The following is a 230,686-nucleotide window of genomic DNA, read 5'->3' on the forward strand; positions in this document are numbered from 1 at the left end:
AAAGGTGATAGCATCATCATCCCCATTGCCATTAAGACACTGGCGACGACAAGATCGATGACCAGAAAGGGAATAAATAACATGAAACCGATTTGGAACGCGGTCTTGAGCTCGCTGATGACAAACGCTGGCAGCACAACGGCAAATGAAATATCTTCAATATTTTGATCAAGAGGCTCATTCGCGATCCGTAACATTTGTTCCAATGAACTTTGGTGGGTTTGCGCGAGCATAAAGTTTCTTACTGGCTTTTCTGCCACAGAAAATGCCTGCATTAAGGTGATTTCACCATTATCGTAAGGCTTAAACGCACCCTCGTAAATATCAGTCCAAACAGGACGCATAATGAGAATGCTCAGTGTCAGAGCAATCCCCACTAACACTCGATTAGGGGGGCTTTGTTGCAGCCCCAAAGCTTGGCGCAAAATCGCTAACACCACAATAATACGTGTAAAGCTGGTGGCCATGAGGATGAAAGCAGGCAAGAAACTAAGTGCTGTCATGAGCAGTAGGATCTGAAGTTTCACACTGTATTCTTGCTGTGTGTCGCCGTCGGAAACCGACAAGATTGTTAAACCGTTATCTGCCGCCATCGTGGGGAATGCAAACAGCATTAAGCCGGTTAAAACCAAAATTAATAGCGATAAACGATGCTGCCAAACATTCAGGTAATTCATTTTAGAGCCCAAAAGGAACTTAGATTTTAATTCCGCTCATTGCAGAGCTATGTACATCGATAAGACGTAGGCCGTACTTGTCATTAATGACGATGACTTCAGCTTGTCCCATGAGAGAACCGTTAACTTTGACATCTAAGGATTCACCGTTGAGTTTATCGAGCTCAATCACAGTACCTTCGCCTGCTTTCATCAAGTCCCCTAGTGGGATCTCTTTGCTGGCAACCTCTAAGGTCACGGTAACGGGAATGTTTTTGAAAAAGCTTAAATCACGTTCAACGCTTGGTTCCGATTTTAGGTCTTGTTCTGTTTGAAAATCATTTAATTGGAAATCATCAAAACTTAATTCGTCGGCGTCAAATGCTTTATTTTCTTCTATTTCGCTCATCGCTGCGATTCCTTATCTGAGTTAAAAATCAATACAAGCTGACCGTTTTGCTCGGCAATACGACCACTGAAAAGAGGTTGGAGACCTATGCTAACTGGGGCGTTATTAAGAAGCTCGATCGGTAAAATATCCTGAGGCTGTAAGCGCATAACATCATTTAGTGGCATGACTTTCTTACTTAGCACCACGTTAAGGCGAACTGGGGTCGATTCCAAGGAGCGGCAAAAGGGTTGGTAAAGATCGGTATCGTTATACAGCTCTAACTGTTCGATCAAGGTGTGAATCATTGCGTTTTCAAGTTTGAGGTGAATGACTCCTTGGTAATCTTCAAGCATGATTGAAATTTTTACGTGTAAGCCGATGCCACGTGGTGCTTCATATTCACAAACTTGCCACATATCTTGCGGAGCGAACCAGTTTATGAGAATTCGGCTGATACGCTCTTGTAAGCGCAAGTCACTGGCCGTTAGCGGTGTGGATGTCGATGCTCGTTCTGTTGTTGCTCCATAAAAACGGTCAGCCAATTTGATCAATGTTTGTGCATCACTATGGACGTAAATCTTACCATTCTCTTGATGTTGGTAAGTTGATATTTGGCTCTTATCCAGTCGCTCCACAGAGAATTGGTGCAATTCTACTGAGGTTAAGCTTGCGTCAATTTTGCTAGTGCTAAGCCAACTTTGTAATTCATTTGTGAGACTCGAACAGGATTCTGAAATTAAATTTTCGATCTTTTCACGAATGATATGAATAGGCTTTCCTAATAACTCCACATCAAGTGTCTTGATGTTATGAGTAGGCTCATTAACACTATTTGTCATCTATATTTTACCGTACCTTTACAAAAGGAAATGATCTAAAGTCGATTTGGTACAGCATACACACGTTTTTTTATAACCTTTTAGTTTCATTTTTAAAGATTGTGACTTTCGTTCCTATGTTGATTTTAATCGAGCTTCAATCACTTTTAATATGAGTGGAAAGACTGTATTTTTGTTATTGATTAAATTATTGATCGTTTTATTAATAACCAAAATCGCTCTAACTTTTTTGTTGTGAACTTAAACGCTTAAGTTTGGCTTTTTAGCTTTTTTTACAATTTAAGTGTTTGATTTTATTTGTTTGTTTTGGTCTTGTTTTGGTTTTGATGAGTTTTCGAAAGGTAACGGGTGGTATGAGTTTTTATGGAATAACCTCTATTTTTTTTCGTTTTTGCATAGATTTGAACAGTATTCTGCATACTTTATTATTCTTATGAAAACCAATGCTTCAATTGTTTTAAATTTTTTAAATGTATTTTTTGTATTGTCAGCTAACTCATCTTTTGCGAGTGATAATATAAATGTTTCGATGGATATTTCTACATGGTCATACAAGGGTAGTAATTTTGAATGTAACTTGATTCATTCAACCATTCCGCATGGGAAGTTTTATTTCCGCTCGGAAGCAGGTGGTAAAAATCTATTTATTGCTGACATTGTTGATAATAATCGGTGGGATAAAGTCGTGCTAGAAAGTAAGAGTGCCCCATGGGAAAAAGAAATCTTTATAAATAAAAAGGCTTCGCATACGCTTACTGAGCCTAAACATCGATTTGCGTTTTCATCAGGAATCGACTCTCTTCTTGATGACATGATGTTGGGTCGCTGGGTTGTGTTGTCATTAAGGGGAAGTCATCCTTCCACCATTAAGAGTATTACGCTGCCAGCTCTTCAAATTCAACAGGCATTACACTCTTTCAATCAATGCCGAGATAAGTTGCCCAAGCTCTCGTTTGCTCAAGCTCGCGATCTGACAATCCCTTTCCAATTTGGTCAAAAAAAACTGCAATTATCCCAAAAAAATACATTAGCGGATTTGTATAGTTATGTTGTTGTTGATGAGCGTATTACGACTATTTTGGTCGATGGCCATGCGGATAACATCGGCGATCAGTTTGCAAACTTAAACGTATCGCGCCAACGAGCCGACCAAGTTGCGAAGGCTCTGGTCAATTTAGGTGTTGAGCGCAACATGATTGAAGTTCGTGCGCATGGGGCTCGTTATCCAATCGCTAGCAATAATACTTCAGTTGGACAAGCGAAAAACCGTCGCGTAACACTTCGACTTGTTCGAGATGATGAACATGTGACGGCAGAAAATAAATCAGAAATAAAACCGACCACCCAACAATATAGGGTAAAGGCTCAATGATGACGAAAATGAATGTTTTGTTGGTTGAACCAAATGAATGCCTTGCTCGACCGGTTTTGGATATGCTTGAAAGTGTGGGCTATTCGTTAAAGCATATTTCTACTGGCCGTCGTGCGCTTTTAGAAGAGCGAGCTTGTATTACTCTGGTCAGTTCCAACTTACCGGACATGTGTGTACGCGAGTTTGTTACCAGTCATCAGAAACAAGAGCGTGCAGGTGTCGTGATCGCGATTGTCGATCAGGAACAAGGTATTTTAGCGGCGGAAACGATGCAGTCTGGCGCAACAGACTACTTACTTCGTCCATTTGAAACCAATCAGTTACTCAATTTACTAAAGCGCGTTGAAGTGTTAGGTAAAACTGTGGCAAATATTGTCGCGCAGTCATGGCGCAGTAAACAAGTGCTTCAATTGGCTCACCGTGCGGCTTGCACTAATGCTAGTGTACTTATTACCGGTGAGTCGGGCACGGGAAAAGAGGTGCTTGCTCGCTATGTTCATGAGCAATCGCCAAAAGCCGATGGCCCTTTTGTTGCTGTGAACTGTGCTGCAATTCCTGAATCGATGCTAGAGGCCGTATTGTTTGGTCATGTCAAAGGGGCATTTACAGGAGCAAGCCACTCTCAAAGTGGTAAATTTGAAGAAGCCAATAATGGTACGATCCTTTTGGATGAAATTGGTGAAATGTCACCCGCGGTACAAGCTAAAATATTGCGTGTTTTACAAGAACGCGAAGTTGAACGCGTAGGTAGTCACAAAGTGATTCAACTCAATATTCGAGTGATCGCAGCAACCAATAAAGATCTGCGAGAAGAAGTACAAAAAGGCTTGTTCCGTGAAGACCTTTATTATCGGTTAGATGTTTTACCATTGCATTGGCCGTCACTGCGTGAGCGGAAAGAAGACATCATACCCATCAGTCAATTCTTTATTGGTAAGTATCAAGATGGCAGTCGCTGTCACCTCTCTCAGGATGCCGTTACGGCACTAAGCCAATATCATTGGCCAGGTAATATTCGTGAACTCGAAAATGTGATTCAACGAGCTCTGGTGATGCGTCATGGTGATTGTATTACCGCACATGATTTGATGTTACCAATGAAATTAATGACCCCCGTTCCCTCCACAGAGCCAACCTCAAATTTTAGTCATATCGAAGCTAAGAAGCATGCCGAGTTTCAGTTCATACTTGATAAATTACGTCACTTTGGTGGAAACCGAACCAAAACCGCCAATGCTTTAGGTGTCTCGACCCGAGCATTACGTTACAAGCTTGCCGCGATGCGCGAGCACGGCATTGATCTACAGTCGGCACTGGGCTCGGCTGCCTAACAGGAGAATAAAATGGCAAGTCAACCAACCAATGCGGTTTCAGCAGAACAGTTAATGCTGTCGAAAATGGAGGCGATGCGAACGCAAACTCAACCGCTCGAATTTGTTGTCAGTGCAAACCCTCTCGACCAGCAACCTTTGAATGCGCCACTGTCTTTTTCACAAGCCATGACCAATGTCCTTGATACCGTTAATCAACATCAATCGTATGCTAGTCAAAAAATGACGGGGGTAGAAACGGGTAAGAGTGATGATTTAGTCGGTGCGATGGTCGCAAGTCAGAAGGCAAGCCTTTCTTTCAATGCTTTAATGCAAGTTCGCAATAAAGTCGTGATGTCGTTCGAAGATATAATGAAGATGCCGGTGTAATCAATGTCAGAATTAACTACCCAAGTGGCCGGAAACCCTGCAATTCATACAGGTTCACCTCAGACTCTGCCTCCAAGTAAGGGGGTAGATGAAGTCACAAGTAAGATCAAGCAATTGTGGTCAAACAGCCAACGTAACTTAGTGTTGTCTGCTGTATTAGCGGCGATTGTTGCGGCTATTATTGTCGTGGCGTTATGGAGCTCTTCCCAGAGCTTTCGCCCACTTTACAGCCAACAAGAACGGTTTGATATTGGTGAGATCATATCGGTATTAGAAAGTGAGGGCATCAGTTATCGGATGCAAGAGCAGAATGGTCAAGTACTTGTCTCGGAAGGGGAAGTGGCACATATTCGTATGCTACTGGCTTCTAAAGGTGTGAAAGCTAAATTACCGACTGGTTTGGATTCATTGAAAGAAGATAGCTCTTTGGGTACCAGCCAATTTATTGAAACAGCACGGTATCGGCATGGCTTAGAAGGGGAGTTAGTACGCACTATTATGTCACTTAATGCGGTGGCGAATGCGCGTGTGCACCTTGCGATCCCTCGGCAAACTTTGTTTGTACGTCAAAACACGGAGAACCCGTCGGCTTCTGTTCTGTTAGAGCTTAAACCAGGAGAAGACTTAAAAACGGAGCAAGTCGAAGCGATCATTAATTTGGTTGTTGGTAGTGTGACGGCAATGAAACCTGAGTTTGTTTCTGTGATAGATCAATACGGTCGTCTACTTAGCGCTGATGTCGGATCACCTGAAGCCGGTAAAGTGAACGCGAAATATCTTGAATACCAAAAGAGTGTCGAGAAGCAAATTATTCAACGTGCCGCAGATATGTTAACGCCAATTGTTGGTCCAAGTAACTTCCGGGTTCAAGTTGCGGCCGATCTGAATTTCAGTCAAGTGGAAGAAACACAAGAGATCCTCGACAACGCACCTGTAGTCCGTAATGAACACACGATTCAAAACAACTCGATCGATCAAATTGCCCTTGGTGTTCCGGGTTCACTGAGTAACCAGCCACCAGTAACTGGTGAGACGCCAACTAATGATAATCAGAACTCGAATGCGCGCTCTGAAGTCAATCGACAATATGCAGTAGGCAGTAGTGTTCGTCGAACTCAATATCAACAAGGTCAAATCCAGAAGTTAAGCGTGTCTGTTCTACTTAACTCACAAGCAGCACCCGATGGGCTTGCTTGGACTGATGCGGATAAAACACAAATATCTACTATGGTCATGGATGCCGTGGGTATCTCGAACACGCGTGGCGATAGCTTGAGTCTGATGAGCTTCAACTTCACGCCAATTGAGATTGATGCGCCGCCGGCTCTGCCATGGTGGCAAGATGCAACAGTCCAACAGCCATTGCGCTACGTGATTGGTGGCATGCTTGGCCTCGCGATGATTTTCTTTGTTTTACGTCCACTGACTATGCACCTTACGGGGGCGGATAAGCCAGTACCAGAGCTAGGCTTTGCTGAACCCAAAATAGAACCTGAATACGATAACCTACAGACACGCGAAGAACGTGAGCGCGAAGAAGTGCTCAACCGTAAATTGTCGGAGAAAGGGATTACCGTTTCATCGGGTCTGGATGTCAACAGCGATATGCTACCGCCTGCAGATTCTCCACTTGAAACTCAATTAAAACATCTACAGCTTATTGCTAACGAAGAGCCAGAGCGTGTATCCGAAATTTTGAAACAATGGGTAAACATCAATGAACACAGCGCAGTCGACGTCAAAGCAGACGCTTAATTATGTAGAACAAACCGCACTCGTGCTGCTAGGTATGGGTGAAGACGCGGCAGCGAAAGTGCTGCAAAATTTTACCCGTGATGAAACTCAGCGTGTGACTCGTGCCATGGCGAAATTGAATGGAATCAAAAGTGATTCTGCTCGCGGTGTTATTCAACACTTTTTTGAAGACTTTCGTGAACACAGTGGTATTCGCGGAGCATCGAAAGAGTACCTGTCCAATACGTTACGTAAAGCGTTAGGTAACGACTTAGCTAAAGGACTGCTGAATAACCTGTATGGCGATGAAATTCGCAATAACATGCAACGTTTACAATGGGTCGAATCGGAAATATTGGCAAAATTTATCGTTAACGAACACCCTCAGATGCAAGCTATTTTCTTAGCTTATCTACCTGCGGACAGTTCTTCTGCGGTATTAAAACATCTACCTCAGGATTATCACGATGAGATTTTATTCCGCATTGCTCAACTGCAAGATATCGATCCTCAAGTCGCCAATGATTTGCACGAGCTTGTTGAGCGTTGCATCGATAAAGTGTCAGCAAGTCAAAGCACTCCACTATCGGGCGTGAAACAAGCCGCGGATATCATTAACCGCTTTGAAGGCGACCGTGCATCCCTAATGGAAATGCTCAAATTGCATGACGAAAATGTTGTCAACGAAATTGAAGAAAACATGTTTGACTTCCTGGTGTTGGCTCGTCAGCGTGAAGAGACTATGGATATGTTGGTTCAGCAGATCCCGTTAGAACTTTGGGCTGTTGCGTTAAAAGGCTCTGAAATCACAATGCAACAGGTCATTAAACGTTCAATGCCGCAACGTATGGTCAAAGCACTCGAAGACGACATGGAGCTGCGAGGTGCTGTTGCGCTTAGCCGAGTACAACGTGCTCGTCAGGACATCATGCAATTGGTGCGTGAGCTTGATGAATCTGGAGAAATTCAACTGGTACTTTACGAAGAACCAACAGTGGAGTAAGACAATGGCAGAGAAAGCAAACAGTACGATGCGATTGCCACCCAGTAGTTATCGCTTACACCGTTTTCCTCCTTTAGCCCAACCGGTGACCATCGATGATGATTTCACGATGGAAAACCAAAGTTGGCAAGACACACAAGCGGATGTTCAACAGCAATTAGAAGCCGGCTTTCAACAAGGTTTGCAACAGGGTCACGACGAAGGCATTCGCCAAGGTGTTGAACAAGGTAAGCAGCAAGGCTTACTTGAGGGTCAAAAAGAAGGCTTTCAGAAAGGTTTTGTGTCTGGAGAATTGTCAGGTAAACAAGGTTTTGTAGAAGCGGCAAAACCGGTGAATGAGTTGTTCCAAGCATTATCTCGTTGGCAAAGTGATAAAGAACAGCAGCAGCGACATATGATTTGTGAGTTAGTGCAGAAGGTGGCGCAACAAGTGATTCGTGCTGAGTTGACTCTAATGCCACAGCAGATTTTGGCCCTAGTGGATGAAACCTTATCTGCGATGCCGGGTAAAGCTGAAACGGTAATGGTGTACCTCAATCCACAAGATCTCGAGCGAATCACACACATTAATTCTGACTTTCCAAAGGCTTGGAAGTTAGTTGCCAATGCGGATTTACCCGTGGGTGGCTGCCAACTTGTGACAGAGGATGCGGAGGCTGACGCGAGTTGTGATTCTCGATTAGAAGCGTGTATGGATAACGTAAAGCAACACTTACTTGATGAGGCGACAGTGCCACTCGTTGATATTGAGCATGAGTAGTTGTCTCAATCACGAGTTGCTGAATGAGCGCTTGAGTGTCGCATTAGCCTCACTTGATTCGATCCCTATAGCGAAAGTGACAGGAAGGTTGATCAAAGTAAATGGTTTGATGCTGCAAGCGGTCGGTTGTCGATTTAAATTAGAACAACGTTGCCTCATTGAAACCGCAGAAGGTGACATGATTGAAGCGCAAGTCGTTGGTTTTGATCACACGATCGCATTCTTAATGCCCATTCGTCGCTTAGGAGGCCTGTTTGCAGGAGCAAAAGTCATCCCGCTTGAGGGCGACAGTACAGTACAGCTTAGCTCTCATTGGCTTGGCCGGGTTGTGAATGGTTTAGGGGAGCCTTTCGATGATGGCGCCCCGCTTAAAGGAGGCGATCGCGTTTCTTTAGAGGCCAAACCCATTAATCCACTCAGACGCCGTCCAGTCGATACTCCACTTGATGTTGGCGTTCGTGCCATTAATGGTTTGTTGACGGTGGGTAAAGGGCAGCGTATCGGCTTGATGGCCGGTAGTGGTGTGGGTAAAAGTGTTTTAATGGGCATGATTACCCAAAACACTGAAGCTGACGTGATTGTTGTTGGTTTGATTGGCGAACGAGGCCGAGAAGTTCGAGAGTTTATTGAACGTAATTTAACACCCGAAGCGCGTAAGAAGGCCGTAATTATCGCAGCACCGGCCGATGAATCCCCTTTGATGCGTTTACGTGCGACGTTGCTTTGCCATCGGGTTGCCGAATATTTTCGTGACCAAGGGAAAGACGTATTGTTATTGATGGATTCATTGACGCGCTATGCAATGGCGCAGCGTGAGATCGCTCTATCTTTAGGGGAGCCACCTGCGTCGCGAGGTTATCCGCCATCAGTGTTCAGTATGTTGCCTCAATTACTGGAGCGTGCCGGAAACAGTGAGAATCCACATGGTAGCCTTACCGCTATTTATACGGTGCTTGCCGAAGGTGACGATCAGCAAGATCCTGTGGTCGATTCCGCTCGTGCGATTCTCGATGGGCATGTTGTGTTATCACGCCAACTTGCAGAGCAAGGCCACTATCCGGCGATTGATATTAATGCGTCAATCAGCCGTTGCATGAATGCTTGTACTCATGACGCGCACATTACCATTGCGAACAACTTCCGCCAATTGTATTCCAATTACTTACAAGTCAAAGAGCTTTTGCCGTTAGGGGGTTACCAACCGGGGCAGGATCCTGAACTGGATCAGTCCGTTTCTATGTATCCACAGCTTCGAGCTTACTTACAGCAATCGGCACATGATTCTGTCGACTATTTAACCAGTTTAAGTTCGCTAGCTCAAATGTTCCAAAGTGATCAATCGTGAGGTAACCGTGGAGTCGAAATTAAAAGCTGTTGGTAAGCTTCGCCAAATGGAAGAGAAGCAGCGTGATAAAGTAGGACAGCAGTTAGATGTGATGCGTCAGCGCCACACTCACCTTACGTTGCAGCTAGAACAACTGTCGACACTTAGAATCCATGCCGGACAATCAGCATTGACGACGCCTATATTAAATAGTGCAGCTTTAATGAACTTAACTCGTGTCGACCAATTGCTGCAAAAGATGCTAAGCCACCACGAGCAAGAGCAAGCGTTGATGCAGGCTGAGTGCGCATCTGTACAAAAGCATCTTGAATACCAACATGCTCGTGTTCAAGGGTTAGAGAACGTTCTTGAGCGTTGGCGTAATAAACAAAATTACGAGAAGACGAAGAAAGAACAAAAGTTAGTGGAAGATATTATCAACTCGCGAGTAAAGCGAAGAAGCTTATAGTTGTTCCGCTTATCTGGTAAGTGGTCGCTCTAGAACCATGATAGCTCAACTCATGTACCACTATCATGGATTAAGTTTTCACCTCTGTACTTATTAACTGTTCACTCTTTAAGTTTTCTTTCCTGCATTTATTAACAGTTCACTCTTTAAGTTTTACTTGTGATTTTTGATCAAATATTGATCAGTTTAATTTTCTTAGCCTTGATTTGTTTGATTTTTATACAAATATTGATGAGCCATTTGTGTTTCATGTGGATGATTCACAGGACGGATGGTTGATTATCCCAACGATGTCGTTGGGGTGCTAAAGGAATAGAGTAGATGCATCAAAATAAAATCAAATTAAAGAGTATGTTTTCATTGTCTGCCGTTGCTGTTGCGATGACATTTTCGCTGTCAGCGCATGCGGCTCCTCTGACGGGGTTCGATGAATCTAATTTGCCGACCAAATACATCGTCAAATTTAAAGAAGACACGTCCAGTGCTTCCGAGTTGAGTAGATACTCATTCTGGGGGCCACGCATCGTACAAGAGTCGGTTTTAGATCAGCTTAAAGCGCGCAAAGTGGAAAAGCTAGGAAACCGCGCGATTTACAGTGTAGAGATGGAAGACTCGGAGTTGGGGAAATTGCGTAACCGCAGTGATGTGGAATACGTTGAAATTGACCCGCCGCGTTACCTGTTAAGTGAGACTACTCCTTGGGGCTACGAGGCGGTGAATGCTCAGCGTCTGGATGACTCAAGTGCAGGTAACCGCACTGTATGTATCATTGATTCGGGTTACGATCTGGCGCACAACGATTTGAGTGGCAACCGCGTATCGGGTACAAACGACAGCGGCACCGGTGCTTGGAGTGTTCCGGGAAATGATAACGCTCATGGTACTCACGTTGCTGGAACCATCGCGGCGATTGCCAATGCGGAAGGCATCAAAGGTGTTATGCCCAACCAAAACGTGAATTTGCACATCGTTAAGGTGTTCAATGAAGCGGGGTGGGGGTATTCATCCAGTTTGGTAAAAGCAGTCCAAACGTGTGCCGATAATGGTTCGAACGTGGTGAACATGAGCCTCGGTGGTAGCCAATCGAGTGTGACTGAAAAAAATGCGTTGCAAACCATTTCTGACCAAGGTGTGCTGTTGATCGCGGCCTCAGGCAACAGTGGTAACACAGAACACAGCTACCCAGCGTCTTACGATTCGGTAATGTCAGTTGCGGCGGTGGATGATAAGCGTGATCACGCGGCGTTCTCTCAAGCGACAGACCAAGTTGAAATTGCAGGTCCGGGTGTAGCGATTCTGTCTACGGTGACGGTAGGCGAGGGTAAGCTGTCAGACATTCGCTTGAACGGTGCCAGTCAATTTGATCGTGGCATTGTTCCTCATAATCGTTTGACCCAATCGGATGGCAGTTATGGTCCTGATCCTGTTGCTGGTTCTATCACGGCGGCACTAGCAAGCTGTGACGTAGCCGGTAGCAGCTTCCGCTGTGGCGATATGTCGGGCAAGATTTGTTTAACTGAGCGTGTGGGTAACCAATCATCAAGCCGCTACCCAGAAATCGATGCCGTTCAAGCATGTTACAACGCAGGTGCGAGTGCGGCGATTGTGTACAGTAACTCTGATTTACCGGGCTTGCAGAATCCTTTCCTTGTCGATCAAAACAACGAGGCGCGTATGCTTTCGGTAACGGTTGATCGTGCCTTCGGTCAGGAGCTGTTGGGTTACGTTGGTCAAGACATTACGGTATCGACTACTAAGGGCGAAGACTACGAATACTATAACGGTACTTCGATGGCAACGCCTCACGTAACCGGTGTGGCGGGCTTGGTTTGGAGCTACCATCCAACTTGTACAGCTGCGCAAGTTCGTAACGCGCTGATCAAAACAGCGACCGACATCGACATAACGGGGCGTGATAACCGTACGGGTTACGGTCTAGTGAATTCCGACGCGGCCAAGCAATATCTGGATGCTGGCTGTAATGGCCCTGATGGTGGTGATTCCGGCAATGAGAATGTGCTAGACAACGGTATAGCGAAATCACCACTGTCTGGCGACAGTCAATCAAGTACAGTATTTGTGTTTGACGTTCCTACAGACGCAACTCAAGCGACATTCAACATGAGTGGCGGCTCTGGTGATGCAGACCTTTACGTGCGCTTTAATGGGACACCAAGTACCAGTACTTACGACTGTCGTTCACGGGCGAGCGGTAATGGTGAAAGCTGCAACTTGAACGTATCAGGTGCAGGGCAATATGAAGTTTTGGTTTACGGCTACCGCGCGTACTCTGGCGTATCTCTTGTTGCCACCCATAACGGCTCTAACGATTCATCCGGTGGTGGTTCTGAACCTTCTAGCTATACCAATTCGGATGCTATTACTATTCCTGATAATCAAGCGTCTGGCGTGGTGAGTTCATTAGATGTGACTCGCTCTGGCGATGCAGGTTCAGTGACTATCGACTTGGATATCACTCATACCTACATTGGTGACCTTTATGTCACGCTAACGTCACCAGAGGGTGGCCAAGTGGTACTGCACGATAACGCCGGTGGCAGCGCTAAGGACATCAAAACCAGTTTCCAAGCGGATTTCTCTGGCTTTGAATCGCAAGGTAAATGGGAGCTTAAAGCTGTGGACAGTGCTAGAAGAGACACAGGCACCATCAACAGTTGGACTTTGGCCTTTTAATAAGGAGTAACTATGAAGAAGTTGACCTTACTTTCTTTGTCTATGATAGGCGTTAACGCAATATTGGCCATCGGACTGAGCTCAAGCAGCTTGGCAAATAATCAAGGATTTCCTTTTGTTGATGAACGCCAAGATCAAGCCGAGCAGCAACCCATACGTTACTTTGTTAAGTATCATCAAGGGAGAGAGAGCGAGGTGAGGTCGCTTCTTCGTTATCACAATATTGAAGTGGTTGACGTTCTGGGGAAGCAGCGCGTGTTGACTGTAATAGGTGAAAAGCCTGAAATCGATAAACTTGCCGATTACGATGCGGTGGAATACACAGAGCAAGAGCCGATAAGACAGTTAATGTATCAAAAGGATAATGTCCTGAATTAAGGCGCGTTATTGTGATAATCATTCCCTGCGTGTCTACAACAAGTTAAATGCATAAATTTTTAACAATAGAGATCAACAGAACCCTACTATTAAAAGGTTACAAACATCATGAAAGAAATACTCAAAGTCGTTCTATTTGTTGTTGTATTCTTGTTGCCTAGCGTTTCTCATGCTGCGATTGGCAACTATAAAGTCGTTCTTATTCATGGCTTCCAGCCCAGTCAATTACAAACGAAACCTTCACAACCCCAAGTCGATCTGGAAGGGGCGGAGGTGTGGGAGGATTATTGGCTGCAGTACGCCGATGCTCGTATTGATTGGCCCTCACAAGAGCGGATAGAAGGTAAAATTGCCAGCGATTATGTATGGCCCAAGCTTCAAGAGCTATCGAGAGAGGGCACTTGCCAAATGGGTTGTATTTTTGTGACGCACTCTGCTGGCGATCTGATTGCGCGGTATGTGCTCGATAATCAAGAGAATTGGCTCGTTAACGTGGGTCTGGAGCCGCTTAATGTTGTTGCAACGTTTGATTTTGCTGGAGCGGGTGGTGGTTCAGAGCTGGCTGATATTGCCATCAATATTACGGAAGGTGCTGGTTGGGCAAACAGTGCCATGCGCTATGCGATTTCACTTTGGCTAGGGGAAGTACCGAGCAAGCGTAACACTGGCGTATTGAACGACCTTAAAGTGTCTAACGCTCGCAAAATAGGGATGCTGCCCGACCACCGTATTCCTAGAATTCGTTTCGTTGGCAATGGCAGTGATTTCCTTAAAGCGACGGCGATCCTGCTCCCCGGCAAAGATGATGGTGTCGTTGCTGCTCATTCATCATGCGGGGCTTCAAGATCGGGTTCTTTTGACAGCTGTTCAAATAGCCTTGCAATGGATGGCAAGGTCGGTTTTCAGAGTAAAGGGGTGACGAGCTTAATGCCCAATCACTATCCTTTGATTATGGGTAACAATTATAGCCACAGTGAAGTGATTGGGTCGCAACATAGAGGCAAAGTGACGTCCGCGAATGCATCAATTACATTGACGGATGGCCGATTGGTGAGAGTAGACAGATACCAGCAAGATGGTTGGTTTGGCGCCCAGTACATTTATGTGCAAGGCTCTCAGCAAGATAGTCTTGCTGAGATTGCCGCAGGACTGTGACGACGGCGAGTTGATTTTTATGCCCCGGTGTTTGGTTTGCAGTCGATGAGTTGGTTATTTTTACAAGGCCGCTCTTTTTGATAAGAATGTTTGATAAGTCTTTGTTCTACAATCAAGCATTCTTAAAAAATTTATCGATCTTTATGTCAGCTAGGGTATCCCTTTATCGATTTCGATGGATATAAGCCAAGCCATGATTCACTTGCTCATTATGGATTCTAAAGAGGGTTCAGAGGTTCAATATGGAAAACACAAAATGGCGAGTAGCAGCTGTGACCATAATGCTGGTTATTATCACTGTTGTTCTAACCCGCTTTGCCGACGAGGATCCTACTGCGCCTTCAACTGTAATCGCGAAGCCATTAGCGCTCAATCTGCTCACCGCTTCAATCGTTGATCAAACAAGTGGGGTCACGGCGTTAGTCCCCGATATTCACCCTCTTACCATAATGAGCGAGGAGGTGACACCTGCTCATTCACTGGCACTCATTGTGCAACGACATCAGCAGGTTTTACAGTTCCCCCCATACTCCCGACCTATCATTGATGGAAATAGTCCGTATCTACATTGGAATCATTTCGAGGAAGTCTCTGTTCCCGTTTTGGATGGACAACACAGTGCCGCGCTGAGCTTGAAGCAGTATCGTTATTTCTATCCCGACGAAATTGAAGTCGGCTTAAAGACCTCTCTTGAAGTCGTGACAGCTTCATTAGATATTGAGGACGTCATCAATCAAAAAACACTCGCGACTTTACCCATAGACAACAATGTCTGGAGGATTCGTCCTGATAATGCTTGGCCTGAGGAGTTAAGGTTAGTCGCACGCATCAGTTTTATTGAGGGTGACGATATTATCAGTGCAGACTTACGGATTTATCATTCTGTCGCAAGTGTCGTCAGTGTCGGAGTTGGAATTCCAGACAATACTGATATGGTCGTGCCGCTTACATTACAAATTGATAAATCGGGCATCTATAGAGTGACGAGCAATCTTTATCAATCGGACGGTTCTGCTATCGCGTCACTGGTTTTCAAGCAACCACTGTCGGAAGGTGAGCAAACCATTGAGCTCAAAGCGTTTCATCGATTACTACCTAAGGGGAAGGTCGATTATATATTACGTGATATCGTGATCGAGCGTATGTCTGGTTTTCCGGGAGAGAAGGCGCAATATGGCAAGAGTACCAATGAGAGTTACCCCATTGGTACCTTTGACGCTAGATTGTTGTCAAATGAGCCTTATCAAGCGAGTGATAGAGAAAAACAACAACTTGAATTTCTACAACAAGCCTCCAATTGATGGGCATGGGAGCAGAACTGCTTCACCCAATCCTACTTTTAGCTTGTTTTCTGTTAAGGCATTCGAAATTCGCTTGTTCGAATCCCATACCAACTCTGAGTTCTGAACCCGCTATGGCTTAATCAAGCTAAACACTAAAGCGCTGACAACGACTACCCCCACCAATAAGACGAATACGCACGACAGATCACTGCGATTAACCCTATCACTATGGTTCCCAACAGCAAAGGTCGCGGCAGCGACTCTCGCCCAGCTTGGTTAACCATAAATCTGTATTTATAAATACAGAGATTGTTTATATTTTTCGGTAAAACCTTATTTATTTGATGAATCTTTCGATTATTCCTAAATGTAACAATTTGATACATTAGCTCTCGTAGTCAGCGAGTTGCATAACTGTTTAATTCATTTCGATTTAACTCAATGACAATCCAATAAGGAGAATAAAATGGAAAGCAGAGGCTTAGGAAGAGGTTTGAAAATAGAAGAACGACGTCAGTTACTACATAAAGGGCTAAAAGCGGCAGTATTTGGTGCACCATTGCTGGCTTTAGGCTTAACAATTAATAGCTCAGTTTTGATGACCGATGCCGGTTACAGCTATGTGCATCAAAATAATATTACTGGTGAGTTGGATGTCTTTACCGAGCCCGGAATTCATTTTCGGATGCCGTTTTTATCCAAAATTACCCAGTATGATCAAGTGATTACGGTCTCTTTTGGTAATAGCCAAGGGGAGGATTTTTATCAGAGGTTAGATCCGGTGCAGGTGCGTTTTGCTGATACGTATATTGGCGAGATCCCGGTAACGTTCCGCTTTAAGCTCAGTAATGACCCGAAAGCGGTAGAAAAGATGCATAAGGAGTTTCGTAACAACAGTAATTTGATCGATGCGTTGCTGGTTAAGAATGCGCGTAATGTGACAGTGATTACTGCGACTCAATACACGGGCGAGGAGTTCTTCCAAGGTGGCTTAAACCAATTCAAATCAAAATTGGGGGACCAGTTACGCGAAGGTATCTACTTAACGGAGCGTCGTCAGGTTGAAGTGGAACAGTTGGATCTTGCGCCGGTCGGGGTCAATCAATCGAACTCGAATCAATTGCAACGAACCAATCAACTGGTTTGGAAGACAGTGCCGGTGGTGGATAACACTGGTCAGCCTATCCGTCAGGACAACCCGTTATCACAATACGGAATTCAAGTCACTCAGGTCACGATTGGTGATCCGCAGCCAGAAAAGCAACTTGATCAGTTATTGGCGGATAAGAAGCGTTTGGTGGCCGACCGTATCCGTGCGATTCAGGAGCAAGAAACATCAAAAGCGCAAGCTGAAACCGAGCAACTCCGTAAAGAGATTCAGCGTACTCGAGAAGTCCAAGACGCGCAGCGAGGCAAAGAGTTAGCGATTATTTCCCAGCAGAAAGAAGTGGAAATAGCTCGTCAAATAGCTGAGCGTGAAATTGTCGAAGTCGAGAAGACTAAGCGATTAGCTGAAGTTGAAAAAGAGAAGGAACTGGCAACCGCAGAAGCAAATTTGGCGATTCAAAAAGCCAATGCATTGTCTGCTGAATTTGAAGCAAGAGCGATTCTTGAAAAAGGTCGAGCGGAAGCGGAAGTGTTGAAAGCGAAATATGCCGCACTGGGGGCCAACCGCGAGGTGTATCTGGCCGAGCTGAACCGTGACGTCGCTAACTCGCTGTATAACAACCTGCAGAACTTCCAGGTTCAGATGCCACAAAACTACATCGGCGGCAGTGACGAAACGGGTTTGAAAACCAACCTCGATGTCATTACAGGCTTCGGAGCGTTGGGGTTAATGGACCAAACCAAGAAGGTTACACAGCAATAAGATCATGGGTAACCAAAAGCTCTAAGTGCCCCGTGATTTAGAAAAGCAAAGAGGCTGATACTGAGTTATCAGCCTCTTTTTATCGGTAATGCCTTGTATGAAAGTATGACCGTCATCTGCCAAATGACATTGTTGTATTTATATTGATGATATTGCCACCAATGATTTCGAGCTATGTAAGCCGGTGTAAATTGCACTTTGTAAGCGCATATAATGGCAACAAAAAAGCAGAACAAGAAAACCCTGTTCTGCTTCTATTTTTAAGCTCCTCGAAATTCGTTTACTCGAATCCCGTATCTACTCTTAAATCATAAAGATGAAAATAATAGACAATACGCTGATTAGGCCTGCAAAGAAGTAGCAGCCCACTTTACCAGCAATGCCGACGTGAAATTTCAGGTCGTGCATGCCGTGGTGAAGACGGTGCATGGCATGCCACATTGGCAGTGCCAGTGTAGCGATGATGAAGAGTGCACCGATAATACTGGTGGCGAACTCAGAGACACGTTCGTAGCTCATGGCTTCTGCATCGATGATGCCCATTGGTACTAAGATACCCAACACTAAGATAGTGACTGGTGTGATCATCGCAAACCAAGTACCGCCAGCGCCGAATAGGCCCCACCAGATCGGCTCGTCGGAACGTTTAGGAGCACGATTTACTTTGTAGTTTGTGTTCATAACGAAGCTCCTTACACCACAACAAGAACGATTAAAGAAATAAAAGCCACCGCGGCCCATTGAGTCAGTACGATGATTCTTTTATCAACCAATTTACCTTTCAGGCGGATTGGCATTACTTGAGGCATCATGCTGAAGAAGGTTTGAGCATGCATTAAGCTGCCCAGCAGAGCCACGATATTAATACCGACAATGATAGGGTTCGCCATAAAGCTCAACCAACCTTCCCACGCTTCAGGGCCTTTCACTAGCGAACCCAAACCGAAGGTTAGGAACAGAGTGAATAGAATCAAAGGCAGTACCGTTGCTTCACGTAGCATGTAGAAGCGGTAGAACGGATGGTTGCTCCACCACGTTCTCTTCATCTCACGAACATAAGGCTTACGATTGCTCATCTTATGCCTCCTCTGCAGTTTTAACTTGGTTCTTGCCAACGGATGTACCGTCTGGCTTGAACATCGAGATAACGAAGTCCATTGAAGACTCAACTTTACCTTGGTTAACCGCCGCTGCTGGGTCTACTTTCTTCGGGCAGACTTCAGAACAGTAACCAACAAACGTACAACCCCAAGCGCCATTTTCACCGTTGATAAGCTTCATACGTTCATCTTTGCCGTTATCACGGCTATCTAGGTTGTAACGGTGAGCTAGCGTGAGTGCTGCAGGGCCAATGAACTCAGGATTTAGACCAAACTGAGGACACGCTGCATAGCAAAGACCACAGTTGATGCAACCTGCGAACTGTTTGTATTTCGCCATCTGCTCAGGTGTTTGGAGGTTAGTGCCGTCTTCAGGCTTACGGTCATTACCAATGATGTAGGGTTTAATCGCTTCAAGGCGCTCGATGAACGGCGTCATGTCGACAATTAAATCTTTCTCGATTGGGAAGTTAGCCAAAGGCTCAATCTTGAAGCCATTCGGGTAGTCACGTAAGAAGCTTTTACATGCCAGTTTTGGCACGCCATCAACCATGATGCCGCAAGAACCACAAATCGCCATACGACAAGACCAGCGGTAAGACAGGTCTTTATCTAGGTTGTCTTTGATGTAACCGATCGCATCAAGTACTGACATGGTTTCATCAAACGGAACTTCAAAGGTTTGAAAGTGAGGTTCTGCATCGTGCCCAGGGTCATAACGCAGGATTTCAATTTTTTGGATTCGATTCGCTGACATTATGCTTGCTCCTCTTCGCGGTTCTCAATTTGAGCGACATTCTCTTCTGCCGCTTTTTCAGCAGCAGCGGCTTTCTCGGCTGCTTCACCGTATAGACGAGCTTTAGGTTGAGATTTAGTAATTTTAACGCCGCTGTAGTCGATGGTTGGTGCTGCATCTTCGTTGTAGAAAGAGAGAGAGTGTTTCAGGAAGTTCACGTCATCACGTTCTGTGCAGTTGTCGTCTAGACGTTGGTGTGCACCGCGAGACTCTTTACGAAGGATCGCTGAGTGAACCATCGCTTCTGCAACTTCAAGGCCGTAGCCCACTTCGATAGCGTAAAGTAGGTCAGTGTTGAACACTTTGCCTTTGTCTTTAATGCTGATCTTCTTGTAGCGAGCTTTCAGTTCAGTGATCTTGTTGATGGTTTCTTGCATCAAGTCTTCTTGACGGTAGATACCACAACCCGCTTCCATGGTGTGACCCATTTCAGTACGAATGTCAGCCCAGTTCTCATCGCCTTCTTGAGCCAAGATGCCTGCGATGCGATCTTCAACCGCTTTGATTTGCTTAGCGATAGCGTCTTCATTCCAGCCTTTGAATTCAGCGGCACGTTTCACGGCTTGTTCACCGGCTACGCGGCCAAATACGACGAACTCAGCCAGAGAGTTAGAACCTAGGCGGTTTGCACCGTGTAGGCCAACTGAAGCACACTCACCAACGGCGAATAGGCCTTTAATGCGAGTCTCACAAGTGCCGTTCGTTTCAATACCACCCATGGTGTAGTGAACCGTTGGGCGAATTGGGATTGGCTCTTTTGCTGGGTCTACGTTTACGTACGCTTTTGCAAGCTCACAGATAAACGGTAGACGCTCTTGCAGGTACTCTTCACCAAGGTGGCGAAGGTCAAGGTGTACCACATCACCAAGTGGGTGCTTGATGGTGTTGCCTTTCTGCTGCTCGTGCCAGAATGCTTGAGAAACTTTGTCGCGGGGACCCAGTTCCATGTATTTGTTTTTCGGCTCGCCCACTGGAGTTTCAGGGCCCATGCCGTAATCTTGCAGGTAACGGTAGCCGTTCTTGTTGACGATGATACCGCCTTCACCACGACAACCTTCGGTCATCAAGATGCCAGTGCCCGGTAGACCTGTTGGGTGGTATTGAACGAACTCCATATCACGCAGTGGTACACCGTGGCGATAAGCCATTGCCATACCGTCGCCAGTTACGATGCCGCCGTTGGTATTGCAGTGGTAAACACGACCTGCGCCACCGGTTGCTAGAACAACAGATTTCGCTTTAATGGTAACAAGCTCACCTTCAGACATATGAATCGCGATTAGGCCTTGTACTTGATCCTCTTCAACGCCGTCTTTGTTTTCTACGAGAAGGTCCACCACAAAGTACTCATCAAATCGTTTGATTGTGTCGTACTTCATCGAAGTCTGGAACAGAGTATGAAGCATGTGGAAGCCGGTTTTATCCGCTGCGAACCACGTTCTTTCTACTTTCATACCGCCGAATCGGCGTACGTTGACTTCACCGTTTTCTTTACGACTCCATGGGCAGCCCCATTGTTCCATTTGGATCATTTCGCGAGTCGAGTTTTCAACAAAGTATTCAACAACATCCTGTTCACATAGCCAGTCGCCACCGCCAACCGTATCGTTGAAGTGGTTATCTAGGCTATCTTCGTCTTTAATTACTGCTGCTGAACCGCCTTCTGCCGCTACCGTGTGCGAACGCATTGGGTAAACTTTAGAAATCAGTGCTACTTCCAATTCAGGGTTAGCTTCAGCCGCAGCGATAGCGGTACGAAGACCAGCGCCGCCTGCGCCGATGACTGCGATATCTGTGGTAATTGTCTTCACAGTTATTCTCCAGTGTGATGCGGAGTATTCCGCTTGTTATTATAAAAAGCCTATTTTAGAGCGCAGTAAACGGCATCAACCGATTATCACCCCTAAGCCTTAAGTGGTAGGTGCAGTGTATGAGAGGGGGTGATTTCAAATATTGATTTAATTAGGTTTTTGCTTCGGTAGTGCATGTGGAGGCATAGAAATTCTAGGTTATGTGATGCTAATCACGGCAATCAATTGTTGATGACGATTCTCCCACAAGGCATGTGTTAACGGCTTGTTGATCATGATTTTTGTTATCAATACTGGCCGAGGTCGAATATAGGTAAATGTATTGTAGAACGTGATTTTCTGGCTTCATTAAAACAACATTTTGCTTTCATCAATAGGCAGATAGAAGCTTACAAAAGAGACGAAAAGTGGTAATTTTCGTCGCCTAGAATTCAGTGATAGGGAACTTAATAATGCACTCTACATGGCAACCCGCCGCAACCATTAAGCAGTTAAAGCAACGTGCTGATGTCCTTAATCAAATTCGTCAGTTCTTTGCTGAGCGAAATGTGATGGAAGTGGATACGCCAGCCATGAGTCACGCCACGGTGACGGATGTGCATTTACATACCTTCAAAACTGAATTTGTAGGGCCGGGTTATGCGCACGGTCAACCACTGTTCTTTATGACGAGTCCTGAATTTCATATGAAGCGCTTGTTGGCGGCAGGAAGTGGTTGTATTTACCAAATTTGTAAGTCTTTTCGTAACGAAGAGAACGGCCGCTACCACAACCCTGAGTTCACTATGTTGGAGTGGTATCGCGTTGGTTTTGATCACCACGATTTGATGGATGAAATGGACTTGCTACTAAAGCAAATCTTAAAGTCGGGCGAAGCAGAGCGTATGACTTACCAACAAGCCTTCATTGACGTTTTAGGCGTGTGTCCGCTTGAAGATTCTATGGATACTCTAAAACAAGCGGCAGCCAAGCTTGGGTTGAGTGATATTGCCGATCCTGAAGAGGACCGCGATACCTTGCTGCAACTGCTATTCAGCGTGGGTATTGAAGAAAAGATTGGCCAGACAGTGCCCGCGTTTGTTTATGACTTCCCTGCCTCACAGGCGGCATTAGCCAAGATTAACCCAAGTGATTCGCGAGTCGCTGACCGTTTTGAGGTGTACTTCAAAGGTATCGAGCTGGCTAACGGCTTCCATGAGTTAGATAAACCACAAGAACAACGGCAGCGTTTTGAAGACGATAATGCCAAGCGTATTGAGATGGGCTTATCACCTCAACCGATTGATCATCATTTGATTGAGGCGTTAAAAGCGGGCTTGCCAGACTGTGCGGGTGTTGCTTTAGGTATTGATCGTCTGATTATGCTGGCGCTGGGCTACGATCACATCGACGACGTGACGGCTTTCCCTTTCCCGCGTTCTTAGCTTTTTGCTTTTGTTTTTACTGAGGGTTATTCGCTATTAATTTTCAGCTTCCAATTAACTTCACTAGCTAGCTGACTAGAATACCAGTACCCACTAGTTAACCAAGATACCAGTATCCACTATTTAACCAAGATACCAGTACCCACTACGGCAACAATGGCACCGACCCAAGCATAGGCGTTTGGTCTCTGCTTGGTGTAAAGCCATAGAATGGGTAGCAACATGATAGGTGTGGTTGAAGAGAGTAGAGCAACCATGCCGACATTGCCTTCTTGCAGTGCATACAAGATCAGCGTCATACCCACTGCCATCGCTAAAAAACCATTAACCGCGGTAATCGCGAATATCTGTTTATTCATTGGGTTAAGTGCGCGTGAAAGTTTAGCGCCCGTTAAGCGAAATGCAGAGTGGGCGACAAAGGCGGTGATCATTCGAATGGCAGAGGCGGCTATTGGGTCGATACTGGTTTGCATCACAGGCTTGGCAATAATACCGCCCAATGCTTGGCAAATCGCGGCGGTGATTCCCAGAGCAACACCAATCCACACCGTGCCCTTAATGGTTTCGAGTTGATTGTTGACTTGACCACGACGACCAAAGAAGATGGCGGTTAATACACCACTAAACACCAATGCCGAGCCAATCAGCTCTACCGAAGTCATGTTTTCGCTAAATAGGAAGTAGCCGAGAATGGCCGAGAACACGGCGTGACAAGAGAATAGCAAACCCGCTTGGCGCGGCCCCATTCGGTTCAAACAGGCAAATAGGGCGGTATCACCAATGAAGATGCCAATTAGGCCAGATAGCATCATAGGTGTCACCAGATCGGCCTCCACACTTGCCCAACCGCCGGTAAACCAAGCCATGCTTGATAAGATGATCGCGGTACAACCCATTCGCCAACGACTATAGGCAAAAGATCCTAAGTGTTGGGCAGGCTTTACTGACATTAGGCTCGCAATCGCCCAAAGAAAAGCGGCAGCAAGAGCTAACCATTCGAATCCCATCTGAATAACATCCTTGTGTCTGGGATAAATGAGCTCATCAATATGCATCAAACCGAACTGAGAACAAAGTGATTCTTATGAAAGAACGACTTTGTTTCCGTTATTAGTTTATGTCAGTTGTTGTTTGCTGGTGTGGTTCATTTACCTTGCTTGAGGCGCGCTATACCTTAAAGCGCTCCACGTCTTGGCGCATCGACTCTGCAGCACTGCTCATTTCATTTGAGCTATTGCGACTGCTTTCCGCTTGTTGTGCCAAATCGTCGGAGGCGTCTTTGATTCCTTGTGTATTACGGCTGATGTCTTCGCTGACCGCGCGTTGTTCTTCTGCAGCACTGGCTATTTGCAGTGCCATGTCGTTGATTTCAGTGATCGCTTGCGTGATCTTAGTTAGGCTGCCATGAGCTTGCTCGGCGAAGCCAACGCTGTTTTCTGCTAGTTGAGTGCTGGTGGTCATGCTTTCAACGGCATGTTCGGTATTCTTCTGCAGCGTATCTATCATCACGCGGATTTCTTCGGTCGAGCCATACGTTCTTTGGCTGAGCACTCGAACCTCATCGGCGACAACTGCAAATCCACGACCTTGTTCACCCGCTCTAGCGGCTTCAATCGCTGCATTCAATGCCAACAGGTTGGTCTGTTCGGCAATGCCTTGAATGGTGGATAGGATCTGGTTGATGCTTTGACCATTGCTCTCTAATTCACGAATCACATTGGCGGCATCTTCAACTTGAGTCGCCAAGCCAGTAATCGCATCGCGGTTTCGTTGGATTACCTCTTGGCCTTCGTTACAAGCGGTGGCGGATGCCTGAGAAGCGGATGCGGTTAATTCGGCATGGCTAGCTACTTCGGCTGCGGTGGCGGACATCTCATGAATCGCGGTCGCAATTTGGTTGATGTCGTTTTGTTGATTCTCAACGCTAATCGAAGATTGGGTCGCCAGTTGGTTGGCTTTCTCTGCATGATTGTTGAGATCGTGGCTGTGTTCTATCACGCCCTTCAACATGCTTTGCATCTGGCTTAAGAACTGGTTCACGAGCTCGGCAAGTTTACCAATCTCATCCATACGAGTGATATCAATACGCTGGGTAAGGTCACCTCTACCTTGAGCGAGCTGAGTCAGTGCTGTAGACAATGTTTGCAGCGGGGAAAGCAGACGGTTGATGACGACGGTACTCGCAATCGAAATCACGATGTACAAAATCAAAGAGGTCAACGTGATGAATTGAATGGCATCAGATACCGCAGAAAACGCCATCTCTTTATCAATAACAATACCCAATGACCAATCGGTATTCGGAATATTGGCCATGTAGACCATTTTATCACCCTGGCCAGGCCAAGTGAGAGTGGTGATCATTTGGTTTTGGAGTAGTTGTGACACTTTGTCTGTTGTTAGTTCTGGATTTAAACTGGTCAGTGGTTTATGACTCAATTCTTCATCACTGTAGGCCACAATGTTGTTGTTACCGTCGACTAAAAACGCAAAGCCATCGTTATCGAGTTTTACATTGAGCACCGTATCAATAATGCTGGTTACGGTTAAATCGGCTGCGAGAACGCCTTGTCTCTCTCCACTGAATGCTTTGGCAAAGCTGATGACGATGCTGCCGTCAAAGTCTTGATAAGGTTCGGTGATGATGAGATCGGATGTTGCGTTGGCATCTTTATACCAAGGGCGAGTGCGCGGGTCGTAGCCTGCTGGCCAATCTTCACCTTTGTCGCCATAAGCGATAGTGCCGTCGCTGAATCCTGCATAAACAGACAAGAATTGTCCCGCTTGTTTGGTGATCAGTAACTCGCGGTCAGAGTTACTATTGCTTGAAATGGTCGATTCATTGGCAAGCATCATATCGCTGCGGATAGAGAGCCAATCGGCAATGTAATTGGTGGTGCCAACACTGACATTTTTCATTTCTTGGTTGATCGCGACTTCAGTCTCTTGAGTCAGCTGATTGACCGATATCCAAGCTTGAGCGCCACTTACGACGGCAATTATGACCGCAATAGCGATCTGAATTTTAAACTTAATAGTATGTCTCAAGGTCTATTCCTCTCTTATTAGACAAAAACTAGGACGTGTTGACCTTTCGTGGTTCAATTTTGTTCAGTACGCTCTAATGACAGTGACGTACTGAATGGTGAATAGGTGTGTCTCTGATATGCGTATAGTGCCGTTGTCTTAAGCTGAATAAATGTGTTTGAAATCATAAATTACACATATGTTTACTCGGTTTTTTGTAAAATACTGAAGTAAAATCACAGTTAATTATTGATTTAAAAATCAATAGCTTATTTTTTTGTGCGTTTAAAAATCAACTAAAGTGCTAAATTTACATTTAGCGCCCTCGTCAAAGTAAGGGTGATCGTTGAACGGCTATTAGGTGATAATAAACAGCGCGAGATAGACCATTAACAAGCCGATAATGCCTAAGATGATGCCCATCTTCGCCATGTCTTTGCTTTCGATAAGTCCAGTCGAGTAAGCCAGTGAATTGGGGGGGGTCGATACTGGAAGAATCATACCGAGTGAAGCGGAGAAGGCGACCACAACCAACAAGCCTTTTAAGCCGCCAATCGCGACCAAACTTTCCATGGATGCGCCAATTGCAGCTGCTATCGGCATCAACAAGTTGGCCGTCGCGGTGTTCGACATGAAGTTGGCCATCAACCAACACACGATCGATAGCGTTAGTACTACTGCAGCAGGCGAGAGCGATTCATAGTCAATGGCGTGTGCCAATGCCGCAGCTAGCCCTGTTTTATCAAGGCCGATACCAATCGCAATACCCCCTGCCACTAACCAAAGTACATCCCAGTTAATCAGCTTGATCTCTTCTTTGCCCATGATGCCGGTCAGAGTGAACACCGCCAGTGGAATGATAGAGACCACATAGGTATTCATACCGTGCAACTTAGTGGTCATCCATAACAGAATAGTGGCAGCGAAGGTGACGTAAACCACTATCGCTCGCCAACTTTTTCTAAATTGACCATCAAGCTTGAGGACCATGTTTCTTTCTTTAGAGGGGAAGAGTTTTTGTAGAAGGAACCAAGCTATGGTCAGTTGGATGATCACAAAGGGTAAGCCCATCATCATCCAACTAAGGAAGTCGATACTGTTCTCGCCAGTTAGGTATTGCAGTGCGATCGCATTGGGTGGTGTTCCGATTGGGGTCGCGATACCGCCGGTGTTAGCAGCAATTGGAATACATAACACCAAAGCTTTAATCCCCATGTCGCCTTTTGGTGCAGAGGCTACGATAGGGCCTAGCAATGCAAGCATCATTACGGTGGTAGCCGTGTTCGACATAAACATCGAGAACACGGCGGTGATCAGCATTAAGCCGAGCATAATGAAGCGCGGTTCTGTACCAAATGGTTTGAGCAATACTCGCGCTAAGTTGTTGTCGAGTTCGTACTTAGATGCCGATATTGCGAGAGCAAAACCACCCATGAACAGAATGATGATTGGTGACGAAAATGCACTAAAGATGTCGGTATATTTGATTAAATCACCGAGATCGTGTCCCGCTGGTGGGTTTCTAAATAAGTGCAGGCCTTTGTCGGAGATCATCACCAGTTCAAGTGTAATGATCAGAATTGAAGTGGCGAATACCGGAACAGGCTCTAGCACCCAAAGCAGTGCTGCTAAGAGGAATATGGCGAGCAAACGGTGTTGAATTAGCGTGAGATCATCGATTGGGATGGAATCTATCGGCATGAATAGCACGCCTAAGGGAATCGCAAAACAAATCAATAGCTTGACCAGAATGCCAATATTGAGTTTAGGCATGATACAAAGACCCTATGAATAAAACATCTTCAAATAGAGTAAGTTATCTGGATTTTTGGTAATTGGAGACGGGTTGTAAAATCGAAACGTTGTTTAAGGTTTCGACCGTTGTTTTGTTTTTGGTCAATTTTTTTCTGGGTAATTCGACGTACGGCTCGTTGAGAATAAGGTTGTCAGTAGCTAGATTGGTTGAAATCTTGTGTTGTTAGAGCTTGAGTAGGAAACGAATTGGTAGAGTTAAGAAAAAGGCGCGTTCTTCTCTGATATAGAAAAAGTAACACGCCTTTAAAACTAAGTGAATTAACTCAAACCATTAAGCTTGGTCTGTGTTCTCTGTTGAATCAACAGCTTCAGTCTCAACGTCCTTGCCTGCAATATGCGCGAAAGGGGTGCCTAGAACGGTTTTCTCACCATTTTGCATAGTGTCGTCAAACTTGATTGCGTCTTTAGCGAACAGGTTGATAACCGTTGAACCAAGCTTAAAGCGACCCATTTCTTCGCCTTTCTTCAGGATGATAAATTTATCACCTTGTGCTGGGTAATCCCACTTGTAAACCGAGTTACCGCGAGGTGGCGTGATGGTGCCAGCCCATACTTGCTCGATGCTACCTACGATGGTTGCACCAACCAGCACTTGTGCCATTGGGCCAAACTCAGTATCAAAGATACAAACCACACGCTCGTTACGTGCGAATAGGTTTGGAACGTTTTCTGCTGTTAACGGGTTAACTGAGAAAAGATCACCTGGAACGTAGATCATCTGACGCAGTGTGCCATCGCATGGCATGTGCACACGGTGATAATCACTTGGCGACAAGTAAAGCGTTGCGAATTCACCGTCTTTAAATTCATCCGCTAGAGCAGCATCACCACCCAATAGCTCACGAGCTGAGTAGTTATGGTTTTTAGCTTGAATCAATTGACCGTCAGTCATTGGGCCAAACTGGCTTACACGTGCATCAGCAGGGTGAACAATAACAGAGTCACCTTCTGCGATAGGGCGCATGTCTTCTTTCAATTCACGTACGAAGAATTCATTGAATGTCTTAAAGTGTTTTGGATCGCTATGCATAGCTTCATCCATGTTCACTTTGTATTGCTTGATGAACCAGTTGATGATCGCTGTCGTTAAACCGCCCGCTTTAGCAGACGCCAGTTTACCAACTAAACGAGTCAGGCCATGTTGTGGGATCCAGTACTGTAATCCAACTTTAATCTTATCCATTGTATTAATTTTCCGATGCTAATTGCTTTTCAATTAAATCTGTCGATGACGGTTTAGGGCGCGAGATGTTACTTAAATTCGCGCCAATTGTCAGTAAATGCACACATTTGTTCACAAAAACGCGATTAGAGATCCGCTTTCTTGCTTCGTGAGTACTGACGGTTATCTTTGTTGTCGGCCATTGTTTCAATAATGCGATGGTAGCTAGCAAAACGTAAGCGGCTAATTTTTCCGTCTTCTACGGCTTCACGCAGAAGACATCCTGGGTCGTCATTGTGTTTGCAGTCACGGAACTTACAACCACCTAGGTATGGCTTGAATTCAATGAAAGCATCAGTGACTTCATCGGGTTCTAAATGCCATAGGCCGAATTCACGTACCCCTGGGGAATCGATAAGATCACCACCAGAAGGGAAGTGATACAAGCGCGCTGCTGTGGTGGTGTGTTGCCCCAGTCCTGAGTTTTCAGAAACGGCACCTTCTTCAATGTCTAAGGTTGGCATGAGTGCGTTCACTACGCTCGATTTACCTACGCCAGATTGACCAACGAAAATGTTGATACGATCTTTCAGTTCAGCTTCCAACTCTTTGATGCCGTACCCCGACTCTTTACTCACGAACATGACTTTATAGCCGATTTTCTCGTATATTTTCAGCGTTTCGCGGTATTCGCTAATTTGTTGTTCTGTCAGCAAGTCGACCTTATTGAGCACAACTAAAGGGGCAATATTCACCGTTTCAGAGGCGATCAAGTAGCGGTCGATGATATTAAGTGATAGCTCCGGTAGTACAGCTGAAACGATAACCATTTGGTCTACGTTTGCCGCAACCGGTTTTAGGCCGTCATAGTAGTCAGGGCGAGTTAGCATTGATGTTCTAGGCTCAACGGCTTCGACAACACCTGAGATGCCAGCCATTGACTCAAGTCCTGCGCGCCAAGTTACTTTGTCTCCGGACACTAACGTTTCAATACTGCGGCGTAAGTTACAACGGTGAACTTCGTTGGTTTCAAGATCTTCGATATCGGCATGTTGGCCAAAGCGCGTAATGACGAGTCCGCTTTTTGTTCCGCCAAGCATGTTCTCATCCCATTGGATAGAATCTTCTTTCTTGAGTCGCTTGTTCTGGTTGCTACGTACACGACGCACTTGACCTTTGGTTAACTTCTTTTTTTTAGCCACAATTTTTCACTTAACACATCTAACTTGCTGATTGAGGACTCAAACGGAATGTTGTTGGTACCACTGATTTCGATGGCCCTAAAGCTGAGTTTGAGTATAGTTATTTGGGTATAGTACCTCTTTTACACATAAACAAATAGGCGACGCCTTATGTCCTTTAGCGATCAGAACCTTATTTGGGTTGATCTAGAGATGACAGGACTTGATCCTGAAACTCATAAAATCATTGAAATTGCGACTATCGTTACTGATAGTGAGCTTAACATCCTGGCTGAAGGGCCTGTTTTGGCTATTCACCAACCTCAGAGTGAACTGGACAAGATGGATGAGTGGTGCACAACGACTCATACTGGCAGCGGTCTTGTGAAGCGAATTCAAGAAAGCACGGTTTCAGAGCAAGATGCGATCAAACAAACGATTGAATTTCTTGAGAAGTGGGTACCGAAAGGTAAATCGCCTATTTGTGGCAACAGCATTGGCCAAGACCGTCGTTTCCTATACAAGCACATGCCTGAATTGGAAGAGTACTTCCACTACCGCTATGTTGATGTAAGCACTCTGAAAGAGCTTGCGCGTCGTTGGAAACCTGAAGTACTCGATGGTTTTTCTAAATCAGGAAGCCACCTTGCACTAGACGATATTCGAGAGTCGATCGCAGAGCTGCAGTACTACCGAAAAACAATCATTAGCATCTAATCTGATTGAATGATCACGTTTATCTAACTTTTCAGGTACATACAGGGCATTTTTTTTGCAAATTTGTGTGCTTTTACAGCAGTTGAGTAAAAACTTCCGTAATTTTGCATTAAGGACTTGCATCACAAAAAAATGCTCTTATAATTCGCAGCCCTGAACGGCGAAAGACGTTTTCAGATTGCGATACTAGCTCAGTTGGTAGAGCGCAACCTTGCCAAGGTTGAGGTCATCGGTTCGAACCCGATGTATCGCTCCAATTTCTCTCTTTTTAGAGAACAGTTTCATTGTCTTATAATGGTAATGATGCGAAAAGATAAACATCCGGACGCGGGATGGAGCAGTTTGGTAGCTCGTCGGGCTCATAACCCGAAGGTCGTCGGTTCAAATCCGGCTCCCGCAACCACATTACAGTTACACGTTGGTCAGTGCCTTTCAGTAAGCACTTAGCTTTTTAGCAGACAAGATGAACGGTTAGCTTATGCGATACTAGCTCAGTTGGTAGAGCGCAACCTTGCCAAGGTTGAGGTCATCGGTTCGAACCCGATGTATCGCTCCACTTTTATTCGAACAAGAAGTAATATTCTTAGAAGTCATCTCCTAGAGAAAGTACTCAGAATGAAAATGGTTTAGTCTCATTGTCTTAAATGGTAATGATGCGAAAAGAGAAACATCCGGACGCGGGATGGAGCAGTTTGGTAGCTCGTCGGGCTCATAACCCGAAGGTCGTCGGTTCAAATCCGGCTCCCGCAACCACATTACAGTTACACGTTGGTCAGTGCCTTTCAGTAAGCACTTAGCTTTTTAGCAGACACGATGAACGGTTAGCTTATGCGATACTAGCTCAGTTGGTAGAGCGCAACCTTGCCAAGGTTGAGGTCATCGGTTCGAACCCGATGTATCGCTCCACTTTTATTCGAACAAGAAGTAATATTCTTAGAAGTCATCTCCTAGAGAAAGTACTCAGAATGAAAATGGTTTAGTCTCATTGTCTTAAATGGTAATGATGCGAAAAGATAAACATCCGGACGCGGGATGGAGCAGTTTGGTAGCTCGTCGGGCTCATAACCCGAAGGTCGTCGGTTCAAATCCGGCTCCCGCAACCACATTACAGTTACACGTTAGTCAGTGCCTTGCAGTTAGCACTTAGCACACAAGATTAACGGTTAGCTCATGCGATACTAGCTCAGTTGGTAGAGCGCAACCTTGCCAAGGTTGAGGTCATCGGTTCGAACCCGATGTATCGCTCCAAATTCTCACTCGTGCTTTGCACTGAAGAAGATGGTCAAGTTTCATTGTCTTAAATGGTAATGATGCGAAAAGAGAAACATCCGGACGCGGGATGGAGCAGTTTGGTAGCTCGTCGGGCTCATAACCCGAAGGTCGTCGGTTCAAATCCGGCTCCCGCAACCACATTACAGTTACACGTTGGTCAGTGCCTTGCAGTAAACACTTAGCTTCTTAGCACACAAGATTAACGGTTAGCTCATGCGATACTAGCTCAGTTGGTAGAGCGCAACCTTGCCAAGGTTGAGGTCATCGGTTCGAACCCGATGTATCGCTCCAAATTCTCACTTGTGCCTTGCACTTGAAGAAGATGGTCAAGTTTCATTGTACTTAAACGTTAATGAAGCGAAAAAAGAAACATTCGGACGCGGGATGGAGCAGTTTGGTAGCTCGTCGGGCTCATAACCCGAAGGTCGTCGGTTCAAATCCGGCTCCCGCAACCACATTACAGTTACACGTTAGTCAGTGCCTTGCAGTTAGCACTTAGCACACAAGATTAACGGTTAGCTCATGCGATACTAGCTCAGTTGGTAGAGCGCAACCTTGCCAAGGTTGAGGTCATCGGTTCGAACCCGATGTATCGCTCCAAATTCTTTCTTGTGCTTTGCACTGAAGAAGATGGTCAAGTTTCATTGTACTTAAAGGTTAATGAAGCGAAAAAAGAAACATCCGGACGCGGGATGGAGCAGTTTGGTAGCTCGTCGGGCTCATAACCCGAAGGTCGTCGGTTCAAATCCGGCTCCCGCAACCACATTACAGTTGAACGTTGATTTGATGCTTCCTAGAAGAAAAGATGAACGGTTAGCTTATGCGATACTAGCTCAGTTGGTAGAGCGCAACCTTGCCAAGGTTGAGGTCATCGGTTCGAACCCGATGTATCGCTCCAAATTCTTTCTTGTACTTTGCACTGAAGAAGATGGTCAAGTTTCATTGTACTTAAAAGTTAATGAAGCGAAAAAAGAAACATCCGGACGCGGGATGGAGCAGTTTGGTAGCTCGTCGGGCTCATAACCCGAAGGTCGTCGGTTCAAATCCGGCTCCCGCAACCACATTACAGTTACACGTTGATTTGATGCTTCCTAGAAGAAAAGATGAACGGTTAGCTTATGCGATACTAGCTCAGTTGGTAGAGCGCAACCTTGCCAAGGTTGAGGTCATCGGTTCGAACCCGATGTATCGCTCCAATTTTATTCAAACAAGACGTAATATTCTTAGAAGTCATCTCCTAGAGAAAGTACTCAGAATGAAAATGGTTCAGTCTCATTGTCTTAAACGGTAATGATGCGAAAAGAGAAACATCCGGACGCGGGATGGAGCAGTTTGGTAGCTCGTCGGGCTCATAACCCGAAGGTCGTCGGTTCAAATCCGGCTCCCGCAACCACATTACAGTTACACGTTGGTCACTGCCTTTCAGTAAGCACTTAGCTTCTTAGCACACAAGATGAACGGTTAGCTCATGCGATACTAGCTCAGTTGGTAGAGCGCAACCTTGCCAAGGTTGAGGTCATCGGTTCGAACCCGATGTATCGCTCCAGTTTACTCTCGATGGTAAACAAAACTCTTTAAACCACAGTGTTTAAAGATGACCTTACCGGTCACGCTCTTTCTTTAATGCTGCGAAGCATAATTCTCCAAAAAAGCAAATAATCCTCCATCATGGTGGATATTTTTTTGTCTTAAATTTTTCTTAGCAACTGGAATGCTAGTAAACATCAGGTCTCTGAAGCAGATACTTGAGGTTTTTCACATCTATAAACAGACTTATCCACAAACAGTACCGTGTGGATAACTTGGTTGATAAAGTTATTTCAAACTTAATTCTTTATATATCTCAAAAAGATCTTTTTTTATTTCAATGCGTCAGCAAAGCACAGTCTTATGTAACCTATTGTTTTATATTGAATTATCGCTTGACTTGAGGTTGTGTTAAAGATCGTTAAGTCGTTGTTTTTTGATCTTAATCATTTATGGGCTTTGTGTTTAACTTTACACGGGTGTTGAAAGTTTACGAAATATTTTAATTTTTTCCACATTGCCAAAATTGAGAACAAGGTCAAACATTGTTCTAATATTATGTGCAATAGGTTGTCTTAAATATTGGACTATTTAGGCAGGTTAACTAGCCAATCGTTGGTGCTTAAAGGGCTAGGCGTCTCTTGGTAGGCCCTTCTCAACAATACGTATCAGTCGGTGCTTTTTGGTGGAGATTTTGCTGTTATTTTTTTGCACACAGCTATTCTTCTGCGTAGAGCTATCTTCTTGCAGGTTGCTCGAGTTGGGTAACTGCTGTAGCTGTTTTTGCAAAGCCCATTCAATGTGGACATCTAACATCTCATTTTGGCCTCGGTGCGATTCGAGTGCTTCAATAATACGTTGTTGAAAAGGTGCATTGCCCATTGAGACAAAAATATTACGTAACCACTGGGTGTGACCAATACGTCTTATTGCAGAACCTTCCATTTTCTTTAGGAAGGTAGCTTCGTCCCAACTCGAAAGTGAAACGAGATCGGCCTCTTGGAAATCTTCTCTACGATGAAAGTCTGTTTGCTCTGTGATATCGGCATGGCGGTTCCACGGGCAAACCAGTTGGCAATCATCACAGCCGTAGATTCGGTTACCAATGGCTTCTCTGTATTCTTCTGGTATAACGCCATCGTATTCAATGGTGAGATAAGAAATACACTTACGTGCATCGACAACACCGTCGGCGATAATGGCACCCGTTGGGCAAGATGTGATACATGCGGTACATTTCCCACATTCATCGACACTCGGTGTATCGACTGGCAGAGGAATGTTAACCAACAGTTCGCCTAGGAAGAACCAAGACCCAGCGTCTTTATCCAGGATTAAAGAGTGTTTACCAGTCCAACCTAACCCAGCTTTTTGGGCTAATGGTCTTTCTAAAATAGGCGCTGAGTCGACGAAAGGTCGTGAGTCTAATCCTTCAACTTCTTTCTCAATTCTTTGTCCTAGCTTTTTCAACTGGTTACGGAACAATTTGTGATAATCGCGGCCTAAAGAATAACGGCTGATATAGCCTTGAGTGGTATCGTTGAGGTTGGATGCAAACTGAGCTTCTGGTGGTAGGTAATTCATTCTAGCGCTGATCACTCGAATGGTCCCTGGGTGAAGTTCATCTGGGCGCGCACGCATCATTCCATGTCGAGCCATCCAATCCATTTCACCGTGGTTACCAGCATCTAGCCATGCTTGCAGGGGCGCTTCGTGTTCAGCTAAGTCAACATCGCAAATCCCCACTTTTTGAAAGCCGAGTTCTTTTCCCCAGATTTTAATTTTTTCAGCAAGATGGTCTAGATTCATGGCTTAATTCTTATTTTCTCTGTTTTACAATTAGAGATAAGGCTAATTAAAATTAGGTTCGGCAAAAATGGGGGCGGATCTTAACGGATCTTTACGATATTAACCAGAACAGACGCCCTTTGATTCGTATTTTTTCATAGAACTTACACTTGAGTGCTTGTCTCCTAAAAGCATCACGGTTTACTATTCTTGTTCTTTTGATTTTTATATAGTCAACGATCGATTTTTAGAGAACGTATTCATGAGCACTAAACAATTTACTTTGAAAGATGAGCAAGCCACGATTCAACTAGGTACGGAGCTTTCAAATCTTTGCTCACAGCAAACAACCATCTATTTGCATGGTGATCTTGGCGCAGGAAAGACGACATTCAGTCGTGGCTTTGTAAAAGCACTTGGCCATCAAGGAAATGTAAAGAGCCCAACGTATACTTTAGTTGAACCTTATCAACTTGCAGATTGGCAGGTATATCACTTTGACCTTTATCGCCTGGCTAATCCTGAAGAGTTAGAGTTCATGGGTATTCGTGATTACTTTACTCCAGACGCTATCTGTCTGGTTGAATGGCCTGAGAAAGGTTATGGGATGCTACCTGAAGCCGATTTGGATATTGATATTCGTTACCAAGACGATCACCGTATTGTTTCTTTAACCGCTAATAGTGAATACGGACAGCGCTTACTTAGTCAGTTGGAGTTATGTTGATTTCTAAACGCCTTTTTTCATCAGTAGCCGTAATGGCTGCTGTTTTTTCTTTACTGTTTTCTTCGCTTGTTTCTGCAAACTCATTGAAAGGGTTGAGGGTTTGGCCTTCACCTGAAGAAACTCGTGTGGTTATCGACTTAAAATCAGAAGCAGACTTTAGCTACTTTACTTTGAGTAGCCCGAGTCGCTTAGTTGTCGATTTAAAACATACCAATCTTGCGACCAAGTTACCTGTTGTGGTGAAGGATAGCCCCGTTCTGTCGAAAGTTCGTAAGAGCTCTCCACCGGACAACAATACCTATCGCTTGGTTTTCGAATTAAAGAAATCCTCAAAAGCCAATTTGTTTAAACTGAGCCCAACACCGGGTGGTCAGTATGGACACCGTTTGGTGATTGATTTCCTTCATGGTGCAGTTAGCAAAGGGACAACAACATCGACACCGAGTAAGCCAGTGGTTAGCAAAAACATTAATCAGGTTAAACGTCAGAAAGACATTTTGATCGTGATTGATCCTGGACATGGCGGTGAAGACCCAGGCTCGATTGGTCCAAGTCGTAAATATGAAAAAGACGCGACTCTGAGCATTGCTCGTAAGCTTGCTGCACAGTTGAATGCGATTCCTGGGATCAAAACTCGAATGACTCGCAATGCCGATTACTTTGTCAACCTTAACCGACGTGTTGCGATTGCTCGTGAAAATGAAGCTCACCTGTTTATCTCTATTCACGCGGATGCGTTTACGACACCTCAACCACAAGGTGGGTCGGTGTTTGTATTGAATACTCGACGTGCCAATACAGAGATCTCGCGCTGGATCGAGAACAAAGAGAAACAGTCTGAATTGCTCGGTGGTAGCGGTGCAGCTTTCACTGGCAATATTGATGACAAAAACGTAAACCAAACTCTGCTTGATTTGCAGTTCAGCCACTCTCAAAAAGAGGGCTATAAACTGGCAACGACCATTCTGTCTGAGATGGGTAAGGTAGCTAAGCTTCATAACAGTAAGCCAATCAATACCAGCTTGGCGGTATTACGTTCACCACAGATACCATCGGTATTGGTCGAAACGGGCTTTATTTCAAACCCGACCGAAGAGAAGCTTCTTTTCCAACGCTCGCATCAAGATAAATTAGCACGAGCAGTGACTAAGGCTGTGGTTAAGTATTTGAAAGCTAATCCTCCAGAAGGGATTATCTTGTCTAATGCAACGTCGTCAACGGGTAGTGCGAGCCAACATAAAGTGTCTCGTGGTGAGTCTTTATCGGTGATTGCGAGCAAATATGGCACGTCGACACAAACCTTGATGAAACTTAACAATCTGAAATCGAGCAGCCTAGCAATCGGCCAAGTGCTTAAGATCCCAAGCAGCGCTTCAGGTTCATCATCAAGCAGTGCAGTTAAAACTAAGACCATTACCCACACGGTTAAGTCTGGAGAGTACTTAGGCAAGATAGCCAGCCGTTACAAAGTACGGGTTGCAGATATCAAACGTGAGAACCGCTTGAGGTCTGAAACCGTTAGAGTAGGCCAGAAGCTACGTATTACGGTTGAAGTGAAAGACGTACCTCTGCGTAAACATAAAGTCGCAAGAGGTGACTACCTAGGTAAGATTGCTTCTAAATACGGCGTGAGCGTCAACAGCATTCGCCAAGCGAATAAGCTAAGATCTGATAGCCTAGCGGTGGGTCAGGTGTTGATTATTCCGCACAAATAAGCTTTTTAACGCAGACATGTTTCCATCAGTGGCAGTAAGGTAGCTATAAATATGACGATCAAAATACTGCCAGCTCGGTTAGCTAACCAAATCGCAGCGGGTGAAGTGGTAGAAAGACCCGCTTCTGTGGTGAAAGAGTTGGTTGAGAACAGTTTGGATTCAGGTGCTACACGTATCGATATTGATATCGAGAAAGGTGGCGCCAAGATGATCCGCGTTCGTGACAACGGTAAGGGCATCGTTAAAGATGAGCTTGCCTTGGCGCTGAGTCGTCATGCTACCTCTAAGATCCATACCCTTGATGACCTAGAGGCGATCGTCAGCCTGGGTTTCCGTGGTGAAGCGCTCGCGAGTATCAGTTCTGTTGCGCGCTTAACCATGACTTCACGCCCTGCGACTCAAGATCAAGCTTGGGCAGCGCACAGTGAAGGTCGTGATATGCAGGTGAAACTGCAGCCTGCAGCGCATCCGATTGGTACCTCGGTTGAGGTGTTGGATCTGTTCTTCAACACACCAGCACGCCGCAAGTTTTTACGTACTGAGAAAACCGAATTCACGCATATCGATGAGCTGCTCAAACGCATCGCATTGAGCCGCTTTGATGTGACGATCAACCTCCGCCATAACGGTAAGATGATTCGTCAGTACCGCGCTGCCAAAACACAAGTTCAAGCAGAGAAGCGTATCGCTGCGGTATGTGGCAATCCTTTTGTTCGTCATATGCTTAAGATTGAGCTAGAACATCAAGGCCTAAAACTTCATGGCTGGATCACCACGCCTGAAGGAGCAAGACAACAAAGCGATCTACAATACTGCTATGTGAATGGTCGTATGATGCGCGACAAGCTGATCAATCATGCGATTCGTCAAAGCTATGAGACCAGCCTACGCCCAGACCAATTTGCTACGTATGTGTTGTTCATTGAGCTAGACCCGCATCAAGTCGATGTGAATGTTCATCCTGCCAAACATGAGGTGCGTTTCCATCAAGCTCGTCTTGTACACGATTTTATTTATCAAGCGTTGAGTGATGGCTTAGCACAAAGCAAACAAATTGATGCAGCGCCGATCAATCAATCCGCATTTCATCAGTCAGAAGCGCCAAATTATCAACAAGATAGTTCGATGTCTGAAACGGGGGATATTGCGACTTTCTCTGAGCCAGAAAGCACCGTGCCGACTCATTCGGATCAAACACCGATCTCTGAGGCGCTGCGACATGCCATTGAGCAGACGCCAACCTACCCAAGAAAAGCCGAATCTGAGCAGGCTTATGATAACCCTCAGAATAGCGTTAACGATGCTGAGCAACACTATAGCTCACCAGAAAACCGAGGTTCATCGTCTAACAGAAGCTCGTCACCTAGCATGGGTTCGTTATCTAACCAGGGTTCATCACCTCGCAGAGATTCGTCCTCTAAAATAGATTCGTCGGCTCGCGAAACCAGCTTTACCGGATCTCCTCGCCAAGAGTGGATTGAGTCTCGACCTGCTCCGAGAAAAGAAAAAGAACCCAACCAACATCATGCTGAGCCCGCGCCTTCTAAGCGTGAAGTCAAAGCCTACAGAGAGCTTCTGAAAACGCCAGACTTTGATGGGCAAGTTGTACAGCCCTCACTTTCTCAAGAGCATGTGGCACCAGTAGAAACCAGAGACAACATAGAAACTATAGAAACTAAGCCTGCTCAACAGAATCCTGTTCATTCAAAGCCAAGAGCACTTGTGACTGACTTAGGCAAAGCAGTCTCAGTAGTGGAACGCCAATATTTGGTCATGGTAAACAAAAACGGCAGCGTATTGGTGTCCCTAGCCAAAGCAGAATTGCTACGTGTGATTGGTCAACTTGATACTCGAGAAGGGGCATTAAAAAGCCAGCCGCTGTTGGTGCCTTTATCGATTAAGCTTGGTAGTGAACTTGTCGAGTTTGCTAAGGCGTTGAGCCAAACATTGGCGTTATTGGGGATTGAGCTTAAGGCGCGAAACAGTGAAGCGGTCATGGTGATGGGCGTGCCTTCTCCTTTGAGGCAGCAAAACTTACAAATTTTGATCCCAGATCTGTTATCTTACGCGGCTTCATTAAACGCTCAGATTATCGATAATCACGCAGATACTGTTTTTAACGACCTGTTGCCATCATTGGTCAACTGGATCGGGATTCAAACGGCACAAGTAAAAAGCGACTACACTTTATCTGAAGCGGTTCAACTAGTTGGGGAACTTGAACAGCTTTGGCATGGTCTACTTCCTTTAGATGATCCAGAGTTTGTAAATCCTATCGACTTTTCAGCGACCATAGCCGCGTTTACGGTTTAACTTTTTCGCGATGGCATTTATCTTTGCAACTGAATGTATCGCGATACGAAGCCCTTTTTTATAAAGCGCTCTAACAGAGAAACAAATACAAAATATCATGACTGAAAAATTACCTTTAGCGTTGTTTTTAATGGGCCCTACGGCATCAGGAAAAACAGATTTAGCTATCCGCTTACGTCAGAAGTACCCAGTAGAGATCATCAGTGTCGACTCAGCATTGATCTACAAAGACATGGATATCGGCACCGCTAAACCGGATGCAGGAGAGCTCGCGCTCGCGCCCCATCGTTTGATTGATATTCTCGATCCAAGCGAAGCGTATTCTGCGGCAGATTTTCGTCGTGATGCGATCAATGAAATGAATAAGATTGTAGCGGAAGGAAAAATCCCGTTACTGGTTGGTGGCACAATGCTGTACTACAAGGCATTGTTGGAAGGCTTATCGCCATTACCGGCCGCGGATCAAGAGATTCGTAAGCAGATTGAAGCGGAGTCTATTGCACAGGGTTGGCAGGCATTACATGATCAATTAAGAGAGATAGATCCCGTATCCGCTGAAAGAATACACCCAAATGATCCACAAAGGCTTTCAAGGGCATTGGAAGTTTACCGAATTTCGGGTAAAACATTAACAGAGCTAACTCAAACGAAAGGCGATAGCCTGCCATTTCGTGTAAAACAATTTGCAATAGCTCCCAAGGAAAGGAAAGAGCTCCATCGCCGCATTGAACTGCGTTTCGAGAAGATGATAGAGGCGGGGTTTGAAGATGAGATGAAGGCGTTATATGCCAGAGACGATCTTCACCCTGAACTGCCATCGATCCGATGCGTTGGTTATAGGCAGATGTGGGATTATTTAGATGGGAATTGCGATTTAGACGAAGCGGTTTTCCGTGGTGTCTGCGCAACCCGTCAATTGGCCAAGCGACAAATCACCTGGTTACGCAGTTGGGATGATTTAACTTGGTTGGATAGCGAAAACATTGAACAGGCGTTAGAAACTCTTTCAGATGCAATAGCATCTGATTAGTATTGCTGTGTATAATGTGATCGCTTTTGCGTGAATATACTCTGGAAAGGATCAGTTATTGAGGCTTTTAAAAATCACAGCCTTTCAATAACACCGGAGTTTTTTTATTCGTTTAGCTCAGATGCAAAGGCCGCACCTTTTTGTGCACCACTAGCTAAATAACTACAACAAAATATAAATAAGGAAAATAAAATGGCTAAGGGGCAATCGCTACAAGACCCATTCCTAAATGCACTCCGTCGTGAGCGCATTCCAGTCTCTATCTATCTTGTTAACGGCATTAAGCTGCAAGGTCAGATCGAGTCTTTCGATCAATTTGTGATCTTATTGAAGAACACAGTAAACCAAATGGTTTACAAGCATGCGATTTCTACTGTGGTTCCTGCTCGTGCTGTTAGTCACCACAACGGTGAGCAACGTGCGCCGTCTGATCGTTCAGAGAAGACTGAAGATTAATCGTTCAAATAATACAGCTTGCGCTGTAATAAGGAGTTGGTTGCTTGTTTGACCGTTATGAATCCGGCGAGCGAGCCGTACTTGTTCATATCAACTTTACTCAAGAGGGAGAATGGGAAGACCTGAGCGAATGTGAAATGCTGGTCTCCTCAGCGGGGGTAGAAACGCTACAAGTGATTACTGGTAGCCGACAATCCCCACTCCCTAAATACTACGTTGGAGAAGGTAAAGCTCTAGAAATCGCACAAGCTGTTCAGCTGACCGGTGCTGAAATTGTGATTTTTAACCACTCCCTCTCTCCTGCCCAAGAGCGCAACCTCGAGCAATTGTGTAAATGTCGTGTGATTGATCGCACGGGTTTGATCTTAGATATCTTTGCACAACGTGCGCGAACTCATGAAGGTAAGCTACAAGTTGAGCTCGCTCAGCTTCGTCATATATCTACTCGATTGATTCGTGGTTGGACTCACCTTGAAAGGCAGAAAGGTGGTATTGGTCTTCGTGGTCCAGGTGAAACTCAGCTGGAAACCGATCGACGTTTGTTGCGTGACCGTATAAAAGCGATATTACGTCGTTTAGCGAAAGTGGCTAAGCAGCGTGAACAAGGACGACGTGCTCGTCATCGAGCTGAAATCCCAACAATTTCTTTGGTTGGTTATACCAACGCAGGGAAATCAACACTTTTCAATCGAATCACTAGTGCAGGTGTTTATGCAGCAGACCAACTGTTTGCAACCCTAGACCCAACACTACGTAAGATTGAATTGGCAGATGTCGGACCTGCAATTCTCGCAGATACCGTAGGTTTTATCCGTCATCTACCGCATGATCTGGTCGCTGCGTTCAAGGCTACGTTACAAGAGACGCAGGAAGCTGACATTTTGTTACATGTTGTTGATGCCAGTGATGACCGCTTTCGTGAGAACATTCAGGCGGTTCATGAAGTATTAGAAGAAATCGATGCTCATGAAGTGCCAACCCTTGTAGTCATGAATAAAATTGACTGCATGGAAGACCAAAAACCTCGAATTGAAAGAGACGAAGAGGGCGCACCTCGCGCTGTTTGGGTTTCTGCAATGGAAGGAGAAGGTATTGAACTGCTGTTTGAAGCTTTAACTGAGCGTTTAGCGAGTCAGATGGTTCAATTCCGGTTGTGTATTCCACATCAACATCAGGGCCGTATTCGTAGCTTATTCTTTGAGATGAAATGTATTCAACGGGAAGAGTATGATGAAAATGGTAACTTGTTGATAGATATCCGAATGCAACAAATAGATTGGTCTAAACTTGAAAAAAGAGAAGGGGCGCTCTTAGGTGACTTTATCGTTACCAAAGAGACTGCTACAGTATAACGTCATATCAAATGATGGAGCTTTCTAATGGCGTGGAATGAGCCTGGAAATAACAACAACGGCGATAATAACGGCCGCGATAATGACCCTTGGGGTAAGAATAATAATCGCGGCGGCCGAGATCAAGGACCGCCAGACTTAGACGAAGTGTTTAGTAAACTAAGTCAAAAGTTAGGTGGTAAGTTTGGTAAAAAAGGTGGCAACGGTAACGGACCATCTATCGGTGGTGGCGGTGCGATTGGCTTTGGTGTCATTGCTGTCATTGCGATTGCTATCTGGTTCTTCGCTGGTTTCTACACCGTTGGCGAAGCAGAAAGAGCAGTAGTACTTCGATTGGGTCAGTTCGACCGTATCGAAGAACCTGGTCTTAACTGGCACCCACGCTTCATCGATGAAATCAAAGATGAGCAACTAGTAAACGTTCAAGCGATTCGTTCTCTACGTGCTGCTGGCACGATGCTAACGAAAGATGAAAACGTTGTGACCGTTGAAATGGGTGTTCAATACCGTGTTTCTGACCCTTACAAGTATTTGTATCGTGTAACGAATGCAGACGACAGTTTACGCCAAGCAACCGATTCTGCGCTGCGTGCGGTAATTGGTGACTCACTAATGGATAGTATCCTGACAAGTGGTCGTCAACAGATTCGTCAAAGCACTCAAGAAACGTTGAACCGTATTATTGATAGCTACGACATGGGTATTCTGATTGTTGACGTGAACTTCCAGTCAGCACGTCCACCTGAGCAAGTGAAAGATGCATTTGATGATGCTATCGCGGCTCGTGAGGATGAAGAGCGTTTCGAGCGTGAAGCTGAAGCTTACCGAAATGACATTCTTCCAAAAGCAACAGGTCGTGCTGAGCGTTTGAAGAAAGAAGCGGTGGGTTACTCAGAGCGCACAGTTAATGGTGCTCTAGGTCAGGTCGCTCAGTTCGAGAAACTGCTACCTGAATACCAAGCAGCTCCTGAAGTAACACGAAACCGTATGTACCTTGATACAATGGAAAAAGTGTACTCAAGCACATCGAAAGTCCTGATTGATTCTGAATCAAGCGGTAACTTGCTGTACCTACCAATTGATAAACTAGGCGCACAAGGTGGTTCTCAGTCGGGCACTCGCCCTGCAAAAGCATCATCAACTTACGATCAAATTGAGTTAGAAACTCAAGCGGATCCAAAGTCTAGCACTCAAACTCGTTCAGACAGCTCACGTCAAGGGAGATACTAATAATGCGTAAATTAATGATCCCTGTATTAGTTGTGACGATTGCCCTTCTATTGATGTCACTATTTGTGATTCAAGAAGGCGAACGTGGCATGGTCATTCGTTTTGGTCGAGTTCTCGATGACAACGGCGTATCACGAATCTATGAACCAGGTCTGCACTTTAAACTGCCACTGTTTGATCGCGTAAAAGTGCTTGATGCTCGTATTCAAACGATGGATGGTCGTTCTGACCGTTTCGTAACATCAGAGAAAAAAGACGTTCTAATTGATACCTACGCAAAATGGCGTATTGCTGATTTTGGACGTTTTTATCTGAGTACTGGCGGCGGTAATATCATGACGGCAGAAGCACTTCTTGAGCGTAAAGTGACAGATGTTCTTCGTTCTGAAATTGGTTCTCGTGAAATTAAGCAGATCGTATCAGGCCCTCGTAACAAGGACATCCTGCCAGACTCTGCTGATAGCGAAGTCGTAACAACGGTAGCGGCTGCAGAAGCACTAGAAGTTGATGGCGAACGCGATAAGATCATGGAAAACGTTTTGTCTGGAACGGCAGAAAGTGCGATGGCTGATTTAGGTGTTGAAGTTGTTGATTTCCGAATGAAGAAGATTAACCTTCCTGACGAAATCAGTGAATCTATCTACCGCCGTATGCGTGCAGAACGTGAGTCGGTTGCTCGTAGACACCGTTCACAAGGTCGTGAGAAAGCGGAAGTTATCCGTGCTCAAGCTGAGCTTGAAGTGGCAACAGTTCTTGCTGAAGCTGACCGTACAGCTCGAATCACTCGTGGTGATGCTGATGCAAAAGCAGCGAAGATCTACTCTGATGCGTTCAGCAAAGATCCTGAGTTCTACGGCTTCATGCGTTCATTGCAAGCTTATGAGACATCATTTAGCGATAAGAGCGACATTCTAGTACTGGATCCGAAGACTGACTTCTTCCAATACATGAATCAAGCAAGCGGCGCTCCAGCAAAGTAAGCTGATGCGTTAGTAAATGCTTAGCTCAATAAGCAAAATACGTTAGAACTTAAAAGGCTCCCATAATGGGAGCCTTTTTGTTTTCTATTGTTTTCAGATCTACGATTGGGAGCGCGAGGGAAGGCGCTCAATAGCGTTCTACTTATAGAAACCTGAACCGAGTTGTAGGTCATGAAAGCGATAACGGCACCGGCAACCACAAGGCAGCCGCCAATACGGCGCAGTTGAGCGTCTGGCTGTTGGCTTAGCTGAGCAACCATGTTTCTCCAGCCATTAGGTGCAATCAAGGGGCCGAGCCCTTCAACAATAAGAACGAGCCCAATAGTGAGCCAAATTGATTGAGACATGGTTCTGCCTTTTGTCTGTAAAAAAGCAATGATATCAGTATCTTCATACATTCGCCCTCAGTTATCGCTGGTTTGTTTTTGTACAGCGTTAACGTTTATGGACAAAAAGTGACTGCAAGAAGTGTGATTCAGTGCTAGAATCCATTTTTAATTAGCAACAGAAATTGGAAAGATGGGAAATAACGTAGTCGTTCTAGGCACCCAATGGGGTGATGAAGGTAAAGGTAAAATCGTTGACCTTTTAACTGAAGATGCAAAATACGTGGTTCGCTACCAAGGCGGTCACAATGCAGGTCACACACTTGTAATTGACGGTGAAAAAACCGTTCTTCACTTAATTCCATCAGGTATCCTACGCAATAACGTTAAATGTGTTATTGGTAACGGTGTAGTATTATCGCCTGACGCACTTCTTAAAGAAATGAAGCCTCTTGAAGATCGCGGTATCCCAGTACGTGAGCGTCTTTTCATCTCTGAAGCTTGTCCTCTAATTCTTCCGTACCACATTGCAATCGACAACGCGCGTGAAATCGCTCGTGGCGCTAAAGCTATCGGTACAACGGGTCGTGGTATCGGTCCTGCTTACGAAGATAAAGTTGCTCGTCGCGGTCTACGCGTTGGTGACCTTTTTGATAAAGAAGCATTTGCTGAGAAGCTAAAAGAAGTGATGGAATTCCACAACTTCCAACTAGAGCACTTCTACAAAGCTGAAACAGTAAGCTACGAAGAAGTTCTTGAGCAAGCGATGAGCTACGCAGACATGTTAACTGCGATGGTTATCGACGTAACTGACGAACTAGACGCAGCACGTAAGCGCGGCGACAAGATCATGTTCGAAGGTGCTCAAGGTACGCTACTCGATATCGACCACGGTACTTACCCATACGTAACGTCTTCTAACACGACTGCTGGTGGTGTAGCTGCAGGTTCTGGTTTCGGTCCTCGTCACATCGGTTACATTCTTGGTATTACTAAGGCTTACTGTACTCGTGTTGGTTCAGGTCCATTCCCAACTGAGCTATACGATGGCCTTGAGAAGCAAGACCCAGTTGGTAAGCACCTAGGCGATGTTGGTCACGAGTTTGGCGCAACAACTGGTCGTCTACGCCGTACTGGTTGGTTCGATGCTGTTGCTATGCGTCGTGCAATCCAAATCAACTCTCTATCTGGTATGTGTCTAACTAAACTAGACGTTCTAGATGGCCTAGAAGAACTAAAAATCTGTACTGGTTACAAGATGAAAGATGGTTCTATCCTAGAAGTTTCTCCAATGGCTGCTGAGTCATTCGAAGAAGCGACGCCAATCTACGAAACAATGCCTGGTTGGTCTGAAAATACATTTGGTGCTAAATCTATCGACGCGCTTCCACAAGCTGCTCTAGATTACATTAAGCGTATTGAAGACCTAACTGGTGTTCCAATTGATATCGTATCAACTGGCCCAGATCGTAACGAAACTATCATCAAGGTTCACCCATACGGCGCGTAATGCCCACTGAGTGATTACCACAGCATCAATATTGTTTTGACAATGAAAATGCCTTGATAATTAAATCGTTTTTAAAAGCCGACTTTATTAAGTCGGCTTTTTTGTACCTGTAATTTGAAAATGAAGCCGTCTTTGATGACCTTTTGAATGCCATCGGGCAAAATATTGCCCATTAGCGGCAAGTTTTGTCTAAAGCCGTCAGGGTTATTGCCGATACAGATATCATGGAAAGTGAAGTTCACCCTGTTGTGTGCGTGTAGAAACCATCTGCACCCCTCAATAGATAACTTTAGCGACAGATAATAGAGTGCAGGTATGAAGCTACGAATTGTAGCAGCTTCATTGATAATGGCGCTGAGCTCATCCTTGAGTCATGCTAATTTGGCTGATGTGGGAGAGCCTGTTCCAATATATACAGAAGCTGAACTGATTAATTTAATCGAAAAGAATCATCATCTAGAGCGAGTGAAAGCGGATAAGTGCCAGTTAGTTGAAGATATCGTTGCTCGTGCGACGCGTATTAGCTTGCCTTCTTATGAGTTTTTATACGGTGATATGTTGGCTTGGGGTGTGTGTGTTCCACAAGATGTAGAGCTTGGCCTTTACTATATGGAAAACGCGGCACATCAAGGTTTACCCGCTGCATTAGAGCAGTTAGGTCGTTATTACTCTCGTGGTACTTTGGTACAACAAGACAAAGAGCGTGCAATTCCGTACCTACGTGAAGCGGCCTCGATGGGTAACCTAAGTGCAAGCATTCACTTAGCGGAACTCTTACTGCGTGATTACGGTAGCCCGTTAGATTATGAGGATGCTTACCGCTGGTTATATAACTCGGTAACAGCGGATGATAGGCAACACAAACGTATTACTGTGCTTCGAAGCGGTTTGGAGCGGAGAATGCCAGACAATATTATTGCTCGAGCAAAACGCCGAGATGTGTTCTGGTAATGACGAATATTAATTAAGGTTGATGACTAACGACTGCACTCGTTCATCATCCATCTTGATCGAGAAAGATGTCGATATAAAAAGGCCTCGTAGGTAAACACCTATGAGGCCTTTTTTGATCTTAACTGCTTTTTTTGTTTAACCAATTTTTAGATTTAACAGAAAGCGCAGTGAGTTAGTCTTAGTCGTTATTGAATAACTTCACCAGATTCAATCACCGTTTCATGAACAACCTTCGTGAAATCGAGTGCTTCTTGACGAATCTTGTCTCCGTCTACCGTTAGCATGTCGCGGTCTTGTATGATGATCTTTCCATCAACGATGGTGTGACGAACGTTACCCGAGTTCGCTAAGTAAACCTAAACTGAATATGATATTTGATTTTTCATTGGATGAAGATAGATAGCAATCTGAGGTTATTTTAGGCTTTTCCAAAGCATATCTGTAGGTTACCCCTAGCATCAGATATACTAGGGGTATATACCTTCCTTGCTTAAGCAGGCCCGCCTATGTCAAAAAACACACCAACGTCAGAAAACACGACAGCGACAACCACTGTTGATCCTTTTGCCGACCGAGAGTCGAAAAACTATGAAAACCCAGTACCAAGCCGAGAGTTCATTATTTCGTTTCTAACAGACGCGAATATTCCAATGAACCGTAACGATCTATTCGAAGCTTTGGGTCTGGCTGGAGAGGAACAATACGAAGGGCTGCGTCGTCGTTTACGTGCAATGGAGCGTGATGGACAGCTTATCTTTACTCGTCGTCAGTGCTACGCATTGCCTGAGAAGATGGAACTGATTAAAGGCTATGTGATTGGTCATAAAGACGGTCATGGTTGGGTTCGCCCAGATGGAAGCGTTGGTAAAGATAACGATATCTTGCTGCCGCACCATCAGATGAAAACCATCATGCACGGTGATTACGTATTGGTTCAGCCTACTGACAACAGTAAGCGTGGTCGTCGTGAAGGTCGTTTGATTCGTGTTCTTGAAGAGCGCACAACCCCACTTGTTGGTCGTTTCTTCTTAGAATATGGTCATTCTTACGTGGTTGCTGATGATTCACGTATTAGTCATGACATCCAGATCCCTACTAAGCATAAAGGCGGTGCTCGAATGGGTAATGTGGTTGTGATTGAAATTACGGATCGCGGCGGTCATTCTCGTAACATGATGGGTAAAGTGACCGAAGTTCTTGGTGAAAACATGGCTCCGGGTATGGAAACGCAAATTGCAATTCGTACTCACCAGATCCCACAAGAGTGGCCTGAAGCGGTAGATAAGCAAATCGAAAATCTTGGTGAGCATGTTCCTGAAGAAGCAAAAGAAGGACGTGTTGATCTACGCAAACTGCCATTGGTTACGATTGATGGCGAAGATGCGCGTGACTTCGATGACGCGGTTTACTGTGAAGCGAAGAAAGGCGGCGGCTGGCGTCTATGGGTAGCGATCGCTGACGTAAGTTACTACGTTCGCCCAGATACAGCGCTAGACAAAGAAGCGATTAACCGTGGTAACTCGGTATACTTCCCGTCACAAGTAGTCCCAATGCTGCCAGAAGTACTTTCAAATGGTTTGTGTTCATTGAACCCTCAAGTCGACCGTTTATGTATGGTGTGTGAGATGACTATCTCAGACAAAGGCAAACTGTCGGGCTACAAGCACTACGAAGCGGTAATGAATTCTCATGCTCGTCTTACTTATAACAAAGTCGGCGCGATCTTAGATGGTAATGAAGAATTACGTGAACGTTACGAACCAGAAGTACCACATCTTGAAGAGCTTCATAAGATGTATAAGGTGCTTAAGAAAACGCGTGACGAACGTGGTGCGATTGAATTTGAAACGGTAGAAACTAAGTTTATCTTCAATGCGGATCGTAAGATTGACCGTATTGAACCCGTCATTCGTAACGACGCACACAAGATCATCGAAGAATGTATGATTCTTGCGAATATCGCATCGGCATCTTACGTAGAAAAAGCCAAAGAGCCTGCGCTGTACCGTGTTCACGATACTCCGGGTGAAGAGCGCTTAATGGGCTTCAAGAGCTTCTTAAGCGAATTAGGTTTAACGCTGGAAGGTGGTTTGTCTCCATCTCCGGTAGATTATGCACAACTGATGCAACAGATTAACGAACGTGAAGATCGTGAATTAATCCAAACAATGCTGCTGCGCTCAATGAAGCAAGCGGTATACAACGCGGATAACGCGGGTCACTTTGGTTTAGCGCTTAAACGCTATGCTCACTTTACCTCGCCAATTCGTCGTTACCCAGATTTGCTATTGCACCGTGCGATTAAGTACCTTATCGCAAAAGAAGAAGGTCGTAACAGCGAACGTTGGACTCCAACCGGTGGTTACCACTACACGTTCGATGATATGGACTTCTACGGCGAACAGTGTTCAATGACTGAGCGTCGTGCTGATGACGCTACACGCGAAGTGAACGACTGGCTGAAATGTGAATACATGCAAGACCATGTCGGTGAAGTGATGGACGGCGTGATTGCCAACGTGACTGGCTTCGGTTTCTTTGTGCGCCTAACTGAACTGCACATCGATGGTCTGGTACATATTTCTGCGCTAGCGAATGACTACTACCAATTTGATGCTGTTGGTCAGCGTCTGGTTGGTGAAAGCTCAGGTAATATCTACCGCTTGGGTGATTCGGTTAAAGTGAAGGTTTCGGCGGTTAACTTAGAAACTCGTCAAATCGACTTTGATTTAGAAGACACCGATCGTCAGCCGCGTGGTAAAGGTAAAACAGCCAAGAAACGTGCAGCTGAAGCGATGAAAAAGGCGAAAAGCAAGAAGCGTTCAGCAGTGAAGAGCAATAAGCCAGGCGTACCTGCAACGCCTTTAGTTGAACCTACTAAACGACCTGATGGAAGTAGCGAAAGCTCAGCTAAGAAGAAAAAGCCCGCGAATAAAACCGGTGCAGCTAAAGCTCGTGCTAAGAAAAAGCGCGCAGCAAGCCGTAAGCCAAAGGCTGATAAGTCTTAAGTTATCGTTTTACAATGACAGCAAGGCTGAACGTCTAACGAATGTAAATGCGAGAGTATCAGGCGGAAGATGCATGCTCTCGGAATAAACAACACAGAGGTGGGTGCATCGGGTTTGATGCCATTCATCTCTGAGCAATAAGAGTAACCAGAGACAATGAGTAACGAGTTTATTTACGGTATTCACGCGGTGAAAGCCGTACTAGAAAAAGACCCAGCGCGCTTTATTGAAGCGTACGTGCTTAAAGGTCGTCAAGACGATCGCCTGCTTCCATTACTGAATCAACTGCAGCAATTTGGCGTGTCGATTCAACAAATGGGCCGTAAGCCGCTTGATGAAAAAGCACAGGGTGCAAATCACCAAGGTCTTATTGCTAAGGTGAAGCCTGCTAAACAGCTTAATGAAACTCACCTAGACGATATCCTTGCGCAGCACGAACAGCCTCTGCTGTTGGTTCTAGACGGCGTAACAGACCCTCACAACCTAGGTGCTTGCTTACGTAATGCAGATGCCGCAGGTGTAGCCGCTGTTATCGTTCCTAAAGACCGCTCTTCGCCGTTAACGGCAACAGTAAGCAAGGTTGCTTGTGGTGCTGCAGAAACGGTTCCGCTAGTACGAGTGACTAACCTAGCTCGCACAATGCGTGCGCTGCAAGAACAAGGCGTATGGTTTGTCGGCACGGCAGGTGAAGCAACGCATGATATCTATCAAGCGAAGTTGACTGGCCCGCTTGCTATTGTGATGGGTGCTGAAGGTGATGGCATGCGTCGTTTAACGCGTGAAACGTGTGATGACCTGATTAAGATTCCAATGTCAGGTAGCGTGTCGAGCCTGAACGTTTCAGTGGCTTCTGGTATTTGTTTATTTGAAGCGGTACGTCAGCGTCTCGTTCAGTAACGTTCGACTTAACAAAGTATAAACGACTTAAGTCTATGAATTTATTAACGCTCACTACTTGCTGGTGGGCGTTTCTTTTTAGGACGTAGAGTGACAAATTGACAGAATCACAGGTGGCTAGATGGCGAAAGAAAAACTGTTTCATTATTAGCCAAATACCGCTTGCCAATATCGGGTTCTTTCTATAATATTTGCCGTCCTTAAAACTCGGTCATTTTTCTTTAGTTCCTTGCTTCCCTTGGACGACCGAGCCTTTCGTGGAAGCTAATAATCCGTAAGGAGCAACCAAATGCGTCATTATGAAATCGTATTCATGGTTCACCCTGATCAAAGCGAGCAAGTTGCTGGCATGATCGAGCGTTACACTGGTTCAATCACTGAAGCTGGTGGTACTATCCACCGTCTAGAAGACTGGGGCCGCCGTCAAATGGCTTACCCAATCAACAAACTTCACAAAGCTCACTACGTTCTTATGAACGTTGAAGCTGGCCAAGAAGTGATGGACGAGCTAGAAACTGCTTTCCGTTTTAACGATGCAGTTCTACGTAACATGATCATGCGCACTAAAGGCGCTGTGACTGAGCAATCTATCATGCTTAAGCAAAAAGAAGAGCGTGCAGAGCGTGCTCCTCGTCGTGATGACCGTGAAGAACGTGCACCACGTCGTGAAGAAGAAGCTAAGCCAGAAGCTGCTGCTGAGTAATTCTTTTTTGGCCTTTAGGTCATTAAATTTTATTCAACTCGTTTAGGTATTTCCACTGCAAGCATTTGCTTACGCTTATTTATAAGTCTGTGTGAATACCGCATTATTAAATTTAGATCAGGAGATAGCCCATGGCTCGTTTCTTCCGTCGTCGTAAATTCTGCCGATTTACTGCAGAAGGCGTACAAGAGATTGACTACAAAGACGTAGCAACTCTAAAAAACTACATCACTGAAGCTGGTAAAATTGTACCTAGCCGTATCACTGGTACAAGTGCTAAATACCAACGTCAGCTAGCTCGCGCTATCAAGCGTTCTCGTTACCTAGCTCTACTACCGTACACTGACAAGCATCAGTAATCGGTAATAGTTAATAATAGTTTAAGAGGACTAAGATAATGCAAGTTATTCTACTTGATAAAATCGGTAACCTAGGTGGCCTTGGCGACCAAGTAAACGTTAAATCTGGTTACGCTCGTAACTTCCTTATCCCACAGGGTAAAGTCGTTATGGCAACTAAAGAAAACGTTGCTATGTTCGAAACTCGTCGTGCTGAACTAGAAGCTAAAGTTGCTGAGCAACTAGCTGCTTGTCAAGCTCGAGCAGAGACAGTTAACACTCTAGAAGGCGTTACAATCGCTTCTAAAGCTGGTGACGAAGGCAAACTATTCGGTTCTATCGGTACTCGTGACATCGCTGACGCTATTACAGCGGCAGGTGTTGCAGTAGCTAAGAGCGAAGTACGCCTACCTGAAGGCGCTCTACGTAACATCGGTGAATTCGAAGTAAGCATTCAACTTCATTCTGAAGTTTTTGCTACTGCGAAAATCACGATCGTTGCTGAGTAATTTCAGTACCAAGACGAATTCTTTCTTTTGAAAGTTTTAAACACCAGCCTCGGCTGGTGTTTTTTTATGTCTGCGCTTTCTCATTGAACGTCATGATCAAAGATGTTTAAAGGTGATACTAACGCTCTTTAAAGAGTCATCATTAGGCCAAGGTTTGGTGTAACTTCCGCCCCAAGCTAAGCTGTTGAGAGTGCTATACTAATCACAGCTATACCAACCACAGCAAGTAAGTGATCAAAAATAGCGTAGGGAAAGGCTTGAGAACAAGGCCGCTCTTTCGACAAGAAGTTTCGATAAGTAGTTATTCTACAATCAAAAATTCTAACTCAATTATCGAGTTATTTAGCAAGCCTGGGTGACCAGTTATTGACTACGATTGGTATTAGAATGTGAATAATAGGCTAATAGACATGACGGAATCTTCTTGGCTTAAGCCTTCCGGTACCTTGTCGTGGTATTGACGGGAGTGAGCAAGTTTGAGTGCTATGCTGTCGGTAATATTATTGATGACTTCTAAATCGGTATCAAAGTTCAAGTTACTATGACCAGACACGAGTGTTACATCGGCTTTGAGTAGTAAATTTGGTAAGACTTGCCATGACGTATTCACGTTGCTACGGAAAATCGCTTCTTCAACCACTTCTGGGAAGATGATGTCGTCACTGTCGATCTCATCGAGGTTTGGCTCTTGGTAACGAAAGCCCGGGCCTACTTCGACTTCCAACACAAACCCTTCGGTATTAGAGAACTGATAACCCAAACCACTAGAAACGGTATAGTCCTTAAAATAAGCGCTATAACGTGAGTCGATACCTTTGAAGCTACCGTAGAGGTAGGTTTTTGGGCTTAACTTGTAGTCACTCTGAGCTGAGTAAGTCGATTGTCTTTTATCTTCTTCACCATCTTTGTAGAGGTTGTAGTATTTCCATTCGCCACTGGTTCTATGACGGCCAGCCGTATACTCACCGTTAAGGCGCGCGTTGAGAGAGCGTGAATCCGAATTACCACTATGCGACTGATATCCAAATTCGACTTCAGTCTTTAGCGGGTTAGGCAGTTCTGTGTCACTCGTATCACTCGGTGCGATATTCATATCTTTTTCGGGTGTTGGGGCAACGACGACCGGCTCAGCAGCAGGTTCTGGTACGACTATCGAGTCGAGAATTGCATCAACAGAGGCTTTAGCATCATCCGCTAAGGCCAACGGAGTGCTCAGAAGACCAATACTCAGAATACCAGTGCTCAGAGCCAATGATTTGGACACGCATACCTCTAGTTATACAGTGAATGAATGGAAGGATCGTAATGCTACCCTTGGTTAATTCAGTCAGCAATAGGTAAATTCTTACTGAAGAATAAAACAATCCCAGAGGATTGCATTACAAATGCATGTTCTTGGGTATAATGAACGATCATTATTAGTTATTGAGTGTAGTCATAGTGGATACCAGAAGTCAGAAATCAGCCAACGATCAGGTGGACGCCATCAAAGTCCCACCACATTCATTAGAAGCTGAGCAATCTGTTATTGGCGGTTTGTTGCTGGACAACGAACGCTGGGATACGGTTTCAGAAAAAGTCGTGAGCAAGGACTTTTACAGTCGCCCTCATCGTCTGATCTTCGAAGCAGTAAAAGATATCCTTGAAGAAAGTGCTCCTCTGGATCTTATTACACTCTCTGAACATTTAGAGTTGCGCGAGCAACTTGAAGAAGTCGGTGGCTTTGCATACCTTGCTGACCTAGCGAAAAACACCCCAAGTGCCGCAAACATTAATGCGTATGCTGATATCGTGGCGCAGCGTGCACTCGTTCGTAGCCTAATTGGTGTGGCGAATGAGATTGCCGATTCTGGTTACGATCCTCAAGGCCGTACATCGGAAGAGCTTGTTGATCTGGCTGAGAGTAAGGTCTTTGCGATTGCAGAAGGTCGAGCAAGTGAAAACGAAGGCCCACAAAACGTTGATAGCATTCTAGAGAAGACTCTGGAACGTATCGAAATCCTATATAAAACGCCACAAGATGGTGTGACTGGTGTCGACACTGGATTCAACGACCTCAATAAGAAAACAGCAGGCCTACAGGGTTCTGACTTAATCATTGTTGCTGCGCGTCCATCGATGGGTAAAACCACCTTTGCGATGAACTTATGTGAAAACGCGGCGATGAAACAAGATAAGCCGGTTTTGATCTTCTCTCTTGAGATGCCAGCCGAACAGCTGATGATGCGTATGCTGGCGTCACTTTCTCGTGTCGACCAAACCAAGATTCGTACTGGTCAATTGGATGATGAAGATTGGGCGCGTATTTCATCGAGTATGGGTATTCTGATGGATAAGAAGAATATGTATATCGATGATAGCTCGGGCTTAACACCAACAGAGGTGCGTTCGCGTGCTCGACGTATCGCTCGTGAGCATGATGGTATCTCTATGATCATGATAGATTACCTTCAATTGATGCGTGTACCTTCATTGTCTGAAAACCGTACGTTAGAGATCGCTGAAATTTCGCGTTCCCTAAAAGCCCTTGCGAAAGAATTGAACGTGCCGGTTGTTGCACTTTCTCAGCTTAACCGTTCCCTAGAGCAACGTGCTGATAAGCGTCCAGTAAACTCGGATTTACGTGAATCAGGTTCTATTGAGCAAGATGCCGATTTGATCATGTTTATCTATCGTGATGAAGTTTATAACCCAGACAGTTCACTGAAAGGCATCGCAGAGATCATCCTTGGTAAGCAACGTAACGGTCCTATCGGTTCGGTTCGTCTGACATTCCAAGGTCAACACTCCCGATTTGATAACTATGCAGGTCCTGCATTTGATGATGAGTAAGTTAATGTCTTATATGAAAGCAGCGACAGCGAGCATTGACCTCGGTGCATTGGAATACAACCTTCAACTGATTAAGTCTAAAGCACCTAACTGTAAAGTGATGTCGGTTGTGAAGGCGAATGGCTACGGTCATGGTCTATTGCACATCGCTAAGCATTCTAAGAACTCTGACGCCTTCGGTGTCGCTCGTATTGAAGAAGCCTTACAACTGCGTGCTGGTGGCATTGTTCAACCGGTTTTATTGTTAGAAGGTTTTTACTCTTCGGGTGATTTGCCAATATTAGTGACCAACAACATCCAAACTGTGGTGCACTGTGAAGAACAGCTTAGCGCTCTAGAAAATTCAGTTCTTGAATCACCCGTTGTGGTGTGGCTGAAAGTTGATAGTGGCATGCATCGCTTGGGCGTCCGTTCTGAACAATATCAAGACTTCGTTGAGCGTCTGCATCAATGTCCTAATGTGGCTAAGCCTTTGCGCTATATGAGCCACTTTGGTTGTGCTGATGAGTTAGATAAAGCAACCACAGAGCAACAGACTGAATTATTCCTGTCTTTGACGGAAGGCTGTGAAGGTGAACGCTCTCTTGCTAACTCTGCAGGTTTGCTTGCGTGGCCGGATAGTCACTTAGATTGGGTGCGACCTGGCATCATCTCTTATGGCGTGTCACCGTTTATAGATAAGACTGCTCAAGAGCTGGGTTTTAAGCCGGTGATGACCCTGACTTCTCACTTGATTGCCGTTCGCGATTTAAAAGCCGGCGAAAGCGTTGGCTATGGCGGTAACTGGACCAGTGAACGTGATACCAAGGTTGGTGTAATCGCAATTGGTTATGGCGATGGTTATCCTCGCACCGCGCCGAACGGCACTCCAGTATTCGTCAATGGTCGAAAAGCACCGATTGCAGGCCGTGTCTCCATGGACATGCTAACGGTAGACCTTGGACCTGATGCTGTAGATCAAGTGGGTGATGAAGCGACGCTATGGGGTAAAGACTTACCTTCGGAAGAAGTAGCGGAACATATTGGTACTATCGCTTATGAGCTCGTTACTAAGCTGACTTCGCGTGTTGCGATGGAATACGTGGAGTAACTTGGTTAGGCAGCACCCCTCACTTTTGATGCTTTAGTATCATGATAAACTAGCCTTTCTAAGCTAAGACTTATCTGCTCAATTTTCTATTACTCGAGGGGACGAATTTCTGTGTCCCCCCCTTTTTATTTCTCTACTGTCAGTTTTTTACGATGAGCTACTCTCCTTGGATAGTGGCGATCACAGTCCGGCTTCCACCACAATCTCGGTGCTCACCTAAGTAAATGCCCTGCCATGTTCCTAAAGCTAAACGACCATTAGTGATGGGTATTGTCACACTGGTGCCAAGTGTTGATGCTTTAATGTGAGCCGGCATATCATCATCGCCTTCATAAGTGTGTCTGTAGTAAGGAGCTCGCTCGGGTACAAACTGATTAAAGTGCGATTCCATATCGGAACGAACGGTAGGATCAGCGTTCTCATTTAGCGTGAGACTGGCAGAGGTATGTTGAATAAAGAGATGTAATAAACCAACAGATAGAGAGTTGATATCGTATATCTGTTGTTCAATTTCATCAGTAATGAGATGGAATCCACGCTTTCGTGCATTTAGGTGTATAGTCTTCTGAATCCACATACGCCATCCTTTATAATGTATTTGGAAAAAAAGTGGTTTAACGCTATCTTTTGAACTTGAATTTATCAGGTATCGCTCACATTTAATTATGTTAGAGCGAGAGTCTGTACAGATTCTTCTATCAGGAAATCTAATCCTGATTTATCTCAAGGTACAGCTCTTCATATGCGGCATTATACGTCGTGAAAAAAAATTACAAAGAATCTTTCAGTGGTGACGCGGTTTGGTCATCACAGAAAAATATAAACTTTCGCCTAATCGGGGGTTCTATTCATCACTTAAGTGACGTTTAGAATAAAACCTACAGTAACATCGGGATAGATACCATGTTGAAAAATATCAACCCAACGCAAACACAAGCGTGGAAAGCGCTAACGGCACATTTTGAGTCTGCTCAAGATATGGATATGAAAGAGCTATTTGCTCAAGATGCAAAGCGTTTCGAGCGCTTTTCTACTCGTTTCGGTTCTGACATCTTAGTGGATTACTCTAAGAATCTCGTTGACGCTGAAACGATGCAGCACTTATTTGCTCTTGCAAACGAGACTGAAGTTAAGTCTGCAATTGAAGCGATGTTCGGTGGTGATGCAATCAACAAAACTGAAGGTCGTTCAGTTCTTCATACTGCTCTACGTAACCGCAGCGACAAGCCAGTAATGGTTGATGGCAAAGACGTAATGCCTGCTGTTAACGCTGTACTAGCAAAAATGGAACTGTTCACGCACCGCATCGTTTTTGGTGAGTGGAAAGGTTACACAGGTAAAGAGATCACTGATGTAGTCAACATCGGTATCGGCGGTTCGGACCTTGGTCCATACATGGTGACTGAAGCACTAACGCCATACAAAACTCGCCTAAACATGCACTTTGTTTCTAACGTAGATGGCACTCACATTGTTGAGACTCTTAAGCCTCTAAACCCAGAAACTACGCTGTTCCTAGTGGCATCTAAAACATTCACTACTCAAGAAACAATGACGAATGCACACTCTGCACGTGATTGGTTCTTGGCTGAAGCGGGTGATTCTGCACACGTTGCTAAACACTTCGCAGCACTATCAACAAACGCAGCTTCAGTGGCTGAATTTGGTATTGATACTGACAACATGTTCGAATTCTGGGATTGGGTGGGTGGTCGTTACTCACTGTGGTCTGCGATCGGCCTTTCTATCTCACTGTCTGTTGGCTTCGATAACTTCGTAGAGCTATTAGATGGCGCTCACGAGATGGATAACCACTTTGCTTCAACTGAGTTTGAAAGCAATATCCCAGTTATCCTTGCGCTTATCGGCATTTGGTACAATAACTTCCACGGCGCTGAGTCAGAAGCAATCCTACCTTACGATCAATATATGCACCGCTTTGCTGCTTACTTCCAGCAAGGTAACATGGAATCGAACGGTAAGTTTGTAGACCGTGAAGGCAACCCGGTAGAGTACCAAACCGGTCCTATCATCTGGGGTGAACCTGGTACAAACGGTCAGCACGCTTTCTACCAACTGATTCACCAAGGTACTAAGCTGATCCCATCTGACTTCATCGCGCCTGCAATCAGCCACAACCCAGCCTCTGATCACCACCAGAAGCTGATGTCTAACTTCTTTGCTCAAACTGAAGCATTAGCATTCGGTAAGACAAAAGAGACAGTAGAAGCTGAATTCCTAGCGGCGGGTAAAACAGCAGAAGAAGCAGCGGAGCTTGCTCCTTTCAAAGTATTTGAAGGCAACCGTCCAACGAACTCAATTCTTGTTAAGCAAATGACTCCTCGCACTTTAGGTAACCTAATCGCGATGTACGAGCACAAGATCTTTGTTCAAGGCGTTATCTGGAACATCTTCAGCTTCGACCAATGGGGCGTAGAACTTGGTAAGCAGTTAGCAAACCAAATTCTTCCTGAGCTTGCGGATGATGCTCAAGTAACCTCTCACGATAGCTCAACGAACGGTCTAATCAACGCATTTAAAGCGCTGAAAGCTTAAGACTGTTTAAGTAACATTAAGTCATAAATGTAAAACGCCAACCTTTCGGTTGGCGTTTTTTATGTCCGTTGATCTTGCGGTAATAAAAAAGGCTGACGCATGCACGTCAGCCTTTTGTGTTTTTATGTATGGCGGCTGTCTCTATTCGAAACAGATCTCGATGAAGGCATTACCCCATTGAGATGAGAAAGGCATAATAATGATTGCGCCGTCACACTTGTGACGAATCGTGTGGCCTTTGCCAGAAACAACAATAGGCGTTGCCATATCGAAATCAAATCCGCTTTCTGCAAGAATACGTTTTGCGCCGCCCGTCACCATGTTGGTGATTTCACCCACCATATCGGTCACTTCTTCGTTTAAGCCATTTGGTCGTTCACCGAGCATGTTTTCCATGATTTGTAGGGCAAGACCTTCATCAAAGGTGATCGACATTGAACCACGAGATCGTGTACCCACCATACCAATTAGGCCGGACACATCACCACGAGCTATTTCATCTTTCTTAACTCTCGGCTTTTGTGGCTTCAATTCTAGAGAAGCCATCGTTTTTAGCACATTCATTAAAGAAGCTAAAAACGGGTTTACAAATTCAGCGCGCATAATGTTCTTCTATAATCTTATTCTTTTATGTCAGAGGAGCAGGCTTGGCATACGCCATGAGATTCAATAACGTGATTCGTCAATTGAAAACCGTGCTTCTCCGCGTTGTTTGCGAGTTGGGTGACAAGAGCATCGTCTTGTAGCTCTATTACTGTCCCACATTTATCGCAAATTAAGAGCTGCGAAAAGTGTTGGTTTGCATTGCATGAACAGCAACATATGAAGCTGTTAGTTGACTCAACTCGATGAATGAAACCTTGTTCCAACAAAAAATCTAAAGCGCGATAAACTGTAGGCGGTTTGGCTTGCGGTTCACTCGGCTTTAATTGCTCTAACAATTCATAAGCACTGGAGGCTTTTTTATTAGAGAGGATGAGCTCAAACACACGCTTTCTCTGAGGTGTTAATCTAATGCCTCGTGATGCGCATATCCCTTCAACTTGCTCTATCAATGTTTGGTCCAAATTTTTCACCATTCAATCGGACATCCCTAATCAAATCCTATTTCTAGGTTACTGCGTTTTGAGAGCCAATGATTTTTATTAAAGTCAGGTACAGAGCGTATTGTGACCTACGACTTTGAATAAGACAAGGTAACTCAAAATGACATTGTGACTCAAGGCATAACTGATTAATGAAGCTGAATTAGAGATCCGGTGAATGTTTTTGACAATCTTCGCATTTGTGAGACGACGGAATACATCGCTTTAATATGATAGAGGTCACTAGATCGAGGAGCTTGTTAGACATCAGAAGCGTTGAATGGGGGAAAGCGCGCTAACCCACCTCAAACGTTCACTTTCAGAAACGGTCATGCATAGAATTGACGCCTTTTTAGTGGGTCGTATGATAAAATTTAGAACATCCCACAAAGGAGACTTGAAGGGACAGGGATACATACCATTGTCCCTGATTTAGGGCTGGCAGTACATCCGAAGAGAAAGATTAAAAGAGGAGAGTAGTCATATCTTCATGGTCAGTTAAGGGGCGCTATTATGAGTGGAATGAATGCCTATTGTTGTTTCATTATCATGTTACCTGCTTTAAAAAGAGGCTAGGGCCTACACAAACAAATTGTAACAACTGCAATTTGATTTCGTCATGGTTACCCTTATTATGCACTTCAATTGAACGGTGTTTTATTGGGGTAATTTATGAAAAAGGCACTCTTTGCTTTGTTGTTTCTACCGTGCTTATCGCATGCAAAAAATTCAGACTATATTGTGGGCGCGGGGTTAAGTGCTGATAACAATCATATACTAGGGGCAAGCAAAGAAACCTATGTGGTGAGAGGCGGGGTTATCACGAACGATACTCACCGATTTTTAGGAACCTTTACATATTCGGATGAGAGCAAGCTATCGAAATATCTTGGATCATACGATTATATGTATGGTTTAGGGGCGAGTGGCAGGTTGAATACTTTCATCGGCTTAAGTGCGGGTTATAAGTACCAAAACATCGATACGCACAATAACAAGGGTTTTTACGTTGTCGGAGGTCAGGCTGGGGTGAACTACTTATTCACATCGTCGGTATCTACGGAATTAGGTTATCGAATATTGAATGGCAGTACACAAGAAGATGAGTGGATGAAAGATGAATTGTATCTGACACTCGACTACCGATTCTAGATTTGTCGCCGCTGATGCGATGATTTTAATGTGAGAAGTCGGCCTTCTGATTTCTCACCCCTTCGCTCGTGGCGATCAGTAATGAATCACAGCGAAGGGCCTTATTTACAATCCTTCCGGATTTAAAGTATCGACATTGCCCCATCTTCTCCTTTGACCAACCATCCACTAAAAAGGGGTTAGCGCTACTTGGCGCGAGAGCAGCTTTGGTAGCTGGTCACCCTTAACTTATCACTGCGAGTGTATCGGCAGACGGTGTTCAATTCGGTGACATTATTGGCGCAAGTGCCCAATAGTATTTGGCCTATGGGAAACCCTACGCAATGAGTTTAAGTAAATGGCAGAGTATAAACTTGCCACAAAATGTTTAGGTTTCTATGCCCTGTTACCTGTGCTACTTCTTCAATCGAATAACCTTTCTCAAACAACCGACTTGCTCCCTCTCTTCGTAAGTCGTGATATCTCAAGTCTTCAATACCTAACTCGTTTCTCACTCTTTGAAAGCCCGCGCTAACACTTCGTGAGTTGTACGGGAAAATAAGCTCACCCTTGTCTGGTTGTTTTAGTGCGATCTCGAATGATTCACCAAGTAACGGAACAATCATGTGATTGCCCTCTTTCTTCCTTGGGTCTTTTCTATCTCTGACGAGTATCGTTTTATGTTCTTGGTTGAGGTCTTCCCAGCGCAGTTTGCAGACTTCACCTATTCGCATACAAGTAAGAATGCTGAATTCTAGAATGTCAGTGAATGGGATTCGAGTTTTGCCGTTTGGTCTGAACGATTCACGTTGTTCTAGCCCAAGCTTTAGGCGCTTTAGTTCTTCGGAAGTTGGGCGACGTGTTCGTTTCTGGCTTTACTGACTAATCCCATATCAATAAGAACAGGTAAGGCTTCATCAAGGTTTTCTAGTTCAAGAACACGCTTGTTTGCATAGGTTCTGGCGCGTTCTTTTTCCTGAATTTTTTCGATTCCCTGTGTATAATCGCCGAATTATTTTTGACTACAATGTCCACTGTGAAGCGTGATTCACCGCTTTGAAGTGTTCTTTTTTAATGCTAAATGATGCCATTCGTCCGACGCCATCGATACGTACTCTATGCGTACTGAACGGGTGAGTTTGCGGCAGAACTAGTGAGTTTCTGTATATATATGCAGTGTATAGATTTTGAGTAACGCTTTATGAAACCTGACAATACCAGTAAATACGCGGCTAACCGCTTATCCGTTGCACCCATGTTGGATTGGACTGACCGCCACTGTCGTTACTTTCACCGATTGCTCTCGCAGCAGACGCTTCTGTACACGGAAATGATCACAACGGGTGCGATCTTACATGGTAAGGGCGACTTTCTAGAATATAACGAGCAAGAACATCCCCTTGCTCTTCAACTTGGTGGTTCAAACCCGGTTGATTTGGCGGCGTGTGCCAAGCTGGCGGGTGAACGTGGCTATGATGAAATCAACCTCAATGTCGGTTGCCCTTCTGACCGAGTTCAGAATGGTCGCTTTGGTGCGTGCCTAATGGCTGAGCCTGAGCTGGTGGCAGATTGCGTATCGGCGATGAAAGAAGTCACTGATATTCCAATTACCGTGAAAACGCGTATTGGTATCGACGACCAAGACTCTTATGAGTTCTTAACTCAGTTTGTTTCGACGGTGTCTGAAAAAGGTGGCTGTGAGCAATTTACTATTCATGCGCGTAAAGCATGGTTGAGTGGCCTTAGCCCGAAAGAGAACCGAGAGATTCCACCGTTAGATTACGATCGTGCATACCAAATCAAGAAAGATTTCTCTGATCTTGTGATTGCCGTGAATGGTGGCATTACGACACTTGAGCAAACTAAAGAGCACTTGCAACACCTGGATGGTGTGATGATCGGTCGTGAGGCTTACCATAGCCCGTTTATCTTGGCTGAGGTCGATCAGCAGATCTTTGGTTTAGACACGCCAATCAAGAAGCGCTCACAGGTTGTTGAAGAAATGTACCCGTACATTGAGCGTGAGCTTTCAAAGGGTGCAAGCTTAGGTCATATCTCTCGTCATATGCTTGGTTTGTTCCAAAGCATGCCGGGCGCAAGACAGTGGCGTCGTTACATCAGTGAAAACGCGCATAAGAAAGGCGCGGGCATTGAGGTGGTGCAAACAGCATTGGCTAAGATCCCTAAAGAGCTAAACGTATAACCTCCCTCGAGGTTAAAAGTTCGAGCTTAAACCCAAGCTTAAAAACCTAAGCTTAAAAACCTAAGGTTAAATTCGCCACTAGAGGCTAAATTTACCATAGACAGTTTCTTTAAAAGCCACGCATTTAGATGTGTGGCTTTTTATTTATCTGATAAGTAAGGACTTTATTGGCTTTAGCATACTTGGTATGGAAGCTGCAATGTTAGAAAGTAGGAAAGATAGGTCATTAACTCATTAGGGAGACCATTATGTTTGAATTCATCTTTGTTCTTATTTTTGTTGCCACTCTACTTGTCACTGGTATTACGTTTATGACGGTATTGGCTGCAACCGGAGTCGCGTTAGCAGTCATGTTGGTCTTAGGTATGATGGGCGTCGTGTTTAAGTTGCTGCCTTGGTTAATCGTGATTGCATTGGGTATCTGGTTTTTCAAAAACGTTGTACACAGTTCTAACCAAAGACGTTACTAAGGTCATGGTGTCGTCAAATTTTTACTCGTCAGCGGTTTATCGTTTGAGAATTTATGATGTGTGCTAGAATTTTCCCCAATAATCTATGAATGTGCATACAATTAGCACAACGATATGGAATTGGAGCTATCTCAAATGAATAAAATGCCATTAATTGCTTTAGTGGGAATGCTATCTTTAAGCTCGGCAGTATCTGCTGAAGGAGAGTTTTCTTACACGACTAAAGTCGGTGCCGATATGTGGTGGGGAAGTACCAAGCTAAACGAAGCTAGACAAGATGATGACGCTAACTCACCTTCGTTGTATCTCGCATTTGAGCACAATGCCCCAATGCTGCCAAACGCTAGTTTTCGCTATACTTCTATCGATGCGGATTCATTGGCCTTTGATAAGTACGACTACACCTTCTATTACACATTGTTAGATCACAAGCTGATGAACTTTGATGCAGGTCTGACGTTTACTCAGTATTCAAAATCTAACTACATCGAACCAAAAGCGACGAGTGGGAAAACATCAACGTTTGATGAATTCACGTGGAGTTTCTACGGTAACGCAGAGATCAATGTGCCTGATACCAACTTCGATATCATTGGTACGATGGAGTTTGGTGATAGCAGTGGCATCAAGAGCACTGACTTGATGGCGGGTGTTCAATACCGAATCCCGGTATCAGACTCTGAAATTGCCTTGCGTGGTGGTTACCGTGTTATCGACTTAGATTCGGATGAGTTCTTTAGCTCGGAACTAGGCAAGAGCTTTGTTATGGTAGATGGCTGGTTTGCTGGCGCTGAAGTGCGCTTCTAGGCTATTCAAGCTCATTTAGAACGAATTTTAAGAACGCCACTTTATTAAGTGGCGTTTTTTTATATCTATTGGTTACTTGGGTATATATCTTTCTGGAATGAGTTAGCATATTCATCACTTTCGACCATCCTTTATACAGAGACCGAATTAGCGTCTATTCTTATAAGGTCTATATTGTGAGGTCAAAGCAAGGGATGAAATATGACACTCAATGAATTACGAAATTTGTATCGAGAAAATCTGTTAGTTGAAGCGGTTATTGAGCCCTCGATTCAAGAAGGGACTTGGGTTGTCGAGTTTCGTCATATGGGAGGAGGCTTTGTTTTGCTCACCGATGTTCATGGTGAAGAGTGTCATTACGCTGATCTAGACGTGGCATCGAAGTCGGCAATGGCGGTTGGCTTTCAACAAGTACGGATTGAAAACCAATAATCAATTTAGTGTTCAATCGTTTTTTACTTCCAAAAAGTTATAAAACATACGTTTCTATTCTTTCTAGTTATTAAAGGGAGTGGTTAATCTATTGTCACGCAATGATTAGGGATGTCGTGACCATGTCTTTAAATAAGAAAGAGTCTTCACAAAATAATAATGCACAGTCTGGAACTAATGAGTTACCTGGGCTAGCAGCTCCACTTAATGACCAACAACTGGGTCATCTTCAACACACTGTTTCTGAATTATCTTCTCAGCAACTGGCATGGGTCAGTGGTTATCTTTGGGGCGTGAGCCAAGCTCAGCCTGTGGGTGCTGCTGCACCTATCGCTCAAGCGGCCGCGACAGTAGCGGCTAAACCTGCGGGCAAGCTAAGTATTATCTTTGCTTCTCAAACAGGTAATGCGAAAGGCGTCGCTGAATCGCTTGAGGCAGAAGCTAAAGCCTTAGGGATTGCTGTCGAGCTTTTCGATGCAAGTGATTATAAAGGTAAGAATCTAGCCAAAGAGACACACGTCATTTTTGTGGCTTCAACGAATGGTGAGGGCGAAGCCCCTGATAACGCTATTGAGTTGCATGAATTCCTACAATCAAAGAAAGCGCCAAAGCTAGCAAACCTACAATACGGTGTGATCGGTTTGGGTGACTCAAGCTATGAGTTCTTCTGCCAAACCGCCAAAGACTTCGATAACTTTCTTGCTAAGCTTGGTGCTAAATCATTTGTCGAGCGCCTTGATTGTGATGTTGATTACGAAGAACTGGCAACAGATTGGCGTGCTAAAGCGCTAGAGCAAGTAAAAGAGACGCTATCGACAGGCACTGAAGCCGATGTGGTTCAATTGCCAGTAGGTCAAGCGGCAGACGGTCATTCGCAATACACCAAACAAAAGCCATACACCGCGACACTATTGAAGAGTCAAAAGATCACCGGTCGTGATTCGGGCAAAGATGTTCGTCATATCGAGATTGATCTTGATGAGTCGGGTATTACTTACCAACCGGGTGATGCGCTCGGTGTGTGGTATGAAAACAGCTCAGAGCTTGCAAACCAGATCCTGTCTAAGGTTGGGTTATCTGGTATTGAAAGTGTTGATGTCGACGGTGAAAACTTATCTGTCCACAGCGCACTCGTCAGTAAATTCGAGATTACCTCTTCAAATCCTCAATTTGTGACTAAGTTTGCTGAGTTATCGGGTAGTAAGAAGCTAATCAAGCTGGTGGAAGATAAAGACAAGCTTCGTGAATATGCCGGTAATACACAAATTGTCGATGTACTAGCTGAAAAGAAAACCAAGCTATCGGCTTATGATTTGTTAGGTCTATTACGTAAGCTGACTCCACGTCTTTACTCTATTGCATCAAGCCAAGAAGAAGTGGGTGAAGAAGTTCATTTAACGGTTGGTCTGGTTGAGTACCAAAAAGGTGAAGAGTCTCGTTTAGGTGGGGCATCAAGTTTCCTAGCTCAACGCCTTGAAGAAGGTGGCGAAATTAAGGTGTTTGTTGAGAACAACAATAATTTCAAACTCCCACAAGACGACAACACACCAATCATCATGGTTGGCCCAGGTACTGGCATCGCACCGTTCCGCAGTTTTGTTCAAGAGCGAGAAAACAATGACGCTCAAGGTAAGAGCTGGTTGTTCTTTGGTGACCGAACTTTCACTCAAGATTTCTTATATCAAGTTGAATGGCAGAAGTACCTTAAGTCTGGTGCGCTAACCAAGCTTGATGTTGCCTTTAGTCGTGACCAAAAAGAAAAGGTTTATGTTCAAGATCGCTTAATCGAACAAGCAGATCAGGTTTGGCAATGGCTTCAAGAGGGCGCGTACCTCTATGTATGTGGCGATGCGACTCGAATGGCGAAAGATGTTCATGAAGCGTTAGTTACAATTGCGGAAAAACAGGGCAATCAGAGCCGCGAGCAAGCTGAACAATATATTAATGATTTACGTAAAGCGAAACGTTACCAAAGGGATGTGTACTAATGAGCAAGCAAGTAATCGAGCAAGAAGTGCTAGGTCAAGTACTGGGACCTTTGGCTGATAACGAACGTCTCAAGCGTGAAAGTAAAAATCTTCGCGGTACGATTGAACAAGATCTTCAAGATAGAATTACGGGTGGTTTCACTGCTGATAATTTTCAGTTGATCCGCTTCCACGGTATGTATCAGCAAGATGACCGTGATATTCGTAATGAACGTACCAAGCAAAAGCTAGAACCTTTACATAATGTCATGCTGCGTGCGCGTATGCCTGGCGGGATCATCACTCCGAAGCAGTGGCTCGCGATTGATAAATTCGCAGATGAAAGCACCTCTTATGGTTCTATCCGTCTCACAACTCGTCAAACTTTCCAGTTTCACGGTGTGTTGAAGCCGAACATTAAGTTAATGCATCAAACACTAAACAGTATTGGTATTGATTCGATCGCTACCGCAGGTGACGTAAACCGAAATGTTTTGTGTACGACAAACCCGGTTGAGTCTGAGCTGCACCAAGAAGCTTATGAGTGGGCGAAAAAGATCAGTGAGCATCTATTACCTAAGACTCGTGCTTATGCAGAAATCTGGTTAGATGGTGAAAAGCTAGCAACAACGGACGAAGAACCTATCTTAGGTAGCAACTACTTACCGCGTAAGTTCAAGACGACGGTTGTAATTCCTCCGCAAAATGACGTAGATGTTCATGCTAACGATCTTAACTTTGTCGCGATTGCTAAAGACGGAAAGCTGGTGGGCTTTAACGTGTTAGTCGGTGGCGGTCTAGCGATGACGCACGGCGATACCTCTACTTATGCGCGTAAAGCTGACGACTTCGGTTTTGTATCGTTAGAGAAAACGTTAGATGTTGCTGCAGCCGTTGTGACGACTCAGCGTGATTGGGGTAACCGTTCGAACCGTAAGAACGCAAAAACCAAATACACGCTAGACCGTGTTGGTATTGATGTATTTAAAGCAGAAGTAGAAAAACGTGCAGGCGTTGAGTTTTCTGAAAGCCGACCTTATGAGTTTACTGGTCGTGGCGATCGTATTGGTTGGGCAGAAGGCATTGATGGTAAGCACCACTTAGCGTTATTCATCGAGAATGGTCGTTTACTTGATTTTCCGGGGAAGGCTCTGAAAACTGGTGTTGCTGAAATAGCGAAGATCCACAAAGGTGACTTCCGAATGACAGCGAACCAAAACCTAATTGTTGCAGGTGTACCTAAGAGCCAAAAGGCAAAAATTGAAAAGCTGGCACGTCAATACGGTCTGATGGATGATGCCGTTTCCGAGCAGCGTAAAAACTCAATGGCGTGTGTGGCGTTCCCAACGTGTCCTTTAGCAATGGCAGAAGCTGAGCGTTTTCTTCCTGAGTTTGTAACGGATGTTGAAGACATTCTGAAGAAACACGGATTACCAGAAGAAGATAATATCATCCTTCGTATCACAGGTTGTCCAAATGGCTGTGGTCGTGCAATGTTGGCTGAACTTGGTTTAGTCGGCAAGGCTCCAGGGCGTTACAACATGCACTTAGGTGGCAACAAAGCCGGAACTCGTATCCCGAAGATGTATAAAGAGAACATCACGTCAGCTCAGATTTTAGAAGAGATTGATTCGCTGGTAGGACGTTGGGCTACGGAACGTAACGACAATGAAGGGTTCGGTGATTTTACAATCCGAGCTGGCATCATCGAAGAGGTGATCATTTCAAAGAGGGATCTGCATGCATAATTCTGTCGCTTCAAAACTGAAGTTAGCAGAGCTACTCGCATTGACTAAGACGGAGCAAATACTTCGTCTTAGTCAAATTAATGCTGAGTTAGAGCAGCTAACCGCATTAAAAAGAGTTAAGTGGGCACTAGAACATTTAGAAGGGACACATGTTGTGTCTTCTAGTTTCGGAATCCAAGCGGCATTGATGCTTCACTTAGTGACTCAAGCTAAACCCGATATTCCAGTTATTCTTACGGACACTGGGTATCTATTTCCGGAAACGTATCGATTTATCGATGAGTTAAGTCAGAAGTTGACTCTAAACCTTCAAGTCTTTCGTTCTCAGCAGAGCCCTAATTGGCAAGAAGCGCAATATGGCAAACTTTGGGATCAAGGTATAGAAGGGATAGAGAAGTACAACAAGCTTAATAAAGTTGAACCGATGAGAAGAGCACTAGATGAACTAGAGGCTGGTACTTGGTTTTCTGGGTTGAGAAGAGAGCAATCTCAATCGCGTGCAAACTTAGCTATCTTATCTATCCAAAATGGTGTGTTTAAGTTCTTGCCAGTAATTGATTGGACAAATAAAGATGTTCATTATTACTTAGAAGAGCATGGTCTCAGTTACCACCCACTTCGCGAGCAGGGGTACCTTTCTGTTGGAGATACTCATACAACGAAGAAGTGGGAACCGGGTATGACTGAAGAGGAAACTCGTTTTAATGGGCTGAAACGCGAATGTGGTCTCCATGAAGATGATGGAGAGCAATATGGTTCTGGGATTTAGACTCATTGCTATTTAAAAAGCTGCCATTAGGCAGCTTTTTTATTTTCTAGGGGATAAGATTAGAGCGATTGTGGATAAGTCTGTGGTTATTATGTAGTTACTTTGTAGTTAAAGTTGCACAAATAAGGCTTTGAGTGTTTATTCATCATCTAATCGTTATTTTTGCACTTTTCGGTAATAAACACTTGCCAATGTAAGGAACATCTCTATAATGCCGCCTCACTGACACGGTAGACGCCACAAGGCTTCAGCGAAGAATGTTAGTAAGGCAACTAGCTTTAAGTGATTATTCGCTCCTACTTTTAGAAAGTAGAAATTAATTTTCAAAAGTGTTTGACACTGAGAATTAAAACGCTAGAATAGCCGCCTCTTCTGAAGTGATTTAGGTCACAACGAAGAGAAGCTCTTTAACAATTTAAACCTATCAATCTGTGTGGGCACTCGTTGATGAATATCAAAGCGTTTTATCGTTAGATAAAACAGATTCTTCGGAATCAAAATTGATTTCAATGAACTGAGTGACCAATACGTTTAACTACTTGTAGTTATTCGGCACAGTCAATTCATTACCATTCTTTTCCTATTTATTTAAGAAGAGAGGGGTAATAGCTTTAAAATTACATTCTTTATTTATAAAGAATAGTTTTGAAGTCAGTATTCGTTGAGTCACACCTATTAATTTAGGTAATCAAAACTTTAAATTGAAGAGTTTGATCATGGCTCAGATTGAACGCTGGCGGCAGGCCTAACACATGCAAGTCGAGCGGAAACGACACTAACAATCCTTCGGGTGCGTTAATGGGCGTCGAGCGGCGGACGGGTGAGTAATGCCTAGGAAATTGCCTTGATGTGGGGGATAACCATTGGAAACGATGGCTAATACCGCATAATGCCTACGGGCCAAAGAGGGGGACCTTCGGGCCTCTCGCGTCAAGATATGCCTAGGTGGGATTAGCTAGTTGGTGAGGTAATGGCTCACCAAGGCGACGATCCCTAGCTGGTCTGAGAGGATGATCAGCCACACTGGAACTGAGACACGGTCCAGACTCCTACGGGAGGCAGCAGTGGGGAATATTGCACAATGGGCGAAAGCCTGATGCAGCCATGCCGCGTGTATGAAGAAGGCCTTCGGGTTGTAAAGTACTTTCAGTTGTGAGGAAGGGGGTAGTGTTAATAGCGCTATTTCTTGACGTTAGCAACAGAAGAAGCACCGGCTAACTCCGTGCCAGCAGCCGCGGTAATACGGAGGGTGCGAGCGTTAATCGGAATTACTGGGCGTAAAGCGCATGCAGGTGGTTCATTAAGTCAGATGTGAAAGCCCGGGGCTCAACCTCGGAACTGCATTTGAAACTGGTGAACTAGAGTGCTGTAGAGGGGGGTAGAATTTCAGGTGTAGCGGTGAAATGCGTAGAGATCTGAAGGAATACCAGTGGCGAAGGCGGCCCCCTGGACAGACACTGACACTCAGATGCGAAAGCGTGGGGAGCAAACAGGATTAGATACCCTGGTAGTCCACGCCGTAAACGATGTCTACTTGGAGGTTGTGGCCTTGAGCCGTGGCTTTCGGAGCTAACGCGTTAAGTAGACCGCCTGGGGAGTACGGTCGCAAGATTAAAACTCAAATGAATTGACGGGGGCCCGCACAAGCGGTGGAGCATGTGGTTTAATTCGATGCAACGCGAAGAACCTTACCTACTCTTGACATCCAGAGAAGCCAGCGGAGACGCAGGTGTGCCTTCGGGAGCTCTGAGACAGGTGCTGCATGGCTGTCGTCAGCTCGTGTTGTGAAATGTTGGGTTAAGTCCCGCAACGAGCGCAACCCTTATCCTTGTTTGCCAGCACGTAATGGTGGGAACTCCAGGGAGACTGCCGGTGATAAACCGGAGGAAGGTGGGGACGACGTCAAGTCATCATGGCCCTTACGAGTAGGGCTACACACGTGCTACAATGGCGCATACAGAGGGCAGCAAGCTAGCGATAGTGAGCGAATCCCAAAAAGTGCGTCGTAGTCCGGATTGGAGTCTGCAACTCGACTCCATGAAGTCGGAATCGCTAGTAATCGTGAATCAGAATGTCACGGTGAATACGTTCCCGGGCCTTGTACACACCGCCCGTCACACCATGGGAGTGGGCTGCAAAAGAAGTGGGTAGTTTAACCTTTCGGGGAGGACGCTCACCACTTTGTGGTTCATGACTGGGGTGAAGTCGTAACAAGGTAGCCCTAGGGGAACCTGGGGCTGGATCACCTCCTTATACGAAGATACCACGATGAGTGTCCACACAGATTGATTAGGTTTAGAAAGTAAAAGAGACGATATTGGGTCTGTAGCTCAGCTGGTTAGAGCGCTCGCCTGATAAGCGGGAGGTCGGTGGTTCGAGTCCACTCAGACCCACCAATATCGACTGGATACCTAGATGGGGCTATAGCTCAGCTGGGAGAGCGCCTGCCTTGCACGCAGGAGGTCTGCGGTTCGATCCCGCATAGCTCCACCATCTTTAAGGGTTTTCCCTAAGAATCTTTAAAAATGGTTTCGAAAGAAATCACGCTCTTTAACAATTTGGAAAGCTGACTGATTTGATTACTTACGAGTAATTCAAATCAAATTTAAAAGTTCTCAATGTTTATCTGCTCTTATTTATTAAGAACAGTATAAACACAACAAACACATTCAAGTGTCTTGTATTCGAATCAAACTTAGTTTGATTCACAATTGAGTCCGGCAAACAGTCATTGAGAATTAACCCTTCTTAATGACAACCAAAAACCTTGGTTAGTTGCCATACACTAAGACCCTTTCGGGTTGTATGGTTAAGTGACTAAGCGTACACGGTGGATGCCTTGGCAGTCAGAGGCGATGAAAGACGTAATAACTTGCGATAAGCCCAGATTAGGTAGTAATAACCTTTTGAGTCTGGGATTTCTGAATGGGGAAACCCACGTGCATAAGCACGTATCCTGTTGTGAATACATAGCAACAGGAGGCAAACCGGGGGAACTGAAACATCTAAGTACCCCGAGGAAGAGAAATCAACCGAGATTCCGAAAGTAGCGGCGAGCGAAATTGGATTAGCCCTTAAGCTTTTAATGATGCAGGTGAAGCCTCTGGAAAGTGGCGCAATAAAGGGTGATAGCCCCGTAACCGACACATCATAATCAGTGAAATCGAGTAGGGCGGGACACGTGATATCCTGTCTGAATATGGAGGGACCATCCTCCAAGGCTAAATACTACTGACTGACCGATAGTGAACCAGTACCGTGAGGGAAAGGCGAAAAGAACCCCTGTGAGGGGAGTGAAATAGAACCTGAAACCGTGTACGTACAAGCAGTAGGAGCACCTTCGTGGTGTGACTGCGTACCTTTTGTATAATGGGTCAGCGACTTAATTTTAGTAGCAAGGTTAACCGTTTAGGGGAGCCGTAGGGAAACCGAGTCTTAACTGGGCGTACAGTTGCTAGGATTAGACCCGAAACCAGGTGATCTAGCCATGGGCAGGTTGAAGGTTGAGTAACATCAACTGGAGGACCGAACCGACTAATGTTGAAAAATTAGCGGATGACTTGTGGCTAGGGGTGAAAGGCCAATCAAACTTGGAGATAGCTGGTTCTCCCCGAAAGCTATTTAGGTAGCGCCTCGGACGAATACTACTGGGGGTAGAGCACTGTTAAGGCTAGGGGGTCATCCCGACTTACCAACCCTTTGCAAACTCCGAATACCAGTAAGTACTATCCGGGAGACACACGGCGGGTGCTAACGTCCGTCGTGGAGAGGGAAACAACCCAGACCGCCAGCTAAGGTCCCAAAGTATAGCTAAGTGGGAAACGATGTGGGAAGGCTCAGACAGCCAGGATGTTGGCTTAGAAGCAGCCATCATTTAAAGAAAGCGTAATAGCTCACTGGTCGAGTCGGCCTGCGCGGAAGATGTAACGGGGCTAAGCTATACACCGAAGCTGCGGCTACGTACCTTAGGGTATGTGGGGTAGGGGAGCGTTCTGTAAGCCGTTGAAGGTGGTCTGTAAGGGCTGCTGGAGGTATCAGAAGTGCGAATGCTGACATGAGTAACGATAAAGGGAGTGAAAAACTCCCTCGCCGGAAGACCAAGGGTTCCTGTCCAACGTTAATCGGGGCAGGGTAAGTCGACTCCTAAGGCGAGGCCGAAAGGCGTAGTCGATGGGAAACGGGTTAATATTCCCGTACTTCTTACAATTGCGATGGGGGGACGGAGAAGGCTAGGTGGGCCTGGCGACGGTTGTCCAGGTTCAAGTATGTAGGCGGAAAGTTTAGGTAAATCCGGACTTTCTTAACGCTGAGATACGATGTCGAGCTACTACGGTAGTGAAGTCATTGATGCCATGCTTCCAGGAAAAGCCTCTAAGCTTCAGATTGTAAGGAATCGTACCCCAAACCGACACAGGTGGTCGGGTAGAGAATACCAAGGCGCTTGAGAGAACTCGGGTGAAGGAACTAGGCAAAATGGTACCGTAACTTCGGGAGAAGGTACGCTCTTATCAGTGAAGTCCCTTGCGGATGGAGCAGACGAGAGTCGCAGATACCAGGTGGCTGCAACTGTTTATTAAAAACACAGCACTGTGCAAAATCGTAAGATGACGTATACGGTGTGACGCCTGCCCGGTGCCGGAAGGTTAATTGATGGGGTTAGACTTCGGTCGAAGCTCTTGATCGAAGCCCCGGTAAACGGCGGCCGTAACTATAACGGTCCTAAGGTAGCGAAATTCCTTGTCGGGTAAGTTCCGACCTGCACGAATGGCGTAATGATGGCCACGCTGTCTCCACCCGAGACTCAGTGAAATTGAAATCGCTGTGAAGATGCAGTGTACCCGCGGCTAGACGGAAAGACCCCGTGAACCTTTACTACAGCTTGGCACTGAACATTGAACCTACATGTGTAGGATAGGTGGGAGACTATGAAATTACGTCGCTAGATGTGATGGAGTCGTCCTTGAAATACCACCCTTGTAGTTTTGATGTTCTAACGTTGGCCCCTGAATCGGGGTTACGGACAGTGCCTGGTGGGTAGTTTGACTGGGGCGGTCTCCTCCCAAAGAGTAACGGAGGAGCACGAAGGTGGGCTAAACACGGTTGGACATCGTGTGGTTAGTGCAATGGCATAAGCCCGCTTGACTGCGAGAATGACAATTCGAGCAGGTGCGAAAGCAGGTCATAGTGATCCGGTGGTTCTGAATGGAAGGGCCATCGCTCAACGGATAAAAGGTACTCCGGGGATAACAGGCTGATACCGCCCAAGAGTTCATATCGACGGCGGTGTTTGGCACCTCGATGTCGGCTCATCACATCCTGGGGCTGAAGTCGGTCCCAAGGGTATGGCTGTTCGCCATTTAAAGTGGTACGCGAGCTGGGTTTAGAACGTCGTGAGACAGTTCGGTCCCTATCTGCCGTGGGCGTTGGAAAATTGAAAGGGGCTGCTCCTAGTACGAGAGGACCGGAGTGGACGAACCTCTGGTGTTCGGGTTGTCATGCCAATGGCATTGCCCGGTAGCTAAGTTCGGAATCGATAACCGCTGAAAGCATCTAAGCGGGAAGCGAGCCTTGAGATGAGTTTTCCCTGGCACTATAAGTGTCCTAAAGGGTTGTCGTAGACTACGACGTTGATAGGCAGGGTGTGTAAGTGCTGCGAGGCATTGAGCTAACCTGTACTAATTGCCCGTGAGGCTTAACCATACAACACTCAAGGGGTTTTGTGGACTCAAATACAGACCTTGAATGCGTTTGAAGAGATACAACTTTTATTGCTCTATTGAATAGAGAACAGCTTTCCAGATTATTTTGCCTTCAGTTTTTAAAAACTGAAAGTAAAGCAAAATTTGCTTGGCGACCATAGCATTGTGGACCCACCTGATTCCATGCCGAACTCAGAAGTGAAACACAATAGCGCCGATGGTAGTGTGGGGCTTCCCCATGTGAGAGTAGGACATCGCCAGGCTCCAAATTTAGTTTCACTTTTTAAAAGTGAAGACAAAAGTTCGACTTTGTCTATTGAATAGACAAGTCACCATAAAGTTCTAAATAAACTTAGAGTTTTATGTTGACTTAAAAAGTCAATCGCGTATTATACGCATCCGCTTCGACGCTAAAGCGTTGAAAGCAAAGCTCTTTAACAATTTAAACCTATCAATCTGTGTGGGCACTCTTTGATGAATATCAAAACGTTTTATCTTTAGATAAAACAGATTCTTCGGAATCAAATGATTTCAATGAACTGAGTGACCAATACGTTTAACTACTTGTAGTTAATCGGCACAGTCAATTCATTACCATTCTGTTCCTATTTATTTAAGAAGAGAGGGGTAATAGCTTTAAAATTACACTCTTTATTTATAAAGAATAGTTTTGAAGTCAGTATTCGTTGAGTCACACCTATTAATTTAGGTAATCAAAACTTTAAATTGAAGAGTTTGATCATGGCTCAGATTGAACGCTGGCGGCAGGCCTAACACATGCAAGTCGAGCGGAAACGACATTAACAATCCTTCGGGTGCGTTAATGGGCGTCGAGCGGCGGACGGGTGAGTAATGCCTAGGAAATTGCCTTGATGTGGGGGATAACCATTGGAAACGATGGCTAATACCGCATAATGCCTACGGGCCAAAGAGGGGGACCTTCGGGCCTCTCGCGTCAAGATATGCCTAGGTGGGATTAGCTAGTTGGTGAGGTAATGGCTCACCAAGGCGACGATCCCTAGCTGGTCTGAGAGGATGATCAGCCACACTGGAACTGAGACACGGTCCAGACTCCTACGGGAGGCAGCAGTGGGGAATATTGCACAATGGGCGAAAGCCTGATGCAGCCATGCCGCGTGTATGAAGAAGGCCTTCGGGTTGTAAAGTACTTTCAGTTGTGAGGAAGGGGGTAACGTTAATAGCGTTATCTCTTGACGTTAGCAACAGAAGAAGCACCGGCTAACTCCGTGCCAGCAGCCGCGGTAATACGGAGGGTGCGAGCGTTAATCGGAATTACTGGGCGTAAAGCGCATGCAGGTGGTTCATTAAGTCAGATGTGAAAGCCCGGGGCTCAACCTCGGAACTGCATTTGAAACTGGTGAACTAGAGTGCTGTAGAGGGGGGTAGAATTTCAGGTGTAGCGGTGAAATGCGTAGAGATCTGAAGGAATACCAGTGGCGAAGGCGGCCCCCTGGACAGGCACTGACACTCAGATGCGAAAGCGTGGGGAGCAAACAGGATTAGATACCCTGGTAGTCCACGCCGTAAACGATGTCTACTTGGAGGTTGTGGCCTTGAGCCGTGGCTTTCGGAGCTAACGCGTTAAGTAGACCGCCTGGGGAGTACGGTCGCAAGATTAAAACTCAAATGAATTGACGGGGGCCCGCACAAGCGGTGGAGCATGTGGTTTAATTCGATGCAACGCGAAGAACCTTACCTACTCTTGACATCCAGAGAAGCCAGCGGAGACGCAGGTGTGCCTTCGGGAGCTCTGAGACAGGTGCTGCATGGCTGTCGTCAGCTCGTGTTGTGAAATGTTGGGTTAAGTCCCGCAACGAGCGCAACCCTTATCCTTGTTTGCCAGCACGTAATGGTGGGAACTCCAGGGAGACTGCCGGTGATAAACCGGAGGAAGGTGGGGACGACGTCAAGTCATCATGGCCCTTACGAGTAGGGCTACACACGTGCTACAATGGCGCATACAGAGGGCAGCAAACTAGCGATAGTGAGCGAATCCCAAAAAGTGCGTCGTAGTCCGGATTGGAGTCTGCAACTCGACTCCATGAAGTCGGAATCGCTAGTAATCGTGAATCAGAATGTCACGGTGAATACGTTCCCGGGCCTTGTACACACCGCCCGTCACACCATGGGAGTGGGCTGCAAAAGAAGTGGGTAGTTTAACCTTTCGGGGAGGACGCTCACCACTTTGTGGTTCATGACTGGGGTGAAGTCGTAACAAGGTAGCCCTAGGGGAACCTGGGGCTGGATCACCTCCTTATACGAAGATACCACGATGAGTGTCCACACAGATTGATTAGGTTTAGAAAGTAAAAGAGACGATATTGGGTCTGTAGCTCAGCTGGTTAGAGCGCTCGCCTGATAAGCGGGAGGTCGGTGGTTCGAGTCCACTCAGACCCACCAATATCGACTGGATACCTAGATGGGGCTATAGCTCAGCTGGGAGAGCGCCTGCCTTGCACGCAGGAGGTCTGCGGTTCGATCCCGCATAGCTCCACCATCTTTAAGGGTTTTTCCCTAAGAATCTTTAAAAATGGTTTCGAAAGAAATCACGCTCTTTAACAATTTGGAAAGCTGACTGATTAGCTTAATTATTTTTACTTTTAAAAAAGTAAAACAAAACGGCCAAGGCTGTGATTAAGTTAATCAAATTTAAAAGTTCTCAATGTTTATCTTTCATTAGGTAAACACAACAAACACATTCAAGTGTCTTGTATTCGAATGATCAGAAATGATTGTTCACTTTTTGATTCTACTTTTTATTAAAAAGTGGAAACAAAAAGTAAATTGAGTCCGGCAAACAGTCATTGAGAATTAACCCTTCTTAATGACAACCAAAAACCTTGGTTAGTTGCCATACACTAAGACCCTTTCGGGTTGTATGGTTAAGTGACTAAGCGTACACGGTGGATGCCTTGGCAGTCAGAGGCGATGAAAGACGTAATAACTTGCGATAAGCCCAGATTAGGTAGTAATAACCTTTTGAGTCTGGGATTTCTGAATGGGGAAACCCACGTGCATAAGCACGTATCCTGTTGTGAATACATAGCAACAGGAGGCAAACCGGGGGAACTGAAACATCTAAGTACCCCGAGGAAGAGAAATCAACCGAGATTCCGAAAGTAGCGGCGAGCGAAATTGGATTAGCCCTTAAGCTTTTAATGATGCAGGTGAAGCCTCTGGAAAGTGGCGCAATAAAGGGTGATAGCCCCGTAACCGACACATCATAATCAGTGAAATCGAGTAGGGCGGGGCACGTGATATCCTGTCTGAATATGGGGGGACCATCCCCCAAGGCTAAATACTACTGACTGACCGATAGTGAACCAGTACCGTGAGGGAAAGGCGAAAAGAACCCCTGTGAGGGGAGTGAAATAGAACCTGAAACCGTGTACGTACAAGCAGTAGGAGCACCTTCGTGGTGTGACTGCGTACCTTTTGTATAATGGGTCAGCGACTTAATTTTAGTAGCAAGGTTAACCGTTTAGGGGAGCCGTAGGGAAACCGAGTCTTAACTGGGCGTACAGTTGCTAGGATTAGACCCGAAACCAGGTGATCTAGCCATGGGCAGGTTGAAGGTTGAGTAACATCAACTGGAGGACCGAACCGACTAATGTTGAAAAATTAGCGGATGACTTGTGGCTAGGGGTGAAAGGCCAATCAAACCTGGAGATAGCTGGTTCTCCCCGAAAGCTATTTAGGTAGCGCCTCGGACGAATACTACTGGGGGTAGAGCACTGTTAAGGCTAGGGGGTCATCCCGACTTACCAACCCTTTGCAAACTCCGAATACCAGTAAGTACTATCCGGGAGACACACGGCGGGTGCTAACGTCCGTCGTGGAGAGGGAAACAACCCAGACCGCCAGCTAAGGTCCCAAAGTATAGCTAAGTGGGAAACGATGTGGGAAGGCTCAGACAGCCAGGATGTTGGCTTAGAAGCAGCCATCATTTAAAGAAAGCGTAATAGCTCACTGGTCGAGTCGGCCTGCGCGGAAGATGTAACGGGGCTAAGCTATACACCGAAGCTGCGGCTACGTACCTTAGGGTATGTGGGGTAGGGGAGCGTTCTGTAAGCCGTTGAAGGTGGTCTGTAAGGGCTGCTGGAGGTATCAGAAGTGCGAATGCTGACATGAGTAACGATAAAGGGAGTGAAAAACTCCCTCGCCGGAAGACCAAGGGTTCCTGTCCAACGTTAATCGGGGCAGGGTAAGTCGACTCCTAAGGCGAGGCCGAAAGGCGTAGTCGATGGGAAACGGGTTAATATTCCCGTACTTCTTACAATTGCGATGGGGGGACGGAGAAGGCTAGGTGGGCCTGGCGACGGTTGTCCAGGTTCAAGTATGTAGGCGGAAAGTTTAGGTAAATCCGGACTTTCTTAACGCTGAGATACGATGTCGAGCTACTACGGTAGTGAAGTCATTGATGCCATGCTTCCAGGAAAAGCCTCTAAGCTTCAGATTGTAAGGAATCGTACCCCAAACCGACACAGGTGGTCGGGTAGAGAATACCAAGGCGCTTGAGAGAACTCGGGTGAAGGAACTAGGCAAAATGGTACCGTAACTTCGGGAGAAGGTACGCTCTTATCAGTGAAGTCCCTTGCGGATGGAGCAGACGAGAGTCGCAGATACCAGGTGGCTGCAACTGTTTATTAAAAACACAGCACTGTGCAAAATCGTAAGATGACGTATACGGTGTGACGCCTGCCCGGTGCCGGAAGGTTAATTGATGGGGTTAGACTTCGGTCGAAGCTCTTGATCGAAGCCCCGGTAAACGGCGGCCGTAACTATAACGGTCCTAAGGTAGCGAAATTCCTTGTCGGGTAAGTTCCGACCTGCACGAATGGCGTAATGATGGCCACGCTGTCTCCACCCGAGACTCAGTGAAATTGAAATCGCTGTGAAGATGCAGTGTACCCGCGGCTAGACGGAAAGACCCCGTGAACCTTTACTACAGCTTGGCACTGAACATTGAACCTACATGTGTAGGATAGGTGGGAGACTATGAAATTACGTCGCTAGATGTGATGGAGTCGTCCTTGAAATACCACCCTTGTAGTTTTGATGTTCTAACGTTGGCCCCTGAATCGGGGTTACGGACAGTGCCTGGTGGGTAGTTTGACTGGGGCGGTCTCCTCCCAAAGAGTAACGGAGGAGCACGAAGGTGGGCTAAACACGGTTGGACATCGTGTGGTTAGTGCAATGGCATAAGCCCGCTTGACTGCGAGAATGACAATTCGAGCAGGTGCGAAAGCAGGTCATAGTGATCCGGTGGTTCTGAATGGAAGGGCCATCGCTCAACGGATAAAAGGTACTCCGGGGATAACAGGCTGATACCGCCCAAGAGTTCATATCGACGGCGGTGTTTGGCACCTCGATGTCGGCTCATCACATCCTGGGGCTGAAGTCGGTCCCAAGGGTATGGCTGTTCGCCATTTAAAGTGGTACGCGAGCTGGGTTTAGAACGTCGTGAGACAGTTCGGTCCCTATCTGCCGTGGGCGTTGGAAAATTGAAAGGGGCTGCTCCTAGTACGAGAGGACCGGAGTGGACGAACCTCTGGTGTTCGGGTTGTCATGCCAATGGCATTGCCCGGTAGCTAAGTTCGGAATCGATAACCGCTGAAAGCATCTAAGCGGGAAGCGAGCCTTGAGATGAGTTTTCCCTGGCACTATAAGTGTCCTAAAGGGTTGTCGTAGACTACGACGTTGATAGGCAGGGTGTGTAAGTGCTGCGAGGCATTGAGCTAACCTGTACTAATTGCCCGTGAGGCTTAACCATACAACACCCAAGGGGTTTTGTGGACTCAAAGACAGACCTTGAATGCGTTTGAAGAGATACAACTTTTATTGCTCTATTGAATAGAGAACAGCTTTCCAGATTATTTTGCCTTCAGTTTTTAAAAACTGAAAGTAAAGCAAAATTTGCTTGGCGACCATAGCATTGTGGACCCACCTGATTCCATGCCGAACTCAGAAGTGAAACACAATAGCGCCGATGGTAGTGTGGGGCTTCCCCATGTGAGAGTAGGACATCGCCAGGCTTTAAATTCGACTCTGTCTACTAAGTAGACAAGTCACCATAAATTTCTAAATAAATTTAGAGTTTTATGTTGACTTCAAAAGTCAGTCGCGTATTATACGCATCCGCTTCGACGCTAAAGTGTTGATAGCAAAGCTCTTTAACAATTTAAACCTATCAATCTGTGTGGGCACTCGTTGATGAATATCAAAACGTTATTGGTTCTTTTTCGAAAGAGCGTAATAGCAGTTACTTCGGTAACACAGTGATTTCAATGAACTGAGTGACCTGAGCTAGAAATAGTTCGAATGCTTTTTGGTTTTGCTTTTTATTCAAAAGTGAAAACAACTAGCGGCACAGTCAATTCATTACCATTCTGTTCCTATTTATTTAAGAAGAGAGGGGTAATAGCTTTAAAATTACACTCTTTATTTATAAAGAATAGTTTTGAAGTCAGTATTCGTTGAGTCACACCTATTAATTTAGGTAATCAAAACTTTAAATTGAAGAGTTTGATCATGGCTCAGATTGAACGCTGGCGGCAGGCCTAACACATGCAAGTCGAGCGGAAACGACATTAACAATCCTTCGGGTGCGTTAATGGGCGTCGAGCGGCGGACGGGTGAGTAATGCCTAGGAAATTGCCTTGATGTGGGGGATAACCATTGGAAACGATGGCTAATACCGCATAATGCCTACGGGCCAAAGAGGGGGACCTTCGGGCCTCTCGCGTCAAGATATGCCTAGGTGGGATTAGCTAGTTGGTGAGGTAATGGCTCACCAAGGCGACGATCCCTAGCTGGTCTGAGAGGATGATCAGCCACACTGGAACTGAGACACGGTCCAGACTCCTACGGGAGGCAGCAGTGGGGAATATTGCACAATGGGCGAAAGCCTGATGCAGCCATGCCGCGTGTATGAAGAAGGCCTTCGGGTTGTAAAGTACTTTCAGTTGTGAGGAAGGGGGTAGTGTTAATAGCGCTATTTCTTGACGTTAGCAACAGAAGAAGCACCGGCTAACTCCGTGCCAGCAGCCGCGGTAATACGGAGGGTGCGAGCGTTAATCGGAATTACTGGGCGTAAAGCGCATGCAGGTGGTTCATTAAGTCAGATGTGAAAGCCCGGGGCTCAACCTCGGAACTGCATTTGAAACTGGTGAACTAGAGTGCTGTAGAGGGGGGTAGAATTTCAGGTGTAGCGGTGAAATGCGTAGAGATCTGAAGGAATACCAGTGGCGAAGGCGGCCCCCTGGACAGACACTGACACTCAGATGCGAAAGCGTGGGGAGCAAACAGGATTAGATACCCTGGTAGTCCACGCCGTAAACGATGTCTACTTGGAGGTTGTGGCCTTGAGCCGTGGCTTTCGGAGCTAACGCGTTAAGTAGACCGCCTGGGGAGTACGGTCGCAAGATTAAAACTCAAATGAATTGACGGGGGCCCGCACAAGCGGTGGAGCATGTGGTTTAATTCGATGCAACGCGAAGAACCTTACCTACTCTTGACATCCAGAGAAGCCAGCGGAGACGCAGGTGTGCCTTCGGGAGCTCTGAGACAGGTGCTGCATGGCTGTCGTCAGCTCGTGTTGTGAAATGTTGGGTTAAGTCCCGCAACGAGCGCAACCCTTATCCTTGTTTGCCAGCACGTAATGGTGGGAACTCCAGGGAGACTGCCGGTGATAAGCCGGAGGAAGGTGGGGACGACGTCAAGTCATCATGGCCCTTACGAGTAGGGCTACACACGTGCTACAATGGCGCATACAGAGGGCAGCAAGCTAGCGATAGTGAGCGAATCCCAAAAAGTGCGTCGTAGTCCGGATTGGAGTCTGCAACTCGACTCCATGAAGTCGGAATCGCTAGTAATCGTGAATCAGAATGTCACGGTGAATACGTTCCCGGGCCTTGTACACACCGCCCGTCACACCATGGGAGTGGGCTGCAAAAGAAGTGGGTAGTTTAACCTTTCGAGGAGGACGCTCACCACTTTGTGGTTCATGACTGGGGTGAAGTCGTAACAAGGTAGCCCTAGGGGAACCTGGGGCTGGATCACCTCCTTATACGAAGATACCACGATGAGTGTCCACACAGATTGATGGTTTAAATTTAGTTAAAGCCAGAGCTTTAATTAATAACGTAAGTTATTGATTAAAGCTTTTTGCTTTATGCTCTTTAACAATTTGGAAAGCTGACTGATTTGATTACTTGCGAGTAATTCAAATCAAATTTAAAAGTTCTCAATGTTTATCTGCTCTTAGTTAATAAGAACAGTATAAACACAACAAACACATTCAAGTGTCTTGTATTCGAATCAAACTTAGTTTGATTCACAATTGAGTCCGGCAGACAGTCATTAAGAATTAACCCTTCTTGATGACAACCAAAAACCTTGGTTAGTTGCCATACGCTTATTTGTCTTCACTTTTTAAAGTGAAAGCAAATAGAAACCCTTTCGGGTTGTATGGTTAAGTGACTAAGCGTACACGGTGGATGCCTTGGCAGTCAGAGGCGATGAAAGACGTAATAACTTGCGATAAGCCCAGATTAGGTAGTAATAACCTTTTGAGTCTGGGATTTCTGAATGGGGAAACCCACGTGCACAAGCACGTATCCTGTTGTGAATACATAGCAACAGGAGGCAAACCGGGGGAACTGAAACATCTAAGTACCCCGAGGAAGAGAAATCAACCGAGATTCTGAAAGTAGCGGCGAGCGAAATTGGATTAGCCCTTAAGCTTTTAATGATGCAGGTGAAGCCTCTGGAAAGTGGCGCAATAAAGGGTGATAGCCCCGTAACCGACACATCATAATCAGTGAAATCGAGTAGGGCGGGACACGTGATATCCTGTCTGAATACGGGGGGACCATCCTCCAAGGCTAAATACTACTGACTGACCGATAGTGAACCAGTACCGTGAGGGAAAGGCGAAAAGAACCCCTGTGAGGGGAGTGAAATAGAACCTGAAACCGTGTACGTACAAGCAGTAGGAGCACCTTCGTGGTGTGACTGCGTACCTTTTGTATAATGGGTCAGCGACTTAATTTTAGTAGCAAGGTTAACCGTTTAGGGGAGCCGTAGGGAAACCGAGTCTTAACTGGGCGTACAGTTGCTAGGATTAGACCCGAAACCAGGTGATCTAGCCATGGGCAGGTTGAAGGTTGAGTAACATCAACTGGAGGACCGAACCGACTAATGTTGAAAAATTAGCGGATGACTTGTGGCTAGGGGTGAAAGGCCAATCAAACCTGGAGATAGCTGGTTCTCCCCGAAAGCTATTTAGGTAGCGCCTCGGACGAATACTACTGGGGGTAGAGCACTGTTAAGGCTAGGGGGTCATCCCGACTTACCAACCCTTTGCAAACTCCGAATACCAGTAAGTACTATCCGGGAGACACACGGCGGGTGCTAACGTCCGTCGTGGAGAGGGAAACAACCCAGACCGCCAGCTAAGGTCCCAAAGTATAGCTAAGTGGGAAACGATGTGGGAAGGCTCAGACAGCCAGGATGTTGGCTTAGAAGCAGCCATCATTTAAAGAAAGCGTAATAGCTCACTGGTCGAGTCGGCCTGCGCGGAAGATGTAACGGGGCTAAGCTATACACCGAAGCTGCGGCTACGTACCTTAGGGTATGTGGGGTAGGGGAGCGTTCTGTAAGCCGTTGAAGGTGGTCTGTAAGGGCTGCTGGAGGTATCAGAAGTGCGAATGCTGACATGAGTAACGATAAAGGGAGTGAAAAACTCCCTCGCCGGAAGACCAAGGGTTCCTGTCCAACGTTAATCGGGGCAGGGTAAGTCGACTCCTAAGGCGAGGCCGAAAGGCGTAGTCGATGGGAAACGGGTTAATATTCCCGTACTTCTTACAATTGCGATGGGGGGACGGAGAAGGCTAGGTGGGCCTGGCGACGGTTGTCCAGGTTCAAGTATGTAGGCGGAAAGTTTAGGTAAATCCGGACTTTCTTAACGCTGAGATACGATGTCGAGCTACTACGGTAGTGAAGTCATTGATGCCATGCTTCCAGGAAAAGCCTCTAAGCTTCAGATTGTAAGGAATCGTACCCCAAACCGACACAGGTGGTCGGGTAGAGAATACCAAGGCGCTTGAGAGAACTCGGGTGAAGGAACTAGGCAAAATGGTACCGTAACTTCGGGAGAAGGTACGCTCTTATCAGTGAAGTCCCTTGCGGATGGAGCAGACGAGAGTCGCAGATACCAGGTGGCTGCAACTGTTTATTAAAAACACAGCACTGTGCAAAATCGTAAGATGACGTATACGGTGTGACGCCTGCCCGGTGCCGGAAGGTTAATTGATGGGGTTAGACTTCGGTCGAAGCTCTTGATCGAAGCCCCGGTAAACGGCGGCCGTAACTATAACGGTCCTAAGGTAGCGAAATTCCTTGTCGGGTAAGTTCCGACCTGCACGAATGGCGTAATGATGGCCACGCTGTCTCCACCCGAGACTCAGTGAAATTGAAATCGCTGTGAAGATGCAGTGTACCCGCGGCTAGACGGAAAGACCCCGTGAACCTTTACTACAGCTTGGCACTGAACATTGAACCTACATGTGTAGGATAGGTGGGAGACTATGAAACTGCGTCGCTAGATGTGGTGGAGTCGTCCTTGAAATACCACCCTTGTAGTTTTGATGTTCTAACGTTGGTCCCTGAATCGGGATTACGGACAGTGCCTGGTGGGTAGTTTGACTGGGGCGGTCTCCTCCCAAAGAGTAACGGAGGAGCACGAAGGTGGGCTAAACACGGTTGGACATCGTGTGGTTAGTGCAATGGCATAAGCCCGCTTGACTGCGAGAATGACAATTCGAGCAGGTGCGAAAGCAGGTCATAGTGATCCGGTGGTTCTGAATGGAAGGGCCATCGCTCAACGGATAAAAGGTACTCCGGGGATAACAGGCTGATACCGCCCAAGAGTTCATATCGACGGCGGTGTTTGGCACCTCGATGTCGGCTCATCACATCCTGGGGCTGAAGTCGGTCCCAAGGGTATGGCTGTTCGCCATTTAAAGTGGTACGCGAGCTGGGTTTAGAACGTCGTGAGACAGTTCGGTCCCTATCTGCCGTGGGCGTTGGAAAATTGAAAGGGGCTGCTCCTAGTACGAGAGGACCGGAGTGGACGAACCTCTGGTGTTCGGGTTGTCATGCCAATGGCATTGCCCGGTAGCTAAGTTCGGAATCGATAACCGCTGAAAGCATCTAAGCGGGAAGCGAGCCTTGAGATGAGTTTTCCCTGGCACTATAAGTGTCCTAAAGGGTTGTCGTAGACTACGACGTTGATAGGCAGGGTGTGTAAGTGCTGCGAGGCATTGAGCTAACCTGTACTAATTGCCCGTGAGGCTTAACCATACAACACCCAAGGGGTTTTGTGGACTCAAAGACAGACCTTGAATGCGTTTGAAGAGATACAACTTTTATTGCTCTATTGAATAGAGAACAGCTTTCCAGATTATTTTGCCTTCAGTTTTTAAAAACTGAAAGTAAAGCAAAATTTGCTTGGCGACCATAGCATTGTGGACCCACCTGATTCCATGCCGAACTCAGAAGTGAAACACAATAGCGCCGATGGTAGTGTGGGGCTTCCCCATGTGAGAGTAGGACATCGCCAGGCTTTAAATTAAATCTTTAGGTTGACCGACCTGGAGATATGGACGCTCACTTAGTGAGTTGACCACTGCGGAGCGGTAGTTCAGTTGGTTAGAATACCGGCCTGTCACGCCGGGGGTCGCGGGTTCGAGTACCGTCCACTCCGCCACTTATTCGATAACCTTGCTTAGTGCGAGGTTTTTTTTGAATATAAAGTACTGAAAATTTTTAGGGGTGTAGCTCCAATTGGCAGAGCAGCGGATTCCAAATCCGCGTGTTGGGAGTTCGAATCTCTCCACCCCTGCCATATTTAAGGCTCTAGTCGTAAGACTAGATCCTTTTTGTTTTCTGAATCTAATAGCAGAACAGCGGATCCCCCAGTTTACCAAAACAGTGCGTGTTGCAGTTTAAACCTCTGCTCCTGACATATACAAAGCCTCAGCCGAAATGCTGGGGCTTTTTTACGTCTATTATTTCTGAGAAGAGAAGAGAAGAGAAGAGAAGAGTAATGTTGGGAGAACTAGGTGTCCCCCTGACTCGCTAATCCGGCCGAATCTCCGGAGTGCTGGCTCAGTCCACCCTGCTATATTTAAGGATCTAGACAGCGCGTCCCGTTAGAAAGACTAGAGCCTTTTGTTTAATCCCACTCTTACATCACTCGTACTCTTCAATTGCTTAGGTTTTAGGACATTAGTGAGAAAAGCTTTGACTCGAATTAGAATCCCTTTTCTCTCAGACGTATTAAAACTAGTGGTTGCTAGTTTTAGTACTTCAGATACGACAAAGAGTCATGATTGAAGATAACGATCATGACTAAAGTGGTGGTCAGAGATAAGGAGAGCAACTTGTAGGGTAGAGAGGTTGCTGTCGATGGACACAGAGGTACAAAAAAGGCCGCTAAGTTAAGCGACCTTCGTTTATTTATCTAAGTGTTAATCCAATTCTTTCTCAGCTTGCTTCGCTTTCTCTATCATAGGAGTGATTGTTGAGCCTTGAACTAAGATTGAGAACACAACAACAGCGTATGTCATGACAAGGATAATCTCTTTAACATCGATTGATTTGTCTTCAATAACCCAAATGCCTGAAGGGATTGAAAGAGCCATCGCTAGAGCTAGACCACCACGCAAACCGCCCCAAGTAAGGATCTTGATTGACCAAGGGTTGTAAGTTCTAAAGCGTTTAAACCCAATGTAAGATAAGAACACACTCAAGTAGCGAGCACTCAGTACTAGAGGTACTGCGAATGCCATCAAAATCCAGTCTTCTTGGTGGAATTTGAATAGCAGCATAGACATACCAATCAACAGGAACAGTACGCCATTTAAGAATTCGTCGATCAGTTCCCAGAAATGGTCTAGGTGATCTTCACTCTCTTTTGAGAATCCAATAAAGCGTGTCCAGTTACCAATCATGATACCTGATACCACCATTGCTAACGGTCCTGATACATGTAGAACTTCTGCAAAAGCATAACCAGCGGTTGGAATACCGATGGTTAGCAGTAACTCCATAGAGTGGTCATCGGTGTTACTGATTAGATAGTGGAATATCAAACCCAAAGCAAATCCGTAGACGATACCGCCAATAGCCTCTTGGACAAATAGCATTGTTACACTACCAACGGTTGGTGCCTCGGTACCAAATGCTATGGTGAATAGCGTTACGAAGATGACTAGGCCAAAACCATCATTGAATAACGACTCACCTTCGATTTGAGTAGATATTCGTCTGGGAGCATCGAGTTTCTTTACTATTGCTAACACGGCAATTGGATCGGTTGGAGATATTAGTGACCCAAACAGTAAGCAATAAATTAGGTCAAATTGAATACCGATAAACTGACAGAACCCATACAGTACAAATCCAATAAAGAAGGTTGAAAACAGTGTTGCACCTAATGCGAGTACAGTTATTTCCCACTTCTGATCTTTTAAGTTTGGTAACTTAATCCCCAAACCACCTGCAAAGAGTAAGAATCCCAGTATTCCTTTCAGGAGGAAATCTTCAAAGTTGATACTGGCAACGGTTTCTGAGGCGATGTCAGCCAATTGAAACCAATTGTTTTGCCCCGCAATGATAATCAATAGAGATAGCATCATTGAGCCAGCGGTAATGGCGATGGTTGTCTGCATTTTACCAATTTTGGTATTCACGAAAGCAATAAGCATAGCTGCAGCGGACAAGAAGCATAAGGTGTAATAGACCGACATTGGGATTCCAACATGTAACAAAGTATGAAAATTAATTTTCGTTGTCTCATGCTTAAATAGCAAACACTTTTTGTCATAGCTTAGTAATCAATTTCGTTTTTTAGACGTCTAGACTCCTTTTTAATGTGTGATAGGATGGAGGGATAATTAAAGGAATGAGGCTGTACCGTGGGAAGTAATGTAAGGCAAAAGATTGAGGCTCTGTTAAAGCAACGAATTTTACTGATTGATGGTGGCATGGGTACCATGATTCAGGATTATAAATTGGAAGAACAGGACTACCGTGGTGAGCGCTTTGCTGATTGGCATAGTGACTTAAAAGGTAACAATGACCTTTTGGTGCTTACACAGCCTAAGCTTATCAAAGGTATCCACACGGAGTATTTGGAAGCGGGTGCAGATATCCTCGAAACCAATACCTTTAATGCAACAACGATTGCTATGGCCGACTACGATATGGAAAGTCTTAGCGAAGAAATTAACTATGCTGCTACTAAACTAGCTCGTGAAGCTGCAGATGAATGGACCGCGAAGACCCCTGAGAAACCTCGTTTCGTGGCGGGTGTTTTAGGTCCAACTAACCGAACTTGTTCTCTCTCCCCAGATGTTAATGATCCTGGCTATCGTAATGTGAGTTTTGATGAACTTGTTGTGGCTTATTCTGAGTCTACGCGTGCTCTTATCAAAGGCGGGTCAGACCTTATTCTTATCGAAACTATCTTCGATACACTCAACGCGAAGGCATGCTCTTTTGCTGTTGAATCAGTCTTTGAAGAAATGGCTATCACTTTACCAGTTATGATCTCGGGTACTATCACCGATGCATCTGGTCGTACGCTTTCAGGGCAAACAACAGAAGCCTTCTACAACGCCCTTCGTCATGTAAAACCTATCTCATTCGGATTGAACTGTGCATTAGGCCCCGATGAATTGCGAGAATATGTCGGTGAGATGTCTCGTATCTCCGAGTGTCATGTTTCCGCTCACCCTAACGCGGGTTTACCTAACGCATTTGGTGAGTATGATCTTTCTCCAGAAGATATGGCTGAACACGTTAAGGAGTGGGCTGAAAGTGGTTTCTTGAACTTAATTGGTGGTTGTTGTGGTACGACACCAGAACATATACGCCAAATGGCGGAAGCTGTTGAAGGTGTAACACCGCGCCAACTACCAGATTTACCCGTCTCTTGTCGTCTCTCTGGCCTAGAACCATTGACGATTTCTAAGGAATCTCTGTTTGTTAACGTGGGTGAACGAACTAACGTGACGGGCTCTGCTCGCTTTAAGCGCCTTATCAAAGAAGAACTCTATGATGAAGCTTTAAGTGTGGCTCGAGAGCAAGTTGAGAACGGTGCTCAAATCATCGATATCAACATGGATGAAGGGATGCTAGACGCTGAGGCGTGTATGATTAAATTCCTTAATCTATGTGCATCTGAGCCTGAGATATCGAAAGTACCAGTCATGGTCGACTCTTCAAAATGGGAAGTTATTGAGGCGGGTCTGAAATGTATTCAGGGTAAAGGCATCGTTAACTCTATCTCATTGAAGGAAGGGAAAGAGAAGTTTGTCGAACAAGCTAAACTGGTTCGCCGATATGGTGCAGCCGTTATCGTGATGGCGTTCGATGAAGTTGGCCAAGCTGATACTAGAGAGCGTAAGGTTGAGATTTGTACTAATGCCTACAATATTCTGGTTGATGAAGTGGGCTTCCCACCAGAAGATATTATTTTTGACCCGAATATCTTTGCGGTGGCAACGGGTATTGATGAGCATAACAACTATGCGGTCGATTTCATTGAAGCGGTAGGGGATATCAAACGAGACTTGCCTCATGCAATGATCTCTGGTGGTGTATCGAATGTTTCATTCTCATTCCGAGGCAATAACTACGTTCGTGAGGCTATCCACGCAGTATTCCTATATCACTGTTTTAAAAACGGTATGGATATGGGTATCGTAAATGCTGGGCAATTAGAGATTTACGATAATGTGCCTGAGGATTTGCGTGAAGCCGTTGAAGATGTGGTTCTAAACCGCCGAGATGATTCCACTGAGCGCTTGCTAGATATCGCGACTGAATATCTAGAACGTGCAGTGGGGAGAGTTGAAGATAAATCGGCTTTAGAGTGGCGCACTTGGCCAGTAGAAAAGCGCTTAGAACACTCTTTAGTGAAAGGTATTACTGACTTTATTGTTGAAGATACAGAAGAAGCTCGTGTTAATGCTTCTCGTCCTATCGAGGTGATTGAAGGTCCATTAATGGATGGCATGAACGTGGTCGGTGACCTCTTCGGTGAAGGTAAGATGTTCCTTCCTCAAGTGGTGAAATCTGCACGTGTTATGAAGCAAGCGGTAGCCCATCTAGAACCATTTATTAATGCAACCAAAGACGTGGGTGCGACTAACGGAAAAATCTTACTTGCGACCGTAAAAGGCGATGTTCACGATATTGGTAAAAACATTGTGGGCGTTGTCTTGCAGTGTAATAACTACGAAATTATCGACTTAGGCGTAATGGTTTCATGTGAAAAAATCCTTAAGGTCGCTAAAGAAGAGAACGTCGATATCATTGGCCTTTCGGGGTTGATCACTCCTTCATTGGATGAGATGGTTCATGTAGCTAAAGAGATGGAGAGACAAGGCTTTAAACTGCCTCTTCTGATCGGTGGAGCAACAACATCTAAAGCGCATACAGCCGTTAAGATTGAACAGAACTACTCTGAACCTGTTGTTTATGTAAACAATGCTTCACGTGCGGTGGGTGTGTGTACTTCATTGCTATCTAACGAATTGAAGCCCGCATTTGTTGATAAATTGGATATTGATTACGACCGCGTGCGAGATCAGCACAATCGTAAAAAACCACGTACTAAGCCTGTTACGCTTGAACGCGCTCGAGCTAATAAAGTGGCGATTGATTGGAGAGCTTATACGCCACCAGTACCCGCTAAGCCGGGAGTACACATCTTCAATGATTTTGATGTCGCTACTTTACGTCAGTACATCGACTGGACTCCATTCTTTATGACATGGTCGCTAGTCGGAAAGTACCCTGCAATTCTTGAGCATGAAGAAGTGGGCGATGAAGCGAAACGCTTATTCAAAGATGCGAATGATTTATTGGATCGAGTACAGAAAGAGAAGTTACTTGAAGCTCGTGGGATGTGTGCGATGTTCCCTGCCAACAGCGTTGGCGATGATATCGAAGTGTATACCGATGAGTCTCGTACAAAGGTGCTGAAGGTTCTACACAACCTTCGTCAGCAAACTGAGAAGCCAAAAGGTTTTAACTACTGTTTGTCTGATTACATTGCGCCGAAAGATAGCGGCAAAGCGGACTGGATTGGTGGCTTTGCGGTGACCGGTGGTATCGGTGAGCGAGAGCTTGCTGACGAATACAAAGCCAACGGTGATGACTACAACGCAATTATGATTCAGGCGGTTGCTGACCGATTGGCTGAAGCGTTCGCTGAATACCTGCATAAAGAAGTGAGAAAGGATATTTGGGGTTACTCGCCGGATGAGGACTTGTCTAATGACGATTTGATTCGCGAGAAGTACCAAGGTATTCGTCCTGCTCCGGGTTACCCAGCCTGTCCTGAACATACTGAAAAAGGTACGTTGTGGGAGTTGATGGAGGTTGAAAAAGCAATCGACATGTCACTAACTACGAGTTACGCAATGTGGCCAGGTGCCTCCGTGTCTGGTATGTACTTCTCACATCCTGATGCCCGATACTTTGCGATTGCACAGATTCAACAAGATCAAGTGGACAGCTATGCTGATCGTAAAGGTTGGGATATGTTGGAAGCTGAGAAGTGGTTAGGTCCAAACATTAACTAGCTTTTAGGCGATGACGAATTTTGATTCGTAAAGTAAAAAAGAGAAAGGGTTGCTTAATAGCAACCCTTTTTGTATTTGTAGTTTGGTGATTTTAAACTAATCTATCAACCGTCTTTTTATTCAAAGAGCTCTTGATGAAGTTTTTGAATCGCCAACTTAGACACCGATTCATCTAGCAAGAAGCATAGGTTGTGTGGGCTTGCGCCGTAACAAATCATGCGTAGGTTGAAGTCTTCAAGCGTGCCGAATACCTGCTTTGCATAGCCTTTGCTTTCACTCATGTTATTACCAATAAGAGCAACAAGGCATAGGTCGTGTTCAATATCCACGGAACACAGTTCTTCAAGCTCAATGCGAGCGGCTTCAGGTAACTCGGGGGCACCACCAGAGGTATCCGTTTGATCGAGGGTCAGTGAGACACTGATCTCTGAGGTAGTAATTAGATCGACAGATATCTTATGTTTAGCCAGGATCTCGAATACCTTCGCCAAAAAGCCATAAGCATGGAACATATTGGCGCTGCGAAGCGTAACCATGGTTTGATTACAGCGCAGGGCAAGCGCTCTGAATAAAGGAGAGCTTTCAACCTGTTGACGAATCCATGTTCCACCGAGCTCTGGTGCTTTTGATGAGCCGACAAAGACAGGGATTTGATGGCGTAGTGCAGGAACTAGAGTCGATGGGTGTAATATCTTCGCGCCAAAATTTGCCATCTCAGATGCTTCACTGAAGCTGATCTCTGGGATAGGAGATGCCTTAGGGGCAATTCGTGGATCTGTGGTGTAGATGCCAGGAACATCAGTCCAGATTTCTAAACCAATCGCTTGTACCGACTCAGCAATCAGTGCGGCTGAATAATCACTGCCGCCACGACCTAACGTAGTGGTATTACCCTCGTTATCGGCACCGATAAAACCTTGGGTAACGACAACTTGTTCTTCGCAAAGTGGAATCAGTTTCTGCTGTGCAAGGGCTGCAATATCTTCCAGTTGTGGTTCTGCTTTACCGAAGTCATCACTAGTGCGCATCACTTCTCTGATGTCAAAGCGAACAGCGGGAGTGCCACGTTCGCGAATGATTTGAGCGAGGATATGTGTCGACATCAGTTCGCCACATGCGACAAGGTGGTCAGTCAGCTTTGTGCTTACTTGGAACGATGCCGCTTCGGCTGCACTCGTAATATCATCGAGAATGCTATGAATCTCTTTGTCGATACTGTTCGGATCGGCTAACTGAGCAAGAATCGTATTATGAATGTCGGTTAACTGTGTGACTAGTTCTTGGCGACGAGTTTTATCTTGAACACCATTCGCGAGTTCAACAAGTAGGTTAGTGACGCCTGAGCACGCGCTGCTCACGACCAGTTTAGTATTCGAGTTATTTTCAATAATGGCAGCACAACGGCTCATTGCTTCAAAGTTGGCAACACTTGTTCCACCAAACTTAGCGACATTAAAAGAACCAGCTACATTAGATGCACTCACGATATATCTCCCACGACTTCCTAAAATAAAATTACGGTTGGGTAATCCAACGTCCGATGTTTTTCGAAGAGAGTATTTAGAGCAAAAAGAGAGGAATTATTAGAATAGTAACCTCAGAAGCTCCTCACCATATAGAAATGGCGACAGTTGTCGGGATTCAGCCCGCTCAACCGATAATAAAGGTCCTGCATCCTTTTATTATCTCGGCACTGCTCCCCCTTAATGTTTTGTATTGGAAATGCGGTTCCACAAAACATCTGCCTGGGCAGTGCTCCTCTTCTGCTAGATAGCCATTTCATTGAACGTGTTTGCGGTAACAATGTCAATCCGTAACTGGAGATATTTAAAAATAATTTTAACAATTATGTGACACTGGTGTGACCTCAATTCTTATGGCTAATTGCTGAGATAATCAATTTGCTTTAGGGTGGATTGTTCACAATATTAACGTAAGGGATGTACATGTCTAACTTAACACTCACTACTGCTATCGATAGCTTTTATCCACCGCACCGAACGTTAATGGGACCGGGGCCTTCAGACATTTCGCCTCAAGTTCTACAGGCCTTGAGCCGTCCAACCATTGGTCATCTCGACCCGTTATTTATCGCGATGATGGATGAACTGAAACAACTTCTTAAGTATGCATTCCAAACAGAGAATGAATTTACGATTGCTGTTTCTGCTCCAGGCAGTGCGGGTATGGAAACCTGTTTTGTTAACTTGATTGAGCCTGGCGAGAAGGTGATTGTTTGTCGCAACGGTGTTTTTGGTGAACGTATGCGAGAGAATGTTGTGCGTTGTGGTGGTGAAGCGATCCTTGTTGACGACGAGTGGGGCAACCCCGTTTCTGTTGAAAAGGTAGAAAAGGCATTGGCAGAAAACCCTGATGCTGTTGCTGTCGCATTTGTCCATGCAGAGACGTCTACTGGAGCGTTATCGGATGCTCAAGCTATTTCCTCAGTGGCTCGTCAGTTTGATGCATTATCGATTGTGGATGCGGTGACATCATTAGGTGGTGTGCCATTGTTGGTTGATGAGTGGCAACTCGATGCGGTTTATTCAGGCAGTCAAAAGTGTCTATCTTGCGTTCCTGGACTGTCTCCAGTGACTTTCTCTCAACGTGCGGTAGAGAAGATGAAGGCGCGTCAATCACCAGTACAAAGCTGGTTCCTAGATCAGAGCTTGGTATTAGGTTATTGGAGTGGAGAAGGTAAGCGTAGTTATCACCACACGGCGCCCGTGAACAGCTTATATGCTCTGCATGAGTCGTTGGTTTTATTGAAAAATGAAGGACTAGACAACGCGTGGTCACGTCACCATGCGATGCACCAAGAGCTTAAAGAAGGCGTAGAAGCACTAGGATTAAAGTTTGTGGTTGACGAAGAGAGTCGTCTTCCGCAGCTCAATGCGCTTTATTTTCCTGAAGGAATCGATGAAGCCAAAATCAGAACACAACTTCTAGAAGAATATAACCTTGAAATTGGCGCGGGACTTGGGTCTTTGGCTGGCAAGGCTTGGCGCATTGGTTTAATGGGTTATGGCGCTCGAAAAGAGAATGTCGCTTTGTGCTTAAAAGCGTTGCAAGACGTTTTAAAATAGCGGTAATAAACTCAAGTTCAAAAGAAAAGCGCACAAGAGATCGTGCGCTTTTTTGTGTCTAGACTAAACGTCAATATGGTGAATTAACTCTAGATTCCTTGGCGTCATTTAGCAGAAGAAATGTTGTTTTCAGCTTCCGATATTTTCTTATATTGAACCTTGGAAAAGTCTCTATTTGGGAACAAGAAGCTCGCTTCACTACGAATTTGTTCGGCTTTACTGTGATCGCCTAATCCTTGATACGCTAGAATCAGGTTGCTGTAGAAAGCTGGCCTTGGCTTACGTTTTATGATCTCTAACGACCAATCAATATAAGGTTGGATCAAGCTAGGATCAGCTTTGTAGAGGCCGATATTTAGATAGGTGCTGTATACGTCCCAATCATAGCGATCTTTCCACACCACTGGGTTCGTTACCTGCTTAAGAATATCCGGGTTTTTGGGTTTAGAAAGTTCAAATTGAGTCAGGACATAATTGGTGTGTAAGGCACTCAACATATAAAAACTGACCAAGATAGAGACGACTAAGCTTGATACTCTAAATAGGGTTTTACTGATGATACTAAATGGCTGTTGGTAGTGACGAGAAGCTCGTTGATCGACCCAGTAAATCAAAATGATAAAGGTTACCCAGTGAATCGCTGAGTGGTAAAAAGGGTACTCGAGCTGAGAATGTAAGAGTATCGGTATAAATAGCGAGAGTAGTGCTAGACGTGTTCCCTTCGCTGAGCTTGTTATGCGTGACATCACCCACACTGCAGCAAGCAAGATACCGATGATTGGTACTATTCCACCTTCAACCCCCCAAAACAGGAACTCGTTGTGTGGGTGATCCATTGAAGGAAGGCCGGGATGATAATTTGGGTTGAGTTGATGCTGGCGAGCAGTGTATAGCGTGTACTCGGATTCGAACTTCCCGTAGCCATACCCTGTAAATGGCTTTTCGATCATCATATCGAGCGCTTGTGGAAAGGTATAAGCTCGTTGACTTTCTAAGTTAGCCCTTTTACTTGCGAGGCTATCAGTTGTACTGAGGCTGATTACCGAAAAAGCGACCACGATACCGACTAGCACTGATGCGCACCATCCGTAGAAGCGTTTCTTGGTCGAGAATTTGTATAGATAAGGCAGAATGCAGACAAGCCCAATGACGGCAGCCAACCACCCGGTACGTGATGCGATGATGATCAGCAAAGGTACGGTTAAGGTCGGGGTTAGGTATAGTAAGAATGACTCGCTAATTTTGTGATTATATTTAGCGGGCTGTCTCGCTAAAAGATACGCTGAAAGTACAAACCCAGTAGCTAAAAAGCTGGCCATTACATTCGGTTGTTGGAATATCCCATAAGGTCGATTAGCCGTTGTGTTGTAACCAAATAGATTGCCGGGTTCCAGTAAGAAATATTGCACGTAACCAAAGAGGGCTTGTATAACCACAGCAAGCACAATGAACCACAACATGCGTTGCTTGTGTTTATTGCTGAACTTAAATTGCTGAAGTACGACAAATAAAGCGAAGCCTGCCCACAATCCCAGTAGTCGACCAGATGCGGCTTGAGGAAAGGCGTTGCTGTAAAGAATGGGCAGCGTCAGTATCACGCAGCTTATTAGCAAGCCAACGGTTAACTTGGAATACTTGAGTACTCGGTTGGTTGCGAGTTGGTAGAAGCCAATCGCCAACGTAAAGCTAAGAGCTAACCAAGTGGTTGGATTAAAGGATAAAGCGAGGCCAGAGCCTCCAGGGTTAGGCATGAAAAAATGCATGGCTAATAAGAATACAACAGCTAAAGAGGCAAGAAATGCCTTGTTAAGCGGGAGCTGAGTTCTCTTATGTTCTAGCTGGGTACCGCTAGTATGTATTGTTGCCATAAATCCCTAACCTTATAAAACAGAGCTTGTTCCTTCTGAAACAAGCTCTGTTACTTTAACATTTTTCTGTCTGCTCGCAGGGAGCTATTTTATACAGAGCTATTTTACACCTACTTCAAATTTAACATAGGCTTAAGGAAGCGAGCTGTATGCGAACCTTCGACTAACGCCACATCTTCAGGTGTACCTTCTGCAACAATTTCGCCGCCTCCTTGACCACCTTCAGGGCCAAGATCTAGGATCCAGTCCGCAGTTTTGACGACGTCTAGGTTATGCTCAATTACGACAACCGTATTGCCGTGATCACGTAATCTATGCAGTACCGTTAACAGTTGCTGGATATCGTGGAAATGTAGGCCTGTTGTTGGCTCATCAAGAATGTATAAGGTTTTTCCCGTGTCTCGTTTAGATAACTCTCTTGCTAACTTAACACGTTGTGCTTCACCGCCAGACAATGTCGTTGCTGCTTGCCCGAGGCGAATGTAGGAAAGGCCAACGTCCATTAGGGTTTGCAGCTTGCGAGCAATAACAGGTACCGGGTTGAAGTATTCACGAGCATCTTCCACAGTCATCTCTAGAACTTCATCAATGGTTTTACCCTTGTAGCGGACCTCAAGAGTTTCACGGTTATAACGCTTACCTTTACACACATCACACGGGACATACACATCTGGCAAGAAGTGCATCTCTACTTTGATGACACCGTCTCCCTGACACGCTTCACAACGACCACCACGAACGTTAAAACTGAATCGACCTGGCTTGTAGCCACGAGATCGTGATTCCTGTGTACCGGCAAATAACTCTCGAATTGGAGTAAAAATACCAGTGTAGGTTGCAGGGTTTGATCTTGGTGTGCGACCGATAGGGCTTTGGTCAATATCGATCACTTTGTCGAAATGCTCTAAGCCTTTTATCTTTTTGTGCTGCGCTGGAACTGCGGTTGTTGCACCGTTTAATTGAGTGTGGGCAACTTTAAAGAAGGTGTCATTGATTAGAGTCGATTTACCTGACCCCGATACCCCCGTAATACAGCTGAACAAGCCTACAGGGATCGTCGCAGTGACATTCTTTAGGTTGTTCCCAGTCGCGCCAACGATCTCGACGACCTTTTTCTTGTCGATAGGCGTTCTTTGTTTTGGTATCGCAATTTCTTTGGCGCCGCTGAGGTATTGCCCAGTTAAAGAATTCGGATTTTCGATGATGTCTTGCATGGTGCCTTCAGCAACCACGTGACCACCGTGAACACCCGCTCCAGGGCCGATATCGATAACATGGTCAGCGCAACGAATCGCATCTTCATCATGCTCAACAACAAGCACGGTATTTCCTAAGTCTCTTAGGTGAACCAAAGTTTGCAGTAGACGTTCATTATCGCGCTGGTGGAGGCCAATCGATGGCTCATCCAGCACATACATAACGCCCACTAAACCGGCACCAATTTGACTTGCTAGACGAATCCGTTGCGCTTCACCACCAGACAGTGTTTCTGCACTGCGTGATAGGTTCAGATAATTCAAACCAACGTTCACCAAAAAATGCAGACGATCATTGATCTCTTTCATCACTTTATCAGCAATTTGTCCACGCTGGCCGTCTAACTTCAACTCTTGGAAAAATTGTAGTGCGTCAGCAATGCTGAGCTCAACGATTTCTGGCAAAGTTGTATCACCAATGAAAACATTTCGAGCTTCTAATCTCAGGCGAGTACCATTACAGCTAGAACATGATTTCGTTGAGATGTATTTGGCAAGGTCTTCACGTACTGCGCTAGATTCAGTATCGCGGTAGCGACGTTCTAGCGTATTTAAGATGCCTTCAAACGGATGACGTTTGACTCGAATATCACCTCGGTCATTGATGTACTTGAATTCCACTTCAGTACGCCCTGATCCCTTAAGAATGATCTCTTGAGTCTTTTTAGGTAGAGAGTTGAATGGCACATATAGATCAAAACCATAATGGTCTGATAACGATGTCAGCATCTGGAAATAGTAATAATTCTTCTGATCCCAGCCTTTAATCGCACCTTCAGCAATACTTAGGTTCTCATCTAAAATCACTCTGCTTGGGTCAAAATACTGTTGAACCCCAAGTCCATCACACGTACCACAAGCACCTGCCGGGTTATTGAATGAGAACAGGCGAGGCTCAAGTTCTTGCATGCTGTAACCACACTTTGGACAAGCGAAGTTTGCAGAGAATACGATCTCTTCTTGTTCTTTATCATCCATCCAACCGACTACGGCGATGCCACCAGAGAGCTCTAATGTTGTCTCAAACGATTCGGCTAAACGCTGTTGAAGATCTGGGCGAACCTTAAAGCGATCAACAACAACTTCAATGGTGTGCTTCTTGTGCAGTTCCAATGTGGGTGGATCGGACAAATCACAGGTCTCGCCATCAATACGGGCACGGATAAAGCCTTGCGCGGCTAGGTTTTCCAGTGTCTTTACATGCTCACCTTTACGTTCTTTGACGATCGGTGCCATCAGCATCATCTTTGAGCCTTCAGGCAGTTCTAATACCTTGTCGACCATTTGGCTGATGGTTTGCGCCGCTAGAGGGATATTGTGATCAGGACAGCGTGGCTCGCCGACTCGCGCGTAAAGCAGTCTTAGGTAATCATAAACTTCAGTGATGGTACCGACGGTTGAGCGAGGGTTGTGAGAGGTCGACTTCTGTTCTATCGAGATGGCTGGAGATAAACCTTCGATGTGGTCAACATCGGGTTTTTCCATAAGAGATAGAAATTGGCGAGCATAGGCAGACAAAGATTCTACATAACGACGTTGACCTTCCGCATAGAGAGTATCAAACGCAAGTGACGACTTTCCTGAACCTGATAAACCGGTGATAACCGTCAGCTTATCACGGGGTATGGTTAGGTTAATGTCTTTGAGGTTATGCGTACGAGCGCCTCTAATTTCTATTTTATCCATCTCAATAGACCATGTAATTTTAAGTGGCTAAAGTATTACATAGAGTGAGATTTGTGCAAAGTTTTACTGGATAAAAAAACAGTAAACAAAAAAGGGCGACTCTTTTGAGTCACCCTTGGAAACATTTAATATACTGTTAATCAACCGCTAATTGCTATTAATTAAATAGCTAAATAGCTAAATAGCTAAATAGTTAAACCGATAAAGAGTTAAACCGCTCAATAGCTAAATAGCGAGTAAGCCAAAATTAGCGATTAAGCTTCTTTTGTTGTTGAGTGCTTACCTAGTTCGATTTGTTGTTGGTCTTTTTTGTATAGGTTTTCAAAGCAGTAATTGGTTGCTTCGATATAGCCTTCAACGCTACCGCAGTCAAAACGTTGGCCTTTAAATTTGTAAGCCAATACACAGCCTGCTTTTGCTTGTTTTAGCAATGCATCAGTGATCTGGATCTCACCGCCTTTGCCTGGTTCAGTCTGCTCGATAAGCTCAAAGATATCTGGAGTCAGAATGTAACGGCCAATGATTGCTAGGTTACTTGGCGCAGTGCCTGGTTCTGGCTTTTCTACCATGTCATCAACACGGAAAAGATCATCTTTAATCATTTCGCCAGAGATAACACCGTACTTGTGAGTTTCTTCCTCTGGAACTTCTTGGACTGCCACAATTGAGCAACGGAACTGTTTGTATAGCGCAACCATCTGAGCTAACACACCTTGCTGCTCGTTGACACAAAGGTCATCAGCAAGCACAACTGCGAATGGTTCATCACCCACAAGTTCGCGACCAGTCAAGATAGCATGGCCTAGACCTTTCATTTCGCGTTGACGAATGTACGTGAAGTTTGCTGCTTCAATCGTCTCACGAATATTGATCAGCAAATCTTCTTTATTGGTGCCGCTGATCTGGTGCTCAAGCTCGTAGTTCTTATCAAAGTGGTCCATTAATGAATGCTTACCACGGCCAGTCACGATGCACATGCCGTCCATACCAGCTTCGATCGCCTCTTCAACGCCGTATTCAATCAGAGGTTTGTTTACGACAGGCATCATCTCTTTCGGCATTGACTTAGTTGCAGGTAAAAAACGTGTACCGTAGCCAGCTGCTGGGAAAAGGCACTTTTTGATCATGGTAAGACCCTTTATCTATAATAATTATGGATTCAACCTGAATGGTTGATATTTCTGAGGGCAACTCTAGCATAAGTTATGTCGAAAATTCAGCAACAATCCGTATGGTTCATTAGAGCTTCCCTCAAAATTATCGTCAGTTTAAGAGGTTGATCAATTAGGCAAGCAGGTTCTGGTTTGCCCATGCAATGGCCTGGACTCTGTTTTTTACGGCCAGTTTTCGGAATATTTGATAAAGATGAGATTTGACAGTGAACTCACTAATGAACAAATCATCGGCTATTTGTGTGTTTGATGAGCCGGATTGAAGGCAGCGAATCACTTGCAGCTCTCTAATGGTTAAGTCGACATTGGTGGGAGTGGTATTAGTGCTCACGATATTTCGATAGTAGAACAGTAATTGGCTTGCTACTTTTCTAGGCAGCCAGTTTTCTCCATTGATTACCTCTTCCAGTCCCTTCGCTATTTTGGCTTTCTCTTCAGTGTTGTAAAACAGACCTTTTAATACGCCAAACGTAATCAACTCCGATGTAGGGAGTGGCTTGGGGACGTTGAATAGAATGATCTCATGATTTTTCCACATCACGGGTAGATTTGGATGACGGTATGTTAATAGCGGCACCTCTTTGTAATCAACCAGTAAAATTCGGTTGCTCTGATTTCGATCAAATAACATCAGATCATCTGGTATCATCTTATATAAGATTATAGATAGGTGTTTTTCTATCGCTTTTACGTGTAAGTAGGTGTCGTTTGGGTCGATACACATAAAGTGCAAAGTGCGAGCATAGCGAGATTTTCTCATTGAAACGCCTTGTTGAGTTGGGATTAGATTTCACGTTGTCATGCATGCTTGCGTTTCTCTAGAGTGTTTCTTGTGACTTGCGTTGAATATCAACTTGGAAAGTAAATGATAAGTTTGTAAGTAGAGAAAAAAGCAACATCGCTCTGAATATCATGATTTATTGCGCTTTTATTCTTTGTCGTGATGTGAGAATAGGAATGCGATTTATCACAGTAGAAAAGCATGCTATTCTTGTGCGCTAGAAATTTTCTGAGACTATGAATTTAGACGGAGCAAATCATGGCTAGCCGTGGAGTTAACAAAGTTATATTAGTGGGTAACCTAGGTAATGACCCAGAAATTCGTTACATGCCAAATGGCAGCGCAGTAGCGAACATTACCATTGCAACGTCAGAGTCATGGCGTGATAAAGCAACTGGAGAACAGCGTGAAAAAACAGAATGGCACCGTGTTGCTCTGTTTGGCAAGCTAGCGGAAGTTGCTGGTGAGTACCTGCGTAAAGGTTCTCAAGTTTACATTGAAGGTCAACTTCAAACGCGTAAATGGCAAGATCAAAGCGGTCAAGATCGCTACACAACAGAAGTCGTTGTTCAAGGCTTCAACGGTGTAATGCAAATGCTTGGCGGTCGTGCTCAGGGCGGTGCTCCTGCTCAAGGTGGTATGGGTAACAACCAACAGCAAGGTAGTTGGGGTCAGCCACAGCAGCCACAACAACAGCAGCAACAATACAGTGCTCCAGCCCAACAGCAGCCGAAAGCACCTCAACAAGCTCCTCAGCAGGCTCAACCTCAATATAATGAGCCGCCAATGGATTTTGATGATGACATCCCATTTTAGCAGTTTTTAATATATTATAAAGACAGTATTAGATTGGAAAAAGCCGCGTTTATCGCGGCTTTTTGTTACCTAGAATTCTTAACGCTTTATTTACAACGTCAATTTATAGTATAAGTAGCGATACGGTATAATGTGAGTTGAAAAGGATTTCGTTATTCATGAGATATACCCCCACACTAAAATTGAGCACTCGCTTAGTCGCCTTTGTCACCGTGAGTGTGATCAGCGCGATGTTCATTCTTTTTATCGGCGGGACTCTGTCTTTTAAGCGTATAGGGCAAGAATATTTAGACCATTATTTGGTGGGTATTGTCGACGTTGTAGATAAAGAGATGGAAGACCCTGATGCCGCGTATTCAATGCAACGTTGGATGCCTAAGATGTTGCAGGCGAGTAATATTGTGGAGATGAAACTCTCGAACAAGACCGGCATCGTTTATCGTTTCAAAGATACCGCCACACAAATTGATCCCAACCGTCTCTATGAAAGAAGCTTTATTCTCGAGCGCAATGAAGGTTATCGAATCGAGTTTAAGGCGCTTCCCCCTTATATAGGTTACAGCTATTCGCTTGAAGCTATGTGGTCAATTACTCTAGCGGTTGCTCTCATTATTTTCTGTTTAGCCCGTGGTGTTCGATGGCTCAAAGAGCAGTTGATGGGGTCAGAAATACTAGAAGAACGAGGAAGAATGCTTCTTGCTGGGCAAGTCGAAGCTTATGCGAAAGGGGATGAGCGAGAGTGGCCCTATACCGCAAGTGAAGCGCTTGATGTGTTAATTGAAGAGCTGAAAGATGCTCGTCAAGAAAGAAGCCGTTTTGATACTTTTATTCGTACCCATACCTTCTTAGACAAACTGACTGGTACCGCAAATCGCGTTCTATTTGATAATAAGCTTGAATCCGCACTGCATGAAAGTGGCGCTCGAGGCGGCGTGTTGTTGGTGCGTATCGACGAATGGGAGCAGGTTCGTGATGCTAACGACAAGCAAATCACTGACGGCTTTATTATTGAAGTGGGCGAAGTATTATCGAATATTGTTCAACGCTATCCTGATGTTATTTTTTCTCGTTATTACGATGCTGATTTTGCCGTATTTATTCCGCATCAAGGAGCTAAAGATATTGGTACTCTTGCCGCTCAGTGTTTAAGGCAGTTAGATAAACTAACTCCGCCAGAGCCTTTAGATTCTGATAATTGGTGCCATATTGGCGTAACCATGTATACCGAAGGTGAGCGTCACAGTCAGATCATGGATGAAACGGAAACAGCATTAAAGAGTGCGCAGCTGGAGCGAATCAATAACTGGAGTCGTTACCCTAAGCTAAACAAAAATGAGCTTGATATAGGCAGTGTCCGCTGGAGAACATTGCTGGATAAAGCACTGCTTCCTGATAATTTAGTAATCTTTGCTCAGCGGTGCTATCTTATGTCAGAGACAGGTCAAGCTAATGAATTGCATAAAGAAATATTCACGCGAATTCAAGACCCTGATAAAGGTCTATTGAAGTCATCTCGATTCATGCCTGCAGTAGAGCAAGTGGGTTATCAAGCTCAAATGGATCAATCGGTTTTGAAGGTGTTATTGAAGTCACTGAAAGAATCAACTCAGGCGACTCATTATTCAGTGAATTTAAATGTTACGCCGTTTGCCAATAAACAGCATTTTAAGTGGTTTAGAAGTGAGTTGTTGCAGCTCTCTGCTCAACACCGCTCTCAGCTTGCATTTGAGTTTCCAGAGGGGCACTTGATTGCCCATCTTGATTATATGAGACCGGTGGCGAAGGTGCTGCGAGGTTTAGGGTGTAAAGTGGTGGTTGGTCAAGCTGGGCGAACCATTGTTAGCACTCACTATATAAAGGACCTAAAGGTTAATTACATTAAGCTTCATCGAAGCTTAATAAAGAAAATCGAATCAAAGGCATGAGAACCAACTGTTTGTCAGAAGCTTAATTGGGGCATGCGGTGACTCTCCAACTCAAGTTATTGCCGTTGGAGTCGAGACAAAACAAGAGAAGAATACCTTGATAGAGTTAGGCATTAACGGCTATCAAGGGAGGTATTTAGACGAAGAACAACAGATAATCCCTTTGCCTAATCAAGCTGAAAAGGTCGCGAAAGCGGAATCGGTTGTGAAAGTTGGACGAAGAAATCGATGGCGTAAGAGTAGTAGTTAACAATGAATTTTAAAGCGATTTTAGACAAGATAAAGCCAACGAACAATAAAGGCAGCTCTCAAATTGTCATGTTAGGCAACGATGCTATTTATATTTCATCGATAGAGCCAGAACTGCCCGTAACTTGTATTCCTGTCATTAACGAGGACTGGGAAAGCGCACTGAAGAAATCGCTTAGCAGTGGGGCATTTACTAGCAATAGCCTGCAATTAATTGTTTGTGCTAACTACTACCAAACCTACCAACTTGATAAACCGGATATTCCAGAAAGTGAATGGTCGGTTGCCCTGCCTTTTTTACTCAAAGATCTTGTCTCTGAAAGAGTGACTGAAATTATAGCGAGTGCGGTCGCGTTACCGACGTCGAATAAGCTGCAAGTGTATGTTCTGCCAAAAAAGCTGTTAGACAAGATCTTGAATATTACCAATTCGGCTCAGGTTGAATTAATAGGCGTTGCTCCTGAAGATGAAATCTGGGGTTACAGTGCTGGCGAACTGTCTAATTTCATCCTTTTACAGCGCAGCGCCAATTCACAATTTAAGCTGGGTGCGTTTGTTGAAAATACCGTTTGCTTTCAGAGAACCATCCGTAGTGTTGTTCCACCTTTAACGGGTGTTGCATCAAGCGCTCTGCAGTTGGATGGTCTTGCTCTAGAACTCCAGCGCTCGATTGATTACCTTTCTTCTCAAATTAAAGGCACTCAACTTCATCAGTTGAAAATCTGCTGCGATGAGGAAGATGAGTCTGAGTTACAAGGTGTGTTAAATAATACATTGAGTTCAACGGTTTCTCTGCTCATTGAAGGTGATCGTGATAATTCAGAGAGCTTGTTGGTTAAGCTCGCGGCGAAAAAAGAGGCTTTTAATGTCAATCTTTATCCTGAACATCTCAAGCCTAAGAAAGAATATTTTATGCTGACGAATGTTGTTGCGAGTTGGGGGTTAGTTTGTGTGCTGCTACTTGGTGGTTACTTTGTAATGCAGTCTCAAGTTTCTGAGCTAGACAAAGCCCTAATCGCTTTGCAACATGATTCTAACCAGCTTAATAAGCAGGTTAAGCAACTGAATAGTCAGTTAACGCAACATGGACCATCTCCAGGGATGATTGCTGCAGTTAAGCGTCTCAAACGTGAGACTCAAGCAAATAAAGAGGCATTGAAGGCGATCGGACAATACGACGAATCACAACAAGTCGGGTATTCTGGCGTTATGAACTCTTTAGCTCAATTAGGTCGAAATGACATCTCTCTTTCGCATATCTACATGACTCATAACACTCTAGATCTGAGTGGCTTAGCTCGCAATGCTAATGTTGTCCCCAACTGGATCGGTCAATTCAAAAATGAGCTTAACCTTGTCGGTCGCTCTTTTGAAAAACTAAAAATTGGTCGTAATGATCAGGATGTGGTGACGTTTGAGCTAAATACTCGCAGGGAGAGTAAATAATGCAGCAGTGGAACCAGCTCAGCGATAAGTTTCTTGCATTAAGTCAGAGAGAAAAATGGCTACTTTTCGTGTGTGGTTTTGTTGGCCTATCTATGCTGTTGTTCACTTTATTGGTTGAGCCTGCGTATCTCGATTTACAGGCTAAAAATGCTAAGACAATGAATCTGACTCAGTCAAACCAGAGACAGCAAGGCGAGTTGCTCGCTCTTCAAGCTAAGTTAAATAAAGACCCAGATAAAGACATTAATCGAGAGTACAAAAAACTGCTGGTGGAGAGCCAAGAGCTGTCACTTCAGCTTTCCCAGATTGTCGATGGACTGATCACGCCTTCTCAAATGTCTCAGCTATTGGAGAGTGTTCTTAATGCCGGAAATGGACTTAAGCTCGAATCGCTCGAGTCGTTAAAACCAGAAGCGATTTCGAATAATCAAGAGACCAGTGAATATTCAGGCTACTTCCTTCACCCTGTAAGAATGGAGTTGACGGGTAGTTTCTTTGATATTACGTCTTACCTTCAAGCGCTTGAGTCTCTTCCTATGAGTTACTACTGGCGTACATTTGAATACACGGTAGAAGAATACCCGAAAGCTCGGCTTGTATTCGAGGTTTATACACTGGGTACTAGACAGGAGTTTATCGGTGGTTAGAGTTCTGTTGTTGTCATTAATATTGACCAGTTCATTGGTGCGGGCTGAGCAAGACCCAACGGCCCCGCTGGGTTGGATGACGCCTCAACAAAAAACAGCGCCAGCTAAGAAAGCGCCAACTCATTATCGTTTACCGTCTTTAGAAAGTATCGTGTGTAAAGCGGATACGCCTTGTTACGCCATTCTCAATGGTGAAATCCTTGGTCAAGGAGAGACAATACGAGGGTATCGAGTTAAGGGTATAGATTCAGAATACGTCACTCTGCAGAGAGGCTCTAAGCAGTGGGAATTAGAGATGTTCTCTTTAGATATCAAGAATAATTAAGGTTTGAGTGAAGACATGCGTAAACTTGTATTAACAATTCTAGTGTCATCTTTAGTCGGTTGTTCAATGGGGCATCGTGACCCTGTTGAGATAAAAAAGTCTTTGAACGAATCCATTAATGAAGCTAATAGTAAAGCACTTCATGAGCTTCCTTCGTCGGTTCAAGACGATCTCATGCCACAACTTGATTCAGACTCAATGTCTCCGAGTATGGAAACGGTTAAGCGCTTTCGTATTCAGGCGAATGGTGTCGAAGCGAGAACCTTCTTTGCTAGCTTAGTTAAAGGTACTGAATACAGCGCGGCTATTCACCCTGGCGTGTCTGGAAACCTTACTCTTAATTTAACTGACGTGACGTTAGATGAAGTGTTGGCTGTTGCTCAGGATATGTATGGCTACGATATAGAAAAACGTGGCAAAGTTATTCAGATTTACCCTGCTGGTCTGCGCACGGTTACGATCCCGGTTGATTACTTACAAGTGAAGCGTTCAGGTCGCTCATTGACGACCATCACCACCGGCACGATCTCTAACTCAGATTCTAATTCATCAAATTCGTCAAATTCATCCAACTCTTCTAACTCATCGAATTCGAATGGTGGAACAGAGATTGAAACAACCTCTGAAAGTGATTTCTGGCCACAGCTTGAAGCGGCAGTTGCTCACCTCATTGGTTCTGGTGACGGGCAGAGCGTTGTTGTGACCCCGCAAGCCAGCGTGATTACGGTACGCGCTTACCCTGACGAAATTCGTGAAGTTCGAGAGTTTTTAGGCATTTCTCAGAAACGTTTGCAACGTCAAGTTATCTTAGAAGCCAAGATCATGGAAGTCACTTTGAGTGATGGTTACCAACAGGGAATTAGCTGGTCGAATTTGTCTAAGTCGATTGGCAGCGGTGGCGTTGTAATTGATCGTCCGGCAAGTGCTTTACCGCCGTTAGATGCAATCAGTTCTTTGTTAGGCGGACAAACTAACGTAACGATTTCAGATGGCAGCTTTGAAGCAGTTTTGAGTTTTATGGATACTCAAGGTGACCTTAATGTTCTATCGAGCCCGCGAGTCACGGCGGCAAATAACCAGAAAGCGGTGATCAAAGTGGGTACCGACGAATACTACGTGACAGATTTATCAAGTTCGGTCGGTAGTGGTGATGACGCGAATGTCGCACCTGAGGTTGAATTAACTCCGTTCTTCTCTGGTATCTCTTTAGATGTGACCCCTCAGATAGACGATAAAGGTAGCGTGTTCTTACATGTTCACCCAGCCGTTATTGAGGTAGAGGAAGAAGTGAAAGAGCTCAACCTAGGTTCAACAACTGGCATCGTGCAACTTCCTTTGGCGAAAAGCTCTATTCGTGAATCTGACTCAGTGATTCGAGCACGAGATGGCGATGTGGTCGTTATTGGTGGTTTGATGAAATCCAACACCAGTGATGTGACGTCTAAAGTTCCATTCCTTGGAGATATTCCAGCCTTAGGTCATTTATTCCGTAATACCAATCAGTTAACGCAAAAAACTGAGCTTGTGATCTTATTGAAACCGACCATTGTCGGCGTCAATACTTGGCAATCTGAGTTGGAGCGTTCTCGAGACCTTTTACAAGAATGGTTCCCTGATGAAGAGTAGCCACTCGTCTTCTCCATGTAGATTGGCAGTATCTAACTAAGCTAGGTCACTTATGTATCAAGCTCACTTTGGTTTTGAACAACTGCCATTTACCTTAACGCCGAATACCGATTTATTTTATGGTTTAGCGCCTCATTTCGAAGCGATTCAGACGGTGATCTCGGCATTAGAAATGGGCGAGGGCGTGATTAAGGTTACTGGTGAGGTCGGCACGGGAAAAACGATGGTATGCCGAATGTTGGTGAACCATCTACAAGACAGTACGGCGCTAATCTATCTTCCGAATCCAATGCTATCTGGTGATGACTTGCGCCAAGCGGTCGCTAAAGAGCTTGATGTTGTGGTTGAGAACGAAGCGACCTTAGTCGATAGCATTCAGCATAGATTGATTGAGTTACACAGCTCGGGGCTAAGAGTCGTCGCGATACTTGATGAAGCTCAAGCTTTATCGGATGAGGCGCTCGAAACACTAAGGTTGTTCGGTAACCTTGAAACTGAAGATAAAAAACTGCTGCAAATTGTTTTATTGGGGCAGCCTGAATTGGATGTTCGACTAGAGGCTTATCATCTTAGGCAGTTTCGTCAAAGAATCACGTTTAGCTCAACACTAAGGCCGCTTAACCTTGACGAAGCGGTGGCTTATATCGATAACCGAATAGCTAAGTCGGGTGGCAATCAAAATCTATTTAGTTTGAATCATAAAAAAGCAATCTGGCGCTCTTCTCTAGGGATTCCAAGGTTGATTAATCAGTTGTGTCATAAAGCCTTATTGCTTTCATTTAGCGAAGATAAAAAAACGGTTGAAAACCAACATCTATTTGCTGCTATGCAAGAAACATACGATGTATGTAAGCCTAAATTTAAAATGCCAATACTGTGGGGTTGGAATTAATTATGAGCGCCATTAATAACGCCTTGTCTGAATTGGCCAAGAAAGAATCAACAACATCGATAGAAGCGGCTGTCGTGCCTAAAGTCAAAACGCGCTCGCCATTAGTATGGGTTGCGGGTGGGTTTACCTTAAGTTTGGCAATGGGGGGGTGGGCAGTATCGCAAGCCCCTAAACTTGATAATCCCATTTCAGTAACGGCCACACAGGTAGAGGTTTCGCTTGTTGATAGTTCCGGGCAAGTGAACAGTGTTGTTGCGCCAGCGATGCCCCTGTCACCAACCCAAAAACTGGTTGCTGTCGACTCTGAATTAATGCCAGTGACATCTCACTCAAAGGTTGAAAAGTCTCACCAATCAGTCACTACTCAGTCGCTATCTAAAACATCCAGAGTCGCGGAACAGTCAAAAAATCAAACAGCCCCTAAAGCGGTGAGAGTCGTCCCTCAAGAGCCGATTTATGTGGCAAACGTATCGAAGCAAACGCCGTCATTAGTGAATGGGCAAGTGAGTAAAGGTACGTCTTCAGCTTCATCAGAACATTCAGCTGGTAAGGGTATGATGATTGAGCAGGTAGAGCTAACGCCTGAGCAGTTATCAGTGAATGCACAAGGGCGAGCTCAGAAAGCGCTTGATGCGAATGATCTTACTGGTGCTTTGAAAGGTTACACCGAAGCCTTGCGTTATACGCCACGTAATGAAGATGTTCGTCAGAAACTCGCGATTCTCTATTTTGGTAAGGGCGATACTCGTAAAGCCTACGAGCTGTTCCAATCAGGCATCAAATTTAATACCAACAGCGAAAAGCTACGGTTGGGTTTATCTAAACTGTTGGTTAAAGCTAACCAAGCAGAAGCGGCTTTAAGCCCGTTAATCCACCTGCCACCCAATCCTACTCAAGATTATTTGGCAATGCGTGCGGCATTGAGTCAAAAATCTCAGCAAGAAGACATTGCGCTTGAGAGTTACCAAAAGTTAGTCGAGATTGATTCCGACAATGCTCGCTGGTGGCTTGGCCTTGCGATTCAACAAGAGCGTCAGCTTGATTTTTCTGCTGCAAAAGGGTCATACCAAGGTGCCTTAATCAGAGTTGGAATCTCATCTCAATCGCAAAATTTTGTGCGTGACCGCTTAAAAATAATCAAAGCTTTAGAGGAGAGTGGCGATGCCCACTAGATTAAGAAAAAGGCTAGGTGATTTGCTCGTCGAAGAGGGAATCATCACTGAAGCCCAGGTTGAACAAGCTCTTGCGGCTCAAAAAAGTACCGGTCGTAAGCTAGGTGATACGCTGATTGAACTTGGTTTCTTATCTGAGCAGCAAATGCTGAGCTTTCTATCGCAACAGCTTGCTATTCCTCTTATTGATCTAAGCCGAGCGAACGTTGATATTGAAGCGGTGCAACTGTTACCTGAGGTTCATGCCCGCCGTCTTCGTGCGTTGGTGATTGGTCGTCAAGGTGACACTCTGCGTGTAGCGATGAGTGACCCAGCAGATCTGTTTGCCCAAGAATCGCTGCTTGGCCAATTAGGCGATTACGCGCTTGAGTTTGTTGTTGCGCCTGAAAGGCAATTGGTCGATGGGTTTGATCGCTACTACCGTCGAACCAAAGAAATTGCGTCTTTCGCTGAGCAGCTTCATGCCGAGCACCAAGTCAATGACGCCTATGATTTTGATATCACAGGTGAAGACAGTGACGAAGTGACGGTCGTTAAGCTGATCAACTCGCTATTTGAAGATGCAATCCAAGTCGGTGCATCTGATATTCATATTGAGCCAGACTCAAGCGTATTGCGCCTTCGTCAGCGTATTGATGGCGTGCTGCATGAAACACTGCTGAATGAAGTCAATATTGCTTCTGCACTAGTGCTACGCTTGAAGTTAATGGCGAACCTCGATATCTCAGAGAAGCGCTTACCTCAAGATGGTCGTTTTAACATTCGAGCCAAAGGTCAGTCGGTTGATATTCGTATGTCGACCATGCCTGTGCAGCATGGTGAGTCTGTGGTTATGCGTCTTCTCAACCAATCAGCAGGCCTTCGTAAATTAGAGGCGTCAGGTATACCAAGTGATCTGTTGGTTCGACTTCGTCAACAGTTACGCCGCCCACATGGGATGATCTTGGTTACCGGGCCAACTGGTTCAGGTAAAACAACCACCCTTTATGGTGCGTTAAGCGAATTGAACGAGCCGGGTAAAAAGATCATTACCGCGGAAGATCCGGTGGAATACCGTCTTCCTCGTGTGAACCAAGTTCAGGTAAACCCTAAGATCAATCTCGACTTCTCTACTATCCTCAGAACTTTCCTTCGACAGGATCCCGATATCATCCTTATTGGTGAGATGCGTGACCAAGAAACCGTTGAGATTGGTCTGAGAGCCGCACTGACGGGTCACTTAGTCTTAAGTACGCTGCATACCAATGATTCAGTAGACAGTGCGCTGCGTATGATGGATATGGGGGCGCCAGGTTATTTGGTCGCGAGTGCGGTTCGAGCGGTAGTGGCCCAGCGATTAGTGCGCAAAGTGTGTACTGATTGCAAGGTTGAGGATGAATTGGATGAACCTCGTAAGCAGTGGTTGCAAGTACGTTTTCCTAATCAAGTGGCTGTGCCATTCATGAAAGGCCGTGGTTGCCAGAACTGTAACCTAACCGGTTATCGCGGGCGTATTGGTGTCTTTGAAATGTTGGAGCTAGAACAAGACATGATGGATGCACTCAGAGCGAACGATGCGGTTGGTTTTGCTCAAACTGCAAGGCGGTCAAAAAACTACAAACCGTTATTGGCTTCTGCGATGGAGTTAGCTTTGCAAGGCGTTGTGAGCCTCGATGAAATCATGCACCTTGGTGAAGGCGATGCTTCCGGTGCCACTGACCCAATTTATCTGTAGGGGTAGAGTGATATGCCAACGTATCGTTATGTCGGTCGCAGTTCTGATGGTAGCCAGGTTACTGGTCAATTAGAGGCGAATAACGAAGATCTTGCCGCAGAAAGTTTGATGAGTAAGGGGGTTATTCCCACCTCAATCAAGCTGGATAAACGTGGTGGTTCAGTGTTAGATATGGACGTATCTAGCCTATTTTCCCCCAATGTTCCTCTTGAAGTTTTGGTTCTATTTTGTCGACAGTTATACAGCCTAACCAAGGCAGGCGTACCACTATTAAGGTCGATGAAAGGCCTGACCCAAAACTGTGAAAATAAGCAGTTGAAAGCGGCCTTAGAAGAAGTGGTTGCTGAGCTAACCAATGGTCGTGGATTATCGGCGTCGATGCAGATGCATCCCAAGGTGTTCAGTCCGCTGTTTGTCTCTATGATAGGGGTTGGTGAAAACACGGGTCGTCTCGATCAGGCTTTGCTGCAATTGGCGGGATACTATGAGCAAGAAGTCGAGACTCGTAAGCGAATTAAGACTGCGATGCGTTATCCAACCTTCGTGATCAGCTTTATTTTGGTCGCGATGTTCATTCTCAATATCAAGGTGATTCCACAGTTCTCTAGTATGTTTGCGCGCTTTGGGGTTGACCTGCCACTCCCAACTCGTATCTTAATCGGCATGTCTGAGTTCTTTGTTAATTACTGGGGCTTAATGCTCGCGGTTATCTTCGGTCTTATCTTTGCGTTTAAAGCTTGGGTTAAGACGGACAAAGGCCTAGAGGAATGGGACAGGATTCGCTTAAAAATACCCGTGATTGGTGGGGTAGTGAATCGAGCGTTACTTTCGCGATTTTCTCGTACTTTTGCCTTGATGCTGAAAGCTGGCGTTCCACTGAACCAGTCGCTAGCGCTATCGGCGGAAGCCTTGGACAACCGTTTTCTAGAGTTGCGAGTTCAAGCCATGAAGTCGGCCATTGAAGCGGGTAGTACGGTTTCTTCAACTGCGATCAATAGCGAAATTTTTACCCCACTGGTGATACAGATGATTTCTGTGGGCGAAGAGACAGGGCGCATCGATGAGCTGCTATTAGAAGTGGCAGACTATTATGACCGAGAAGTCGATTATGATCTGAAAACCTTAACCGCCAGAATTGAACCGATTTTGCTCACCATAGTGGCAGGCATGGTATTAGTTCTAGCTCTTGGTATTTTCTTACCGATGTGGGGAATGTTGGATGCAATCAAAGGCTAGGGAATGCTAAATAACCTACAACGCTCACGTTTTGTTATTTGGAGTGTGGTGATTCTTTTTCTTATTGTAGGAGTGCTCTCTGCCTTTAAAACGGTAGAAGAAGAAGCGACTAACACGGCATTGATCGTCGCGAGTAAGCGAATTTTAGAACAAGCAAATTTGTTTAAACAACACTATTTGCTCAAAGGTGATGAACAAGAAATTGGCTCTGAGCCTCCAAGGCACTACAGCAGAACAGGCTGGATAATGCCAGTTCAAGGAGCGGAGGTAGACTGTTATTACTGGCTGAACCAACTATACCCACCCCAAAGTATTTTGGGGTTAAGTTCCCCAAGAGTTGAAGACCAGAGTGATAGTATACAGTTTCATTGTACTTATCATTATAGTGATAACTATCAGATAGATATCCTACTCAAGAATGAAAGATTTGGTGTGAGAGCCAATATTTTGGCCTTGTAGAAAATTTGACGTATTTTGTGTGGTGTTAAGATTGCATAAATGTATAATGCATAATGATAATAAGGTGAGTAGGTAGAAATGCTTAAAAATCAAAAGGGTTTCTCCCTTGTCGAGTTAGTCATAGTCATCGTTGTGGTGGGTTTATTGGCGGTCGCTGCGTTACCTCGTTTTCTCGATGTCACGGATGAAGCCAAAAAATCCAGTATTGAAGGTGTGGCCGGTGGTTTTGCAACCGCCGTTTTGTCGGCGAGAGCACAGTGGGAAGCACAAGCGAGACCCTCAGAGACGATCGGTGCAGAAAGGTACAACACCGTTAATTACGATGGTATTGATTTTTGGTTAACACGTTCGAAGAGCAGTAGCAATCTTGATACTGGCTTCCGAGACGGCTATCCATGGACTCTGAACAATAATTCTGGTGCCGCGCCACAAACTATTTCAGATAAAACATGTTCTGAGTTGATGGAAAACTTACTGCAAAACCCCCCTAAAGTCGGTGCGGTTTCAGATGTCGCGAACAACTCAAACAACAAATATTCAGCGCAAGTAAATTCTGGTGATGCAACCTGTACCTACGTTCAGTTAGAAGGCAGTACCAAACACAAATTTGTTTACGAAATTAAAACTGGTCGTGTGACCGTAACTTTGCAGTAAGTCTGCGTAAAATCAAACATAGAGAGAGCTTAACTATGAAAAGACAAGGCGGTTTCACCCTAATCGAACTCGTGGTGGTAATTGTTATCCTGGGTATCCTTGCTGTCACAGCGGCACCACGCTTCCTAAACATACAAGATGATGCGAAAGATGCGACACTTCAAGGTTTAACCGGTGCAATTCAAGGTGCATCAAGTATTGTGTATGGTAAGTCAGCTATTGAAGGTAAAGAGGCTTTATCTGGTCAAAGTGTAGCTGTTGGTACAGATTCTATCCTAACAGAATATGGTTACCCTAAAGCTGATGGTGACAATATTGCTAAGATTGTACAGGGCATTGGTGCTGATGATGATTTTCAATTTATCGGTACGGTGTCCGGTGCAACCCCAACAGCAGTGACATTTGGTATTAAAAATTACACAAATAAATGTGTTAAATATACAGAAGCAACTTCATCGGCAGAGTCTTCTGTAGGTGTGTTTGATACTGGTAATGATAAAATCTGTGGTTAGTTGTAGGTAGAGTTTATAGACTTAGAGGCCAGCTCCTGCTGGCCTTTTTTCTGCCCAAAGCACATAAATATCACAACTATTCATATACATAAGTTCGTAAGTTTCGTTATCTTGTATAATCAGTATTCGCTAGGCAGTTAGAGGCCCATGATGGATAACAGCCCCACATCCAAAGGTTTTACTCTGGTAGAGCTGATCACTGTCATTCTTTTACTGGCAATTCTGTCCACATACGCTGCTAGCCGTTACTTTGGTGCCCGTTCTTTTGATCGTCATATGATCAAGAGTGAACTCATCTCTTCTCTTCGCTTGACTCAGCTGCGAGCGATGCATCGCAGCGGGCTGTGTAATCGATGGGGTGTCGTGCAAAATCAAGTGGGTCAAATGCCTGAAGATACTAACATGGCATGCCGAGCTGCTATTGATAAATCGGACAGCAGTTTTGTCGATATTTCAGGTTATGATGCCACGGTCTTGTTGACGTCAGCGGATGGTTCTCCGTTTATCGATTTTGATAGCCTAGGCCGCCCAATGCAATGTGCGACGAGTAGTGGTCAATGTCGATTAACCGTTCAACCTCAGTCTGGTATGTCGCTGTCGATTTGTATTAATACCCAGGGGGGCCTTGATGATTGCTAAACTCAGGGGCTTTACGCTTATTGAAATGGTTATCGTGATGACTATTCTGGCCATCGCTATCACGGGGGTGACGGCCTCCTTGTTTCCTCTGGGCAAGCAAAGTGCCGATCAGGCTGCTGCGGTTAAAGCAACAGAGCTAGGACGCGCCGTTATGGACGAAATACTAGGTCGTAATTTTGACCATAAATCAGGCCCTTACGGTGGTTTACCTAACTGTATCCCCAAATTGGTTGATGATGCAGAATCGTGCACTTTACCCAAAGATTTAGGCCCTGATGATGGTGAAAGTTTCATCGATAAAGCCGCTTTTAATGATGTGGATGATTTTAATGGCTTGACGGGGGATGTGACGGATGTGCTTGATGACGTGTTGCAAGGAATACATACAAGCTACACCGATTACAAAGTCAACATTGAAGTGTTTTACGAAAAAGATGATTCAGGAACCATGCTAGGACAAGCTTCTTCAATCGCGACTCACTATAAACGTATCAATGTCATCATTATCGGTCGTCAAGGTCAAGAGTATCCAATTGCAGCCATTAGGAGTAACTTTTGACTAAGGCTCGAGGCTTTACCCTCATAGAAATGGTGATATCTATTACGCTACTGGGTATCGTTGGGTTATTTGTTGGGGAAGTGATCCGTCTGTCTCTCACTCTTTATTCTGATGTTGAAGCGCGAAGCTCATTAATTCAACAAGGTCGCTTTGCTACAGAGAGGTTGCGGCGTGAGATTCGTGAAGCCGTTCCCAACAGCGTGGTCACCAACTCAAGTGGACGTTGTGTTGAGTTCTTTCCAATAGTAAATAGCGGTATTTATACTAATTTAACCACTTTCTCTCCAAGTAATACTTTGAGAGCTCTGCCTTTTACGGGTGCCGGTAAGAAGGGCGATCGTATCACGGTTTATCCCACCTCTAATGCCCAGCTTAGAACTAGCATCATCCCAACTAACAGCCAAGTGGCCGTGCTCGAGCGTGATATTGAGTTCTCTCCTGATATATCTTCCACAATGATCGATATTGAGCTTGCTTCAGCCACCAAGTTTGCCAACAACTCTCCAGCCAATCGTTTTTATGTTTATTCTCAACCGGTTGCGTTTTGCATAGTAGGAGATGAGTTACGGCGATACGATGGTTATGGTATGGACCGAACCTTAGAGCCGGGAGATACGTCATTGGGTTCAGGGGTGGTGTTGGTTGATAGTTTATTAGATGGCAATTTTTTAGCGCAAGAGGCGCAGTTGCAAAGAAATGGCTTAGTGAAAATTGAGTTAACCTTCACTGGAAATGGTGAAGTGATGAGGTTTGATGATGATGCACTTGTCTACAACACACCATAGGCAGCAAGGTAGCGGGCTGATGCTGGTCATTTTTATGCTGGTCGTAGTGATAGGTTTGGCTGCGCTTGTTGCCAATCGTAATCAAGAGCGAGGAAGTGATCAACTCCTTGCTTCAGTCATAGGAGCAAGGGCTGAAATGGCTGCGCGGTCTGGTGCCCAAGTTGAAGTTAGTCGATTTTATCAAACAGATAACACAGGAAGTTGCCATTTAGGAGCCCCTCAAACAATCAACTATAATGGTGATGGTTTGGATCAATGTTCTGTAACAATCGAGTGTAATGGAATCGGAGTAATGGATAATGGCGAGGTAGTTCGTCAATTAGTTTCGACAGGGCAATGTACCGTTGGGCAATGGACATTACAAAGAGTTATTCAGGTAGGACTTCGTGATGATTAGGCTAGGGTTGTTTTTTAGTTTGCTTATAAGTGCTTCTTTCGCTTACAGCAAAGATTATTATGTTGGCTCTGCAGTGTGGAATCTACCCCCATGTTCTGGGCTATATACGCTTCCGGCTAATAAAGTATACAAATGTTCAGGTGTTGTTGAACTCTCTGTGAGAGATAATATTTATTCATCGTCCACATCAACCTTGGTCGCAACCGGGGGGGTTGTACTTCGCGGCAGTAACAATATACAAGGACAATCAAATAAAAAACTTGGTCTTGAAGGTGACATCTATTCCTACTCTAATACAGAATTAAACCATGTAATCTTTACCGGGAATATTCGATCTCAAAACTACATCGATATTGATAACAGTGATGTCTCTGGAACGCTAACGACAGATTATGGTTATGTTAAAGTTAATTATTCGACGGGAAATATCGGGGATATTTTCTCACACAGTGGTATCTGGATGGATGGAGCCCATGTTACTGGGGATATAACCACTAGAAATAATATTGTCTCATTGAAAAACGTATCAGGAGGTGTCGGAGATATAGATTCACAAAGTGGAGTGTGGGCTGAAAATTCGACGATCGAAGGGGATATAACCACTAGAAATAATATTGTCTCATTAACAAACGTTTCAGGTGGAGTTGGTGATGTTTACGCTCTGAGCGGAGTTTTGATAGAAAATTCTGATGTTGAAGGCAGTGTCACGACGCAGTACCAAACAATTGTGATCAAAGATTCCCGCGGAGGTTTTGGTAATTTAAATGCGCAGAACGGGATAGAAGTCATCAATACTGAAATTAACGGTAACTTGGTTAATACATGGGGCGGGATTATCTTAAGAGGAACTGCGCGTATTACCGGAGATGTCACCTCATATGGTAATAATCACAACGGTGTCATTTACGTAAATGATGATGCGTCTGTTGATGGCATATGTTTATATGTAACCGTACCTGAACATGCTTGTGATAGTGGAAGTTTTCCTGAGCCTATTGCGCTATATCACTTTGATGAATCGAGTTGGGATGGTGTAAGTCATGAAGTAACGGATAGTTCGGGTAATGATTTACACGGTGTTGCAATAAATGATGCAACGACAGGCCTAGCTTCAAATTATTCCGCATTACCGAGCGTCGATTCCCTTGGAACTTGTGGTTACGGTATATTTGGTCGTCAAAAAAATCAACACGTTGAAATTGCAGATAATGATCTTTTAGATATGAATGACTCTTTTACTATTTCAGCATGGGTTAAACCTACTCGTTATCCAATATCTGGCCTGCATTCAATTTTATCAAAAGATAACAATTACGAATTTCACTTAAATTCTTCAGGGCAAATATTTTGGTGGTGGCAAGACAAAAAGAGTAATGGAGATATAAAAACAAGAACATTGACAAGTGAAGCCAGTATCCCAAAAGATAAATGGTCATTTATTACTATTAGGTATGACTCAGAACGTAACGATAATAAATCTTCGGCTAGTATATTTATTAATGGATCAGAAAGTGGAGAGATTTTAATAAATGCGAATAGAGAGCTAGTAAATAATACGAAACCGTTGCAAATAGGCCAAGACCAGAACTTTTCAGGTCGGGCTTTTGATGGTGCTATCGATGAAGTTCAGATTTTTGATAAGAGGTTAACTCAATCTGAGATAGAAAAGTTGATGGCTCAGCGACACCCATGCTCAGACTCCCCGATACTTCAGTGTTTTACGGATAGGTTTGATAATGGTGACCTCTCTGATTTATGGGTAACCTCGACAAGTAAGGGACCGTTTACTCCTCAAGTCATAAATAATCGTCTTAGATTTACTGAAGCCCAAGAAGATCAGTCGACCGCTTCAACCTATCAGCGGTTGTTTCCTGCAAAAGATAATTTAGTGGAGATTGAATTTGATCACTACGCGTATGGTGGTGACGGTGCTGACGGTATTGCCATTGTTCTCTCCGATGCCACTGTAACCCCTGCTCCGGGAGCATTTGGTGGGCCTTTGGGGTATGGTTTTAAAAGCGGAGAGCCGGGTTTTGCGGGGGGCTGGCTTGGTATTGGCATTGATGAATATGGGAACTACTCGAATGAAGGGGGGAGCGGTTCAAAGCCGGGTAGACGCAGACAAAGTGTTGCTTTGAGGGGCTCAGGTAGTGGAGAAACGGGTTATCAATATCTGGCGGGAGCATGTGAGGATGGTACAAATGCTTCAAATGGTGAGTGTTTAGACCCTTCGGTTGATGGCAGTAATGATTCCAATAGAGCCAACCACCGTTATAAAATTGTTATTGATTCTCGGCTAAATGAACAGTCGAATGTCGAGATCTTCCGTAAAATTGGCAGCGGTGATTGGAGTTCCATTGTCGGGCCCATTGATGTATTGAATAATCAATACAGTCAATCTGCAATTCCTAATGATTTCCTATTATCGATAACCGGATCAACGGGAAATTTGACTAATATTCATGAAATCGACAATCTGCAGGTATGTGCTTTGGACTCTCGTCCGGTAGGGGAGCAAATTGATCACTTTAGGTTAACGCATTCGGGTCAAGAGCTTACTTGTAATGCGGAAACTGTTTTGATTGAAGCTTGCTTAGATGCAACGTGCAGTTCGAGGTATACCGATTTTGTAACCGCTAAACTCGCACCAGCGACTCTTGATGATGGTGGATGGGTTGGTGGGAACGTCGTTACTTTTAGTGGTGGAAGCGCGAGCTTTGATATACGTAAAGAACAGATAGGTAACGTCATTTTAGGAGTGACTGGCTCTTCGCCAACCACTAAGCCTTTTGCCAAAACTTTGTGCAATAAAGCGGGTTCAGGGTTTAGTGCTAGTAACTGTGGATTGCAGTTCACCAGCAATGGTTTTGAGCTTGTCGTTAGTGATAAAATAGCTAACTTACCCACCATTGCAACGCTTAAAGCTGGAGGGAGTTGCGGTCCGGGCTTTAGCAATGAAAGTAAGAATATCGCTTTTTGGAGTACCTACGAGTCACCAACTGTGAGTGACATTGTTGGATCGCCGAAAGTTGAAATTTCAGGTACAACAATAGGTAATACTGAATCTACCGCGGCACCAATTAATGTACAGTTCAATGCTAACGGTGAAGCTCAACTGCAATTAGACTACCCAGATGCAGGTAAACTTCAATTAAATGTTAAATATACTGGCCAGCCTGGTGCAGATGATCAGGGCCTTGTTGTTGAAGGCGATGGAGAGTTTGTTAGTTTCCCGCAGCGACTTGTTGTTAGCGCGAAAAATAGCGCCAATCACTCGGGAGCTTGTGCTAGTGCCAATTTAAATTGCTCAACCTTTGCTAAAGCTGGAGAGCAGTTTGATATTGAAGTCACGGCAATGAGTGGCTCTAACTCAACCCGAGGTGCAATTCCGACACCCAATTACAGTGACAGTGTTGGAATCGAACATCTCTTGGTAGCTCCTAGCGGGGAGGATCTCGGAGAGCTTGTTTTATATGATAGCTCTGATAACCCCATCACAAACCCAGACAGTGTATTGCTTGCGCCGAGAGAGACAAAAGCGATACCAGCTACCATCTCTGAAGTGGGCGTATTTTCAATCAAGGTGACGCCTCCTAGTACTTACTTAGGCAGTAATTATCACACGATTCCTGCTGCTTTAAGCGCTAATATTGGACGTTTTTACCCTGCCTATTTTTCAGTCGTCGACTCAAGCTTGGCACCAAACTTAGATGCGTTTTGCTCGAGCGATAATGATCCTGGCTTGAAGTTTAGTTATATCGGTCAAAATTTCACTTACGAACAAGTACCTGAGCTCTATCTAGAAGCTAAATCCGTAGAGGGCGCTTTAACCAACAACTACTACCATGCGGATTGGTGGCGTTACTCGACGCCGTGGCTCGATCGTAGCTACACAGATTCTAATAGCCGGAACATCGTATTTGAAGGTGATGGGGGGACGACATCAGAGTTTGCATCAGGTCGCGTGTATTTAAGTGATGCCGAGTTGATGCGCTACGAGAAAAGCGAACCGCCACTAGAACCGTTCAATGCTGATTTTAGTTTAGTCCTTGCCGCCAGTGATTTGATGGATTCAGATAATGTGTGTGTCAAAACGTCTGATAGCGGTTCTTTAGCTGATTGTCTCTCGTATTCATTCTCAGATATTGATGAAGACATGGAACTGCGGTGGGGACGGCTTCTGATTCATGATACCTATGGCCCTGAAGTCTCACCAATTCGACAACGTATTGAAATTCAGCATTTTGAAAAGGGACGCTTTGAGACTAATGTAGATGATTCATGTACCGATTTGACTTCTATCAATCGCTTTGACTTTATTTCAGATGACTACACCGTGGTGGCATCAGGGGTACCAAACCCTCCGGAGGTCAATGCAAGTTTACAGGATACTCAGGTTGAGAAGGGGGAGTCTTGGATTGAATTTTCAGCGCCAGGTGCTGGGGATACAGGTTTAATTGATACTGAAATCGACTTAAACAAGCATGGTGTACCTTGGCTTATTGAAGACTTGGATGGTGAGGGGATTGTCTCAGGTATTGCGCAATTTGGTATTTATCGAGGCAGCGATCGCGTGATTTGGTGGACTGAAAAAAACTAGCCTCACTCATTATGTTATGCTCATTCGTTCTCTACCGCGGTAACGATCGTGTGATCTACCGAGGGGAAAGTGGCTTAACAGGTCAGTAATAATATAATTTTTGCCCCTTAAGTTAGGAATCTGTAAGAAATTACGGGTTTCAGTCCATGTTTATACTTCAATGCCTTGCCGTGACAGCAAGGCATTGGTACATTTAATGCAATTTTTTTCTTCTAATTCTTGCAGGATGAGCGAAGAGTATGTTTAAAAAACTTCGTGGCATGTTTTCAAACGACCTATCGATTGATTTAGGTACAGCCAATACCCTTATATATGTAAAAGGCCAAGGCATCGTTCTTGATGAGCCTTCCGTTGTCGCTATTCGCCAAGATCGTACGGGGTCTGCAAAGAGTGTCGCTGCTGTTGGTCACGCTGCTAAGCAAATGCTTGGTCGTACGCCTGGTAACATTTCAGCGATCCGTCCGATGAAAGACGGTGTAATTGCCGACTTTTACGTAACCGAAAAAATGCTTCAGCACTTCATTAAGCAAGTGCATGACAACAGTGTTCTTAAACCAAGCCCTCGTGTTTTGGTGTGTGTACCTTGTGGCTCAACGCAAGTTGAGCGTCGTGCAATCCGTGAATCAGCGCTAGGTGCTGGTGCTCGTGAGGTTTACCTAATGGATGAGCCTATGGCTGCTGCGATTGGTGCTGGCCTACGTGTATCTGAGCCAACGGGTTCAATGGTGGTTGATATCGGTGGTGGTACGACTGAAGTTGCGGTTATCTCACTCAACGGTGTAGTTTACTCGTCTTCTGTACGTATCGGTGGTGACCGTTTTGATGAAGCTATTATCAATTATGTTCGTCGTAACTACGGCAGCTTGATCGGTGAAGCGACAGCAGAGAAGATCAAACACGAAATCGGTTCAGCTTACCCTGGCGATGAAGTGGAAGAGATCGAAGTACGTGGTCGTAACCTTGCTGAAGGTGTGCCTCGTAGCTTTAGCCTGAACTCAAACGAAATCCTTGAAGCGCTTCAAGAGCCTCTATCTGGCATCGTATCTGCAGTGATGGTTGCGCTAGAACAGTGTCCACCAGAGCTCGCTTCTGATATCTCAGAAAATGGTATGGTGCTGAGCGGTGGTGGTGCATTGCTTAAAGACCTTGATCGTCTGCTAACAGAAGAAACAGGTATCCCTGTTGTTATTGCAGAAGAGCCACTGACGTGTGTTGCTCTAGGTGGCGGTAAAGCTCTAGAGATGATCGACATGCACGGCGGCGACCTGTTCAGCGAAGAATAATATCGAGTGCTAGGCTCTTTTATCATCTAGTTTTATGTAAAGGGCCCAGGACCTTGTCTATAGGATCAAATGTAGCTCTAGGACCAAATATAGAATGAAGCCAATTTTTGGTAGAGGTCCCTCTCTACAATTGCGCCTGTTTTTTGCTGTGACTTTATCAGCCAGCCTTATGCTGGCTGATAGTCGTTTAGATGCTTTCTCAAATTTCCGCTATCTATTGAACAGCATGGTTGCACCTATTCAATATGCAGCCAACTTACCTCGTACTATGTTCGATGGTGTCTATGATCGCTTTAGTACTCATAAAGGGCTAATCGAATCCAACCATAATATGAAACAAGAAGTCTTACGCCTGAAGAGCGAGTTGATTCTGCTTGAGCAATACCAAGAAGAAAACAAGCGCCTCCGTAAGCTGTTAGGATCTCCGTTTATCCGTGATGAAAAGAAAGTTGTTACTGAAGTTATGGCGGTAGACACTTCACCCTATCGTCATCAAATTGTGATCGACAAAGGTCAGATTGATGGTGTGTATGAGGGGCAGCCGGTAATCAATGAAAAAGGCATCGTCGGCCAAGTCACTTTTGTGGCTGCTCACAATAGCCGTGTTCTTCTACTCACTGATGCAAACAATGCGATTCCAGTTCAGGTTATTCGTAACGATATTCGAGTGATCGCTTCGGGTAATGGCATGATTGATGAGATTCAGCTAGAGCACATTCCAAGCAGTACCGATATACAAGAAGAAGATCTACTCGTGACGTCTGGCTTGGGTGGGGTATACCCAGAAGGCTATCCAGTAGCTTACGTTTCTGCCGTTGATTATGACCCGAAACGTGAGTTCGCCGTTATTAAAGCAGAGCCAGTGGTTGAGTTCGATAAGCTCAGATACTTGCTGCTTGTATGGCCAGATGAAAGCAAACAGATGCAAGCGGATCAATCCAGCATAGAACAAGCATTGTTAGAGGGCGAATATGGCCAATAGCGTTTTAAGAAGCAAGGTAGTCATTGGTTGCTCATTTTTGATCGCGCTTATTCTGCAGACGATCCCTTGGCCTGGTAGTTTGGATCTATTCAGGCCGTCTTGGCTATTGTTGGTTAACTGTTACTGGGTTCTTGCTCTTCCTCACCGTGTTAACGTGGGTAGTGCTTTGATTCTAGGCTTATTGTGGGATCTTTTGATCGGTTCTACATTAGGTATTCGTGGGATGATGATGGCAATCGTGATGTACATTATTACACTCAACTTCCTCGTGATCCGCAACATGGCGTTGTGGCAACAAGCCATGATCATCGCGGCTTTAACGCTATTGTTTGAAGTATTAATCTTCTTTGGTGAATATTTGATTCAAGATGTCGTTTTTAATCCATTATCGCTATGGAGCGCATTGATTAACTGTATACTTTGGCCGTGGATGTTTTTATTAATGAGACGAGTCCGTCGCCATTGGCATGTGAGGTAATATGACAATGGAAAAGAAACATTTAGTTTTGGCATCCGGTTCACCACGCCGTAAAGAATTGCTATCCCAACTTGGTTATGAGTTTTCTGTCCTTGTGACTGATGTGGAAGAGTGTAAACACGCCCAAGAAACCGCCGAAGAGTACGTTCAACGTCTATCTTTAGATAAAGCCTTAGCAGCGCTATCTTTATTAACAGAGAATTCTTCTGAAAAGCAGCATGTCGTCACTGGTTCTGATACTGTAGTTTCTAGTTCTGACAATCGAGATCTAGGCTCTGATATTGCGGCTGTTGGCTCAGATATTGTGGCTCTTGACTCAGATATTGTCGCTCTTGACTCTGAAATAGTGGTCCTTGGTTCTGATACGGTCGTGGTCAGCCAAGAGCAAGTGCTCGAGAAGCCTGCAGATCTTGCTGATTCTAAGCGTATGCTTACTCAGTTAGCGAATGAACGTCATCAAGTAATGACGGCCGTTTCTGTCGTTTCTGCTGAAAAACAAAAAACAGAAATCATTATTACCGACGTATGGTTTAAACCCCTCAGTGAAAAAGAAATAGAACAATACTGGCAAACAGGGGAGCCATGCGACAAAGCCGGTAGCTATGGGATTCAAGGTTTGGGTGGACGTTTTGTCACCCGAATTGAAGGTAGTTATTACGCCGTTGTCGGCTTACCTTTATTTGAAACGGACCAGCTACTGCAAGAATTCTTATAATTACTAATCTGAGGTGCACCATGAGTGCTGAATTGTTGCTGAACGTGACCCCGAGTGAAACTCGTGTGGCCATGATTGAAGGGGGAGCTCTTCAAGAGATCCATGTCGAACGAGATGCTCGACGCGGTATCGTAGGAAATATCTATAAAGGGCGTGTAAGTCGTGTTCTTCCTGGAATGCAGGCTGCATTTGTGGATATAGGCCTTGAGAAAGCAGCATTTTTACATGCCTCAGACATTGTTCCGCACACTGAATGTGTTGCTGAAAATGAAAAGAAGCAGTTTCAGGTACGCGATATTTCCGAGCTTGTCCGTCAAGGTCAGGATATTGTGGTTCAGGTTGTTAAAGACCCTCTTGGAACGAAAGGCGCTCGTTTAACCACTGATATCACCTTGCCGTCTCGTTACTTGGTGTTTATGCCGGGCGCTAGCCATGTCGGTGTTTCCCAGCGTATCGAAAGCGAATCAGAACGTAATCGTCTTAAAAAAGCCGTATCTCGTTACTGTGATGAGCACGGTGGTTTTATCATCCGTACTGCCGCTGAAGGTGCTGATTTTCATGAGCTTGAGCAAGACGCTGCTTTCTTGAAGCGTTTGTGGCTCAAAGTAGTAGAGCGCCGTGGTAAGCATAAGGCTCGTACACGCTTATATGGTGAACTGTGCTTAAGTCAGCGTATCTTGCGTGATTTTGTGGGTACTGAGCTGAGTAAGATTCAGGTTGACTCTCGCCTCGAATTTGAAAATCTGAAAGAGTTTACTTCGGAGTACGTACCTGAGCTTACCGATAAGCTTGAGCTGTACGAAGGTGATAAACCGATCTTTGATATGTACGACACGGAGAATGAGATTCAACGTTCACTGGATCGTAAAGTAGAATTGAAGTCTGGTGGGTATCTGATTATCGACCAAACAGAAGCAATGACAACCGTTGACATCAATACTGGTGCCTTTGTTGGTCGTCGTAATCTAGAAGAGACGATTTTCAATACCAATGTAGAAGCGACACAAGCGATTGCTCGCCAACTCCGCCTGCGTAATTTAGGCGGTATCATCATAATCGACTTTATTGATATGTTGTCTGAAGAACACCGTAAGCGAGTACTCACTTCTTTAGAAGCGGCGCTCGATAAAGACCGTGTGAAAACCAACATTAATGGCTTCACACAACTTGGCTTAGTTGAGATGACTCGTAAACGTACCCGTGAAAGTATTGAGCATATTCTGTGTTCTAGCTGTCCTGCCTGTGAAGGTCGTGGCAGTGTGAAGACAGTCGAAACCGTGTGTTATGAAATACTTCGAGAAATTACTCGTGTAAATCGTGCCTACGATGCTGATAAGTTCGTGGTTTATGCGGCAGCAGCGGTTGCTGAGGCATTAGAGGGTGAAGAGTCTCATGCGCTTGCAGAGCTTGAAGTCTTTATTGGTAAACAAGTGAAAATTCAGGCTGAGCCTCTGTACATACAAGAGCAGTTTGATGTCGTTATGATGTAATGGATATTTTGTGAGTTCTACTGTTACTCTGATGTTACGTACGTGTCTATGGTTAGTGGTTACTCTCTTAGTAACGCTAGCCATTGCTGTCACTACACTGCGTGTCGCCTTACCCAATTTAAATAAGTATCAATCTGAAATTGAGCTTTGGGTAAACCAACATTCCGGTTTTGAATTTTCTATTCAAGATGTGGGTGGATTTTGGCGTAACACTCACCCCTCTATCGCGCTGCAAGGCGTTCAAGCCCGTCTTCCTAATGCTGAAGATGTGACCTTCTCTGTAGAACGTGTCGACGTTGAATTTGATTTGATTCAATCTCTGGTACAGATGCGTCCTGTTGTTGCAGACCTTGTAATGAATCGAATGTATCTGGATATACGTTCGATCGATCTGTTTGCGGGGCAGAGCGGCAAAGATAAACCTAAAAAGTCAGGCTCTTCCAAGCGGGTGATGCAAGAGCTGGATAACTTACTTCTAAAAACGTTAGTGGATGTGACCGCCAAAGACTCCTCTCTCCTTTATCGAACCATCTCTGATGAAGAGCGCCAGCTCGATTTCGAAACCTTAAAGTGGAAAAACTCAGGTAAGCACCACCTCGCGGAAGGTGTTGTGAGCATTAAAGACGCCAACCTTAATTCGTTGTCAGTAAGTGCTAACTTTATCGATGGTGGCTCATTGGCCGATGTGACCGGTGAGTTCTATGTGAGTGCAGATAACATCTTGGTTAAACCATGGCTAACTCGTCACATGCTGGCCGAATCCGGCATAGAAACGGGCACGGTGAGCCTGAACAGTTGGGTTACCCTGAAAAACAGTAAGCCGGTAAATACCTACATAGAAGTGCTGCCGTCGGAATTGAGTTGGAACGAAGATGGCCAACATGATTTGATGTTTGAATCAGGCGTTTTTAAGTTGTCTCCCATTGAGCATGGGTGGCAAGTGAATGGCCACTCACTTAACCTTAGAACGGATGATAGGCCTTGGCCCGAACTCGATGTTGCCTTCAAGTGGAATAAAGGTCCGTGGCAACTTAATGTCTCTGAACTTGATGTGGAAACTATTACCCCGTTAATCAAGTTGATGCCAGATTATGCGCAATCAACCAATATGATCAATTCGTTGAAGCCGGGTGGATCCGTTTTTGATATTCGGGTCTCAATGGATTCAGGCATCGAAAGCTTACGTTATTCAGCGAGCTTTAGTGATCTTGCCATCGAGCAGTGGGAAATGGCCCCGGGCTTTAGCCAAGTATCAGGCAGTGTATTTGGTTCTGCGTCACAAGCGAAAGCCAGTTTGCACGTTGTTGATGATGTGTTCCCTTATGGCGACGTATTCCAAGCGCCTCTCAATATCAAGCAAGGTCAGGTTGATATTGTTTGGCAGCAAGATGAAAACGGTTGGCAGCTTTGGTCTGATAAAATCACTGCAGCAACGCCAGACTTACAAGTCTTAGGTGCATTTCGTTTGGACTTCCCGAATGATGCGAGCCCGTTCTTGTCTTTCTACGGTGAAGCGGACGCTTACAATGTGGGTGAAACATGGCGTTATTTACCAACGTTGGCACTTGGACAAGATCTAACCGATTACCTTTCAACTGCGATTCAAGCGGGCAAAGCTGATACGGTAAAACTGTTATGGCATGGTGAACTGGGTCAATACCCATACACTAACAATGACGGGATCTTCCAAGTTTGGGTTAGCCTAGAAAATGCGAAGTTCAGCTTTGATACGGCGTGGCCACTGATCACCGATCTTCAGCTTGATCTCCTGTTTGAAAATGATGCGATGCACCTTGATTCGCGCTCTGCTCAATTGATGGACGTAACGGCTGACCGTATTACCGGGCGTGTTCCTTATTTAGGAGAAGGCGGCCATATTGAGATTGAAGCAAAAGCGACGGCTTCGGGTAATGCTGTTCGTGATTATATGACGGCTTCGCCATTGGTTGACTCTGTGGGTGCTGCCTTGACGGCGCTGCAAGTGAGTGGTGATATATCGTCTGAATTCCAACTCAATATTCCTTTTGATTCAGAAAAAGAGCCAAGAGCATGGGGTTATGCCGATCTCAAAGGTAACCATGTTGAGATTGAGGCACCGCCAATGGTGCTCGAAAACACAACGGGACGTATCGAGTTTGATAATGATGTCATCACGGCGAATGGCTTATCTGCTGATTTATTAAAACAAGGCATCTCTGTTGATTTTAAAGGCCTTAATGACGGCCCTGGTTATGCGGTTGATATCGATGTTTTAGGTGACTGGGACGTGAAACCTCTAGAGCCTTATATTGGCGAACAGTGGTTGAGTCGCCTGTCTGGTCATGCGCAATGGCAAAGTCAGATTGATATCCAATTGAATGATATCGGTTTTACTTACCAATTGGATTTGCAGTCTGACCTAAAATATCTTGCGAGCGATTACCCTTATCCATTGGCGAAAAAATCTCTGGAGAGTGGTTCTGCTAGGTTACAAGCCTCGGGCAACCAAGAAGCCATTACTGCGCGCCTGCAACTGCCGAATACCAAGTATCAAGCTGAAATTGATATTACGGGTGAAGTGCCCGAATTAACTGCAACTAATCTAGTATTAGGTCGAGGTGGCTATAAGATTAGCCCGGTAGTTGGCCACCATGCATTGATTCGCACTGATAAGTTTAATGCTGATGATTGGCTTTCGGTACTTATGGAGCCGGTACAGTCGTCAACCGCTGTTCTGAGCCAAATGAACACACCAACTATTCCGGCTCCAAGTCGTGTGACTTTTGAAAGTAAGGAGCTGATCTTAGGGGGCATTTCTTGGAATGATGTTGATTTTAGTGCGCGTAAGAATAAGCAAGCTTGGCAAATGGAAGTATCAAGCCAAGAGTTAGAAGGGGATATTAATTATCTGCCTCCTTATGATTTAACCGTGTCATTGGATCGCTTGCATCTGTTTGTTCCTGAATGGAGCGATAAATCAAAGCAGGAGCCATTGCTGCAACGCAAAGAGCAAGAAGCACCGTTGATCTCTGAACTTGATAAAAAGATCTATGATGCGATGCCTAATCTTAAGCTCACACTGAACGATTTTTGGTTGCAAGGCTATAAAGTCGGTAAGGTCGATGTTGAGCTAGCAAGGCAAGGCGATCGTATTGAGTGGAACAAGATTCAAGTTCGAAGCGGAAACAATAAAGCCGATGTGAGTGGCTGGTGGGCACTGAATGGTGACAAGAGTCATTCATCGTTATCGATTGATGTCGAAGGTGAAAATAACAGTGAGTTAATGGAACGCTTCGGTATTACGTCAGGGATTCAAAAAGCCCCTTTTGCGTTGGAAGGTCAGCTTGAGTGGGACGGTTCTCCATGGGGTATTCAGATGGATACCATTGGCGGCAATGTTAAAACCGAACTGGGTAAAGGCTTCATCTCGGACGTAAGTGGCGCGGCTCGATTGCTTGGCCTGTTTAGTCTAGATTCGATTATCCGTAAGATGCAGCTCGATTTCTCTGATGTGTTTGATAAAGGTATGGCATTCAACAGCATTACGGGTACTGGCGAAATCCAAAATGGTATCTTCTTAACCAATGATCTGAACATGGATGCGGCTGCCGGTGAAATGAAGATCAAAGGTATCGCGAATCTGAACACTCGTCAGGTCGATGCAGAGGTCAACTTCACTCCAGATATCACGTCAGGAATCCCAGTATTAACGGCGTTTGCGGTAACCCCACAAACGGCGCTATATGTATTGGCGGTGACCACGGTTATTTCACCGGTTGTTGAGGTCTTTACTCAAGTCAATTACTCAGTAAAAGGTCCGCTGGACTCGCCAATCGTCAGCGAGCTTTCGCGTAGCTCAGGTGAGTTTCAGTTACCAGAGAAGCTTAGGAAATTAGCGGAATAGTCGTGAGAGGCGAGTCAGTTTATATGCGGCTAAATTCGGATTTCTGAATCATAATGAATGGAGAAGCGGTGCACATGGATTGTGTTGGATTGATTCAAATGACGTCAGGCCCAGTTCCTGAGCAGAACCTTGATTACCTTGAGCACGAGGTAGCAAAGTGCAAGACGTTAGGGGCTAAGTGGGTTGTGTGTCCTGAGAATGCATTAGTGTTCGGCAATAAAGCCGATTATCACCAATATGCAGAACCTCTTAATAATGGGCCTTTGCAGCAGAAACTATCGGAGCTAGCAAAGCGACACCGTGTTTGGATTGTTGTCGGTAGTATGCCAATTCAAACGGCTGCAGGTGTGACTACGAGCACATTAGTTATCGATGATTTTGGCGCCTTAGTGACTCATTACGATAAGCTGCACATGTTTGACGTTGATGTGGCTGATGCGCATAAATGTTATCGCGAGTCCGATATTTTCACGTCGGGTGACCGAGTTGTGACAACGGAAACGCCTTTTGGTCGCTTAGGTTTGAGTATTTGTTATGATGTGCGCTTTCCTCACTTGTATTCCGAGTTACGCAAGCAAGGTGCGCAGATCATCGTGGTTCCCGCGGCGTTTACGGCCGTTACTGGTCAAGCTCACTGGGAAGCCTTATTAAGGTGCCGTGCCATCGAGACTCAGTCTTGGATTGTTGCGGTAGGGCAAGGGGGAAAGCATCCTTGCCAAAGAGAAACATGGGGACACTCAATGGTGGTTGATCCATGGGGGCGGGTGGTCGCACAGTTAGACCAAGACCCTAAAAGTATGGTGGTTGAGATAGACACATCCAGTTGCGAATCGATCAGGCAGAATATGCCAATAGCGCAGCACTCTCGATTTACCAATCAATTTTAATTTTAAACAAGAGCCATTTATGAGCATTAATCAAATTGAAGAAGCGCTACTAAACCCGACAGGGCTGACGGAGCAAAATATCGCAGATACACTGGCGAGTATTGCTACCCGCCAAATTGATTATGCTGATATCTATTTCCAATCGAGCTGGCACGAGTCGTTGGTACTAGAAGATAGCATCATTAAAGATGGCTCTTTTAATATCGACTGCGGTGTTGGCGTTCGTGCTGTATCTGGCGAAAAAACCGGTTTTGCTTACTCAGATCAAATCCAATTGGATGGTCTTAAGCAGAGCGCAATTGCAGCTCGTGGTATTGCGAAGCAAGGTCAAAACGGTAAAGTTCATGCATTTAAGCGTAACTCGAACCAAGCTTACTATGACGCAGTTAACCCGCTAGCAAGCTGGGAAAAACAGCAAAAAACAGAATTACTAAAAGCGCTTGATGCTTACATTCGAACCAAAGAACCAATGATCACTGAAGTATCAGTGAGTCTAAGCGGTGTACACGAGCAAATGCTTGTTGCCGCGACTGACGGCACTTTCGCTGGTGATGTTCGTCCGCTAGTTCGTCTATCAATCAGCGTACTTGCGCAGAAAGGCGATCGTCGTGAGCGTGGCAGTGCTGGTGGCGGTGGTCGTTTTGGTTACGATTTCTTTTTAAGTGATGTTGACGGCTCCCAAGTTGCTTACCAATTTGCTGATGAAGCGATTCGCCAAGCGCTAGTTAACCTTGAAGCGGTTGCTGCACCTGCGGGCGCAATGCCAGTTGTTCTGGGTTCTGGTTGGCCAGGCGTTCTTCTACATGAAGCGGTAGGCCACGGTTTAGAAGGTGACTTTAACCGTAAAGAGTCTTCAGTCTTTTCTGGCAAGATCGGCGAGCAAGTTACATCAAGCCTATGTACGATTGTTGATGACGGTACATTGACTGATCTTCGTGGTTCATTGAACGTGGATGATGAAGGTGTGAATGGTCAGTACAACACGCTAATCGAAAACGGCATCCTAAAAGGCTACATGCAGGATAAGCTTAATGCTCGTCTAATGGGTGTGGCACCAACCGGTAACGGTCGTCGTGAGTCTTACGCGCATCTTCCAATGCCGCGTATGACCAACACATACATGCTACCGGGTGAACACACACCGGAAGAGATCATTGCGACGGTTGAGAGAGGCATCTACGCACCTAACTTTGGTGGTGGTCAGGTTGATATTACTTCTGGTAAGTTCGTGTTCTCGGCTTCTGAAGCGTACATGATTGAAAACGGTAAGATCACTCACCCAGTGAAAGGCGCAACGCTAATCGGTTCTGGCATCGAAGCGATGCAGCAAGTATCTATGGTCGGCAACGATCTAAGCATCGACCGTGGTGTTGGTGTGTGTGGTAAGGCTGGTCAAAGTGTGCCAGTCGGTGTTGGTCAACCAACATTGAAACTAGACTCACTAACGGTTGGTGGTACTGAGTAATTCAGGCTAGCCATGTTTGATTAGAATTTCAGATTCCTAGAAGTTAGAAGCGCCTCCAATGTGAGGCGCTTTTTTGTTTTTAGGTTACTGATTCAGTGAACGTACATAATTGTCTACATGTTCTCTTCAGCAAACTCTGCCAGTCGGCTACGCACCACACCATTAAGGTGGATATTGGCACTGCCTTCGAAGTTTTTAAAACGCTCTACCATGTAGGTGAGGCCTGATGTCACAGGGGTTAAGTAGGAAGAGTCTATCTGAGCCAGGTTTCCTGAACAGACGATCTTGGTGCCTTCACCACAACGGGTGATGATGGTTTTGATTTGAGACGCGGTGAGGTTTTGACACTCATCCAGCAGTACAAACGCATTCTGGATCGAACGGCCACGCATGAAGTTGATTGATTTGAACTGGATATTGGCTTTATCGCAGATGTATTTCATCGATCCTTCGGTGCAGTGATCATTCTTGTGCAGCGCTTCGAGTGTATCGGTCACCGCAGCTAACCAAGGCAACATCTTCTCTTCCTCGGTTCCGGGAAGAAAACCAATGGATTCACCGATGTCAGGTGTGTTTCGGGTTACGATGATCTTATCGAAATGTTTAAGCTCAATGGTTTGTTCAAGAGCGGCTGCCATGGCAAGCAAGGTTTTTCCGCTCCCCGCAGCACCCGTTAAAATCACCAAATCAATATCGGGGTCAAGTAACGCATCAATCGCTATGCCTTGATAGATGTTCTTTGGCGTAATATCCCACGCCCTGCGGTTCATTAATCGTTCTCGGCTTAAGTCTCGCAGGGTGATAGTTTCCGGTTCAATCTCTTCGACACGAGCAGCAAAGTCACTGTCTTGATCAATAATGTATTGATTGATGAACGTAGGTTCGAATGCTGTTCTTGCGAGGGTGTGCAGTGTTTTTCCTCCAAGATTCTGACTTTCAACATTGTCTATAGCATCCCAAAATGACCCTTCAAGCTGTTGAAAGCCCTTAGTGAGATATTGGACGTCATCAATTAATTGGTCGGTTTGGTAGTCCTCAACAAAGCGTACACCAGCACCTTTGGCTCGTAAGCGCATGTTGATGTCTTTGGTAATGAGTACCACTTCTCGTGGCGCGCGTTTATTTTGTAAGTACAACACACCATTGAGAATGCGATTATCACCAGCCTTATCGTCGGCAAAGGCTTTAATGCTTTCTTGGAGTTCGTAGTCTGCGAGTATTGAAATAGTGCCTGAAGCGCTTACATCGGTTGAGAAAGGAATGCCTTCGGATATTTTGTCTGGCGTTGCGTCATGGAAAAGATCTTCTAATGCTCTGATTGCGACTCTGGCATCGCGAGCAACATCGCGTTTACTGTCCTTAATTCTGTCGAGTTCTTCGAGTACCGTCATTGGGATGACGACATCGTGCTCCTGAAACGAAAATATAGCAAAGGGTTCGTGAAGTAAGATATTGGTATCTAGAACAAATAATTTCCGATTGGTATCGCCCATAGTATCTCCTTGCCACCATGTGGCTCGAATGGGTTGATTGAACGCTAGCAAACTCTTGATGTGTTTGACGGCATTACTATCAAGCACTTATCAAAAGTACACCGAGTAGATCCTACCTCTAGTAGTAATAGCTCAAATATGAAGAGTCTGCTCGAAATAACTTATCTACTCCCTCTAGAGTAACCAAGAATTTTTGACAGTTTGATTGCATTAGCGAAAACAGAAAAAAAGCATGAAATAGCAGCCTTTAGACGTGACCTAAATCACAGCATCGAGTAAGATTAGCGACCTTTTTCTGCACCATTTCCTTAAGATGATTTTTATCTTAAGCGCACTTTAAAAGTGGCTGCAAATTAGGCATTTTTAGCTATATTTTTATTTTGAGAGTCAGAAAATTCTGATAACAATGTAGTTAAAAAGAAACAATGTAGTTAAAAAGACCAAATTCCAACTATAAGATTGAGGTAGTCGATTCATGACATTTGCTTTGGGGCAACGCTGGATAAGCGATACGGAGAGCGATTTAGGTTTAGGTACCGTTGTAGCAATGGATGCTCGAACAGTGACAGTAATGTTTGCAGCATCAGAAGAAAATCGTGTGTATGCACGAACGGATGCTCCCGTAACCCGAGTAACGTTTAATGTCGGCGACGTCATCGAGTGCCAAGAGGGTTGGTCTTTATCGGTTGAGCAAGTGATCGAAGGCAAAGGTATTCTGACTTACATGGGTACTCGTGAAGATACTCAAGAAGCGGATGTGGCTCTACGAGAAATCTTCTTAAGCAACCAAATCCGTTTTAACAAACCTCAAGATAAATTGTATGCTGGTCAAATTGATCGCATGGATAACTTTGTCTTGCGCTACCGTGCTTTAAGCAACCAATACCAACAACATAAAAGCCCAATGCGTGGCTTGTGTGGTATGCGTGCAGGTCTTATCCCTCATCAGCTTTACATTGCACATGAAGTGGGTCGTCGTCACGCTCCGCGTGTTTTACTCGCCGATGAAGTTGGCCTAGGTAAAACCATCGAAGCGGGCATGATCATCCACCAACAGGTGTTGTCTGGCCGTGCTGAACGTATCTTGATTGTGGTACCTGAAACGCTTCAGCATCAATGGCTTGTAGAGATGATGCGTCGTTTCAACCTGCACTTTTCTATCTTTGATGAAGAGCGCTGCATTGAATCTTTTGCTGAATCTGACAACCCATTTGATACTCAGCAATACGTTCTGTGTTCACTGGACTTCCTACGTAAGAGCCGCAAGCGTTACGAGCAAGCTCTTGAAGGTGAATGGGACCTATTGGTTGTCGATGAAGCACACCACCTTGAGTGGAGCCAAGATAAGCCAAGTCGTGAATACCAAGTGGTTGAAGGCTTAGCTGAAAATACATCTGGTGTACTACTACTGACAGCGACCCCTGAGCAGCTGGGTCGTGAGAGCCACTTTGCGCGTCTGCGTCTGCTTGATCCTGATCGCTTCTACGATTACGAAGCATTCGTTGAAGAAGAAGACCAATACGCCCCTGTTGCTGATGCGGTAACGGCATTGTTCTCTGGCGTGAAGCTTGAAAACAGTGCGAAGAACCAAATTACAGAGCTTCTTTCTGAGCAAGATGTTGAACCTCTATTCCGAGTTATTGAAGGTGATAGCAGTGAAGAAGAGCAAGCGTTAGCTCGCCAAGAACTGATTGATAACCTTATGGATCGCCATGGTACCGGTCGTGTTCTATTTAGAAACACACGTGCTGCAATCAAAGGCTTCCCTAAGCGTAATGTAAACCTACTGCCGATGGACATTCCAACGCAGTACACAACCTCGATGCGTGTATCGGGCATGATCGGTGGCAAGATGGCACCTGAAGCTCGTGCAATGAAGATGTTGTACCCAGAAGAGATCTTTCAAGAGTTTGAAGGTGAAGATTCAAGCTGGTGGCAGTTCGATTCACGTGTGAACTGGTTGATTGAAAAGATCCAAGACAAGCGTAGCGAAAAGATCCTAGTGATCGCTTCGCGTGAGAGTACGGCTCTGCAGCTGGAACAAGCTCTACGTGAGCGTGAAGGTGTGCGTGCAACGGTATTCCACGAAGGGATGTCGATTCTAGAGCGTGATAAAGCTGCGGCTTACTTTGCTCAAGAAGAGGGCGGCGCTCAGGTGCTTATCTGTAGCGAAATCGGTTCTGAAGGTCGTAACTTCCAATTTGCTAACCAGTTAGTGATGTTCGATCTTCCGTTCAATCCAGATTTGCTTGAACAACGTATTGGTCGTTTGGACCGTATCGGTCAGCTTCGTGATATCGACATTCATGTTCCTTACCTAAAAGGCACATCGCAAGCGATTCTAGCGCGTTGGTTCGATGAAGGTCTGAATGCATTTGCAGAGACTTGTCCTACTGGTCGCACGGTTTACGATAAGTATTCTGATGTACTGATCGAAATGCTGGCATCTGGTAATACCGAGCAGCTTGATGAAGTGATTGAAGAATCAGCGAAGCTAAACCAAAGCCTGAAATCGGATCTAGAAAAAGGCCGAGATCGTCTACTAGAGATGCACTCAAATGGTGGCGATAAAGCCCATGAGATTGCAGAGAAAATTGCGTCTACCGATGGTGATACTAACCTCGTTTCGTTTGCGCTGAGTCTGTTTGATACCATTGGTCTGAACCAAGATGACAAAGGTGAAAATGCGCTAGTCGTGACACCTTCTGAACACATGATGGTACCAAGCTACCCAGGCTTACCTTATGAAGGTGCAACGATTACGTTTGACCGTGAAACCGCGCTATCTCGTGAAGACATGAACTTCATTAGCTGGGAACACCCAATGATTCAGGGCGGTATTGATCTGCTATTGAGTGAAGGTGTGGGTGCGTCTGCGGTATCTCTACTGAAGAACAAAGCGCTGCCAGTTGGTACGATTCTACTTGAGTTGGTTTACCTTGTTGATGCACAAGCGCCAAAGCGCAGCGGTATCAGCCAGTTCTTACCTAAGACGCCGATTCGCTTGATGATGGATGGTCGTGGTAACGATTTATCTGCTCAGGTTGAGTTCGATAGCTTTAACCGTCAGTTAAGCCCGGTAAACCGTCATTTAGCGAGCAAGCTAGTGAACTCGGTACAAGGCGAGATTCACAAGCTAATTGAAGCGGGTGAGACGCATGTCCTTCCGAAGGTTGAAGAAGTTCGTCAGCAAGCTCAGAAAGAGATGCAAACTAACTTGAACGGTGAATTAGAGCGCCTGCAAGCGCTTAAAGCGGTCAACCCTAATATTCGTGATGAAGAGCTAGAGGTTATCGAAGCTCAAATCAATGAACTGACAGGTTACATCAGCAAAGCTCAGGTTCAGCTCGATTCACTACGTTTGATTGTGGTTTCTCACAACTAGCTTTGAATGAGCTAAATGCTTTAACAAAAGAAGGCCTTCATGATGAAGGCCTTCTTTTTATCTAGCGTTTGAAAGGTGTTTTGATTGTTGAAAGGTGTAATGGCAAAGGAATTACATTACCCATTTCCACCAAACAAATACGGCTAGGAAACCAAATAGGTAAACCAGACCTGCCACAGACAAGCATTTTAGCTTAGTGCCAATCGCGAGCGCTTCAGGAAGCTTAGTTTTGCTTACTAAAATGAAGTTAAGTAATGCGAAGAATGGCGTAGTCGCAAAGGCAAGCACCATCGCAAAATCAAGCATTGGCATCAGTGCTGCGCTGAAGAACATTACAATCGCCAATGCCGCGAGAGAGACAATGATGATCCAGCCTTGCAGCATTCTAGGGCTCGATTCTTTTTTCAATAGCAGGCGCTGTGATTCAGCAAGCACGCGTGAGTAGCCATCAATAACGGTAATAGTACTGCCAAAAATACAGAAGAAAGCGATAAGAGCGATCAGTGGACGAGACCATTCACCAATCGTAGAAGCGTAGATGCCTACCAATTGATGGGTGAAGCCAACGCCAGAGCGAGACAGCTCAACGCCAGAGCCGTGAAGTACCAGTGCACCTAAAGCAACGAATACCAGTGCAAGCAACGCTGTGCCAATATAGCCCACGTTGAAATCGAACAGCGCAGATTGAGCGGTCACTTCTTGTTTCTCTTTTTGGCTTTTTAGCCACATAGAGGTGATGCTTGAAATCTCGATAGGTGCGGGCATCCAACCCATGGTCACCACGATAAAGCCAATAGCAGCCAATGACCAAGGCGACGGTGGAACAAAAGCCGCATCAGGTTCAACTGGAGAGCCGATAGCAATAGCGACGGCAGCCAAGGTTGTGATAGTTAGGATCGCCATGATCGCTTTGGACAGCGTATCGAGCGCGCGATAATGGCCAGCGAATACAATAATCAAGCAGGTCGCTAAAACGATCATGCACAATGTGCTGATGGCCAAGTCAAAAGGAACAAAGTAACTAAGCAAGCTTGCACTGAATAACAGTAAGGCTCCGGTATTGACCACGGCAGAAATAGCACTCAGTATCGTAAAGATAACAAGGTAAGGTCGGCTAAGATTAGAGTATCCTTCCACCAAACTTTGCCCTGTACCAAGGGTATATTGGATGCCAGCTCTAAAGAATGGGTACTTAAATACGTTAACTAAAAGAATCAGTGCGGCTAGTTGCCAACCATAAATGGCGCCCGCTTTCGTTGAAGCGACTAAGTGAGATCCACCGACCGCAGCAGCGGCCATCATGATTCCTGGGCCAAGAGATTTAATCAGGCTTGAAAGTGGTGCGGAGGTTGGTGTTGTGGTGGTTTTAGCCGTACTTTCCATCGTTTTTCCTTTGAGGCTTAGTTCTTATTTTCCGTTACCTTATCAATACCATGTTTCGCAACTTCGTCAACTTTTATGTACGAAGATGTTGAAAATTGTATTTATTAATAAACAAATTGACCGTGAGTTATTTATTAACCAGTAATTAAGAGGCTCTAATGGCGTTAGAACAGTACACACCACCAAGTGAACCGTGGACTGATATTGTCTATCAAGATGAGGATATTCTTGTGGTGAACAAGCCAGCAGGCCTACTTTCGGTGCCGGGGAGACTGCCAGAGCACTACGACAGTATGTGGAGTCGGTTGGCTGTCGAATTTCCGGAGGTTCAGGTTGTGCATCGATTGGACATGTCGACATCGGGATTGATGCTGCTCGCTAAACACAAACAAGCTGAGCGTCATCTGAAGAAGCAATTCCAATATCGACTGACACACAAACTCTATTACGCGCGAGTATGGGGTTCAGTAGGAGAAGCCGAAGGTTTGATTGATCTGCCGCTTATTTGTGATTGGCCAAATCGCCCTAGGCAGAAAGTCTGTTTTGACGAGGGTAAACCATCACAGACTCGATATATTGTGGAGCAACAAGAGCCTAAAACGACATTATTGAAATTGCTGCCCATTACAGGTCGCTCTCATCAGTTGCGTGTTCATTGCATGGAGTTGGGAAACCCTATTGTGGGTGACGAGTTTTATTCAAGGCCTGAAGGTTGTGATTATAGCGATAGATTGGCTTTGCACGCATGTGAACTGAGCTTCTATCATCCGGCGAATAATCAGCTGTTCAAAGCCTTCGTGCCATGCGAGTTTTACCCTCAAGCTTCACCACAAATCGAACAGCACTTTGAAATTGCGCCAGAGCTTCCAGACTACAGTAAGCTAAAAGCTTAGAATGGTGCCACCAATACCAATTCAAGGACCTACAATGCCGAAGTTGAAAGTGGCCTTTCTCGACCGAGCGACCATCCCATCTCAAATCCATTTAAAACCTCTCAGCTTTGAAAATCAATGGGTTGAGTATGACTTTACTTCACCTGAGCAAGTGTCTGAACGAATTGAAGACGCTGATGTTGTTATCACCAATAAGGTTGTGCTCAACGCTGATAATTTAGCTCAAGCCCAACAACTTAAGTTGATCGCTGTGTCAGCAACGGGAGTGAACAATGTCGATGTTGGCTACTGCAAGAGTAACAACATAGCGGTGGCAAACGTGCAAGGCTACGCGACTCAATCGGTACCTGAACATGTTATCGCGATGCTGTTTACGCTTAAGCGAAACCTCGTTGGTTATCATCAAGATATCGAGGCTGGCGAGTGGCAGAAGGGCAAACAATTCTGCTTCTTTACTCATCCGATTCAAGATGTTGCAGGCAGTACATTAGGCTTAATCGGTAGTGGTGGCTTAGGACAAGCGACAGCGATATTGGCAAAAGCGATTGGTATGAACGTCATCTTTGCTGAGCGCAAAGGGGGAGATTCTTGTCGAGAAGGGTATCTACCTTTTGAGACAGTTTTACAGCAAGCAGATGCGATCAGCTTACATTGCCCGTTGGCCGAAGCGACCCGAAATCTGATTTCGGAGCGAGAGCTTACAATGATGAAACCAAGTGCGGTGTTAATTAATGCTGGCCGCGGTGGATTAGTCGATGAGCAAGCCTTGGTTGAAGCATTGATCAATCATGAGATTGCTGGCGCAGGCGTGGATGTGTTCACACAAGAACCCGCAGATATTTCGAATCCGTTGTTGGCGAATAGCCACTTGCCGAATCTATTGTTAACGCCACATGTAGCGTGGGGTAGTGATAGCTCAATTCAGAAGCTTTCAGATATTTTGATGGATAACATTGATGTGTTTGTTGAAGGGAAACCGCAGAATCTCGTCAGTTAATTAAAGCTGTATTCAGCAGTCTGCACTTGATGAAGTAGAAATAAAAAAGGTTGGCTGGCTTTGAGCCAACCTTTTTCGATATTTTGTCTTTAGTTCGACAGAGCGTATTGGCTTATTAGCTTATTAGCTTATTAGCTTATTAGCTTATTAACTAGAAGCCATTAGCCATTAGCCATTAGCCATTAACCTTGAGGCTTGATAATCAATACGTTAATTGGTGAATTCTGTACGACTTTACTCGCCACTGAACCCAGTACCACTTTGTCGATTTTCGAGCGCTTATGGCTAGGCATCACAATTAGGTCTGCACCTAGCTTTTCCGCGTAATCTAGAATCGTTGTGTAAGTTTTACCTTCCGCAACGTGAACCTTATAAACCACTTCATCGTCGATGTATTTATCAGCAAACTCTTTTAGCTGATTTTTTACATCAAGCTTCATTTGATTTGCGGCATCTTTCGGGAAGTAAGACGCAACCATCGACATGTGAATGCCTGGCAATACGTTCAAGATATGGATTTCAGCATTGCTGTGCTTTGCGTGCCATACCGCTAATTCAACCGCTTTGTCAGAAAAGCCTTTGTCGTTAAGATCAACAGGAACAAGGATTTGTTTATACATGTGTTTTTCTCTTTTTTATCAGCGCTTAGTATTGACCAAGCGCTGTGATTATCCTTTCCATGTAATAAAGCCAAATAGAGTTGAGCACTACTTGGCTCTATCCATTACGCGCTAATCTCATCCTTACGAGCACGCCTTCTTTGGTTCATCGCTAAGCCAATTAGAATCAGTAGGGATGGTAAGAATACCCACTCTTTCATTGGTCTTTCTGCGTCTTGGATAACTGATTTAATTTCCCAATCAAAGTCAATGCCAGCCGCTTCTGCTGGGCTACCGAACTCAACCATGTCGACAATCATCTTGTCTTCAGATTTAGTCAGCATTAAGCCCATTGAAGCAAGGCGGTCTTCACTTGTTGTCGCAGAATCTTCAAATGGAAGGCGAACCGTCTTCTCAGAATAGTCACCTTCTAAGTTTTCGCCACCCACTCGTAACTCTAGAGATTGTCCCACAGGTAGACCTTCTGTGATTTGAGCGATCTCAACGCCAGGTGAAAGAACTTTTTCTGGATAAATCATGTCCCACCAGAAGCCAGGGCGGAAGAAAGAGAAAGTTAGAACCAATAATAGGATCGTTTCCCACCATTTATTCTTGGTAAACCACCAACCTTGCGTTGCCGCTGCAAAGATAAGTACCGCAGTCACGGAAGAGAAGATCGTTAGGAATAGATGCCACCAAGAATCAATGCCCATCAATAGTAGTTGAGTATTGAAAATGAACATGAATGGTAATATCGCGGTTCGGATATCGTAGGTAAAGCCTTGAATACCAGTACGGATCGGGTCTGATTTTGCAATCGCGGCGGCCGCAAAGGCTGCCAAACCAACCGGAGGTGTATCATCGGCTAAGATACCGAAGTAGAACACGAACAAGTGAACCGCAATCAGAGGGATGATTAGGCCATGCGCCGCGCCTAAGGTAACAATTACCGGAGCCATCAGCGTTGATACAACGATGTAGTTTGCCGTTGTTGGTAAGCCCATACCTAGGATTAAGCTGATTACCGCAGTGAATAGCAGCATAAGAATGATGCTACCGCCTGAGATAAACTCAACGAAGTCCGTCATTACCAAGCCGATACCCGTCAGAGTCACCACGCCTACAACAGTACCTGCTGCAGCTGTTGCTACACCGATACCGATCATGTTGCGCGCGCCTGACACTAAGCTTTCTAATAGGTCAACGAAACCTGCTTTAGTCTGCTCTGCAAGATCGTCCGATTTGTTCATCAGAGTCATCAAAGGACGCTGTGTGATCAAAATGAAGATCATGAATACCGTTGCCCAGAAGGCTGAAAGACCTGGAGAGAAACGTTCTACAGTTAGACACCAAACAAGAACCACGATAGGCAATAGGAAGTGCAGGCCAGACTTAATGGTTGGACCTGGATCTGGCACTTCTGTTAGCTCTGCATCGATGTCCATGCCGCCTTCAGCCGCATATTTTGCTGAAACTCGAACCAAGGCTATATAAGCGATCAATAGAGCAACGGTAACAATTGGGGTTGCTGCATCGCCAAACACATCTTTTGTCCAACCAACACCGTAGTAAACCGCAGCACTGATGACACATAGACCTAAAATGGTACCTGTGAAAGACAGTAGGCTCTGTACGATAGTTGGTGTGTGACGACGAGGTAGGCCAGTCATACCCGCTTTACATGCTTCTAAGTGAACAATGTAAATCAGGGCGATGTAAGAGATAAGAGCAGGTAATAGTGCCGCTTTAATCACTTCTACATACGAGATACCTACATATTCAACCATCAAGAATGCAGCAGCACCCATGATTGGTGGGGTTAATTGACCATTGGTTGAAGCAGCAACTTCTACAGCACCGGCTTTTTCACCGGAGAATCCAACTCTTTTCATTAGAGGGATCGTGAAAGTGCCCGTGGTTACCACGTTAGCAATAGACGAACCAGACACTAGACCTGATAGTCCAGATGCAACAACGGCTGCTTTTGCTGGACCGCCTTTCATGTGGCCAAGCAAAGAGAACGCAACTTTGATGAAGTAAGCACCAGCGCCTGCACGTTCTAGCATTGCACCAAACAGTACAAACAAGAATACGAATGACGTTGATACGCCAAGAGCAACACCGAATACACCTTCTGTCGTTAGCCATAGATGTGACATTGCCTTGTTAAGGCTCGCACCTTTATGGGCAATCACGTCTGGCATATGAGGACCGCCAAAGGTGTAAAGTAGGAATACTGCTGCCACAACCATAAGAGGTGGACCCAAAGCGCGTCGAGTTGCTTCAAGCAGTAGAATCATACCGAACACAGCTGCAACAATATCGAATGTTGTTGGCGCGCCTGAACGACCGGCTAATTCCGTATAGAAAATATAGATATAAGAAGCTGAAAAACTACCAACAAGCGCTAATACCCAGTCGACTGCCGGGATATAGTCCCGCGGCGAGTTCTTCATGGCTGGGTAAGCGGTAAATGCTAGGAAAATAGCAAAGGTAAGGTGAATTGCTCGAGCTTCGGTATCGTTTAAAATTGCGAAGTTAAAAATGAACGGCAGCGGAGATGCATACCAAAGTTGGAACAGTGACCAACATAGAGGCACAAACCATAAAATACGGCCTTGAATACCGCGAGGGCTACGCGCACCAGTGTCTGATTGTGCCACCATTTCTTGCACATCTGGAGACGGTGATGTTGTCTGCGTCATGTACTTTATCCTTATTATTGATGGTCTGCCTTTCTTACAAACAACGAGACGTTATTTATTCCCTATCTAGTGTAGTGAATCGATAGGGAAATGCGTTTTTTGTTCGTCTTTGTCTTAGGCTTGATACGAAGGTAAGTTCGCCAAATTGGAGAAACTTAAAGGTTTGTCTCTTTTCACTTGGGTTATTTTTATAAAACGTGAAAAACCAATAAGGAGGACACGCCTCCTTATTGGTAGAGCAGGCTTAAAGTAGAGTTACTTTAGAAGGCCTACTTCTTTGTAGTATTTTACTGCGCCAGGGTGAAGAGGGATTGAGATACCCGCTTTAACCATGTCTTCTTTCTTCAGGTTCGCAAATGCTGGGTGCAGGCGTTTGAATGTAGCAAAGTTTTCAAATACCGCTTTAGCAACGTTGTACGCGACTTCGTCAGAAACGTCAGACGTTGTTACCATAGTTGCAGCAACACCGAAGCTGTTTACGTCAGTATCTGTACCACGGTACATGCCAGCTGGAACTGTGCTGTATGCGTAGTATGGGTTTTCAGCTACGATTTTGTCGATTTGTGGACCCGTTGCAGAAACCAGTTTTGCATCACAAGAAGTTGTTGCTTCTTTGATTGAACCGTTCGGGTGACCAACCATGTAGATGAATGCATCAATCTTGTTATCACAAAGTGCTTGTGAACGCTCAGAACCTTTTAGTTCAGAAGCAAGCTTGAAGCTATCGTTAGTCCAACCCATAGCGTCCATTACAACACCCATCGTTGCACGGTCACCAGAACCCGGGTTCCCAATGTTGACACGCTTTCCAGCTAGGTCAGACACATTGTTGATACCAGCATCGGTACGAGCGATAATGTTGAACGGTTCTGTATGTAGAGAGAACATAGCACGAAGTTTCTTGTATTCGCCCTGATCTTTGAACTTACTTGTACCGTTGTAGCCATGGTATTGCCAGTCCGATTGAACAACACCGAAATCTAGTTCACCAGCACGGATGGTATTAACGTTGTAGATTGAACCACCAGTAGACTCGACAGAACAACGAATGTTGTGGTCTTTACGGCCTTTGTTTACTAGCTTACAAATAGCACCACCAGTTGGGTAGTAAACACCCGTTACTGAACCAGTACCAATTGTGATGAACTCTTGAGCGTTAACTGCGCCAGCGCCCATTACAGCAGCTGCAATAGCCCCAACTTTAATAAGTTTGGTAAATGCCATGAATTTCCCTTCCTTTATTCATTATTAACCCTGAAACAATTGTAGTCGTTTCTGGAGTTTCCTATTTGGAAACGGCACCTTCTTCAATCCATGTGATGAAAAAGTAGCTGAATAATATCAAAAATTGGCAGAAAATTACTCAAATGTTAAAAGATATAGCTAAAAAATCTAACAAATGACGGTTAGATCTCGTGTTTAATTTTATATTGAGTTTTTAAAATCAATGGTTTAGTGGTTTTTAAGGGGGGAGGGGTGGATATCTTAGGATGTGATTTGGATCACGAAGCGAATAGGTATTCGTGATCCATTAGTAGCTGTGATAGTTATGAAACTATGGGCATCTATCCCGCGTATTCAAACAGCTCGCACACTGAATCAAACAGTTGCTTAGTGGTCACTGACAAGGTTGGAGTAATAAAGATAGTGTCATCGCCTGCGACTACGCCCAGTATGCCTTCTGACTTACCTAATGAATCTAATAAGCGAGCAATAAGTTGCGCAGCACCAGGTCCAGTGTGTATCACAACTAATGCATTGTTGTGGTCAATGTCTAACACCAACTCTCTTAAAGAGCTCGAAACTGTCGGCACGCCAAGCTCAGCTGGAAGACAGTAAACCATCTCCATTTTTGCATTGCGCGTTCGAACAGCGCCAAACTTAGTTAACATACGCGAAACTTTAGATTGGTTGATGCTTTCAAAGCCTTCATGTTTGAGGGCATCGACAATCTCGCCTTGCGAACCAAAACGTTCTTCTTTTAGTAATGCTTTAAAAGCACGAACTAAGTTGTCTTGTTTTTCTGTATTGCGCATATGTCATTCTTATTCATTAATAAAGATATCTGCATATTCTCGCATACATATTCAATCTTAGCCAAAATATCACGGTAATTTGTTAGTCATATCACTGTAAAAATTTAATAGGATAATGTGTTATTAGTGGCAACTTATTTTGTTATTTCAGATGATTATCCCCATAATACCACTCGCTGTGTGGCACGGTTTTATTGACTTGCGCGAAGTCGCAAAGCTGGCGTTAATTGATTGTAATCACTTTGTGATTAATATATTTTTTTAACGATAATTTAGCTTTTTAGCCTTAATTTAGCTCAAGAATTACTCTACAAAGAATCTATAAGAGAAATCTCTCAAGGAGAATAACAATGAAAGTAGCTGTTATTGGTGCCGCTGGTGGCATCGGTCAAGCCCTAGCCCTACTACTAAAGAACCGCCTGCCTGCTGGTTCAGATCTTGCACTTTACGACATCGCTCCGGTAACTCCGGGTGTTGCTGCCGATCTTAGCCATATCCCAACGCCTGTTTCGATCAAAGGTTACGCGGGTGAAGATCCAACTCCAGCACTTGAAGGTGCGGATGTTGTACTTATTTCAGCGGGTGTAGCTCGTAAACCTGGTATGGACCGTGCGGATCTTTTCAATGTGAACGCTGGCATTGTTAAGTCTCTAGCTGAGAAAATTGCCGTTACTTGTCCTACTGCTTGTGTTGGTATCATTACTAACCCAGTAAACACAACAGTGCCAATCGCTGCTGAAGTACTTAAGAAAGCAGGCGTTTACGACAAGCGTCGTTTATTCGGTATTACGACTCTTGATGTTATTCGTTCTGAAACGTTCGTTGCTGAGCTAAAAGATAAAGATCCATGCGATGTTCGTGTTCCTGTTATCGGCGGTCACTCAGGCGTAACGATTCTGCCTCTTCTTTCTCAAGTTGAAGGTGTAGAGTTCACTGATGCAGAAATCGCAGCGCTAACAACTCGCATCCAAAATGCGGGTACTGAAGTAGTAGAAGCTAAAGCTGGTGGCGGTAGTGCGACACTATCTATGGGTCAAGCGGCTTGTCGCTTCGGTCTTGCTCTAGTGAAAGCGCTTCAAGGTGAAGAGAACGTGATTGAGTGTGCATACGTTGAAGGTGAAGGCGAGCACGCACCATTCTTCGCACAGCCAGTTAAACTTGGCAAAGAGGGCGCAGAAGCGATCCTTAGCTACGGTGAACTTAGCGACTTCGAACGCAACGCACTAGACAGCATGCTAGAAACGCTAAATGGCGATATTGAGATTGGTGTTGAATTCGCTAAATAAGCGATAGATAACTGAACTCTGCTAAAAAGACAGTTAACGAAAGCCGATCATTGTGATCGGCTTTTTTGATCCTTGTATTCAGCCCACTCGTAATCCTTTTTTAGCCACAAAGAATTAGGGTTCAGAATTATGACTAGAGTACAAAAGGGAATGAATGTTAACTATCTAGGTCGCTTAGGTAAGATATTGGTTATCGATGAACAAGAGCAGTTCGCTTTGTTTGAGTCTTACAACAGTCATAAACAATATGCGGTTCCGTTGGAAGAACTTGAAGAGATCGAGGCGCAATTACCTTTATCATTAGAATCGAGTCGATATTAAAACCCAGAGTAATATCTAGCAGGATCAAAAAAAGAGCCAACCGGCTCTTTTTTATTATCTAGCTGTCTACTGACTACTTAGCTTCTATTTACTTGCTACGTTTTACTGCAAGGTGAGCTAGCGTAATTAAAGCTTGCTTATATTCTGAATCAGGAAGAATAGACAGCTCAGCTATCGCTTTGTCAGCTTCTTCATAGGCTTTATTGGTCGTGTACTCTAACGAGCCTGTCTCTTTCATTACAGACATGATGTCGTCGAGACGTTCCATACCATTGGCTTTTTCAATCGCTTCACGAATCATGCTCGCTTGGTCTGGAGAGCCATTACGCATTGCGTAAAGCAACGGTAACGTCGGTTTGCCTTCTGCTAGATCATCACCAACATTTTTACCCATCTCTTTACCATCAGCGGTGTAGTCCATCACATCATCAATAAGCTGGAATGCGGTTCCTAGGTACTTACCGTAGTTTTGCATCGCCGTTTCGATTTCAGGTGAAGACTCTGTAAGAATAGCGCCGATTTGAGTCGCGGCTTCAAACAAGCGAGCGGTCTTTGAATAGATCACCTGCATGTAGCTTTCTTCTGTGGTGTCTGGGTTATTACAGTTCATCAATTGTTGAACTTCACCCTCGGCAATCACGTTTACTGATTCGCTCATTAGCTCAAGGATCCTTAAAGATCCAAGCGTGGTCATCATCTGGAACGAGCGGGTGTAAATAAAATCACCAACCAAAACGCTCGCGGCATTACCAAACGCTGCGTTGGCTGTTGCTTTGCCACGTCTCATGTCCGATTCGTCGACAACATCATCATGGAGCAGTGTTGCGGTGTGGATAAACTCAATAAAGGCGGCTGAGGTGATATGAGCTTCACCTTGGTAACCAAGTGCACGAGCTGATAAAAGAGCAAGCAAGGGGCGTAGGCGTTTGCCACCACCGCTAACGATATAAAAACCAAGCTGGTTGATTAAACTTACGTCAGAATTAAGTTGGGCTTGAATTGTTTCATTCACTTTTGCCATATCATTGGCAGTAAGCGTTTGGATAGCTTTAAAATCCATTGTTCATCCGGCTGAAGTTGTACCCTGTAAGGCTTATACGTTGTATTTAATTGTTGAATAATACACTAAAAAACGTTGATTAATACATCACTTAAAGGCATCATTGCCGCACTTTTCTTTGGCGAACATGTTTTCGCCAATATTTTAAAAATATGGCTTGTCATAGCGGCATGATTCCCGTAGAATCTGCGCCCTATTGATTAGTTTAGCGCACACCCGAGTTGTAGAATTAACAACCATAGGCTGTGCGGAAAAAGCGGAGTAAAATATGTACGCTGTTTTCCAATCTGGTGGCAAACAACACCGAGTAAGCGAAGGTCAAACACTTCGTTTAGAGAAATTAGACGTTGAAACTGGTGCAACTGTAGAATTTGATAAAGTTCTTCTTGTTGCTAACGGCGAAGAAATCGCTGTTGGTGCACCTCTTGTTGAAGGTGGCAAGGTTACTGCAGAAGTAGTACAACACGGTCGTGGCGATAAAGTAAAAATCGTTAAATTCCGTCGTCGTAAGCACTCGCGTAAGCAAGCTGGTCACCGTCAGTGGTTCACAGAAGTGAAAATCACTGGCATTAACGCTTAAGTATTAGGAGAGTTTAACAATGGCACATAAAAAAGCTGGCGGTTCTACTAATAACGGCCGCGATTCAGAAAGCAAACGTCTTGGTGTTAAGCGTTTTGGTGGTGAATCCGTTCTTGCAGGTAACATCATCGTTCGTCAACGTGGTACTAAGTTCCACGCTGGCACAAACGTTGGCATCGGTAAAGACCATACTCTTTTCGCTCTTACTGAAGGTAAAGTGAAATTTGCAGTAAAAGGTCCTAAAAACCGTAAGTTTGTAAGCATCGAAGCTGAGTAATTTGATCTTTTATTAGATTATTTATACTAGCTTTCAAGCTGAATTCAAAAGCCCTGCCGATTCGGCAGGGTTTTTTATTTATAGCGAGAATAAAAAAGTAGACGCTCTGGCTTTAGTTTTGAGAAGCAATTTGGTGTTTGAGGAACCGTTTAGTTTCAAGAAGCCGTTTGTTTTTTAAGAAGCAGAAAGCAAAGAACCTCTCCTTATTTGTTCCTTGGTTGCAGATCGATCTAGATCTTAGGTGATCGATCTAAACACGGATCTGCTAGAATTTATATCACTCCTTGATGAGTGGTAACGCAACGTAAGTGCGGAGTTAAAAAATGAAATTCGTTGATGAAGCATCAGTAAAAATAGAAGCCGGTGATGGCGGTAATGGTACAGTAAGCTTTTGGCGCGAAAAATTCGTCGCTAAAGGCGGTCCTGATGGCGGTGATGGCGGTGATGGTGGTGATGTTTACATTCAAGCGGATGAAAACTTAAACACGCTGATCGATTACCGTTTCCAACGTTTTTACAATGCAGAGCGTGGCGAAAATGGCCGCGGTGGTAACTGTACTGGTAAACGTGGTAAAGATATGACCATGAAAGTACCTGTAGGTACTCGTGCTGTTGATATCCATACAAATGAAATCGTTGCTGAAGTTGCTGAACATGGCAAGAAAGTCATGGTTGGTAAAGGTGGTTGGCACGGTCTTGGTAACACGCGTTTTAAGTCGTCGGTTAACCGTGCTCCTCGTCAAAAGACAATGGGTACTAAAGGCGAAGTTCGCGAACTGCGTTTAGAGCTTCTTCTGTTAGCAGATGTTGGTATGCTTGGCCTGCCAAACGCTGGTAAATCTACTTTTATTCGCTCGGTATCTGCTGCGAAACCGAAAGTGGCTGATTACCCATTTACTACGTTAATCCCTAGCTTAGGTGTTGTTAGTGTTGTCCCTGAAAAGAGCTTCGTTGTTGCTGACATCCCAGGACTAATCGAAGGTGCAGCTGATGGCGCAGGTCTTGGTATTCGTTTCTTGAAGCACCTTGAGCGTTGTCGTGTTCTTCTGCACATGATCGATATTTTGCCGATTGATGGTTCTGATCCAATTCAGAACGCACTGACGATCATTGACGAGCTTGAGCAATATAGCGAAAAAGTGGCACAGAAACCTCGCTGGTTAGTATTCAACAAAGTTGATCTAATGCCTGAAGACGAAGCGGACGAAAAGATTCAAGAAATCGTCGAAGCTTTAGGTTGGGAAGGCGAGTATTTCAAGATCTCTGCTGTAAACAAGATCGGTACCAAAGATCTTTGCTTTAAACTGGGTGAGTTCATGGAGAACCTACCGCGTGAAGTTGAAGCAATTGAAGAAGAAGAAAAAGTTAACTTTATGTGGGATGACTACCATAAAGATGCGATGGCTGGTAAGAATGTCGTTACTGAAGATGACGACGATTGGGACGACTGGGATGACGAAGAAGATGACGGTCATGTTATCTATGTTCGTGACTAATCCTCATCGTTTCTTATAAATACTTTGGTCGCTTCTTCTAAAGCACACTGATAGTTTTATTAAACCGCAATGAAAATTGCGGTTTTTTTGTATCTAAATCATTATGTCTTATCAAATTTTAATGCAGAATTTATTTCTAGATAATTAATACCAATCGTAGTAAATAACTGGTCACCCTAGCTGGTTAAAACGCTCGATAATTGCGTTAGAGATTTTGATTGTAGAATAACTACTTATCGAAAATCTCTGCCTTGTTCTCAAGCTTTTTTCCTGCGCTATCTCTACTCACTTACTTACTGTGATTGGTATAACGCCTATGGGAAGGAAATCATGGCATCAGAACAAAGAGCGATCTCAAGGTTAGTCGCTCAGTCAGGACAAATGTTATTGGCACACGGCGCCGAGAGTACACTGGTCGGTGATATTATGCGCCGCATCGGTATTGCTTGTGGGGTGAATGAGGTTGAAGTTGCACTGTCAGCCAACGCACTGGTTGTGACAACAGTAATGGATGATCATTGCATAACGACAACTCGAAGCTGTGCTGATCGCGGCATTAATATGCAGGTGATAACAGAGATTCAACACGTGTGTATCATGATGGAGAAAGGGATTCTTGATTATGATTTAGCTTACAAGAAGATCCAAGGGATCAGTCCTGAGCGTTATAATCGCTGGTTGGTTGTCGTGATGATTGGATTATCGTGTGCTTCTTTTAGTCATCTTGCTGGCGGTGATTGGCAGGTCTTCATGATGACCTTTATCGCATCAGCTTGCGGCATGATCGTCAGACAAGAGATTGGTCATCGCCATTTTAATCCGCTGTTAAACTTTGCTATTACAGCGTTTGTTACGACAACGATTTCAGCGCAAGCGGCTCTTTATAACATCGGTGGCCAACCCACTATCGTGATGGCTTCTTCTGTGCTGATGCTTGTCCCCGGTTTCCCTTTAATTAACTCTGTTGCGGATATGCTTAAAGGCCATATTAATATGGGTCTCGCACGCTTCACCATGGCCAGTTTATTAACGTTGGCCACAAGCTTAGGCATCGTTGCAGCGATGAGTCTTTCGGATGTGTGGGGGTGGGCAAGCTAATGACTATCTTTGAATTATTGCTCGGCCTTTTGAATGATATGTTTTTTGCGGCGATACCTGCCGTCGGTTTTGCTCTGGTCTTTAACGTGCCACAACGTGCGTTGATCTATTGTGCTCTTGGAGGCTCCATTGGTCATGGTAGCCGTTACTTAATGATGCATTTCGGCATTCCCATCGAATGGGCAACGTTCTTCGCGGCGACTATTGTGGGGATGATTGGGGTTCATTGGTCACACAAACTGTTGGCGCACCCAAAGGTGTTTACCGTCGCTGCTTTGATTCCAATGGTTCCTGGAGTCTTCGCGTTTAAAGCGATGATCGCTATGGTCGAAATCAACAGAGCAGGGTATAACCCAGAATTGCTCGCCATGTTGATGGAGAACTTTTTAAAATCGATGTTCATTATCGCGGGGCTAGCGGTTGGCTTGGCGGTGCCTGGGCTGTTATTCTATCGTCGTAGACCTATCGTCTAGCTTCAATTTCATTTTCAGGTAAGGACAGGACTTTCTATTTATGATCATCAGTATGATAGCGGCAATGGCAAACAACCGTGTAATTGGTAAAGATAATCAGATGCCATGGCATTTACCTGCAGATTTCGCATGGTTTAAACGCTCAACGATGGGTAAGCCGGTAGTGATGGGGCGTAAGACCTATGATTCAATTGGCCGCCCTCTACCAGGCCGATTGAATGTCGTAATCAGTCGCGATGAGAGCTTAGAGATTGAAGGAGTGACTACTGTTACTTCAATTGATCAAGCATTAGAACTTGTCAGTGACGTTGATGAAGTGATGATCATTGGTGGTGGCTCTATCTATGAAAGCTGTCTGTCTAAAGCTAACAAGCTCTATCTGACTCATATCGACCTCCAAGTTGATGGCGATACACAGTTCCCTCGTTGGGGACAGGATTGGAAGCAGAGCTTTAGCGAAACTTATCAAGCTGATGAGAAGAATAAACACAACATGGAGTTTGTGATTCTCGAGCGTTAAGTTCTGAAATTAAAAACGTTTGCGTTACTGTAACAGTAACGCAAACTTCTCGTATCTCGTATCTCGTATCTCGTATCTCGTATCTCGTATCTCGTATCTCGTATCTCGTATCTCTATAGCGCATCTTGAGTGAAAAACTTTTTATCTTCCCAGCGAAGTATCGTCAATTCTCCTCCCCAAACACATCCAGTATCTAAACCAATCACATCTTTTCCTGAATAGCCTTCTAAGGCTGCCCAGTGTCCAAAGAGCACGGTTTTATCAAGCGTAATGCGTTGTGAAAGGTCAAACCAGGGTATCAAAGGTTCATCCGTAATTTCATTGGGCGGCAGTTTGCAAGCCATGTCGAGTCGGCCATCGGGAGAGCAAAAGCGCATTCGAGTAAAGCTATTGATCGCATAGCGATAACGTTCTATACCTTGCAACTCTTTGCTCCAGAGATCTGGCGTGTTGCTGTACATGTTCTTGACAAGCCATTGCCAACGGTCCGATTTGAGCAACGATGTTATTTCTTGGTTCTCTGTGCGTGCTTGTTCTAAGTCCCATTGAGGTGATATGCCCGCATGTGTCATGACAAACTCTGGGTGCTCTTGCATCAAGGGTTGTTGTCTTAACCATTCCAGCAATTGGCCACGGTCTTCAGCATCAAGAATGGGTTGAGTCTTATCTTTTGGTTTGGCTGAAAAGAGGCCTAAGGATACCGCAAGTAAATGTAAATCATGATTACCCAATACCACCTTCGCTGAACTTCCAAGGTTACGAACAAAGCGTAACGTCTCTAAGGATTTAGGACCACGAGCAACTAAGTCTCCGGCGACCCATAACGTATCTTGTTGTCTATCAAAGTTGATGGTTTCAAGCAGTAACTGAAGTTCGTCGAAGCATCCTTGGATGTCTCCGACAATATAATTCGACACAGTATTTTCCTGTAAATGGTAGAGATGTGTACTAGTTAAGAATATTGGGGATAGCCAGTCTAAATGGGTCGACTTCTGTTATGAAATCAATACCTTTATGATCGGTCATTACGTAGTGTCCCTGCATGACTCCCACTGGGGTTTCGATGACGGTACCACTGGTGTATGTGTATTCGTCATTGGCTTCAATCACTGGTTGTTGTCCAACCACGCCATCACCTTCTATGGTGAGTTGTTTACCGTTAGAGTCGGTAATCAGCCAGCGGCGAGACATAAGTTGCACTGTTGTTTTACTAAGGTTTTTGATGGTAATGATGTAAGCGAAAACGTAGCGATTCTTAGATGGCTCAGATTGTTCTTCAATATATTTAGAATGAACCTGGCATTTGATACAAGGCGTAGATATATCCATATTCGCACCTTTTGTTGTTGGTATGCTTTAAGTATTACATAAAAAATAGGCTCCTCACCGAAGTGTAGGAGCCTTTTACGATTATTTGTCAGCGTTGTGACTGTCGTGCAACCAGTTCGCCATATCGACAAACTGTTCGAGAGTCAGGTTCTCAGGGCGCATGCCAGGGTTCACACCTAGCTCTTCAAGCACTTCCTTATCGATTAAGCTCTTGTAGCAGTTACGTACTGTTTTACGACGCTGGTTAAAGCCTTCGCGGCATACGCGATCTAACCACTTAAGATCTTTTGCAGGGTAAGGCAGTACTTCATAAGGCTGAAGACGAACGACTGCTGAGTCTACTTTCGGTGGCGGAACAAATGCTGTTGGTGGCACTTCTAAAACAGGAGTGACTTTACAGTAATATTGAGCCATAACCGTTAGACGACCGTAAGCTTTAGTGCCAGGGCCTGCTGCTAATCGGTTAACCACTTCTTTTTGAAGCATAAAGTGCATGTCTTGCACGTCTTTATGGAACTCAAAAAGGTGGAACATCAATGGTGTAGAGATGTTGTATGGCAAGTTACCGAAGATACGGAGTTTGTTGTTTGGCTTAACAAGTTGTTCGAAATCGAACTTCATTGCATCGCCTTCATAGATCGTTAGCTTTTCAGCAAGATCAGGGTGATTACGCAGACGTTCAGCAAGATCTCTATCCAGTTCAATTACTGTTAACTTGTCGACAAGCTTGCCAACAGGCTCAGTAATCGCACCAAGACCAGGACCGATTTCTACTAAGTTTTGGCCTGGAAGTGGATTAATACTCGATACGATTCCATCAATAATGTATGGATCGTTAAGGAAGTTTTGACCAAAACGTTTACGCGCTTTGTGCCCTAAGTGGACATCATTTCTCATTGCTTTTTCTCTACTAATTCAATGGCGTGCGTGAGCGCTGTTCTAAAGCTCCCTGTATCGGCTTGGCCTTTCCCTGCCAAGTCTAAGGCGGTACCGTGATCGACTGATGTACGAATAAACGGCAAGCCAAGTGTGATGTTCACTGAGCGACCAAACCCTTTGTATTTCAATACTGGGAGTACTTGGTCGTGATACATACCTAAAACAGCATCTGCATCTTGCAAATATTTTTCATTAAAGATGGTGTCTGCTGGCAATGGGCCAACTAAATTAATACCATCTTTCTGGCGAATTTTTTCTAGCGTAGGGGTGATGGTTTCTATTTCTTCACGACCCAAACAACCATCTTCACCCGCATGTGGGTTCAATCCACACACGTAAATAGTTGGTTTCTCTATGGCAAACTTTTCGACCAAATCTTTATGCAGAATAGCAATAATTTGCTCTAATCTGTCTTCGGTCACTGCTTGAGATACATAAGCTAGCGGGATGTGCGTTGTTACGAGAGCAACACGCAGCCCTTTTGTTGCCAACATCATCACGACAAGTGGAGTATTGGACTTCTCTGCAAAGAACTCGGTATGGCCACTAAAAGCAACGCCAGCTCGGTTAATTACACCCTTGTGAACAGGGCCGGTGACAATAGCATCAAATTCATCATTCATACAGCCAATTGCTGCGGTTTCTAATGTATTTAATACGTAGTGGCCGTTCGCTTCATTAAGTTGACCTGCAACGGCGACTTCAGCGAGTGGAACATGTTTCACAACCAATGTTCCAGAGCGTTGAGGTTGCTTGGGCGAGGTTGAGTCGTAGTCCAACAGCTCAACCTCGATCCCTAACATTTGAGCTCGCTCTGCTAGTAGGGTTTTGTCCGCACAAACGACGAGCTGATGTGGCCAGCTTTCTTGGGATAAGGCGAGAGTTAAATCTGGCCCAATTCCCGCCGGTTCACCTGCTGTAATGACAAGGCGTTTAGTTGTCATCTTGGTCATCCTCAACCATTTCAACAAAAGCACTCGCTCTGACTTCTTGCAGCCAAGCGCCAGCTTCTTCGTTGAACTTACGGTTAAATAGAATTTGGTATGCTTTGTTTTTCAAAGCGGAGTCTGTACGGTCTACTTCTCTGCGATCCAGCACTTCAACAATGTGCCAGCCATGAACCGTTTTGAATGGTGCGCTGATTTTACCTTCAGGTAGTGTTTCCACTTGATGCTTGAATTCAGGTACGTATAAATCAGGAGTTTGGTAACCTAGTTCACCATCTTGAACAGCTGAACCTGGGTCTTGGCTGTATTGCTGCGCAAGTTCACCAAAGCTAGCCTCACCCGCGTTTACGCGACGAGTGATTTCTTCAAGCTGCTCTTTGGCACCGTCATCACTCAAGATAACCGTTGGTTTAATCAAAATATGACGTGCATTCACCTCGGTAACTGCAACGGTTTCCAAACCTTTTACGTCTTCAATTTTTAAAATATGGAAGCCAACACCGCTTCGGAATGGACCGATGATACTGCCTTTATTTTGCATTTTGATTTGGTCTGCAAAAATCGTAGGCATCTCTTCTTTACGCATCCAACCCCAATCACCACCTTGTAGTGCTTTAGGACCTTTAGAGTAAGTATAAGCCATAGTGCTGAAGTCTTTGCCGTTGTTTAGCTCTTCCACTAAATCTGTCGCTTGTGCTTCTAATTCTTCTTTGGTTTGGTCATCATTGAATCGAAGTTGAATGTGGCCAATTCTGTATTGAACAGTCGCATTGGTTTCTTGCGCTAGGATATCCGCTAGGTTGTCTACTTCTGCAGGAAGAATGTTAATACGACGGCGAACCAAGGCATTGCGAGCTTCACTTGCTGCAATCTCTTTTCTTACTTGTTCACGAAATGCATTGTAGCTTAGGCCTTCTTCAGCAACGGATGCTGTCAGCTGAGCGACTGTCTGGTTGTTGTCTTTCGCAATGTCTTCGATTGCTTGATCAAGTCGAGCATCATCAATACGAACACCGATACGTTCCGCTTCTTGAGTTTGAATCGTATCAATGATCAGCTTTTCTAGAACTTGCTCATTCAAGACATCTTGTGATGGTAATGTTTGACCGCTTTTCTTAGCGTTTGCGCGCAGTGTCTTCATTGAAGCGTCGATGTCACTTTGTAAGACAACGCCTTCGTTAACGATCACTTTTACGCTATCGAGCTCAACCGGTGCTGCGTAGCTCGTTGATACAGTGCAAGCTGCTGCGATAGCAATTAATGTGTGTTTCCACAATGTCATGTGTAATCCTTTATATTTACTGATGTTTATCAGTAAAGAAAATTAGTTATTTAAGAAGAATGGACGGCCATAGCTCAATGAGTTATCAGAGCTGCTTTCACCAACTGCACCTGAATCAGAGCCGATATTGGTACCAAAGCCAACAATACCGAAGTTCACACTAAAGTTGTTTTCATATTCAGGTGTGATATTTGGATCACTAATGTTGTTCGTTAAACGGTTACTATAGGTAAAGCCGATGTACCAACAATCCGATCTGTAGTTTAAACGAGCTAGCCACTCTAGATCTTCTTGTGTAGTTAAGTCATAGAAATATTGGGCACTTGTGCTCCATTTTGGTGAAATTTGGTAGGCACCAAGTAGACCTGCTTGTGAGATACCCTCTCTTGTAATTGATGATACGTCAAAATCTACAGTTTCATTTATGTATTCTTCTGTTACATAACGGTAGTTAGTTTGTACGTAACCACCAGTGAAGCGGTATTCTAACGTACTGTTTGCAAGCTGCATCGCAGTAGTGTCAATGTCGTATTGCACGCCACCATGGTAGAACAGGTAGTCATCGTAGTTAAAATCGACCTCTACTGCCCAAGATGAGTAGTTTGAGTTCTTATCTGCATCATTGCTTTTTAAGTTCTGTTTGGTGTTTTTATCAATATAGAAAATTTGACCAAAGGATATATTAAGTCGCTCTTTATATTCATCATCAAAGAAACGAGACGATGCGCCATAGCTGACCTGATTTGCCGCAGCAATTCGATCTACGCCACTGTATTTATGGCTCCTGAATAAGCCATAGTAATCAGTCTGAAGCAGTGTTGTATCGTAAAGACCAATTTCGCTTTGATCCTCTTCGGGTACGTAAAGGTACTGCACTTGAGGCTCTAACGTTTGTGTATAGTTACCTATAATCGTGGTATCTCGTTCCAAGACGATGCCAGCGTGGCTTCTAAATTGAGGAATAACACGACTGGTAGATTCTTCTAGTCCTTCATAATCTGAGCCACTACCTGTATCAACGCCATCAAGGTCTTGCTGGTAATATGTACCAAGTAGCCGAGCTTCTGTTGTCCAAGTACCCCAGGTGTTTCCAACCGGAATTGTAATGCCAGGTTCAACGTGTACACGCGTTGCAGATGGTTTACCTGAAGCATCGGTATCGAACATCGATATATGACTGATGAGGTCGAAATCTAGGTAATCCATGACCTCAGGAGCATAGTAGTTATACTCTAGCTGTGGCATTAAGCGGTAAGGCAGGTTGTTGCTTGTGGTAAGAACCTGAAAGTCTCGTACTAATACTGACGCATCCCAGTTTTGTGAACGGTATGTCGCTCGACCTTCTTGTAGTAATTGACCGTCTTCACGGTTACCAATGCTACTTGAGCTAATATCGGTGAAGTAATCATTGTCACTGACTTTAGAGTAGTCCGTCTCAAATAACCATGCTTCTTTGAAGATACCTGTGTGCTGCCATTGTGTTCCCCAGCGGTCACCTTTATCTTTAAATTTCTTATCGTCGGGCAGGTACTCGGACTGTATGTTACCTGAGCCCAAATCGCTTAGGTAACGGAATTTACTGTTAAGTTGTGTGCCGCGCTTTTCCATATACCTCAAAGTTGTTTCTAAGTCGTAGTTTGGTGCTAAGTTCCAATAAACTGGGATTTCAGCTTCAAAACCATCGCTTGAGCCGTATGAGACGGTTGGGTATAAAAAACCGGTTTTACGAGTATCGCCAATAGGAACAGTTAAATAAGGCAGGTAGAAAACAGGCACGCTCTGGATTTCAAAGCGTGGATTATAGAAGGTTGCTTGTTCTTCATTCTGATCAACGTCAATACTTGAAGCTCTTAGTCGCCAAGCGTTATCACCAATAGGACAAGAGGTAATAGAGCCATCCTCTATCTCATAAACCGCCTTGCCTGTTTTCGCAATATATACCGCATTACCTCGACCTGGTTCGCAAAGAAATTCGTAGTCGGTATTTTCTAGCGTCATTTCATCGGTAGTGAGGTTATTGGTCGCCTTGTCTGATATAGACTTGATTTGACCGTCACTAAAGTTCACGTTACCTTCAGCTACAACGATGTTTTCTTGTTGGTGAAGCGTTACATTATCAGCAAGGATTGTTTTATTTCCTTGCGTAACTCTTACATCACCTGAATATATTGCCTTGTCACCATTGATAGCCTCTAAGCGATCTGATTCCACATGAGCGGGCAATTGTGTCTCGTTTTCGGCAGCGGGTTCGATCAAGCATTGATCTATAGAGGGCATTTCCTGCACACTACCATCGGTGATTGTTTCAGCTTGAGTTGTCGACACGTATAACGCCGTACTTATAGAAGCGGCTAACAAGGTGCGGGAAAAAGATTGCATGAAGTTGAACTATCCTGTGTCACTAGATGAAGGGTTGATCTAGTATCAATCCAATTAATAAAGCATTTTCCTTATGATAAAGGAAATATTAGCATTCAGCATCATCAGACAGCGTTACTCAGATAAAATTCATAGATAGAGAACACATAATGCAAATATTTGGCAAAATTTTGGGCGCTTTTTTTGGCTTTTTATTTGGAGGCCCACTTGGTTTAGTTTTTGGTCTATTTTTGGGGCATCAATTTGATAAGGCTCGACGTTTGAACCAACCGGGGTTCAATAGTTCTGGTTTTGGTCGCGGGCCAAGCCAAGCTGAAAGGCAAAACGAGTTCTTTAAAGCGGCTTTTTCGGTTATGGGACATGTTGCTAAAGCTAAGGGGCAGGTAACACCTGAAGAGATTCAGCTTGCTTCTACCATGATGGAGCGTATGAACCTGCATGGCGAGCAGCGTAAAGCAGCGCAAGATGCGTTTCGTGATGGCAAAGAAAGTGACTTTCCGTTAAGCGATGTGCTTGAGCGTGTGAAGATCTCATCGGGTGGCCGCTTTGATCTTCTGCAGTTCTTTTTAGAGCTACAGGTATCGGCGGCGTTTGCCGATGGCAGCTTGCACCCAAGTGAGCGTCAGGTTCTTCATAAGATAGCGCAAGGACTTGGGTTCTCTTCAGAGCAACTAGAGCGTCGCTTGCAGATGCAAGAAGCGGCATTCCGATTCCAACAACAAGGCGGAAACTTTGGTGGTCATCAAGGTCACGGACAGTCATCAGGTTGGCAACAAGCCTCACAACAGAACCAATTGGCGGATGCCTTTAAGGTACTGGGTGTGAGTGAAAGTGCCGACGGTAAAGAAGTGAAGAAAGCTTACCGTAAACTGATGAATGAACATCACCCAGACAAACTGATGGCAAAGGGTTTACCGCCAGAGATGATGAACGTCGCGAAAGAGAAGTCACAAGAAATTCAAAATGCTTATGACCTAATTAAGAAGGTCAAAGGTTTTAAGTAATAGAGCTATCGTGAATTGTATTTAATGTGAAAAGCGTTTAGTTAAATTTAAAGGGAATTAGATGACATTAACTTATCATGATGTTTTAGAGTTTTGGTTCGATGAGCTGACGCCTAAGGATTGGTTTACTGGCGGTGAAGAGGTCGATGTTTTAATTAAGACTCGATTCTCTGAATTGCATAAAGTGGCTGTACAAGGTGAACTTTTTGAATGGCGTCAAACCGCGGAAGGGCGTTTGGCTGAGATTATTGTTCTGGATCAGTTTTCTAGAAATATTGGCAGAAACAATTCGGCTGCATTTTCAGCTGACCCAATGGTATTAGCTTTAGCTCAAGAAGCGGTTGCTGGTGGTTTCGATCATCAGTTGAATCAACAACAAAAAAGCTTCTTGTATATGCCTTATATGCACAGTGAATCTTTGTTGATTCATGAACAGGCGGTCTTGCTCTTTTCTCAGGCGGGTTTAAAAAATAATCTGGATTTTGAATTCAAACATAAAGTGATTATTGAGCGCTTTGGTCGTTACCCTCACCGTAATGAGGTGTTGGGGCGAGAGTCTACTGCCGAAGAAATTGAGTTTTTGCAGCAACCAGGTTCAAGTTTCTAGCTCTAGAGCACAGTGAAACAGATGAAAAGAGGCTAGTGGATAACATACCACTAGCCTCTTTTTTTGTTTAGCTTCATTCATGAGCTTTAATGTTAAAACTAATTCGCTTTGTTAAGTGACCAATCATAGTCATAACTGATGTTGTTGGTATTTGTGACAGGTTGAGTTCGATACTGGTTTAAGTGCTGAATGAGCTGTTTCTCTTTACCAAAATCCACAGCAAACCATTCGTAAATCGATGATAGTTGGAGCTTATTGCCTTTAACTAACACACCTTTGTCGCTATTAACAAACTCGGTCGACGCTTGTTCTAGCAGCGTTTCCGTATTGTCAGCAGTAAAGGCCTGAGATTGTAAATTAGGACAGCCTAAACTCGCACAGTTCACAGCATAATGCGTACGCGGATCTTGCCAAATCGGTCTTAAGATTCGATGCTCAATATTATTCAGTGTCAGCGACTTCCCATTGACCGTCACAACATCATCTCCCCAAGGCCCGAAACTGAATAGCCCGCCGAGCTTGGTGATGGATTTTATTGGGTAGGCATCAAGAATCAAATCGACGGTTACGGCGTTATATAGATTAACCCAGTAGGCATACTGTTCGGCTCTTGAATAGTCGAGTGGATTAACCTGTTCTAATCTCTGGATGTACTGCTTGAGTTTGGTCTTATCGGCAGTGTTCACTGCTTGGTAACGCAATAGAGTGTGTTGGCCTTGCTTGACTAAATAGCTATCGAGGAATTGCTGCCAATCTTGATGAGACACCTGTGTTGAGTTCGCTTCATTACTTTGGTTCCAGTATGGCCAAAGTTCGGATTTAGGTGCAGACCAAGCAAGGGTCGAGAAAAGTAGACTAATAATAAAGAGTAGTTGTTTCATGGTTTTCTCCTGATGACTGACTACTAAGACCTTATGCTTTACGATTTTCTTTCATGGCTCTTCAGTTAAATAGCGGAACTGATCTAAATAAAGGGCTGAGCTTAATAAGCACATTCAGTTAAAAGATCAGCTAAATAAAAAAGGTTGGCGCTAGGCCAACCTTTATATGTACACAAACTGTGTGATGCTATTTCAGGAAGCTAGGGATCTTAGCTTCAAATTCTGAAATCTTATCGGCGTGTTGAAGCGTCAGGCCGATATTATCTAGACCATTCAGCAAACAGTGACGACGGAACTCATCCATTTTAAACGAGTATTCTTTTCCATTCGCACTGACTTTCATTGCTTCTAAATCAACATGAATCTCAGCACCTTCATTCGCTTCTACGAACTGGAAGATTTCATCAACTTCCTGCTCTGTAAGACGAACTGGTACCATCTGGTTATTGATCGAGTTACCGTAGAAAATATCGGCAAAGCTTGGAGCTATCATCACTTGAATACCGTAATCGGCAAGCGCCCAAGGTGCGTGTTCACGAGATGAACCACAACCAAAGTTTTCACGAGCCAGTAGAATTGAAGCGCCTTTATAGCGTGATGCATTCATTACAAACTCAGGATTTGGATGCTGGCCTGCGTCATCGAGGAAGCGCCAATCGTGGAACAAGTGCTTACCAAAACCAATGCGGTTTACTTTCTGTAGAAATTGCTTTGGAATGATCGCATCCGTATCGATGTTGGCCGTATCTAGAGGAACGACTAATCCGGTGTGTTGTTGAAAACCTGACATGTTAAATCCTCTAATTAAAGTTCACGAATATCGACAAAGTGACCAGCGATAGCCGCTGCGGCTGCCATTGCTGGGCTAACTAGGTGCGTACGACCATCACGGCCTTGGCGGCCTTCAAAGTTACGGTTTGATGTAGAAGCACAGCGTTCTTGTGGACCTAGACGGTCGTTGTTCATTGCCAGACACATAGAGCACCCCGGCAAGCGCCATTCAAAGCCAGCTTCTATGAAGATCTTATCTAGGCCTTCAGCTTCAGCTTGTGCTTTTACTTGCTCAGAACCCGGAACGATTAATGCTTGAACATGTTTCGCTACTTGGCGGCCTTTTGCTACTGCTGCAGCTGCACGCATGTCTTCGATACGCGAGTTAGTACAAGAACCTACGAAGACTTTATCGACGTTGTAATCCGATAGAGATTTACCGGCTTCAAGACCCATATAAGCCAGCGCTTTTTCTGCAGATGCCTTTTCAACAGGGTCTGTAAAGCTTTCTGGTGCAGGGATTGGCGCGTCTACTGAGATAACCTGACCTGGGTTGGTTCCCCAAGTGACTTGTGGTTTGATGTCTGCAGCTTCTAGAGTTACTACTGCATCAAATTCAGCGTTAGCATCGGTTTTCAATGTGTTCCAGTATTCAATAGCGGCTTCTAAGTCTTCGCCCTCAGGAGAGAACTTACGACCTTTGATGTATTCGTAAGTGGTTGCATCTGGAGCAATCAGACCCGCTTTCGCGCCAAGCTCGATTGCCATGTTACATACCGTCATACGACCTTCCATTGTAAGGTCAGTAATGGCCTCACCACAGAATTCAACCACATAGCCTGTACCGCCAGCGGCCGTTGTCTTGCCGATGATCGCGAGCACGATATCTTTTGCGGTAATGCCTTCAGCGACTTTGCCTTTTACTTCGATCTTCATGGTTTGAGCGCGAGCTTGTTTTAGCGTTTGAGTTGCTAGAACGTGCTCAACTTCTGAAGTACCGATCCCGAATGCTAATGAGCCAAATGCACCGTGTGTTGCCGTGTGTGAGTCACCACATACGATGGTCATGCCCGGTAGAGTAATACCTAGCTCAGGGCCCATGACGTGCACAATACCTTGGTATTTATGGTTTAGGTCGTAGAGCGTGACGCCAAACTCTTCACAGTTTTTCGATAGCGTTTCCATTTGGATACGAGCCATCTCACCAGAAGCGTTGATGTCTTTCGTTTGTGTCGATACGTTATGATCCATGGTTGCAAAAGTTTTGCCTACTTGGCGAACTTTACGACCTTTTTCACGCAGGCCATCAAAGGCTTGTGGCGACGTAACTTCGTGGACTAAGTGGCGATCGATATAAAGAATTGGCGTTTCGCCCTTCGCTGCAACCGCAACGTGAGCGTCATAAACTTTTTCGTATAAGGTTTTTGCTTGCTGGTTTGTCGACATAGCTTTTCTTCCTTGGGATCATCAGTCCCAGTGTTTGTTGCTAGCCAAGTCAGGCTGTTTAAGCTGACTTGGCTTGATATTATTCTTATGTACTTGCTTCTAATCTAAGCATCTAGCTTACGAAGCTAAGATGTACTCAGCGATCTTGTCACCCATTTCTGAGGTAGTCAGCGCTTGGTTTTTGCCTGCAAGGTCAGCGGTTAGCTCACCTGCAGAAAGTGCTTTAGATACCGCTGTTTCGATGTCTTGCGCTGCGGCTTCTTCGCCTAGGCTGTAACGAAGCATTAGCGCTGCAGAAAGAATTTGCGCTACTGGGTTCGCGATGTTCTTACCTGCGATATCCGGAGCACTGCCGCCCGCTGGTTCGTATAATCCGAAGTTGCTTTCGTTCAAGCTTGCAGAAGGAAGCATGCCCATAGAGCCAGTGATCATTGCACACTCATCAGAGATGATGTCACCGAAGATGTTAGAACAAAGCATCACATCAAACTGAGATGGGTCTTTGATTAGCTGCATGGTCGCGTTATCGATGTACATGTGACTTAGTTTCACGTCTGGGTAGTCTTTCGCGACTTCTTCAACCACTTCACGCCATAAGATAGAGCTCTGCAGAACGTTCGCTTTATCGATTGAGTACACGTTTTTGTTACGTAGACGAGCAGATTCAAATGCAATCTTTGCAATGCGTTCGATTTCGTAACGGTGGTAAACCTCAGTATCAAATGCTTTTTCTGTTGCGCCTTCGCCTTCACGGCCTTTTGGTTGACCGAAGTAGATACCGCCCGTTAGTTCACGAACAACAACGATGTCGAAACCATTACCTGAAATGTCAGCACGTAAGGGAGAGAAAGACTCTAAACCTTTGTGAATTTGTGCAGGACGTAGATTACAGAATAGTTGGAAGTGTTTACGTAGCGGAAGTAGGGCACCACGTTCCGGCTGGTCATTTGGTGGGAGGTGTTCCCATTTAGGGCCGCCGACAGAACCAAAAAGTACCGCGTCAGATTCTTCACAGCCTGCAACGGTTGCTTCTGGAAGTGGACAGCCGTGGTTATCAATCGCGATACCACCAACATCATACTCTTCGCGAGAAAAGCTAATTGCGTGTTTCTTTTCAATCGCGTCTAGCACTTTGTGTGCTTGTTGCATGACTTCTGGGCCAATGCCATCACCAGGTAGTACGGCAATTTTGTATGATTTATCTGTCATGTTAATCCTTTAATTCTTGTTACTGAGCTGTTTGGCTCGTTTTAAATTTTGTCCCTAAAGCCAACAACATCGGCTCTAGGGCTCTGTTATTGGAGTATTAAACTGTCGCGAATTTTTGCTGCTTCATTTCAGCAATAGTGTCTGCGCGTTGAATACTATTGATAACGTGTAGCAACGCTTGACCAGAAGCTTCAACGATATCGGTTGAAACGCCCGTACCGTGGTACTTACGGCCTTTATAGTTAGCAATGATGTCCGCTTGACCTAAGCCATCTTCGCCTTCACCTTTTGCAGTCAGGTCGAACTTGTCTAACGCGATTTCGTAGCCTGTTAAGCGGTAGATACATTGATATAAGGCATCAACCGGGCCATTGCCGACAGCAGCTTCGCATTTCTCTTCATCACCACATTGCAATTTGATGCTGGTGGTAGACATAACACTACCAGATTGTACGCTTAGGTAGTTAAGTTTATAGAAGTCATCTTCATCACGTAGATTTGCGAAGTGCATCAATGCTTCTAGGTCGTAATCGAACACTTGTCCTTTACGGTCAGCAAGCTTCAAGAAGTCTTCGTACAATGAATCTAGGTTGTACTCATTGTCTTTATAACCCATCGCGTCCATGTGGCTCTTAACAGCGGCTCGGCCACTACGGCTTGTTAGGTTTAAGGCTTTGTTTTTCAAGCCAATAGACTCAGGTGTCATGATCTCGTAAGTGTTCTTGTTCTTAAGCATGCCATCTTGGTGAATACCTGAAGAGTGGCTAAATGCGTTAGCACCTACGATCGCTTTGTTGTCTTGAATTGGCATGTGGCAAAGCTGGCTTACCAACTTACTGGTACGGTGAATCTCTTTGTGATCCAAGCCGGTATGAACACCCAAAAGCTCTTGACGAGTTTTGATGATCATTGCGATTTCTTCTAAAGAACAGTTACCTGCACGTTCGCCAATACCATTGATTGTGCCTTCAATTTGGCGAGCGCCCGCTTGCACAGCAGCAATTGAGTTTGCAACCGACATACCTAAGTCATCGTGACAGTGAACAGAGATGATCGCTTGATCGATGTTGGGCACGCGATCGAATAACGTTTTGATGATGCCACCAAACTCATTCGGTACTGTGTAGCCCACGGTGTCTGGAATGTTGATGGTTTTCGCGCCTGCTTTAATCGCGGCTTCAACCATACGGCATAGGTTATCGATAGGGGTACGACCGGCATCTTCACAAGAGAATTCAACATCATCGGTGTAGTTACGAGCATGTTTGACAGCTTTTACTGCCATCTCTACTACATCGTCGTAGCTGCGGCGCAATTTGTCTTGCACGTGAACTGTTGAGGTAGAAATGAAGGTATGGATACGGAACTGGTCAGCAACTTTAAGCGCTTCTGCTGCGGCATCGATATCTTTCGCTACGGCTCGAGAAAGTGCACAAATACGGCTGTCTTTGATGTGCTTAGCGATAGTTTGTACTGACTCAAAATCACCTGGAGAAGAGATAGGGAAGCCAGCTTCGATAACATCGACACCCAGTCTCTCAAGAGCATAAGCGATCTGTAACTTCTCTTTTACCGTAAGGCTTGCAGCCAATGCTTGCTCGCCGTCACGTAAGGTAGTATCAAAAATTATTACTTGATCGTTCATGGGTGCTTCCTTATATCGATAATGAATCGATTGCTATCCAAATTATTATTAAGAATGATGTTCTTTTAAAAGTGCCAGTTACAAAAAAACCCGCTCAGCGCGGGTTTTAATATTTGTGTAGTTCTTGACCCACAACTTACCCGCGCGATTGGTTCACGATAAGGAGAAGTTTCAGCAGTCGAGAAGAAGAAAAAATCATTACACAAATATCCGTAAATAAACTGTTAACACCATATTTACCGTAATTTATTCTGAGCGTCAAACAAGAAAATCCAATATCAGCGTGCATTGGCAGTGTTTTGGTTTGGTTTGTGCTGTTTTTTGTTCTGATGTTGGCGAAATCGACTGATTGGAAGTTTTGTATTGGCGGGTTAGTTTATCGTTTGGCTGATGTGTAGGTTAAAACTTTGTAGTAAATCTTTTTAATGGAACGATTCACCAACAGAATTAAAAGTATGGTTCGATTTAATTAATCATTTGATTAAATAGTGAGTAATTAATCTTCTTCAGTTGCATCTATTTCTCTCTATAATTAATCATCTGATTAATTATAGACTAGGTCAAAGTGATGACAGCGCGCAAAGCAGGGCGGCCTCAACAGAATTTGGATGTGCGACAACTACTCATAGAACATGCTCGTGATCTGTTTGTTGTCCAACCATACGATAAGGTGTCGACACGCTTAATTGCCGAGCGTGCAGGCGTGAACATCGCGATGATCCGTTATTACTTTGGTAATAAAGCGGGCTTGTTTGAAGCCATGCTTCGCGAAACGCTGCGTCCTATGCAATTGCAAATGCAGAAGTTGGTTGAAGAGAGCAGTCACGAGAACTTTCTCGACCTAATGCGGACTTACTACAAAGAGATGGTTAAGGTGCCGAAGTTTCCTCGCTTGATTGCTCAAGTGATGAATATGCCACCTTCAGAAGTTCAAAGAGAGTTGCTAGAGAAGGTCTTTCTTGATGTGGCTAAGCCAGCGCAAGATGTCATCTTTGAAAAGTTAGTTGCGCAGGGTATCTTGAAACAAAACATGGATCCAAAACTGTGTCGCGTTTCGTATATAAGCTTGATGGTATTTCCTTTTATTGCACCGCCACCTTTGTTAGCGATCCACGGTATTGAGCTTAATGAAGCCTTTCTTAACCGCCTAATCGAACACAACATTCAATTGATGACCGAAGGCTTTATCAATGTATCTAGCCCTTCATCTGAGCAGGAACCCAAATAATGAAAATAAGTAAAAAGCTCCTATTCTTTCCGGCTCTAGCGGTTGGTGTTATCAGTCTTGTGGCTGCAATTAATTTGAAACCTGATCTGCCGACTAAGCCTGCGGGCGATCGATCTCGTTTAGTCGAAACCGTCAGTTTAGAACAACAAATGATCGCGCCGTTGGCGGTGGGCTTTGGCAAGGTGGAACCTAAGGTTCAATGGAAAGCCATTGCCGAGGTGACTGGGCAGATTGTTTATCGACATCCAGACCTAGAAAAAGGGCAGATCATTCCAGCGGGAACTGAGGTACTCAAGATCGATCCCTTAGATTACGAGTTGAAATTGGTACAAGCTGAAGCGGATCTTAAATCAAGTCAGACCTCATTAGCTAAATTGAACCAAGAAGAAGATAACCTTAAGCAGACTCTAAAGATCGAAAAGAACCGCTTAGTGATCAGCAATAAAGAGCTGCAACGTAAACAAGATCTGCGTAAGAAAGGGCTCACCTCTCAATCCGATGTTGATCTCCAGCAGCAAAGTGCGTTATCTCAACAGAAGATCGTATTGGATATTGATAACCAAATTGCGCTGATGCCAGATGAAAAGCGTGTCGCGGAAGCGGTGATTAAGGTCAATGTCTCTAAGGTAAAAGAGGTGCAACGATCTTTAGATAAAACAACCATCACCCTGCCTAGAGCGATGAGGATTGCGCAGGTCGATATCGAACAAAACCAAGTGGTTAATCTTCAGCAAGAGATGTTTGTTGCTCACGGGATTAAGGTTATGGAAGTTGAGGCGCAACTCTCTATTCACGATATGCAAACGTTAGCCTCAAGCTTTACTCAATTCCCTCGTGATGCCGCAGGCATACCGAAGCCTTATGAAGCACCGATCAAAGCAAGTATTCAGCTAAACAGTGGCAGCCTTAACCTCAGTTGGCCTGCTAAGGTGGCGAGAATCAGTGAAACCGTTGATGAGAACCAAGCCACTGCAGGGATCATTCTTGAGATTGGTCAAGACTATTCAGCTCTTCAGCCAAGCAGTGCCACTCCTTTGGTCAATGGCATGTTCGTCAAAGCGGAGATTGAAGGCTTAGCCAATCCGAGTTGGGTTGTGCCTGAACGCGCTTTACATGGCGATAAGATTTATTTGATGGATGACAGCCAGCGCTTACAAGTGGTGAATGTTGAAGTGCTTTATCGCCGAGATAACCAAGTGGTGGTGGAGGGTGAACTGCACGCTGGTGATAAGTTAATTCTCAATGACGTTTTACCTGCGATTGAAGGCATGCTGCTTAAAGAGTCGAAGCCTACTGAATTAGCAGCGGGTGTGCAGGAGAATGCGTCATGATTCGGTTCTTCTCCCGACACCCGACGGCTGCAAACTTATTGATGCTTGGTTTGTTGATCATGGGTTTGGCCTCATTATCAACCATCAAGCGCGAAACCTTTCCTGCCTATGATCCACCTTACATTATGGCGGCGATCGTTTATCCCGGTGCATCACCACAAGAAGTGGAAGAGAGCTTGTGTGTGCGAATGGAAGATGCCGTCGATGGCCTAGCTAATATTGAAGAAACTCAGTGTGAGGCAATAGAAGGCAGTGCTCGTCTTATTCTGAAGCTTAATGAGAAAGCAGACATCGGTCGAATGCTGGTGGACGTGCAAACTCAGATCAACTCGATCAATGATTTCCCGAGCGAGATTGAATCTCCAGTTGTTCAAGAGTTGGATTGGAATGAACCGGTAGTGGATATCGCGATTACAGCTGAAACTTCATGGCCTGAACTTAAGGCCTACGCTGAAGGCCTCAAACGTATCATGAAGCTTGATTATGATGTTTCACTGGTCGATGTTAGCGGCTTCTCTGATCACCAATATCTTGTGGAACTGGATACCCAAGCCATTCGTCAGTTAGGTTTGAGTGTCGGTGATATTGCAGACCAAATAGGTCGTCAGAATGTAAAGCTACCAAGTGGTAACGTTGAGACGCCAGACAAAAACTTCTTGATTCGTTTTGATGAAAGACGAATTACGCCGGTTGAATTAGAGAGTATCGTGGTTGGATCAGCGCCGAATGGCTCAGTGATCCGTTTGAGGGATATTGCTAAGATCACCGATCGCTTTGAACTGGATGAACAGAAGGTTCTATTTGATGGTAAGCCTTCTGCGCTATTGAAGATCAGTAAAAACAAAGAAGATGATGCGCTACGAATTAAAGAAAACGTCACCCGATTCGTGGAAGATCAGAGCGCGATAGCCCCTGATGGCGTGACACTTCAAATGACCAATGATCTCTCGTCTGTACTTTGGGATCGTTTAACCATGATGGTACGCAACGGCTGGCAAGGTATTGTGCTGGTGTTTGCCACCATGTGGTTGTTCTTCAGTTTGCGATATTCATTCTGGGTGGCGGCAGGTTTACCCGTCGCTTTCCTTGGTGGTTTGTTCTTAATGGCGAACCTTGGCTTGTCGATCAACATCATGTCACTGGTCGGCCTATTGATGGCGATCGGTATTATGATGGATGACGCCATCGTAATTGCCGAATCGATAGCCTCCCATTTAGATAGGGGGCAAAACGTTGATGATGCGGTATACAACGGTGTTAAGAAAGTGCTCCCCGGGGTGTTATCTTCTTTCTTAACCACGGTGTGTATTTTCGGTAGCTTACTATTCCTTGATGGGGAAATGGGCGCGGTGCTTAAAGCGGTGCCTCAGGTTCTTATCTTGGTGTTGTCGCTGAGCCTAATCGAAGCGTTTCTTATTCTACCAAATCACTTATCTCATTCATTACGCAAAGAAAAAAATGACAAGCCAGCGCTGCGTTTCAAAGTTGTGTTGTTAGAGAAGTTTGAGAACTTCCGCAATACAACCTTGGTGAACATGGTCGAGAAGGTGGTCACGTTCCGTTATGCCTTTATGGGTGGTGTGATAACTCTGCTGTTGTTATCTATCTCCTTGATTGCTGGTGGCGTTGTCAAATTCCAGCCCTTCCCTGAGTTGGATGGCGATATTGCTGAAGCGCGTATTATTCTTCCACCGGGCGCATCACTGTCTCAAACCGAGAGAGTCGTCGACAAAATAGTCGCTTCTGCTGAACGTTTGAATGAGCAGTGGAGTGAAGACGTAGAGGACGGTAATAAATTGGTTGAGCATATCACCAGCCAATTCAATGCTAACGCAGATGCCAATGAATCAGGCCCACACTTAGCCACTGTGCGCTTAGACTTGCGTGGTGCAGAGAGCCGCAACACCGTTATCGATGATTTTATTGATGCATGGCGGGAAGACATCGGCGATTTGGCTGATCCTATCTCGCTAGTTTTCAAACAGCCTACGATGGGGCCGGGCGGACGTGCTATCGAGATCCGCGCCAAACATGATGATCTTGCTGCATTGAAATCGGCTTCTTTAGATATTCAGGAGTACCTTAATCAGTTTGATGGTGTGCATGGCGTGCTTGATGACATGCGTATGGGTAAAGAAGAGATCTTAGTTAAGCTGCGCCCAGGTGCGGAAACCTACAATGTGAATGGGCAGATGATTGCTTCTCAGCTACGTGCGGCCTTCTTTGGTCAGACTGCGGATGAGATTCAAATTGGAGTTGAGAATATCTCGATTGAGGTGCGACTTGATAAAGAACAGGCTGGCGATTTACAGCAACTGGCTAACTTCCCCATTATCACTGCAGATGGCAGCCAGATTCCGCTAGCAACGTTGGCAACGTTAGATTTCCAACGCAACTACGTACGAATTCAGCGTATCGATGGCTTGAGAACCATCAGTATCTTTGGTGATATTGATAATAAGAAGGCGAGCTCTGCAGCAATTTTGGCTCAGTTCCAAAAAGATGAAGCAGCCAAGCTTATTCAGAAATACCCGGGCTTACGCTTCGATTTTGAAGGTGAAGCCAAAGATGCGGCTAAGACTGGAGCCTCGATGGGTAAAGGTTTCTTGTTGGGGTTATTCGGTGTGTTTGCGATTCTGAGTTATCAGTTCCGAAGCTACTTGGAACCGGTCGTCGTAATGTTAGCGATTCCACTGGCCTTCATTGGGGTAGTTGTCGGTCACTGGTTGTTAGGGCACGCGTTAAGTATGCCGAGCATGATGGGCTTTGTGTCGCTTGCGGGCATTGTGGTCAATGATTCCATCTTGTTAGTGCAATACATTCGTCATCACGTCGACGAGGGCGATAGCGTGCATGACTCGGTGGTGAAAGCCAGTCGCGAGCGTTTCCGTGCGGTATTCTTGACCTCAATGACGACAGCGGCAGGTTTGCTACCGTTGTTAACGGAAACCAGTTTACAGGCACAGGTTATTCAGCCGCTGGTTATCTCGATCGTATTTGGTATTTTTGCCTCTACCTTATTGGTGTTGTTCATGATCCCTGCGGCTTACGCCATCTTGGCTGACTTTGGTTTAGTGAAAAAGCATGAGCCGCTAATGGACTAGAAACGAGATAGATATCGGTTATTACCTATTCTAAGAACAATAAAGCGACCTTGAGTCGCTTTATTTGTATCTAAGTGCTCACGACCACGACTTCGGTTAGTCATTCACTTCAAAATTCATTTTAGTTCATTCAAAACGTCACTTAACTGTCATTTCAGGGGCATACCTTGAGCCTTAACTGAATAAGGATTGTTAAGGAGATCGTATGCGTACTATCGAACCTATTGTCCGCTGGGATGTGGCATTTTCTGTTTTCTGTTTGAAGAACCGTTATAGCGGGCAACATGCAACACTGAGTAAAGCGGTGTCTCATACCGGGGATGGTCACCTATATGTGTTGATCGCTCTGATTGCGCTGTTAGCTGATGGTTATACAGGTCGTGAATTTTTAATGGTTGGTCTCGCCGCTTTTGCGATAGAGCTGCCGATTTATTGGTTAGCCAAGAACACCCTTAAGCGCCGTAGACCGGCTGAATTCTCTTCATTGCTTCACTCTCACATTGTGCCATCAGATAAATATAGCCTGCCTTCTGGGCATTCCGCTGCTGCATTTGTTATGGCGACTCTAATCGGACATTTCTATCCAAGTCTCTATCTTTTTAGCTTAATTTGGGCGACAGCGATTGCTGGCTCTCGAATCCTACTCGGTGTGCACTTTTTAACGGATGTCTTGATTGGTGCAGCGCTAGGTATAGCGTGCACAAACCTAGCCATTTACTTCATTTTATAGCGCTTAGTCGTATGGCTGTTTGTTCTGTTGTTGATATTAAAAAGGCACAGGCAAAGACAACCGATCTCGAATTGTTAATCTTCAAGGAACCTGAATGAAAATCTTATATGGCGTACAAGGTACTGGGAATGGTCACATCGCTCGTGCGAGAGCAATGGCTGTTGCTTTTCGCCAACATAATATTGATGTCGATTTTCTGTTTTCTGGACGGGATGAGAGTAAATACTTTTCCATGGAAGAATTTGGCAACTATCAAACTCGGCATGGACTCACCTTTTACAGTGAGCAAGGTAAGGTTAAATACTCCAAGACTTTCATCAAAAATAGTATATGGCGATTCCTTAAGGAAATGAAGAAGATCGATCTCACACCTTATGATTTGGTATTGAATGACTTCGAACCGGTAACCGCTTGGGCTGCCAAAAAACAAGGTGTCCCGTGTATTGGGATAAGCCACCAAAATGCATTCCGTTATGATGTACCTAAAGAAGGGGGGTAACTGGATTGAACATTCTGTTATTCAACATTTTGCGCCAACAGAGCATGCTATTGGTTTGCATTGGTACCACTTTGAACAGCCAATATTGCCACCTATCGTTCACACGCTCATTGGTGATCAGAAAACCAAAGCACCGCAAGATTTCACTTTGGTCTACTTACCGTTTGAAGATCTAGAGGCGATTTCAGAGCTTCTGATGAAGTCCATTTCTCACAACTTTGTCTGCTATCACCCGAATATTATTGAGCAAAGCCGAGTTGAAAATATTGAGTTCAAACCACTCAGTCATGCCGGCTTCCAATTCGACCTCAACCAGTGCTCTGGAGTGGTGGCTAATGGTGGTTTTGAATTGCCATCTGAAGCCTTAACCTTGGGGAAGAAGTTATTGCTTAAACCGCTTGAAGGACAGTTTGAACAGCAAAGTAATGTGGCCACGCTTGAGGCATTAGGGCTGGCCCAAACCATGAGCTTTTTGGATGCGGCGACGTTACGTGAGTGGCTTAACGAAAAACAGGCTGAGGTGGTCACTTACCCAGACGTCGCCAGTGCGATTGCAGAGTGGGTATTAGCGGGAAATTGGTCGAATCAGGAAGACTTAAGAAAGCAACTTTGGGACAAGGTTGATTTTCCAAGTTATGCATCGCTCACCTAACTCATAAGTATTGCTTCTGAATTGACTGGGTGAACAATTCACAGGTTCAATAAATTGTAACAAATGTAACCAAACGATAGAACAGCTAAATAAGTCGAAATGAAAATCATAATTGTCGCTTTTTATGTTTTTTTATAACTCTGTAAGCGGTTGATTTTAAGTCGTTATTTAATCATTAAGGTAAAATAAAATTATTCTTTATCAATCTTGTTGGTAGCGTGCGAATTATTGGTTAATAGTAGTGGTAATCCGAAAAGCATCGGTCTGATAAATATAAGAATTAGTGGTTATCTATTCCCATACCATTACCAATTTAACGCTGTCGAACCGACAAGAGGCAACTTGAATGTTAGAGAAAAAGACGCAATGAGTGCAATTGCAAGCTACAGAATGGAAAGCACACTTCGTGGAGTCGACCTAAATCTTTTGACTGTATTTGATGCAGTTATGCAAGAGCAGAACATTACGCGTGCAGCTCATAATCTGGGTATGTCTCAGCCAGCGGTAAGTAACGCTGTTGCTCGTCTAAAAGTGATGTTCAACGACGAACTATTCATGCGCCAAGGTCGTGGTATTCAGCCGACTCAACGTGCTCGTCAGTTGTTTGGTCCAATCCGCCAAGCTCTACAATTAGTACGCAACGAACTACCAAGTTCTGTGTTCTCTCCTGAGTCTTCTTCTCGCTTGTTTAAACTTGCGATTTGCAGCCCATGTGACATGCGTTTTGCTCCTAAGATCATGTCGACAATCAACGACCAAGCACCGAGTGTAAAATTGCACATGGACGCTGAGTTTGATCGTCAACTTTCTGAGCGTATGCGTTACCAAGAAATCGACTTCGTGATTGATTACGCTCGCTTTGATGAGCAAGGCTTCTCAAGCACTGAGATCTTCCAAGACGAGTTGGTTGTGGTTGCTTCTGCTTCTCACTCTCGCATCAATGGCGAAGTTTCAGCTGCTGAGCTGCTCAACGAAAAGCACGCAAAACTGTCTCGTATCCATGGTCAGCGTAGTTTCTCTGAGCAAGCGTACCGTGATCTAGATTGCACGCCTTTCTACGAAGGGACGAGCTTAAGCAATGTACTTTACGTTGTTGGTCAATCTGAGCTTGTAACGGTTGCACCTCGTTGGATGGTTGAGCATGCAGCGAACAAAGATCAGCTTCAGATTCTAGATTTCCCATTCGATAATGCGGCAATTTCTGGCTTCCTAAGCTGGCACGAATCAAGTGAAAAGGATAAAGGACACATTTGGTTACGAGATCAGTTAATGATGATCTGTGGCGAAGTCGTGGCGCTTAACTAAGCACTAATCCCTATGATTTGTAAGCCCTAAGCTGGGACTCTGGCTTAGGGCTTTTTTGTACCTGCTATTTTTGTTGATAGAAAACTTAGCGTGAGACGTACTATTACTTATAACTTTGAGCTTCATCAGTTGCCTTTTCCATGAGCAGAGGTACACTTGTGCGCTCAAAAAAGCTTACAGGTGTAAGCCAAAGGTAAAGAGATGGCCAATTTAGATTTTCATATCGTAAAAAGACTTCGTGACCAGATTGCCCAAGGTGGCAGCCGTACAGCTTTGAAATACAAAGTAGACGATGTATGGCAAGGTATTAGCTGGGAAAAATTTGGACAGCAAATCGATACGCTTTCATTAGCACTGTTGGCTCAAGGATTGAGAGTTCAAGATAAGATCGGTATCTATTCCAATAATATGCCTCAGTGGACTGTGGCAGATTGTGCATCTCTACAAGCTCGTCTTGTGACAGTACCGATTTATCCAACGAACACCGCTGCACAGTCTTCTTACATTATCCAGAATGCGGATGTGAAGATCTTATTTGTTGGTGAACAAGCTCAGTTTGATGCTGCTGTTAACATCTTCGAAGAGTGTGAACAGCTTAAAAGCATCGTTGCTATGTCTGCTGACATCGATACTCAAGAGCACAGTTTTGCTGTGTCTTGGCAAGATTTTATGGCGCGTGGTGTTGAAGCTCAACAAGCTGAACTTGATGCTCGTCTTGCAGCTGCAAGCATGGACGATCTACTAACCCTCATCTATACCTCTGGTACTACAGGCCAGCCGAAAGGCGTAATGCTTGATTACACCAATATTGGCTATCAACTAGAAGGCCACGATGAGCGTCTTAGCCTGACTAAAGACGATGTCTCATTGTGTTTTCTTCCGTTATCACATGTATTTGAGCGTGCTTGGACTTTCTATGTCCTTTATAAAGGCGCAACCAACTGCTATCTGCAAGACACCATGCAAGTTCGTGATGCGTTGAGCGACGTTAAACCTACGGTTATGTCTGCGGTTCCTCGCTTCTACGAGAAGATTTTCTCAGCGATTCACGAGAAGGTATCTAAAGCACCGTTTATTCGTAAAGTGCTCTTTACTTGGGCTGTGAACATGGGGGCTAAGCTCTCGGTTTGTCACCAAGAAGGTCGTACACCATCGTTAATGCTGAAGAAGAGCCATGCGCTAGCCGATAAGCTTGTGCTCTCTAAACTACGCGCATTGCTAGGCGGTAACATTAACTTCATGCCATGTGGTGGCGCGAAGCTGGATGAAACCATTGGTCGCTTCTTCCATGCTATCGGTATCAACGTAAAACTTGGCTACGGCATGACGGAAACAACGGCGACAGTATCATGCTGGGATGATCGTTGTTTTAATCCTGATTCAATTGGTATGTCGATGCCAGGTGCAGAAGTGAAAATTGGTGCGAAGAACGAGATTCTTGTTCGTGGCCCAATGGTAATGCGAGGCTACTACAAGATGCCAGAAGAGACTGCTAAGACTTTTGATGAGCACGGCTTCCTGAAAACTGGTGATGCAGGTCATTTTGATGAAAATGGAAACCTGTTCATTACTGACCGTATCAAAGAGTTAATGAAAACCTCTGGCGGCAAGTACATTGCACCGCAAGTCGTGGAAGGCGCGATTGGTAAAGATCACTTTATCGAACAGATTGCCGTTATCGCTGATACGCGAAAATTCGTTTCTGCACTAATTGTTCCTTGTTATGACTCGCTAGAAGAGTACGCTAAAGAACTTAACATCAAGTATCACGACCGTGTTGAGCTTATTAAGCACCACCAAATAGTCGAGATGCTAGAGAAGCGCGTGAATGACCTGCAACAAGAGCTAGCGAAGTTTGAGCAAGTGAAGAAATTCAAGCTGTTACCAAAAGCGTTCTCTATGGATGATGGCGAGCTGACACCAACTCAGAAATTGCGTCGTAAGGTTATCAACGATAAGTATCAAGACGAAATCGAAGAAATGTACACTGAAAAGCCGAAAGATAAGTAGTTTTCTGCTTAGATAAATTTTTAGTTGTTTAAAAATCCCCCTACGAATGTGATTGCATTTTAGGGGGATTTTTTATGCCTACTGACACAGCACAATGTGCGAAAGCGCACATCAATAAGGGTGTAATTAATCGATAAACTGCAATTCATTTGAATATTTAACTCTTTTTTTGGGGTTCTGATTGGTTTTTAAATCTAAGTTTTGGTTTTGTCTTGGGTTTTATTTGATGCTTTCAGCTAATAGTTGGTTTTTTGACATGATTGTAGGATCTCTGGTGTTAGACCAGATGATAATAAAGCGTTAAAGTTGTTTCGTATTACTGTTTGTTGTTATCACGACAGACAGCCATAGCCGAAAAAGTGGAAGTATTTCGAATTAGGCTACGAATAAGCCCTAGACTATGTAAAACCAGCCCAACATGTTCACCCAATGTGATTGGAAACTGGTGAGGAGAGCAATATGACAACGAAACCTGAAACAGCCATGTTATCCGGCGCTGAGATGGTGGTGCAGTCTCTAATTGAAGAGGGTGTAGAACAGATCTTTGGTTACCCAGGTGGTTCTGTACTTGATATCTATGATGCCCTGCATGCAAAAACGGCTGAAATTAAACACGTATTAGTACGACATGAACAAGCCGCTACCCACATGGCAGATGGCTATACTCGTTCGACCGGTAAACCGGGTGTGGTACTTGTATGTTCTGGTCCGGGCGCGACCAATACCGTTACTGGTATTGCCACAGCCTATATGGACTCAATTCCAATGATTGTTATTTCTGGTAACGTACCAAATAGCCTGATTGGTAACGACGCTTTCCAAGAGTGTGACATCGTGGGTGTATCCCGTCCGATCGTTAAACACAGCTTCCTAGTGAAGAAAGCGGAAGATATCCCAGACGTTGTTAAAAAAGCATTCTATATTTCGACGACAGGACGTCCAGGTCCTGTCGTTATCGATTTGCCGAAAGATATTCTAAACCCACAAATCAAACTTCCTTATGAATACCCAGAAACGATCAAAATGCGTTCGTATAATCCAACGCTTACTGGGCATAAAGGACAGATCAAGAAGGCATTAAAGGCACTTCTTGAAGCGAAAAAACCGGTGCTTTACGTCGGTGGTGGTGCGATTATTTCTGAGGCAGATAAGCCATTGTTAAAATTGGCAGAAGCACTAAATTTACCCGTGGTAAGTACCCTGATGGGGCTTGGCGCTTTCCCTGGTACCCATAAAAACTCTTTGGGTATGTTGGGTATGCATGGTTTGTATGAAGCCAATATGGCGATGCACAATGCGGATTTGATCTTTGGTATCGGCGTACGTTTCGATGACCGTACCACCAACAACTTAGACAAGTACTGCCCTGATGCGAAGATCATGCACATTGATATCGACCCATCTTCTATCTCTAAAAACGTAAAAGTGGATCTTCCGATTGTAGGTTCAGCTGAGAAAGTACTAGAGAGCATGGTTAACCTGCTTGTTGAGCAAGGCGGCACCAATGACGCGCAAGCGATGGAAAGCTGGTGGAGCGAAATCAAGCAATGGCAAGAACGTGATTGCTTAGCGTATGACAAAACGTCTGAGCGCATTAAGCCACAACAAGTTATTGAAACACTTCATAAAGTAACCAATGGCGATGCCTATGTTGCTTCGGATGTTGGTCAACACCAAATGTTTGCTGCGTTGTACTATCCGTTCGATAAACCACGCCGTTGGATTAACTCTGGTGGCTTAGGCACGATGGGCTTTGGTCTACCTGCGGGTATGGGCGTTAAGTTTGCGAAACCTGATGAAGAAGTTGTGATTGTTACTGGTGACGGCAGTATTCAAATGAATATCCAAGAGCTGTCGACTGCGCTGCAATACAATATCCCCGTTAAGATTATTAACCTTAACAACCGTTTCTTAGGCATGGTAAAACAGTGGCAAGACATTGTTTATCAAGGTCGTCACTCTAACTCATATATGGACTCTGTTCCTGATTTCGCTGCGATTGCAGAGGCTTATGGCCACGTTGGCATGCGTATTTCATCTCCGGATGAGCTGGAATCAGGTTTGGAAAAAGCACTAGCGATGAAAGACCGTCTGGTATTTGTCGATATCAGTGTGGATGACACCGAGCACGTATACCCAATGCAGATTAAAGGCGAGGGTATGGATAACATGTGGCTAAGCAAAACGGAGAGAACATAATATGAGACACATCCTTTCACTATTAATGGAAAACCAACCAGGTGCACTTTCTCGAGTGGTTGGCTTGTTTTCTCAGCGTGGCTACAACATCGAGTCTTTGAATGTATCTCCTACGGATGATCCAACGCTTTCTCGTCTGAATGTCACTACTAACTCAAGCGAAATGCAGCTTGAGCAGATCCAAAAACAGCTACACAAACTGATCGACGTACTTAAAGTACAAGAAGTGTCTGAGCTTGAGCATATCGAGCGTGAACTTCTGATGGTAAAAGTACGTGCTAGCGGCTTTGCTCGTGCTGAAGTGAAACGCACAGCAGATATTTTCCGTGGTCAGATCGTTGATGTAACGGCTTCGCAATACACGGTGCAAATGGCCGGTACTAGCGAGAAGCTTGATGCTTTCATTCAAGCATTATCTGAGGTAACGGAAGTGCTTGAAGTAGCTCGAAGTGGTGTCGTTGGCATTGCTCGCGGTGAGCGCGCACTAAAAGCGTAAGTGATCGTTATTGGAAAAACAGTTTTAAAGCCGCTTTTTTAAGCGGCTTTTATTTTGTTCATTATTTAGAGTGCTATAATCCCGCGCTGCATTCCATTTACCTGAGTTAGCAATGAGAAATAAAAAAGCCATAATTACATTGCTGATTATCTCTGTCGCACTGTCTTCTGCTGTAGGTCTCTTTTACCTTCAACGCTACCAAGAAGTGAAACAGCAGAGCTTTGATGATGCTGCTAAGCAAGCTCTTCATCAATTGGTGTATGCCGAGCGAGACTACAATCTTTTAAAGGCTCAATTAGTTTCCGTGATGTAGCTACTCAGTCATAGCCAAAGCCTCGTCAACTTTGCAACTTCCCCGTCTGAACAAACTAAAGTCCTTCTCGAAGAGGTGTGGCAATCTGTTTTAGTTAATCAAAAATGGTACACCCAAATTCACTTGCTAGACCTTGCAGGCAAGGAATTAGTACGCGTGAACTACTCGTCAATGACGGGAGGCGTGACTTTACCGCAACAACTACAAGACAGATCGGGTTCTAGTTATTATCAGTTTGCACAAGAACTAGAAAGTGAAGAGATCGGCGGTTGGGGAATTGAACTTGAGACAGAACATGGTGAACTCTCTTACCCTTATGTTCCAGTATTACGTGTGTTTACACCGGTAGAAACGTCTGAAAAACGAGTCGGCTATCTTGTTATCAACCTTGATCTTTGGGGGCTCTCTTCACGCCTCAACTTTTCGCCTGATTACGACTTTAGAGCAGAAGTGGTTAATGAAGCGGGTTATTACATCGCGAGTAACAACAGCAGTAAGCTTTTCGGTGACTCTGTCCCTGAGAGGAAAGGCTTCAACCTAAAAAACATTGCCCCTAAGACGTGGGAGGCGATTTCTCGTGAACAAATGGGCTATGTTTTTGAAGATGGTAACTTGTTCGCGTTCAACACCGTCAGGCTCGCGAATAATCAAAAGATGTACCTTCTGATTCAACTCAATGAAAATCAGCTTCTTGATCGTGCCGAGCGCGATCTCAATGTTCTTGCTCATGAGGAGATCATCGTCCTCTTTACTGTTTTGATCTTTGCTTATCCGTTCGCTTATCTTGTGACTCACTATCGACGACGTAGCTTGGAAAGTAAGTTGGCGCGAGCTGCATTGAATGGCATGTCGGCGGTGATGATCTCTGACAAGCAGCATCGTGCCATGATGATTAATAACGAATTTGAAAACATAACAGGCTACAGTAAAAAACAAGTCATCGGACATAATGCCTTACAACTGCTGTTGGAAAATACCGAGCAGACACTCTCTAGCGATTCAATCTGGCTGCACCTAGAGCAAGAAGAGGTTTGGGAGGGGGAAGTGTTGTGTAAGAACAAACTTCGTATTCCTTTCACTGCGATTATGCGAGTTCATGCGGTCAAAAACAACTCGGGAAAAATCAGCTACTACATTACGTCACTGGTCGACATCTCGGTGAGAAAAGAGCTTGAAGTCCGTTTACGCGTGTTAAGCGAGCGAGACTCTTTGAGTAATCTCTGGAACCGTCGCAAGTTCGAAGAGCAGCTCGCTTACTATTCTCGTTTAGTTGAGCGTTATCCTAATGAAGCGACGACATGTTTAGCGTTAGTGGATATTGATAACTTTAAGCGAATCAATGACGAGCTTGGCCATGATGAAGGCGACCGTGTGATTGCTGGTGTTGCTAAGCTTTTGCAAGATAGCCTTCGCAGTACTGACTTTGTTGCTCGTGTTGGGGGAGAGGAGTTTGCATTACTGATGCCACACACGTCTCTGACAGAAGCGAAGCGCGTACTCGATCGCTTAAGAATAGAGATAGAGCTCGCCGCGGGGACAAAAATTACTGTCAGCGTCGGCTTCACTGATTTAACCAGTAACAGTACTCGTTCGTACAAATGTGCCGATGTGGGGCTTTACGAATCTAAATCCTCAGGTCGCAATACAGTGTCTTTGTGCCCAAGCCATGCTGATGTGGCTTAACCTTCAGCATTCAAACTTGTTGTGAATACCCATGAAACCTTCATTTCTCCTCTTCACTTATCTCAATTGAATGAGCAATTTAACTGCTCTCAGTATTGAATAACCCTGAAAATCTCACTTTGGAAAGATCCGTGTCACAAACATTAGCGAGTTAGACTAAAGTCTAATGTTGGCGATAATTTGAGCTAAACTGAACAATAAGTAAATGGCTGTACTTCAGATTTCATCGTATCAAATGGTGTAATAAATAGAGTGTTTACCAGTAGTATAAGGATGACACCGTTAACTTAATTCTATGGATTAGCTTGCTTTATCAATAGTTTGAAGCGGAGTCGTCGAATTAGGTTCGCTGGAGCAAGCATTTGGGGATCATACTGTCGAGTGAAAAGAGGCGTGGTATGTTTGTCGATTTTTTAGTGAGATTGACCATAGGCACATTAGCCATTCTTGGTTTTCAACTAAGTGCGTTATATTTTTTACCTATGGTGCTGTTACTCAATACTCATCACAAAGAGTTTTTTGGTTGGTAGTTATTAACGACTGTATCGTTTGAGTAACAGTAAAGCAAAATGGAGCCATTTGGCTCCGTTTTTATATGGTTAGAATCTATCTTGGCTTTATGCCGCTTCGATAACTTCTTCAATTCGTTTCATTGAGCTTAACAGGTGTTGATCCAGTAGCTCTGTCGCTTGATCGACATTTTTAGCCAGTACTAGTTTCATGATCATTTCGTGTTCATCGATATTGAACAGATCGCCTGTCACCGCTTCAGCCGACAGGACTAGGAAACGATAACGCTTAACTTGGTTGATCAAGTCATCAAAGAACTTAAACATGTTCTCCGAATCCGCGCCTTCAAGCAGTGATACATGGAACTGTTGGTGACGCTCTTCCCACTCTGCACAGTCAAACTCTTCTGCCACATATTTGATTTTAGACAGTTTATGGTAAGACGTCAGTACTTCTAATTCCCAGCTCTCATCGCCCGATGAAATGGCTTTTTTAAGCAGAACGGAAGAGACAACACGTAGGCTTTCGTACAAATCGTTAAGCTCTTTCTTTGATACCGGAGATACCCAGCAGCCTTTTTGTGGCTCTAGTTTTACGTACTTGCTCCAAGACAATTGTACTAAAGCTTCACGAATTGGCGATGCGCCCACGTTGTATCTACTTTTTAGATCAGCAACAACGAGTTTTTGGCCAGGGAGTAATTCACCATTTAGGATATCTTGGCGAATCATTTTCGATACTTTATCAGTGAGAGTAGGACTAGACATTACAAACCTCATGCATATATTTGATTTCTAGTCTGCTAATCCGTCTCTTAGAAAGAGTCAATTGGAATTTAACAGTACGTAGTTCTATTGTATCTTGATAATACAGCGTACTGAAAAGTTAGGCAAGATATTGTTTCATAAAAAAAGAGAGCCGAAGCCCTCTTTTATATTTTATTGCGTTGCTGTTCTCGATTATAGAACGTGAACAGACGCTGTGTTTGTAGTACCAGAAGCAACTAGAGCACCAGAAACCATAACTACGATGTCGCCTTTGTTACCTAGGCCAGATTGTAGAGCGATTTCTTTACCGTTGATGTAAAACGCGTCTGTGTTTTCGATAGAGTCAACAAGAACTGGCTTAACACCTTTAGTTAGAACTAGCTGTGCAGCTGTCTTTTCGTTAGTTGTTAGAGCAAGGATGTTTGCAGTTGGGAAGTACTTACGTACTGAACGTGCAGACTTACCGCCTTCAGTTGCAACAACGATTAGAGGAGCAGCTAGCTTCTCTGCTGTGTCTACCGCGCCTTTACATACTGCTTCAGTGATGCGTAGACGTGGGCTGTCTAGACGAGAACCTAGTTCAGCTTTAAGAGCTGAATCAGTGCGGTTCGCGATTTGAGCCATGATAGTAACAGCTTCAACTGGGTACTTACCTTTAGCCGTTTCACCAGAAAGCATTACTGCATCAGTACCATCCATGATTGCGTTCGCAACGTCACCCGCTTCTGCGCGAGTTGGACGTGGGTTGCTGATCATAGAATCAAGCATTTGAGTTGCAGTGATAACCATTTTACGTGCACGGTTACACTTCTCGATCATCATTTTCTGAGCGAAGATCACTTCTTCAGCTGGGATTTCAACACCTAGGTCACCACGAGCAACCATGATGCCGTCAGAAGCTTCAAGGATTGAATCGAAGTTATCTACACCTTCTTGGTTTTCAATCTTAGAAATGATGTGGATGTTTTCGCCGCCGTTAGCGTTTAGAAGCTCACGGATTTCTTTAACATCATCTTCTTTACGGATGAAAGAAGCAGCTACGAAATCAACGCCTTGCTCACAACCAAACTTAAGGTCAGCTTTGTCTTTCTCAGAAAGAGCTGGCAGTTGAACAGAAACGCCAGGAAGGTTAACACCTTTGTTTTCGCCTAGAGCACCGTTGTTAAGAACTTTACACTTAACTTCAGTTTCTGTTGTTGCGATAACTTCCATTTCGATTAGGCCGTCATCAACAAGGATAGTGTTACCTGCTGTTAGGTCTTTAGCGAAACCTAGGTAAGTTACTGCTACTACGTCTTTGTTACCAACAACTGTTGCGTCAGTAGTGAAAGTGAACTCTTGACCAGCTACTAGATCTACGTCGTTACCATCTTCAAGTTTGATAGTACGGATTTCAGGACCTTTAGTATCTAGAAGGATAGCAAGTTGCTCACCTTTGTTTTCCATTACTTTACGGAAGTTCGCGATACGAGTGCCGTGTTCTGCGAAATCACCGTGAGAGAAGTTAAGACGCATAACGTTCATGCCAGCATCTACTAGTTCAGTTAGCTTCTCTACAGATTCAGTTTTAGGGCCAATCGTACATACGATTTTGGTCTTTTTCATGGAAGGTACTCTCCGGTAAGTATTGTTACAATTTGAAATTTATTTAAGTTCTGAAGATTGGTCCGCTACATCAACATTTTGTGCCTGTTGAGTAAAAGCGCGGGACTTCCAATATGTCCTTCAGAGTTGTAACTCTTTCATCAATTTTAGTCATTTTATGACTAAAATGTTTTGATTCAGTATCGGTTTTCTGTGACTTGCACCAGGATATAGGGGGCAAGTTGCAAAAAAATAACAATCAGTTTTGTAATTTTTTTTCTTTTCGGGTGCGGATTCTACCACCTAATGAGTTCAATATCACTGCTTAACAATTGTCTTAGGACAAGGTTTCATCGCTATTTATTAATTTTTTGGATCAAAATAAATGGACTAAATAGTTTCGTTGTAATTATAATATGTTTCACTTCGAAACTTACTGGCCTTTTTTAAATGTCGAAACGAAACACCCAGCTCAGAAGACATGCAATTTCTAACCTAGTGAATGAAAAAGGGGAGGTTAGTGTTGATGAATTATCCGCTAAGTTCGAAACCTCAGAGGTCACTATTAGAAAGGACTTAGCGTCTTTAGAGAAAAACGGTCAGCTTTTACGCCGTTATGGTGGTGCTATTTCATTACCGAAAGAGGTTGTGAATGAAGAACTGGGTCCACAAGTTTCGACTCGAAAGATTTCATTAGCGAAAGCCGCTGCAGATTTAATTCGCGACCATAATCGTATTGTGATCGATAGCGGTAGCACGACAGGAGCGCTAATTCAGCAGCTCAACAGCAAGCGTGGTTTGGTTGTGATGACCAACTCGTTGCACGTTGCTAATGCACTTAATGAGTTGGAAAGCGAACCAACACTGCTAATGACCGGCGGCACTTGGGATACCCATTCGGATTCTTTTCAAGGCAAAGTCGCAGAATCAGTACTTCGAGCTTACGATTTTGATCAACTATTTATCGGGGCTGATGGTATCGACCTTGATAGAGGCACAACCACGTTCAATGAATTGGTTGGCCTAAGTAAAGTAATGGCTGAAGTGTCACGAGAAGTGATCGTGATGGTTGAGTCGGAAAAGGTGGGACGAAAGATCCCGAACTTAGAGCTGGCATGGGAACACATTGACATCTTAATTACCGATACAGACTTAGGCGAAGAATCCAAAGCAAGTATCGAATCACATGATGTTCGAGTGATCCTGACCGATCCAGCGTAAAAACAAATTTAAGTATTATGCATTTACCTTCCTATGATTGATCTTAATAAAGATCTGGCCTTTGCTTGCTGCCAATAGGAATAAAACGAAATTGATGGAGTGAAACTATGTGTGGAATTGTTGGTGCAGTAGCACAGCGTGATGTAGCCGAAATTTTAGTAGAAGGCCTTCGCCGCCTAGAATACCGAGGCTACGATTCAGCGGGTGTCGCTGTAGTTGATAGCGAATCTAACCTAACTCGTGTACGCCGCCTTGGTAAAGTACAAGAGCTAGCAGACGCAGTCGATCAGCAACATGTCATTGGCGGTACTGGTATCGCTCATACACGTTGGGCAACGCACGGTGAGCCGTCAGAAGCGAATGCACACCCACACATGTCTGGTGATATTGCTGTTGTACACAATGGTATTATCGAAAACCACGAAGCATTGCGTGCTCTTCTTCAAGAGCGTGGTTACGTGTTTACTTCACAAACGGATACTGAAGTTATCGCTCACTTAGTTGAATGGGAACTTCGTACTTCTGATTCATTGGTTGAAGCGCTTCAAAAGACAGCAAAACAATTAGACGGTGCATACGGTACAGTAGCGGTTGATCGTAAAGATCCTAGCCGTATCGTTGTTGCTCGTTCTGGTAGCCCAATCGTTATCGGTTTTGGTGTGGGCGAGAATTTCCTAGCATCTGACCAACTTGCGCTATTAAGCGTAACTCGTCGTTTCATGTACCTAGAAGAGGGGGATGTTGCTGAGGTTACTCGTCGTGATGTAACGGTATTTGATGTAGCCGGCGAGCGTGTTGAGCGTGACATCGTTGAATCAAACGCAGAGCACGATGCAGGTGATAAAGGTCAATACCGTCACTTCATGCAAAAAGAGATCTTTGAGCAACCAACAGCATTAATCAACACGATGGAAGGTCGTATCTCTGACACTTCTGTAATCACTAATGCAATCGGTGTTAAAGCGGAAGAGATCCTAAGCAAGGTTGAACACGTGCAGATCATCGCATGTGGAACGTCTTACAACTCAGGCATGGTAGCTCGTTACTGGTTTGAATCTCTAGCAGGCGTAAGCTGTGACGTAGAGATTGCTTCTGAATTCCGTTACCGTGATTTCGTTGTTCGTCCAAATAGCTTGCTTGTGACGCTTTCTCAATCTGGTGAGACGGCAGATACGCTAGCAGCACTTCGTCTTGCAAAAGAGAAAGGTTACATGTCAGCAATGACCATCTGTAACGTTGCCGGTTCTTCACTGGTTCGTGAATCTGATTTTGCCTTCATGACTCGCGCAGGAACTGAAATCGGTGTTGCTTCAACTAAAGCCTTCACAACACAGTTAGCGGCTATGCTGATGATGGTAACTTCAATTGGTCGTCTACAGGGTCGAATCAATGAAGAGAAAGAAGCTGAAATTGTTCAAGCACTGCATCAACTGCCTTCTGATATTGAGAAAGCACTCGTATTCGATAAAGAGATCGAAGCGCTAGCACCTGATTTTGCAGATAAGCACCACACATTGTTCCTAGGTCGTGGTGAGTTCTACCCAATCGCAATGGAAGCGTCTCTTAAGCTGAAAGAGATCTCTTACATTCACGCAGAAGCATACGCGGCTGGTGAGCTTAAGCACGGTCCTTTGGCTCTTATCGATGCAGATATGCCAGTCGTCGTTATTGCACCTAGCAATGACCTGCTAGAGAAGCTGAAATCAAACGTTGAAGAGGTGCGTGCTCGTGGTGGTCTACTTTACGTATTCGCTGATCAAGATGCCGGCTTTGAAAGCGATGAGAACATGAAGATCATCAAAATGCCTCACGTAAGTGAAGTAACGGCGCCTATCTACTACACAGTACCGATGCAGCTGTTGTCTTACCACGTAGCGCTAATCAAAGGTACCGACGTTGACCAACCTCGTAACCTAGCGAAAGCGGTAACGGTTGAGTAATCGTCAGCTTATCTAACAGAGCATATGTCGGCAGACAATAAAGTTTGATCAGTTACAATAAAGTCTGATCATATACAATAAAGATTGATCGTTTTTTAACCTCCTGCTAAGTTTAGCTTAGTCGGAGGTTTTTTTATGTCAGATGCAGATAAGCCGCTTAATAAGAAAGACCAAAAGCGTTTAGATGAAAAACGAGGCGAAGGGGCGGGAAAAGATTACGTTCCCTTTATTAAAATGGGAGAGTTCAGTAGCTCTGGCGAAAGCGTTCGTGTTAAAAGTTCCACAGTTGGCCGCATACATCACTTCTTCTCTGGAAATGAGCTTGCGGCATTTTTGGTGTTCGATTGGTGCAACGAGGTCGTCGATATTCGAGAGCAGTTCCCAATCCCTCTTATTGACTCTTTAATTATTTGCCGCCAGCTAGGTATTCGCCATCCACAGGAAAAGGGTGAACTTAAGGTAGTAACAACGGACTTACTCATCGATTTTACCGATGGCTTTCAGTTAGCTATCCCCGTAAAACCCGCCCTAAAGCTTGATGAAAAACGCATTGTCGAAAAGCTTCAAATAGAAAAAGCATATTGGGAAAGCCTACAAGTTCCTTGCCCCATTTTCACAGATCAAGAAGTCTCAAACGAACTCAAAATGAACTTGAAGTGGTTAAAGCCACTCATTGACATAGACATCGAAGCCGAATATCCATTCTCCAAGCAAGATGTCATTGATCTTGCTATTAGATTAGCTAAGCAACCAAAAGCTTATGTCGCTCGATATTGTGCAAAATTGGATGACCAATACCAATTAGAGGAAGGTACTCATATCGGAGTATTTCGCTATGGTATCGCCAATCAATATTTAAAAGCATCACTAGAAATTCCGTTTACGCAGTGGAAGTGTGAAGATGTCGAGCTCTTAACTAGCGATAGCACAGGTTTGGAGGTAGGCAATGCTTCTTAATCAAGTCTATCAATACAAAGATTCAAACGAGCGAATACGTGTTGTGTTCGAAACGATAGAGTTTATTTGGTTGATTAATATCGATGATGATTCAGCTTGGCCCATATTTAAATCTATCTCTGAGTTGCAAGAACTCGTCGCTAGCCAAGCAATACAGGGTATCAGTGAACCTTTTATTTTCTCTCATGTTGAATTAGGCAGTGCACAAGCTCTCAAGAGAGACGACGCTTATTCCTTACTCAACATATTATTGAAAGACCACTGTGAACTTTTTGATAAGGCGTCACGGAATCATCGAATTAGAAGCGCAGTAGAAGAAACTGGCAAACCACGAATTTACTTCATTCGTCAACTGCGTCGATATTGGCAACGAGGAATGACACCAAACGCATTGTTACCTGACTATCATAAGTCTGGTGGTAGGGGTAAAGCTAGGCGCGATGTAGCTAATAAACTCGGTCGAAGGCGGACAAGGGCTGAAGGCGTGGGTACTATCATTACCGATGACGTTGCCGAGATTTTCAGCCTTGCTATTGATGGCTTCTTTCTTCAAAACGATAAGTTCTCTATAAAAGATGCCAAAGATAAAGCTATTGGCTTGTATAAATCCCGTTTTCCAGATTCTGATAAAACATCCATACCAACGCTTCGTCAGTTTCGATATTTCTATGAATCTAACTACAAAAAGCATGATGTAGTTAGACGAAGAACGCCATCTAAAACTTACGACAAAGATATTCGAGCGTTAACGAGCACGTCAGCCTTTATGAATATTGGTCCAGGAGGCCGATATGAGATTGATGCGACGATTGCTGACCTGTATTTAGTTTCGGAAAAAGACCCGAATAAAATCATTGGTAGACCTGTAGTTTACGTAGTTAAAGATGTGTTTAGCCGAATGGTTACAGGGCTTTACGTTGGGTTAGAAAACCCGTCTTGGGTCGCTGCGATGATGGCGATGTCTAACGCGTTTCTTGATAAAACAGAATACTGTCGTAGTTATGGAATAGATATCGATTCAAGTATATGGCCTTCCGTTGGAATTCCCGCTTCTATCATGGCGGATAAAGGTGAGCTTTTACATAGGCAAGCTGATGTACTCGTTAATGCCTTCAACATCCAACTGAGTAACTCGCGTTCCTATCGAGGAGATGATAAAGGAGGTGTAGAGCGTTATTTCAATACACTTCAAACAAAGTTCAGACCCTATATCGGTGGTATTGTAGAGCCAGTCAACGGCAAGAAACGCTTGGGACGCCGGTATGAGCTAGACGCAGAATTAACCTTGCATGCATTCACTGAAACCGTGATTCACATCATTATCAACTACAACACTAGGAATGTAGTTAAAGATTATGATTTTGCCGAAGATATGCCTGATGACTTACCCGCAGTCCCCGTTCAGCTTTGGAATTGGGGAATCAAAAATCGAACTGGAAAATTGAGACCATGCAGTAAAAATATGGTTGAGGTGAACTTGTTACCTACTGAAAAAGGAACAGTATCTGAGGTAGGTATTGGTTTCAAAGGGCTGAAATACACTTGCCATGAAGCAATAGCTGAAGGTTGGTTTGACCGATTTAAGCATACAAGACCAAAGAAAGTTGAGGTGGCTTTTGACCCGCGCCGAACCGATGTCGTTTACCTGAGACCCGATAATAGCTATCAATCTTATTGGATATGTGAGCTTTCAGATCGTAGCCGTCGATACAAAGGAATGAGTTTTGTGGATGCTGCGGGCATTCTCAAGTCTTCTAAAGTCGCAGAGGCGTCAGCGAATCAAGATAAGGATTTCGAGGCTCCTGACCTACAGGAAACGATGGAGAGTATCGCCAAACGAGAGCGTGATAAAAAGGCAAGTTTGCCTAAATTAACAGACTCACTAAGATTGACTGGAATTAAGGGGAATCGAGATGAAGAGAGGGAGCTTGAGCGAGACAATACCTCTGTTAATCTCAAGCCTGAGTCAAAGCAAAGTAGTGCTGAAATCATTGATATTCAAACTGGTCACAATTCGGAAAGCATTGAATACCCGTCACTGGATGATTTTTTAGGAGATGACGATGATTAAGATTCACCATGCGGAATACGCTGACCCTGAAATCGAAGATTACCGAGATCAGCCTTTGATCAATGCACTACCTTTATTGAACTCGCCTCAGAATACGGCCAAAGAGCTAAATCGTTATCCTAAAGTACGAGACTCCGAAAAAACCTTACCTGGGTACATCCGTCGCCATGCGATGATGCGAATACTCGATGGTTTTCTATACCCGACAAAAGCTCATCTTCAACTAGAACAGATGATTTCAGGGATGATTCGCCGAGGATATCTAGGGCGAAACATCGCATCGATTGACTACCAGCGTAATCTTTTAGATGTCGACAATGTCGATTTTTCTGCGGCATCGAGGAATGCGGGTAGTGCAGCATTGGCAACAACTGTTATTGGGTGTTCTGGCACAGGTAAAACTACCGCTGTTCAGGCAATACTAGATTCATATAAGCATCAAGCTATTTATCACCCAGAATATCAGCATACGCAGTTGGTATGGCTAAAGATTGATTGCCCTCATGATGGTTCGGCAAAGAGCCTATGTATCCACTTTTTTCGAGCGGTAGACGATGCTATTGGAAGCGACTATGAAATGCTCTACGTGAAGTCGAGATCATCCGCAGAGTCTATGTTGGGTGACATAGCTAGAGTATGCGCTCTTCATTCTATTGGTATCTTGGTCATAGACGAAATTCAACACCTTAATGCCGCACGTTCCGGTGGTGCGACCAAACTACTTAATTTCTTCGTTACGCTCACTAACGTAATCAAAATACCAGTGTTGTTCATTGGAACCCCAAACGCTCTCGAACTTTTTTCACCTACGATGAGGTCTGCTCGCCGTGCTGCGCAGTTTGGTAATTTAAATTGGAATCGATTTGAGCACCTATCAAATACAGCCAATGAAAGTGAATGGGACCGCTTTTTCAATAGGATGTGGAAATTGCAGTGGTTTCAATCACCGACACCGATTACTACACCAATGAAGGATTTGTTTTGGGAACTCACTCAAGGAATTGCTCATGTAGCGGTTTCATTGTTTTACCTTTGCCAAGCGAGATCGGTAGTTGCAGGAAAAGAAGTGATTACACTCAAGTTAGTTAAGGATGTCTTTAATGAAGAGTTGTCGATCATTCATCCGATGATCAGAGCGCTCCAAAGCGGTCGCAAAGCAGAAATAGTCAAGTATGCTGACTTGGATCTGCCTGCCGATACAATCCGTATTATCGGTCAGGTTGGCGACAAGCAACAAGAGGAGCAGGAAAGTATAGATGAGCTCCCTAATGACAAGCGAGTTGAACTCACCGATATGCTAATTCGCATGGGATTAGGTGATGATGTCGCTAAGTTAGCGGCGCAGCAAGCTATCGATGAAAAGCCTCATGAAGATTTGTTTGGGTTGGTTGCCCACATAAAATCGCTAGAGGATAAGCCAGTAGCCGAGAGCAAGCCCACAAAATCAAAGATTACTAAACTAGAACCTTGCTATGTTGACAACGATCTCCGGTTACTAAGAAGCGATGAGCCAATGTCGACATATCGCCATTTGAAAAATGAGGGGATGATTCTGGATATCACGCCTTACCTGTAATTCATAGAGCCACAAACTATACTTTAAGAAGTAAAATGAGTTGTTTGGTGGCTTTAATGTTGACTCACTTTCCAGTTGCTCAAAAAGATGAGTTGCTTACAAGCATCCTTGCTCGATTTATCCAGCAAATGGGCATCAAAGATGACAAGGTTGCATTAGACATTCTATTTGGCAATAGAATGGTCGTTCCTTCGCCTTTTTTACAAGGCCATATTGCGCAGCTTTTGGATCATGTAGGTCAGGTTTGGGGAGTTCATCCTAGATTAATCGTCGAGCGTCATTCGCACCTACCATTATTTAAACCTTTCCTATCACCAAACCAGTATAAGACGTTACAAGCTGATCTCATTTATAGTAGTGCAAATCCAAGCATGTCTCGCTCGGGGATCCCTGCTTCTGTCATCCAATGGCCAAAAAGTTACAAAATTTGCCCTCAATGTTGGCAAGAGCAAAGCAAGACTCTAGGTTTCACATACTGGCAACGTCTGTTTCAATCCCCTGGAGTCAAAGCTTGCCCTGAGCATCAATGTACTTTGCTAGATACAAACTTGTTTATACACTCGACTCATCGTCATCACTTTATTGGTTCTAATTACTATGAATGTTCCAGTCATTTATCTGAAGGCGCTCAACCATATGAATTGAAATTAGCCTGTATGGTAGAGACCTTACTCAATTCTAAATTGGATTATGTTTCACCTAAGCAATGGACCATTTATTATCAGCAGCTTGCAAAAAATGAGGGAGCTATGAATGGCGCAAGAATTGACCACAAAGGCATAGCTAATTTATTGCGGAAAACTTGGTCTGATGAATGGTTAAATCAACAAGGCTTGGCTCTTTCTGGAGGTAATACATGGCTAGTTGCTATGTTCCGAAAGCACCGAAGATCGTATAGCTATTTACAGCATTTTATTGTTTGGCTGTCGTTTGATCATGCTCTTGTTGACCTATGCGAGGTGTTCAATCGTGCAAGAAAACTTTCCACAACTGAAAATCATACATCAGCTACGGTATCTACGAAGAATGTAGTCAAACGAGATGAAGTGAGAACCCAATGGCTTGGTATTTTAGAATCTTCGTGCGCAACGTCACTTAAAAATATTAGAACTACAGATCTGGGTGCAAGGCTGTATTCTTGGCTTTATCGATATGATTCTAGATGGCTCAATAAGCATAAGCCAGATCTAGTCACCAATTATCAAAACAACCGTGTTGACTGGCGATTACGAGATTTGCTGTTAGTTAAAAAACTCATAAAAACTAAAAATAGAGCCGATGACAGGGTGGAAGACCCTCGACATTCTAAGTTGTGGTTTGCATCTAGTATCGAGCAGAAAAGTCTCGTTGAGAAAAAGCTGTATAAGTTACCGCTTTGCAGTCTGTTTTTTGATCGATATAGCGAATCTATAGAAGAGTATCAAATTAGGAGGCTAAGTCGTGTTATGGTTCAACTCATTGAGCATAAAGATATTTTAAGGCCGATGTGTGAGATTGAACGACTTGCTGGGCTCAGCCGTACGCGTAGCAGAAAACCTGCGAGGGAAGTTCTCAGACTGGACATCCCAGCCTGGCAGAGAGCTCAGGCACTTTCCTGAAAATACGCCATTAATCAATATCGGAAGTATCTATACTAAGAGAGTTCTCAATAATAAAGTTAGACCCTTCATCAACGTGCAGTTCTCTGGTCACCCTGAAAATCGTATTCCCGCAGAGCTGATACCTATGCTTGTTATCAACTCTCAATACGACAATAAAGAACGAATATCATCGTCACAAAGTGAGTCGATAGAGTTCAAAGTTACCAATAACACCCAACAAACGTCATCAACAAGCTCTAATTTTGTTATTTTAAGAGATGGTAATTTAAAAGTAGCTATACCCTACTTGGAGTTAGCTCGAACTTTGTTCTTACATAATGTTCATCTAACACGCACAGCATTAAGACCAAATGGTTTACAGGGTATGGCGACTATAGATACTGTTCAGGGTGAAAGTGTTATCCGATTTCACAGACTATCTGATTACCCGCTAAAGAACCTTGATTCAAAAAGTGCATGCGAACATCTTAGGTGGTTATTACTCAACCCTGATGCAAGACGAAGCTTTAATAGTATTTATCAGCACTTACTTGAAGAAGAAATGTTGAATTGGGAGTTTGTATTTTCTCCGCCACCATTAAAAGGTTGGCGGTTCAAACTGCTTGGTGAATACGACCAAGAAGATTCTATGCTTTTTCATGTCATCGAAATTAAACGAGTTAATGCGCCTTACTTTGACTACGAGAAAAAGGTATCTATTTCTCATCCAAGAAAACGAGAGTTAATTCCTGTTGAACCTAAAAATGGCAAACGGCCTGAAGTTAACCGTTCAGATCCCGACTCGCAACTTGATTTTCAAGCAACCCCTGGAACACATAGAAAGCGGGATGTAGTGAGTGAAGAAGGATTTAGGTTTGTTTGTGATTCAGACGATGAAGTTAAAGTGATTTCAGGAAGAGAGCTATCAAGGGTTATACCAACGATTAATATGAATGAAGAGCCAAAACCTGACGTTTCAGGTGTTGGTCATGGTTCAGCAACAGGATCAGCTCAAGAATTAGATTGGGCGATTAATCGTGATGATACAGATGATCCACTTCCACTAGAAGAACCAAAAGAAGTGCCACCCACTGATAATTTTCAGATTTTTGAAAAGGTAATCAATAAACTAATGAAGCTTCTTGATTATAAACACCATTCAACACAGTGCTTGGCAATGCCAAAACCGGATAATAACTCTCTAATCTACAAGAATAAATTTACACAAGAACCCCGAACGTATCATTGCGCCTATTTTAGCTATCAAGATATTCCCTTAGTGATCATTGAAGTCGATATTAGCGATATTAATGACAAGCACAGTTTAGGCTCTAGATTATTTGGATTTTCTGAAAGTGGTAAAGATGGGTTATCTCATGTAATGAAAGCGTGCTCTGAGAAAGGCGTTCGTTGGGATACCGAAGCAAACGAAGAACATTGCTCAATAGTGGAGAAAATTAAGCATCCATTTAGAACTAAAAAAGTTGCTGGAGAAACAGTTCTTAGAACTGAGAGTGAGTATGAGACCGCATGGATAGAAGCGCTGGACAGAGCAGTTAAGAAAGCATTAACACAATAATCATGAAAACTAAGTGTTTAAGCATCATCGATACAGTAAAATATAACCAATATAGGCCAAGCTCTTGGCTACCGTGTTATTAAAAGAGAATCACCATGCTAACAGGCAAAATTCGTAATCAGATCGACCAAGTTTGGGCAATGTTTTGGACAGGCGGCGTCGCTAACCCAATCTCAGTTATCGAGCAGATCTCCTACCTGCTATTTATTCGTCGATTAGATGAATTGCAAAAGACGGCTGAGCGTCGTAGCCAAGCACTCATTAAGTGAGCTACGGATCGAATTCTTATTTCAGATAAGCACTAAGCTTACTATGATGAGAGCATAGTATAGATTACCGTCCTATTTTAAGTGAAGAAAATGTTATTATCCACCAATCAAGACGGTTGGCATTCCCATAATAATGGTTCCGCCATGGGCAGTTAGATCGCCCATACGCGCAGCGGGCTTATTGTTCATCAGTACTGTCGCACTTCCTTTAACAACACTATCTGGTGGACCGACACAAACACATATCTGCCCTAAAGTGGCGGCTGGTAGGTTGCCGATCAATACTGTTGTTGGTAGAGGGAGCAATGGCCCGCCTACGTGAGGTATTGGTATCAATGCTGGTGTTTGCATTGGGCACATGTGCATGTCTGTTGCTCTGGCTGCTGGAAGCATGTTCTTTCTCTATTGTTGACCGTTTCCGCCAGAGGCGATGTTTAGACCCATTTCTACAAACTGTTGATAGCGTTCTTTTGCCTCTTCACCATCAGGTAAGACTGCTGAAAGGTTAATACTTCCTGCGACCGCTTGTGCGTACAAGTATGGGGGAGGGGGAACGGCAGGATCCTCTGGTTTAATCATACTACCACCGCTCCAAAAGGCCGCTTGAGCAGCCCAGCCTGCACCGGTTTCTAACCCCGCTTTTTCTGCCATTTTTTCTGCAAACCTGCGGCTTGTTTCATCTGGCATATAGACCCAAGCCTTTGCTGCGCGAATGGCATTGGCCTCGTCTTCTTTCCAGTGATGCAGAGAAGCGGCGCAGGTCACGCTCCACCAAATGGATTCACGAACTGGGAGAGCATGTGCAAGAAAAGTCACAGCATCGGCAAACAGCTTTTCTTCCATCGCCACAGAAACCAAATCGATAGGGGTAGTGTTTGCGTCTGCTAACTCTGCGAATGCGGCATTTGGCTCATAGACACTTAAGATGTCTTGCGCGGATTGGTGAGGAACCTTTATCAACATCATCAATTTACCTTTGTAATTGCGCCTTGAATTTGCACCATGGCCCCGGCTTTTATTTGTGTCATGGCACTGCCGTTAACCGACACTAATGCTGCTTTTATATCGGCCTTACCTTGGCCTTCAATATTGATCATTGCGGCTTTCATCTCTGCTTTTGCTTTGCCTGAAACAGAGACTTGAGGAGCGTCGATCTTAATACCACTAGCGCTGATCTCGATTTTACTCGCGCCCACTTTGAGTTCGATCTTCGATTTACCGCAGATCGATACTTGGTTTCCATCAATGCTGACTGTAGATTTAGCCGCAATATTGATGTTGGAAGCGGCACTGAGGTTTAGATCTTTCTCACTGTCACCCGTCCAGTTGTCTTTACTTTTGGAGGTAAGCGTTTTTTCACTTTCGACTTTTACATCTTCTTTAACGGTTAGGGTGGCACTCTTTTCAACTTGAGTCTTTTTCATGCCTTTAATCGTTGACTGGCTGTCGTTATTTACGTCCAGCAGCCAATCTTTTTCAGCATGTAAGTACACTTGTTCTTTGTCTTTTTGATCTTCAAAACGCAGTTCGTTTCCTTGCTTGCTGCTGCTCTTAGGCGTTGAACGAGTTTTTATGCCATTTTGAGTATCCGAGCTGTAGGGGGCTGCGCTGTTTTTGTTGTATAAAGAGCCGGTCACGATAGGGCGATTGGGATCACCATCAATGTACTGAACAATCACTTCATCACCAATGCGTGGTGTAAATTGAGAACCAAATCCCTTACTGGCGAACCCTTGCGATACTGGCAACCAACATGAACTGTTTTCGTCATTTTTGCCGCTTCTATCCCAGTGAAATTGCACTTTTACTCGACCCAATTTATCTCGGTAAATCTCTTCTCCCTTAGGCCCAGTGACGGTTGCGGTATGCAAGCTATGGACACGCGGTTTATCTAATATCTCTTGGCGAAAGACCAGTGACGAAGGGATGCAAGAAAACTGATTCTGGTAAGCGACGTCGTTGTTCGATTCTTCTCTGGATATGCGGTGTGATAGATGAGTGACGATGTACTCTTGGTTCATTGAACCGAGAGGATGGTTCGTTAGTTCAAATTTATAGCCACAAGCAAGCGTCGCTAAATTCGATGATGAGTGAGAGGCTGACTTCTCAAGATCTAGCGCTTCCATATGCATTTTTGCAGCGTCACGGACTTCATTTTTATTCTCGTGACCAAATGCAAAGAGTTCTTGCGTCAATAAAGTTGACGCGTAACTTTCTGTGCTTTTTCGGGTGCCGCTATCAAAGAATTCAGCCAGATCTTGAGTATGATCGGCGACAGATACCTTTCCGCTGCCAATATGGTGGGATTGGCTCCACGTTGTTAGTACGTGCTGCTGATTGTTGCCACCTATTTGATAGCTTAACTTTAGATCAGGTATTTTCTCAAACCGTTGATTTGAATCGCCAATGCTGACTATCGACTTCTTGGATTGATGGCGTACGTGGTAGTGCCAACCTTCGTTTGCTAACAAGCGCTGTATAAAAGCTTGGTCGGTTTCATCAAGTTGAACACAATACTCATGCTTTTTCCCATGTCCGGAAAGGGAAAAGTGAAAATAGCTTTTGAGATCAGACTGTTCTAGCACTTTCTCAATGATCTGTTTCGTCGTCATGTTTTGAAAAATCTGACGACCGCGTTTGTATTGCAACAAGCTAAGTGGATCCAATATTTCTATTTGATAATAAAACTGGTGCTTGTCTTTGCTATATCCTGTGAATTGCAGAGTGCTACATATGCCTGAAAAAAAGCGCTTTCCAGAATTAAACTCATAAGATACAAGAACTGCTTTGCCTAGGTTTTGAGTGTCGATCTCCAGATTTGCTACGATGGAAACGGAAAATTGACACCCACCAGATACGCTTTCCTCCCCAATTAATTGAGTGACAATATAACTTCTTTTATCTGAAAGTTTAATGATGAGGGAGCGGGTTTGGTGCTTTAATTCGTTACTGCTCATATTCACTTAAATCACTATTAGATAAACAGTTCTAAAAGACTGTTTATTGGATGAACATTCGAAATTATCACATAATAATTGATATTATTACCTAGTGTTGTGGCATCAACTTTCATGCCCTAAGCATTTAATCTATTTCTAGTTAGAGCTTAATTCAAGAAAATTTGTTTATTTAATTATTATCTGAATAAGATATAGTCGATTACTTTACGGTTATTTTTATTTTCTAATATGTTTCATTTGTAAGATACTGTGTGTTTGCGTTCATATTTTTGTGATGGTTATATCTCTGAGATAAATTAAGACATACTTGTTACTCCTGTTCTCACTGGTTGTACTATTAGTTTGGTACAACGATGCTAGAAGGGAGGTGCATCCATCACATCAAAGCCGAGGCCTTTGTCTCTCCGACAAAAACATAGCCCTCTTCCCCTTGTATTGAAACGACGCCTTTGATACCTGGATTTAGCTTTCGACCTACGGCCTCAGCCGTTTTAAATTGCCCTTCATGACAGAAGGTGGAGTTTTTTTGTTCGTGTTAACCAATTTATAGACCCTAAGCATCTTAGGTCTTTTGCTGAATCCGCTTCCCTGTCGACAACGTGGACTAAAGGCTTATTTAAACGCAATTGTTCTTGCCGTTGAATGCTATCAAATAGTGAGTCCAGGTGGCTTTGTTTAGGTTGAATATCTTTCCCAGTCAATAAATTCAGACCTGCTGGAGTAATAGGCTCTTCTGTATCAGCATCAACGAGTCGAGAAGCTTGTAACTCGTATCCCACATCCAAATCATGAGGCATCTGGGTCTTACCAAACTTACTTGTATGCATAGAAAAATAGATAAGACACCGGCCATGAGCCATCAAAACATAGCGACTTTGAGTCTCTTTTACTTCAGCTTTTACTAGTCCGAGCATTGGACTACTTTGCATAGGAAAGGTCACATTGTCATTGTGGTCAAAGCGCAATGTGGCTTGGCTAGAAGCCCAAGATTGCGCATGGTGCTCTAATGATTTAGCCCCAGAGGCGTTAGCCGAATTCACAGTCATATGTTTCATAACGGTGGTCTGATAACGTTTAGAGAGTCTTGATTCTAAGACGCACGGAAGTTGATGTGATTCGAAAAGAGTCATAATCAGCACTACTGCTCAAAACGCGAACGATTCGCGCAAGTGCCTATGTGCGAGCGGCCTAAAAGGCACCTATACATGGCATAAATAAGCCTTTCAATCATTCGCCTCAAAGATATATTCTCTACAAATAATAGATATATCATTTATTGTAAGATAACGTTATTGAAATGTTGTTTTTTTGATGCGTAAATAAGAGTCTGGCAGGTTGAACTACTCAACGTTTCTACTGTTTTCCTTATCTAAAAGACAAAAAATAGCGATTGAACTTAATTAGCTCTTAAGCGAATAGTGGGCTGATTAACCCAATAGAGCAGGAATCTATGCCGTTTTCAAAGTATCAAATTGAGCAACTTTCTACCCCCCTGAGTAATGATTCTATCTGTGGTGTTTATCTTAAACTGGAAAAAAGTGCTTTTCGCCCGTTACGTAATGAATTTAATGTCGCGCAAACAGCGCTGCGTAAGCTAAGTCAAAATCCTAGTGCTGACGAGAAAGACGTATTACAAGAGGCATGTTTAAATAGCTGGGAGGTTCTCTCTGACAGTTTGTTAGAACAGTTTTCAAATACAACCAGAGATATTGAGCTCATTTCATGGTTTGTTGCCGCTCAATCACTTCTCGACACCACCTTAGAAAGCGCTGCGAATAGCCTTGAGTGGTTAGCTGATTTAAGTGAGAAGCATTGGAACCACCTCAACCCTGTACTGCCAGTTGAAAAACTGAAATCTGATGATGATAAGGGAAAAGAGAGAGAGCAAGCCGATGTGAAAGTTAAAGCTTTTTTCCAACTGGTTGGTGATAGCGAGGAAAGCTCGATTCTTTATGCTCCGATGCTGCAACTCCCCTTAGTTGGGGAAGTGACGTTTTTCGATTTTCAAAGTGCAGAGAGAAAAGGCGAAATCAGTCAGCTGAAATCTACACTTACGACCACAGTGGCGCAGGAGCGTTCCGCGATTCAATTTAAGATGGAAAACGCCAAGCGTTGTATCACCCAGTTGGAGCGTTTGTCAGCGATAGTGAGCGCTCATTGTCAGCCTGTAGGCAGTCAAAGCACCAACTTTGGGTTTTCGAAGTCACTGCTTACCCGTGTTGAAAACGCTTTGGTTCATTTAAGCGGAATTAAGTTAGCTCCGAAAGCTGAGGATAAGTCAGGAGAGAAAGAGGTTACTGAGAGTTCAGTTTTCGAAGGTGCTCCACCAAGCCGTATGGATGCAAAACAGATAGAGCCAATACCTATGGCACCTGAACTTGCTCACTCCGTAAGCCAGCACCTACACGCAGGAAACCTATCTGAACTGGGTGACTTAAACAACATGAACCGAGACTTAGCTTTCCATTTGTTGAGAGAAGTCTCTGATTATTTTCGTCAGAGTGAACCGCATAGCCCAATCTCATTCTTGTTAGAAAAAGCGATTCGATGGGGGTATTTATCCTTACCTGAGTTGCTGCAAGAAATGATGTCGGAGCAAAGCAGCGAAACTCTTAGTTCGATTTTTAATGCCGCCGGATTGAATCATCTCGATCAGGTTTTGCTGCCGGATGTGAGCACTCCAACGGTGGACATTGAAAGCCCCCCGACACCTCAAGCGACGCCACCCGTTTCGGCGCCGCTAAGTGTCGAAGAGCATGTATCTCAGACTTCCCCTGTAGATACTCAATCCAAGCAAGATGAAAAACCACAACCATCCGCTAAGTCGGCTCTGAGTTGGTAATTGTGTTTAAAAAATAAGGAAAAATCATGGCAAGTATTTACATGCGTGTAAGCGGTCTTCAAGTTGAGGGCGCAGCGACTATCGGTCAACTAGAAACGGCTGAAGGTAAAAATGACGGTTGGTTTGCAATCAACTCTTACTCTTGGGGCGGAGCTCGTAATGTTGCTATGGACATCGGCAACGGTACTAATGCGGATTCAGGCATGGTTGGCGTAAGCGAAGTTAGCGTAACTAAAGAAGTTGATGGTGCTTCTGAAGATCTATTATCTTACCTATTCAACCCAGGTAAAGAAGGTAAAACAGTTGAGGTTGCATTTACTAAGCCTTCTAACGATGGTCAAGGTGCAGATGTTTACTTCCAAGTTAAGCTAGAAAAAGCGCGTCTAGTTTCTTACAACGTGAGCGGTACTGACGGTTCTCAACCGTACGAAAGCCTATCTTTTTCTTACACTTCTATTTCTCAGAAACATCACTACGAGAAAGAAGGTGGTGAACTACAAAGCGGTGGTGTTGTGACTTACGATCTTCCGACCGGAAAAATGACCTCTGGTAAATAATTATTTCATTAGACACGCCATGCTAAGTGGCGTGTCTATTTCATGAATATCTCATTTTAGGACACAGTTATGGCATTGAACTCACAACATAAGCGCGTTAGTAAGAACCGTGTCAGCATCACCTATGATGTTGAAACGAACGGCGCTGCAGAAACGAAAGAGCTGCCGTTTGTCGTTGGCGTAATTGGCGACTTTTCAGGCCACAAACCAGAATCAGAAAAAGTTGATTTAGAGGAGCGAGAGTTCACGGGTATCGATAAAGACAACTTTGATGCAGTAATGGGGCAAATTCACCCGCGCCTTTCGTACAAAGTTGATAACAAACTGGCTAATGACGATAGCCAGTTTGAAGTGAACTTGAGCTTTCGTTCGATAAAAGATTTCCACCCAGAGAACTTAGTTGATCAAATTGAGCCGCTTAAGCAGTTGGTTGAAACACGTAACCAGCTAAAAGTACTCCTAAGCAAAGCCGATCGTTCGAGAGATCTTGAGCGTCTATTGAAAGAAGTTCTGCAAAGCGAAGATGCCATTAATGGTTTAGCACAAGAACTAGGTTTGAGCAACGAAGGAGCTGAATAATGTCTGTAGAACAACAAGCAGTACAAAGTGCTACTGAAGCAGCAACGCAGAGCTTTCTTGACCGAGCGATCAACGCAACAGCACAAACACCAGTAGATACGACAAAAGAGCTATTGAGCATCATGGCTTCTCAAGCGCTGGAAGGTACAGTGACTTGGGATAAGAACCTGACATTGACGATTGAAAAAGCAATCAGTGCGCTAGACAGTAAAATCTCTGAGCAGCTGTCAACGGTAATGCAAAATGGTGAGTTCCAAAAAATGGAAGGCTCATGGCTAGGTTTGCAAAAGCTATTGAAAAACAGTGAGTTAGGTCCTAGCCTGAAAATTAAACTGGCGGATTACACCAAAGACGAATTGCTAGAGCAGTTTGAAGATGCACCAGCAATCGATCGCAGCCGTTTCTTCAATATGGTTTATCAAGAAGAATTTGGTACAGCTGGTGGTCAGCCATACGGTGCACTTCTAGGTGACTACGAATTTGGTTACGGTGATGAAGACGTTGCTCTATTGCGTTACATGGGTGAAGTCGCATCTGCATCTCACGCACCTTTCGTTGCTGCAGCGAATGCAAGTATGTTCGATTTCAACGCATTCAGTAGCTTTTCTGAAGGTAAACCAATTGCAGCAGGCTTTGATTCGCCAGCATACGCAAGTTGGAATGCATTCCGTGAAAGCGATGACTCACGCTACGTTGCCCTGACTCTGCCGAAAACGATGGCTCGTCTTCCTTACGGTGCAGAAACAGTTCCAGTTAAATCATTTGCATTTGAAGAGCTTCAAACTCGCGACAACGGTCAGCAAATTGTGTCTTCAGACAGCGATTTTGTATGGAGCAATGCGGCGTACGAGTTTGGTCTTCTAATGACTCAAGCTTTCACTAAGTTCGGTTGGTGTACGGCTATCCGCGGTACTGAGAACGGCGGTAAAGTTGAGAACTTACCAAACTTCACTCACTACTCTGATGCCGGTGATTTGCTACAGCAATGTCCGACCGAAGTCAACCTAACGGATGAGCGTGAGAAAGAACTGAGTGATCTTGGTTTCTTGCCACTGGTTCACTACAAAAATACCAATTACGCGGTGTTTATGGGTGCTCAGACTGCGCATAAACCAAAAACCTACATCGACCCAGATGCAACGGCAAACGCGGCAATTTCAGCTCGTCTTCCATACACAATGGCGAGCAGCCGAATCGCGCAGTACCTAAAAGTCATGGGTCGTGATCGTATTGGTTCAAACTTAGATCCAAACGACGTTGAAAAGGAGTTGAACTCTTGGATCAATCAGTACGTTAACCCAAATGCGATTGGGAACGATGCGAAAGCAACACACCCATTGGTTGAAGCGAAAGTGACGGTAGAAGAGCAAGCGGGACGCCCGGGTGCTTACTCTGCAGTAGCTTACTTACGCCCATGGTTGCAAATGGAAGAGTTAACAACTTCACTACGAATGGTTGCAAACATTCCTGGCTAATTCTATTCGGGGATGCTGTCCCCGAATGTTTTGAACTGAGTCGCTGATGTACATAGATTCCGAATTTGATCGTAGTTTAGCTGAAAATCCTACCTGGCAGGAGCTGCTAGCGTGCGCGAAAAGCCAGTCGTTGGCTCAATTTAAAGCATTGCTGGTTCGTTTGATCTCCGAGATTGATTTGTCAATAAGTGCACAGTTGTCGGACATTATCCAACACCCTAACTATAAGCAGTTAGAAGCCTCTTGGACGGCGCTCAAATCGTTGGCCCAGCTTCAAGTATCCCAGCGTCGAGTCAAAATTAAAATACTCGACTTGAGTTGGAGTATGGTTTCAGCAGATCTCAATTACTCTTTCGATCTAAAGCAATCATCCCTATACCGAAAACTGTATTCAAATGAGCTAGACACCGCCGGTGGTAGCCCATTTGGTATGGTGATGATCGATCACAAGGTATCGGCTGACTATGTTGATGATCAGGAGTATGACGATCTCTATACCCTTCAACTACTCTCTGAGCTAGGGGAGCTCTCTTTTTGCCCAATGGTGCTGGGAACCGACGAGTTTTTCTTTGGCGATGAGCCAAGAAGGCTACTTCATGACAGCGCGAAAATTGATCGCATTCTTACTAGTCGGGATTTTGTTTCTTGGCAGCTATTAAGAGAAAGAAGCTCATCACGATTTTTGCACTTGGTCATAAATGAACATTTGATTCGTCAACCATACCATCAATATCAGGCTGGATTTGTTTTTAACGAACGCCAGCAAGAGAAATATGCCCTATGGGGCAGCAGCGCATACCTCTTGTTAGGTAATGTGATGCGAGAGTTTGACCGAATCAGTTGGTTTGGGTTCTTGCGTTCTTACGATGAGACTGGCTCGCATGGGGCTATCGTTCAAGACTCTACAGAGCTCAAGACCAAGGTAGATATCTACAGTGAAGATGATGGTTTTTGGTCGTCTCAAGGGTTTATGCCTTTAACCAGTATTTACTTGAGTGGCCATAAAGGTTTTTTTAGCAATCAGTCTGTGTGGCAAGCACCTGATGAAGCTCAACGTCAGCTCGGTATGCTCCAAACCAACCTAATGGCTTGCCGATTTGCACATTACATTAAGGTTCAAATTCGTGACCAAGTTGGTCGATATGACAGCGCAGAAAGCTGTCGACGGAGTCTAGAGCGATGGCTAGAGCAGTTCATTAGCAACGTCAATTATGGTGATGACGCAGTACTTGCCCGATACCCGCTGCGGTCCTGCTATGTAAGCATTGAAGAATCTCCTCATGATAAAACCCGCTACCTATGCGAAATCATGTTTCAGCCTCAATATCAATACGAAATGATGGATGCGAAAGTGGTGTTAACGACTTCTGTATCTGGGATGGAAGTTGGAGAGGCGTCATGAGCTTAATGGCTAAATTAACCCAAAGCTGGAATGACGATATCGACAGCCTTCGAGATGCGATTGTTGATAATGTTTGTGATCTTATTTCCAGCCGTGCACCTCTGTGCTCTGAGATGTTTCTATCGGAAAAAGGAACGATTGCCGAGTTCGGTATGCGAAACATGCCTCGCGCTCAAAGTAAAAACAATACCAGTGACATTGTCGCAGAAATTGAAGTGCTTATCCGAAACTTCGAGCCTCGTTTGAGCCAAGTTGAGATTGATGTTCAAGAAGGAGATTTGGGCAGTAACCAATTGAGCTTTCGCCTTTCCGCTGTGGTGCATTCAGCGAAGGGAGATGAGGCAATCATACTGGATTCTTTTTTGGATTTAAGCAGCAACAAACTAGATGTAAGGAAGTCTAATTTTGTCTGATTCATTGCTTTCCTATTTTGAACAGGAACTGCGCTTTATTCGTAATGAAGCCTCTCAATTCGCGGAACGTCATCCGGGTGCTGCTTGTGCATTGGGAATGCGTAAAGACAGTATTGATGATCCTCAGATCGCACGTTTAATCGAAAGTGTTGCCTTGATGAACGGCAAGCTTCAACAGCGCTTGGATGAGTCTTATCCAGAGCTGACAGAAAGCTTGGTGAACTTGTTGTTCCCGCATTATCTAAGGACAATACCGTCATACAGTATGTTGGACTTCGCTATTTTTGAGGAAGCGAATGCAAAGCACAGTATTCCTAAAGGCACAGAGTTCGATGTTGCGAGCGAAGCTGGTGAGCCAGTGGTGTTTCGTACTTCCGAAAATATAGCGCTGCTTCCAATTCAAGTTGCTTCGGCTGAAGTGCTGTTTGCGCCATTTGATCTAAATAAGCCTGCGGGTGCAGAAAACGCAAAAGCGATGTTGGAGCTGACGATTGAGGCAACCGATAGCGGAATTGAGTTGCGTGATTTGGATATTGACCAATTGAAATTGCACCTCAAAGGTGAAAGCCACTTTGCGTTGCGTTTGTATGATGTTCTCGCTCATGGGCGCTGTCAGGTGTGTATTCAGAATAATGGCAAAAGCTACTCATTAGGTAAGTCCGCACTACAGCCAATCGGCTTCGATGTAAATGACACTATTTTGCCGTATCAAGCCGCTAGCTTTGGCGGCTTTAAGCTGTTGACCGAGTTCTTCATGTTCCCTGAAAGATTTCAAGGATTCAAATTGGACCTTGGCAATGCCATTCAACACGCTGTGGGCTCAGAGTTTCGTATTCAGATTTTCTTGAATGAGATGAGTGTGGTGCAAGCTCGTAGTATTCAAGCACAGCATTTTTCTCTGTTTTGTACACCATTGGTGAACCTACAAACCCAAGTGTCAGAACCACTACAAATCGACTTCACTCAAAAGCAGTATCCAATTTATCTTGATGCAAGCCAGGGTAATGATTTGGAAGTATTTTCTGTTGATGAAGTGCTAGATGTGACGGAAGGCGAACCGTTTAAGATCTGTCAGCTCTATGGAGATAAGTACAGCACTAAGGATACTGCACTTCGCTGGCAGCTCGTACAGGAACCACACGAAAGAGGAGTATTCTGCAGTGGTTTAAAAGTAGCTGATATTGGGCATGTTAGTGCCACAACGTCGTCCAGAGTTTGGTCGGTGACGACAACTGCGACTGACGGTATTCGAGCAGGTTCTTTGCCTGTAAACAGCCAAGTGACCTGTCGTGAGTCTCTTACGATTCCAGCATCTATGAACTTGCTACGCCGCCCAACCTTGCCAGTGCGTAGCCGTGACGCAAATAAGAATGTCTGGGCACTGCTTTGCCATTTGCACTTTAACTATCACGCGATTCTAGGGACGGATGACCCAACCGCAACGCTGAGAAATGTATTTGATTTGTATAACCATAACCAAGCTGTGCAAAACCACATTTATATCGAGTCCCTACAAAATGTCGAGCAGGATCAAGTTGTGGCTCCGATCCGAGTGTCAGGAAAAACATGTTTTGCTTATGGCACAAAGATTTCGGTGACGTTAGACGCAAGCAATGTAAACGGGGGCGTATCGCTCTTTGGCCATTTGCTTGACCACTTCTTCGCTTATTTCGCTGGCTTTAACAGTTTTACTCAGGTTGATATTTATTTGGAAGGCCAAGACGGTGTTTACCTGTCCTTCCCAAGGAGAACTGGGTGCAAGAGTTTGTTGTAAGCCGTTTCGCTCATGGTGCGTTTGAAGGTCAGCTAGAAAAAGCGTGGCAGATCTTCAAGCATCAGGCTCATTTAAAGGGGCTGCGACCAAAAGTGAGGTTCAGTGCAGAAATTCTCGCTGCTTACTATCAAGCAGAAGTCTCTATGGTTACTTCTGAACGAGAGGGTGAGTTTACGGTAAAGACATCATTGGCGGCTTTGTCTGGCAATTCAGGTTCGATACCAAGAGCGATGTATGGCGATGCACTAAAAGCACGCTTTGAACTTGGTGATGAAGCGCCAATCGACTTTTTCGACATGTTTAATAACCGTTACTACCGCTTGTACTGCGAAACAAAGCAAAAGCATGAACTGGCGTATCAGCTCGAGGAGGAGACGTTTCATTGGAATCGTGACCGTCAATCTATCACTGAAATGCTTTCTAGTTTGGCTGGCCAGACTGGAGATAAGATACCAATGCCGGAATCTCATTTGGTGCAATACACCGGCTTATTAGGGTTGAAGTTAACCTGTCCATTGGCGCTTAAGTCGATGTTAGAAGATTACTTCGAGTCGGAGTTTGAGGTTGAACGCAGTGGCCTAGAGTATTTGCCTCTCACGGAATGTTCGTTAACTCAAATTGGCCAAGCCGGAAATAATCATCAATTGGGAATGGGCGCGTTAGTTGGGATGTCTACACCAATGACGGGACAGAAACTCAATATCAAAATTTGCCCTCAAGACTATCAGTATTACTTAAAAATACGTAGTGACAAAGAGATGGTTCTTGCGTTGGACCATATGGTTAGAAGCTATATGGGGGGGAATATCAAGTATGCACTCTATATGAAGGTAAATAGCCAGTATCTGCCGAGAGTGAAGCTATCAGGCAGTCACCAAAAAGCATTAAGAATTGGCCAATCCGCTTGGATGAGTCATCAATCAGAGCGTCAACAGTTTGTTGAAATGCCACTGACGAAAAGTTAGGAAACAGAATGATAAATATTGAACTACAAAGCTTGGTCAAAAGGCTTACTCCGTTACTAAAAAGTGCTCTTGAAACGGCTGCTGGAGATTGTGTAGGTAAAGGACACTTTGCGATAGAAGCTGAGCATTGGTTTATTCAGTTGTTACAGCAGTCCAAAAGCTGGGAAGCCGCTCTTCAGCAAGCATCATTGGCGAAAGAGTCGATGTTGGAGCGTTGTAATGACCGTCTGATGCACTTGGCTCGTGGTAATGATTCTTCACCTTCTTTATCACCAGAGTTGGTTGAGTTGCTTAAAGATGCATGGATGCTTGCTTCATTAAACAATCAGCAATCGGTCGTGAATGAATTTCATCTGCTTATGGTGCTAAAGCAGCGTCTGGACCAAAGCGCTTACAACGGTGTGTTGAGCTCGTGGGTGTCAGTATTATCTTCTGAATGGCTACGCAGTCAGTCTATGGTGATTGGCGGACCCAGTAAAGTCTCATCGTCTACCGAGAGCATGGTCCCACCCCGTGGTGACTCAGCGACGCCAGCTTTGGACAAGTTCTCGCAAAATCTGACAGAGGCAGCGCGTAATGGCGAGTTGGATCCTATTACAGGACGCGGAGATGAAATTCGCAAATCCATTGATATTTTGTGCCGCCGTCGTCAAAACAGCCCGATCCTCGTCGGTGATCCGGGTGTAGGTAAAACGGCCATTGTTGAAGGTCTTGCCCAAGAAATCATTAATGGCAATGTGCCACCTGCGCTTGCGAACGTTGAGCTGCGCAGTCTTGATTTGTCTCTTTTGCAAGCAGGCGCGAGCATCAAAGGTGAGTTTGAAAACCGCCTTAAAGATGTGATCAATGAGATCAAGCAGTCAACGACGCCGATCATCATGTTTATCGATGAAGCACATACGCTGATTGGGGCGGGTGGCACCGCGGGCCAGAATGATGCTGCGAATATTCTGAAACCAGCGCTTGCGCGTGGCGAGTTTCGTTCACTTGCGGCGACCACATGGGCGGAATACAAACACTACTTTGAATCGGATGCCGCATTGACTCGTCGTTTTCAAGTTGTTGCGGTTAATGAACCCAATGAAGAAGATGCTATTCACATGCTTCGCGGCGTGAAGCGCAGCCTTGAAAAGCACCATGGCGTTAAAGTCATGCAAGAAGCCATTGATGCCGCAGTCGCTCTCTCAATTCGTTACCTTCCTGAGCGTAAGTTACCTGATAAAGCGATCAGTCTGTTAGATACAGCGTGTTCACGCATTGGATTGAGCCAAAGTGCGGTACCTCGGCAGTTGGAAGCCATTGCAGAAAAAATCCGCTACACCAACAACGAGATCGAAACGTTACATCATGAGTCGGCATTGTGGTCGATTGAAAGCGTACGCTTGGAAGAAGCAAAACAGCGATTGGCGGCTTTAGAGCAAGAGCATCTGTCACTTGAGCGCTCTTGGAACTCAGAGCGTCTCTTGGTGGAAGAGATCATTGAGTTGCAGTCCAGCTTAGACGCTGAACTAAAAGAAAATGGCTCGGTGATATCGCATGAAGCGAAAAGCCGGTTAGCAGATAAAATGGCAGCCCTGCGTGAGATACAGGGGGAGCAACCATTGGTCTTGCCACAGGTAACAGAGCAAACCATCGCTGAAGTAGTAGCACTATGGACGGGTATTCCAGTGGGTAACATGCTTAGCCAAGAAGTTGAGAAGTTGATGCACCTAGAGACTCGTATCGGTGAGCGAGTTATTGGTCAGACAACGCCGATAGCAGAGCTTTCCCAAGCAATTCGATTGTCGCGTGCAGGTTTAACCGACCCACGCAAACCTATTGGGGTATTCTTGATGTGTGGTCCTAGTGGTGTGGGTAAAACCGAAACTGCATTGGCGCTTACCGACTTGCTATACGGTGGCGAGCGAAATATCACCACCATCAACATGACGGAGTTTAAAGAAGAGCACAAGGTGTCGATGCTTTTAGGCTCTCCTGCGGGTTATGTAGGCTACGGTAAAGGCGGTGTCTTAACAGAAGCGGTACGTAAGAACCCATATTCTGTACTGCTGCTGGATGAAATGGAAAAAGCCCACTCAGGTGTGCACGACATCTTCTATCAAATCTTTGATAAAGGCTCGATCTCGGACAGTGAAGGTCGACACATCGATTTTCGTAATACGATCATCATCATGACATCAAACGCGGCAGACAGTGCTGTTGTTAATGCATGTGAAAATGGTCGACCGGATGTTCCGACGCTGACTCAGTCTATTTTCCCTGAGCTGCAAAAACACTTTAAACCAGCATTTCTTGGTCGTGCGACTATCGTGCCTTACTTCCCTTTGAACGATGAGGAAATGGCGCAAATTGCAATCTTGTCTCTGAACCGTATTCGCAAGCGCGTTCAATCCCACTACAAAGCAAGTTTCGAATTTCACCCTGATGTGATTGATCTGTTGGTCAATATGAACGATTCACCAGAAACAGGAGCTCGCGCCGTTGAGCAACTGATTAATCGTCAACTTATGCCGGATTTAGCTAATCAGTGCATTGTTCGTATGAGTGAGAATAAGCCAGTACAAGCGGTCACTGTTCACATTGAAGAAAGTAAGTTTAAGATTCAGATTCAATAGCATTAAGAGGCGATAGACCTCAAAAAAACAATGGTTTGTATATCAAGCCAACTAAAACAATAACGTAATTTTATTAACGCTTTTTGTTGCAGGCCGTGTTTAACGCGTCCTTTTAGCAGCACAACATTATGAGTACTAACAGATGATGCATACCGTCTTTTCTACGCAACAATTGGAATGGATTCGCAAGAACTTAAAAATCGCAGTGATTCACGGTGGGGATAAAGAGCAGGACGGCAGTTTTATCTTTGAAAACTTGAGCCCTCGCTCAACCAAAACGTATGCACCTGTTGCACACGATATTGCTAATGCACTGCGTGAATCTAATTTCAAATTCGTTGAGGTGTTAGCTGAAGACATCAACTTAGCACAGTGCCTGAAAGATAAAGGGATTGACTTGGTGATCACGAATAGTGGTGGTTTGCAAGGTTTTGACTCCATGTGTCATTTGCCTTCTACATTGGAAATGCTGGGCGTGCCTTATGTAGGGCACTCGCCAATGACGGCCGGGATTTTGGATAACAAGCACCTGTTTAAGCATGAAATTAAAGCCGCTGGATTGCCGACTGCACCATTTATCACCATTGGTATTGATGAGCATTTTGAAGATGCAGCAAAGCAAGATGCTATCAATCAAATTGAAGCGCAGTTTAAAGATGGTTTCATCGTTAAGCCAGTGTCTGGTCGAGCTTCAATCCATGTATATCCTGTTTTTAACCGTAATGAACTTGCGGGTGTTGTCGAGTATGTGCGTCAAGCGACGGGGAATACAGTAATGATTGAACCTTTCCTAAGTGGTCGAGAGTTTGTTGTTGCTGTCGCGGGAGAGTATGTCTTTAAAGAAGGCAAACTGACGCAGTCTGAAATGCCAATGGCTTTCTCAATTACTGAGCGTGTACTGGATGCTGACGAGCCGATTTTTACTTCTATGGATGTAAAGCCGATCACTCAAGACCGTTTGGTTGCTGTTAATGAAGAGAGGCTACGAGATCAGTTAGCGGTAATCGGCCGGAAAATTTATCGCCAGCTTGGCCTTCAAACCTTAGTGAGAGTGGACTTGCGAATGGATAAAGAAGGTAACCTTTATGTGCTGGAAACCAATCCAAAACCTGATCTAAAACGTCCGGAGGGAGAGAAGGTAAGTTTGGTTTGCCATGATCTGGCTCGTGAAGGTATGGATTACACAGACCTAGTTCAATCGTTGGTGTTTAATCGATTATCTTTCCTCAAGCAAAAGCGACCAATGTTGGTCGCGCATTGCCTCAATGAGCAATTTGACGCTTTAAGCGTGTATTAGGAGCGAGTTTTGAACTCTTTTAAGCAATATAGCCGCTTGTTGCTCGGAGCATTACTGGTTCTGTTATCACTAATGCTGATCTTTGTTGTTGGGTATGCACAAGCATTAAAAAGCTATCAACAGCAGAGTCGTGATGCGATTTTAGCTCAAACAGAAGCTGCTCGAATCGGTATAGAACAAGTCCTTAGTTCCGGTGTGCCGCTTCAGGATTTTGCTGGTCTTGAGAAAGTGCTATCGCCGATCGCTAAAGCGGATTCTTCTGTAGTTGATATTCGAGTGATTTCTGGACAGCAAGAGCTATATCGCTATACCAATGACAACTTTGTTGGTAGCTTGGTCACCATCCCTTTGAGCAATAAGTTCGCTCAAGTTGGTGCTTTGGAGATTTGGCTAAGTGATGAAGAAATCGAAAGGAGCATCGATAGGCATTTCCAGCCAATGGCGCTACTGGTGGTTTTACTGACCGCTGCGTTTATTTTCTTTGTCTTGCGTAGCCAAAACCCCAAGATTTACTTCACTGCATTTGGTGGAGTGTTCTTAGCCATGTCGGCGAGCGTGCTATTGATGGTCGGTGCATTGTACAAATCCGGCTTGGAGCACAAGGCGGATTCTATGGCGAACATTGTTACTCAACGTTTGGCCCCGGTACTTAACGCAGGGATCAGCTATCGTCAAGTAAGTGGCATTAATGAGATGCTAGACAGTTTTCGTCAATCAAACCCAGAAGTTTCTTCTATTTCTGTTGCTCAGAGGTCCGAGTTGATCGCAAAAAGTAAAGCGCAGAACAGTATGACAGTTGATGATATGGCCGAATTTCAGGTCAGAGATACGAAAGGAAATGAGGTGACGGTCGCGTTTTTTCCTAAAGTACTGTTTGCGCAGTTGGTTCGGACACTGAAGAACTTTGCCATTTTATTTGCTGGCTGTGCATTCATTTGCTTTGCTTTTATTCGCTTGCTGAGCCAATCAGAGCAACAGCCAAAAAATGACATCGTATTAGCACAGGTTAAACCGTTATTACTGGTTACGGTGCTGATGGAATCCTTAATGGCGCCGGTTTTACCTCAGTACTTAACGCAAATTGCGGTAGATAATGGCGCGGTTGAAAGTTGGTCGTCTTATTTCTTTACACTCTACTTTGTCGGCTTTGCTGCGACGCTATTGCCTGTTTCGCGTTTAGTTGAAGTGTTTGATATTCGCAAAATACTTGGCATGGGTATTCTGTTATCTGCGGCGGGCTGTTTGCTGTTAGCGTACGAGTCCAAGCTAGCGATGGTGCTTATTGCGCGATTCACGTCTGGCGTTGGGCAAGCGACGATCTTTATTGCCGTTCAAGGTTATATTCTGCGTTGTAGTGATCAATCTAACAAGACACAAGCCGCAGGCATCATCGTATTTTGTTTCAATGCTGGATTTATCTCAGGTGCGGCAATCGGTGCCTTGTTGGCTGATACCGTGGGCGTGCAAGGTATCTTCATGTTGTCGGCTTTAGTTGGTGGTTTGATGTATCTGTTCGCGTTGTCACTACCGTCGATTACTCCTCAGGGGAGTGCCCAAGGCTCATTCAAAGAGAACCTGACGATGATGTTAAAAGATTCCGCTGCTTTGATGCATGTACCGTCATTCATGCGTACTATGTTGCTCGTTGGTATCCCAACCAAAATGATGCTAACAGGTGTCGTATTCTTTGCTGTGCCAATCCTTCTTTCCGATGCAGGCGTCGACCGCGAAAGTATCGGTCAAGTGCTGATGGCTTATGCATTCTCTGTGCTTTTCGTTAGTGGTAAAGTCTCGCCAATGATCGACCGTATTGGCTCTGCAAAGTGGGCGCTTTGTTTGGGAAGTATTGTTGGCGCTGTTGCTTTGGCCATTCTTTCTGCTGCTTTCTTATTTGATGACATAACCTACCTTGTTCTCATTGCGACATTCGCAATGCTAGTGATGGGTGTTTCACATGGCTTTATTAATGCCCCAGTTGTGACTCATGTTGTGACCACGACTCAAGGCGTTAATGCCAACTCGGTCGCGTCTACTTATCGCTTTTTGGAAAGGCTAGGTCATGTGTTGGGTTCGGTTGTTGTCGGGGCTTTGCTTACTCACCTCGGCACAGACTACGCATTCTTCGCGCTTTCAGCATTCTTTATCTTAGCTAGCTTGATGATGTGGTTGTTTGACCGTGGTGCACAAAAGGAGGCGAAAGCATGATTCGATTGATTTTATTTTTGGTACTGGTTGCATTCTCATCGGTAAGTTTGGCAGATTGGCCTGAGTGGTTGGGCGAACACTTGCAAGTAGAGAAGGCGGCAAAGTGGGAAATCAATGTCAACGACAGCGATGTGTTGTTCGCTCCGCGCGGTGAACATCCTATGGTTTGGGTTTTAGTTTCTCGAAAAGCGGACTCGTATGATGTTGCGTTGTCGACCATCTTTAAAGTTTTCCGCAGAGAAATGCCTAACGTTTCATTTCGCGCTTTCCTTTTACCTAAAAGCCAAGAGGAACTGGTCGCTTGGACGAAAGCTGCTGATAAAAAGGCGAACATGATCTACACGGTTGGCTCTAGTGCGACCATTTTACTGCATAAGGTTTACGCTGGAGGTAAGCTGCCTGTTGTATCTGTAAACGCAAAAGATCCAGTGTTGCTGGGCCTGACGGATAACTATCATTCAAGCGGCAATAACTTTGCTTACACCTCATTGAATTTGCCTGCTGATATTACGTTGACCTTTTTACGTCGCTTTGAGCCAAGTTTGACTCAAATTGGTGTGCTATACGCCAAGTCGAACACCAGTGCTTACCTCACTCAGTTTTTACCACTTCAAAAAGAAGCTGAGAAGCAAGGAGTGAAAGTCTTTCCTATCGAAGTTGACGAGAATAACCCTGAGCTCGCCCTTCAGCACGTGATGCAAACCACCATTGAATCGATGAAGGTCAAAGATAGTAATTTACGCCAATCGTTACTTTGGTTAACTGGTAGTTCAAGCCTTCTTAACCGACTTGATGAGATCAACTTATATTCGGAGCAGCTTCCTCTGTTAACCGCAGTGCCTGATGCGGTTAATGGCACACAGCAAAGTGCGCTGATGTCTGTTGGTGTAGGGTTTGAGAACAACGCCCACCAAGCGGCACTTTACGGTATTGAAGTGCTAAAAAAGGGCGTAGACCCTGCCTCTCTGCCTGTGGGAGTGCTGTCTCCGCCTGACATCTCGATTAGCTTTAAGCAAGCTGGCCGCGTTGATACGCAGCTTCCGTTTGTATTGATTGAGATGGCCAGCGATATCTATTCGAAAGATGGCAAGTTAGTGCGTTCTGCAGGTATGAGCATGGAGAGCCATTAACTATGATACGTGTCGTTTTCATTACCATTATGTTGACCGTACTTAGCCAACCTGCTTTGGCCTATCAGCGGCCAGAGCGATTGCTTCTCGCAACCCAAGAGTGGTTTCCCTATCAGTATCAAGTAAATGGGGAAATGAAAGGGCCGGGGATCGAACGAGTAAAATGTGTCATGAGAGTGATAGACCAGCCGTATCAGCTCACGATGACTAAGTGGGATAGAGCCCAGCTTATGACTGAAGTTGGCTCACAGCATGGTTTCTTCCTTGCTTCTCGTAACAGCAAGCGTGACGAATATGCCGATTACTCTACACCACTTGATCAACAGAATTGGAGTTGGTTCTCGCTATCCGATTCAACAGAGTTAGACAATGCAATGTTCAAATCTCAGGTCGAAGTCGCGGCACTATTTGGCTCAAATAAATGGTTTTGGCTACAGAAAAACGGTTATCGCGTGAGTAAAAAACCAAGGACGCCAAAAGGCCTGATTGAGTTAATGCTCAACGGAGAAGTCGGGGCGGTATTGGGCAATGACGCTGTCATTGACGAGACCATAAAGAAAATGGGCATTAGTTATCGAGCGATTTCTCGGACGCAGGTTAAGTCGAATCCATTGGGCGTATATTTCTCCAAAGCATTTACTAAGAAATACCCCAACTTTCTTAATGAGTTTAACGAGGCGGTTTCTCAGTGTCGTTAACTCTAAATATTGAATTTATTGAAGGTCAGTCAAATGCCTCTATCGATTAGAATTATTAGCTCTCCAGATGGTGAAAGCATCGCCCAATGGAATCAAGCATTTCCACAAGATGGCGGAGATATCGGGCGTGCGTTTGGTGCGACGCTACAACTTAATGACGCCAGTCGTGAGATTTCAAGTACCCATGCGATGATTCGTAGGACCTCTCGTGGATACCAAATCATGGACAACAGCACCAATGGCCTTTACATCAATGGCTCTGATGCGCCTTTGGGCAATGGTAACCAATCGACATTAAGTGATGGTGATGTTCTTGATATTGGTCGCTACCGATTGCTGGTTTCTTGTTTCTTCCCTGAATCAGCGAAAGCGCAAACCCAGCAGCATCACTCTGATAGTTCTCGATTAGGTGATGATCCGTTTAATACTGAATCAACACCTTTTATTCAAAGTATTCCAGAAGTAGATGAAGCGCCAGAGTTCACCATCTCGACGACAGATGTGGTAGGGGATGACCCATTTGCGAATGATGCCTCAGTTAAGCAAGAGCAAGCGCCTCACTTTAATCTTGATTTTCAGACGGATGAGGATGACCCTCTGAAAGACAGTGATTTTCGTACGTCATTTCCAAGCCATGAAGTGGTGGCGCCTGACTCTTTCGTTCAAGAAGAGTCACCAGTTAACCAACCTCAGTTTGCTATCACTGAGTTTAAGCAACATGATCAGCGCTTACAGGAATGCACGGACAAAGCATTAGAAATGGCATTGGCAAGGTTGTTGTCTGACATTTCTCCGAATGCGATGGAGTCGATGTTTGATGATTTTTCGGGCAACAGCTTTTGGTCTCGTAAACCGAAGTATTGGGATATGTACAAACGTTATTTCAACCGACAAGTAGAGAATCGTGATTGGCAAATTAAGTTTCAAGCGTATTTTAGAGAGGCAATGCGTATGCAAAAAAACTTTGAAGGGGGTCAGTAATGGTACGTCGTTTATGCCTAATGTGTATCGTTCTTATTATGTCAGGGTGCAGTTTATGGAGCGATGAGCTGGTTGAGCAAAAACTGGTCGTTGATATTAAAGCTGCGACCAATATTAACCCTAATGTTGAAGGTAAGCCTTCTCCGGTAGAGCTCCGAATCTATCAATTGACGAATAATAATGCTTTTGAACTCTCTGATTTTATTCAAATTTATAATGATGACCAAGGCGTATTGAAGGCCGAGTTAGCCGTTTCTCGCCAGTTACCAAGCATTTTGCCGGGTGAAACTCGTCAGGAAATTATCCCACTTGGTAGTGGCGTTAAGTACATCGGTGTGATTGCGGGTTTTGCTGATTACCGAGAGGCGAAGAATAAGGTGATTTATAAGCCGCTAATTGTGAATTCAGCGGCTATCAGTATTGAAATTGATGGTCTTAATCTGTCTGTGTTAGGGGAATAAGAATAATAATGGATAATAATAAAGTCGTGTGGAGTGAGGGGATGTTCCTTTCCCCTCAGCACTTTCAACAGCAAGAGCGTTATGTTGAACATTTTACTCGTGAGTTCGCCGGACAAATTAGCCCTAATGCTTATGGATTGACCTCGCTAGAGCTTGACCGCTCGATGTTGAACATTGGTAAGGTTTCGGTGCGTCGCGCTAAAGGCATTTTCTCTGATGGAACACCATTTGAAATTGAGCAAACGCTCGTGCTTGATGTGCCGAAAAATACCAGTCATAAGAAAGTGTATCTGGCCCTTCCGGTTTCAAGACCGGGCACCATTGATGTGGGAGAAGATGCGCGTCTTAGACACTCTTCACAAGAACACCCTGTTTACGATATCAGCCGAGAGCACAGTGCTCCGGTTCAGTTAGAGCTAGCAACATTGAACATTCAGCTGCGTTTAGAAGGTGATGAGCTAAAAGATTTTGTGTTGATATCCGTTGCTGAAATCAGTGAACACAAATCTGAAGGTGTTATTGTGTTGAACCAGGCATTCGTTCCCCAATGTTTGCAGTTTGCCGTATCTAGCTACTTAACCGATAACGTTGCTGATCTATTTGCACTAGTACAATACCGTTCCCGAGCGATTCATACTCGTTTACAAGCAGAGTCCAGCAGTAAAAGCTATCAGTCGTTGATGCGTGACTACTTGTGGCTGCAAGTTCTGGGTGCTTGGCTCCCAAAGCTTGAACAATGGAGCCTAGATGGCTCGTTGCTGACACGTCAACTTTATTTAGAGTGCGTTTCGATGGCGGGACAGATGCAGGGTTTAGAAGGGAAGATGCCAAAGTCTTCCCCTGCCTGGAACCAAGATGCGCTATACAGCATTTTCTCTACAGTATTTTCTGAGTTACTAGTGTTACTGCGAGAGGTTCAGATAGATAACGTATCAACGTTGAACTGGGACAAACAGCTGTTCGTAAGCCGTCGCTTACTACGCACACTGGTTGATGATCGCAGCCTATACAATCAAGGCCGCTTTGTGTTAGCCGTTTCTTCGTCTATCGGTGCCACTCGACTCAGTGAAGAGTTTCCTCGCGCTGCGAAGCTAGCAGGGAACAGTGATATTGCAGGTTTAGTGCGTAACGCACTTTCAGGTGTTCCTTTGCGCCACCTTCCTTATGCACCCTCTGAGCTGAAGTCTTTGAATGACGCCGCTTACTTCGAAGTCGATACTAAGTCTGAATTGTGGCAAGCGTTGATCAAACGTGATGAGGCGATCGCTCTTCATATTGATGAAAGAATTGATGATATTCACGTCGATTTTCATGTGATCAGGTAGGTAACGGATGGGCGGATTATTTAACGAAGAACCGACGGTTCAAATTCGACGAGTGACATCGACCGAATCACCTCAAAAGCAGCATCAGTTGCCACCCAAAGCAGATACTTCGGGTACCGAGCGATTGATTGAGAATCTTGCCATTTATGGTAGTCCTTTAATGAATGCGGCAACGGAGTTGTTGGGTATTTTAGTGACGATTAAACGGCATGGCGCTCCGAGAGACATCAACCGCTTTCGTCAAAAACTTTTGTACGGCATTGATGCGTTTCGTTTGCGTGGTCTGCACTTGGATTACCACCCAACCGTGATTGAAAAAAGTTGCTTTGTATTGTGTGCAGCATTTGATGAAGCTGTGTTGTACACCGCTTGGGGAGAGCTTGCCCGTTGGGAAAATCACTCGTTGTTGAGCAAAGTGTTTTCACAGCGGGATGGCGGAGAGGCCTTTTTTGTGTTGCTAGATAAGGCCAGCCAGCAGCCGAATAAACTTGTTGATTTTATTGAGCTTCAGTATGTGCTTTTGGCTTTGGGTTTCAAAGGGCGATTTCGCCATGAAGACGAGAGCCAATTGCATGATATTACCGCTCGTGCGTACGGCCTCATTCGCCACTATCGCAGTGAAAGTCCTTTTCCGGTGCCGCAAACACCAACGCTAATCGAAGGTAAACGCCCGTGGTTAATGATCAGTATGGGCAAAACGTTAGGCTTGGCTTGTTTGGTTCTGACATCCGGGTATGGCTTTACAGAATATTGGTACAGCAGCCGCGTGCAGCCGTTGTTGGTACAGTTTAGCGCGATCGATATGTCAGACGTCAACCTGAAGAAAAATAGCAGTGACTTAGTGTACTTAAGTTCTGATGCGGACTTGGGGCGACGGAGTGAAAGCCTAGAGGAAGAAACGGGAATGAAAGGAAAAGTGGTCATTCAGCAATGGGAGATAATTCTTGCGGTTTTTTCTCGGGCGAGCGACGCAATTCGTTTATCGACAGAACTCAAACTGACAGGCTATGAGTCTTTTACTCGTGAGACGGAACATGGTGTTGAGCTTTATCTTCACGCAGGTGACGACTTAAACACCATTCGTAAGTTGAAAAATGAACTCAATGTTCGCTTTGGTTTAAACGCCACGATAAAAAGAGCGCAGAAATAAGATGTTTAAAAAGATATTTTCTATTTTCTTGGTGATTACTGCCATTTTAGGGACGCTCGCATTTTGGATCACGGCATCAGAAGAGCAACCTGTCTGGATAAAGTGGGGAATGCTCGCTGTCACCGTCGTTATTGTCTTCTTTACATATGTTTGGTGGTGGAAACAGCGCAAGCTTAATCAAACAGAGAAAGAAGAGCATGACCAACACGTGCTGTTTAAACAAGACACGCGCGTGATCCAGCAGCTGTTTCGTATCGCAACGAAAAAGATACAGGGACAAGCGCGTAACAGGCTAGAAAGTCTTTACAGCCTGCCTTTGTACCTAGTTCTAGGTGGTGAAAAAGACGCGAAAAGTGCCATATTGCTACAGAATGGTTTTGAGCCAGTTAATGAGCGCTACTTGGATGAAAGTGATACGGAGCAGTATTTACGCTTTTGGAGCAACGATAACGCAGTCGTTGTGGAAGTCGGTCATCGGATATTTGATAACGACGGTATTGATGAATCGCTTTGGCAAGTACTGGCGAAGCAACTACTTAAATACCGCCCGAGGCAAGGGCTGAACGGCATTGTAACGGTTATTGGGTGTGATCGCCTAATGACAAGAAACAAGAAAGAACGCACTAATCTCTCTGGCATCTATCAGGAGGCTGTGCTGTCGATGGGCGCAGAGCTTAGCTTAAACTTACCTGTTTACGCCGCTTTCTCTAAGGCTGACTCGATTGCAGACTTCACTGGTTTCTTCGAGAGCTTCACAGCATGTGACTCAGAAAATCCTTTTGGTATTACCTTTGAGTGCGATGTTTCGTGCCGTTATGACAAACAGCAGTTTGAGGCGGAAAGTCACGCGTTGATTCAATCCATTGCGGGACAGCAGTTTGAGTTACTGAGAAACGTCAGCAGTGACAAGTCTGGCTCAATTATCGCCTGGCCTTATCAGCTAAGAATTTTCCTCGAGCGCGTCAACGAGTTTTTGAGCGACATTGGTCGCGAGAACCGTGTCCGAGAAGCTGTATGGATCCGCGGCGCTTATTTAATGTCATCCGGACAAAAAGGCATTGAGCATGATCTACTTACGCAGGTTGTGGCCGAACGTGCGGAGTTCAATGCTAATAATCAAGTTGAACAGCAGTCAAATCGTCGTGGTTTCTTTACTCAACGTTTGTTCAATAAGGTCATCTTGCCAGAGAAGAATATCGTTGGTGTCAATGAATGGCGCCATGCGGGTTACCTTGTATTTCGGAGCGCTGTTCTTGTATCCGTAGTTGGGCTGATTTCTATTGCAGGCCTGAAGTTACAGGAAAACTGGAATGTTGATGAAGATTGGCGCACAGCAGCTCTATCTCAAATTCGCTTTTATCAAAACGATATTCAAAAGCTGAGCAATAACAATTCTATGTCGGAGGTTGTGGCGGTATTAAGAGAACTCGGCGATGTGGTTGCTGAAGGCGTTCAACCTAAACCGTGGCATGAGAAAGTCAGTATTAAGCAAACAGATACGGCCGAAAGTGTTTACTCTGCTTATGAAAAGCAGTTGCACCAGATCATGCTGCCAAAGATCGAAGAGCTGATCAGCAGCGAGCTATATGTTTATGTGAACCTTGGTAACCCAAGCCGAATCTTTGAAATTTTGCGTTACTACCAAATGTTGTTTGACCTTGAACAATTGAATTTTGCGGAACTACAAACTTACTTGCTTGATAACTTGAAAGACCAAGGTGAACTCTCTCCGGACGAGCTGTACTCGTTTTCTCTTTTAATCGAAGATTTGTTTAAAAGTCATTACGACAAGCAGCTACAACCGAATCTAGATTTGATAGCCGTTGCAACGAACAACCTTGAAGGCCTGTCACCAGAGCGGTTGATTTATGCACGTATTAAAGAGATGCCAGAGTACCGTACTCAAGTGGATCTCCGAAGACAGCTCGGTGAGAAGTTTGATAGCTTGTTTGAGTTTACTCATGATTTTCATGGTTACTTGATCCCAGAAATCTTTACTAAGCAGGGCTACAGCCAAATTGATTTGACGGCAAAGTCGCCTCTGCTTAGAAGCTTGATGAGCGAGTTTAAAGCGATTCAAGGAGATATGTCTGGCCCATCAGTCATTGAGCTTAGAGAGCTGAGCAAACAGGTTCAACGTTTGTATTTTGCTGATTACATCTACTACTGGAAAGACTTGGTCAACAACATTCAAATCAAGCAGTTTGGTGATGCTTCAGTACTCAGTTATGCGCTAAGAAATACACGCTCTCCCGCTACAAGCCCACTACTGGATATATTGGATGCAATTGCTGTGAATACAACATTGGCTGTCGCAGAGCAACCGGACACGAAAGGGCAGAAGCGTGCAGCTGGTCAACTAGGATTGAAGAAAGCGAAAAAGGTGTTGAACAAAGCCGACAAAGTGAATCGAGCAGTTGGTGATAACCTGTTGAGGCTGCAACCTTCATTCGTCGTAAATGAAGCATTTTTGCCTTTCTCTAGGTTTGTGAATGGGAATGGTAAAGATAAGGATACACCACTGGAGCAGTTGATCGTTCAAGTTGATGAAGTTAACTCATTTTTCGATGCCGCATTGTCTAGTTCAAACCCAGGTAAATCATTCCATGCTTATGCCATCGCTCATGCGCAAGGTAGTAGCGACCCTATCGTGAACTTCCGTCAAGCTGGCAGCAAGGCTCCGAACATCGTCGCGTCTTGGACGAAGAGTCTCAGTGAACAAGTTTGGAAACAAGTGGTGAATGGCAGCGTGGTGTATCTAAATACACAGTGGGATGAGCAAGTTTACCAGTTATATGTGTCTGCCATTGAAGGGCGATTCCCATTTGATCAACATGGTCGTGGAGAAGTGAGCTTAGATGATTTTTCTCAATTCTTTAAACCAAGTGGCCGTGTGGCTCGTTATATAGAAGAAACTTTGAAGCCCTTTGTTTACTGGGATAATGGCAGGCTCAAGCTAAACGAAGTTGATGGCCTAACGCTACCAATAAACTCAAACACTCGTAAGCAACTTGAATTAGTTCAAAAGCTGAGTGGTATTTTCTTTGGTTCTTCAGGGGATGAACTTGGGTTAAGGCTTGAAGTAAAAGCGAGCTCAATGAGTACCGACGTGACGGAATTCCGGTTACGAGAGGCTGAAACGATTTACGACTACAAACATGGGCCAAGAGTGTGGCGCGAGATAACCTGGCCAACCGCAGGAGAGGATGGCTATTTGAGTGCCGAATTCTACAGTGGTCAGAATCGAGTCGCACAACAATCATTTACCGGTCAATGGGCGTTGTTGCGCGCTATCTTTGCGAATAAGAGCAGTGCTACATCGAGCCGCTTGATTCGTAAGCTCAACTACAAAATTAACCAAAACAACATCGTATTGGATTACACGTTGCGTGATTCCAATCAACCATTGGATAAATCTTTATTTGTTCAATTCTCGTTGCCTAAGCAGCTTTAAGGTTGTCGATGTTGAAAGCAGTGATTGAAACGCAGGAACGAGTGCGTTGCCAAGTTTTGGCGACACACTTCCGTGCACACGAAATCAGTAACGATTTGACCCACTACACTAAGCACTTTGATTCGGCAGAGAGCTTGCAAAGGCAGTGGGTTGCTTTGCAAGAGTGTCATGGTGCTCAAATACAAAAAGTAATGGATGTCGATTGGAGAAAATTGCAGCTAACGCTGGAGTTTGATCAAAGTGCGATACCGTTGATTGAGTTTGAGCCTAAGGATTTAGCGTTATTTGTTTCGCTGTTACCTAGTGTGGTTCAGGCGATCAAACACTGTCATAGCAAAGGGTGGGTACATGGCGATATCAAGCCATCTAACCTGCTTTATGTACCTCAATTACAACATGTTCGATTGATCGATTTCGGTGCCAGTTGTCGAACTGGAACTTCTCGGGAAGCACTCTCCGATTGGCAAGCAACGCCTATGTTTGCTTCGCCCAATCAGAAGAGTGGAGAAGGCTTGGTAGAAACGGGGGATGACTGGTTTTCACTGATTCAAATCATCGAACAGGTCATGCAATATGCATATGACTACTCAATAAAATCAACGCTTATACAGTGGCTAAAAGCCCTGAGCCTTGAGATTTAGATAGAAGGAAAGCGAATGAATAAAAAACAGCTTGCTGCTGCCAATCTCGACTTCGATGTGTCATCAATCAAAGGGACGAATGGAAAATTAATATCTAACTTAGGATGCGCGATAGAAATTGAGCAATGGTTGAAAAAACTGTCTCTCGCATGCGGGAGAAGGCACTCTAATAGAGCTTTACCTTATTTAGAGAAAGCGATAGATGTTGTCTATTCTGAGGTTGAGGCGGAATTGTATCGCCAGTCAGGAAACAAAAGTAGCGCCTACGAAGCTCGCGCAGTGGTTGAGCACCCGGTATGGCAGTTTTTTGTAGAACGAGTGACGAAAAAGTTTGGCAGTGTCGTCAAGGTAGTTAAACCACACCAAACGCCGACGGAATCTGTACGTTCGAAATTGATTAACCGTACTTTCTTCCAAATGCTGTACAATAAGCATGAGGTTTTGAAGCGTTCTCATAGCTGTTTCTTATCATCCGGCGAGCTTGGCCAAGCTAAAGTGGCCATTCTGGATGCACAGGTCAATGCTTTACGAGATGCCTACTTTAATCATGCCAAATGTAATGCTGAACTTTGGCCTGCTATCAATGATCTGTTCCAAAAAGGAAATACCCGCTCTGTTGAGGGCAAAGTAAACCTTGAAGACGGTTCACTGACATTTGAAGCCTCACAAGCATTATTTGCCGAAGGAAAAGTCGAGTTTGAAAAAACTTGGGACTTCGGAAAAATGAAAAACCAAATCAAAGCATCCGCTGAAATTGGGGCTCATGAGAGCAGCAAATTTAGTGCGAGCGCTAAAATAAATAAAGGCGTATTGGATGGCATTGGGCATAGCCGAGAGCTTTTTAGTGCAAACAAAGAGAAAAGTACTAAATCTGAATTTGAGGTTAATAAGCCAACAGGAAATGCTACTTATAGTATTGATGATTCGGTAGTAACAACTCAAATAATACCGGGTATTGATTTAGAAATTGATGCGATGCTCGCTGCCGAAATGGGAATGAAGTTAACGGTCTCTCATGAACTTTCTGTGGCTGATTTTATGTCACTAAAGAGCGAGGGGGAACTGTTTGTCGGTGCGACAGCAAAAGTTCAATTCACCGGTGCAATAAACAGTGCCAATATCTTTACCGGTGATGAAGTCATTAAAACCAAAATTGGTGCAAGTGCTTTTGTCGGTGCTAAGGTTAGTGGTACAAGTACCTTTACCTTAAAATCCCGCGGTATGGGTATGCTATCCGGTAGTGTCACTGGTTCGGCATACGTTGGTTTGGGCGCATCCGCTGCTTTGGAAGCCATTGTTAAAGGTTCTGGAGACTTTACATTAAAAGCCGGTTTGGGCGCGACAATGGGCGTTGGAACGAACCTCGAGTTTGGCACTATGGTTAATCCAATGCTGCTTAAAGTGCTCCTTTGGGATTCGTTTGGTAGTCACCTTTGTTCAAAGCAGACCAAGCAAATAAGAGGAATTAAATACAACAGAAAGGTTAACCAGGTTGCATTGAGCCGTTGTGAAGAAAGCATCATGTCAACGTTAAATATAATTGAAGTGGACTACCGAGTCTTAGCCGAAGAGCTCTGGCGTATTCCAACCTTCACCAACATGTCTACGAAGGATGAAGTCACCACGATGCATGATCGTATCGCTAGCCCTGATAAGAATGTAATGG

Annotated in this window: 161 protein-coding genes, 23 tRNA genes, 9 rRNA genes, 10 pseudogenes and 1 riboswitch (2 of these 204 running past the window's edge); of the genes and pseudogenes, 153 read left to right on the plus strand and 50 right to left on the minus strand. The window is 44.7% G+C overall.

Annotated elements, in window-relative coordinates; translation table 11 throughout:
* The 3 genes in view from fliP to ACMAZD_RS01670 are tightly spaced (at most 19 nt apart) and all read right to left on the minus strand, a layout consistent with a single transcriptional unit that may run on beyond the window.
* Positions 1 to 677 carry the 5' portion of a flagellar type III secretion system pore protein FliP gene (gene fliP, locus ACMAZD_RS01660; protein WP_435248335.1) on the minus strand. It extends 91 nt beyond the left edge of the window, so 677 of the gene's 768 nt are visible here — the first part of the coding sequence; it begins with the start codon at positions 675 to 677; its stop codon lies off the left edge, out of view.
* Positions 678 to 696: 19 nt separating this feature from the next.
* The gene (gene fliN, locus ACMAZD_RS01665; protein ID WP_435248336.1) at positions 697 to 1,065 is read right to left on the minus strand and encodes a flagellar motor switch protein FliN; all 369 of its coding nucleotides are present in this window, start codon (positions 1,063 to 1,065) and stop codon (positions 697 to 699) included.
* Positions 1,062 to 1,886 carry a FliM/FliN family flagellar motor switch protein gene (locus tag ACMAZD_RS01670; protein WP_435248337.1) on the minus strand — a complete coding sequence of 275 codons (825 nt, stop codon included), beginning with the start codon at positions 1,884 to 1,886 and terminating at the stop codon, positions 1,062 to 1,064. Before ACMAZD_RS01670 ends, fliN begins: the two co-directional genes overlap by 4 nt.
* Before the next feature lie 283 nt (positions 1,887 to 2,169).
* Here ACMAZD_RS01670 and ACMAZD_RS01675 point away from each other — a divergent pair, with 283 nt between their 5' ends.
* From ACMAZD_RS01675 to ACMAZD_RS01735, 13 genes are all read left to right on the plus strand, one after another.
* Positions 2,170 to 3,258, plus strand: a complete 1,089-nt coding sequence (locus tag ACMAZD_RS01675) for an OmpA family protein (RefSeq protein WP_435248338.1) — start codon at positions 2,170 to 2,172, stop codon at positions 3,256 to 3,258.
* The gene (locus ACMAZD_RS01680; protein ID WP_435249312.1) at positions 3,258 to 4,589 is read left to right on the plus strand and encodes a sigma-54 dependent transcriptional regulator; all 1,332 of its coding nucleotides are present in this window, start codon (positions 3,258 to 3,260) and stop codon (positions 4,587 to 4,589) included. The genes ACMAZD_RS01675 and ACMAZD_RS01680 overlap by 1 nt, the downstream gene beginning before the upstream one ends.
* A 12-nt stretch (positions 4,590 to 4,601) precedes the next feature.
* Entirely contained in the window at positions 4,602 to 4,958 is a 357-nt protein-coding gene (fliE, locus tag ACMAZD_RS01685; protein WP_435248339.1) for a flagellar hook-basal body complex protein FliE, read from the plus strand.
* Between the two features lie 3 nt (positions 4,959 to 4,961).
* Positions 4,962 to 6,713, plus strand: a complete 1,752-nt coding sequence (gene fliF / locus ACMAZD_RS01690; protein ID WP_435248340.1) for a flagellar basal-body MS-ring/collar protein FliF — start codon at positions 4,962 to 4,964, stop codon at positions 6,711 to 6,713.
* Positions 6,676 to 7,695: a flagellar motor switch protein FliG gene (locus ACMAZD_RS01695; RefSeq protein ID WP_435248341.1), complete on the plus strand. Its 1,020-nt coding sequence runs from the start codon at positions 6,676 to 6,678 to the stop codon at positions 7,693 to 7,695. The genes fliF and ACMAZD_RS01695 overlap by 38 nt, the downstream gene beginning before the upstream one ends.
* A gap of 4 nt (positions 7,696 to 7,699) precedes the next feature.
* Positions 7,700 to 8,455: a flagellar assembly protein FliH gene (fliH, locus tag ACMAZD_RS01700; RefSeq protein WP_435248342.1), complete on the plus strand. Its 756-nt coding sequence runs from the start codon at positions 7,700 to 7,702 to the stop codon at positions 8,453 to 8,455.
* Positions 8,448 to 9,800 carry a flagellar protein export ATPase FliI gene (gene fliI / locus ACMAZD_RS01705; protein ID WP_435248343.1) on the plus strand — a complete coding sequence of 451 codons (1,353 nt, stop codon included), beginning with the start codon at positions 8,448 to 8,450 and terminating at the stop codon, positions 9,798 to 9,800. Before fliH ends, fliI begins: the two co-directional genes overlap by 8 nt.
* A gap of 7 nt (positions 9,801 to 9,807) precedes the next feature.
* Positions 9,808 to 10,248 (plus strand): flagellar export protein FliJ, encoded by a 441-nt coding sequence (gene fliJ / locus ACMAZD_RS01710; RefSeq protein WP_435248344.1) that lies wholly within the window; start codon positions 9,808 to 9,810, stop codon positions 10,246 to 10,248.
* Between the two features lie 321 nt (positions 10,249 to 10,569).
* The gene (locus tag ACMAZD_RS01715; RefSeq protein WP_435248345.1) at positions 10,570 to 12,942 is read left to right on the plus strand and encodes a S8 family serine peptidase; all 2,373 of its coding nucleotides are present in this window, start codon (positions 10,570 to 10,572) and stop codon (positions 12,940 to 12,942) included.
* Positions 12,943 to 12,954: 12 nt separating this feature from the next.
* Entirely contained in the window at positions 12,955 to 13,320 is a 366-nt protein-coding gene (locus ACMAZD_RS01720) for an ATPase (RefSeq protein WP_435248346.1), read from the plus strand.
* 108 nt (positions 13,321 to 13,428) lie between these two features.
* Positions 13,429 to 14,475 carry a hypothetical protein gene (locus tag ACMAZD_RS01725; RefSeq protein WP_435248347.1) on the plus strand — a complete coding sequence of 349 codons (1,047 nt, stop codon included), beginning with the start codon at positions 13,429 to 13,431 and terminating at the stop codon, positions 14,473 to 14,475.
* Positions 14,476 to 14,717: 242 nt separating this feature from the next.
* On the plus strand, positions 14,718 to 15,776 hold the full coding sequence (locus tag ACMAZD_RS01730) for a hypothetical protein (RefSeq protein ID WP_435248348.1): 1,059 nt from the start codon (positions 14,718 to 14,720) through the stop codon (positions 15,774 to 15,776).
* 448 nt (positions 15,777 to 16,224) lie between these two features.
* Positions 16,225 to 17,628, plus strand: coding sequence for an SPFH domain-containing protein (locus ACMAZD_RS01735; protein WP_435248349.1), 1,404 nt, complete (start codon positions 16,225 to 16,227; stop codon positions 17,626 to 17,628).
* 303 nt (positions 17,629 to 17,931) lie between these two features.
* Here the strand turns inward: ACMAZD_RS01735 and frdD are convergent, their stop codons facing one another.
* The 4 genes from frdD to frdA are packed head-to-tail and all read right to left on the minus strand — an operon-like array spanning position 17,932 to position 21,335.
* Positions 17,932 to 18,309: a fumarate reductase subunit FrdD gene (frdD, locus tag ACMAZD_RS01740; protein ID WP_435248350.1), complete on the minus strand. Its 378-nt coding sequence runs from the start codon at positions 18,307 to 18,309 to the stop codon at positions 17,932 to 17,934.
* An 11-nt stretch (positions 18,310 to 18,320) separates the two neighbouring features.
* Positions 18,321 to 18,704, minus strand: coding sequence for a fumarate reductase subunit FrdC (gene frdC / locus ACMAZD_RS01745; protein ID WP_435248351.1), 384 nt, complete (start codon positions 18,702 to 18,704; stop codon positions 18,321 to 18,323).
* 1 nt (position 18,705) lies between these two features.
* Positions 18,706 to 19,485, minus strand: coding sequence for a succinate dehydrogenase/fumarate reductase iron-sulfur subunit (locus ACMAZD_RS01750; protein WP_435248352.1), 780 nt, complete (start codon positions 19,483 to 19,485; stop codon positions 18,706 to 18,708).
* Positions 19,485 to 21,335: a fumarate reductase (quinol) flavoprotein subunit gene (frdA, locus tag ACMAZD_RS01755; protein ID WP_435248353.1), complete on the minus strand. Its 1,851-nt coding sequence runs from the start codon at positions 21,333 to 21,335 to the stop codon at positions 19,485 to 19,487. The genes ACMAZD_RS01750 and frdA overlap by 1 nt, the downstream gene beginning before the upstream one ends.
* A 452-nt stretch (positions 21,336 to 21,787) precedes the next feature.
* Here frdA and epmA point away from each other — a divergent pair, with 452 nt between their 5' ends.
* Entirely contained in the window at positions 21,788 to 22,759 is a 972-nt protein-coding gene (gene epmA, locus ACMAZD_RS01760; protein ID WP_435248354.1) for an elongation factor P--(R)-beta-lysine ligase, read from the plus strand.
* Positions 22,760 to 22,878: 119 nt separating this feature from the next.
* Here the strand turns inward: epmA and ACMAZD_RS01765 are convergent, their stop codons facing one another.
* The 5 genes from ACMAZD_RS01765 to rsgA form a co-directional block, all read right to left on the minus strand.
* Entirely contained in the window at positions 22,879 to 23,766 is an 888-nt protein-coding gene (locus tag ACMAZD_RS01765) for a DMT family transporter (protein WP_435248355.1), read from the minus strand.
* 160 nt (positions 23,767 to 23,926) lie between these two features.
* Entirely contained in the window at positions 23,927 to 25,807 is a 1,881-nt protein-coding gene (locus ACMAZD_RS01770; RefSeq protein ID WP_435248356.1) for a methyl-accepting chemotaxis protein, read from the minus strand.
* Positions 25,808 to 26,143: 336 nt separating this feature from the next.
* Positions 26,144 to 27,559: an SLC13 family permease gene (locus tag ACMAZD_RS01775; protein ID WP_435248357.1), complete on the minus strand. Its 1,416-nt coding sequence runs from the start codon at positions 27,557 to 27,559 to the stop codon at positions 26,144 to 26,146.
* A 313-nt stretch (positions 27,560 to 27,872) separates the two neighbouring features.
* Positions 27,873 to 28,784 (minus strand): archaetidylserine decarboxylase, encoded by a 912-nt coding sequence (gene asd / locus ACMAZD_RS01780; RefSeq protein ID WP_435248358.1) that lies wholly within the window; start codon positions 28,782 to 28,784, stop codon positions 27,873 to 27,875.
* Between the two features lie 125 nt (positions 28,785 to 28,909).
* Positions 28,910 to 29,965 (minus strand): small ribosomal subunit biogenesis GTPase RsgA, encoded by a 1,056-nt coding sequence (gene rsgA / locus ACMAZD_RS01785; protein ID WP_017107428.1) that lies wholly within the window; start codon positions 29,963 to 29,965, stop codon positions 28,910 to 28,912.
* A 150-nt stretch (positions 29,966 to 30,115) separates the two neighbouring features.
* On the opposite strand from rsgA, the gene orn reads away from it, so the two are divergent.
* From orn to ACMAZD_RS01875, 18 genes are all read left to right on the plus strand, one after another.
* Positions 30,116 to 30,661, plus strand: a complete 546-nt coding sequence (orn, locus tag ACMAZD_RS01790; protein WP_435248359.1) for an oligoribonuclease — start codon at positions 30,116 to 30,118, stop codon at positions 30,659 to 30,661.
* Between the two features lie 180 nt (positions 30,662 to 30,841).
* Positions 30,842 to 30,917: transfer RNA gene (locus ACMAZD_RS01795), tRNA-Gly, on the plus strand.
* Positions 30,918 to 30,987: 70 nt separating this feature from the next.
* Positions 30,988 to 31,064 (plus strand) — tRNA-Met (locus tag ACMAZD_RS01800).
* 77 nt (positions 31,065 to 31,141) lie between these two features.
* Positions 31,142 to 31,217, plus strand: a tRNA-Gly gene (locus tag ACMAZD_RS01805).
* Between the two features lie 120 nt (positions 31,218 to 31,337).
* Positions 31,338 to 31,414 (plus strand) — tRNA-Met (locus ACMAZD_RS01810).
* Between the two features lie 77 nt (positions 31,415 to 31,491).
* A tRNA-Gly gene (locus ACMAZD_RS01815) sits at positions 31,492 to 31,567 on the plus strand.
* A 120-nt stretch (positions 31,568 to 31,687) separates the two neighbouring features.
* Positions 31,688 to 31,764 (plus strand) — tRNA-Met (locus ACMAZD_RS01820).
* 69 nt (positions 31,765 to 31,833) lie between these two features.
* Positions 31,834 to 31,909, plus strand: a tRNA-Gly gene (locus ACMAZD_RS01825).
* An 85-nt stretch (positions 31,910 to 31,994) separates the two neighbouring features.
* A tRNA-Met gene (locus tag ACMAZD_RS01830) sits at positions 31,995 to 32,071 on the plus strand.
* 77 nt (positions 32,072 to 32,148) lie between these two features.
* Positions 32,149 to 32,224, plus strand: a tRNA-Gly gene (locus ACMAZD_RS01835).
* An 87-nt stretch (positions 32,225 to 32,311) separates the two neighbouring features.
* Positions 32,312 to 32,388: transfer RNA gene (locus ACMAZD_RS01840), tRNA-Met, on the plus strand.
* A gap of 69 nt (positions 32,389 to 32,457) precedes the next feature.
* A tRNA-Gly gene (locus ACMAZD_RS01845) sits at positions 32,458 to 32,533 on the plus strand.
* 86 nt (positions 32,534 to 32,619) lie between these two features.
* Positions 32,620 to 32,696, plus strand: a tRNA-Met gene (locus tag ACMAZD_RS01850).
* A 59-nt stretch (positions 32,697 to 32,755) separates the two neighbouring features.
* Positions 32,756 to 32,831: transfer RNA gene (locus tag ACMAZD_RS01855), tRNA-Gly, on the plus strand.
* Between the two features lie 86 nt (positions 32,832 to 32,917).
* Positions 32,918 to 32,994 (plus strand) — tRNA-Met (locus ACMAZD_RS01860).
* 59 nt (positions 32,995 to 33,053) lie between these two features.
* Positions 33,054 to 33,129: transfer RNA gene (locus ACMAZD_RS01865), tRNA-Gly, on the plus strand.
* Between the two features lie 120 nt (positions 33,130 to 33,249).
* Positions 33,250 to 33,326: transfer RNA gene (locus ACMAZD_RS01870), tRNA-Met, on the plus strand.
* A 77-nt stretch (positions 33,327 to 33,403) separates the two neighbouring features.
* A tRNA-Gly gene (locus ACMAZD_RS01875) sits at positions 33,404 to 33,479 on the plus strand.
* Between the two features lie 611 nt (positions 33,480 to 34,090).
* Here the strand turns inward: ACMAZD_RS01875 and queG are convergent.
* Positions 34,091 to 35,269, minus strand: coding sequence for a tRNA epoxyqueuosine(34) reductase QueG (gene queG, locus ACMAZD_RS01880; protein WP_435248360.1), 1,179 nt, complete (start codon positions 35,267 to 35,269; stop codon positions 34,091 to 34,093).
* Between the two features lie 241 nt (positions 35,270 to 35,510).
* On the opposite strand from queG, the gene tsaE reads away from it, so the two are divergent.
* The 8 genes from tsaE to hflC all read left to right on the plus strand — a co-directional run bounded on the left by tsaE (position 35,511) and on the right by hflC (position 45,051).
* Positions 35,511 to 35,975 carry a tRNA (adenosine(37)-N6)-threonylcarbamoyltransferase complex ATPase subunit type 1 TsaE gene (tsaE, locus tag ACMAZD_RS01885; RefSeq protein WP_435248361.1) on the plus strand — a complete coding sequence of 155 codons (465 nt, stop codon included), beginning with the start codon at positions 35,511 to 35,513 and terminating at the stop codon, positions 35,973 to 35,975.
* Complete coding sequence (locus ACMAZD_RS01890) at positions 35,969 to 37,690, plus strand: N-acetylmuramoyl-L-alanine amidase (protein ID WP_435248362.1); 1,722 nt, start codon at positions 35,969 to 35,971, stop codon at positions 37,688 to 37,690. The genes tsaE and ACMAZD_RS01890 overlap by 7 nt, the downstream gene beginning before the upstream one ends.
* Positions 37,691 to 37,741: 51 nt before the next feature.
* Entirely contained in the window at positions 37,742 to 40,003 is a 2,262-nt protein-coding gene (gene mutL / locus ACMAZD_RS01895) for a DNA mismatch repair endonuclease MutL (RefSeq protein WP_435248363.1), read from the plus strand.
* A gap of 97 nt (positions 40,004 to 40,100) precedes the next feature.
* Positions 40,101 to 41,033 carry a tRNA (adenosine(37)-N6)-dimethylallyltransferase MiaA gene (gene miaA / locus ACMAZD_RS01900; protein ID WP_435248364.1) on the plus strand — a complete coding sequence of 311 codons (933 nt, stop codon included), beginning with the start codon at positions 40,101 to 40,103 and terminating at the stop codon, positions 41,031 to 41,033.
* Positions 41,034 to 41,225: 192 nt separating this feature from the next.
* Positions 41,226 to 41,489 carry an RNA chaperone Hfq gene (gene hfq, locus ACMAZD_RS01905; protein ID WP_435248365.1) on the plus strand — a complete coding sequence of 88 codons (264 nt, stop codon included), beginning with the start codon at positions 41,226 to 41,228 and terminating at the stop codon, positions 41,487 to 41,489.
* A 44-nt stretch (positions 41,490 to 41,533) separates the two neighbouring features.
* Positions 41,534 to 42,841, plus strand: a complete 1,308-nt coding sequence (gene hflX / locus ACMAZD_RS01910; protein ID WP_435248366.1) for a ribosome rescue GTPase HflX — start codon at positions 41,534 to 41,536, stop codon at positions 42,839 to 42,841.
* A 27-nt stretch (positions 42,842 to 42,868) separates the two neighbouring features.
* Positions 42,869 to 44,071 carry an FtsH protease activity modulator HflK gene (gene hflK, locus ACMAZD_RS01915; protein WP_017103358.1) on the plus strand — a complete coding sequence of 401 codons (1,203 nt, stop codon included), beginning with the start codon at positions 42,869 to 42,871 and terminating at the stop codon, positions 44,069 to 44,071.
* 2 nt (positions 44,072 to 44,073) lie between these two features.
* Positions 44,074 to 45,051, plus strand: coding sequence for a protease modulator HflC (gene hflC / locus ACMAZD_RS01920; RefSeq protein ID WP_435248367.1), 978 nt, complete (start codon positions 44,074 to 44,076; stop codon positions 45,049 to 45,051).
* Between the two features lie 164 nt (positions 45,052 to 45,215).
* On the opposite strand, the pseudogene ACMAZD_RS01925 reads toward hflC, so the two are convergent.
* A pseudogene (locus ACMAZD_RS01925) lies at positions 45,216 to 45,398 on the minus strand (DUF2065 domain-containing protein); the annotation flags it as partial.
* 172 nt (positions 45,399 to 45,570) lie between these two features.
* Here ACMAZD_RS01925 and ACMAZD_RS01930 point away from each other — a divergent pair.
* Together ACMAZD_RS01930 and motX are read left to right on the plus strand one after the other, a co-directional pair.
* A complete protein-coding gene (locus ACMAZD_RS01930; RefSeq protein ID WP_010434108.1) occupies positions 45,571 to 46,887 on the plus strand; it encodes an adenylosuccinate synthase in 1,317 nt (438 codons plus the stop codon).
* 315 nt (positions 46,888 to 47,202) lie between these two features.
* On the plus strand, positions 47,203 to 47,838 hold the full coding sequence (motX, locus tag ACMAZD_RS01935; protein WP_435248368.1) for a flagellar protein MotX: 636 nt from the start codon (positions 47,203 to 47,205) through the stop codon (positions 47,836 to 47,838).
* A gap of 188 nt (positions 47,839 to 48,026) precedes the next feature.
* Here motX and ACMAZD_RS01940 read toward each other — a convergent pair.
* Positions 48,027 to 48,197 (minus strand): annotated as a pseudogene (locus ACMAZD_RS01940) (amidohydrolase); the annotation flags it as partial.
* A 150-nt stretch (positions 48,198 to 48,347) separates the two neighbouring features.
* On the opposite strand from ACMAZD_RS01940, the gene rnr reads away from it, so the two are divergent.
* From rnr to rplI, 5 genes are all read left to right on the plus strand, one after another.
* The gene (gene rnr / locus ACMAZD_RS01945) at positions 48,348 to 50,849 is read left to right on the plus strand and encodes a ribonuclease R (protein ID WP_435248369.1); all 2,502 of its coding nucleotides are present in this window, start codon (positions 48,348 to 48,350) and stop codon (positions 50,847 to 50,849) included.
* A 156-nt stretch (positions 50,850 to 51,005) separates the two neighbouring features.
* Positions 51,006 to 51,746 (plus strand): 23S rRNA (guanosine(2251)-2'-O)-methyltransferase RlmB, encoded by a 741-nt coding sequence (rlmB, locus tag ACMAZD_RS01950; RefSeq protein WP_435248370.1) that lies wholly within the window; start codon positions 51,006 to 51,008, stop codon positions 51,744 to 51,746.
* A 289-nt stretch (positions 51,747 to 52,035) separates the two neighbouring features.
* Positions 52,036 to 52,449, plus strand: coding sequence for a 30S ribosomal protein S6 (gene rpsF / locus ACMAZD_RS01955; RefSeq protein WP_004735855.1), 414 nt, complete (start codon positions 52,036 to 52,038; stop codon positions 52,447 to 52,449).
* Between the two features lie 131 nt (positions 52,450 to 52,580).
* Positions 52,581 to 52,808, plus strand: coding sequence for a 30S ribosomal protein S18 (rpsR, locus tag ACMAZD_RS01960; RefSeq protein ID WP_000090472.1), 228 nt, complete (start codon positions 52,581 to 52,583; stop codon positions 52,806 to 52,808).
* A 38-nt stretch (positions 52,809 to 52,846) separates the two neighbouring features.
* Positions 52,847 to 53,296 (plus strand): 50S ribosomal protein L9, encoded by a 450-nt coding sequence (gene rplI / locus ACMAZD_RS01965; RefSeq protein WP_435248371.1) that lies wholly within the window; start codon positions 52,847 to 52,849, stop codon positions 53,294 to 53,296.
* Between the two features lie 382 nt (positions 53,297 to 53,678).
* Here rplI and ACMAZD_RS01970 read toward each other — a convergent pair.
* A pseudogene (locus tag ACMAZD_RS01970) lies at positions 53,679 to 54,666 on the minus strand (DUF481 domain-containing protein).
* Positions 54,667 to 54,736: 70 nt separating this feature from the next.
* Between ACMAZD_RS01970 and ACMAZD_RS01975 the strand changes: the two are divergent.
* Both ACMAZD_RS01975 and alr read left to right on the plus strand, forming a co-directional pair.
* Positions 54,737 to 56,128, plus strand: a complete 1,392-nt coding sequence (locus ACMAZD_RS01975; RefSeq protein ID WP_435248372.1) for a replicative DNA helicase — start codon at positions 54,737 to 54,739, stop codon at positions 56,126 to 56,128.
* Between the two features lie 4 nt (positions 56,129 to 56,132).
* Positions 56,133 to 57,218: an alanine racemase gene (gene alr / locus ACMAZD_RS01980; protein ID WP_435248373.1), complete on the plus strand. Its 1,086-nt coding sequence runs from the start codon at positions 56,133 to 56,135 to the stop codon at positions 57,216 to 57,218.
* Between the two features lie 157 nt (positions 57,219 to 57,375).
* On the opposite strand, the gene ACMAZD_RS01985 is transcribed toward alr, so the two are convergent.
* On the minus strand, positions 57,376 to 57,795 hold the full coding sequence (locus ACMAZD_RS01985) for a secondary thiamine-phosphate synthase enzyme YjbQ (RefSeq protein WP_435248374.1): 420 nt from the start codon (positions 57,793 to 57,795) through the stop codon (positions 57,376 to 57,378).
* 326 nt (positions 57,796 to 58,121) lie between these two features.
* Between ACMAZD_RS01985 and pgi the strand changes: the two genes are divergently transcribed.
* Positions 58,122 to 59,774 carry a glucose-6-phosphate isomerase gene (pgi, locus tag ACMAZD_RS01990; RefSeq protein ID WP_435248375.1) on the plus strand — a complete coding sequence of 551 codons (1,653 nt, stop codon included), beginning with the start codon at positions 58,122 to 58,124 and terminating at the stop codon, positions 59,772 to 59,774.
* Between the two features lie 141 nt (positions 59,775 to 59,915).
* On the opposite strand, the gene ACMAZD_RS01995 is transcribed toward pgi, so the two are convergent.
* Positions 59,916 to 60,377 (minus strand): chemotaxis protein CheX, encoded by a 462-nt coding sequence (locus tag ACMAZD_RS01995; RefSeq protein WP_435248376.1) that lies wholly within the window; start codon positions 60,375 to 60,377, stop codon positions 59,916 to 59,918.
* 17 nt (positions 60,378 to 60,394) lie between these two features.
* Entirely contained in the window at positions 60,395 to 60,853 is a 459-nt protein-coding gene (zur, locus tag ACMAZD_RS02000; RefSeq protein WP_435248377.1) for a zinc uptake transcriptional repressor Zur, read from the minus strand.
* 678 nt (positions 60,854 to 61,531) lie between these two features.
* Between zur and ACMAZD_RS02005 the strand changes: the two genes are divergently transcribed.
* Positions 61,532 to 62,011 carry a hypothetical protein gene (locus ACMAZD_RS02005; RefSeq protein WP_435248378.1) on the plus strand — a complete coding sequence of 160 codons (480 nt, stop codon included), beginning with the start codon at positions 61,532 to 61,534 and terminating at the stop codon, positions 62,009 to 62,011.
* A 143-nt stretch (positions 62,012 to 62,154) separates the two neighbouring features.
* Positions 62,155 to 62,348, plus strand: a pseudogene (locus tag ACMAZD_RS02010) (hypothetical protein).
* On the opposite strand, the pseudogene ACMAZD_RS02015 reads toward ACMAZD_RS02010, so the two are convergent.
* Positions 62,341 to 63,081 (minus strand): annotated as a pseudogene (locus tag ACMAZD_RS02015) (site-specific integrase). The pseudogenes ACMAZD_RS02010 and ACMAZD_RS02015 sit on opposite strands and share 8 nt — an antisense overlap.
* A 110-nt stretch (positions 63,082 to 63,191) precedes the next feature.
* On the opposite strand from ACMAZD_RS02015, the gene dusA reads away from it, so the two are divergent.
* From dusA to ACMAZD_RS02125, 22 genes are all read left to right on the plus strand, one after another.
* Positions 63,192 to 64,193, plus strand: a complete 1,002-nt coding sequence (dusA, locus tag ACMAZD_RS02020; RefSeq protein WP_435248379.1) for a tRNA dihydrouridine(20/20a) synthase DusA — start codon at positions 63,192 to 63,194, stop codon at positions 64,191 to 64,193.
* A 248-nt stretch (positions 64,194 to 64,441) separates the two neighbouring features.
* Positions 64,442 to 64,663: an envelope stress response protein PspG gene (gene pspG, locus ACMAZD_RS02025; protein WP_435248380.1), complete on the plus strand. Its 222-nt coding sequence runs from the start codon at positions 64,442 to 64,444 to the stop codon at positions 64,661 to 64,663.
* Between the two features lie 135 nt (positions 64,664 to 64,798).
* Positions 64,799 to 65,470: a TIGR04219 family outer membrane beta-barrel protein gene (locus ACMAZD_RS02030; protein ID WP_435248381.1), complete on the plus strand. Its 672-nt coding sequence runs from the start codon at positions 64,799 to 64,801 to the stop codon at positions 65,468 to 65,470.
* 201 nt (positions 65,471 to 65,671) lie between these two features.
* A complete protein-coding gene (locus ACMAZD_RS02035) occupies positions 65,672 to 65,902 on the plus strand; it encodes a hypothetical protein (protein ID WP_435248382.1) in 231 nt (76 codons plus the stop codon).
* 122 nt (positions 65,903 to 66,024) lie between these two features.
* Positions 66,025 to 67,890, plus strand: a complete 1,866-nt coding sequence (locus ACMAZD_RS02040) for an assimilatory sulfite reductase (NADPH) flavoprotein subunit (protein ID WP_435248383.1) — start codon at positions 66,025 to 66,027, stop codon at positions 67,888 to 67,890.
* Positions 67,890 to 69,617 carry an assimilatory sulfite reductase (NADPH) hemoprotein subunit gene (gene cysI, locus ACMAZD_RS02045; protein WP_248395496.1) on the plus strand — a complete coding sequence of 576 codons (1,728 nt, stop codon included), beginning with the start codon at positions 67,890 to 67,892 and terminating at the stop codon, positions 69,615 to 69,617. The genes ACMAZD_RS02040 and cysI overlap by 1 nt, the downstream gene beginning before the upstream one ends.
* The gene (locus ACMAZD_RS02050) at positions 69,610 to 70,386 is read left to right on the plus strand and encodes a phosphoadenylyl-sulfate reductase (RefSeq protein ID WP_435248384.1); all 777 of its coding nucleotides are present in this window, start codon (positions 69,610 to 69,612) and stop codon (positions 70,384 to 70,386) included. Before cysI ends, ACMAZD_RS02050 begins: the two co-directional genes overlap by 8 nt.
* Positions 70,387 to 71,084: 698 nt before the next feature.
* Positions 71,085 to 72,639: ribosomal RNA gene (locus ACMAZD_RS02055) — 16S ribosomal RNA — on the plus strand.
* A gap of 66 nt (positions 72,640 to 72,705) precedes the next feature.
* Positions 72,706 to 72,782: transfer RNA gene (locus tag ACMAZD_RS02060), tRNA-Ile, on the plus strand.
* Between the two features lie 21 nt (positions 72,783 to 72,803).
* Positions 72,804 to 72,879: transfer RNA gene (locus ACMAZD_RS02065), tRNA-Ala, on the plus strand.
* Positions 72,880 to 73,193: 314 nt separating this feature from the next.
* Positions 73,194 to 76,086, plus strand: a 23S ribosomal RNA gene (locus ACMAZD_RS02070).
* A gap of 146 nt (positions 76,087 to 76,232) precedes the next feature.
* Positions 76,233 to 76,348, plus strand: a 5S ribosomal RNA gene (rrf, locus tag ACMAZD_RS02075).
* A gap of 460 nt (positions 76,349 to 76,808) precedes the next feature.
* Positions 76,809 to 78,363, plus strand: a 16S ribosomal RNA gene (locus tag ACMAZD_RS02080).
* 66 nt (positions 78,364 to 78,429) lie between these two features.
* A tRNA-Ile gene (locus tag ACMAZD_RS02085) sits at positions 78,430 to 78,506 on the plus strand.
* Positions 78,507 to 78,527: 21 nt separating this feature from the next.
* Positions 78,528 to 78,603: transfer RNA gene (locus tag ACMAZD_RS02090), tRNA-Ala, on the plus strand.
* A gap of 383 nt (positions 78,604 to 78,986) precedes the next feature.
* Positions 78,987 to 81,879, plus strand: a 23S ribosomal RNA gene (locus ACMAZD_RS02095).
* A gap of 146 nt (positions 81,880 to 82,025) precedes the next feature.
* Positions 82,026 to 82,141 (plus strand): 5S ribosomal RNA (rrf, locus tag ACMAZD_RS02100).
* Between the two features lie 478 nt (positions 82,142 to 82,619).
* A 16S ribosomal RNA gene (locus ACMAZD_RS02105) occupies positions 82,620 to 84,174 on the plus strand.
* A gap of 403 nt (positions 84,175 to 84,577) precedes the next feature.
* Positions 84,578 to 87,470: ribosomal RNA gene (locus tag ACMAZD_RS02110) — 23S ribosomal RNA — on the plus strand.
* A 146-nt stretch (positions 87,471 to 87,616) separates the two neighbouring features.
* Positions 87,617 to 87,732 (plus strand): 5S ribosomal RNA (rrf, locus tag ACMAZD_RS02115).
* The 16S, 23S and 5S rRNA genes sit together here with 6 tRNA genes alongside, the layout of an rRNA operon.
* Before the next feature lie 67 nt (positions 87,733 to 87,799).
* Positions 87,800 to 87,876, plus strand: a tRNA-Asp gene (locus ACMAZD_RS02120).
* A 61-nt stretch (positions 87,877 to 87,937) separates the two neighbouring features.
* Positions 87,938 to 88,014, plus strand: a tRNA-Trp gene (locus ACMAZD_RS02125).
* Positions 88,015 to 88,639: 625 nt separating this feature from the next.
* On the opposite strand, the gene ACMAZD_RS02130 is transcribed toward ACMAZD_RS02125, so the two are convergent.
* Positions 88,640 to 89,920, minus strand: a complete 1,281-nt coding sequence (locus ACMAZD_RS02130; RefSeq protein ID WP_017105358.1) for a cation:proton antiporter — start codon at positions 89,918 to 89,920, stop codon at positions 88,640 to 88,642.
* Between the two features lie 168 nt (positions 89,921 to 90,088).
* Between ACMAZD_RS02130 and metH the strand changes: the two genes are divergently transcribed.
* Positions 90,089 to 93,766, plus strand: a complete 3,678-nt coding sequence (metH, locus tag ACMAZD_RS02135; RefSeq protein ID WP_435248385.1) for a methionine synthase — start codon at positions 90,089 to 90,091, stop codon at positions 93,764 to 93,766.
* A 116-nt stretch (positions 93,767 to 93,882) separates the two neighbouring features.
* Here metH and lysC read toward each other — a convergent pair whose 3' ends face one another.
* Positions 93,883 to 95,250, minus strand: coding sequence for a lysine-sensitive aspartokinase 3 (lysC, locus tag ACMAZD_RS02140; protein ID WP_435248386.1), 1,368 nt, complete (start codon positions 95,248 to 95,250; stop codon positions 93,883 to 93,885).
* A 109-nt stretch (positions 95,251 to 95,359) separates the two neighbouring features.
* Positions 95,360 to 95,537: riboswitch (Lysine riboswitch) on the minus strand.
* Between the two features lie 175 nt (positions 95,538 to 95,712).
* On the opposite strand from lysC, the gene ACMAZD_RS02145 reads away from it, so the two are divergent.
* Positions 95,713 to 96,852 carry a pyridoxal-phosphate-dependent aminotransferase family protein gene (locus ACMAZD_RS02145; protein ID WP_435248387.1) on the plus strand — a complete coding sequence of 380 codons (1,140 nt, stop codon included), beginning with the start codon at positions 95,713 to 95,715 and terminating at the stop codon, positions 96,850 to 96,852.
* A gap of 104 nt (positions 96,853 to 96,956) precedes the next feature.
* Here the strand turns inward: ACMAZD_RS02145 and ACMAZD_RS02150 are convergent, their stop codons facing one another.
* The 4 genes from ACMAZD_RS02150 to ACMAZD_RS02165 all read right to left on the minus strand — a co-directional run bounded on the left by ACMAZD_RS02150 (position 96,957) and on the right by ACMAZD_RS02165 (position 103,594).
* The gene (locus ACMAZD_RS02150) at positions 96,957 to 98,720 is read right to left on the minus strand and encodes a PglL family O-oligosaccharyltransferase (RefSeq protein ID WP_435248388.1); all 1,764 of its coding nucleotides are present in this window, start codon (positions 98,718 to 98,720) and stop codon (positions 96,957 to 96,959) included.
* A 110-nt stretch (positions 98,721 to 98,830) separates the two neighbouring features.
* Positions 98,831 to 101,662, minus strand: a complete 2,832-nt coding sequence (gene uvrA / locus ACMAZD_RS02155; RefSeq protein WP_435248389.1) for an excinuclease ABC subunit UvrA — start codon at positions 101,660 to 101,662, stop codon at positions 98,831 to 98,833.
* Positions 101,663 to 101,916: 254 nt separating this feature from the next.
* Entirely contained in the window at positions 101,917 to 102,789 is an 873-nt protein-coding gene (gene galU, locus ACMAZD_RS02160) for a UTP--glucose-1-phosphate uridylyltransferase GalU (protein ID WP_065606690.1), read from the minus strand.
* A 157-nt stretch (positions 102,790 to 102,946) separates the two neighbouring features.
* Positions 102,947 to 103,594, minus strand: a complete 648-nt coding sequence (locus ACMAZD_RS02165; RefSeq protein ID WP_435248390.1) for a LuxR C-terminal-related transcriptional regulator — start codon at positions 103,592 to 103,594, stop codon at positions 102,947 to 102,949.
* A 279-nt stretch (positions 103,595 to 103,873) separates the two neighbouring features.
* Between ACMAZD_RS02165 and ACMAZD_RS02170 the strand changes: the two genes are divergently transcribed.
* The 26 genes and pseudogenes from ACMAZD_RS02170 (at position 103,874) to tldD (ending at position 135,451) form a co-directional block, all read left to right on the plus strand.
* Complete coding sequence (locus ACMAZD_RS02170; protein ID WP_435248391.1) at positions 103,874 to 104,431, plus strand: single-stranded DNA-binding protein; 558 nt, start codon at positions 103,874 to 103,876, stop codon at positions 104,429 to 104,431.
* Between the two features lie 158 nt (positions 104,432 to 104,589).
* A pseudogene (gene csrD, locus ACMAZD_RS02175) lies at positions 104,590 to 106,606 on the plus strand (RNase E specificity factor CsrD).
* A gap of 2 nt (positions 106,607 to 106,608) precedes the next feature.
* Complete coding sequence (locus tag ACMAZD_RS02180) at positions 106,609 to 108,051, plus strand: MSHA biogenesis protein MshI (protein WP_435248392.1); 1,443 nt, start codon at positions 106,609 to 106,611, stop codon at positions 108,049 to 108,051.
* Positions 108,051 to 108,698 (plus strand): type 4a pilus biogenesis protein PilO, encoded by a 648-nt coding sequence (gene pilO, locus ACMAZD_RS02185; RefSeq protein ID WP_435248393.1) that lies wholly within the window; start codon positions 108,051 to 108,053, stop codon positions 108,696 to 108,698. Before ACMAZD_RS02180 ends, pilO begins: the two co-directional genes overlap by 1 nt.
* Positions 108,691 to 109,023: an MSHA biogenesis protein MshK gene (locus ACMAZD_RS02190; protein ID WP_435248394.1), complete on the plus strand. Its 333-nt coding sequence runs from the start codon at positions 108,691 to 108,693 to the stop codon at positions 109,021 to 109,023. Before pilO ends, ACMAZD_RS02190 begins: the two co-directional genes overlap by 8 nt.
* Positions 109,024 to 109,038: 15 nt before the next feature.
* Complete coding sequence (gene mshL, locus ACMAZD_RS02195; RefSeq protein WP_435248395.1) at positions 109,039 to 110,649, plus strand: pilus (MSHA type) biogenesis protein MshL; 1,611 nt, start codon at positions 109,039 to 109,041, stop codon at positions 110,647 to 110,649.
* Positions 110,650 to 110,701: 52 nt separating this feature from the next.
* Positions 110,702 to 111,541, plus strand: coding sequence for an ExeA family protein (locus ACMAZD_RS02200; protein WP_435248396.1), 840 nt, complete (start codon positions 110,702 to 110,704; stop codon positions 111,539 to 111,541).
* Positions 111,542 to 111,543: 2 nt separating this feature from the next.
* Positions 111,544 to 112,713, plus strand: a complete 1,170-nt coding sequence (locus ACMAZD_RS02205; protein WP_435248397.1) for a tetratricopeptide repeat protein — start codon at positions 111,544 to 111,546, stop codon at positions 112,711 to 112,713.
* Positions 112,703 to 114,427 (plus strand): GspE/PulE family protein, encoded by a 1,725-nt coding sequence (locus ACMAZD_RS02210; RefSeq protein WP_435248398.1) that lies wholly within the window; start codon positions 112,703 to 112,705, stop codon positions 114,425 to 114,427. Before ACMAZD_RS02205 ends, ACMAZD_RS02210 begins: the two co-directional genes overlap by 11 nt.
* A 12-nt stretch (positions 114,428 to 114,439) precedes the next feature.
* On the plus strand, positions 114,440 to 115,663 hold the full coding sequence (locus ACMAZD_RS02215; RefSeq protein WP_435248399.1) for a type II secretion system F family protein: 1,224 nt from the start codon (positions 114,440 to 114,442) through the stop codon (positions 115,661 to 115,663).
* Positions 115,664 to 115,666: 3 nt separating this feature from the next.
* Positions 115,667 to 116,122 carry an MSHA biogenesis protein MshF gene (locus ACMAZD_RS02220; RefSeq protein WP_435248400.1) on the plus strand — a complete coding sequence of 152 codons (456 nt, stop codon included), beginning with the start codon at positions 115,667 to 115,669 and terminating at the stop codon, positions 116,120 to 116,122.
* Positions 116,123 to 116,200: 78 nt separating this feature from the next.
* On the plus strand, positions 116,201 to 116,776 hold the full coding sequence (locus tag ACMAZD_RS02225; RefSeq protein ID WP_435248401.1) for a prepilin-type N-terminal cleavage/methylation domain-containing protein: 576 nt from the start codon (positions 116,201 to 116,203) through the stop codon (positions 116,774 to 116,776).
* Positions 116,777 to 116,811: 35 nt separating this feature from the next.
* Positions 116,812 to 117,288 (plus strand): type II secretion system protein, encoded by a 477-nt coding sequence (locus tag ACMAZD_RS02230; RefSeq protein WP_435248402.1) that lies wholly within the window; start codon positions 116,812 to 116,814, stop codon positions 117,286 to 117,288.
* A gap of 147 nt (positions 117,289 to 117,435) precedes the next feature.
* Positions 117,436 to 117,927, plus strand: a complete 492-nt coding sequence (locus tag ACMAZD_RS02235; protein WP_435248403.1) for a GspH/FimT family pseudopilin — start codon at positions 117,436 to 117,438, stop codon at positions 117,925 to 117,927.
* Entirely contained in the window at positions 117,917 to 118,486 is a 570-nt protein-coding gene (locus ACMAZD_RS02240) for a type IV pilus modification PilV family protein (protein WP_435248404.1), read from the plus strand. The genes ACMAZD_RS02235 and ACMAZD_RS02240 overlap by 11 nt, the downstream gene beginning before the upstream one ends.
* Complete coding sequence (locus ACMAZD_RS02245; protein ID WP_435248405.1) at positions 118,483 to 119,271, plus strand: PilW family protein; 789 nt, start codon at positions 118,483 to 118,485, stop codon at positions 119,269 to 119,271. The genes ACMAZD_RS02240 and ACMAZD_RS02245 overlap by 4 nt, the downstream gene beginning before the upstream one ends.
* Positions 119,243 to 119,668, plus strand: coding sequence for an MSHA biogenesis protein MshP (locus ACMAZD_RS02250; protein ID WP_435249313.1), 426 nt, complete (start codon positions 119,243 to 119,245; stop codon positions 119,666 to 119,668). Before ACMAZD_RS02245 ends, ACMAZD_RS02250 begins: the two co-directional genes overlap by 29 nt.
* Positions 119,669 to 119,825: 157 nt before the next feature.
* Positions 119,826 to 124,268: a DUF6701 domain-containing protein gene (locus ACMAZD_RS02255; protein WP_435248406.1), complete on the plus strand. Its 4,443-nt coding sequence runs from the start codon at positions 119,826 to 119,828 to the stop codon at positions 124,266 to 124,268.
* 239 nt (positions 124,269 to 124,507) lie between these two features.
* The gene (locus ACMAZD_RS02260; RefSeq protein WP_435248407.1) at positions 124,508 to 125,551 is read left to right on the plus strand and encodes a rod shape-determining protein; all 1,044 of its coding nucleotides are present in this window, start codon (positions 124,508 to 124,510) and stop codon (positions 125,549 to 125,551) included.
* A gap of 94 nt (positions 125,552 to 125,645) precedes the next feature.
* Positions 125,646 to 126,533, plus strand: coding sequence for a rod shape-determining protein MreC (gene mreC, locus ACMAZD_RS02265; protein WP_435248408.1), 888 nt, complete (start codon positions 125,646 to 125,648; stop codon positions 126,531 to 126,533).
* On the plus strand, positions 126,523 to 127,011 hold the full coding sequence (gene mreD, locus ACMAZD_RS02270; RefSeq protein ID WP_435248409.1) for a rod shape-determining protein MreD: 489 nt from the start codon (positions 126,523 to 126,525) through the stop codon (positions 127,009 to 127,011). The genes mreC and mreD overlap by 11 nt, the downstream gene beginning before the upstream one ends.
* A gap of 7 nt (positions 127,012 to 127,018) precedes the next feature.
* Positions 127,019 to 127,726 (plus strand): Maf family protein, encoded by a 708-nt coding sequence (locus ACMAZD_RS02275; RefSeq protein WP_020477233.1) that lies wholly within the window; start codon positions 127,019 to 127,021, stop codon positions 127,724 to 127,726.
* 20 nt (positions 127,727 to 127,746) lie between these two features.
* Entirely contained in the window at positions 127,747 to 129,216 is a 1,470-nt protein-coding gene (gene rng, locus ACMAZD_RS02280) for a ribonuclease G (RefSeq protein ID WP_017105386.1), read from the plus strand.
* Positions 129,217 to 129,226: 10 nt separating this feature from the next.
* Positions 129,227 to 133,099 (plus strand): YhdP family protein, encoded by a 3,873-nt coding sequence (locus ACMAZD_RS02285; protein WP_435248410.1) that lies wholly within the window; start codon positions 129,227 to 129,229, stop codon positions 133,097 to 133,099.
* Positions 133,100 to 133,173: 74 nt separating this feature from the next.
* Positions 133,174 to 133,986, plus strand: a complete 813-nt coding sequence (locus tag ACMAZD_RS02290) for a carbon-nitrogen hydrolase family protein (RefSeq protein ID WP_435249314.1) — start codon at positions 133,174 to 133,176, stop codon at positions 133,984 to 133,986.
* A gap of 19 nt (positions 133,987 to 134,005) precedes the next feature.
* Positions 134,006 to 135,451 carry a metalloprotease TldD gene (gene tldD, locus ACMAZD_RS02295; protein ID WP_102270910.1) on the plus strand — a complete coding sequence of 482 codons (1,446 nt, stop codon included), beginning with the start codon at positions 134,006 to 134,008 and terminating at the stop codon, positions 135,449 to 135,451.
* 113 nt (positions 135,452 to 135,564) lie between these two features.
* Here the strand turns inward: tldD and ACMAZD_RS02300 are convergent, their stop codons facing one another.
* Positions 135,565 to 136,944 (minus strand): PhoH family protein, encoded by a 1,380-nt coding sequence (locus ACMAZD_RS02300; protein WP_435248411.1) that lies wholly within the window; start codon positions 136,942 to 136,944, stop codon positions 135,565 to 135,567.
* A 475-nt stretch (positions 136,945 to 137,419) separates the two neighbouring features.
* On the opposite strand from ACMAZD_RS02300, the gene rapA reads away from it, so the two are divergent.
* A complete protein-coding gene (gene rapA / locus ACMAZD_RS02305) occupies positions 137,420 to 140,329 on the plus strand; it encodes an RNA polymerase-associated protein RapA (protein ID WP_435248412.1) in 2,910 nt (969 codons plus the stop codon).
* A 111-nt stretch (positions 140,330 to 140,440) separates the two neighbouring features.
* On the opposite strand, the gene ACMAZD_RS02310 is transcribed toward rapA, so the two are convergent.
* Positions 140,441 to 141,712 (minus strand): NRAMP family divalent metal transporter, encoded by a 1,272-nt coding sequence (locus tag ACMAZD_RS02310; protein WP_435248413.1) that lies wholly within the window; start codon positions 141,710 to 141,712, stop codon positions 140,441 to 140,443.
* A gap of 158 nt (positions 141,713 to 141,870) precedes the next feature.
* Between ACMAZD_RS02310 and ACMAZD_RS02315 the strand changes: the two genes are divergently transcribed.
* Together ACMAZD_RS02315 and ACMAZD_RS02320 are read left to right on the plus strand one after the other, a co-directional pair.
* Positions 141,871 to 142,605, plus strand: a complete 735-nt coding sequence (locus ACMAZD_RS02315) for a pseudouridine synthase (RefSeq protein WP_435248414.1) — start codon at positions 141,871 to 141,873, stop codon at positions 142,603 to 142,605.
* A 34-nt stretch (positions 142,606 to 142,639) separates the two neighbouring features.
* A complete protein-coding gene (locus ACMAZD_RS02320; RefSeq protein ID WP_435248415.1) occupies positions 142,640 to 143,602 on the plus strand; it encodes a D-2-hydroxyacid dehydrogenase in 963 nt (320 codons plus the stop codon).
* 182 nt (positions 143,603 to 143,784) lie between these two features.
* Here ACMAZD_RS02320 and ACMAZD_RS02325 read toward each other — a convergent pair whose 3' ends face one another.
* The 4 genes from ACMAZD_RS02325 to argR all read right to left on the minus strand — a co-directional run bounded on the left by ACMAZD_RS02325 (position 143,785) and on the right by argR (position 148,942).
* Positions 143,785 to 144,222 carry a universal stress protein gene (locus tag ACMAZD_RS02325; protein WP_435248416.1) on the minus strand — a complete coding sequence of 146 codons (438 nt, stop codon included), beginning with the start codon at positions 144,220 to 144,222 and terminating at the stop codon, positions 143,785 to 143,787.
* Between the two features lie 104 nt (positions 144,223 to 144,326).
* Positions 144,327 to 146,906, minus strand: a complete 2,580-nt coding sequence (locus ACMAZD_RS02330) for a TRAP transporter permease (protein ID WP_435248417.1) — start codon at positions 146,904 to 146,906, stop codon at positions 144,327 to 144,329.
* Between the two features lie 255 nt (positions 146,907 to 147,161).
* On the minus strand, positions 147,162 to 148,130 hold the full coding sequence (locus tag ACMAZD_RS02335; RefSeq protein WP_435248418.1) for a TAXI family TRAP transporter solute-binding subunit: 969 nt from the start codon (positions 148,128 to 148,130) through the stop codon (positions 147,162 to 147,164).
* A 341-nt stretch (positions 148,131 to 148,471) separates the two neighbouring features.
* Positions 148,472 to 148,942, minus strand: a complete 471-nt coding sequence (argR, locus tag ACMAZD_RS02340; protein ID WP_004740827.1) for a transcriptional regulator ArgR — start codon at positions 148,940 to 148,942, stop codon at positions 148,472 to 148,474.
* 350 nt (positions 148,943 to 149,292) lie between these two features.
* On the opposite strand from argR, the gene mdh reads away from it, so the two are divergent.
* Together mdh and ACMAZD_RS02350 are read left to right on the plus strand one after the other, a co-directional pair.
* Positions 149,293 to 150,228: a malate dehydrogenase gene (gene mdh / locus ACMAZD_RS02345; protein ID WP_435248419.1), complete on the plus strand. Its 936-nt coding sequence runs from the start codon at positions 149,293 to 149,295 to the stop codon at positions 150,226 to 150,228.
* A 129-nt stretch (positions 150,229 to 150,357) separates the two neighbouring features.
* Positions 150,358 to 150,549 (plus strand): hypothetical protein, encoded by a 192-nt coding sequence (locus ACMAZD_RS02350; RefSeq protein WP_009847833.1) that lies wholly within the window; start codon positions 150,358 to 150,360, stop codon positions 150,547 to 150,549.
* A gap of 88 nt (positions 150,550 to 150,637) precedes the next feature.
* Here ACMAZD_RS02350 and ispB read toward each other — a convergent pair whose 3' ends face one another.
* Complete coding sequence (gene ispB / locus ACMAZD_RS02355; RefSeq protein ID WP_435248420.1) at positions 150,638 to 151,609, minus strand: octaprenyl diphosphate synthase; 972 nt, start codon at positions 151,607 to 151,609, stop codon at positions 150,638 to 150,640.
* Between the two features lie 268 nt (positions 151,610 to 151,877).
* Here ispB and rplU point away from each other — a divergent pair, with 268 nt between their 5' ends.
* The 6 genes from rplU (at position 151,878) to folA (ending at position 156,053) form a co-directional block, all read left to right on the plus strand.
* Positions 151,878 to 152,189 carry a 50S ribosomal protein L21 gene (gene rplU, locus ACMAZD_RS02360; RefSeq protein ID WP_004740823.1) on the plus strand — a complete coding sequence of 104 codons (312 nt, stop codon included), beginning with the start codon at positions 151,878 to 151,880 and terminating at the stop codon, positions 152,187 to 152,189.
* A gap of 19 nt (positions 152,190 to 152,208) precedes the next feature.
* Positions 152,209 to 152,466: a 50S ribosomal protein L27 gene (rpmA, locus tag ACMAZD_RS02365; protein ID WP_004735905.1), complete on the plus strand. Its 258-nt coding sequence runs from the start codon at positions 152,209 to 152,211 to the stop codon at positions 152,464 to 152,466.
* Positions 152,467 to 152,789: 323 nt separating this feature from the next.
* Positions 152,790 to 153,962, plus strand: coding sequence for an Obg family GTPase CgtA (gene cgtA, locus ACMAZD_RS02370; protein WP_435248421.1), 1,173 nt, complete (start codon positions 152,790 to 152,792; stop codon positions 153,960 to 153,962).
* Positions 153,963 to 154,292: 330 nt separating this feature from the next.
* On the plus strand, positions 154,293 to 155,060 hold the full coding sequence (locus ACMAZD_RS02375; RefSeq protein ID WP_435248422.1) for a threonine/serine exporter family protein: 768 nt from the start codon (positions 154,293 to 154,295) through the stop codon (positions 155,058 to 155,060).
* Positions 155,060 to 155,533, plus strand: coding sequence for a threonine/serine exporter family protein (locus ACMAZD_RS02380; protein ID WP_029223336.1), 474 nt, complete (start codon positions 155,060 to 155,062; stop codon positions 155,531 to 155,533). The genes ACMAZD_RS02375 and ACMAZD_RS02380 overlap by 1 nt, the downstream gene beginning before the upstream one ends.
* Positions 155,534 to 155,573: 40 nt before the next feature.
* Positions 155,574 to 156,053, plus strand: a complete 480-nt coding sequence (gene folA, locus ACMAZD_RS02385) for a type 3 dihydrofolate reductase (protein ID WP_435248423.1) — start codon at positions 155,574 to 155,576, stop codon at positions 156,051 to 156,053.
* Positions 156,054 to 156,166: 113 nt separating this feature from the next.
* Here folA and ACMAZD_RS02390 read toward each other — a convergent pair whose 3' ends face one another.
* The 6 genes from ACMAZD_RS02390 to lptD all read right to left on the minus strand — a co-directional run bounded on the left by ACMAZD_RS02390 (position 156,167) and on the right by lptD (position 162,929).
* The gene (locus ACMAZD_RS02390; protein WP_435248424.1) at positions 156,167 to 156,970 is read right to left on the minus strand and encodes a symmetrical bis(5'-nucleosyl)-tetraphosphatase; all 804 of its coding nucleotides are present in this window, start codon (positions 156,968 to 156,970) and stop codon (positions 156,167 to 156,169) included.
* A gap of 31 nt (positions 156,971 to 157,001) precedes the next feature.
* A complete protein-coding gene (gene apaG, locus ACMAZD_RS02395) occupies positions 157,002 to 157,382 on the minus strand; it encodes a Co2+/Mg2+ efflux protein ApaG (protein WP_009847827.1) in 381 nt (126 codons plus the stop codon).
* Positions 157,383 to 157,463: 81 nt separating this feature from the next.
* Positions 157,464 to 158,279: a 16S rRNA (adenine(1518)-N(6)/adenine(1519)-N(6))-dimethyltransferase RsmA gene (gene rsmA, locus ACMAZD_RS02400; protein WP_372121252.1), complete on the minus strand. Its 816-nt coding sequence runs from the start codon at positions 158,277 to 158,279 to the stop codon at positions 157,464 to 157,466.
* Positions 158,276 to 159,265 carry a 4-hydroxythreonine-4-phosphate dehydrogenase PdxA gene (gene pdxA / locus ACMAZD_RS02405; protein ID WP_435248425.1) on the minus strand — a complete coding sequence of 330 codons (990 nt, stop codon included), beginning with the start codon at positions 159,263 to 159,265 and terminating at the stop codon, positions 158,276 to 158,278. Before pdxA ends, rsmA begins: the two co-directional genes overlap by 4 nt.
* Positions 159,255 to 160,550 carry a peptidylprolyl isomerase SurA gene (gene surA / locus ACMAZD_RS02410; RefSeq protein WP_435248426.1) on the minus strand — a complete coding sequence of 432 codons (1,296 nt, stop codon included), beginning with the start codon at positions 160,548 to 160,550 and terminating at the stop codon, positions 159,255 to 159,257. Before surA ends, pdxA begins: the two co-directional genes overlap by 11 nt.
* 42 nt (positions 160,551 to 160,592) lie before the next feature.
* Positions 160,593 to 162,929, minus strand: a complete 2,337-nt coding sequence (lptD, locus tag ACMAZD_RS02415) for an LPS assembly protein LptD (RefSeq protein WP_435248427.1) — start codon at positions 162,927 to 162,929, stop codon at positions 160,593 to 160,595.
* Positions 162,930 to 163,078: 149 nt separating this feature from the next.
* Here lptD and djlA point away from each other — a divergent pair, with 149 nt between their 5' ends.
* Together djlA and ACMAZD_RS02425 are read left to right on the plus strand one after the other, a co-directional pair.
* On the plus strand, positions 163,079 to 163,933 hold the full coding sequence (gene djlA / locus ACMAZD_RS02420; RefSeq protein ID WP_435248428.1) for a co-chaperone DjlA: 855 nt from the start codon (positions 163,079 to 163,081) through the stop codon (positions 163,931 to 163,933).
* A 61-nt stretch (positions 163,934 to 163,994) separates the two neighbouring features.
* A complete protein-coding gene (locus tag ACMAZD_RS02425; protein WP_435248429.1) occupies positions 163,995 to 164,540 on the plus strand; it encodes a DUF924 family protein in 546 nt (181 codons plus the stop codon).
* Between the two features lie 98 nt (positions 164,541 to 164,638).
* Here ACMAZD_RS02425 and ACMAZD_RS02430 read toward each other — a convergent pair whose 3' ends face one another.
* From ACMAZD_RS02430 to leuA, 5 genes are all read right to left on the minus strand, one after another.
* The gene (locus tag ACMAZD_RS02430; RefSeq protein ID WP_435248430.1) at positions 164,639 to 165,421 is read right to left on the minus strand and encodes a DUF547 domain-containing protein; all 783 of its coding nucleotides are present in this window, start codon (positions 165,419 to 165,421) and stop codon (positions 164,639 to 164,641) included.
* 187 nt (positions 165,422 to 165,608) lie between these two features.
* The gene (gene leuD, locus ACMAZD_RS02435; protein WP_435248431.1) at positions 165,609 to 166,211 is read right to left on the minus strand and encodes a 3-isopropylmalate dehydratase small subunit; all 603 of its coding nucleotides are present in this window, start codon (positions 166,209 to 166,211) and stop codon (positions 165,609 to 165,611) included.
* 14 nt (positions 166,212 to 166,225) lie between these two features.
* The gene (gene leuC, locus ACMAZD_RS02440; protein ID WP_435248432.1) at positions 166,226 to 167,638 is read right to left on the minus strand and encodes a 3-isopropylmalate dehydratase large subunit; all 1,413 of its coding nucleotides are present in this window, start codon (positions 167,636 to 167,638) and stop codon (positions 166,226 to 166,228) included.
* A gap of 117 nt (positions 167,639 to 167,755) precedes the next feature.
* Positions 167,756 to 168,847, minus strand: coding sequence for a 3-isopropylmalate dehydrogenase (gene leuB / locus ACMAZD_RS02445; RefSeq protein WP_017109323.1), 1,092 nt, complete (start codon positions 168,845 to 168,847; stop codon positions 167,756 to 167,758).
* A gap of 97 nt (positions 168,848 to 168,944) precedes the next feature.
* Positions 168,945 to 170,492, minus strand: a complete 1,548-nt coding sequence (leuA, locus tag ACMAZD_RS02450) for a 2-isopropylmalate synthase (RefSeq protein ID WP_435248433.1) — start codon at positions 170,490 to 170,492, stop codon at positions 168,945 to 168,947.
* 568 nt (positions 170,493 to 171,060) lie between these two features.
* Between leuA and ACMAZD_RS02455 the strand changes: the two genes are divergently transcribed.
* The 10 genes and pseudogenes from ACMAZD_RS02455 to ACMAZD_RS02500 all read left to right on the plus strand — a co-directional run bounded on the left by ACMAZD_RS02455 (position 171,061) and on the right by ACMAZD_RS02500 (position 186,042).
* A complete protein-coding gene (locus ACMAZD_RS02455) occupies positions 171,061 to 171,720 on the plus strand; it encodes a TetR/AcrR family transcriptional regulator (protein ID WP_192889907.1) in 660 nt (219 codons plus the stop codon).
* Positions 171,720 to 173,051: an efflux RND transporter periplasmic adaptor subunit gene (locus ACMAZD_RS02460; protein WP_435248434.1), complete on the plus strand. Its 1,332-nt coding sequence runs from the start codon at positions 171,720 to 171,722 to the stop codon at positions 173,049 to 173,051. The genes ACMAZD_RS02455 and ACMAZD_RS02460 overlap by 1 nt, the downstream gene beginning before the upstream one ends.
* The gene (locus ACMAZD_RS02465; RefSeq protein WP_435248435.1) at positions 173,048 to 176,155 is read left to right on the plus strand and encodes an efflux RND transporter permease subunit; all 3,108 of its coding nucleotides are present in this window, start codon (positions 173,048 to 173,050) and stop codon (positions 176,153 to 176,155) included. Before ACMAZD_RS02460 ends, ACMAZD_RS02465 begins: the two co-directional genes overlap by 4 nt.
* A gap of 205 nt (positions 176,156 to 176,360) precedes the next feature.
* Positions 176,361 to 176,885, plus strand: a complete 525-nt coding sequence (locus ACMAZD_RS02470) for a phosphatase PAP2 family protein (protein ID WP_435248436.1) — start codon at positions 176,361 to 176,363, stop codon at positions 176,883 to 176,885.
* A 94-nt stretch (positions 176,886 to 176,979) separates the two neighbouring features.
* Positions 176,980 to 178,036 (plus strand): annotated as a pseudogene (locus tag ACMAZD_RS02475) (MJ1255/VC2487 family glycosyltransferase).
* A 366-nt stretch (positions 178,037 to 178,402) separates the two neighbouring features.
* A complete protein-coding gene (gene leuO / locus ACMAZD_RS02480; RefSeq protein ID WP_435248437.1) occupies positions 178,403 to 179,341 on the plus strand; it encodes a transcriptional regulator LeuO in 939 nt (312 codons plus the stop codon).
* 201 nt (positions 179,342 to 179,542) lie between these two features.
* The gene (locus ACMAZD_RS02485; protein WP_435248438.1) at positions 179,543 to 181,351 is read left to right on the plus strand and encodes an AMP-dependent synthetase/ligase; all 1,809 of its coding nucleotides are present in this window, start codon (positions 179,543 to 179,545) and stop codon (positions 181,349 to 181,351) included.
* A gap of 459 nt (positions 181,352 to 181,810) precedes the next feature.
* The gene (locus ACMAZD_RS02490) at positions 181,811 to 183,550 is read left to right on the plus strand and encodes an acetolactate synthase 3 large subunit (protein ID WP_435248439.1); all 1,740 of its coding nucleotides are present in this window, start codon (positions 181,811 to 181,813) and stop codon (positions 183,548 to 183,550) included.
* A 1-nt stretch (position 183,551) separates the two neighbouring features.
* Positions 183,552 to 184,046, plus strand: coding sequence for an acetolactate synthase small subunit (ilvN, locus tag ACMAZD_RS02495; protein WP_004735875.1), 495 nt, complete (start codon positions 183,552 to 183,554; stop codon positions 184,044 to 184,046).
* A gap of 112 nt (positions 184,047 to 184,158) precedes the next feature.
* Positions 184,159 to 186,042: pseudogene (locus tag ACMAZD_RS02500) on the plus strand (diguanylate cyclase).
* A 617-nt stretch (positions 186,043 to 186,659) separates the two neighbouring features.
* Here the strand turns inward: ACMAZD_RS02500 and ACMAZD_RS02505 are convergent.
* Both ACMAZD_RS02505 and pykF read right to left on the minus strand, forming a co-directional pair.
* Positions 186,660 to 187,283 (minus strand): GntR family transcriptional regulator, encoded by a 624-nt coding sequence (locus tag ACMAZD_RS02505; protein ID WP_435249315.1) that lies wholly within the window; start codon positions 187,281 to 187,283, stop codon positions 186,660 to 186,662.
* A gap of 228 nt (positions 187,284 to 187,511) precedes the next feature.
* Positions 187,512 to 188,924 (minus strand): pyruvate kinase PykF, encoded by a 1,413-nt coding sequence (gene pykF, locus ACMAZD_RS02510; RefSeq protein ID WP_017104457.1) that lies wholly within the window; start codon positions 188,922 to 188,924, stop codon positions 187,512 to 187,514.
* A gap of 429 nt (positions 188,925 to 189,353) precedes the next feature.
* Between pykF and ACMAZD_RS02515 the strand changes: the two genes are divergently transcribed.
* The 8 genes and pseudogenes from ACMAZD_RS02515 to ACMAZD_RS02550 all read left to right on the plus strand — a co-directional run.
* Positions 189,354 to 190,124, plus strand: coding sequence for a DeoR/GlpR family DNA-binding transcription regulator (locus ACMAZD_RS02515; protein ID WP_004736011.1), 771 nt, complete (start codon positions 189,354 to 189,356; stop codon positions 190,122 to 190,124).
* A gap of 107 nt (positions 190,125 to 190,231) precedes the next feature.
* A complete protein-coding gene (gene glmS / locus ACMAZD_RS02520) occupies positions 190,232 to 192,064 on the plus strand; it encodes a glutamine--fructose-6-phosphate transaminase (isomerizing) (protein WP_435248440.1) in 1,833 nt (610 codons plus the stop codon).
* A gap of 135 nt (positions 192,065 to 192,199) precedes the next feature.
* Positions 192,200 to 193,021 carry a TnsA endonuclease N-terminal domain-containing protein gene (locus tag ACMAZD_RS02525; RefSeq protein WP_435248441.1) on the plus strand — a complete coding sequence of 274 codons (822 nt, stop codon included), beginning with the start codon at positions 192,200 to 192,202 and terminating at the stop codon, positions 193,019 to 193,021.
* Positions 193,011 to 195,092, plus strand: coding sequence for a Mu transposase C-terminal domain-containing protein (locus ACMAZD_RS02530; RefSeq protein WP_016786886.1), 2,082 nt, complete (start codon positions 193,011 to 193,013; stop codon positions 195,090 to 195,092). Before ACMAZD_RS02525 ends, ACMAZD_RS02530 begins: the two co-directional genes overlap by 11 nt.
* A complete protein-coding gene (locus tag ACMAZD_RS02535) occupies positions 195,085 to 196,668 on the plus strand; it encodes an ATP-binding protein (RefSeq protein WP_435248442.1) in 1,584 nt (527 codons plus the stop codon). The genes ACMAZD_RS02530 and ACMAZD_RS02535 overlap by 8 nt, the downstream gene beginning before the upstream one ends.
* Positions 196,669 to 196,724: 56 nt before the next feature.
* Positions 196,725 to 198,266, plus strand: coding sequence for a TnsD family Tn7-like transposition protein (locus tag ACMAZD_RS02540; protein WP_435248443.1), 1,542 nt, complete (start codon positions 196,725 to 196,727; stop codon positions 198,264 to 198,266).
* A gap of 76 nt (positions 198,267 to 198,342) precedes the next feature.
* Positions 198,343 to 199,827: a hypothetical protein gene (locus ACMAZD_RS02545; protein WP_435248444.1), complete on the plus strand. Its 1,485-nt coding sequence runs from the start codon at positions 198,343 to 198,345 to the stop codon at positions 199,825 to 199,827.
* Positions 199,828 to 199,922: 95 nt separating this feature from the next.
* Positions 199,923 to 200,084, plus strand: a pseudogene (locus tag ACMAZD_RS02550) (type I restriction-modification system subunit M N-terminal domain-containing protein); the annotation flags it as partial.
* 108 nt (positions 200,085 to 200,192) lie between these two features.
* Here ACMAZD_RS02550 and ACMAZD_RS02555 read toward each other — a convergent pair.
* The 4 genes and pseudogenes from ACMAZD_RS02555 to ACMAZD_RS02570 all read right to left on the minus strand — a co-directional run.
* Positions 200,193 to 200,489, minus strand: coding sequence for a PAAR domain-containing protein (locus ACMAZD_RS02555; RefSeq protein ID WP_435248445.1), 297 nt, complete (start codon positions 200,487 to 200,489; stop codon positions 200,193 to 200,195).
* 9 nt (positions 200,490 to 200,498) lie between these two features.
* Complete coding sequence (locus ACMAZD_RS02560; protein ID WP_435248446.1) at positions 200,499 to 201,062, minus strand: DUF6931 family protein; 564 nt, start codon at positions 201,060 to 201,062, stop codon at positions 200,499 to 200,501.
* Complete coding sequence (locus tag ACMAZD_RS02565) at positions 201,062 to 203,053, minus strand: type VI secretion system Vgr family protein (RefSeq protein ID WP_435248447.1); 1,992 nt, start codon at positions 203,051 to 203,053, stop codon at positions 201,062 to 201,064. The genes ACMAZD_RS02560 and ACMAZD_RS02565 overlap by 1 nt, the downstream gene beginning before the upstream one ends.
* Before the next feature lie 400 nt (positions 203,054 to 203,453).
* Positions 203,454 to 204,192 (minus strand): annotated as a pseudogene (locus ACMAZD_RS02570) (IS4-like element ISPpr4 family transposase); the annotation flags it as partial.
* Positions 204,193 to 204,506: 314 nt separating this feature from the next.
* On the opposite strand from ACMAZD_RS02570, the gene ACMAZD_RS02575 reads away from it, so the two are divergent.
* The 20 genes from ACMAZD_RS02575 to ACMAZD_RS02670 all read left to right on the plus strand — a co-directional run.
* Positions 204,507 to 205,898 carry an ImpA family type VI secretion system protein gene (locus tag ACMAZD_RS02575; RefSeq protein WP_435248448.1) on the plus strand — a complete coding sequence of 464 codons (1,392 nt, stop codon included), beginning with the start codon at positions 204,507 to 204,509 and terminating at the stop codon, positions 205,896 to 205,898.
* Positions 205,899 to 205,924: 26 nt separating this feature from the next.
* Positions 205,925 to 206,455, plus strand: coding sequence for an Hcp family type VI secretion system effector (locus tag ACMAZD_RS02580; protein WP_435248449.1), 531 nt, complete (start codon positions 205,925 to 205,927; stop codon positions 206,453 to 206,455).
* A gap of 69 nt (positions 206,456 to 206,524) precedes the next feature.
* Entirely contained in the window at positions 206,525 to 207,034 is a 510-nt protein-coding gene (gene tssB, locus ACMAZD_RS02585) for a type VI secretion system contractile sheath small subunit (protein ID WP_435248450.1), read from the plus strand.
* Positions 207,034 to 208,509, plus strand: coding sequence for a type VI secretion system contractile sheath large subunit (tssC, locus tag ACMAZD_RS02590; RefSeq protein ID WP_435248451.1), 1,476 nt, complete (start codon positions 207,034 to 207,036; stop codon positions 208,507 to 208,509). Before tssB ends, tssC begins: the two co-directional genes overlap by 1 nt.
* 46 nt (positions 208,510 to 208,555) lie before the next feature.
* A complete protein-coding gene (locus ACMAZD_RS02595) occupies positions 208,556 to 209,911 on the plus strand; it encodes a type VI secretion system contractile sheath domain-containing protein (RefSeq protein ID WP_435248452.1) in 1,356 nt (451 codons plus the stop codon).
* Complete coding sequence (gene tssE / locus ACMAZD_RS02600; RefSeq protein ID WP_435248453.1) at positions 209,908 to 210,324, plus strand: type VI secretion system baseplate subunit TssE; 417 nt, start codon at positions 209,908 to 209,910, stop codon at positions 210,322 to 210,324. Before ACMAZD_RS02595 ends, tssE begins: the two co-directional genes overlap by 4 nt.
* Complete coding sequence (gene tssF / locus ACMAZD_RS02605; RefSeq protein WP_435248454.1) at positions 210,317 to 212,098, plus strand: type VI secretion system baseplate subunit TssF; 1,782 nt, start codon at positions 210,317 to 210,319, stop codon at positions 212,096 to 212,098. Before tssE ends, tssF begins: the two co-directional genes overlap by 8 nt.
* Complete coding sequence (locus ACMAZD_RS02610) at positions 212,080 to 213,063, plus strand: type VI secretion system baseplate subunit TssG (protein ID WP_435248455.1); 984 nt, start codon at positions 212,080 to 212,082, stop codon at positions 213,061 to 213,063. The genes tssF and ACMAZD_RS02610 overlap by 19 nt, the downstream gene beginning before the upstream one ends.
* A gap of 8 nt (positions 213,064 to 213,071) precedes the next feature.
* Positions 213,072 to 215,678: a type VI secretion system ATPase TssH gene (gene tssH / locus ACMAZD_RS02615; protein WP_435248456.1), complete on the plus strand. Its 2,607-nt coding sequence runs from the start codon at positions 213,072 to 213,074 to the stop codon at positions 215,676 to 215,678.
* A gap of 142 nt (positions 215,679 to 215,820) precedes the next feature.
* The gene (locus ACMAZD_RS02620; RefSeq protein ID WP_435248457.1) at positions 215,821 to 216,975 is read left to right on the plus strand and encodes a D-alanine--D-alanine ligase family protein; all 1,155 of its coding nucleotides are present in this window, start codon (positions 215,821 to 215,823) and stop codon (positions 216,973 to 216,975) included.
* A gap of 9 nt (positions 216,976 to 216,984) precedes the next feature.
* Positions 216,985 to 219,180 (plus strand): MFS transporter, encoded by a 2,196-nt coding sequence (locus tag ACMAZD_RS02625; RefSeq protein ID WP_435248458.1) that lies wholly within the window; start codon positions 216,985 to 216,987, stop codon positions 219,178 to 219,180.
* Positions 219,177 to 220,310, plus strand: coding sequence for an ABC transporter substrate binding protein (locus ACMAZD_RS02630; protein WP_435248459.1), 1,134 nt, complete (start codon positions 219,177 to 219,179; stop codon positions 220,308 to 220,310). The genes ACMAZD_RS02625 and ACMAZD_RS02630 overlap by 4 nt, the downstream gene beginning before the upstream one ends.
* Before the next feature lie 2 nt (positions 220,311 to 220,312).
* Complete coding sequence (locus ACMAZD_RS02635; RefSeq protein ID WP_435248460.1) at positions 220,313 to 221,008, plus strand: ABC transporter substrate-binding protein; 696 nt, start codon at positions 220,313 to 220,315, stop codon at positions 221,006 to 221,008.
* A 33-nt stretch (positions 221,009 to 221,041) separates the two neighbouring features.
* The gene (locus ACMAZD_RS02640) at positions 221,042 to 221,989 is read left to right on the plus strand and encodes a type VI secretion system-associated FHA domain protein (protein WP_435248461.1); all 948 of its coding nucleotides are present in this window, start codon (positions 221,042 to 221,044) and stop codon (positions 221,987 to 221,989) included.
* Positions 221,989 to 222,450, plus strand: a complete 462-nt coding sequence (gene tssJ / locus ACMAZD_RS02645; RefSeq protein ID WP_435248462.1) for a type VI secretion system lipoprotein TssJ — start codon at positions 221,989 to 221,991, stop codon at positions 222,448 to 222,450. The genes ACMAZD_RS02640 and tssJ overlap by 1 nt, the downstream gene beginning before the upstream one ends.
* 8 nt (positions 222,451 to 222,458) lie before the next feature.
* Positions 222,459 to 223,775 carry a type VI secretion system baseplate subunit TssK gene (gene tssK, locus ACMAZD_RS02650; RefSeq protein WP_435248463.1) on the plus strand — a complete coding sequence of 439 codons (1,317 nt, stop codon included), beginning with the start codon at positions 222,459 to 222,461 and terminating at the stop codon, positions 223,773 to 223,775.
* Between the two features lie 7 nt (positions 223,776 to 223,782).
* Entirely contained in the window at positions 223,783 to 224,925 is a 1,143-nt protein-coding gene (icmH, locus tag ACMAZD_RS02655) for a type IVB secretion system protein IcmH/DotU (RefSeq protein ID WP_435248464.1), read from the plus strand.
* Between the two features lies 1 nt (position 224,926).
* A complete protein-coding gene (gene tssM / locus ACMAZD_RS02660) occupies positions 224,927 to 228,379 on the plus strand; it encodes a type VI secretion system membrane subunit TssM (protein WP_435248465.1) in 3,453 nt (1,150 codons plus the stop codon).
* Between the two features lie 8 nt (positions 228,380 to 228,387).
* Complete coding sequence (locus ACMAZD_RS02665) at positions 228,388 to 229,020, plus strand: protein kinase domain-containing protein (protein ID WP_435248466.1); 633 nt, start codon at positions 228,388 to 228,390, stop codon at positions 229,018 to 229,020.
* Positions 229,021 to 229,035: 15 nt separating this feature from the next.
* Positions 229,036 to 230,686, plus strand: partial view of a hypothetical protein gene (locus ACMAZD_RS02670; RefSeq protein WP_435248467.1) — the 5' portion only. Its footprint extends 239 nt past the window's final position; only the first 1,651 of its 1,890 coding nucleotides appear in the window; its start codon is at positions 229,036 to 229,038; its stop codon lies off the right edge, out of view.

The sequence above is a fragment of the Vibrio sp. nBUS_14 genome (genome assembly GCF_051201655.1).
In the GTDB taxonomy this organism is placed as follows: Bacteria; Pseudomonadota; Gammaproteobacteria; order Enterobacterales; family Vibrionaceae; genus Vibrio.

What these genes read in the sequence shown, in the direction of transcription:
- ACMAZD_RS02050 (WP_435248384.1), top strand. Translation starts at nt 69,610, where the DNA reads ATGCATAATTCTGTCGCTTCAAAACTGAAGTTAGCAGAGCTACTCGCA.
- ACMAZD_RS01730 (WP_435248348.1), top strand. Translation starts at nt 14,718, where the DNA reads ATGGAAAACACAAAATGGCGAGTAGCAGCTGTGACCATAATGCTGGTT.
- ACMAZD_RS02035 (WP_435248382.1), top strand. Translation starts at nt 65,672, where the DNA reads ATGACACTCAATGAATTACGAAATTTGTATCGAGAAAATCTGTTAGTT.
- ACMAZD_RS02350 (WP_009847833.1), top strand. Translation starts at nt 150,358, where the DNA reads ATGACTAGAGTACAAAAGGGAATGAATGTTAACTATCTAGGTCGCTTA.
- frdD (WP_435248350.1), bottom strand. Translation starts at nt 18,309, where the DNA reads ATGAACACAAACTACAAAGTAAATCGTGCTCCTAAACGTTCCGACGAG.
- dusA (WP_435248379.1), top strand. Translation starts at nt 63,192, where the DNA reads ATGAAACCTGACAATACCAGTAAATACGCGGCTAACCGCTTATCCGTT.
- ACMAZD_RS01775 (WP_435248357.1), bottom strand. Translation starts at nt 27,559, where the DNA reads ATGCCTAAACTCAATATTGGCATTCTGGTCAAGCTATTGATTTGTTTT.
- ACMAZD_RS02240 (WP_435248404.1), top strand. Translation starts at nt 117,917, where the DNA reads ATGATTGCTAAACTCAGGGGCTTTACGCTTATTGAAATGGTTATCGTG.
- ACMAZD_RS02555 (WP_435248445.1), bottom strand. Translation starts at nt 200,489, where the DNA reads ATGCTTCCAGCAGCCAGAGCAACAGACATGCACATGTGCCCAATGCAA.
- ACMAZD_RS02465 (WP_435248435.1), top strand. Translation starts at nt 173,048, where the DNA reads ATGATTCGGTTCTTCTCCCGACACCCGACGGCTGCAAACTTATTGATG.
- ACMAZD_RS02005 (WP_435248378.1), top strand. Translation starts at nt 61,532, where the DNA reads ATGAAAAAGGCACTCTTTGCTTTGTTGTTTCTACCGTGCTTATCGCAT.
- ACMAZD_RS02170 (WP_435248391.1), top strand. Translation starts at nt 103,874, where the DNA reads ATGGCTAGCCGTGGAGTTAACAAAGTTATATTAGTGGGTAACCTAGGT.
- ACMAZD_RS02635 (WP_435248460.1), top strand. Translation starts at nt 220,313, where the DNA reads ATGATACGTGTCGTTTTCATTACCATTATGTTGACCGTACTTAGCCAA.
- ilvN (WP_004735875.1), top strand. Translation starts at nt 183,552, where the DNA reads ATGAGACACATCCTTTCACTATTAATGGAAAACCAACCAGGTGCACTT.
- ACMAZD_RS02640 (WP_435248461.1), top strand. Translation starts at nt 221,042, where the DNA reads ATGCCTCTATCGATTAGAATTATTAGCTCTCCAGATGGTGAAAGCATC.
- cgtA (WP_435248421.1), top strand. Translation starts at nt 152,790, where the DNA reads ATGAAATTCGTTGATGAAGCATCAGTAAAAATAGAAGCCGGTGATGGC.
- asd (WP_435248358.1), bottom strand. Translation starts at nt 28,784, where the DNA reads ATGGATAAGATTAAAGTTGGATTACAGTACTGGATCCCACAACATGGC.
- tssB (WP_435248450.1), top strand. Translation starts at nt 206,525, where the DNA reads ATGGCATTGAACTCACAACATAAGCGCGTTAGTAAGAACCGTGTCAGC.
- lptD (WP_435248427.1), bottom strand. Translation starts at nt 162,929, where the DNA reads ATGCAATCTTTTTCCCGCACCTTGTTAGCCGCTTCTATAAGTACGGCG.
- ACMAZD_RS02505 (WP_435249315.1), bottom strand. Translation starts at nt 187,283, where the DNA reads ATGATTCGCCAAGATATCCTAAATGGTGAATTACTCCCTGGCCAAAAA.
- icmH (WP_435248464.1), top strand. Translation starts at nt 223,783, where the DNA reads ATGGGCGGATTATTTAACGAAGAACCGACGGTTCAAATTCGACGAGTG.
- tssC (WP_435248451.1), top strand. Translation starts at nt 207,034, where the DNA reads ATGTCTGTAGAACAACAAGCAGTACAAAGTGCTACTGAAGCAGCAACG.
- glmS (WP_435248440.1), top strand. Translation starts at nt 190,232, where the DNA reads ATGTGTGGAATTGTTGGTGCAGTAGCACAGCGTGATGTAGCCGAAATT.
- orn (WP_435248359.1), top strand. Translation starts at nt 30,116, where the DNA reads ATGTCCTTTAGCGATCAGAACCTTATTTGGGTTGATCTAGAGATGACA.
- ACMAZD_RS02335 (WP_435248418.1), bottom strand. Translation starts at nt 148,130, where the DNA reads ATGGCATTTACCAAACTTATTAAAGTTGGGGCTATTGCAGCTGCTGTA.
- ACMAZD_RS01985 (WP_435248374.1), bottom strand. Translation starts at nt 57,795, where the DNA reads ATGTGGATTCAGAAGACTATACACCTAAATGCACGAAAGCGTGGATTC.
- fliN (WP_435248336.1), bottom strand. Translation starts at nt 1,065, where the DNA reads ATGAGCGAAATAGAAGAAAATAAAGCATTTGACGCCGACGAATTAAGT.
- ACMAZD_RS01715 (WP_435248345.1), top strand. Translation starts at nt 10,570, where the DNA reads ATGCATCAAAATAAAATCAAATTAAAGAGTATGTTTTCATTGTCTGCC.
- ACMAZD_RS02460 (WP_435248434.1), top strand. Translation starts at nt 171,720, where the DNA reads ATGAAAATAAGTAAAAAGCTCCTATTCTTTCCGGCTCTAGCGGTTGGT.
- ACMAZD_RS02250 (WP_435249313.1), top strand. Translation starts at nt 119,243, where the DNA reads ATGATGCACTTGTCTACAACACACCATAGGCAGCAAGGTAGCGGGCTG.
- hflC (WP_435248367.1), top strand. Translation starts at nt 44,074, where the DNA reads ATGCGTAAATTAATGATCCCTGTATTAGTTGTGACGATTGCCCTTCTA.
- ACMAZD_RS01670 (WP_435248337.1), bottom strand. Translation starts at nt 1,886, where the DNA reads ATGACAAATAGTGTTAATGAGCCTACTCATAACATCAAGACACTTGAT.
- ACMAZD_RS02575 (WP_435248448.1), top strand. Translation starts at nt 204,507, where the DNA reads ATGCCGTTTTCAAAGTATCAAATTGAGCAACTTTCTACCCCCCTGAGT.
- folA (WP_435248423.1), top strand. Translation starts at nt 155,574, where the DNA reads ATGATCATCAGTATGATAGCGGCAATGGCAAACAACCGTGTAATTGGT.
- ACMAZD_RS01735 (WP_435248349.1), top strand. Translation starts at nt 16,225, where the DNA reads ATGGAAAGCAGAGGCTTAGGAAGAGGTTTGAAAATAGAAGAACGACGT.
- ACMAZD_RS02540 (WP_435248443.1), top strand. Translation starts at nt 196,725, where the DNA reads ATGTTGACTCACTTTCCAGTTGCTCAAAAAGATGAGTTGCTTACAAGC.
- rlmB (WP_435248370.1), top strand. Translation starts at nt 51,006, where the DNA reads ATGAGTAACGAGTTTATTTACGGTATTCACGCGGTGAAAGCCGTACTA.
- fliI (WP_435248343.1), top strand. Translation starts at nt 8,448, where the DNA reads ATGAGTAGTTGTCTCAATCACGAGTTGCTGAATGAGCGCTTGAGTGTC.
- ACMAZD_RS02325 (WP_435248416.1), bottom strand. Translation starts at nt 144,222, where the DNA reads ATGTATAAACAAATCCTTGTTCCTGTTGATCTTAACGACAAAGGCTTT.
- ACMAZD_RS02515 (WP_004736011.1), top strand. Translation starts at nt 189,354, where the DNA reads ATGTCGAAACGAAACACCCAGCTCAGAAGACATGCAATTTCTAACCTA.
- tldD (WP_102270910.1), top strand. Translation starts at nt 134,006, where the DNA reads ATGAGCATTAATCAAATTGAAGAAGCGCTACTAAACCCGACAGGGCTG.
- ACMAZD_RS02235 (WP_435248403.1), top strand. Translation starts at nt 117,436, where the DNA reads ATGATGGATAACAGCCCCACATCCAAAGGTTTTACTCTGGTAGAGCTG.
- rsmA (WP_372121252.1), bottom strand. Translation starts at nt 158,279, where the DNA reads ATGAGAAATGATGTCCACTTAGGGCACAAAGCGCGTAAACGTTTTGGT.
- ACMAZD_RS02180 (WP_435248392.1), top strand. Translation starts at nt 106,609, where the DNA reads ATGAATTTTAAAGCGATTTTAGACAAGATAAAGCCAACGAACAATAAA.
- rpsR (WP_000090472.1), top strand. Translation starts at nt 52,581, where the DNA reads ATGGCTCGTTTCTTCCGTCGTCGTAAATTCTGCCGATTTACTGCAGAA.
- fliH (WP_435248342.1), top strand. Translation starts at nt 7,700, where the DNA reads ATGGCAGAGAAAGCAAACAGTACGATGCGATTGCCACCCAGTAGTTAT.
- ACMAZD_RS01765 (WP_435248355.1), bottom strand. Translation starts at nt 23,766, where the DNA reads ATGGGATTCGAATGGTTAGCTCTTGCTGCCGCTTTTCTTTGGGCGATT.
- ACMAZD_RS02275 (WP_020477233.1), top strand. Translation starts at nt 127,019, where the DNA reads ATGGAAAAGAAACATTTAGTTTTGGCATCCGGTTCACCACGCCGTAAA.
- ACMAZD_RS02490 (WP_435248439.1), top strand. Translation starts at nt 181,811, where the DNA reads ATGACAACGAAACCTGAAACAGCCATGTTATCCGGCGCTGAGATGGTG.
- rng (WP_017105386.1), top strand. Translation starts at nt 127,747, where the DNA reads ATGAGTGCTGAATTGTTGCTGAACGTGACCCCGAGTGAAACTCGTGTG.
- ACMAZD_RS02455 (WP_192889907.1), top strand. Translation starts at nt 171,061, where the DNA reads ATGACAGCGCGCAAAGCAGGGCGGCCTCAACAGAATTTGGATGTGCGA.
- tssE (WP_435248453.1), top strand. Translation starts at nt 209,908, where the DNA reads ATGAGCTTAATGGCTAAATTAACCCAAAGCTGGAATGACGATATCGAC.
- tssJ (WP_435248462.1), top strand. Translation starts at nt 221,989, where the DNA reads ATGGTACGTCGTTTATGCCTAATGTGTATCGTTCTTATTATGTCAGGG.
- ACMAZD_RS02565 (WP_435248447.1), bottom strand. Translation starts at nt 203,053, where the DNA reads ATGAGCAGTAACGAATTAAAGCACCAAACCCGCTCCCTCATCATTAAA.
- rnr (WP_435248369.1), top strand. Translation starts at nt 48,348, where the DNA reads ATGTCAAAAAACACACCAACGTCAGAAAACACGACAGCGACAACCACT.
- rpsF (WP_004735855.1), top strand. Translation starts at nt 52,036, where the DNA reads ATGCGTCATTATGAAATCGTATTCATGGTTCACCCTGATCAAAGCGAG.
- epmA (WP_435248354.1), top strand. Translation starts at nt 21,788, where the DNA reads ATGCACTCTACATGGCAACCCGCCGCAACCATTAAGCAGTTAAAGCAA.
- leuC (WP_435248432.1), bottom strand. Translation starts at nt 167,638, where the DNA reads ATGTCGACAAACCAGCAAGCAAAAACCTTATACGAAAAAGTTTATGAC.
- tssH (WP_435248456.1), top strand. Translation starts at nt 213,072, where the DNA reads ATGATAAATATTGAACTACAAAGCTTGGTCAAAAGGCTTACTCCGTTA.
- ACMAZD_RS02620 (WP_435248457.1), top strand. Translation starts at nt 215,821, where the DNA reads ATGATGCATACCGTCTTTTCTACGCAACAATTGGAATGGATTCGCAAG.
- mreC (WP_435248408.1), top strand. Translation starts at nt 125,646, where the DNA reads ATGAAGCCAATTTTTGGTAGAGGTCCCTCTCTACAATTGCGCCTGTTT.
- ACMAZD_RS02310 (WP_435248413.1), bottom strand. Translation starts at nt 141,712, where the DNA reads ATGGAAAGTACGGCTAAAACCACCACAACACCAACCTCCGCACCACTT.
- ACMAZD_RS02330 (WP_435248417.1), bottom strand. Translation starts at nt 146,906, where the DNA reads ATGACGCAGACAACATCACCGTCTCCAGATGTGCAAGAAATGGTGGCA.
- ACMAZD_RS01995 (WP_435248376.1), bottom strand. Translation starts at nt 60,377, where the DNA reads ATGCGCGCTGAATTTGTAAACCCGTTTTTAGCTTCTTTAATGAATGTG.
- ACMAZD_RS02150 (WP_435248388.1), bottom strand. Translation starts at nt 98,720, where the DNA reads ATGGCAACAATACATACTAGCGGTACCCAGCTAGAACATAAGAGAACT.
- ACMAZD_RS01695 (WP_435248341.1), top strand. Translation starts at nt 6,676, where the DNA reads ATGAACACAGCGCAGTCGACGTCAAAGCAGACGCTTAATTATGTAGAA.
- surA (WP_435248426.1), bottom strand. Translation starts at nt 160,550, where the DNA reads ATGACATTGTGGAAACACACATTAATTGCTATCGCAGCAGCTTGCACT.
- pspG (WP_435248380.1), top strand. Translation starts at nt 64,442, where the DNA reads ATGTTTGAATTCATCTTTGTTCTTATTTTTGTTGCCACTCTACTTGTC.
- hfq (WP_435248365.1), top strand. Translation starts at nt 41,226, where the DNA reads ATGGCTAAGGGGCAATCGCTACAAGACCCATTCCTAAATGCACTCCGT.
- ACMAZD_RS02210 (WP_435248398.1), top strand. Translation starts at nt 112,703, where the DNA reads ATGCCCACTAGATTAAGAAAAAGGCTAGGTGATTTGCTCGTCGAAGAG.
- argR (WP_004740827.1), bottom strand. Translation starts at nt 148,942, where the DNA reads ATGCGCAATACAGAAAAACAAGACAACTTAGTTCGTGCTTTTAAAGCA.
- ACMAZD_RS02145 (WP_435248387.1), top strand. Translation starts at nt 95,713, where the DNA reads ATGTCTAACTTAACACTCACTACTGCTATCGATAGCTTTTATCCACCG.
- ACMAZD_RS02200 (WP_435248396.1), top strand. Translation starts at nt 110,702, where the DNA reads ATGTATCAAGCTCACTTTGGTTTTGAACAACTGCCATTTACCTTAACG.
- ACMAZD_RS02260 (WP_435248407.1), top strand. Translation starts at nt 124,508, where the DNA reads ATGTTTAAAAAACTTCGTGGCATGTTTTCAAACGACCTATCGATTGAT.
- ACMAZD_RS01725 (WP_435248347.1), top strand. Translation starts at nt 13,429, where the DNA reads ATGAAAGAAATACTCAAAGTCGTTCTATTTGTTGTTGTATTCTTGTTG.
- leuO (WP_435248437.1), top strand. Translation starts at nt 178,403, where the DNA reads ATGAGTGCAATTGCAAGCTACAGAATGGAAAGCACACTTCGTGGAGTC.
- rplI (WP_435248371.1), top strand. Translation starts at nt 52,847, where the DNA reads ATGCAAGTTATTCTACTTGATAAAATCGGTAACCTAGGTGGCCTTGGC.
- motX (WP_435248368.1), top strand. Translation starts at nt 47,203, where the DNA reads ATGAAGCTACGAATTGTAGCAGCTTCATTGATAATGGCGCTGAGCTCA.
- pykF (WP_017104457.1), bottom strand. Translation starts at nt 188,924, where the DNA reads ATGAAAAAGACCAAAATCGTATGTACGATTGGCCCTAAAACTGAATCT.
- ACMAZD_RS02470 (WP_435248436.1), top strand. Translation starts at nt 176,361, where the DNA reads ATGCGTACTATCGAACCTATTGTCCGCTGGGATGTGGCATTTTCTGTT.
- ACMAZD_RS01720 (WP_435248346.1), top strand. Translation starts at nt 12,955, where the DNA reads ATGAAGAAGTTGACCTTACTTTCTTTGTCTATGATAGGCGTTAACGCA.
- mdh (WP_435248419.1), top strand. Translation starts at nt 149,293, where the DNA reads ATGAAAGTAGCTGTTATTGGTGCCGCTGGTGGCATCGGTCAAGCCCTA.
- miaA (WP_435248364.1), top strand. Translation starts at nt 40,101, where the DNA reads ATGACTGAAAAATTACCTTTAGCGTTGTTTTTAATGGGCCCTACGGCA.
- ACMAZD_RS02375 (WP_435248422.1), top strand. Translation starts at nt 154,293, where the DNA reads ATGGCATCAGAACAAAGAGCGATCTCAAGGTTAGTCGCTCAGTCAGGA.
- rapA (WP_435248412.1), top strand. Translation starts at nt 137,420, where the DNA reads ATGACATTTGCTTTGGGGCAACGCTGGATAAGCGATACGGAGAGCGAT.
- ACMAZD_RS02205 (WP_435248397.1), top strand. Translation starts at nt 111,544, where the DNA reads ATGAGCGCCATTAATAACGCCTTGTCTGAATTGGCCAAGAAAGAATCA.
- ACMAZD_RS02665 (WP_435248466.1), top strand. Translation starts at nt 228,388, where the DNA reads ATGTTGAAAGCAGTGATTGAAACGCAGGAACGAGTGCGTTGCCAAGTT.
- leuD (WP_435248431.1), bottom strand. Translation starts at nt 166,211, where the DNA reads ATGTCAGGTTTTCAACAACACACCGGATTAGTCGTTCCTCTAGATACG.
- leuB (WP_017109323.1), bottom strand. Translation starts at nt 168,847, where the DNA reads ATGACAGATAAATCATACAAAATTGCCGTACTACCTGGTGATGGCATT.
- ACMAZD_RS02630 (WP_435248459.1), top strand. Translation starts at nt 219,177, where the DNA reads ATGATTCGATTGATTTTATTTTTGGTACTGGTTGCATTCTCATCGGTA.
- pilO (WP_435248393.1), top strand. Translation starts at nt 108,051, where the DNA reads ATGCAGCAGTGGAACCAGCTCAGCGATAAGTTTCTTGCATTAAGTCAG.
- hflK (WP_017103358.1), top strand. Translation starts at nt 42,869, where the DNA reads ATGGCGTGGAATGAGCCTGGAAATAACAACAACGGCGATAATAACGGC.
- fliE (WP_435248339.1), top strand. Translation starts at nt 4,602, where the DNA reads ATGGCAAGTCAACCAACCAATGCGGTTTCAGCAGAACAGTTAATGCTG.
- ACMAZD_RS02580 (WP_435248449.1), top strand. Translation starts at nt 205,925, where the DNA reads ATGGCAAGTATTTACATGCGTGTAAGCGGTCTTCAAGTTGAGGGCGCA.
- ACMAZD_RS02560 (WP_435248446.1), bottom strand. Translation starts at nt 201,062, where the DNA reads ATGATGTTGATAAAGGTTCCTCACCAATCCGCGCAAGACATCTTAAGT.
- rpmA (WP_004735905.1), top strand. Translation starts at nt 152,209, where the DNA reads ATGGCACATAAAAAAGCTGGCGGTTCTACTAATAACGGCCGCGATTCA.
- ACMAZD_RS02530 (WP_016786886.1), top strand. Translation starts at nt 193,011, where the DNA reads ATGCTTCTTAATCAAGTCTATCAATACAAAGATTCAAACGAGCGAATA.
- ACMAZD_RS02595 (WP_435248452.1), top strand. Translation starts at nt 208,556, where the DNA reads ATGTACATAGATTCCGAATTTGATCGTAGTTTAGCTGAAAATCCTACC.
- queG (WP_435248360.1), bottom strand. Translation starts at nt 35,269, where the DNA reads ATGAATCTAGACCATCTTGCTGAAAAAATTAAAATCTGGGGAAAAGAA.
- tssK (WP_435248463.1), top strand. Translation starts at nt 222,459, where the DNA reads ATGGATAATAATAAAGTCGTGTGGAGTGAGGGGATGTTCCTTTCCCCT.
- mreD (WP_435248409.1), top strand. Translation starts at nt 126,523, where the DNA reads ATGGCCAATAGCGTTTTAAGAAGCAAGGTAGTCATTGGTTGCTCATTT.
- galU (WP_065606690.1), bottom strand. Translation starts at nt 102,789, where the DNA reads ATGATCAAAAAGTGCCTTTTCCCAGCAGCTGGCTACGGTACACGTTTT.
- apaG (WP_009847827.1), bottom strand. Translation starts at nt 157,382, where the DNA reads ATGGATATATCTACGCCTTGTATCAAATGCCAGGTTCATTCTAAATAT.
- ACMAZD_RS02320 (WP_435248415.1), top strand. Translation starts at nt 142,640, where the DNA reads ATGCCGAAGTTGAAAGTGGCCTTTCTCGACCGAGCGACCATCCCATCT.
- zur (WP_435248377.1), bottom strand. Translation starts at nt 60,853, where the DNA reads ATGGTGAAAAATTTGGACCAAACATTGATAGAGCAAGTTGAAGGGATA.
- ACMAZD_RS02380 (WP_029223336.1), top strand. Translation starts at nt 155,060, where the DNA reads ATGACTATCTTTGAATTATTGCTCGGCCTTTTGAATGATATGTTTTTT.
- ACMAZD_RS02485 (WP_435248438.1), top strand. Translation starts at nt 179,543, where the DNA reads ATGGCCAATTTAGATTTTCATATCGTAAAAAGACTTCGTGACCAGATT.
- ACMAZD_RS01890 (WP_435248362.1), top strand. Translation starts at nt 35,969, where the DNA reads ATGTTGATTTCTAAACGCCTTTTTTCATCAGTAGCCGTAATGGCTGCT.
- uvrA (WP_435248389.1), bottom strand. Translation starts at nt 101,662, where the DNA reads ATGGATAAAATAGAAATTAGAGGCGCTCGTACGCATAACCTCAAAGAC.
- frdC (WP_435248351.1), bottom strand. Translation starts at nt 18,704, where the DNA reads ATGAGCAATCGTAAGCCTTATGTTCGTGAGATGAAGAGAACGTGGTGG.
- ACMAZD_RS02030 (WP_435248381.1), top strand. Translation starts at nt 64,799, where the DNA reads ATGAATAAAATGCCATTAATTGCTTTAGTGGGAATGCTATCTTTAAGC.
- ACMAZD_RS02430 (WP_435248430.1), bottom strand. Translation starts at nt 165,421, where the DNA reads ATGAAACAACTACTCTTTATTATTAGTCTACTTTTCTCGACCCTTGCT.
- fliF (WP_435248340.1), top strand. Translation starts at nt 4,962, where the DNA reads ATGTCAGAATTAACTACCCAAGTGGCCGGAAACCCTGCAATTCATACA.
- alr (WP_435248373.1), top strand. Translation starts at nt 56,133, where the DNA reads ATGTCTTATATGAAAGCAGCGACAGCGAGCATTGACCTCGGTGCATTG.
- tssM (WP_435248465.1), top strand. Translation starts at nt 224,927, where the DNA reads ATGTTTAAAAAGATATTTTCTATTTTCTTGGTGATTACTGCCATTTTA.
- ACMAZD_RS01930 (WP_010434108.1), top strand. Translation starts at nt 45,571, where the DNA reads ATGGGAAATAACGTAGTCGTTCTAGGCACCCAATGGGGTGATGAAGGT.
- ACMAZD_RS02225 (WP_435248401.1), top strand. Translation starts at nt 116,201, where the DNA reads ATGCTTAAAAATCAAAAGGGTTTCTCCCTTGTCGAGTTAGTCATAGTC.
- ACMAZD_RS02290 (WP_435249314.1), top strand. Translation starts at nt 133,174, where the DNA reads ATGGATTGTGTTGGATTGATTCAAATGACGTCAGGCCCAGTTCCTGAG.
- tsaE (WP_435248361.1), top strand. Translation starts at nt 35,511, where the DNA reads ATGAGCACTAAACAATTTACTTTGAAAGATGAGCAAGCCACGATTCAA.
- pdxA (WP_435248425.1), bottom strand. Translation starts at nt 159,265, where the DNA reads ATGACAACTAAACGCCTTGTCATTACAGCAGGTGAACCGGCGGGAATT.
- ispB (WP_435248420.1), bottom strand. Translation starts at nt 151,609, where the DNA reads ATGGATTTTAAAGCTATCCAAACGCTTACTGCCAATGATATGGCAAAA.
- ACMAZD_RS02315 (WP_435248414.1), top strand. Translation starts at nt 141,871, where the DNA reads ATGGCGTTAGAACAGTACACACCACCAAGTGAACCGTGGACTGATATT.
- ACMAZD_RS02220 (WP_435248400.1), top strand. Translation starts at nt 115,667, where the DNA reads ATGCTAAATAACCTACAACGCTCACGTTTTGTTATTTGGAGTGTGGTG.
- ACMAZD_RS02040 (WP_435248383.1), top strand. Translation starts at nt 66,025, where the DNA reads ATGTCTTTAAATAAGAAAGAGTCTTCACAAAATAATAATGCACAGTCT.
- ACMAZD_RS02535 (WP_435248442.1), top strand. Translation starts at nt 195,085, where the DNA reads ATGATTAAGATTCACCATGCGGAATACGCTGACCCTGAAATCGAAGAT.
- ACMAZD_RS02525 (WP_435248441.1), top strand. Translation starts at nt 192,200, where the DNA reads ATGTCAGATGCAGATAAGCCGCTTAATAAGAAAGACCAAAAGCGTTTA.
- leuA (WP_435248433.1), bottom strand. Translation starts at nt 170,492, where the DNA reads ATGAACGATCAAGTAATAATTTTTGATACTACCTTACGTGACGGCGAG.
- pgi (WP_435248375.1), top strand. Translation starts at nt 58,122, where the DNA reads ATGTTGAAAAATATCAACCCAACGCAAACACAAGCGTGGAAAGCGCTA.
- ACMAZD_RS02215 (WP_435248399.1), top strand. Translation starts at nt 114,440, where the DNA reads ATGCCAACGTATCGTTATGTCGGTCGCAGTTCTGATGGTAGCCAGGTT.
- ACMAZD_RS01680 (WP_435249312.1), top strand. Translation starts at nt 3,258, where the DNA reads ATGACGAAAATGAATGTTTTGTTGGTTGAACCAAATGAATGCCTTGCT.
- mshL (WP_435248395.1), top strand. Translation starts at nt 109,039, where the DNA reads ATGCGTAAACTTGTATTAACAATTCTAGTGTCATCTTTAGTCGGTTGT.
- ACMAZD_RS02300 (WP_435248411.1), bottom strand. Translation starts at nt 136,944, where the DNA reads ATGGGCGATACCAATCGGAAATTATTTGTTCTAGATACCAATATCTTA.
- ACMAZD_RS01750 (WP_435248352.1), bottom strand. Translation starts at nt 19,485, where the DNA reads ATGTCAGCGAATCGAATCCAAAAAATTGAAATCCTGCGTTATGACCCT.
- ACMAZD_RS02425 (WP_435248429.1), top strand. Translation starts at nt 163,995, where the DNA reads ATGACATTAACTTATCATGATGTTTTAGAGTTTTGGTTCGATGAGCTG.
- ACMAZD_RS02230 (WP_435248402.1), top strand. Translation starts at nt 116,812, where the DNA reads ATGAAAAGACAAGGCGGTTTCACCCTAATCGAACTCGTGGTGGTAATT.
- cysI (WP_248395496.1), top strand. Translation starts at nt 67,890, where the DNA reads ATGAGCAAGCAAGTAATCGAGCAAGAAGTGCTAGGTCAAGTACTGGGA.
- djlA (WP_435248428.1), top strand. Translation starts at nt 163,079, where the DNA reads ATGCAAATATTTGGCAAAATTTTGGGCGCTTTTTTTGGCTTTTTATTT.
- ACMAZD_RS02130 (WP_017105358.1), bottom strand. Translation starts at nt 89,920, where the DNA reads ATGTCGGTCTATTACACCTTATGCTTCTTGTCCGCTGCAGCTATGCTT.
- mutL (WP_435248363.1), top strand. Translation starts at nt 37,742, where the DNA reads ATGACGATCAAAATACTGCCAGCTCGGTTAGCTAACCAAATCGCAGCG.
- rplU (WP_004740823.1), top strand. Translation starts at nt 151,878, where the DNA reads ATGTACGCTGTTTTCCAATCTGGTGGCAAACAACACCGAGTAAGCGAA.
- ACMAZD_RS02165 (WP_435248390.1), bottom strand. Translation starts at nt 103,594, where the DNA reads ATGAGAAAATCTCGCTATGCTCGCACTTTGCACTTTATGTGTATCGAC.